Source organism: Saccharomonospora xinjiangensis XJ-54 (assembly GCF_000258175.1).
Taxonomy (GTDB): Bacteria; Actinomycetota; Actinomycetes; order Mycobacteriales; family Pseudonocardiaceae; genus Saccharomonospora; species Saccharomonospora xinjiangensis.
In genome coordinates this window covers 148,982-379,667 of sequence record NZ_JH636049.1, presented here as the reverse complement: position 1 = coordinate 379,667, position 230,686 = coordinate 148,982, and the positions used below count along the sequence as shown (strand labels likewise).

Annotated in this window: 169 protein-coding genes, 1 tRNA gene, 3 pseudogenes and 1 riboswitch (1 of these 174 only partly in view); of the genes and pseudogenes, 86 read left to right on the top strand and 87 right to left on the bottom strand. The window is 69.7% G+C overall.

The window, feature by feature from the left end:
• The 4 genes from zwf to tkt form a co-directional block, all read right to left on the bottom strand.
• Positions 1–1,252 carry the 5' portion of a glucose-6-phosphate dehydrogenase gene (gene zwf / locus SACXIDRAFT_RS01170; RefSeq protein ID WP_006236621.1) on the bottom strand. Its footprint begins 278 nt before the window's first position, so 1,252 of the gene's 1,530 nt are visible here — the first part of the coding sequence; its start codon is at positions 1,250–1,252; its stop codon lies beyond the left edge, outside the window.
• Entirely contained in the window at positions 1,249–2,874 is a 1,626-nt protein-coding gene (locus SACXIDRAFT_RS01165; RefSeq protein WP_006236620.1) for a phosphoglucose isomerase-related protein, read from the bottom strand. Before SACXIDRAFT_RS01165 ends, zwf begins: the two co-directional genes overlap by 4 nt.
• Positions 2,874–3,995: a transaldolase gene (gene tal, locus SACXIDRAFT_RS01160; protein ID WP_040921998.1), complete on the bottom strand. Its 1,122-nt coding sequence runs from the start codon at positions 3,993–3,995 to the stop codon at positions 2,874–2,876. The genes SACXIDRAFT_RS01165 and tal overlap by 1 nt, the downstream gene beginning before the upstream one ends.
• 93 nt (positions 3,996–4,088) lie before the next feature.
• Positions 4,089–6,179: a transketolase gene (tkt, locus tag SACXIDRAFT_RS01155; protein ID WP_006236618.1), complete on the bottom strand. Its 2,091-nt coding sequence runs from the start codon at positions 6,177–6,179 to the stop codon at positions 4,089–4,091.
• Between the two features lie 446 nt (positions 6,180–6,625).
• Between tkt and SACXIDRAFT_RS01150 the strand changes: the two genes are divergently transcribed.
• The 3 genes from SACXIDRAFT_RS01150 (at position 6,626) to SACXIDRAFT_RS01140 (ending at position 10,843) form a co-directional block, all read left to right on the top strand.
• Entirely contained in the window at positions 6,626–7,606 is a 981-nt protein-coding gene (locus tag SACXIDRAFT_RS01150; RefSeq protein WP_006236617.1) for a heme o synthase, read from the top strand.
• Positions 7,607–7,812: 206 nt separating this feature from the next.
• Complete coding sequence (locus SACXIDRAFT_RS01145; protein WP_198284341.1) at positions 7,813–10,221, top strand: HelD family protein; 2,409 nt, start codon at positions 7,813–7,815, stop codon at positions 10,219–10,221.
• A 10-nt stretch (positions 10,222–10,231) separates the two neighbouring features.
• The gene (locus SACXIDRAFT_RS01140) at positions 10,232–10,843 is read left to right on the top strand and encodes an FKBP-type peptidyl-prolyl cis-trans isomerase (protein ID WP_006236615.1); all 612 of its coding nucleotides are present in this window, start codon (positions 10,232–10,234) and stop codon (positions 10,841–10,843) included.
• Between the two features lie 56 nt (positions 10,844–10,899).
• Here SACXIDRAFT_RS01140 and SACXIDRAFT_RS01135 read toward each other — a convergent pair whose 3' ends face one another.
• Entirely contained in the window at positions 10,900–11,871 is a 972-nt protein-coding gene (locus SACXIDRAFT_RS01135; protein ID WP_006236614.1) for a quinone oxidoreductase family protein, read from the bottom strand.
• Between the two features lie 168 nt (positions 11,872–12,039).
• Between SACXIDRAFT_RS01135 and SACXIDRAFT_RS01130 the strand changes: the two genes are divergently transcribed.
• The 4 genes from SACXIDRAFT_RS01130 (at position 12,040) to SACXIDRAFT_RS01115 (ending at position 15,846) form a co-directional block, all read left to right on the top strand.
• The gene (locus tag SACXIDRAFT_RS01130; RefSeq protein ID WP_006236613.1) at positions 12,040–12,966 is read left to right on the top strand and encodes a DMT family transporter; all 927 of its coding nucleotides are present in this window, start codon (positions 12,040–12,042) and stop codon (positions 12,964–12,966) included.
• A gap of 29 nt (positions 12,967–12,995) precedes the next feature.
• Entirely contained in the window at positions 12,996–13,763 is a 768-nt protein-coding gene (locus tag SACXIDRAFT_RS01125) for a DUF3159 domain-containing protein (RefSeq protein ID WP_006236612.1), read from the top strand.
• Between the two features lie 89 nt (positions 13,764–13,852).
• A complete protein-coding gene (locus tag SACXIDRAFT_RS01120) occupies positions 13,853–14,977 on the top strand; it encodes a phosphatase PAP2 family protein (protein WP_040922370.1) in 1,125 nt (374 codons plus the stop codon).
• Positions 14,974–15,846 (top strand): ATP-grasp domain-containing protein, encoded by an 873-nt coding sequence (locus SACXIDRAFT_RS01115; protein ID WP_006236610.1) that lies wholly within the window; start codon positions 14,974–14,976, stop codon positions 15,844–15,846. The genes SACXIDRAFT_RS01120 and SACXIDRAFT_RS01115 overlap by 4 nt, the downstream gene beginning before the upstream one ends.
• 150 nt (positions 15,847–15,996) lie before the next feature.
• Here the strand turns inward: SACXIDRAFT_RS01115 and SACXIDRAFT_RS01110 are convergent, their stop codons facing one another.
• The 5 genes from SACXIDRAFT_RS01110 to mptB all read right to left on the bottom strand — a co-directional run bounded on the left by SACXIDRAFT_RS01110 (position 15,997) and on the right by mptB (position 21,687).
• Positions 15,997–16,941: an acyl-CoA desaturase gene (locus tag SACXIDRAFT_RS01110; RefSeq protein ID WP_006236609.1), complete on the bottom strand. Its 945-nt coding sequence runs from the start codon at positions 16,939–16,941 to the stop codon at positions 15,997–15,999.
• 154 nt (positions 16,942–17,095) lie between these two features.
• Entirely contained in the window at positions 17,096–18,079 is a 984-nt protein-coding gene (locus SACXIDRAFT_RS01105) for a COX15/CtaA family protein (protein ID WP_006236608.1), read from the bottom strand.
• A gap of 275 nt (positions 18,080–18,354) precedes the next feature.
• Positions 18,355–19,161 (bottom strand): ABC transporter permease, encoded by an 807-nt coding sequence (locus SACXIDRAFT_RS01100; RefSeq protein WP_006236607.1) that lies wholly within the window; start codon positions 19,159–19,161, stop codon positions 18,355–18,357.
• Positions 19,158–20,084 carry an ABC transporter ATP-binding protein gene (locus SACXIDRAFT_RS01095; RefSeq protein ID WP_006236606.1) on the bottom strand — a complete coding sequence of 309 codons (927 nt, stop codon included), beginning with the start codon at positions 20,082–20,084 and terminating at the stop codon, positions 19,158–19,160. Before SACXIDRAFT_RS01095 ends, SACXIDRAFT_RS01100 begins: the two co-directional genes overlap by 4 nt.
• 25 nt (positions 20,085–20,109) lie before the next feature.
• The gene (gene mptB / locus SACXIDRAFT_RS01090) at positions 20,110–21,687 is read right to left on the bottom strand and encodes a polyprenol phosphomannose-dependent alpha 1,6 mannosyltransferase MptB (protein WP_157599712.1); all 1,578 of its coding nucleotides are present in this window, start codon (positions 21,685–21,687) and stop codon (positions 20,110–20,112) included.
• A gap of 150 nt (positions 21,688–21,837) precedes the next feature.
• Between mptB and SACXIDRAFT_RS01085 the strand changes: the two genes are divergently transcribed.
• The 7 genes from SACXIDRAFT_RS01085 (at position 21,838) to SACXIDRAFT_RS01055 (ending at position 28,428) form a co-directional block, all read left to right on the top strand.
• On the top strand, positions 21,838–22,779 hold the full coding sequence (locus SACXIDRAFT_RS01085; RefSeq protein WP_006236604.1) for a helix-turn-helix transcriptional regulator: 942 nt from the start codon (positions 21,838–21,840) through the stop codon (positions 22,777–22,779).
• Positions 22,776–24,224, top strand: a complete 1,449-nt coding sequence (gene sufB, locus SACXIDRAFT_RS01080) for a Fe-S cluster assembly protein SufB (RefSeq protein WP_006236603.1) — start codon at positions 22,776–22,778, stop codon at positions 24,222–24,224. Before SACXIDRAFT_RS01085 ends, sufB begins: the two co-directional genes overlap by 4 nt.
• A gap of 1 nt (position 24,225) precedes the next feature.
• Positions 24,226–25,401 carry a Fe-S cluster assembly protein SufD gene (gene sufD, locus SACXIDRAFT_RS01075; protein ID WP_006236602.1) on the top strand — a complete coding sequence of 392 codons (1,176 nt, stop codon included), beginning with the start codon at positions 24,226–24,228 and terminating at the stop codon, positions 25,399–25,401.
• Between the two features lie 65 nt (positions 25,402–25,466).
• Positions 25,467–26,249 carry a Fe-S cluster assembly ATPase SufC gene (sufC, locus tag SACXIDRAFT_RS01070; RefSeq protein ID WP_006236601.1) on the top strand — a complete coding sequence of 261 codons (783 nt, stop codon included), beginning with the start codon at positions 25,467–25,469 and terminating at the stop codon, positions 26,247–26,249.
• A gap of 36 nt (positions 26,250–26,285) precedes the next feature.
• Positions 26,286–27,575 (top strand): cysteine desulfurase, encoded by a 1,290-nt coding sequence (locus SACXIDRAFT_RS01065; protein WP_006236600.1) that lies wholly within the window; start codon positions 26,286–26,288, stop codon positions 27,573–27,575.
• A complete protein-coding gene (gene sufU / locus SACXIDRAFT_RS01060; RefSeq protein WP_006236599.1) occupies positions 27,575–28,027 on the top strand; it encodes a Fe-S cluster assembly sulfur transfer protein SufU in 453 nt (150 codons plus the stop codon). Before SACXIDRAFT_RS01065 ends, sufU begins: the two co-directional genes overlap by 1 nt.
• Entirely contained in the window at positions 28,024–28,428 is a 405-nt protein-coding gene (locus SACXIDRAFT_RS01055) for a metal-sulfur cluster assembly factor (RefSeq protein WP_006236598.1), read from the top strand. Before sufU ends, SACXIDRAFT_RS01055 begins: the two co-directional genes overlap by 4 nt.
• Positions 28,429–28,603: 175 nt before the next feature.
• On the opposite strand, the gene SACXIDRAFT_RS01050 is transcribed toward SACXIDRAFT_RS01055, so the two are convergent.
• On the bottom strand, positions 28,604–30,619 hold the full coding sequence (locus SACXIDRAFT_RS01050; protein WP_006236597.1) for an ABC1 kinase family protein: 2,016 nt from the start codon (positions 30,617–30,619) through the stop codon (positions 28,604–28,606).
• A gap of 486 nt (positions 30,620–31,105) precedes the next feature.
• Here SACXIDRAFT_RS01050 and SACXIDRAFT_RS01045 point away from each other — a divergent pair, with 486 nt between their 5' ends.
• Genes SACXIDRAFT_RS01045 through SACXIDRAFT_RS01035 form a run of 3 tightly spaced genes read left to right on the top strand, consistent with a single transcriptional unit; the run spans position 31,106 to position 34,624 of the window.
• The gene (locus SACXIDRAFT_RS01045) at positions 31,106–32,353 is read left to right on the top strand and encodes a histidine kinase (protein ID WP_040921996.1); all 1,248 of its coding nucleotides are present in this window, start codon (positions 31,106–31,108) and stop codon (positions 32,351–32,353) included.
• Complete coding sequence (locus tag SACXIDRAFT_RS01040; protein WP_006236595.1) at positions 32,350–33,009, top strand: response regulator transcription factor; 660 nt, start codon at positions 32,350–32,352, stop codon at positions 33,007–33,009. Before SACXIDRAFT_RS01045 ends, SACXIDRAFT_RS01040 begins: the two co-directional genes overlap by 4 nt.
• A 40-nt stretch (positions 33,010–33,049) precedes the next feature.
• The gene (locus SACXIDRAFT_RS01035; RefSeq protein ID WP_006236594.1) at positions 33,050–34,624 is read left to right on the top strand and encodes a deoxyguanosinetriphosphate triphosphohydrolase family protein; all 1,575 of its coding nucleotides are present in this window, start codon (positions 33,050–33,052) and stop codon (positions 34,622–34,624) included.
• 71 nt (positions 34,625–34,695) lie between these two features.
• Here the strand turns inward: SACXIDRAFT_RS01035 and SACXIDRAFT_RS23235 are convergent, their stop codons facing one another.
• Entirely contained in the window at positions 34,696–34,872 is a 177-nt protein-coding gene (locus SACXIDRAFT_RS23235; RefSeq protein ID WP_198284291.1) for an antitoxin, read from the bottom strand.
• 50 nt (positions 34,873–34,922) lie between these two features.
• Here SACXIDRAFT_RS23235 and SACXIDRAFT_RS01030 point away from each other — a divergent pair, with 50 nt between their 5' ends.
• From SACXIDRAFT_RS01030 to SACXIDRAFT_RS01020, 3 genes are all read left to right on the top strand, one after another.
• Positions 34,923–35,591 (top strand): acVLRF1 family peptidyl-tRNA hydrolase, encoded by a 669-nt coding sequence (locus SACXIDRAFT_RS01030; RefSeq protein ID WP_006236592.1) that lies wholly within the window; start codon positions 34,923–34,925, stop codon positions 35,589–35,591.
• A gap of 137 nt (positions 35,592–35,728) precedes the next feature.
• On the top strand, positions 35,729–37,357 hold the full coding sequence (locus tag SACXIDRAFT_RS01025; protein WP_006236591.1) for an ABC-F family ATP-binding cassette domain-containing protein: 1,629 nt from the start codon (positions 35,729–35,731) through the stop codon (positions 37,355–37,357).
• Between the two features lie 369 nt (positions 37,358–37,726).
• On the top strand, positions 37,727–37,936 hold the full coding sequence (locus SACXIDRAFT_RS01020; RefSeq protein ID WP_005437638.1) for a helix-turn-helix domain-containing protein: 210 nt from the start codon (positions 37,727–37,729) through the stop codon (positions 37,934–37,936).
• Here SACXIDRAFT_RS01020 and SACXIDRAFT_RS01015 read toward each other — a convergent pair.
• Positions 37,923–39,278, bottom strand: a complete 1,356-nt coding sequence (locus SACXIDRAFT_RS01015; RefSeq protein WP_006236590.1) for a glycosyltransferase family 87 protein — start codon at positions 39,276–39,278, stop codon at positions 37,923–37,925. The two genes, SACXIDRAFT_RS01020 and SACXIDRAFT_RS01015, sit on opposite strands and share 14 nt — an antisense overlap.
• Positions 39,279–39,435: 157 nt before the next feature.
• Here SACXIDRAFT_RS01015 and SACXIDRAFT_RS01010 point away from each other — a divergent pair, with 157 nt between their 5' ends.
• The 3 genes from SACXIDRAFT_RS01010 to SACXIDRAFT_RS01000 all read left to right on the top strand — a co-directional run bounded on the left by SACXIDRAFT_RS01010 (position 39,436) and on the right by SACXIDRAFT_RS01000 (position 43,327).
• Positions 39,436–41,304, top strand: a complete 1,869-nt coding sequence (locus SACXIDRAFT_RS01010; RefSeq protein WP_006236589.1) for an ABC transporter ATP-binding protein — start codon at positions 39,436–39,438, stop codon at positions 41,302–41,304.
• On the top strand, positions 41,301–42,008 hold the full coding sequence (locus SACXIDRAFT_RS01005) for an alpha/beta hydrolase (protein WP_006236588.1): 708 nt from the start codon (positions 41,301–41,303) through the stop codon (positions 42,006–42,008). The genes SACXIDRAFT_RS01010 and SACXIDRAFT_RS01005 overlap by 4 nt, the downstream gene beginning before the upstream one ends.
• A 149-nt stretch (positions 42,009–42,157) precedes the next feature.
• Positions 42,158–43,327: an LCP family protein gene (locus SACXIDRAFT_RS01000; RefSeq protein WP_232285222.1), complete on the top strand. Its 1,170-nt coding sequence runs from the start codon at positions 42,158–42,160 to the stop codon at positions 43,325–43,327.
• A 156-nt stretch (positions 43,328–43,483) separates the two neighbouring features.
• Here SACXIDRAFT_RS01000 and SACXIDRAFT_RS00990 read toward each other — a convergent pair whose 3' ends face one another.
• From SACXIDRAFT_RS00990 to SACXIDRAFT_RS00950, 9 genes are all read right to left on the bottom strand, one after another.
• Positions 43,484–43,921, bottom strand: coding sequence for an acyl-CoA thioesterase (locus SACXIDRAFT_RS00990; RefSeq protein ID WP_006236585.1), 438 nt, complete (start codon positions 43,919–43,921; stop codon positions 43,484–43,486).
• A 44-nt stretch (positions 43,922–43,965) separates the two neighbouring features.
• A riboswitch (cobalamin riboswitch) is annotated at positions 43,966–44,196 on the bottom strand.
• A 327-nt stretch (positions 44,197–44,523) separates the two neighbouring features.
• Positions 44,524–47,451: an AfsR/SARP family transcriptional regulator gene (locus SACXIDRAFT_RS00985; protein WP_006236584.1), complete on the bottom strand. Its 2,928-nt coding sequence runs from the start codon at positions 47,449–47,451 to the stop codon at positions 44,524–44,526.
• Positions 47,452–47,469: 18 nt separating this feature from the next.
• Positions 47,470–47,928, bottom strand: a complete 459-nt coding sequence (locus tag SACXIDRAFT_RS00980; RefSeq protein WP_006236583.1) for a peroxiredoxin — start codon at positions 47,926–47,928, stop codon at positions 47,470–47,472.
• Complete coding sequence (locus SACXIDRAFT_RS00975; protein WP_006236582.1) at positions 47,925–49,820, bottom strand: diguanylate cyclase domain-containing protein; 1,896 nt, start codon at positions 49,818–49,820, stop codon at positions 47,925–47,927. Before SACXIDRAFT_RS00975 ends, SACXIDRAFT_RS00980 begins: the two co-directional genes overlap by 4 nt.
• Positions 49,821–50,123: 303 nt before the next feature.
• Positions 50,124–51,173, bottom strand: a complete 1,050-nt coding sequence (locus tag SACXIDRAFT_RS00970; protein ID WP_006236581.1) for a ribonucleotide-diphosphate reductase subunit beta — start codon at positions 51,171–51,173, stop codon at positions 50,124–50,126.
• A gap of 32 nt (positions 51,174–51,205) precedes the next feature.
• Positions 51,206–53,674, bottom strand: coding sequence for a ribonucleoside-diphosphate reductase subunit alpha (locus tag SACXIDRAFT_RS00965; RefSeq protein ID WP_006236580.1), 2,469 nt, complete (start codon positions 53,672–53,674; stop codon positions 51,206–51,208).
• A 172-nt stretch (positions 53,675–53,846) separates the two neighbouring features.
• Positions 53,847–55,343, bottom strand: a complete 1,497-nt coding sequence (locus SACXIDRAFT_RS00960; protein WP_006236579.1) for a flavin-containing monooxygenase — start codon at positions 55,341–55,343, stop codon at positions 53,847–53,849.
• Between the two features lie 289 nt (positions 55,344–55,632).
• Positions 55,633–57,132, bottom strand: coding sequence for a bifunctional lysylphosphatidylglycerol synthetase/lysine--tRNA ligase LysX (gene lysX / locus SACXIDRAFT_RS00955; RefSeq protein ID WP_006236578.1), 1,500 nt, complete (start codon positions 57,130–57,132; stop codon positions 55,633–55,635).
• Positions 57,133–57,266: 134 nt separating this feature from the next.
• Complete coding sequence (locus tag SACXIDRAFT_RS00950) at positions 57,267–58,367, bottom strand: AfsR/SARP family transcriptional regulator (RefSeq protein WP_006236577.1); 1,101 nt, start codon at positions 58,365–58,367, stop codon at positions 57,267–57,269.
• A 12-nt stretch (positions 58,368–58,379) separates the two neighbouring features.
• On the opposite strand from SACXIDRAFT_RS00950, the pseudogene SACXIDRAFT_RS23745 reads away from it, so the two are divergent.
• The 4 genes and pseudogenes from SACXIDRAFT_RS23745 to SACXIDRAFT_RS00935 all read left to right on the top strand — a co-directional run.
• Positions 58,380–58,646 (top strand): annotated as a pseudogene (locus SACXIDRAFT_RS23745) (helix-turn-helix domain-containing protein); the annotation flags it as partial.
• Between the two features lie 368 nt (positions 58,647–59,014).
• On the top strand, positions 59,015–61,015 hold the full coding sequence (locus SACXIDRAFT_RS00945) for an NACHT domain-containing protein (protein WP_006236576.1): 2,001 nt from the start codon (positions 59,015–59,017) through the stop codon (positions 61,013–61,015).
• A gap of 111 nt (positions 61,016–61,126) precedes the next feature.
• Entirely contained in the window at positions 61,127–62,065 is a 939-nt protein-coding gene (locus tag SACXIDRAFT_RS00940) for a PE-PPE domain-containing protein (protein ID WP_006236575.1), read from the top strand.
• A 97-nt stretch (positions 62,066–62,162) separates the two neighbouring features.
• Positions 62,163–62,447, top strand: coding sequence for a hypothetical protein (locus SACXIDRAFT_RS00935; protein ID WP_006236574.1), 285 nt, complete (start codon positions 62,163–62,165; stop codon positions 62,445–62,447).
• Between the two features lie 10 nt (positions 62,448–62,457).
• Here SACXIDRAFT_RS00935 and SACXIDRAFT_RS00930 read toward each other — a convergent pair whose 3' ends face one another.
• Positions 62,458–63,075, bottom strand: a complete 618-nt coding sequence (locus tag SACXIDRAFT_RS00930; protein WP_006236573.1) for an acetoacetate decarboxylase family protein — start codon at positions 63,073–63,075, stop codon at positions 62,458–62,460.
• Entirely contained in the window at positions 63,072–63,932 is an 861-nt protein-coding gene (locus SACXIDRAFT_RS00925; protein ID WP_006236572.1) for an enoyl-CoA hydratase-related protein, read from the bottom strand. Before SACXIDRAFT_RS00925 ends, SACXIDRAFT_RS00930 begins: the two co-directional genes overlap by 4 nt.
• Before the next feature lie 164 nt (positions 63,933–64,096).
• On the opposite strand from SACXIDRAFT_RS00925, the gene SACXIDRAFT_RS00920 reads away from it, so the two are divergent.
• The 8 genes from SACXIDRAFT_RS00920 to SACXIDRAFT_RS00885 are packed head-to-tail and all read left to right on the top strand — an operon-like array spanning position 64,097 to position 74,073.
• Entirely contained in the window at positions 64,097–64,921 is an 825-nt protein-coding gene (locus SACXIDRAFT_RS00920) for a TIGR03084 family metal-binding protein (protein ID WP_006236571.1), read from the top strand.
• The gene (locus SACXIDRAFT_RS00915) at positions 64,918–66,603 is read left to right on the top strand and encodes an acyclic terpene utilization AtuA family protein (protein WP_006236570.1); all 1,686 of its coding nucleotides are present in this window, start codon (positions 64,918–64,920) and stop codon (positions 66,601–66,603) included. The genes SACXIDRAFT_RS00920 and SACXIDRAFT_RS00915 overlap by 4 nt, the downstream gene beginning before the upstream one ends.
• Positions 66,600–67,754, top strand: a complete 1,155-nt coding sequence (locus tag SACXIDRAFT_RS00910) for an acyl-CoA dehydrogenase family protein (RefSeq protein ID WP_006236569.1) — start codon at positions 66,600–66,602, stop codon at positions 67,752–67,754. Before SACXIDRAFT_RS00915 ends, SACXIDRAFT_RS00910 begins: the two co-directional genes overlap by 4 nt.
• Positions 67,751–69,358, top strand: coding sequence for an acyl-CoA carboxylase subunit beta (locus SACXIDRAFT_RS00905; RefSeq protein ID WP_006236568.1), 1,608 nt, complete (start codon positions 67,751–67,753; stop codon positions 69,356–69,358). Before SACXIDRAFT_RS00910 ends, SACXIDRAFT_RS00905 begins: the two co-directional genes overlap by 4 nt.
• Positions 69,359–69,365: 7 nt before the next feature.
• A complete protein-coding gene (locus SACXIDRAFT_RS00900; RefSeq protein WP_006236567.1) occupies positions 69,366–71,444 on the top strand; it encodes an ATP-binding protein in 2,079 nt (692 codons plus the stop codon).
• On the top strand, positions 71,441–72,598 hold the full coding sequence (locus tag SACXIDRAFT_RS00895) for an acyl-CoA dehydrogenase family protein (protein WP_040921993.1): 1,158 nt from the start codon (positions 71,441–71,443) through the stop codon (positions 72,596–72,598). Before SACXIDRAFT_RS00900 ends, SACXIDRAFT_RS00895 begins: the two co-directional genes overlap by 4 nt.
• A 28-nt stretch (positions 72,599–72,626) precedes the next feature.
• A complete protein-coding gene (locus SACXIDRAFT_RS00890) occupies positions 72,627–73,478 on the top strand; it encodes an SDR family oxidoreductase (RefSeq protein ID WP_006236565.1) in 852 nt (283 codons plus the stop codon).
• Positions 73,459–74,073, top strand: a complete 615-nt coding sequence (locus tag SACXIDRAFT_RS00885) for a TetR/AcrR family transcriptional regulator (protein WP_006236564.1) — start codon at positions 73,459–73,461, stop codon at positions 74,071–74,073. Before SACXIDRAFT_RS00890 ends, SACXIDRAFT_RS00885 begins: the two co-directional genes overlap by 20 nt.
• A gap of 166 nt (positions 74,074–74,239) precedes the next feature.
• On the opposite strand, the gene SACXIDRAFT_RS00880 is transcribed toward SACXIDRAFT_RS00885, so the two are convergent.
• Both SACXIDRAFT_RS00880 and SACXIDRAFT_RS00875 read right to left on the bottom strand, forming a co-directional pair.
• On the bottom strand, positions 74,240–75,064 hold the full coding sequence (locus tag SACXIDRAFT_RS00880) for a tetratricopeptide repeat protein (protein WP_040921992.1): 825 nt from the start codon (positions 75,062–75,064) through the stop codon (positions 74,240–74,242).
• A gap of 342 nt (positions 75,065–75,406) precedes the next feature.
• Positions 75,407–76,030 carry a TetR/AcrR family transcriptional regulator gene (locus SACXIDRAFT_RS00875; RefSeq protein ID WP_006236562.1) on the bottom strand — a complete coding sequence of 208 codons (624 nt, stop codon included), beginning with the start codon at positions 76,028–76,030 and terminating at the stop codon, positions 75,407–75,409.
• Between the two features lie 38 nt (positions 76,031–76,068).
• On the opposite strand from SACXIDRAFT_RS00875, the gene SACXIDRAFT_RS00870 reads away from it, so the two are divergent.
• Entirely contained in the window at positions 76,069–76,827 is a 759-nt protein-coding gene (locus tag SACXIDRAFT_RS00870) for an SDR family oxidoreductase (protein ID WP_006236561.1), read from the top strand.
• A complete protein-coding gene (locus tag SACXIDRAFT_RS00865) occupies positions 76,824–77,609 on the top strand; it encodes an SDR family oxidoreductase (protein WP_006236560.1) in 786 nt (261 codons plus the stop codon). Before SACXIDRAFT_RS00870 ends, SACXIDRAFT_RS00865 begins: the two co-directional genes overlap by 4 nt.
• A 20-nt stretch (positions 77,610–77,629) precedes the next feature.
• Here SACXIDRAFT_RS00865 and SACXIDRAFT_RS21730 read toward each other — a convergent pair whose 3' ends face one another.
• The 8 genes from SACXIDRAFT_RS21730 to SACXIDRAFT_RS00825 form a co-directional block, all read right to left on the bottom strand.
• Positions 77,630–78,214 carry a GNAT family N-acetyltransferase gene (locus SACXIDRAFT_RS21730; protein ID WP_006236559.1) on the bottom strand — a complete coding sequence of 195 codons (585 nt, stop codon included), beginning with the start codon at positions 78,212–78,214 and terminating at the stop codon, positions 77,630–77,632.
• A gap of 154 nt (positions 78,215–78,368) precedes the next feature.
• Positions 78,369–78,959, bottom strand: coding sequence for a TetR/AcrR family transcriptional regulator (locus tag SACXIDRAFT_RS00855; protein ID WP_006236558.1), 591 nt, complete (start codon positions 78,957–78,959; stop codon positions 78,369–78,371).
• Positions 78,960–79,029: 70 nt separating this feature from the next.
• Positions 79,030–80,238, bottom strand: a complete 1,209-nt coding sequence (locus SACXIDRAFT_RS00850; RefSeq protein WP_006236557.1) for an acyl-CoA dehydrogenase family protein — start codon at positions 80,236–80,238, stop codon at positions 79,030–79,032.
• On the bottom strand, positions 80,239–81,258 hold the full coding sequence (locus SACXIDRAFT_RS00845; protein ID WP_006236556.1) for a phosphotransferase family protein: 1,020 nt from the start codon (positions 81,256–81,258) through the stop codon (positions 80,239–80,241).
• A gap of 84 nt (positions 81,259–81,342) precedes the next feature.
• Positions 81,343–81,804 (bottom strand): MaoC family dehydratase, encoded by a 462-nt coding sequence (locus SACXIDRAFT_RS00840; protein ID WP_006236555.1) that lies wholly within the window; start codon positions 81,802–81,804, stop codon positions 81,343–81,345.
• Entirely contained in the window at positions 81,801–82,562 is a 762-nt protein-coding gene (gene fabG / locus SACXIDRAFT_RS00835; protein ID WP_006236554.1) for a 3-oxoacyl-ACP reductase FabG, read from the bottom strand. Before fabG ends, SACXIDRAFT_RS00840 begins: the two co-directional genes overlap by 4 nt.
• Positions 82,563–82,684: 122 nt before the next feature.
• A complete protein-coding gene (locus tag SACXIDRAFT_RS00830) occupies positions 82,685–83,374 on the bottom strand; it encodes a DUF998 domain-containing protein (RefSeq protein WP_006236553.1) in 690 nt (229 codons plus the stop codon).
• Between the two features lie 68 nt (positions 83,375–83,442).
• A complete protein-coding gene (locus SACXIDRAFT_RS00825) occupies positions 83,443–84,576 on the bottom strand; it encodes a J domain-containing protein (RefSeq protein WP_006236552.1) in 1,134 nt (377 codons plus the stop codon).
• 302 nt (positions 84,577–84,878) lie between these two features.
• On the opposite strand from SACXIDRAFT_RS00825, the gene SACXIDRAFT_RS00820 reads away from it, so the two are divergent.
• Positions 84,879–85,661 carry a mechanosensitive ion channel family protein gene (locus tag SACXIDRAFT_RS00820; protein ID WP_006236551.1) on the top strand — a complete coding sequence of 261 codons (783 nt, stop codon included), beginning with the start codon at positions 84,879–84,881 and terminating at the stop codon, positions 85,659–85,661.
• A gap of 119 nt (positions 85,662–85,780) precedes the next feature.
• Here SACXIDRAFT_RS00820 and SACXIDRAFT_RS00815 read toward each other — a convergent pair whose 3' ends face one another.
• From SACXIDRAFT_RS00815 to SACXIDRAFT_RS00760, 12 genes are all read right to left on the bottom strand, one after another.
• Positions 85,781–86,143, bottom strand: coding sequence for a hypothetical protein (locus tag SACXIDRAFT_RS00815; protein WP_157599622.1), 363 nt, complete (start codon positions 86,141–86,143; stop codon positions 85,781–85,783).
• A 230-nt stretch (positions 86,144–86,373) separates the two neighbouring features.
• Entirely contained in the window at positions 86,374–86,754 is a 381-nt protein-coding gene (locus SACXIDRAFT_RS00810) for a DUF6401 family natural product biosynthesis protein (protein WP_006236549.1), read from the bottom strand.
• Between the two features lie 22 nt (positions 86,755–86,776).
• Positions 86,777–87,091, bottom strand: a complete 315-nt coding sequence (locus SACXIDRAFT_RS00805; protein ID WP_006236548.1) for a gas vesicle protein K — start codon at positions 87,089–87,091, stop codon at positions 86,777–86,779.
• Positions 87,088–87,339 carry a gas vesicle protein gene (locus tag SACXIDRAFT_RS00800; RefSeq protein WP_006236547.1) on the bottom strand — a complete coding sequence of 84 codons (252 nt, stop codon included), beginning with the start codon at positions 87,337–87,339 and terminating at the stop codon, positions 87,088–87,090. Before SACXIDRAFT_RS00800 ends, SACXIDRAFT_RS00805 begins: the two co-directional genes overlap by 4 nt.
• On the bottom strand, positions 87,336–88,217 hold the full coding sequence (locus SACXIDRAFT_RS00795) for a GvpL/GvpF family gas vesicle protein (protein WP_006236546.1): 882 nt from the start codon (positions 88,215–88,217) through the stop codon (positions 87,336–87,338). Before SACXIDRAFT_RS00795 ends, SACXIDRAFT_RS00800 begins: the two co-directional genes overlap by 4 nt.
• Positions 88,210–88,647, bottom strand: coding sequence for a gas vesicle protein (locus SACXIDRAFT_RS00790; protein WP_006236545.1), 438 nt, complete (start codon positions 88,645–88,647; stop codon positions 88,210–88,212). The genes SACXIDRAFT_RS00795 and SACXIDRAFT_RS00790 overlap by 8 nt, the downstream gene beginning before the upstream one ends.
• A 32-nt stretch (positions 88,648–88,679) precedes the next feature.
• Positions 88,680–88,949: a gas vesicle protein GvpO gene (gvpO, locus tag SACXIDRAFT_RS00785; RefSeq protein ID WP_006236544.1), complete on the bottom strand. Its 270-nt coding sequence runs from the start codon at positions 88,947–88,949 to the stop codon at positions 88,680–88,682.
• A 5-nt stretch (positions 88,950–88,954) separates the two neighbouring features.
• Positions 88,955–89,209, bottom strand: a complete 255-nt coding sequence (locus SACXIDRAFT_RS00780) for a gas vesicle protein GvpG (protein ID WP_040922362.1) — start codon at positions 89,207–89,209, stop codon at positions 88,955–88,957.
• A gap of 32 nt (positions 89,210–89,241) precedes the next feature.
• A complete protein-coding gene (locus SACXIDRAFT_RS00775) occupies positions 89,242–90,045 on the bottom strand; it encodes a GvpL/GvpF family gas vesicle protein (RefSeq protein ID WP_006236542.1) in 804 nt (267 codons plus the stop codon).
• Entirely contained in the window at positions 90,046–90,414 is a 369-nt protein-coding gene (gvpJ, locus tag SACXIDRAFT_RS00770; RefSeq protein ID WP_006236541.1) for a gas vesicle protein GvpJ, read from the bottom strand.
• A gap of 18 nt (positions 90,415–90,432) precedes the next feature.
• Positions 90,433–91,557 carry an SRPBCC family protein gene (locus SACXIDRAFT_RS00765; RefSeq protein WP_006236540.1) on the bottom strand — a complete coding sequence of 375 codons (1,125 nt, stop codon included), beginning with the start codon at positions 91,555–91,557 and terminating at the stop codon, positions 90,433–90,435.
• A 3-nt stretch (positions 91,558–91,560) separates the two neighbouring features.
• On the bottom strand, positions 91,561–92,220 hold the full coding sequence (locus SACXIDRAFT_RS00760; RefSeq protein WP_006236539.1) for a hypothetical protein: 660 nt from the start codon (positions 92,218–92,220) through the stop codon (positions 91,561–91,563).
• A gap of 178 nt (positions 92,221–92,398) precedes the next feature.
• On the opposite strand from SACXIDRAFT_RS00760, the gene SACXIDRAFT_RS00755 reads away from it, so the two are divergent.
• Complete coding sequence (locus SACXIDRAFT_RS00755) at positions 92,399–94,108, top strand: serine/threonine-protein kinase (protein WP_006236538.1); 1,710 nt, start codon at positions 92,399–92,401, stop codon at positions 94,106–94,108.
• A 15-nt stretch (positions 94,109–94,123) separates the two neighbouring features.
• Here SACXIDRAFT_RS00755 and SACXIDRAFT_RS00750 read toward each other — a convergent pair whose 3' ends face one another.
• The 5 genes from SACXIDRAFT_RS00750 to SACXIDRAFT_RS00730 are packed head-to-tail and all read right to left on the bottom strand — an operon-like array spanning position 94,124 to position 96,584.
• Entirely contained in the window at positions 94,124–94,474 is a 351-nt protein-coding gene (locus tag SACXIDRAFT_RS00750) for a DUF8129 domain-containing protein (RefSeq protein WP_006236537.1), read from the bottom strand.
• Entirely contained in the window at positions 94,471–94,962 is a 492-nt protein-coding gene (locus SACXIDRAFT_RS00745; RefSeq protein WP_006236536.1) for a hypothetical protein, read from the bottom strand. The genes SACXIDRAFT_RS00750 and SACXIDRAFT_RS00745 overlap by 4 nt, the downstream gene beginning before the upstream one ends.
• A complete protein-coding gene (locus SACXIDRAFT_RS00740) occupies positions 94,959–95,732 on the bottom strand; it encodes a metallophosphoesterase family protein (protein ID WP_006236535.1) in 774 nt (257 codons plus the stop codon). The genes SACXIDRAFT_RS00745 and SACXIDRAFT_RS00740 overlap by 4 nt, the downstream gene beginning before the upstream one ends.
• Entirely contained in the window at positions 95,729–96,004 is a 276-nt protein-coding gene (locus SACXIDRAFT_RS00735) for a BON domain-containing protein (RefSeq protein ID WP_006236534.1), read from the bottom strand. Before SACXIDRAFT_RS00735 ends, SACXIDRAFT_RS00740 begins: the two co-directional genes overlap by 4 nt.
• A complete protein-coding gene (locus SACXIDRAFT_RS00730; RefSeq protein ID WP_006236533.1) occupies positions 95,982–96,584 on the bottom strand; it encodes a hypothetical protein in 603 nt (200 codons plus the stop codon). Before SACXIDRAFT_RS00730 ends, SACXIDRAFT_RS00735 begins: the two co-directional genes overlap by 23 nt.
• Positions 96,585–96,639: 55 nt before the next feature.
• Between SACXIDRAFT_RS00730 and SACXIDRAFT_RS00725 the strand changes: the two genes are divergently transcribed.
• Positions 96,640–96,831 carry a DUF2795 domain-containing protein gene (locus SACXIDRAFT_RS00725; RefSeq protein ID WP_006236532.1) on the top strand — a complete coding sequence of 64 codons (192 nt, stop codon included), beginning with the start codon at positions 96,640–96,642 and terminating at the stop codon, positions 96,829–96,831.
• An 88-nt stretch (positions 96,832–96,919) separates the two neighbouring features.
• Positions 96,920–98,314 (top strand): aldehyde dehydrogenase family protein, encoded by a 1,395-nt coding sequence (locus SACXIDRAFT_RS00720; RefSeq protein WP_006236531.1) that lies wholly within the window; start codon positions 96,920–96,922, stop codon positions 98,312–98,314.
• Positions 98,315–98,625: 311 nt separating this feature from the next.
• Here the strand turns inward: SACXIDRAFT_RS00720 and SACXIDRAFT_RS00715 are convergent, their stop codons facing one another.
• Both SACXIDRAFT_RS00715 and selD read right to left on the bottom strand, forming a co-directional pair.
• Positions 98,626–99,165, bottom strand: a complete 540-nt coding sequence (locus SACXIDRAFT_RS00715; protein ID WP_006236530.1) for a YbhB/YbcL family Raf kinase inhibitor-like protein — start codon at positions 99,163–99,165, stop codon at positions 98,626–98,628.
• A gap of 205 nt (positions 99,166–99,370) precedes the next feature.
• On the bottom strand, positions 99,371–100,363 hold the full coding sequence (gene selD, locus SACXIDRAFT_RS00710) for a selenide, water dikinase SelD (protein ID WP_040922360.1): 993 nt from the start codon (positions 100,361–100,363) through the stop codon (positions 99,371–99,373).
• Between the two features lie 131 nt (positions 100,364–100,494).
• Here selD and SACXIDRAFT_RS00705 point away from each other — a divergent pair.
• The 3 genes from SACXIDRAFT_RS00705 to selB all read left to right on the top strand — a co-directional run bounded on the left by SACXIDRAFT_RS00705 (position 100,495) and on the right by selB (position 103,693).
• Positions 100,495–100,586, top strand: a tRNA-Sec gene (locus SACXIDRAFT_RS00705).
• Between the two features lie 27 nt (positions 100,587–100,613).
• Positions 100,614–101,960 carry an L-seryl-tRNA(Sec) selenium transferase gene (selA, locus tag SACXIDRAFT_RS00700; RefSeq protein ID WP_006236528.1) on the top strand — a complete coding sequence of 449 codons (1,347 nt, stop codon included), beginning with the start codon at positions 100,614–100,616 and terminating at the stop codon, positions 101,958–101,960.
• A complete protein-coding gene (selB, locus tag SACXIDRAFT_RS00695) occupies positions 101,948–103,693 on the top strand; it encodes a selenocysteine-specific translation elongation factor (protein WP_006236527.1) in 1,746 nt (581 codons plus the stop codon). Before selA ends, selB begins: the two co-directional genes overlap by 13 nt.
• Here the strand turns inward: selB and SACXIDRAFT_RS00690 are convergent.
• The 3 genes from SACXIDRAFT_RS00690 to SACXIDRAFT_RS00680 all read right to left on the bottom strand — a co-directional run bounded on the left by SACXIDRAFT_RS00690 (position 103,684) and on the right by SACXIDRAFT_RS00680 (position 107,873).
• The gene (locus tag SACXIDRAFT_RS00690; protein WP_006236526.1) at positions 103,684–105,732 is read right to left on the bottom strand and encodes a CocE/NonD family hydrolase; all 2,049 of its coding nucleotides are present in this window, start codon (positions 105,730–105,732) and stop codon (positions 103,684–103,686) included. The two genes, selB and SACXIDRAFT_RS00690, sit on opposite strands and share 10 nt — an antisense overlap.
• Before the next feature lie 14 nt (positions 105,733–105,746).
• On the bottom strand, positions 105,747–107,018 hold the full coding sequence (locus SACXIDRAFT_RS00685) for an ATP-grasp domain-containing protein (protein ID WP_006236525.1): 1,272 nt from the start codon (positions 107,016–107,018) through the stop codon (positions 105,747–105,749).
• 207 nt (positions 107,019–107,225) lie between these two features.
• A complete protein-coding gene (locus SACXIDRAFT_RS00680) occupies positions 107,226–107,873 on the bottom strand; it encodes an alpha-ketoglutarate-dependent dioxygenase AlkB family protein (protein WP_006236524.1) in 648 nt (215 codons plus the stop codon).
• A gap of 274 nt (positions 107,874–108,147) precedes the next feature.
• Between SACXIDRAFT_RS00680 and SACXIDRAFT_RS00675 the strand changes: the two genes are divergently transcribed.
• Together SACXIDRAFT_RS00675 and SACXIDRAFT_RS00670 are read left to right on the top strand one after the other, a co-directional pair.
• Positions 108,148–108,507, top strand: a complete 360-nt coding sequence (locus SACXIDRAFT_RS00675) for a thioredoxin family protein (protein ID WP_040922358.1) — start codon at positions 108,148–108,150, stop codon at positions 108,505–108,507.
• Between the two features lie 60 nt (positions 108,508–108,567).
• Positions 108,568–108,837: a PASTA domain-containing protein gene (locus SACXIDRAFT_RS00670; RefSeq protein WP_006236522.1), complete on the top strand. Its 270-nt coding sequence runs from the start codon at positions 108,568–108,570 to the stop codon at positions 108,835–108,837.
• A gap of 5 nt (positions 108,838–108,842) precedes the next feature.
• Here SACXIDRAFT_RS00670 and SACXIDRAFT_RS00665 read toward each other — a convergent pair whose 3' ends face one another.
• Positions 108,843–109,355: a flavodoxin family protein gene (locus SACXIDRAFT_RS00665; RefSeq protein ID WP_006236521.1), complete on the bottom strand. Its 513-nt coding sequence runs from the start codon at positions 109,353–109,355 to the stop codon at positions 108,843–108,845.
• 489 nt (positions 109,356–109,844) lie between these two features.
• Here SACXIDRAFT_RS00665 and SACXIDRAFT_RS00660 point away from each other — a divergent pair, with 489 nt between their 5' ends.
• The 8 genes from SACXIDRAFT_RS00660 (at position 109,845) to SACXIDRAFT_RS00620 (ending at position 117,832) form a co-directional block, all read left to right on the top strand.
• A complete protein-coding gene (locus SACXIDRAFT_RS00660) occupies positions 109,845–110,129 on the top strand; it encodes a hypothetical protein (RefSeq protein WP_006236519.1) in 285 nt (94 codons plus the stop codon).
• A gap of 72 nt (positions 110,130–110,201) precedes the next feature.
• Entirely contained in the window at positions 110,202–113,465 is a 3,264-nt protein-coding gene (gene fdh / locus SACXIDRAFT_RS00650; protein ID WP_157599621.1) for a formate dehydrogenase, read from the top strand.
• A 1-nt stretch (position 113,466) separates the two neighbouring features.
• The gene (locus tag SACXIDRAFT_RS00645; protein WP_006236516.1) at positions 113,467–114,399 is read left to right on the top strand and encodes a 4Fe-4S dicluster domain-containing protein; all 933 of its coding nucleotides are present in this window, start codon (positions 113,467–113,469) and stop codon (positions 114,397–114,399) included.
• Position 114,400: 1 nt separating this feature from the next.
• Complete coding sequence (gene nrfD, locus SACXIDRAFT_RS00640; protein WP_006236515.1) at positions 114,401–115,465, top strand: NrfD/PsrC family molybdoenzyme membrane anchor subunit; 1,065 nt, start codon at positions 114,401–114,403, stop codon at positions 115,463–115,465.
• Positions 115,462–115,935: an NUDIX hydrolase gene (locus tag SACXIDRAFT_RS00635; RefSeq protein ID WP_040921991.1), complete on the top strand. Its 474-nt coding sequence runs from the start codon at positions 115,462–115,464 to the stop codon at positions 115,933–115,935. Before nrfD ends, SACXIDRAFT_RS00635 begins: the two co-directional genes overlap by 4 nt.
• Positions 115,936–116,083: 148 nt before the next feature.
• Positions 116,084–116,398 (top strand): hypothetical protein, encoded by a 315-nt coding sequence (locus SACXIDRAFT_RS00630; protein ID WP_006236513.1) that lies wholly within the window; start codon positions 116,084–116,086, stop codon positions 116,396–116,398.
• A 94-nt stretch (positions 116,399–116,492) separates the two neighbouring features.
• Entirely contained in the window at positions 116,493–117,014 is a 522-nt protein-coding gene (locus SACXIDRAFT_RS00625) for a hypothetical protein (protein ID WP_040922356.1), read from the top strand.
• Positions 117,015–117,016: 2 nt separating this feature from the next.
• The gene (locus tag SACXIDRAFT_RS00620) at positions 117,017–117,832 is read left to right on the top strand and encodes an MBL fold metallo-hydrolase (protein WP_006236511.1); all 816 of its coding nucleotides are present in this window, start codon (positions 117,017–117,019) and stop codon (positions 117,830–117,832) included.
• A gap of 41 nt (positions 117,833–117,873) precedes the next feature.
• Here SACXIDRAFT_RS00620 and SACXIDRAFT_RS00615 read toward each other — a convergent pair whose 3' ends face one another.
• Complete coding sequence (locus tag SACXIDRAFT_RS00615) at positions 117,874–118,626, bottom strand: alpha/beta hydrolase (RefSeq protein WP_040921990.1); 753 nt, start codon at positions 118,624–118,626, stop codon at positions 117,874–117,876.
• A 285-nt stretch (positions 118,627–118,911) separates the two neighbouring features.
• Complete coding sequence (locus SACXIDRAFT_RS00610) at positions 118,912–119,547, bottom strand: NAD(P)-dependent oxidoreductase (RefSeq protein WP_006236509.1); 636 nt, start codon at positions 119,545–119,547, stop codon at positions 118,912–118,914.
• 71 nt (positions 119,548–119,618) lie between these two features.
• Here SACXIDRAFT_RS00610 and SACXIDRAFT_RS00605 point away from each other — a divergent pair, with 71 nt between their 5' ends.
• Positions 119,619–120,239: a TetR/AcrR family transcriptional regulator gene (locus SACXIDRAFT_RS00605; RefSeq protein ID WP_232285221.1), complete on the top strand. Its 621-nt coding sequence runs from the start codon at positions 119,619–119,621 to the stop codon at positions 120,237–120,239.
• Between the two features lie 22 nt (positions 120,240–120,261).
• Here the strand turns inward: SACXIDRAFT_RS00605 and SACXIDRAFT_RS00600 are convergent, their stop codons facing one another.
• Positions 120,262–121,353 (bottom strand): ABC transporter ATP-binding protein, encoded by a 1,092-nt coding sequence (locus tag SACXIDRAFT_RS00600; RefSeq protein ID WP_006236507.1) that lies wholly within the window; start codon positions 121,351–121,353, stop codon positions 120,262–120,264.
• Between the two features lie 127 nt (positions 121,354–121,480).
• Here SACXIDRAFT_RS00600 and SACXIDRAFT_RS00595 point away from each other — a divergent pair, with 127 nt between their 5' ends.
• Positions 121,481–122,671: an ROK family transcriptional regulator gene (locus tag SACXIDRAFT_RS00595; RefSeq protein WP_006236506.1), complete on the top strand. Its 1,191-nt coding sequence runs from the start codon at positions 121,481–121,483 to the stop codon at positions 122,669–122,671.
• A 2-nt stretch (positions 122,672–122,673) separates the two neighbouring features.
• Here SACXIDRAFT_RS00595 and SACXIDRAFT_RS00590 read toward each other — a convergent pair whose 3' ends face one another.
• From SACXIDRAFT_RS00590 to SACXIDRAFT_RS00580, 3 genes are all read right to left on the bottom strand, one after another.
• Positions 122,674–123,333 carry an SRPBCC domain-containing protein gene (locus tag SACXIDRAFT_RS00590; protein ID WP_006236505.1) on the bottom strand — a complete coding sequence of 220 codons (660 nt, stop codon included), beginning with the start codon at positions 123,331–123,333 and terminating at the stop codon, positions 122,674–122,676.
• A gap of 20 nt (positions 123,334–123,353) precedes the next feature.
• Positions 123,354–123,701, bottom strand: a complete 348-nt coding sequence (locus SACXIDRAFT_RS00585; RefSeq protein WP_006236504.1) for a histidine triad nucleotide-binding protein — start codon at positions 123,699–123,701, stop codon at positions 123,354–123,356.
• A gap of 120 nt (positions 123,702–123,821) precedes the next feature.
• Positions 123,822–124,175, bottom strand: a complete 354-nt coding sequence (locus tag SACXIDRAFT_RS00580) for a histone-like nucleoid-structuring protein Lsr2 (protein WP_006236503.1) — start codon at positions 124,173–124,175, stop codon at positions 123,822–123,824.
• Between the two features lie 650 nt (positions 124,176–124,825).
• Between SACXIDRAFT_RS00580 and SACXIDRAFT_RS00575 the strand changes: the two genes are divergently transcribed.
• Positions 124,826–126,019, top strand: coding sequence for an aminotransferase class V-fold PLP-dependent enzyme (locus tag SACXIDRAFT_RS00575; protein WP_006236502.1), 1,194 nt, complete (start codon positions 124,826–124,828; stop codon positions 126,017–126,019).
• A 9-nt stretch (positions 126,020–126,028) separates the two neighbouring features.
• Here the strand turns inward: SACXIDRAFT_RS00575 and SACXIDRAFT_RS00570 are convergent, their stop codons facing one another.
• On the bottom strand, positions 126,029–126,664 hold the full coding sequence (locus SACXIDRAFT_RS00570; protein ID WP_006236501.1) for a DsbA family protein: 636 nt from the start codon (positions 126,662–126,664) through the stop codon (positions 126,029–126,031).
• Entirely contained in the window at positions 126,658–127,365 is a 708-nt protein-coding gene (locus tag SACXIDRAFT_RS00565) for an SDR family NAD(P)-dependent oxidoreductase (RefSeq protein WP_006236500.1), read from the bottom strand. Before SACXIDRAFT_RS00565 ends, SACXIDRAFT_RS00570 begins: the two co-directional genes overlap by 7 nt.
• A gap of 9 nt (positions 127,366–127,374) precedes the next feature.
• Here SACXIDRAFT_RS00565 and SACXIDRAFT_RS00560 point away from each other — a divergent pair, with 9 nt between their 5' ends.
• The 5 genes from SACXIDRAFT_RS00560 to SACXIDRAFT_RS00540 all read left to right on the top strand — a co-directional run bounded on the left by SACXIDRAFT_RS00560 (position 127,375) and on the right by SACXIDRAFT_RS00540 (position 132,139).
• A complete protein-coding gene (locus tag SACXIDRAFT_RS00560; protein ID WP_232285220.1) occupies positions 127,375–128,286 on the top strand; it encodes a helix-turn-helix transcriptional regulator in 912 nt (303 codons plus the stop codon).
• Between the two features lie 94 nt (positions 128,287–128,380).
• Entirely contained in the window at positions 128,381–129,847 is a 1,467-nt protein-coding gene (locus tag SACXIDRAFT_RS00555) for an SDR family oxidoreductase (RefSeq protein WP_006236498.1), read from the top strand.
• A 33-nt stretch (positions 129,848–129,880) separates the two neighbouring features.
• The gene (locus SACXIDRAFT_RS00550) at positions 129,881–130,282 is read left to right on the top strand and encodes an SgcJ/EcaC family oxidoreductase (RefSeq protein ID WP_006236497.1); all 402 of its coding nucleotides are present in this window, start codon (positions 129,881–129,883) and stop codon (positions 130,280–130,282) included.
• A gap of 34 nt (positions 130,283–130,316) precedes the next feature.
• On the top strand, positions 130,317–131,300 hold the full coding sequence (locus tag SACXIDRAFT_RS00545; RefSeq protein WP_006236496.1) for a daunorubicin resistance protein DrrA family ABC transporter ATP-binding protein: 984 nt from the start codon (positions 130,317–130,319) through the stop codon (positions 131,298–131,300).
• On the top strand, positions 131,297–132,139 hold the full coding sequence (locus SACXIDRAFT_RS00540; protein WP_006236495.1) for an ABC transporter permease: 843 nt from the start codon (positions 131,297–131,299) through the stop codon (positions 132,137–132,139). Before SACXIDRAFT_RS00545 ends, SACXIDRAFT_RS00540 begins: the two co-directional genes overlap by 4 nt.
• 17 nt (positions 132,140–132,156) lie before the next feature.
• On the opposite strand, the gene SACXIDRAFT_RS00535 is transcribed toward SACXIDRAFT_RS00540, so the two are convergent.
• From SACXIDRAFT_RS00535 to SACXIDRAFT_RS00515, 5 genes are all read right to left on the bottom strand, one after another.
• On the bottom strand, positions 132,157–132,753 hold the full coding sequence (locus SACXIDRAFT_RS00535; RefSeq protein WP_006236494.1) for a DUF305 domain-containing protein: 597 nt from the start codon (positions 132,751–132,753) through the stop codon (positions 132,157–132,159).
• Positions 132,754–132,833: 80 nt separating this feature from the next.
• The gene (locus tag SACXIDRAFT_RS00530; RefSeq protein WP_006236493.1) at positions 132,834–133,472 is read right to left on the bottom strand and encodes a DUF305 domain-containing protein; all 639 of its coding nucleotides are present in this window, start codon (positions 133,470–133,472) and stop codon (positions 132,834–132,836) included.
• A 73-nt stretch (positions 133,473–133,545) separates the two neighbouring features.
• Positions 133,546–133,977 carry a DUF6153 family protein gene (locus SACXIDRAFT_RS00525; protein WP_232285219.1) on the bottom strand — a complete coding sequence of 144 codons (432 nt, stop codon included), beginning with the start codon at positions 133,975–133,977 and terminating at the stop codon, positions 133,546–133,548.
• Positions 133,978–134,130: 153 nt separating this feature from the next.
• Entirely contained in the window at positions 134,131–134,679 is a 549-nt protein-coding gene (locus SACXIDRAFT_RS00520; protein ID WP_006236491.1) for a carboxymuconolactone decarboxylase family protein, read from the bottom strand.
• A gap of 31 nt (positions 134,680–134,710) precedes the next feature.
• A complete protein-coding gene (locus tag SACXIDRAFT_RS00515; RefSeq protein ID WP_006236490.1) occupies positions 134,711–136,147 on the bottom strand; it encodes an MFS transporter in 1,437 nt (478 codons plus the stop codon).
• Between the two features lie 276 nt (positions 136,148–136,423).
• Here SACXIDRAFT_RS00515 and SACXIDRAFT_RS00510 point away from each other — a divergent pair, with 276 nt between their 5' ends.
• The gene (locus tag SACXIDRAFT_RS00510) at positions 136,424–137,017 is read left to right on the top strand and encodes a DUF4396 domain-containing protein (protein WP_408640370.1); all 594 of its coding nucleotides are present in this window, start codon (positions 136,424–136,426) and stop codon (positions 137,015–137,017) included.
• 183 nt (positions 137,018–137,200) lie between these two features.
• On the opposite strand, the gene SACXIDRAFT_RS00505 is transcribed toward SACXIDRAFT_RS00510, so the two are convergent.
• The 5 genes from SACXIDRAFT_RS00505 to SACXIDRAFT_RS00490 form a co-directional block, all read right to left on the bottom strand.
• Positions 137,201–137,449, bottom strand: coding sequence for a CDGSH iron-sulfur domain-containing protein (locus tag SACXIDRAFT_RS00505; protein ID WP_006236488.1), 249 nt, complete (start codon positions 137,447–137,449; stop codon positions 137,201–137,203).
• Position 137,450: 1 nt separating this feature from the next.
• Positions 137,451–137,657: a heavy-metal-associated domain-containing protein gene (locus SACXIDRAFT_RS00500; RefSeq protein WP_006236487.1), complete on the bottom strand. Its 207-nt coding sequence runs from the start codon at positions 137,655–137,657 to the stop codon at positions 137,451–137,453.
• A gap of 95 nt (positions 137,658–137,752) precedes the next feature.
• Positions 137,753–137,947, bottom strand: a complete 195-nt coding sequence (locus SACXIDRAFT_RS23440) for a hypothetical protein (RefSeq protein WP_006236486.1) — start codon at positions 137,945–137,947, stop codon at positions 137,753–137,755.
• The gene (locus SACXIDRAFT_RS00495) at positions 137,944–139,125 is read right to left on the bottom strand and encodes an NAD(P)/FAD-dependent oxidoreductase (protein ID WP_006236485.1); all 1,182 of its coding nucleotides are present in this window, start codon (positions 139,123–139,125) and stop codon (positions 137,944–137,946) included. Before SACXIDRAFT_RS00495 ends, SACXIDRAFT_RS23440 begins: the two co-directional genes overlap by 4 nt.
• Positions 139,122–139,322, bottom strand: a complete 201-nt coding sequence (locus tag SACXIDRAFT_RS00490) for a ferredoxin (protein WP_006236484.1) — start codon at positions 139,320–139,322, stop codon at positions 139,122–139,124. The genes SACXIDRAFT_RS00495 and SACXIDRAFT_RS00490 overlap by 4 nt, the downstream gene beginning before the upstream one ends.
• 157 nt (positions 139,323–139,479) lie before the next feature.
• On the opposite strand from SACXIDRAFT_RS00490, the gene SACXIDRAFT_RS00485 reads away from it, so the two are divergent.
• From SACXIDRAFT_RS00485 to SACXIDRAFT_RS00475, 3 genes are read left to right on the top strand one after another with little or no spacing between them, the layout of a single operon-like run.
• Entirely contained in the window at positions 139,480–139,686 is a 207-nt protein-coding gene (locus SACXIDRAFT_RS00485) for a heavy-metal-associated domain-containing protein (protein ID WP_006236483.1), read from the top strand.
• A gap of 29 nt (positions 139,687–139,715) precedes the next feature.
• Positions 139,716–140,684 (top strand): DUF8832 domain-containing protein, encoded by a 969-nt coding sequence (locus SACXIDRAFT_RS00480; protein ID WP_006236482.1) that lies wholly within the window; start codon positions 139,716–139,718, stop codon positions 140,682–140,684.
• 24 nt (positions 140,685–140,708) lie between these two features.
• Positions 140,709–143,042, top strand: a complete 2,334-nt coding sequence (locus tag SACXIDRAFT_RS00475; RefSeq protein WP_006236481.1) for a heavy metal translocating P-type ATPase — start codon at positions 140,709–140,711, stop codon at positions 143,040–143,042.
• Positions 143,043–143,137: 95 nt separating this feature from the next.
• Here SACXIDRAFT_RS00475 and SACXIDRAFT_RS00470 read toward each other — a convergent pair whose 3' ends face one another.
• Positions 143,138–143,320, bottom strand: a complete 183-nt coding sequence (locus SACXIDRAFT_RS00470) for a hypothetical protein (RefSeq protein ID WP_040921988.1) — start codon at positions 143,318–143,320, stop codon at positions 143,138–143,140.
• Positions 143,321–143,975: 655 nt separating this feature from the next.
• Here SACXIDRAFT_RS00470 and SACXIDRAFT_RS23435 point away from each other — a divergent pair.
• The 6 genes and pseudogenes from SACXIDRAFT_RS23435 to SACXIDRAFT_RS00445 form a co-directional block, all read left to right on the top strand.
• Positions 143,976–144,158 (top strand): annotated as a pseudogene (locus SACXIDRAFT_RS23435) (heavy-metal-associated domain-containing protein); the annotation flags it as partial.
• A 53-nt stretch (positions 144,159–144,211) separates the two neighbouring features.
• Positions 144,212–145,492 (top strand): hypothetical protein, encoded by a 1,281-nt coding sequence (locus SACXIDRAFT_RS00465; RefSeq protein ID WP_006236479.1) that lies wholly within the window; start codon positions 144,212–144,214, stop codon positions 145,490–145,492.
• Between the two features lie 208 nt (positions 145,493–145,700).
• Entirely contained in the window at positions 145,701–146,159 is a 459-nt protein-coding gene (locus SACXIDRAFT_RS00460) for a hypothetical protein (RefSeq protein ID WP_006236477.1), read from the top strand.
• A complete protein-coding gene (locus tag SACXIDRAFT_RS00455; RefSeq protein WP_006236474.1) occupies positions 146,152–146,790 on the top strand; it encodes a DUF3558 domain-containing protein in 639 nt (212 codons plus the stop codon). The genes SACXIDRAFT_RS00460 and SACXIDRAFT_RS00455 overlap by 8 nt, the downstream gene beginning before the upstream one ends.
• A gap of 267 nt (positions 146,791–147,057) precedes the next feature.
• Positions 147,058–147,594 (top strand): GNAT family N-acetyltransferase, encoded by a 537-nt coding sequence (locus tag SACXIDRAFT_RS00450; RefSeq protein WP_006236473.1) that lies wholly within the window; start codon positions 147,058–147,060, stop codon positions 147,592–147,594.
• A gap of 238 nt (positions 147,595–147,832) precedes the next feature.
• Complete coding sequence (locus SACXIDRAFT_RS00445; protein ID WP_006236472.1) at positions 147,833–149,215, top strand: SMI1/KNR4 family protein; 1,383 nt, start codon at positions 147,833–147,835, stop codon at positions 149,213–149,215.
• 100 nt (positions 149,216–149,315) lie between these two features.
• Here SACXIDRAFT_RS00445 and SACXIDRAFT_RS00440 read toward each other — a convergent pair whose 3' ends face one another.
• Both SACXIDRAFT_RS00440 and SACXIDRAFT_RS23430 read right to left on the bottom strand, forming a co-directional pair.
• Positions 149,316–151,217 (bottom strand): HelD family protein, encoded by a 1,902-nt coding sequence (locus tag SACXIDRAFT_RS00440; RefSeq protein ID WP_232285218.1) that lies wholly within the window; start codon positions 151,215–151,217, stop codon positions 149,316–149,318.
• Entirely contained in the window at positions 151,165–151,440 is a 276-nt protein-coding gene (locus SACXIDRAFT_RS23430) for a hypothetical protein (RefSeq protein ID WP_232285217.1), read from the bottom strand. Before SACXIDRAFT_RS23430 ends, SACXIDRAFT_RS00440 begins: the two co-directional genes overlap by 53 nt.
• Positions 151,441–151,527: 87 nt before the next feature.
• On the opposite strand from SACXIDRAFT_RS23430, the gene SACXIDRAFT_RS00435 reads away from it, so the two are divergent.
• The 7 genes and pseudogenes from SACXIDRAFT_RS00435 (at position 151,528) to SACXIDRAFT_RS00415 (ending at position 161,305) form a co-directional block, all read left to right on the top strand.
• Positions 151,528–152,163, top strand: coding sequence for a TetR/AcrR family transcriptional regulator (locus SACXIDRAFT_RS00435; protein WP_006236470.1), 636 nt, complete (start codon positions 151,528–151,530; stop codon positions 152,161–152,163).
• Positions 152,164–152,704: 541 nt separating this feature from the next.
• Positions 152,705–153,169 carry a hypothetical protein gene (locus SACXIDRAFT_RS22145; RefSeq protein WP_006236469.1) on the top strand — a complete coding sequence of 155 codons (465 nt, stop codon included), beginning with the start codon at positions 152,705–152,707 and terminating at the stop codon, positions 153,167–153,169.
• Entirely contained in the window at positions 153,123–153,797 is a 675-nt protein-coding gene (locus SACXIDRAFT_RS00430; protein ID WP_332306755.1) for a DUF3558 domain-containing protein, read from the top strand. The genes SACXIDRAFT_RS22145 and SACXIDRAFT_RS00430 overlap by 47 nt, the downstream gene beginning before the upstream one ends.
• Positions 153,798–154,181: 384 nt before the next feature.
• Positions 154,182–154,340, top strand: a pseudogene (locus SACXIDRAFT_RS23685) (restriction endonuclease); the annotation flags it as partial.
• Positions 154,341–154,494: 154 nt separating this feature from the next.
• The gene (locus SACXIDRAFT_RS23680; protein WP_050986890.1) at positions 154,495–154,803 is read left to right on the top strand and encodes an McrC family protein; all 309 of its coding nucleotides are present in this window, start codon (positions 154,495–154,497) and stop codon (positions 154,801–154,803) included.
• 164 nt (positions 154,804–154,967) lie between these two features.
• The gene (locus SACXIDRAFT_RS00420) at positions 154,968–160,181 is read left to right on the top strand and encodes a PDDEXK-like endonuclease domain-containing protein (RefSeq protein WP_232285215.1); all 5,214 of its coding nucleotides are present in this window, start codon (positions 154,968–154,970) and stop codon (positions 160,179–160,181) included.
• 464 nt (positions 160,182–160,645) lie between these two features.
• Positions 160,646–161,305 carry an HNH endonuclease family protein gene (locus SACXIDRAFT_RS00415; protein ID WP_006236465.1) on the top strand — a complete coding sequence of 220 codons (660 nt, stop codon included), beginning with the start codon at positions 160,646–160,648 and terminating at the stop codon, positions 161,303–161,305.
• Between the two features lie 552 nt (positions 161,306–161,857).
• Here SACXIDRAFT_RS00415 and SACXIDRAFT_RS00405 read toward each other — a convergent pair.
• The 6 genes from SACXIDRAFT_RS00405 to SACXIDRAFT_RS00385 all read right to left on the bottom strand — a co-directional run bounded on the left by SACXIDRAFT_RS00405 (position 161,858) and on the right by SACXIDRAFT_RS00385 (position 173,736).
• Entirely contained in the window at positions 161,858–165,301 is a 3,444-nt protein-coding gene (locus tag SACXIDRAFT_RS00405) for a DEAD/DEAH box helicase (RefSeq protein WP_006236464.1), read from the bottom strand.
• Between the two features lie 97 nt (positions 165,302–165,398).
• Complete coding sequence (locus SACXIDRAFT_RS22865; protein WP_157599618.1) at positions 165,399–165,566, bottom strand: hypothetical protein; 168 nt, start codon at positions 165,564–165,566, stop codon at positions 165,399–165,401.
• A complete protein-coding gene (locus SACXIDRAFT_RS00400) occupies positions 165,563–168,340 on the bottom strand; it encodes a helix-turn-helix transcriptional regulator (protein WP_198284289.1) in 2,778 nt (925 codons plus the stop codon). Before SACXIDRAFT_RS00400 ends, SACXIDRAFT_RS22865 begins: the two co-directional genes overlap by 4 nt.
• 913 nt (positions 168,341–169,253) lie before the next feature.
• Positions 169,254–170,216, bottom strand: a complete 963-nt coding sequence (locus tag SACXIDRAFT_RS00395) for an ArsR/SmtB family transcription factor (RefSeq protein ID WP_006236461.1) — start codon at positions 170,214–170,216, stop codon at positions 169,254–169,256.
• A gap of 1,362 nt (positions 170,217–171,578) precedes the next feature.
• Positions 171,579–172,190 carry a dTDP-4-dehydrorhamnose 3,5-epimerase family protein gene (locus SACXIDRAFT_RS00390; RefSeq protein WP_198284288.1) on the bottom strand — a complete coding sequence of 204 codons (612 nt, stop codon included), beginning with the start codon at positions 172,188–172,190 and terminating at the stop codon, positions 171,579–171,581.
• Positions 172,191–172,284: 94 nt separating this feature from the next.
• Positions 172,285–173,736, bottom strand: coding sequence for an NDP-hexose 2,3-dehydratase family protein (locus SACXIDRAFT_RS00385; protein WP_006236457.1), 1,452 nt, complete (start codon positions 173,734–173,736; stop codon positions 172,285–172,287).
• A gap of 439 nt (positions 173,737–174,175) precedes the next feature.
• On the opposite strand from SACXIDRAFT_RS00385, the gene SACXIDRAFT_RS00380 reads away from it, so the two are divergent.
• The 4 genes from SACXIDRAFT_RS00380 (at position 174,176) to SACXIDRAFT_RS00365 (ending at position 208,980) form a co-directional block, all read left to right on the top strand.
• Positions 174,176–175,573: a glycosyltransferase gene (locus SACXIDRAFT_RS00380; RefSeq protein ID WP_006236456.1), complete on the top strand. Its 1,398-nt coding sequence runs from the start codon at positions 174,176–174,178 to the stop codon at positions 175,571–175,573.
• A 129-nt stretch (positions 175,574–175,702) separates the two neighbouring features.
• Positions 175,703–191,944 (top strand): type I polyketide synthase, encoded by a 16,242-nt coding sequence (locus SACXIDRAFT_RS23425; protein WP_006236455.1) that lies wholly within the window; start codon positions 175,703–175,705, stop codon positions 191,942–191,944.
• Positions 191,941–207,933: a type I polyketide synthase gene (locus SACXIDRAFT_RS22855; RefSeq protein WP_050986889.1), complete on the top strand. Its 15,993-nt coding sequence runs from the start codon at positions 191,941–191,943 to the stop codon at positions 207,931–207,933. Before SACXIDRAFT_RS23425 ends, SACXIDRAFT_RS22855 begins: the two co-directional genes overlap by 4 nt.
• 51 nt (positions 207,934–207,984) lie before the next feature.
• On the top strand, positions 207,985–208,980 hold the full coding sequence (locus SACXIDRAFT_RS00365; protein ID WP_006236452.1) for a Gfo/Idh/MocA family protein: 996 nt from the start codon (positions 207,985–207,987) through the stop codon (positions 208,978–208,980).
• A 78-nt stretch (positions 208,981–209,058) separates the two neighbouring features.
• Here the strand turns inward: SACXIDRAFT_RS00365 and SACXIDRAFT_RS00360 are convergent, their stop codons facing one another.
• The 3 genes from SACXIDRAFT_RS00360 to SACXIDRAFT_RS00350 all read right to left on the bottom strand — a co-directional run bounded on the left by SACXIDRAFT_RS00360 (position 209,059) and on the right by SACXIDRAFT_RS00350 (position 211,586).
• Positions 209,059–210,240: a cytochrome P450 family protein gene (locus tag SACXIDRAFT_RS00360; protein WP_006236451.1), complete on the bottom strand. Its 1,182-nt coding sequence runs from the start codon at positions 210,238–210,240 to the stop codon at positions 209,059–209,061.
• A 56-nt stretch (positions 210,241–210,296) separates the two neighbouring features.
• A complete protein-coding gene (locus SACXIDRAFT_RS00355) occupies positions 210,297–211,130 on the bottom strand; it encodes a class I SAM-dependent methyltransferase (RefSeq protein WP_006236449.1) in 834 nt (277 codons plus the stop codon).
• A gap of 66 nt (positions 211,131–211,196) precedes the next feature.
• Positions 211,197–211,586 carry a VOC family protein gene (locus SACXIDRAFT_RS00350; protein WP_006236448.1) on the bottom strand — a complete coding sequence of 130 codons (390 nt, stop codon included), beginning with the start codon at positions 211,584–211,586 and terminating at the stop codon, positions 211,197–211,199.
• Positions 211,587–212,082: 496 nt separating this feature from the next.
• Here SACXIDRAFT_RS00350 and SACXIDRAFT_RS23420 point away from each other — a divergent pair, with 496 nt between their 5' ends.
• The 3 genes from SACXIDRAFT_RS23420 to SACXIDRAFT_RS00340 form a co-directional block, all read left to right on the top strand.
• Positions 212,083–221,241: a type I polyketide synthase gene (locus tag SACXIDRAFT_RS23420; RefSeq protein WP_006236447.1), complete on the top strand. Its 9,159-nt coding sequence runs from the start codon at positions 212,083–212,085 to the stop codon at positions 221,239–221,241.
• Complete coding sequence (locus SACXIDRAFT_RS23185) at positions 221,132–226,906, top strand: type I polyketide synthase (RefSeq protein ID WP_269731811.1); 5,775 nt, start codon at positions 221,132–221,134, stop codon at positions 226,904–226,906. The genes SACXIDRAFT_RS23420 and SACXIDRAFT_RS23185 overlap by 110 nt, the downstream gene beginning before the upstream one ends.
• A 76-nt stretch (positions 226,907–226,982) precedes the next feature.
• Positions 226,983–230,686, top strand: a 3,704-nt coding sequence (locus SACXIDRAFT_RS00340) for a type I polyketide synthase (RefSeq protein ID WP_006236445.1), incomplete at its 3' end; no start/stop codon positions are given.

Here is a 230,686-nt window from a genome sequence, read left to right as displayed (position 1 = left end):
TCATGGTGCCAGGCACCTTGGAGCCGAAGCGCATCGTCACGCCTTCGTCGGGCTGCACCCGGATCACCAGCGCGTTCTCGCCGAGTTCCTCGGTGGACGTCGAGTCGAACGGCAGGTGCGGGGCGCGCTTGAACACCACGGCGACCTCTGTGACGCGCCTGCCGAGCCGCTTGCCCGTGCGCAGGTAGAACGGCACGCCGGCCCAGCGGCGATTGCGGACCTCCAGTGTCACGGCCGCGTAGGTCTCGGTGGTGGAGTCCTTGGAGAAACCGTGTTCGGCGTGCAGGCCGGGCACCTTCTTGCCGCCCTGCCAGCCCCCGGTGTACTGGCCCCTCGCCGTGGTCTCGTCGAACGGTCCCACGGCCTCCGTCGCGCCGAGCACCTTGACCTTCTCGGCACGCAGCGCCCTCGGGTCGAACGACACCGGCTCCTCCATCGCCGTGAGGGCGAGCAGTTGGAGCAGGTGGTTCTGGATGACGTCGCGTGCGGCGCCGATGCCCTCGTAGTAGCCCGCGCGGCCACCGAGCCCGATGTCCTCGGCCATCGTGATCTGCACGTGATCGACGTAGTTCGCGTTCCAGATCGGTTCGAACAACTGGTTCGCGAACCGCAGCGCCAGGATGTTCTGCACCGTCTCCTTGCCGAGGTAGTGATCGATGCGGAACACCGATTCCTCGGGGAAGACGTCGTTGACGACGGTGTTGAGCTGCCTGGCACTGTCGAGGTCGTGGCCGAACGGCTTCTCGACGACGACCCTTCGCCAGACGTCCTCACTGGACTCGGCGAGCCCGCACCTCGCGAGCTGCTTGGTCACGACGGGAAACGCCCACGGCGGGATGGAGAGGTAGAACGCCGTGTTGCCGCCGGTGCCGCGTTCCTCGCTCAGCTCCCGCACGGTGTGGGCGAGGCGGTCGAAGGCGTCGTCGTCGTCGAAGGAACCCTGCACGAACCGGATGCCTTCGGCCAGCCGGTTCCACACCGACTCCCGGAACGGCGTTCGCGCGTGTTCGGCCACGGCATCGTGCACCTGCTGACCGAAGTCCTGATGTTCCCACTCGCGGCGGGCGAAGCCGATGAGCGAGAAACCCGCTGGCAGCAGACCCCGGTTGGCGAGGTCGTAGATCGCGGGCATGAGCTTCTTGCGGGAAAGGTCGCCGGTGACCCCGAAGATCACCAGGCTTGACGGCCCCGCGATCCTCGGCAGGCGCTTGTCCCGGGGATCGCGAAGCGGGTTGGACCAACCTTGCCTCATCGAGTGAGCTCCTGTACGGCTCGGACGACGTCCGCGAGCCCGGCGGCCCTGTCGGTGAGGTGCAACCGGAGCACGGGCCTTCCTCCTTCGGCCAGTACCTGCCCGTCACCGAGGGCCTGCGCGAGCTGCAACGTGCTGAGGGTGTATGGGCGGCCGGGCACCGGCACGTCCTGCTCGGCCGATCCCGTGATCTGAAGGAAGCTGCCGTTGCGGTGGCCGCCCTTGTGGTACTGGCCGGTGGAGTGCAGGAAACGCGGGCCCCAGCCGAACGTCGTCTGTCGTCCCGAACACCGGGCGAGTTCGCTGCGCAACAGGGAGGCGGACGCGTCGTCGAGCCGGTCGAGATACGCCTGCACGGCGAGGTAACCGCCGTCGGCGACACCGCCGACGAACTGCCGCAGCACGTCGGCGAGCGTGCCCGTGGCGGGAACAGCCTGATCGCCAGGGGCCGCGTAGACCTCGACGGGGCCGATCACGGCCGAGGGTTCCTCGGTGCCCGTGAGCGCCTGCGGGTTGTCCAGCAGCGCGCGTGCGGCCTTCTTCGCCGCCTCCACGTCGGGCTGGTCGAACGGGTTGATCCCCAGCAGCCTGCCTGCCACCGCGACGGCGTATTCCCACAGCAGGAACTGGGCACCAAGCGGGCCCTCGACCGCCAGCGCGGCGCCCTGAACGCGCGGCCCGACGGCCACGGTGGTGGCGTCGGAACCCGCGTCGGCGAAGCCGGGTGCCGCAGGGCCCTCGACCACCACGGGCAGCAGGCCGGTGCCTTCTTTGCCGGTGGACTCGGCGATGAGCTGCTCGGCCCAGTCGCCGAAGCCCGCGATACCGGAACCCGTGTCGGTGAGCACCACCTTCTCAGCGCCGTCGGTGTGCGCGGCGGCCAGCGCGGCCGCCAGCGTCAACGCCGGGTTGTCCGGTGAGTCGGCCGACAGCGCTTCGGCGATGCCTGCTGCCTGGTCGAGCAGCCGCGCGACGTCCGCCCCCGCGAGACCCGAGGGCACGAGACCGAACGCGGTGAGCGCGGAGTAACGCCCGCCCACATGTGGATCGGCGAGGAAGACCTTCCGGTAGCCCTCGCTCGCGGCGAGCTGGGCCAACGGCGATCCTGGGTCGGTGACGGCGACGATTCGCCTCGCCGCGTCGATCCCGGCTTCAGCGAACGCCTCGGCGAAGATGCGCCGATGGCTGTCGGTCTCCACGGTGGTGCCCGACTTCGACGACACCACGAGCAGCGTGCGATCCAGGTCCCCGGCGAGCGCGTCGGAGACCTGGCCCGGATCGGTGGTGTCCAGCACCGTCAGCGCGACGCCCTCGGTGCTGGTGATGACCTCGGGCGCGAGCGACGACCCTCCCATGCCTGCGAGGACGATCCTGTCGATGCCCTCCGACCGCAGGTCGGTGCGCAGCGCCTCGATCTCGCCGATCAGCGCCCTGGAACTCTTGTGCAGGGTGGTCCACGCCAGCCGGATGGACGCCTCCGGCTCGGCTTCCTCGCCCCACAGGGTCGCGTTCTGCGCGGTGAGCGCGCTCGCCACCCCGTCGGAGACAAGCCGGTCAACCAGAGGTCGCGCCGCGCCGGCGAGAGTGTCGTCGGTGATCTCGACCGTCGTGCGCTCCGCCATCAGCCCTGCGCCTTCGCCGCGTCGAGCTGGCCCCGCACCGTGTCGAGCAGCTCGACCCAGGATGTGTCGAACTTCTCCACGCCCTCGTCCTCCAGCGTGCGGAACACGTCGCTGACGTCGATGCCGACTTCGGCGAGCCGGTCGAACACCCGCTGCGCCTCGGCTGCCGTTCCGGTGACGGTGTCGCCCTGCACGTTCGCGTGGTCCGCGACGGCGTCGAGGGTCTTCTCGGGCATCGTGTTGACCGTGCCCGCGACGACCAGCTCGTCCACGTACCGAGTGTCGGAGTAATCAGGGTTCTTCACACCGGTGGATGCCCACAACGGGCGCTGAGGGTTGGCTCCCGCCGCCTTCAGCGACTGCCAGCGCTCACTCGTGAACGCCTCCTCGTACGCGGCGTAGGCGAGCCTGGCGTTGGCGATGGCCGCCTCACCGCGCAGGGCGAGTGCCTCGGCCGTGCCGATGGCCTCCAGCCGCTTGTCCACCTCGGTATCGACCCGTGAGACGAAGAACGACGCGACCGACTCGATGGCCGAGAGGTCGTGGCCGTTGGCCTTCGCCCTTTCCAAGCCCGCGAAGAACGCTTCGATCACGGCGCGGTAGCGCTCCACCGAGAAGATCAAGGTGACGTTGACGCTGATGCCGTCGGCCAGTGTCCTCGTGATCGCGGGCAGGCCCTGCTCCGTGGCCGGGATCTTGACGAGGATGTTGGGCCGATCGACCGTCTTCCACAGCTGCTCGGCCTCGGCGACGGTCCGCTCGGTGTCGCGTGCGAGACCGGGGTCCACCTCGATCGAGACCCTGCCGTCGGTGCCGTTCGTCGCGGTGTGCACGTCGCGGAAGAGATCGGCGGCGTCCCGGACGTCGCTGGTGGTCAGTTCGCGGACGGCGGTGTGCACGTCAGCGCCGCGCGCGGCGAGTTCCCTGATCTGCTCGTCGTACGCCTCGCCCTTCGACAGGGCTGACGCGAAGATGGTCGGGTTCGTGGTGACCCCGACGACGTGCTTGTGGCGGATCAGGTCCGCGAGGTTGCCTGAGCGCAGCCGTTCCCGCGACAGGTCGTCGAGCCAGATCGACACTCCCGCCCCGGACAGCTGGGCCAGCCTGTCGGTGTTGCCCATCACGTCATCCCTTCCCACGTTTCGACTCCTCGCGGGTGGGGGCGCCGCGTCGTCGCCGCGACGCCCCCACCCGCCGGACTGTGTGCCGCGACGTCAGCTCTTGGCCAGCGAGCGGCGGGCAGCCGCGACCACGGCCTCAGCAGTGATCCCGAACTTCTCGTACAGGGTCTTGTAGTCGGCCGACGCTCCGAAGTGCTCGATCGACACGATCTCGCCCGCGTCACCGACGAAACGGTGCCACGGCTGCGCGACGCCTGCCTCGACGGCGACCCGTGCCTTGACGGTCGGCGGGATGACCGCGTCGCGGTAGGCCGCGTCCTGCTTGTCGAACCACTCGACGCACGGCATGGACACCACGCTGGCCGGTGTGCCCTCGGCCTCCAGGACCTCGCGCGCCTCCACGGCGAGCTGCACCTCGGAACCCGTGGCGATGAGCACGACCTCGGGGGAGCCGTTGGACGCCTCGGCCAGCACGTAGCCGCCCTTGGCCACACCCTCGGCGTTGGTGCCCTCCAGCACCGGCACGTTCTGGCGGGTCAGCGCGAGCCCGGTGGGGGCCTCGATGTCCTCCAGCGCGGCCTTCCACGCCGCCGCGGTCTCGTTGGCGTCGGCGGGCCGAACGACGTTCAGGCCGGGGATCGCGCGCAGCGAGGCGAGCTGCTCGATCGGCTGGTGCGTCGGGCCGTCCTCACCGAGCCCGATCGAGTCGTGCGTCCACACGTAGACGACCGGCGCCTTCATCAGCGCGGCGAGGCGGACCGACGGCCGCATGTAATCGCTGAAGATGAGGAACGTCGCGCCGTAGGGGCGGGTGCCGCCGTGCAGGGCGATGCCGTTGAGGATCGCGCCCATGGCGTGCTCGCGGACACCGAAGTGCAGGTTCCTGCCGTAGGGGTGGGCGGTGAACATGTCCGTCGAGGCGCTCTGGGGCCCGAACGAGTCGGAATTCTTGATGAGGGTGTTGTTGCTCTCGGCCAGGTCGGCGGAACCGCCCCACAGCTCGGGCAGCACATCGCCGACAGCGTTGAGGACCTCACCGGAGGCCTTGCGGGTCGCGACGCTCGCTCCGGGCTCCCAGCTCGGCAGCTTCTCGGCCCAGCCGGAGGGCAGCGTCCTGGTGCGGAGCCGGTCGGCCAGTTCCTTGCGCTCGGGGTTGGCCCGCGCCCACTCGTCGAAGGCCTGCTGCCACTTCTGACGCTCGGCCCTGGCGCGTTCGACCGCTTTGCGGGTGTGCGTCAGCACCTCGGCGTCGATGTGGAAGCTGACCTCGGGGTCGAAGCCCAGCACGCGCTTGACACCGGCCACCTCGTCGGCCCCGAGTGCGGCGCCGTGGGCCTTGCCGGTGTTCATCTTCGTCGGCGCGGGATAGCCGATCACCGTGCGCAGCAGGATGAACGAGGGGCGCGTCGTCTCCGCCTTCGCGGCCTCGATGGCCTTCTCGAACGCCACGACGTCCTCGCCGCCGTCCACCACCTGCACGTGCCAGCCGTACGCCTCGTAGCGCTTGGCGGTGTCCTCGGACAGCGCGATGCTCGTGTCGTCCTCGATGGAGATCTTGTTGTCGTCGTAGATGACGACGAGGTTGCCCAGTTCCTGCCGCCCCGCGATGGAGGACGCCTCGGCGGTCACGCCCTCCTCGATGTCGCCGTCGGAGGCGATGACGTAGATGTGGTGGTCGAACGGGCTCGCACCCTGAGGCGTGTCCGGGTCGAGCAGGCCGCGTTCCCGCCGCGCCGCCATGGCCATGCCCACGGCGTTGGCCAGGCCCTGGCCGAGCGGTCCCGTCGTGGTCTCCACACCAGGGGTGTGGCGGTACTCGGGGTGGCCGGGCGTCGCGGAACCCCACTTGCGCAGCTGCTTCAGGTCCTCCATCTCAAGGCCGTAGCCCGCGAGGAAGAGCTGGATGTAGAGCGTGAGGCTACTGTGGCCTGCCGACAGGACGAAGCGGTCGCGAGCCGCCCACTCGGGGTCGGTGGGGTCGTGGCGCATGATGCGCTGGAACAGTGAGTAGGCCACCGGTGCCAGGCTCATGGCCGTGCCGGGGTGCCCGCTGCCGCAGTGCTCGACGGCGTCGGCCGCGAGCACGCGAATCGTGTCCACCGCGCGGGTGTCCAGATCCGTCCAGTCGGCCGGGTAGTTCCGGCGCAACAATGGGTTGTTCTCCGAAGGGGCGATCTCCGACACTGACTCGGCTCCCTGAGGTCTCGCGCGTGGGCTGTTCGGTTGCCGGTTACCCGGTGGTGGCCGTCCGCAGTCGATCTTAATCGATCCTGAATCCGGTGTGCGCGGTCTCGGTGGACGGGACTGCGCGGATTCGGCAACTCGGACTCCGGTGACGGGTACCGGCGAATTCGAGGGCAAGCCTAGTCCACGGGATCCGGCGGGCTCGTCGTCACGGCGGCCCCGGTATGCGGGGCAGGCAGGGGCGCGGCATCGACGGCCACGGCCACGCGCCGGGTCGCCCGCGGCGCCGCCGTGGGAAGCCGGAGGTCTCAGGTATGCGTGCCGAAGGTGACCTGGGTCCCCGTCCCGGGTGCCGCCGGGCGGCGTCGGCTCTCGCTCTACTACGATCTGTCAAGGTATCGCGTCCATGCCGACGCCCGAGACGAATTCAAGGCACAGGGAGCGAAATGTCGTTGGTGAACGCTGCGCACGGGCGCAGTGAGCACACCAGCGCCGTGCATCCCACTGGCGAGTCGGAAGCTGGTGGCCGGCGAGGTCTGCGTGAGGTCATCGGCGCGTATGCCGCGCTTGCCAAACCGAGGGTCATCGAGCTTCTGCTGGTGACCACGATCCCGGCGATGTTCCTGGCCGGGCGCGAGATCCCGTCGCCCTGGCTGGTGCTCGCCACGCTCGTCGGCGGAACGATGGCCGCGGGAAGCGCCAACGCGCTGAACTGCGTCATCGACGCCGACATCGACAAGGTGATGAACCGGACCCGCCGGCGGCCACTGGTGCGGGACTCCGTGCCGCGACAGAACGCCCTGATCTTCGGTCTCGTACTCGGGGCGGCGTCGGCCGTGCTGCTCTACGTGACGGTGAACCTGCTGGCCGCCCTGCTCGCCATCGTCACGATCCTGTTCTACATCTTCATCTACACGCTGCTGCTCAAGCGGCGGACTCCGCAGAACGTCGTGTGGGGCGGCGCCGCGGGATGCATGCCGGTGGTCATCGGCTGGGCCGCCGTCACGGGCACCGTGGAGTGGCCCGCCTTCGTGATGTTCGGGGTGATCTTCTTCTGGACCCCGCCGCACACCTGGGCGCTCGCGATGCGGTACCGCGACGACTACGAGCGTGCGGGTGTGCCGATGCTTCCCGTCGTGGCGACGCCGCAGCACGTCGCCAAGCAGATCCTCGTGTACTCGTGGGTCATGGTGGCGTGGACGCTGCTGCTGGTTCCGGCCACCAGCTGGATCTACACGACCTTCGCGGTGCTCGCGGGCGTGTGGTTCCTCTTCTACGCGCACCGGCTCCACGCCGCGGTCTCGCGGGGCGAGAAGGCGAAGCCGATGTCGTTGTTCCACCGCTCGAACACGTATCTGATGATCGTGTTCGTCGCGCTGGCCGTGGACGCCGCGGTCGGCCTTCCCGTGCTCGGGCTGCCCTTCTGACGGCGGCTCGCCTCGCGTCCGGTTCGGTCGTGCCCCGAAGCTCCTTCCGGGTGAGCGGGTGAAACACGGCCCGGTCACCGGATGGTGTGGGGAGGGAATCACGGGCGCCCCGCGTTCGTTATTCCTGCGCCATGGAGTCCCTCGACCGCGAAAGTGGGCTGCTTGTGTCCGTGTCCCCGCACCATCGGGAACCCGACAACACAGTGATGTTCGATCCCCGGATCTCCGAACCGGAGCAGGCCAGGAGCGCAGAGATCGCCGCCGAGCAGGGGTACGTCTCGATGCTGTACGACCGGCTCGACGCCGAGCGTGAGCTTGCGGATCGCAGGCTCTCCGACGCGCTCCGCAGTTCGGGAGGCCCGCCGCAGGCCGCGGCGGAGCGTGAGGCGGCCACGGCCACCTACAGTGACCGGCTCGCCGCGCTGAAGTCCGTGGAGCAGGGACTGTGTTTCGGAAGGCTGGACTTCGCCGACGGCTCCGCGAACGTCGATACCGACGACGACCCGACCATCTACATCGGCCGTGTCGGCCTGTTCGACGAGAGCGACGACTACCGTCCCCTGCTGATCGACTGGCGGGCGCCCGTCGCGCGGCCGTTCTACCTGGCCACGGCGGCCTCCCCGCAGGGAGTCCGGCGGCGGCGGCACATCAGGACGTTGAGCCGCAAGGTCGTCGGTCTCGACGACGAGGTGCTCGATCTCGGCGCGGGTGAACACAACGACCACCTCGGCCTCGCGGGCGAGGCGGCGTTGCTGTCGGCGCTGGAGCGCAGGCGCACCGGTGAGATGTCGGACATCGTCTCCACCATCCAGGCCGAGCAGGACGCCATCATCCGCGCCGACCTCGGCGGCGTGCTGGTGGTGCAGGGTGGTCCCGGCACGGGAAAGACCGCTGTCGCGTTGCACCGCGCCGCGTACCTCCTCTATACCCACCGAAGGCAGCTCACCACGCGCGGTGTGCTCGTCGTCGGCCCCAACAGCACGTTCCTGCGCTACATCGGGCAGGTGCTGCCTTCTCTTGGCGAGACAGGCGTGATGCTGGCCACCGTCGGTGAGCTGTATCCCGGGTTGTCCGCCACGGGGCTCGACACCCCGGAGGCCGCGGAGATCAAGGGCAGGATCGGGATGACCGAGGTGCTCGCGAAGGCCGTGCGGGACAGGCAGATCGTGCCAGAGGACGTCCTTGAGGTGACGGTCGAGGGCGGTGAGGTGCTGGTCCTCGATCGCGCCACCTGCGAGTTGGCCAGGTCGAAGGCACGCGAGACACTCCGGCCACACAACCTGGCCCGCAGGGTGTTCTCCGACCGCGTGCTCGACGCTCTGGTCGAGGTGTCGATGAACCAGCTGGAGTCGCATGTTCTCGACGATCTCCCCGAGATCCCGCTGTCCGGAGACGAGGTGGACAGCGGCCCCATGCTCGACTCCCGCGACCGCGCCACCATCCGGCAGGAACTCGCCGAGGACCCTGCGGTGCAGGCCGTGTTGCAGGAGTTGTGGCCGAAACTGACGCCGCAGGAGTTGCTCAGCGACCTGCTCACCGACACCGAACGCCTCGCCTCGGCCGCGAGCGGAGTGCTCACCGAGGCGGAGTGGCGGACGCTGCTGCGCAGGCCGGGATCGTTGTGGACGGCCGCCGACGTGCCGTTGCTCGACGAACTCGCCGAACTGCTCGGCGAGGACGACACCGAGGCCCGCGCCCGCAGGGAGCGGCAGCGCAGGGAGGAACGCGCCTACGCCGAAGGTGTGCTGCACGTCCTCGAACAGGACGAGGAGATCCTCGACGAAGAGGTCGTGCGGGTGCGGGATGTCCTCGACGCGGAACTGCTGGCCGAACGGCAGGAGGCGCGCAGCGACCTCACCGCCGCCCAGCGCGCGGCACTGGATCGCTCCTGGACGTTCGGGCACGTCATCGTGGACGAGGCACAGGAGCTGTCGGAGATGGACTGGCGGGTGCTCATGCGCCGCTGTCCCAGCCGGTCGATGACGCTGGTGGGCGACGTCTCGCAGACGGGGTCGGCCGCCGGAACGTCGTCGTGGGACCGCGTGCTGCGGCCGTACGTCGAGGACCGCTGGCGGCTGCGTGAGCTGACCGTGAACTACCGCACCCCCGCCGAGATCATGGAACTGGCCTCGGCGGTACTCGCCGACATCGACCCCGGGTTGACGGCGCCGACGTCGGTTCGCGAGTCGGGCATCGAGCCGTGGCGGCGATCGAGTTCGCCCGGTTCGGTGACGGCCGATGTCCGCCGCTGGGTTGACGAGGAACTGGCCGCGCTCACGGAGGAACGCGGAGGCGGAACACTGGCCGTGCTGTGCCCAGCGGCTCTTGAGGGGCCGTTGTCGGCCGAGCTCGCCGAGGTCCAGGCCGCCGCGGGAGCCGACGACACGGGCGACAACCCGAGGGTCTCCGTGCTGACCGTGGACAGGGCGAAGGGCCTCGAGTTCGACGCCGTGATCGTCGTGGACCCCGAAAGCATCGCCACGGCGACGGCGCGGGGCCTCAACGACGTCTACGTGGCACTGACGCGGGCGACACAGCGGCTCGGCATCGTCCACACGGCACCGCCGATGCCCGCACTCTCAGGCGAGCAAGGCGCCTCGCGGGCAGCCGGATAGGGTGTCAACCATGCGCAACGCTGGCAAGATCATCACCGTGGCGGCCGTCGCCGCGGCGCTCGCGGCGTGCTCGCCGCCCAACGAGCAGCCCTCGGACCTGCCTCCGGGAGCCGAACCCACACCGTCGGAGCAGGCGGCGCAGCCCGGAACGCAGCAGCCGACGTCGTCCGCCCCGCAGGACCAGGGGCAGGGCCAGGGTGAGCCCTGCACGGCAGAGGACATCAAGGTCACGCAGTCCTCGGAGGGTGAGGGCTACCAGGTCACCATTCCTCAGGACTGCGCGGAACCGGCCAAGCTGCTGACCCGCGAATTGCAGGCGGGTTCGGGCGAGGCCGCGGCCGAAGGTGACCAGCTCGACGTCGATTACTCGATCGTCGCGTGGTCCGACGGCGAGGTGAAGGAGAACTCCTTCGGCCAGCTCGGTGTGCTGAGCGTCCAGCTCGGCGAGCAGCAGCCGGAGTTCGAGGGCTGGAATGAGGCGTTGCAGGGAGCCCAGCAGGGCACGCGGCGGCTGATCGTGGTGCCCGAGGACATGGGCTTCGCCCAGGACAGTGACAACCCGCTGGCCGGTGAGACGCTCGTGGTCGTCGCCGAGGTCGTGGACATCGCGCCACAGCAGTGACGGCGCTGTCGTGAGTGGACGCGGCCCCTCGCCCGTCCACTCACGACCTGCCCACGTCAGGGCAGCAGCAGCACCTTGCCCGTGGTGCGGCGCCCTTCCAGGTCCTCGTGGGCCTTCCGCGCGTCGGCCAGCGCGTACCTGGCACCGATCCGGACGTTCAGCGTGCCGTTGGCGATCCCGTCGAACAGCTCGCCAACCCGCCACTCGATCTCCTGCCGGCTGCGCGTGTAGTCGGCGCTGGTCGGGCGGGTGAGGTACAGCGAGCCGCCCTTGTTGAGCCGCTGCGGGTCGATCGGGGGCACCGGGCCGCTCGACGCGCCGAACAGCGCGAGCAGACCCCTCGGCCGCAGGCAGGACAGGCTGCCCTCGTAGGTCGAGGCGCCGACGCCGTCGTAGACCACATCGACGCCCTCACCGCCGGTGAACTCCCGCGTGGCGGCGACGAAATCCCGTTCGGTGTACCGGATGACCTCGTCGGCGCCCGCCTCCCGCGCCAGCTGCTCCTTCTCCGGCGTGGAGACCGTGCCGATGACCCGCGCGCCTTTCGCCTTCGCCAGCTGTGTGAGCAGTAGGCCGACCCCTCCGGCCGCCGCGTGCACCAGCACGGTCTCGCCCTCCCTCACGCGGTGGGTGGACGCGGTGAGGTAGTGCGCGGTGATGCCCTGAAGCATCACGGCAGCGGCCGATTCGTCGGTCACACCTTCGGGAATCCGCACCGCCATCTCGGCAGGCACGACGGCCTGCTCGGCGTAGGAGCCGGGGCTGCCCTGCCACGCGACCCTGTCGCCGACCGACAGTCCCGTGACCCCCGCCCCCACGGCGATGATCCGCCCTGCGCCTTCGAGACCCGGCGTGTAGGGCAGCGGAACCGGGTACAGGCCGCTGCGCTGGTAGGTGTCGATGTAGTTCACCCCGGCGGCGCTCACCTCGACCAGGACCTTCCCGTGCCCTGGCTCGCCGATTTCCACGTCGGCGACGTCGAGTACGTCCGGCCCTCCGGTCCGCTGGATACGAATCGCCGTGACCATTCCTGTCCTCCTCGTGCATGGGTGGGATGTGACCGTACGGCCTCACCGGCTTGATCATTCCCGAGGGCCCGGACACGGCGGGCCGCCGCGGCGTACCGTGGAGTGCGGGTCCCCACACGGGGGCGTTTTCCGGGAATCACGCGAGCCCTTTCGACGCTGGTCCTCACCGTGGTATTGCCTGTCGCTCTCGGTTTCACGGCGGCGTTCCTGTTCGCCGCCTCGGCCGCTTTGCAGCGCCGTGCGGTGTTGTCCGCGGCCGACTCCGACTCCGAGCACAGGGCGAGTAACCACCGGATTCCGGTGTTGTGGCTGTTCCAGCGGCTGCTGCGGCAGCGGGTCTGGCTCGCCGGCTGGACGACCAACCTCGGCGGGTTCGCCTGTCAGGCGGCCGCCCTGCACTTCGGCTCGGTCGCCTTGGTGCAGCCGCTGCTGGTGACCCAGCTGCTCTTCGCGCTGCCCATGGCGTCCGCCGCCGTGCGCCGGTGGCCGCCGCTGCGCGACTGGCTCGCGGCGCTGGCCATCAGCGGAGGCGTCGCGCTGTTCCTCTCGGTAGAGGGCGCGGCGCCGATGGAGGGCGACCCCGACCGGGGACGGCTCGTAGTCGCGCTCGTGGTGGCGGCACTGACCATCGCCGCGTTGCTGCAACTCGCGCAGAATCGCGGCCCGCTCGCCTACAGCGCGCTCGTCGCGGCGTGCGCGGGCATCTGCTATGCCCTCAGCGCCGCCATGATGAAGCTCACCGCCGACAGCCTGATCAGCGAAGGAGTGCTCGCGACGGCCACCGACTGGCCGGGCTACCTGCTCGCCGTCACCACGCTGTCGGGACTCGTCCTCGGGCACCAGGCCTACGGGTCCGGTTCGCTCTCCGCCGCGGTGGCCGTGATGTCCACCGTGAACCCGGTCGTGAGCTTCACCATCGGGCTGCTGGTGTTCGGCGCTGTGCCGAGCACCGAACCCGGCCCGCTCGCCGCCGTGGCGGTCGCGGGCGTCCTGCTGATCGTGGGAGCGTCCGGCCTCGCCCACTCACCCGCTGTTCGAATGGAGACGCGCAGCACAGCGACACACGGCGTTTACCCCATTAGAGGTAACGTTTAGGACACGAACCAGGTGGGTGAGCCATCCTGATGGAGGACACGTCCGCCTGGTGTCATGCCTCCCCGGCCTGGCCCCGACCCGAAAGATCCCTCATCGTGCCCCACCTCGTCCCGGAGCCGTCCGATGACCGGCACCTGGTCATCGAGATCCCCCACCTGAGGGCCACCATCACTCGTGCCATCGTCATGGCATTGGAGACGGCGGTCGTTCCCACTCTGTTGTTCATGCTCCTGCTGAACCTGGCAGGCCTCGTCCCCGGTCTGCTGGCCGTACTCGGCTGGAGCGCCTTCGTCATCGGCCTGCGTGGCCTGATGCGGAGGAAGGTGCCGCACACGCTGCTGCTGGCCACCGGCATGCTCGTGGCGCGCGCGTTGTTCGCGCTCGTCACGTCCAGTGCCGTCGTCTACGTGCTCCAGCCTGTCGTCGGCTCGCTGTTCATGTTCCTGCTGTTCGTCGGCAGTGCCGTGCTGGGCAGACCCATCACGGCGCGACTCGCCCGCGACTTCGTGCATCTGCCAGCCGAACTCTTCGCCCACCGGCGAGTGCAGAAGGTGTTCGTCAACGTCGCGCTGATGTGGGGCGGGTCTCGGCTGCTCGACGCCGCCATGACCTGGGGCTTCTTGCAGTGGAGCATCGACGCCGGGCTGCTGTCCCGCGGCGTGTTCAGCGGGTTGCTGACGGCGCTGACCATCGCGGTCTGCGCGGCCCACGGCTGGCGCAGGCTGCGCTCGCTGCCCGACGTGACACTCCGGCTCGCCCGCAGGCCGACCCCGGCACCGGCCGCCACCCCCGCCTGACGGAGTCCCTGCCGTCACTCGCCAGGTCGCGTTCGTACGCGGCGCCACGCCCCGCGTGGTAGACCGAGAATGTGCTCACGGCAGGGTCGGTGACGAGCACCACCCCGGATGCGCCGAGGCAGCGCGTCCCTCCGAGGTGGTGGGCCGAGATCCTGCTCGGACTCGCCCTCTTCGGCGTGTACGCGCTGCTCGGCGGGCTCCCGCTGCCCGGTCATGAGCGGCGTGCCGTCACCAACGGTGAGAACATTCTCGCGCTCGAAGCCGTGTTCCACACCGACTTCGAGCGCGCGGTCAACCACTGGCTGGCCGACCAGGGCTGGCTCATGGTCGTGGCCAACTACGAGTACGCGTTCAGCTACCTCGCCGTCACGCTGGTGACCCTGGTGTGGCTGTACCGGCGCAGGCCCTTGGCGTACGTGTGGAGCCGCAACGCCTTCGTGGTGCTGAATCTCGTGGCGATCGTGTGTTTCTGGTTGTATCCGGTGACACCGCCGCGCCTGCTGCCTGACGCGGGATTCCTCGACACCGTGCGGCTCAGCGGGACCTGGGGCTCGTGGGGTTCTCCCATGGTGGAGGGAGCGAACCAGCTCGCCGCCATGCCGTCGCTGCACATCGGCTGGGCGATGTGGGCGTCGCTGGCACTGGCCCGTGGTGCCGCGCCGCGCTGGGCGCAGACGGCCAGCGCGGCGCACGTGCTCATGACGTTCGCGGTGATCGTGGCCACGGGCAACCACTATTGGCTCGACGCTCTCGGTGGTGTGGCCGTGGTGTGGCTGGGCGCGCTCACCGCCGATGCCGGGCGAAGGGCGCAAGGCCGCCGCTCGGTGACGTGGACCGCTTCCGTCCGGCGAAGGCTGTGGCACCCGCTGTCGCCGCCCTACACTGTCGCCGTGACTGACACCGCAACCGACGCCGCGACACCCGCACCGGTCAAGTCCGCGCAGCTGGCCGCTGCCCGAGACTTCGTCGCCCGCCACGGCAAACCGGCGAAGGCCGTCGTGCAACGCATCGGGCGCGCCGGCGCGAGGGTGGTGCTGGTGGGCCACGACGGTGCCCTTGGTGACGTCGTGGTGCCCAGTGTGGAAACAGGCGAGGCGCTGATCGAGGCCCTCGACGACGTCGAACGCGCCGAGTGGGACGCCGAAACCGTCGGAGCTACCGCGATCGGTGCGGCACACCGAAGGCGGATGGCCGGGCCGCTCGCCCGCCGGTGACCGCGAAAGTCCTGTTCGCAGGGTGCCGTGACCTGCCCGAGGGCACCGGTGACGAACACGGTGCCGCGAAGGTACTCACCGAAGCGGGTACCGAGGTGCGCTGGGCAGTGTGGGACGACCCGCAGGTACCCTTCGCCGACGCCGACCTCGTCGTACTGCGAGCGACGTGGGACTACCTGGAGCGACATGAGGAGTTCCTCGCGTGGTGCGAGTCCGTGCCGTGCCTGCGCAACTCCGCTGCCGTGGTGCGGTGGAACACCGACAAGCGCTACCTGCTCGACCTCGCTGCGGCCGGGGTGCCTGTCGTCCCCACCGACGTGGTGGTGCCGGGCGCCGCGGTGCCCTGGCCCGACGGGGAGTTCGTCGTCAAGCCTGCCGTGGGGGCGGGTTCGCGGGGAGCGAGACGATTCGGGCCTGGTGAGCGGATGCGCGCCACGGCGCACGTGCGCGCGCTCCACGACGACGGCCGCGCGGCGCTTGTACAGCCTTACCAGGCCGACGTGGACACCAACGGCGAGACCGCGCTCGTCTTCGTCGGCGGGGTGTACTCGCACGCCTTCACCAAGGCAGCCATGCTGACCGGTCCCGAGGGAGACTCCGCGGGATCAGCCGGGGCCGAGAAGCTCACCGCAGCCGACCCCGAGCCGGAACAGCTGGCAGCCGCCGAGGAGACGCTCGACGCGGCGACGGGCCTGCTGGGCATGACGCGTGGCGACCTGCTGTACGCGAGGGTTGACGTGGTGACCGGCCATGACGGTGCGCCGCTGCTCCTGGAACTGGAGCTGACGGAACCGTACCTCGGTTTCGCGCACGCCGAGGGCGCCGCCGCGTCCCGTTTCGCCTCGGCCGTTCGCGCCCAGCTCGGCTGAACCACGAGCACGGAGAAGTCTCGTTCCGGCGAGCCGGGTGGGCCTTGCTTGCCGTCGGCGGTTCTTCGCCGCACGCCGGGCGGGGACATGTGGCGATCCACAGGGACGCCCGCACCCCGCCCGGCGCGGAGAGGACTCGGAGCGAACCGGCTAGGCAATTCGCTTCGCGGCGAGCCGCTCCGGCTTCGGCCAGCGGACGTTGTGTGCCCAGCCGAGCTTCTCGAACAGCCAGATCAAGCGCGCGGAAATGTCGAGCTGCCCGCGCAGGACGCCGTGGCGGGCGCAGGTCGGGTCGGCGTGGTGGCTGTTGTGCCAGGATTCGCCCATCGACAGGATCGCGAGCGGCCAGAAGTTCGCGGCCTTGTCCCGGCTGGCGAACGGCCGGTCGCCCACCATGTGGCAGATGGAGTTCACCGACCACGTCACGTGATGCGAGAAGGCGATGCGCACGAGTCCGGCCCAGAAGAACGCCGTCACCGCGCCCCACCAGGACCACGTGATGAGGCCACCGAGGACGGCGGGCAGCGCGAGGCTCGCCACGATCCACAACCAGAAGAACTTGTTGACGACCTGAAGGTCCTTGTCCGACACCAGGTCGGGGGCGAACCGCTCGTAGTTGGTGACCTCACGCTTGAACATCCAGCCCATGTGCGCGTGCCAGAAACCGCGCAGCAGAGCCAGGGGCGACGTGCCGAACAACCACGGCGAGTGTGGGTCGCCCTCCTTGTCGGCGAAGGCGTGGTGCCTGCGGTGGCTGGCGACCCAGAAAATCACGGAGCCCTGCACGGCCATGCTGCCGGTGATGGCGAGCGCGATACGCAGCGGACGGTTGGTCTTGAAGGCGCCGTGAGTGAAGTACCGGTGGTAGCCGACAGTGACACCGAGCGTGCCGACGGTGTAGAAGACGGCGGCGAGGATGAGATCCACCCACGTCAGTCCCCACCCCCAGGCGAAGGGGATCGCCACGACCAGCGCGACGAACGGGATCAACAGGAACGCCTTGAGCACGATCATCTGTGCGGTGGAGCGTTCGTGTCCGACAAGGGGTTTCGGTCCGGGTTGGTGGTCGGACTTCTGTACGGTGCTGCTGCTCATCGTGTTCCTGTGACCTCGCATGCGGAATGGGAGAACGGGCAGAAAAGGGATTCCCGAACTCAGTCCAGCACAGCGTAGCGGCGATCGCATACGACGTCGTCGCGCGAGGAGGTGTTCACGGCGTCGTGCGGGATTCCCGGTTCGGCGAGGGAGATCAGGCCGCGTGGACGGTGGCGCTCTCACCTGCCGGTGCGGCACTCACGACGGGCCCACGGTCGCGCGCGGCACACCACAGAGCGGCCGTGGCGATGATGACCAGCATCGAACCGAGGACGTGCAGCGACACGAGAGCCTCCGGGATGCCGAGCCGGTACTGGATGCTGCCAAGGAGTCCCTGGGCGAGCGAGACGGCCCAGACGGCGGCGTAGCGCGTCCACAGTGCCTTCCCGAGGGCCTTCTCGGCGCGCGCCCTGTACCACTGCACACCGAGCACCGCGAGCAGCGCGAGGAACGCCACGAGGAATCCGACGTGGATCTCCGCGAGAGTTTCGATCGGGGCGTCGAACCGCTCGACATCGGGGTCGCCACCGTGCGGGCCCGCGCCGGTGACCACGGTGCCCGCCATGATGAGGCCGGCCAGTGCGACCACGAGCGCGGAGAACACGGGGCGGCTCGCGCGAGGGATGCGCCACCTCGGTGGCTCGTCGCCCTCGTTGAACGCGCGCAGGAGCACGACGGCCATCCATACCAGCACGGTGGAGGGGAGGAAGTGCAGTGCCACGGTCCACCACAGCAGGTCGGCGAGCACCGTGATACCCCCGATCACGGCCTGCGCGACGACACCGGCAGGCAAGACCCAGGCGAGCCGCACCAGCCGCTTGCGGCTGGGGTGATCGAGGTAGACCCGCCAGGCCGCCAGCACGGCCAGAGCCGCGACGAACACCACGACGATCGTCAGAAGCCGGTTGCCGTACTCGATCCACTGATTGAGCGTGGCGTACTCGGGATGTTCGACCGGCACCATGCTGCCGGGGAAGCACTGAGGCCAGGTGGGGCAGCCGAGTCCTGACCCGGTCACCCTGACGATGGAACCGGTGACGCCGATGCCGGCCTGCGTGACGATCGCGGCGATGGCGAGGCCACGTTGCAGGCTCTGCGACGGGTACGGCAGGCGACCGACGAGCGAAGACAACTGCACGGGCCAAGGGTATTACTACCGCGTGTAGGGAGTCCCGGTGGGTGGTCAAGGACCAGGCATTCCCGGCGTGTCCGCACTTGTCGCACGCGTGTCCGCACTTGCCGTACGGATGTCTGCACTTGCCGTACAGGTGTCCGCACTTGCTGTACGGGCGTCCGCAGGTGGCGCAGGTATGTCCTCGATCTGCATCACGGAGCACACACGCACAGGGGGACGCGCGTGCGGGGAGTGCCAACACGGGTGCAGGAGGTGCCAACACCCGTGCAGGGGACGGGTCAGGTCAGTTTCGTGGTGCGGGTGGCTAGTGCCGTGGCCGCGGCGGCCCACGCCGCGAGGACGGCGACGGGGGTCCAGGACGGCACGCCGTCGGTGAGAGCGGTGGTGAGGCCCTCCGCCAGCGCACCGGAGGGCAGGTAGGGCACGACCGAGGCGAGGAATCCGGGAAGGGCGTCGGTGCCGAGCACGATGCCGCCCGCGAGCAGCAGCGCGAACCACACGATGTTGGCCAGCGCGAGAACCGTCTCAGCCCGCAGTGCACCGCCGAGGAGGACACCGAGCGCCCCGAAGGCCACCGTGCCCGCCACGAGATACACGAGAGCGGCGGCGAGCCCGGCAGGGCTGGGCGACCAGCCGAGCGCCGCGGCCACCCCACCGAGCACCACGACCTGGACGGCCACGACGACGAGGGCTGCGACGAGTTTGCCGAGCACGAGCAGCCAGCGCGGCAGCGCGGTGGCCGCGAGCCGCTTCAACACGCCGTAACGGCGGTCGAAGCCGAGGGCGATGGCCTGTCCCGTGAAGGCCGACGACATCACGGCGAGCGCGAGGATGCGTGGCGTCACCCAGTCGATGCGGTGTTCGACGCCGTCCGGAACGGGCACGACGTCGAGCAGGCTCATGCCGACGAGCAGGGCCAGCGGGATGAGCAGCGTGAGCAGGATCTGCTCGCCGTGGCGCAGGGTCAGACCGATCTCGGTGCGGGCGTGCGTGAACAGCATCGTCCCGGCCTTCCCGCGTCCGGGTGCGGGGGCGAACGTGCCGGGTTCGAAACGTGGTCGGCCCGCTGTGGGCGAGGTGGTCACGCGCGAAGCTCCCGTCCGGTCAGTTCGAGGAAGACCTCTTCGAGATCGCGCCTGCCGACGTGCAGTTCCTCCGCGAGGACACCCTGCTGGGCGCACCACGACGTGACTGCGGAGACCACCTGCGGATCGACCGCGCCGCACACCCGGTAGGCGCCGGGCGAGGACTCCGTCACGAGGTAACCCTCGGGGAGTGCGGCGGCGAGCAGGCCGGTGTCGAGGCCCGGTCTCGCCTTGAACCGCAGTTGCGCGTCGTCGGCGTGCTCCGCCGTGAGGTCGCTGGGTGAGCCCTCGGCGATGACCCTGCCGCGATCGACGATGACCACCGTGTCGGCGAGCGCTTCCGCCTCCTCCATGACGTGTGTGGTGAGCAGCACGCTCACCCCGTCGTCGCGCAGGGCGGCGAGCAGCTCCCACACCAGGCGGCGGGCCTGGGGGTCCATGCCTGCGGTCGGTTCGTCCAGGAACACGAGTTCGGGGCGCCCCACCAGGGCGCACGCGAGCGAGAGGCGTTGTTGCTGCCCGCCGGAGAGGCGTTTGAAGGGAGTCCGGCGCACCGGTGCGAGGCCGAGGACGTCGAGCAGCCACTCGGGGTCGAGGGGGTTCGCGGCGCACGAGGCCACCAGCCGCAGCATGTCCGCGGCCCGCACTCCGGGGTAGGCGCCGCCGCCCTGCGGCATGACGCCGATGCGGGGGCGCAGTGCGGCTCCGTCGCGGGCGGGGTCGAGCCCGAGCACGCGGATCGTTCCTTCGTCAGGGCGCTGGAATCCCTCACAGATCTCGACGGTGGTCGTCTTACCCGCACCGTTGGGTCCGAGCAGGGCCAGTACTGAGGCGCGGGGCATCGTCAGGTCGAGGCCGGCCACGGCCGTGACGGCACCGAACCGCTTCACCAGTCCGGTGATTTCGACGGCCGTTGCGTTCACGACTGACAAGGGTAGAGCGGGCCGCTCAGGACCCGGCCGTCGGGCGACCCGCACGTCCGGGCCGGACGGTGTTTCCCGGGCGGCGCAGGAGCATCGGTGTGCGGCGCCACACGATCAGCACCATGAGCGCGACGACGATCAGCGCGGCCACGAACGCCTGATGGAGGATGTACGACCGGTTGTCGAACGGGCTTCCCGTCGGCGGGATGAGCAGGGCGAGTGCCGCGCTCACGGCGGTGGCGGCGTTGCGGAACCTGGATGTGCCTGCCGCGGCGGCGAGCGGGATCACGGCCCACAACAGCCACCACGGCTGCATGGACACGTGCAGCATCATGAATGCCCCGAGCGAGACGCCGAGTCCGATGATCGGCCGGTAACGCCAGTGGAAGCTGTCCCACAGGAACTTGAGCGTGACCGCGCCTGCGACGCCGTAGCCGAGCAGGCCGAGGATCGTGATGATCGACCCGGTGTGGTTGCCGAGGCCGAGCACGACGCCGAGGATGCCGCCGAGCTGGCCGAGCTCGGCGACGGGGGACAGCCAGCTCCAGACCTTCGACGGTGTTTCGAGGGCACCGATCCAGCCGAAACCGAGTCCGGTGCCGAACCCGACGGCGAGGGTGACGGCCACGAAGACCACGAGCATGAGCGCCGCGGCCGCGGCGAGGTCGGTGAACCGGCCCCGCGCTCGCCTGGCGATCATGACGCCGAAGAACCCGAGCGCCACGATGGCGTGGATCTTCACCATCGCCGCGAGTGAGATCACCACGGCGCCGAGCACGATGAAGACGATCTCCCCTCGGCGCCAAGGTGGAGAGGGTTCGCCCTTGACGCGGACGGTGAGCCTCCGCATGCCGAGCTCCAGGCCCGCGAGCATCAGCCCGATGCCGAGTGCCTCGTTGTGCGCGCCGGCCACCAGGTGGAAGAGCACGAGGGGGTTCGCCGCGCCGAGCCACAGGGCGGTGCCGGGCGCCACGCCGTACCGGCGCGCGAGTCTGGGCAGCGCCCACACGATGAGTCCGAAGCCCGCGAGGGCCACCAGGCGTTGAAGGAGGACACCGACGGCCACGTTGGTGCCGCCGATGCCGCCGAGCCAGCTGCCGATCTCGAGGAACAGCGGGCCGTAGGGCGCGGGGGTGTCGCGCCACATGTTCGACACGCCTGCGGTGAACGGATCGGCGACACCGAGAGCCTCGGCGGGGCCCAGCGCGTAGGGGTCGAAACCGCGCCGCACGATCTCGCTCTGCGCGAGGTAGCTGTACACGTCGCGGGAGAACAGCGGCGGGATGACCAGCAGCGGCAGCGTCCAGGTGACGAGGGTGCGCAGCACCTGCCCCTGGCTCGCGATCCGGTCGCGGCCGGGCCGTGCGAACCTGCCGAGCCACAGCCAGGCGAGCACCATCATTCCCATGCCGGTGAATGCGATCGCGACCGACACGGTGGGAATGCGGGTGAACAACCGGAGGACGGGGATCTCCAGCACGGGGTTGATGATCGGTGCGGCACCCGCGCCGAGAGACCCGAATGCCAGCAACAGCGCCCCGACGATGCCGAAGCGGCGCGTCACCGCGAGCGCGCGGGTCTCTTCGGCGTCGAGGGGGTCCATCCCGCCGGGGTCCGCCGATGGTCGCGCCTTGATCCCGCCCTTGCCCAAAACCACGGGCCGAGGGTATCGGCTCCCGCCGTCGCGTGAGTCCGGTCACTCGGTTTCGGGGCCACCTTTGCCCCGGCCCCTGAAATACGACACACTTATGTTGTGAAAAAGCAGGGGACGTTCGACCGGCACGGTGGCGGTGCGCTGCCAGCCGTGTCGCAGTCCTCTGCGTCCTTGAAGCCTTCGATGTCGTCCACGTCGTCCACGTCGTCCACGTCGTCCACACCGTCCACGTCGTCGCTGGTCCCGGTCACCGAGCCGCACCCGGCGCCGGAGCAGCCTTCCCCTTCGGAGGGCAGGACCCGCAACGAGGTCGCCCGGCTCCTGCTCGAACAGGGGCCCCTTCCCGCTGCGGCCGTCGCCGAGCAGTTGGGCATCAGCGCCACCGCGGTGCGCAGGCATCTCGACGCGCTGGTGGCCGACAACGAGGCACAGACCCGGCAGGCGCCCCGCCGTGGCCGCCGTGGCAGGGGGCGGCCTGCCAAGCTGTTCCTGCTCACCGAGCAGGGTAGAGCCAGGTTCGGGCACGCCTACGACGACCTCGCCGTGTCGGCCATCCGGTTTCTGGCGGAGCACGCGGGGGAACAGGCCGTGAAGGCGTTCGCCGAACGCCGCGTCTCGGCGCTGGTCGGTCCCTACCGCGAGGCCGTGACCCGGCACTCCGATGCCGCAACGAGGGCCGAGGCGCTCGCGGGAGCCTTGACCAGGGAAGGCTACGCCGCATCGACCCGCACGGTGGCGACGCCGGGTTCGGCCCCCGGCGCGCACGGTGCCCAACTGTGCCAGCACCACTGCCCGGTCGCGCACGTCGCAGCTGAGTTCCCGCAGCTGTGCGAGGCGGAGACCGAGGCGTTCGCCGAGCTGCTCGGCACCCATGTGCAGCGGCTGGCGACTATTGCGCGCGGCGACGCCGCGTGCACCACGCACGTACCCGCCGAGCCGGTGGGTAGTGAAGGGAGACGTCGGTTTCCGCCGCTCGCGGGTGACACCGCCGAGCAGCAGGACATCGACAGTGCAACTCCGAACGGAGGGACTACCGCATGACTGCCGCTGCCGAGCAGCGCAATCCCACCACCGAGCCGTTGAGCCAGGAAGAGACCATCGAGTCGCTTGGCAAGTACGCCTTCGGCTGGGCCGACCCGGACACCGCGGGCGCGAGCGCCCGTCGCGGACTGAACGAGGATGTCGTCATCGACATCTCCGAGAAGAAGTCCGAGCCGGAGTGGATGCGCGAGACGCGACTGAAGGCGCTGAGGCTGTTCGAACGCAAGCCGATGCCGAACTGGGGCGCCGACCTGTCGGGGATCGACTTCGACAACATCAAGTACTTCGTGCGCTCCACGGAGAAGCAGGCGACGAGCTGGGACGAGCTGCCTGCCGACATCAAGAACACCTATGACAAGCTCGGCATCCCCGAGGCCGAGAAGCAGCGCCTCATCGCGGGTGTGGCCGCTCAGTACGAGTCGGAGGTCGTCTACCACCAGATCCGCGAGGACCTGGAGAAGCAGGGCGTCCTGTTCCTCGACACCGACACGGCCCTGCGCGAGCACCCCGAGCTGTTCAAGGAGTACTTCGGCTCCGTCATCCCCGCCGGTGACAACAAGTTCTCCGCGCTGAACACGGCCGTGTGGTCCGGAGGGTCGTTCATCTACGTGCCGCCAGGCGTGCACGTGGACATCCCGCTCCAGGCCTACTTCCGCATCAACACGGAGAACATGGGCCAGTTCGAGCGGACGCTGATCATCGTCGATGAGGGCGCGTACGTGCACTACGTCGAGGGCTGTACGGCACCGATCTACAAGTCCGACTCGCTGCACTCGGCCGTGGTGGAGATCATCGTGAAGAAGGGCGGCCGGTGCCGCTACACGACGATCCAGAACTGGTCGAACAACGTCTACAACCTGGTCACCAAGCGCGCCAAGGCCGAAGAGGGCGCCACCATGGAGTGGATCGACGGCAACATCGGCTCCAAGGTGACGATGAAGTACCCGTCGGTGTTCCTCATGGGTGAGCACGCCAAGGGCGAGGTTCTCTCCGTGGCTTTCGCGGGCGAGGGCCAGCACCAGGACGCGGGCGCCAAAATGGAACACCTCGCCCCGCACACGTCCTCGACCATCGTGTCGAAGTCGGTGGCGCGCGGGGGTGGCCGCACGTCGTACCGCGGTCTGGTCAAGGTCGCCAAGCGGGCGTACAACTCGCGCTCCAGCGTGGTGTGCGACGCGCTGCTGGTGGACACGATCTCGCGGTCGGACACCTACCCCTACGTCGATATCCGCAACGACGACGTCTCCATGGGGCACGAGGCCACGGTGTCGAAGGTCAGCGAGGACCAGCTGTTCTACCTGATGTCGCGCGGCCTCACCGAGGAAGAGGCGATGGCCATGGTGGTGCGCGGCTTCGTGGAGCCCATCGCGCGTGAGCTGCCCATGGAGTACGCGCTGGAGCTCAACCGCTTGATCGAACTGCAGATGGAAGGAAGCGTCGGCTGAGATGACAGTGGCCGAGAACAACGCCGGTGCCACGGCCGCGGCTGCGGAAGCCGTGGTGCCGGCACTGTCGCGCGGAGAGCGATTCACCTCCTACGACGTCAAGGCGTTCGAGGTTCCCGGCGGGCGCGAGGAGAACTGGCGATTCACGCCGATGAAGCGGCTGCGTGGCCTGCACGACGGTTCCGCGCAGGCCACCGGCGAGGTCACGCTCGACGCCGAGGCCGCGCCCGAGGTCACCGTGGAGACGGTCGCGCGGGACGACGCCCGGCTCGGCGAGGCCGGTGTGCCGAGCGACCGGATCGCGGCGCAGGCGTACTCGTCCTTCGAGAAGGCCACGCTGATCACCGTGCCCAAGGAGACGAAGGCGTCGTCCCGCACGCTTGTCAGGCTGACGGGGCCGGGTGAGGGCAAGACCGCCTACGGTCACGTGCAGGTGAGGGCGGAGCGGTTCGCGGAGGCCGTGGTCGTGCTCGACCACGTCGGGTCGGGAACCTACGCCGACAACGTCGAGTTCGTCATCGGTGACGGCGCGAACCTCACCGTCGTCAGCGTCCAGGACTGGGCCGACGACGCCGTGCACGTGTCCGAGCAGCACCTGAAGCTCGGCAGGGACGCCACGCTGAAGCACATCGTCGTCACACTGGGCGGCGACCTGGTGCGGGTGAGCCCCACGGCCACGTTCTCCGCCCCCGGCGGCAGCGTGGAGATGCTCGGGCTGAACTTCGCCGATGCCGGACAGCACCAGGAACACCGCCTCTTCGTCGATCACGCCGTGCCGCACTGCAAGTCGAACGTGCTCTACAAGGGCGCGCTCCAGGGCGAGGGCGCGCACTCGGTGTGGATCGGCGACGTGCTCATCAGGGCCGCGGCGGAGGGCACGGAGACGTTCGAGCTGAACCGCAACCTCGTTCTCACGCAGGGCGCCCGCGCCGACTCGGTGCCGAACCTGGAGATCGAGACGGGCGAGATCGAGGGCGCCGGGCACGCCAGCGCCACGGGAAGGTTCGACGACGAGCAGTTGTTCTACCTGCAGTCGCGAGGTATCGCGGAGGAGCAGGCTCGCAGGCTCGTCGTCCGCGGGTTCTTCCACGAGATCCTCATGAAGATCGACGTCCCCGAGGTGCGTGAGCGTCTCGAGGCCGCGATCGAGGAGGAACTCCAGGCCATCGGCGCCTGAGAAGGCCCGGCACCACCGAAGCTGACCACGCTCACGAAGACTCACGGAAAGATCGAAGAGAAGGCATGGCCACACTGGAAATCAAGGATCTGCGGGCCGACGTCGTCACCGACGAGGGCAACAAGGAGATCCTCAAGGGCGTCAACCTGACGATCCGCTCGGGCGAGACCCACGCGATCATGGGTCCCAACGGCTCGGGCAAGTCCACCCTCTCCTACGCCATCGCCGGGCACCCGAAGTACGAGGTGACCTCGGGTGAGGTGCTGCTCGACGGCGAGAACGTCCTCGACATGAGCGTGGACGAACGCGCTCGGGCCGGGCTGTTCCTCGCGATGCAGTACCCCGTCGAGGTGCCGGGCGTGTCGATGTCGAACTTCCTGCGCTCGGCGGCCACCGCGGTCCGCGGCGAGGCGCCGAAGCTGCGCCACTGGGTGAAGGAAGTCAAGGAGGAGATGGGCAAGCTCGACATCGCGCCCGAGTTCGCCGAGCGCAGTGTCAACGAGGGTTTCTCCGGCGGTGAGAAGAAGCGCCACGAGATCCTTCAGCTCTCCCTGCTGAAGCCGAAGATCGCGGTGCTCGACGAGACCGACTCGGGTCTCGACGTCGATGCCCTGCGCGTGGTGTCGGACGCGGTCAACGAGTACAAGACTGCCAACGAGGTCGGCGTCATGCTGATCACGCACTACACGCGCATTCTCAAGCACATCCACCCCGACTTCGTGCACGTGTTCGCGGGCGGGAGGATCGTCGAATCCGGTGGCAAGGAGCTGGCCGACGAGCTGGAGGAGAACGGGTACGTCAAGTACACCGCAGGCAACCCGGCTGATGCTGCCAAGGCAGCGGTCTGAGCGGGTAGGCGGGGAACGTCGAAAGGAGTTGGCGCGATGACCACCATGGACTCGCGACCCCTTGATGTCACGGCGGTGCGCGCCGACTTCCCGATCCTGTCCCGCACCGTGCGTGACGGCAAGCGGCTCGTCTACCTGGACTCCGGTGCCACCTCGCAGCGCCCGGCGCAGGTGCTCGACGCGGAGCGGCGGTTCGTCGAGACGTCGAACGCGGCCGTGCACCGGGGTGCGCACCAGCTGTCGGAGGAGGCGACCGACGCCTACGAGGACGCGCGGGCGAAGATCGCCACGTTCGTGGGTGTCTCGCCGGGCGAGGTGGTGTTCACGAAGAACGCCACCGAGGGCATCAACCTCGTCGCCTACGCCATGAGCAACGCGGCGACGGCGGGCCCCGGGGCGGAGCGCTTCACCATCAAGCCCGGTGACGAGATCGTGGTCACCGAGATGGAGCACCACGCCAACCTGGTGCCGTGGCAGCAGCTGTGCCGCCGCACGGGGGCCACGTTGCGCTGGTTCGGGGTCACGCCGGACGGCAGGCTCGACCTGTCGCGGCTCGACGAGCTGATCACCGAGAGGACCAGGGTGGTGGCGTTCGCGCACCAGTCCAACGTCCTCGGCACGATCAACCCCGTCGAGACGCTGGTGCGCAAGGCCCACGAGGTGGGTGCGCTGGTGGTGCTCGACGCCTGCCAGTCGGTGCCGCATTTCGCCGTGGACTTCGCCGAGCTGGGCGTCGATTTCGCGGTGTTCTCGGGACACAAGATGCTCGGCCCTTCCGGCATCGGTGTGCTGTACGGCCGCAGGGAGCTCCTGGAGGCCATGCCGCCGTTCCTCACCGGCGGGTCGATGATCGAGCTGGTGCGGATGGAGGAATCGACGTTCGCGCCGCCGCCGCAGCGGTTCGAGGCCGGTGTGCCGATGACCTCGCAGGCGGTGGGACTCGGGGCCGCCGTGGACTATTTGAACGCCATCGGCATGGACCGCATCGCCGCTCACGAGCACCTGCTCGCGGAGCGGGCGATCGAGGGGTTGAAGTCCCTGCCCGGCGTGCGGGTGATCGGTCCGCAGGACACTGTGGACCGGGGTGCCACCGTGGCGTTCGTGGTGGACGGTGTGCACCCGCACGACGTGGGTCAGGTGCTCGACAGCCTTGGGATCGCCGTGCGGGTCGGTCACCACTGCGCGTGGCCGTTGCATCGGTCGTGCGGTATCCCGGCCACGGCGAGGGCGTCGTTCTACCTCTACAATGAACTGTCCGAAGTGGATGTTCTCGTCGAGGGCGTGCGCGAGGCTCAGCGGTTCTTCGGTGTGGGGGGAGCTGCGTGATGGATCTTGAATCCATGTACCAGGAGATCATCCTGGATCACTACAAGAACCCGCACGGGCGCGGTCTGCGCGAACCGTATGATGCCGAGTCGTTCCAGGTGAACCCTACCTGCGGTGACGAGGTGACGTTGCGGGTTCGGCTGGAAGGCGATGTGGTCGCCGACGTGTCGTACGAAGGCCAGGGCTGCTCGATCAGCCAGGCCTCGACGTCGGTGATGACGGACCTCGTCGTCGGTCGCCCGCTCGACGAGGCTCTCGCGAAGCTGGAGGCGTTCTCCCAGCTCATGCAGAGCCGGGGTGAGGCGGAGCCCGACGAGGACGTGCTGGAGGATGCTGTCGCGTTCACCGGTGTCGCGAAGTACCCGGCTCGGGTGAAGTGCGCGTTGCTCGGCTGGATGGCCTTCAAGGACGCTGTGGGCAGGACGTCGATCAATGAGGTGGGAGCACGATGAGCGAGACCGAGACGGCAGGCCACCGCGAGGGCCGCACGGCGGCTGACCTGCCTGAGCAGGCGCAGCAGGCCCCCAGCGGTGACGTGGCCAAAATCGAGGACATCGAGGAGGCCATGCGCGACGTCGTCGATCCCGAACTGGGCATCAACGTCGTCGATCTGGGACTCGTCTACGACATCCGCGTTGACGAGGAGAACACGGCCACCATCGACATGACGCTGACGTCGGCGGCGTGCCCGCTGACCGACGTCATCGAGGATCAGACCGCGTCGGTGCTCACCGGCGCGACGGGCGTGGTGAAGGACTTCCGGATCAACTGGGTCTGGATGCCGCCGTGGGGCCCCGAGAAGATCACCGAGGACGGCCGTGAGCAGTTGAGGGCACTCGGCTTCACGGTCTGACCCCTCGCTGAAAAGCGGGCATCCGTACGAGAACTGCCAAGGACCGTACAAGGATTGCCAGCACCCGTGCGACAACTGCAAAGACCCGTACGAGAACTGCGGACACGCCGGAGCATCGGCGTGTCCGCAGTTTGTGTACAGGTGTTGGCAGTTCAGGGACGGCACGACCGGTGAGTCAGGGCTCGTCCAGGTCGTCATGCTGCGCGCGGAACGCGAGGAACAGCAGACGCAGCCCCACGAGAGCGCTGACGACCAGCAGGTTGTAGCCGAGAAGCTGGTGCAGGGTCACGTCAGGTAGCACCGTCGGACCTCCACCGCCGGTGAGCAGCAGCACGGCCATGAGCCCGGTCGCCGCACCGAGGAACGCGAGCAGAACCTCGTGCAGCCACCGCGAGATCTGACGGCGGTCGCGGGAGTCCGCCAGCAGGCGCACGTTCACCGACAGCCTGCCCTGCTCCAGCGCGTTCGTGATGCGATCCACCCTGCGGGGGAGCCGCCGCAGCAACGGCAGCACGCTGAGCAGTTCGCTCGTGACGGCGTCCTTCACCGAGGTGGGCCGCAACCGGGCGTCGATCTCGGCCGCCGCGAACTCCCGTGTCGCTCCGACCAGGTCGAACCCCGGCGCGAGGGCCGCGAGGGTGCCTTCCAGGGTCGCGAGGGCACGGAACACCGCCGCGATCGGAGCCGGAACGGACAGCTGGAAGTCGGCGACGAGCCGGAACAGATCGGCGAACAACGCGGCGTCGGGGCCGCCGCTGCTGTGCAGGTGCCGGGCGAGGAGCCCGCCGAGCGCGCGTTCGAGGCGTTGCTCGTCGAGGTCGTCGGGGTGGTCCAGAACGATCAGCAGGCTGTCGCGCAACGCGGCAGGGTCACCGCGATCGACGGCGACGAACAGCGACCGCAGACCTTCGCGAAGGCCGAGGTCGAGCCGCCCGACCGAACCGAAGTCGAGCAGGCCGAGCGTGGTGCCGTCGTGGAGGAGAACGTTGCCAGGGTGCGGGTCGGCGTGGAACGTGCCGTGGTCGAGGATCTGGCGTAGCAGACAGGTCAGCAGCCCGGTGGCCAGCTCGCGGCGCACGTCCTCGTCCTCGGGAAGGCGGGCCTGGGACACCGGCGTGCCGTCGAGCCGTTCCATGACGAGAACGCGTTCCGTCGTCCATTCGGGGTGAGCCCGGGGAATGCGCACCATCGGCGTGGCTGTGCTGGACCCGCTGGACCCGCTGGTCGCGGCGGCGTGCGCGACGGCGTCGGCGTTGCGGGCCTCGATGCGGAAGTCGAGTTCCTCCGACAGGGCGGCGGTGAAGCCGTCGGCGAGGTCGAGCACGCCGAGGCCGCGCGCCCAGGCTGCCCTCCGGTGCAGGGTTCTCGCGAGCTGGTTCACGATGTCGATGTCCCGCTCGACCCTGTCCCGGATGTCGGGGCGCTGCACCTTGACCACCACCTCCTCACCGCTGTGCAGGCGGGCGCGGTACACCTGCGCGATGGAGGCCGCCGCGAGCGGTTCGGGGTCGAATTCGGCGAACACCTCGCATGCGGGCCTTCCGAGTTCGGCGCTCAGCACGCGATCGATCTCGGCTTGCGGGGCGGGCGCGACCTGGCTCTGCAGGCGGCTCAACTCGTCGATGAACACGGCGGGCAGCAGGTCGGTGCGGGTGGACAGCACCTGTCCGAGCTTGACGAACGTGACCCCGGCTTCTTCGAGAGCGCGGCGCAGCGACCGCGCGAGAGTGGCCCGCCGGATGTCGGTGTCGTGGCCGGAGCGGCGTCCCGCGAGGTAGGGGCCGAGCCCGTGGCGGACGGCGATGGCCGTGATCCGCGAGTATCGGCGGGTTCTGCCGATGCGCCGTCGCAGCGAACGGAGCCTTCCGAGGGGACCGAGTCCGGAGCCGCTGGGAAACGCCACCTCGGCGACGAACAGGAAGACCAGGGTGGCGAGGAACGACACACCGGCTACAGGGACGAGCAGCCAGAACGCGGCCCCCGGTTCGGTGCGTTGCACGTCGGTGAGTTCCGAGAACGGCGGCAGGTTCGACACGACAAGGCCCGCGATGGTCCAGCCGAAGATCGCACCGGCGAAGGCACGGAGCGTGCCGATGGGCACGCCGAGCACTCTCCGGGACGCGGCCACCAGCGGCCACAACATCAGCAGGTAGAGCGGGAGGCTCAGAACACCGAGCAGTACCGAGGACATCGACGACCCTGACGATCGGACCCGGGACGGGCAGCAGTACAACGGGAACACGGCAGCAGTGGCTGACGAGGGCGCCGACCTTACCGGACGGGGTCGAACACGCCGTGAACGGTGATCACGCGCGCAGGCTGTGGCCGGACCAGCCCACGCGCGGGGGAAACGTCACGTCCCACGGAGTCCCGTGGCCGACGCGGCGTGCGGGGCTACATCACCGATGCCGGAACGCCGCTGTAGGAGCTCGCGTTCGATCACCAGCAACGCTTCACCCGGCACGGAAAGCCCGTTCGGCGGGAACCCGGAGTCGCGCAGGTGCAGGGTTGGGTCCTCCCGCTGCGGCGAGGCGTCGCCTGGGTGTCGCGAGCCGGACGGGCCACTGTGCCGCAAGGCAGTGCCGGAGTGTCCGCTGCGGTGAACGCGCCTGTGTGTGGACGCCGAGTGTGGCGGGGACACGGCGGGGGAGATGCGATGATCTGGCAGGCTGGCCGTATGACACGGTGGGCGCTGGGGCCGTTCACGCGGCCCGCGACCTACCGCCGGTGGGTGTACTTCATCCTCGGTGGCGCGCTGTTCGTGCCGTTTCTGTTGTTCGGGGCGGTGCTGGTGCCGTCGGTCGTGCCGTGGGCCTCGACGCTGTGGGGTGCGCTGCTCATCGGGGGCAGCGCGGCGGCGCTGGTGCTGGTCGCGGTGGCGTTCCTGCCTGCCGTGCGGGTGCTGGAGGGCGCAGCGGTGCGGGAACTGCTCGACGACCCTGTGCCGGACGCCGAGTTCGGCGCGACGGGCGACTGGTCGGTGCGGTTGCGTTCAGCGGTGATGTTCGCCGCGCACGTCCTCACCGGCGGAGTACTGAGCACGCTGAGCCTTGCCCTCCCCGTGCTCGTGGCGCTGACGATCTCGGCGCCGTTCACGGGGGAGCTGGCTCTCGGCGCCGGCGGTCCCACCCCTGTGCCGCAGGGCTGGGCGAGCGCGTGGCTGCCGGGGCTCGCGGTGGGGGCGACATTGGCGTTCGTTCCCGTGGTGGCGTTGTCGGGGTCGGTGTTCCGGCGGATGGCGGTCGCTCTGCTCGGGCCGAGCGTCGCCGACCGGATCGCCCGCCTGGAACGCCGCGCCGATCAGTTGCGTGAACGCACGCGGCTCGCCCGCGAACTGCACGACTCCGTGGGGCACGCGCTGAGTATCGTGGCCGTGCAGGCCGGGGCGGCACGGCGGCTGCTGCGCCGTGACACGGGCGCGTCCGAACAGGCGCTGGAGGCGATCGAAGCGGCGGCCAGGGCAGCCCTCGACGACCTCGATCACGTGCTGGGTCTTCTGCGGGAGGACGGAGAGGCGGTGCCGAGGGCACCGAGGGCGGGGCTCGCCGACCTGCCCTCGCTGCTGTCGGCCACCAGGCTCGCGGGGGTGTTGGTCGATGCCGACGTGCGCGGTGATCCGGACGCGGTCGCGCCCGTGGTGTCCAGGGAGGCGTACCGGATCGTGCAGGAATGTCTCACGAACGCCGTGCGCCACGCCGGTATGGTGCCGGTGACCGTGCGGGTCGAGGTCGCAGGCCCGGCTGTCACGATCAGTGTGCGTAACCGGATCGACGGCCCCGGCCGGGCGCGAGGAGAGCGGGGCGGGAGAGGACTGCGGGGGATGAGGGAGCGCGTCGATGTGCTCGGGGGGACGTTCCAAGCAGGCCGGGACGAGGACGACTGGGTGGTCGAGGTGCGGCTTCCCACGGGAAGGACGACGTCGTGACGCGCCGGATCGGTGTCGTGCTCGTGGACGACGAACCCCTCATCAGGACGGGGCTGCGGGCGATCCTGGAGTCGGAGGACGATCTCGCCGTGGTGGGTGAGGCCGCCGACGGTGCCGAGGTCGCCGACCTGGTGCGCCGGGTGCGACCCGATGTCGTGCTCATGGATGTGCGGATGCCGTCCGTTGACGGCATCGCGGCCACGAGACATGTGCTGGCCTGCGTACCGGAACCACCGAAGATCATCGTGGTGACGACGTTCGACAACGACGACTACGTGTACTCGGCGCTGCGCGCGGGTGCCAGCGGCTTCGTGCTCAAGCGGGCGCGGCCGGAGGAACTCGTCGCGGCGGTGCGGACGGTGTGCGCAGGCGACTCGCTGCTGTACCCGTCGGCGCTGCGGCGGATGGCCGCGCGGCATCCCGCCACCGGGTCGCGCCTCGCGGAGGCGAGGCTCACCGAGAGGGAACAGCAGGTGCTGCGGTTGATGGCGGCGGGGCTGTCCAACGCCGAGATCGCGGGCGAGTTGTTCCTCGGGGTCGAGACGGTGAAGACCTACGTCGGCAACGTGCTCGCCAAACTCGGGGCCCGCGACCGCACCCAGGCGGTGATCGCGGCGTTCGAATCGGGGTTCGTCTCGCCGGGCGATCGCCGGTGACGTCGGCCGGTGCGGCGGGGGTGTCCCGTACGGTGTGGGCATGGTGAGCGAGGTTCCTCAGCGTGACCCCCGAGCCCGGCGCCGGGACGAGGGGGCGGAATCGGGAGGATTCGCCGAACTGTCCTCCAGCCCGTTCCGGGCCGACCGCGACCGGCTGGTGGCTTCCCCGTACTTCGCGCGGCTGGCCGGGGTGACGCAGGTGGTCAGCGCGAGTGGCTCCGCGTTGCTGCACAACCGCCTCACCCACAGTCTCAAGGTGGCTCAGGTGGCGCGGTCGATCGCGGAGCGCATCCGCTCGGAACCCGGCGTCGCCGCGCTCGTCGCCGACCTCGGTGGCTGCGATCCCGACGTGGCCGAGGCCGCCGCGCTCGGGCACGACCTCGGTCATCCCCCGTTCGGCCACCTCGGGGAACAGGTACTCGACCGCATCGCCCGCCACCGCTACGGCCTCGCCGACGGGTTCGAGGGCAACGCGCAGACGTTCCGGATCGTCACCACCACGGAGGTGGGCGGCCCGGTCCCCCGCGGGCTGAACCTCACGGCGGCGACCCGCGCGTCGCTGCTGAAATACCCGTGGGCGAGGCTGCATCGCCCGAAGCCACATCCCAGCGAGCTGCCCGTGCCACCGCGCGGAGCGGCCGAGCCGCCGCACGCTCCCGGTTCGGGTTCGGCCAAGTTTTCCGCCTACTCCACCGAACTGGGCGAGCTGGAAGCGTGCCGGGCCCCGTTCGCCGGCAGGATCGACTACTGGCAGCAGACGGTGGAGGCGTCGGTCATGGACCTCGCCGACGACATCGCCTACGCCATCCACGACCTGCAGGACTTCCACCGCATCGGCGTGCTGCAGCACGCCTCGGTGGCGGCGGAGCTGGGCCACTGGCTGTCGGGAAGGGCGGAGCTGGCCGCCCTGCCCGAGGCCGAGCTGGTGGACCACCATCGCAAGCCGGGCCGCTCGCTGGAGCATCTGCGCCGCCGCCTGCACGTCAAGGACGCCTGGATCGCCGACGCGGGGGCGTTCGCCGACGCGGTCGCCCGGGTCAGGACGGAGCTGGTGGACGAGCTGCTCGGTATCCCCTTCGACGGCTCGGTGGAGGCCGAGCAGGCCACGGCGCGGTTCTCGGCACGCTGGACCGCGCGGCTGGTCGGTGGGGTGGTCGTCACGCCGTCGCCCTCACCGCGCACCGGCCACGTGACGCTGGAGGTCGCGCAGTGGCACGAGGTGCAGGTGCTGAAGTTCGTCCACAAGCGATTCGTGTTGCAGCGCCCCGATCTGGCGCTGCATCAGAGGGGGCAGGCGAGTCTGATCGTCGCGCTCGTGGACGCGCTCGACGCGTGGCTGACCGATCGCGAGGAGGTGTCGCGGTTGCCGCGCAGGTTGCACGATCTCGTGGAGCTGGCGCAGGCCGAGTACGGCGCGCTCGCCGGTGAGGCACCCGAACTTCTCGTCGGCGCCACAGGTGAGCCGGTGCGGGGCGCGGATGCCGTGCGCGCTCTGGCCAGGGGCAGAGCGGTGATCGACTTCGTGGCTTCGCTGACCGACCGGCAGGCCGCCGCCATGCTGGACGCGATCTCGGGCCGGTCGGAGCAGCCCTGGTCGGAGCCGTCGGTGCTCTAGCGCGGTGACGCCGTGGTGGTGGGGATCGGCGGCATCGCAAGGCGGTCAGCGGTTGGCGTCCAGCGGCGTCGTCACCGCTCGTCCTCCAGCGAGTGGACGTCGTCCGGGGTGACGGCGGTGCCGAGATCGACCACCGGGAGGCCGGTCCTGGCGCTGCGGGTCACCTCGGCGGACTCGCCTTCGACCTGCTCTCGTGCGACGGACCGAGCCTGTCGGTGTGCGGCGCCGGGTCGATCGTTGCTGCTCATACGGGAAGCGTAGCTTCGACGCATCACGATGCGCGGGGATCGGAGTGCGGATGGTGCGGAAGCGGCAGGCACCCGGCGGCGGCACGGTCGTCGAGGTGGAGCCGGAGCGGCTGGCCAGGTGGCTCGACCGCTTCGCGGAGCGCAATGACGGGGTGACCCGCACCGAGATCAATCCGAGGCAGGTGCGGTTCGTCGGCGGTAACGGGGTCACCGCGACGGTCGCGGTGCCGTTCGAGCCGCTGGCCGTCGAAGCCGGCACCCAGGGGGAGGGGCTTTGTGCCGGTGTGCTGCTCGATCACGCGCTCACCCCGCGGCGCATCGGCCTGCTGCTGGTGCGGCTCGGTGGACACAGCGTGGGGGTCGCTGAGGGCGGGCGGGTCACGGTGTCGCGCACCGGCCGCCACCTCGTGCACGGCCGCAGCGCCGCGGGAGGCTGGTCCCAGCAGAGGTTCGCCCGCCGCCGCGACGGCCAGGCCAGGCAGGCATTACGCGCGGCGGCCGACGACGCCGCGGACATCCTCGGCTCGCGCGTGACCGACCTCGATGCCGTCGTGCTCGGAGGTGACCGCAAGGCTCTGGAGGAACTGCGCGCCGACCGCAGGCTCGACACCGTGTTCGCCAAAGCCGAACCCCGGGTGCTGGACGTCGTCGAACCACGCCGCACGGTGCTCGACGACGCGGCGGAGCGATCACGAGCCGTGGAGATCGTCGTACGGTGACCGGCGACACCACCGAGGAGAACGACTGGACAGCCGCCCCTACACTGGGTGCCGTGGTCGTTCGACTGGAGTAGGCGCACGCTCGCGCCCCGTCCTGCCCTGTCCGGCCACCTCGTCGAAACCACGGAGTCTCTTAAGTGATCACGGCCACCGGCCTCGAACTGCGCGCCGGTTCTCGCATCCTGCTGTCCGACACCACACTGCGTGTGCAACCGGGAGACCGCATCGGCCTCGTCGGGCGCAACGGGGCGGGCAAGACCACCACGCTGCGGGTACTGGCGGGGGAGGGCGACCCGTACGCGGGTGAGGTGCAGTACACCGGCGAGATCGGATATCTGCCCCAGGACCCGAGGGAGGGCGATCTCTCGGTCAGTGCGAAGGACCGCGTCCTCTCCGCGCGGGGGCTCGACATGCTGCTCCGCGACATGGAGAAGGCGCAGAGCGCCATGGCCGAACTCGCCGACGACAACGCGCGCGACAAGGCGGTCCGCCGGTACGGGCGGCTCGAGGAACGGTTCGCCGCCCTTGGCGGGTACGCCGCCGAGAGCGAGGCGGCCCGCATCTGCGCCAACCTCGGCCTTGAGGACCGCGTTCTGTCGCAGCCGTTGCGGACGCTGTCCGGCGGGCAGCGGCGGCGCGTGGAACTCGCGCGCATCCTGTTCGCCGCGTCCGAGGCTGGCGCGGGAGGCCGCTCGGGCACCATCCTGTTGCTCGACGAGCCCACCAACCACCTCGACGCCGACTCGATCACGTGGCTGCGCGGGTTCCTGAAGTCGCACACCGGCGGCCTCGTCATCATCAGCCACGACGTCGATCTGCTTGACGAGGTCGTCAACAAGGTGTGGTTCCTCGACGCCACCCGTGGTGAACTCGACCTCTACAACATGAACTGGAAGCGCTACCTCGATGCCCGCGCCACCGACGAGAAACGGCGGAGGCGGGAGCGGGCCAACGCGGAGAAGAAGGCGGCGGCGTTGCAGCAGCAGGCGGCCAAGCTCGGCGCGAAGGCCACGAAGGCGGTCGCGGCGAAGAACATGGCCCGCCGTGCCGAGCAGATGCTCGCGAGTCTCGACGAGGAGCGCCAGTCCGACAAGGTGGCGCACATCCGGTTCCCCGCGCCCGCCCCGTGCGGTCGCACGCCGCTCACCGCCGAGAATCTGTCGAAGTCGTACGGCTCGCTGGAAATCTTCACCGGGGTCGATCTCGCCATCGATCGCGGTTCGAGGGTCGTCGTGCTGGGCCTCAACGGCGCGGGCAAGACCACGTTGCTGCGACTGCTGTCCGGACTGGAGACTCCCGACACAGGGCGGGTCGTCGCGGGCCATGGCTTGCGGCTCGGATATTACGCCCAGGAGCACGAGACGCTGGACCACGATGCGACGGTGTGGGAGAACATCCGCCATCTCGCGCCGGACACCGGGGCACAGGAGTTGCGCAACCTGCTCGGCTCGTTCCTCTTCAGCGGTGAGCAACTCGACCAGCCCGCCAGGACACTGTCCGGCGGTGAGAAGACCAGGCTGGCACTCGCGGGTCTCGTGTCCAGCGCAGCGAATGTGTTGCTGTTGGACGAACCGACCAACAACCTGGACCCGGCGAGCCGCGAGCAGGTGCTCGACGCATTGCGTCGATACGAGGGTTCCGTGGTTCTTGTGACACACGATCCGGGAGCGGTCGAGGCTCTCGAACCCGAACGGGTGATCCTGCTGCCGGACGGCACCGAAGATCTGTGGTCCGACGATTATCGGGAACTGATCGAACTCGCCTGATCGGGTGTTTGTCGTCGAAATGTGACAGCCGCTGCCCGAGCGGGCAATCGACCGCGGGGCATGGTGTGCTCACCGGGTGACGAAAAGATCACCGACAGCTGCCTGACCAGTGCCGTTGGCCCTATGCCCGGATCAGGTGAGCGGCCCCCTTTCGAGTGGAGTGTGGCGCGCCACCGGCTGCCGTGGCTGAGTAGTTTTTGCGCGTTCCGTCATTGTTCGCTCTACAGCAAGTACCGTATCGGACGTTTTCGACGCCATTCGAGCATGTTTTTTCGTTGTCGTCTGGCATTCCGCGGCGTCGTGTTCGATCATTGCCACGGCAGGGGCTGAAAGTGGCCCGAAACATCAACGGGCGGAAGGTGGATTGACGTGGCAGACCTGAAGAAGGGTGCGCGCATCACCGGAAACACGCGCGACAAGCTGGCCGCTGACCTGAAGAAGAAGTACGAGAAGGGGGCGAGCATCCGCGCTTTGGCGGAGTCAACCGGGCGCTCCTACGGCTTCGTGCACCGGGTCCTCTCGGAGTCCGGGGTGCAACTTCGGGGCAGGGGTGGCGCAACGCGCGTCAAGAAGAAGTAAGAGGGGCATGATCTCCGTGAGTTCCGGAGCCGGGTTGACCGGTGCCGAGGGGAGCCGCGGCCCGGTTCCGGAACACCAGCACCGCGCCCAGCAACACGGAGACGTACACGAGGTAGCCGAAGCGGGTGGCCGTCGTCAGCATCGTGAAGGCGGCGAGCCCCACAGCGATTCGCAGGGCGGCGTCGGCCGCCGTGCGTGGCGGGCGGCGAATCAGCCACAGCAGCACCGCGAGTCCCGCCGCGGCGAGTAGTACCAGGGCGATCACGGTTCCCACCTCGCCCGTACTCGCGATCAGCCTGCCAGGAAGGGGACTGGCCGCGGGAGAGGCGACTTCGCCGAGCCCCGAGGGGAACAGCAGGACGTGCTCGACGAACGCCCCCGGGTTCACCAGGACAACCGGCACGGTCACCACCGCTGTGACACCGGCGAACACCACCGCGAAACGGGCGAGTGCGCGTCCGCCCCACCGGCTCGCGACGAGGAAACCGATCACCACGGCGGCGGGCGCGGCGATCAGCTTCGCGCTCGTCACGAGCGCGCACGCGAGCGCCGCCCATCCAGTCCGGCCGGTGGCGGCGAGTGCGACAGCCAGCACGATCACGCTCACGATCGCGAAGTCGGGTCCTGCGGTCGCCCAGGTCAGCGCTGTCAAGGGGAACACGACCGCGAGCTGCGCACCCCGGATCGGAACCGACCGAGGCCGCAGCAGCCGCAGGCTCGCGACGACGCAACCGGCCGCCACGAGCGCGAAGACGATGCGGGCATCGGTGAGCGCGTCCGTCACCGGGCTGCCGCCTGCCAGCGCCCGAGGGAGACCGAACACCGCCATCACGGGGCCGTAAGGCGTGTAGTCGTGGACGTGCGGGGCGCGGTCGAGCGCGGCGATGTCCAGGTAGGGCGTTCCGGTGGACAGCAGAGCACTCGCGGCTCTCTCGATCACCCACACTTCGGGCTGGGCGTTCCACAGCCCCTCGGCGTCGGTCCAGTCTCCGCCTGAGACCTGTCGTCGCACGAGCAACGTCACCAGCGGGGCCACCATGCCGACGGCGGCGACTGCGCCCACTCCGACCCATCGTGAGCGCAGTCGGCTGTGCTCGGCGCGTGGGGTCAGCAGCAGCAGGCAGGTGTGGACCAGCGCGAGTCCGTACCCCGCGACGGCGAAGGCGCCCCAGACGCGATAGCCGAAGTGTTTGTCCGTCAGCGCCATCACCAGTGCGTAGCAGGCGCATCCGAGGTAGAGCAGCGCATCGACGGTGAGCGGCCGCCGTGCGAGCGCCGACCGCACACGGCCGAACGTGCCTGCCCGTGCGGGCTCGGTTTCCTCCTGCGCCTGTCTCCCCATGGCGGTCGAGCGTACCGAGGGCGGTGACACTGTCGGTGGCGCCCGGCAGAATCGTCCGGAACGCGAAAGCCAGGCAGGGGCGATCCTCACGGCACGGGAAGATCCACGGTGCCGCCGCTGTTGTGGTGAGCACCGGAATGAGAAGGGTTGTTGGCGAGTGGACAACACGTGGTCGCTGCTCCGGGGGGCGATGAACTCGGCCGACGCACCCCGAGGGTTGCGCAAGGGCACCGTCCGCAGGGTGGCGTCGTTCGCGAAGCCGCATCGGCGGAGGCTTCTCGTCTTCCTCGCGCTGACGATGATCGGTGCCGTGCTGGCGGTCACCACACCGCTTCTGGCTGGGCGTGTCGTCAACGCCATCGTCGAGGGCCGATCGGTGTCCACAGTCGTCTGGCTCGCGGTGGCCATCGCCGCCATCGCCGTCGCCGACGCGGTGCTGGGACTCGCCGAACGCTGGCAGTCCGCCCACATCGGTGAGGGACTCATCCTCGATCTGCGCAGGACGGTGTTCGAGCACGTTCAGCGCATGCCCGTCGCGTTCTTCCTGCGCAGCCGCACCGGCGCGCTGGTGAGCAGGCTCAACAACGACGTCATCGGCGCGCAGCGCACATTCACCGCGACCCTGTCCGGCCTCGTCACCAACGTCATCCAACTGGTGCTCTCACTCGCCGTGATGGTGACGCTGTCGTGGCAGGTGACTGTGCTCGCGCTCGTGCTCCTCCCGGTCTTCGTGCTGCCCGCGCGCCGGATCGGCAGGAGAATGGCCGATCTCCAGCACGAGTCGGCCGAGCTCAACGCGGCCATGACGACCCAGATGACGGAGCGCTTCTCCGCGGCGGGCGCCACGCTCGTCAAGCTGTTCGGCAGGCCGAAGGCCGAGGTGGACGAGTTCGGCAGGCGGGCGGGGCGGGTGCGCGACATCGGTGTCCGCACGGCGATGCTCACCCGCTGGTTCATGACCAGCCTGACCCTGGTGTCCGCGCTGGCGCAGGCGCTCGTCTACGGGCTCGGCGGGTGGCTCGCGCTCACCGGCCGCCTCGACCCTGGCACGGTGGTGGCGCTCGCCCTGCTGCTCACGCGCCTGTACACGCCGTTGACGGCGCTGGCGAACGTCCGTGTTGACGTCATGACCGCTCTGGTGTCGTTCGAGCGCGTCTTCGAGGTGCTCGACCTCAAGCCCATGATCACCGAGCGCCCCGATCCCATCCCGCTGCCGTCCGGTGGTGTCTCCGTCGAGTTCGACGACGTGCGGTTCGCCTACCCGTCGGCGGAGGGCTACTCGCTGGCCTCGCTCGAAGAAGTGTCCACACTGGATACCCGGGGCGGGGAACAGGTGGTGCACGGCGTGAGTTTCCTGGCCGGGGCTGGGCAGATGGTGGCGCTGGTGGGGCCGTCGGGAGCGGGCAAGTCAACCATCGCCTCGCTGGTCGCACGGCTCTACGACGTGGACTCCGGTGCCGTGCGGCTCGCCGGAGTCGATGTCCGCGACCTCTCGTTCGAGTCGCTGCGCCGCACCGTGGGATTCGTCACGCAGGACGGGCACCTCTTCCACGACACCGTCAGGGCCAACCTCGCATACGCGCGGCCCGAGGCCTGCGACGACGAGATCTGGGACGCGCTGCGCAGGGCCAGGCTGGAGAATCTCGTTCGCTCGCTGCCCGACGGCCTCGACACCGTGGTGGGCGAGCGGGGTTACCGCCTCTCAGGAGGTGAGCGGCAACGGCTCACCATCGCGAGGCTGCTGCTCGCGCGGCCGAGGGTGGTGGTGCTCGACGAGGCCACCGCGCACCTGGACTCCGAGTCCGAGGCCGCGGTCGGTGAGGCACTGGCCGACGCGTTGAGCGGGAGGACGGCCATCGTCATCGCCCACCGGCTGTCCACCGTCAGGGCCGCCGATCAGATCCTCGTCGTCGAGGAAGGCCGGATCACCGAGCGCGGTACCCACAGGGAGCTGCTGGCGCTCGGAGGACGGTACGCGGAGCTGCACGACACCCAGTTCGCCACGGACGAGCGGTCGGCCGCATGAGGACCCTCGGCGAGGGGCGGCCCTCACTGTCCACGTTGTCGTCGAGCGGTGCGCGGCCCAGGGCCGTGGCTCTCGTGCTGCATGGGGGAGCCGAGTACGGGGCCGACGTCGTCCGGCCATGGCGCCTCGCCTACCTGCGCATGGTCCCGGTGGCTCAGGCCATTCGGTCGGCGGGCGCCCGGCACGGGCTGGAGGTGCGGCTGCTGCGCAACCGGGTCCGCGGCTGGAACGAACCCCACCGCCATCCCGTCGAGGACGCGCGGTGGGCGCTGCGGGCCATCAGAGCCGAGCGTCCCGGCCTTCCCGTCGTCCTGGTGGGCCACTCCATGGGCGGGCGGGTGGCACTCCAGGTGTGCGACGACGAGGCCGTACGCGGCGTGTGTGCCTTCGCGCCGTGGACTCCGGAGTCCGATCCGGTCGAGCCGGTGACAGGACGCGCCGTCGTGATCGCGCACGGCGTCCTCGATCGCGTGACCGGGCCAGGGGACTCCTACCGGTACGCCGAGCGTGCCGACGCTCATGCCGAGCGGCTGGCGCGGTTCGACGTGGCCGCGGAGAGTCATGCGCTGCTGCGCAGGCCCGCCGTGTGGAACCGGCTCGCCGCCGAGTTCGCTGTCCAGACCGCGGGGTTGCTGCCCGAACGTGGCCTGCTCGCCCGCGCCTTCGCGCAGCAGGCACCACTCCGGTGGCGACTGACACTGTGAGCCGCACTTTCTGTGCGTAAATGTCCGCTTTGGGTGTGGTGGTCCGGTGGTCGGCACAACCTGACCGGGGGATGCCGCGTCTACGCCATGAGACATGCGGTTAGGTATGCGTGCCAGAACGACAGCCGCGCGAACCGATCGGAGTGGCCATGACCTACGGCGGGCACCAGGGTGGACACCGGCCACCGCCTCCGGGCCGGAGGCCGCCACAAGGGCGCCAGCAGCAACAGGCACGGATGATGCCCGTACCGGGCAGCGCCAGGGCAGGGCAGGCGGCGCGTCCGCCGCAGCCGACGAGGGCCGCGCCGCGACCGCCGCAGCCACCGCCGCCCGGCGATCGGAGGCCGCGCCCCGGCGGTGATCCCCGTCGCAAGCGGCCGTCGTTCAAGAAGGTGCTCACGAGCCTCGTGCTCGTGCTCGTGCTGTTGCTGGGTGCCGTGTGGGTGTACCTGGAGTTCTCCATCAACCGCATCGACGCACTGCCCGGCGACTACGAGGGAAGACCGGCCGCAGCCGAGGGCACGAACTGGCTGCTCGTCGGGTCGGACTCCCGTGAAGGATTGGACGAGGAGCAGATGGCGGAGCTGTCCACCGGCGACACCGGGGGCAGGCGAACCGACACGATCATGCTCGTCCACATACCGGACAACGACACACCGCCGACCCTGCTGAGCCTGCCGCGCGACTCGCAGGTCGAGATTCCCGGACACGGCGTCAACAAGATCAACGCCGCGTTCTCCTTCGGCGGCGCCCCGCTGCTGACCAAGACGGTGGAGCAGGCCACGGGACTGCGCATCGACCACTACGCCGAGATCGGATTCGGTGGATTCGCGGAGGTCGTCGATGCCATCGGCGGCGTCGAGATGGAGATCCCGAAGGAGATGCGCGACACCAAGACCGGCGTCGTCATCCCGGCGGGCACGCAGACACTCGACGGCGCGCAGGCGCTCGGGTTCGTGCGTATGCGCTACAGCGATGCCACCCCCCGGTCGGACCTGGACCGTGTGGCGAACCAGCGCAAGTTCATCGGCGCACTGGCCGGTGAGATCGCCAGCCCCGCGACGTTGCTGAACCCGTTCGACGTGTTCCCGCTGCTGGGTACCGTGCCCGACGCACTGACCCTCGACACCGACGACCACCTGCACCACCTCGTGGGGTTGGCCTGGGCCATGCGGGGCATCGGCGACGGCGGTGTGGTCACCACCACCGTGCCGGTCACGTCGGCCTCGGCCGAGACCTGGGATCCGGCCAAGTCGGAGGCGCTGTTCGAGGCGTTGCGCACCGATTCGCCGATCCCGGACGACATCCTCATGGAGTGATGCGGAACCGCTGGGCCGTGTCCGCAGCGTGCGGATGTTCGCACCGCACGCTGCGGACACGCGTGCAGGAGCTGCGGACACGCGTGCGGGAGCTGCGGACACGCGTGCGGGAGCTGCGGACACGCGTGCGGGAGCTGCGGACACGCGTGCGGGAGCTCAGGGGTTCGTGGGTGGTGTGACCAGCGGTGGGATCGGCCTCGGGCGCCCTTCGGCGTCGATGGCGACGAACGTCAGCCTCGCGGTCGCGACCTCCGTCACCGGCCCCGAGGCGTTCCACCGTTCCGACGTCACACGGACCACCGTGGTCATCGACGTCCGCCCTGCTCGTTCCAGGCTGGCGTGGACGCTGAGCAGATCACCCGCGCGCACCGGAGCCAGAAAGGTCATCCGGTCAACCGACGCCGTCACGGCGGGGCCGTCCGCGTGACGGCCTGCCGCGGCAGCCGCGGCGTCGTCGATCAGTTTCATCACCACCCCGCCGTGGATGGTGCCGTACAGGTTGGTGTCGTGCTCGCTCATGATGTGGGCGAGCGTGACCTGGGAGTCTTCCGGGGTCTTGGGGTCGGAACGCAACGTCGTGTTGCGGTGTGCCACGTGAGCTCTCCTTCGCGAGTCGCGGCGGACGGCACCGTGCGCGGACGGCGCACGGGCAGTAGGCAGGTCTTCGGACTCGCGGGCACGCCACCGTCCCTGGCCGGGACGGGATGGCACCTACTGGCCGTCGCTTCCCAGGCCACACGTGGCCCAGTGCTCGATGACGGCGGTCGTTCCCACTCACCGCTGCGGGGCAGTCCCGGATTCCCACCGGGTTCCCTCTTGCGACGCCCCGGCCGGAAAGGACGGGGCGAACCCACTGCGCAGCCACCTTACGTCGCATGCGGTTCTGCGGGCGGCCGTGGTCGGCGGAGATCGCCGATCGGGACGCCGCGCGAGGCGACGGAGGTGGGTGGGCCTTGTGGCGGTGGGTGTGCGCCGGTCGCGGATGCGAGACGGGGCGACCGTGACCGTGGGGCGAGCCGACCCGTTGTGGTGGGCGAGCCGACTTCGCCATCGTGGAGTGGTTCGACCACGGACGCGGCGATGGTGATCATCGCTGTCGAGGGGGCCATCCTCCCGCGTGGAGACGTGCCGACGGCGGACATCGAGGGCCGACCGTGGTCGTCGAGCATGCGGCCGTGGGGCCGTGGGACGGCGCGTCACGCTTCGTTCGCCAGTCGCAGTTTGCGTTCCACCGCCGTCTGCTGCGGCTGGGCCGCCAGTTCCCGCCACAGCGACAGCGCTCTCTCGAAGTACGCGCGCGAGGTGTGCGGCTGACCGAGCGACTCGTGGAGTTCGCCGAGCCGCTGGCTCACCGTGGCCTCGGAGCGGCGGTCCCCGGTGTCGCGGTGCACGGCGAGGGAGTTGCCGAGCAGCAGTTGTGCGTGGGCCAGCTCTCCACTGCTCAGACACAACTCGCCGAGGCTCTGCTGCGCGTACCCCGCACAGTGGTCGTCGCCAAGATCGTCGAAGACGGCGATGGCCTGGTCCAGTTGTTGCCGTGCCGCGCCGAGGCTGCCGCGCCGCTGGTGGAGCAGCGCCTGCCGGTGCAGGGCGTGCGCCGCGCGGTGGCGGTCGCCGATCGCGGACGCCAGCGCGTAGGCGTCGGCGAACCAGGTCTCCGCTTCGTCGAGGGCGCCGCTGTCCATGCGGACCGTGCCGATGGCGATGCGTGCCGCCGCCTCGCCGTAGAGATCGCCCGCCTCGGAGAACAACTCCAGTGCCCGGCGGCCGCAGGCGAGCGCGCGGGCCGTGTCTCCACGGATGCGGTGCACGGTGCCGCGACCGGCGAGCGCGACGGCCTCTCCCTGGGCGTCCTGAAGCCGCGCGAACAGCGCCGCCGACCGCGCGAACAAGTCGAGCGCCTCGCGGTAGCGGTCCTGGTAGACGTGCACCTGACCGAGGTCACGCAGGATGATCGCCTCGCCGTGCCGGTTGCCGGTCCGCCTCGCCGCGGCGAGGGCGACCTCGTTGGTGCGCCACCAGTCCTCCCACCGGTTGCGCAGGTCGTAGAACGGGGTGAGGGCGGTGGTGAGCCGCCAGGCCGCCTCGTCGGCCGCGTGCCGTGCCGCCAACTCCACGAGGGCGGCGGCCGTGTCGTGTTCGGAGTCGAACCAGGCGATCGGATCGGCCACGAGCCGTCCGAGGTCGCGGGGACGCCAGTAGGCCTGGGGCACCGGGGTGGGTCTTACCCCGAAGAAGCGGACCGGCATGCGTTCCACGGCGGCCGTCGCGGCGGCGTAGTACCCCTCGACCACCCGCCGGACCCGTGCGGTGTCTTCGGCGCCGGCCCGGTCGGCCGCGTAGCAGCGGAGCAAATCGTGCATGCGGTACCGGGGAGCGCCGGTGGCGCCGGTACCGACGAGCTCCACGAGATGGGTATCGACGAGGACGTCGAGCACATCCGCTGCGGCCATCGTCTCGCCGTCCTCGCCGTCCTCGGCGGCGGTCCGCGAGGTGTGCGCGCCGTCCAATGCCGCCGCGACCGTCCATCCAGGAAAGCCGACCGCGCCGAGCATGCCGAGGACCCGGAATGCGGTCGCGGCTCCCGTGGGCAGCCGCGCGTAGCTGAGTTCGAAACCGGCGCGCACGGCGAGGTCTCCCGCACGCAACTCGTCGAGCCTGCGCCGCTCGTCGGCGATGCGGTCGGCGAAGTGTGCCAAAGGCAGCTGCCGTCGCTGTGCCAGCCGCGCCCCCGCGACCCGCAGCGCGAGAGGCAGCCGCCCGCAGGCGGCGACGATGCGCGCGGCCTGCTCGGGTTCGGCCGCCACCCTGTCCTCGCCCACGATGCCGCGGAACAGGCGCAGCGCCGGATCGTGATCGAGCACGTCGAGCTCGACGTGGTGCGCTTCCACCAGATCCGGCAGCCGGGTTCGGGCGGTCACGAGGATCACCGACGTTCCCGCGCCGGGCAGAAGAGGCCGCACCTGCGCTGCCGAGGCCGCGTCGTCGAGGACGACGCACAGCGAGTGGCCCGTCAGCGCCGAGCGCAGCGCGGCGGCGCGTTCGGCTTCGGCAGGGGGCAGCATGGCGTCGGAGAGACCGAGTGACCGCAGCAGTTCGGCAAGAACGTCCAGCGGCCTTCGCGGCGTGGACGTGGTAGCTGCCAGCCCGACGTACAGGTGTCCCTCGGCAACCTCCCGCCGAAGCCGGTGAGCGATGTGGACGGCCAAAGAGGACTTGCCGACACCCGGCGGTCCCGACAGGACGACGACGGTGGGATTTCCCTCGGAACGCCGCCGTCGTACGAGTGCGAGCACATCGGCGATGTGCCGCTCGCGTCCGGTGAAATCGGGGAGGTCCAGCGGCAACTGGCACACCACCCGGCTGCTCTCGCGGCGGCGCGGCGCTGAGGACGGTGTGCCGAGGCGGGAGCGCAGGGCTCTCAGGTGCGGCCCCGGTGCGGCGTCGAGTTCGTCACGCAGCACGCGCACGGCCTCGTTGTAGGCGTCAACGGCCTCGGCCCTCCGCCCGCAGCGATCGAGCGCGACGACGAGGTGCGACCACAGTTCTTCCCGCAACGGATGACGGGCCAGAAGCTCCCGCAGCTCCGGCACCACCTCGCCGTACTCGCCGAGGGTGAGCCGGGCTCGCACCCTCAGTTCGTGCGCTGCGAGATACACCTCGCCGAGGCGGGCGAGTTCGGGCTTCCACGTGTGGTGGTGCGGCAGGTCGGCAAGGGGCGGTCCCTGCCAATGCGGCACGGCGCGGGCCAGTTCGGCCAGCACGTCCGCAGGCCGATCGTCCGCCATGGCCTCGCGGGCCGCCGCCACGTGGCCCGCGAACACCGCCGTGTCGAGTTCGCCCCGTGACACCGCGATGCGGTAACCCGACGGCACCCGCTCGATCCGGTCCTCGGTGAGCAGGCGGCGCAGCGAGTGCACGTAGGTGCGCAGGTTGGCCACGGCGGAGCGAGGTGGAGACGACGGCCACACGACATCGATCAGGGTGTCCGTCGCGACCGGAGATCCCGCCTCCAGCAGCAGGGCGGCGAGCACGAGGCGGGGTTTCCTCCCGCCGAGCGCCACCTCACGTCCGTCGATCTGGACGGAGAGCGGTCCGAGGAGGCGGAAGCGGATCTCGGCCACCCTGCACCTCCGCCGCGCTCACGCCTGCCTGTGGGAGCGCAGGACGTCGAGAGCCTTGTCGGCGTGGACGGACATGCGGAGTTCACTGCGGATCACGGCGAGCACCGTCCTGTCGGTGCCGATCACGAAGGTGTGCCGCTTGGTGCGCAGCGGGCCGAAACCCCGGCGCACACCGAACTCGCTCGCGATGGCGCCGTCGGGGTCCGACAGCAGCGGGAACCCGAGGTCGTGGGCCTCGGAGAACCGCCGCTGCGTGTCCACGGGGTCGGGGCTCACCCCGACCGGCTGCGCGCCCAGCGCCGCGAATTCGGCGGAGAGATCGCGGAAGTGGCAGCTCTCCGTCGTGCACCCCGCCGTCATGGCAGCGGGATAGAAGAACAGCACGACAGGACCGGCCGTGAGCAACTCGGTCAGCCGCCGGGGCGTGCCCGACTCGTCGGGCAACGTGAAGTCCGGCGCGCGTTCTGCCTGCTTCATGGGCGCAATGCTCGCATGGTTCCCGCCGACTTCGCGAGCATCGATCGAATACTTGCCGCGCCGGTCTCCTCGCCGAACAGCGGGCCCCTGCCCGCGACGACGCCGAGTGCGGCGAGCCGCCGGGCGTGCTCGAAGCTGCGTACGCCCTCGACGCCGACCCTGGCGATCTTGAGTTCTCTCGCGCGGATCATCAGCATCTCGAAATGCCGGTGGGCGCTCTGCATGCTCTCGTCGTCCTCAGCGAGCGCGTCCACCAGCGTGCCTGACACGATGACGAAACCCACGGGAAGCCGGTGCCGGTGGATGAGTTCGAGATCGGCTGCTCCGGACACGGCCAGGGTGATCTTGACGCCCAGTTCGGCGAGGATCGACAGGTTCTCCAGCACCTCTCCGCGCGGCTCGATGAGAGTGACGCTGTCGGTGCAGATGCGCAGCGTGTTCGGTGGCAGCCCGGTGCGGTCGAGTTCGGTGCGCACGAAACGGACGAGGTTCGGGTCGTTCGCGAGCCTGGCGGGCAGCCGCACACACAGGTCGGGTGCGTCGCCGAACTCGTGATGCCACGCGGCGGCGTCGGTCATCGACAGGGCGAGCAGCAACTCGCCCAGTGCCGGCGTCATACCGGTGGTGTCGGCGAGGTCGGAGAAATCGCGGGAACGGAGCACACCGTGGTCGGGGTGATCCCAGCGGAGCTGGGCGTTGACCACGGCGACGCGCTCATGGTCGTCGAGCGTGACGGTGGGCTCATAGTCCACGGCGAACTGGCCGTTCTCCAGTCCACCGCCGATGGCGGCGCCGATGCCGAAGCGTCTCCGGTCGCGGTCGTGCAGGTCCTGCTCGAACAGCATCCACTGGGCCTTGCCGTTCTCCTTGGCCCTGTGCAAGGTGATCTCGGCGGCCCTGTGCAGTTCCTCGCTGGTCCGGCCCGCGGCCTCGGTGACGACGATGCCGACGCTGACATTGACCCCGACGCCCTTGCCGTCCACATACACCGGCTCGGCGAGCTCCCGCATCGAGTCCTCGACGAGATCAACGACGGTGGCGGTGTCGAGCCCACTGTCCGACCTGCCGTGCAGCAGCACGGCGAAACCGTCACCGGAGAGCCGTGCGACGACGGCCTCGTGTCCGCACTGGCCGGTGAAGTGGCTCCCGAGTTTGCGGGCGACCTGCCGCAGGACTTCGTCGCCTGCGCCGGGACCGAGCCCGTCGTTGATCACCTTGAAGCCGTCGATGTCGAAGTAGACCAGCGCCACGCGTCCGCCCTGCGCCGTGGCGAGTGCGGTGTCCAGCTTGTTCTCGAAGTGGTACGAGTTCGGCAGGCCCGTGAGCGGGTCCTGCACGTTCTGCCTGCGCAACTGCTCGCTGAGCAGGTCGAGCTCGTGCACATCCTCGATCATGAGGACGGGATGGGGCAGTCCGGGACCGTCGGCGGTGATGGTGGCGACCGTGACGCGGGCCCGGAGCGTGCCGTCCCTCCCGTGGGTCACCGTGATCCGTTCCTGCCGGGGCCGCCGTGCGGGGAGCAACGCCTCCTCGACGACCGAGGCGAGGATCTTCGCGTCGGCCGCCGTGGCGGCGAGCCGGGTGAGCGGGTGCCCGACGAGGTCGGACCTGGTGTGGTGGACCAATTCGACGAAGGCGGGGTTGACGTCGCGGATGGTTCCGTCCGCGTCACCGAGCACGACCCCGACCGGGGAGGCGGCGTAGAGGTCGGAGAACCGGCGAACGGCCGCGTCATGGGCCGTCCACGCCTCCGCCTGTGCCTCGCGGGCGAGCGCGAGAAGCGAGGGACGCAGTGTTTCGGCGGACACCGAGACACCGTCGATCTCGGTCAGGCGGGCGGCCCAGCGCCGCGCGATGTCCTCAAGTCCTGGCGTGTCACCAGGTTCCGGCACGCTTCACCTCGCACAACATCGTCGATCATCGGCAGCTCGAATCCGCACAGCGACAGGGGTCCGGGCCACGGTCCGGAACCCTGCAACCGCATCATGCAATAAGCATCTTGTCTACCGCCTGGAAGGGTGGAGAGATCACACGACAGTGTCACACCGACGCTACTGTCGGTGTGACACTGTCGCGTTCCGGTCACGGCGGCACCGCCGGTGCGGAATGGCTCGGCCGCCGAGCGTACCCAGCGGCGGTCACCCCGCAACTTGAGCGGGACGGCGCGGACAGCGGACGTCCCGCACCCACGTCGGTCAGTCCCACTCCAGTGCCGCGCCGCTGCGGTAGTCGGTCACCCTGGTCTCGAAGAAGTTCTTCTCCTTACGCAGGTCCATGGCTTCCGACATCCACGGGAACGGGTTCTCCCTCTCGCCGAACACGGGGTCGAGACCGAGCTGCGCCGCCCTGCGGTCGGTGATGAAGTGCATGTACTGCTCGCACAACTCCGCGGACAACCCCAGTATTGGCCTCGGCATGGTGTCGCGGGCGTAGGCGACCTCCAGAGCACACGCCTCCACCAGCATGTCGCGCACCTCCTGCTGGAACTCCGGCGTCCACAGGTGCGGGTTCTCCACCTTGATCTGATTGATGCAGTCGATGCCGAAATTCAGGTGGATCGACTCGTCGCGCAGGATGTACTGGTACTGCTCGGCGATGCCCACCATCTTGTTCCGCCTGCCGAGCGACAGAACCTGGGCGAACCCGGTGTAGAACCACATGCCCTCGAACACGACGTAGAACGCGACGAGGTCGCGCAGGAAGTTCTGGTCGGCCTCCGGCGTCCCGGTGCGGAAGCCGGGATCGTCGAGGTCGCGCGTGTAGCGCAGCGCCCAGGAATCCTTGTCCGCGATCGAAGGAACCTCCCGGTACGCGTTGAACAGCTCGCCCTCGTCGAGGCCGAGACTTTCGCAGATGTACTGGAAGGTGTGGGTGTGCACGGCCTCCTCGAACGCCTGCCGCAGCAGGTACTGCCTGCACTCCGGGTTGGTGAGGTGCCGGTAGACGGCGAGCACGAGATTGTTCGCCACCAGCGATTCGGCCGTCGCGAAGAAACCGAGGTTGCGCTTCAGCATGAGCCGCTCGTCGTCGCTGAGGCCGTCGCGCGACTTCCACAGAGCGATGTCGGCCTGCATGGCGACCTCGGTGGGCATCCAGTGGTTGTCGCATCCGGCGAGGTACTTCTCCCACGCCCAGCCATACTTCATCGGAAGCAGCTGGTTCACGTCGGCGCGCGCATTGATCATCGCCTTGTCGTCCACGTTCACACGGGCGGCGCCGAAGTCGAGGGTGAGGTTCTTGCTCAACGAGTGTCCTTTCGACTGGGTTCGTCGGATGGCTACTGGCAGGCTTCGCAGTCGAGGTCGTCGATCCGGCAGGCCGCGGCGACGTCCAGGGCCTCGACGGGCACGGACGGCACGGCGGGGGTGACGGCGTTGAGCCTGCCGTCGGTGCCGCGCAATGTGCTCTTCTCCACCTGGGTGGCGGCGCGCGAGCGCAGGTAGTACGTCGTCTTCAGGCCGCGCCGCCAGGCGTGGCGGTACAGCGCGTCGAGTGCCTTGCCACTCGGCTCCGCGAGGTAGAGGTTGAGCGACTGCGCCTGGTCGATCCACTTCTGCCGCCGCGACGCCGCGTCGATGAGCCAGCGGCTGTCGATCTCGAACGCCGTCGCGTACAGCGCCTTGAGGTCGTCGGGAACGCGGTCGATGGGGGCGAGCACGCCGTCGTGGAACTTCAGTTCGGCGACCATGGCGTCGTCCCACAGCCCTCGCTGTTTGAGATCGCGCACCAGGTGCGGGTTCACGACGGTGAACTCGCCGGACATGTTCGACTTGACGAAGAGATTGGAGAACAGCGGCTCGATCGACTGCCCGACCCCGCAGATGTTGGAGATCGTGGCTGTCGGGGCGATGGCGAGCACGTTCGAGTTGCGCATACCCCCCGCGCGTACACGCTCGCGCAGCGAGTCCCAGTCGAGCGTGGTCGTGGTGTCGATGTCGAGTTCGCCCTCACCGCGAGCCTGCGCGAGCAGCCGCAGCGAGTCGATCGGCAGCACGCCCTGGCTCCACAGCGAACCCGCGAACGACGGGTACGTGCCCCGCTCCTCGGCGAGGTCGGCCGACGCCGCGATGGCGTGGTAGCTCAGCACCTCCATGCTGCGGTCGGCGAACTCGACGGCGGCGTCGGACGCCTGGGGGATGCCGAGTTCGAACAACGCGTCGGCGAAACCCATGAGGCCGAGACCGACAGGGCGGTGGCGCAGGTTCGACCGTTCCGCCTCCGGCACGGTGTAGAAGTTGATGTCGATCACGTTGTCGAGCATGCGGACGGCCGTGGTCACGGTGTCGCGCAGCGCTTCGACGTCGAGGCCGTTCTCGCCGACGTGGCGGGCGAGGTTGACCGAACCGAGGTTGCACACGGCGATCTCGTCGGCGCTGGTGTTCAGCGTGATCTCCGTGCACAGGTTCGAGGAGTGCACCACACCGGCGTGTTGCTGCGGCGAGCGCAGGTTGCACGGGTCCTTGAACGTGATCCACGGGTGGCCCGTCTCGAACAGCATGGTGAGCATGCGCCGCCACAGCTGCTTGGCGCTCACTCTGCGGAACACGCGGATCTGCCCCGCGTCGGCGGCCTCCTCGTAGGCCCGGTACCGCTCCGCGAACGCGGTGCCGTAGAGGTCGTGCAGGTCGGGAACCTCGTCAGGGGAGAACAGCGTCCACTCCGCGTCGGCCTCCACCCTGCGGAGGAACTCGTCGGGCACCCAGTTGGCCGTGTTCATGTCGTGGGTGCGCCTGCGGTCGTCGCCGGTGTTCTTGCGCAGGTCGAGGAATTCTTCGACGTCGATGTGCCAGGTCTCCAGGTAGGCGCACGCGGCTCCCTTGCGCTTGCCGCCCTGGTTCACCGCCACCGCCGTGTCGTTGGCGATCTTGAGGAAGGGCACGACACCCTGCGACTTGCCTCCGGTGCCCCTGATGTGGGCGCCGAGACCGCGCACCGGCGTCCAGTCGTTGCCGAGGCCGCCGGAGTACTTCGCCAGCATCGCGTTGTTGCGGTAACTCGTGAAGATCGACGAGAGGTCGTCGGACACGGTCGTGAGGAAGCACGACGACAGCTGTGGGCGCCGTGTACCGGAGTTGAACAGGGTCGGGGTGGACGTCATGAACCGCAGTGAGGAGAGCAGTTCGTAGAACTCGACGGCCCTGGCCTCGCGATTGCGTTCGGCGACGGCAAGCCCCATCGCCACGCGCATGAAGAACGCCTGCGGCAACTCGAACCGGGTGCCCGAGTGCGGATCACGCAGCACGTAGCGGTCGTACAGCGTTTGCAGTCCGAGCAGGCCGAGGTCGAGGTCGCGTTCGGGGCGCAAAGCCGAGGTGATGACGTCGAGGTCGAAGGTGGCGAGGTCGTCGGCGAGCAGGTGCAGGTCGATGCCCCGGCGAAGGTAGTCGCGGAAGTAGTCCGCGTACGTGGCGGCCATCTCGGGATAGTCCGGCTGCCGTGGCTCGCCTGCGAGGTAGGAGACGGCCTCCGCGCGTGCCGAGTCGAGTAGCAGCCTGGCCGCCGCGAACGAGTAGTTCGGTTCGCGCTCCACGAGCGTGCGAGCGGCCATGACCTGCGCGAGTGCGAGTTCGTCCTCGCCGATGCCTTCGTAGACGTTGCGCCGGAGCTCTGTGAGGACAGCCTCGGCGGAGGTTCCGGCAAGACCGGCGACGGCCTCCCGCACGACCTTCTCGACCCGCTCCCACGCGAGGTCTCCCGCCCCGGCGGAGTGAGAGAGAGCGGTGTCCGGTGACGCTTCCACTGACATGCGACGACTCCAAAATGGGTGAGTTCGACCGCCTCGCGGGCAGGGGTGCCCGCGAGTTCGGCCGGTGTTCGGTTGTGCTGAGGTCTCGGAGATCGAAGCCTACATGTAGGGGTTCATGAGCGCGCAGCACCCAAGATATGGGCGTGTCGTGACTGTGGGCACAATGGCGGTGTCATTGAGTGACAGGTCCAGGTGGCTCGCCCGGCGCCGGGAGGCGGAGCAGGCGGAAGTCGGGCAGCCGGATGCGGCGGGTGCGGCGCCGGTAGGTGAAGGTGCGGCCCGGCCAGATGGACACGACACGGCCGCTCGTGTCGCGGTACCAGCTCCGGCAGTGCGTCCACACCGATCGTGCGAGCCTGCCCCGCACCTCGCGATCCCACCGGCGTTCCGCCTCCGGCCGCACGTCCAGGCAGTGGCCGGGGTGGTCGAGCAGCCACCGCACGGCGGAGCGGATGTAGCGGGCTTGGCTCTCCAGCATGTGCACGATCGAACCGCCGCCGAGGTTGGTGTTGGGTCCGTACACGAAGAACAGGTTGGGAAACCCGGGAACCGTGATGCCGAGATGGGCGCGAGCGCCGTCCCGCCACACCTCCGCCAGGGTGCGGCCGGAGAGGCCCCTCACGGTCATGGAACCGAGGAACTCGGACGCGGCGAAGCCGGTTCCGTAGACGATGACGTCCACCTCGTACTGCCTTCCGTCGGCAGTGCGGAGCCCGGTGGGCGTGACGGCGACGGCCTCACTGGTGACAAGGTCTACAGTGGACGAGGTGAGGGCGGGATAGTAGTCGTTGCTGAACAGCACGCGTTTGCAGCCGAGCCGATGGTCCGGTGTCAGTGCCGCGCGCAGGCCGGGATCGGCCACCGACCGTCGCAGGTGTCGGCGCGCTTGGACAGTGAACAGTGGACTGAAGAAGTGCCATCTCGACAGGCATTGCTGGGCGAACTCAGTGTAGAGCCAGAAACCGAGGCGGTCGAGTTGCCGCGCCAGTGGAACCGAACGCAGGAAAGCCAGACCCCGCTCGGTGTAGATCCGGTCGCGTTTGGGCAGGACGTACGGGGCCGTCCGCTGGAACAGCGTCACCGAGGCCGCCCGCTCCCGGAGGAAGGGAACGAACTGCACGGCACTGGCTCCGGTCCCGATCACCGCGACCCGCTTGCCCGCCAGCTCGCAGTCGTGGTCCCAGCGGGCGGAGTGGAAGGACTCGCCGGTGAAGGTGCCGATGCCGGGCACCGATGGGTACGCGGGCCGGGAGAGCTGCCCTGTGGCGGGGACCAACACCCTCGCGGAATAGGCGGCTCCGGCTGCGGTACGCACCAGCCAGCGTCCTGTCCGCTCACCGAACTCGGCCGAGACGACCTCGCTGTGGAAGCGAACATTCTCGTAGACCCCGCACCGGCGGGCCACCCGCAGCAGGTACCGGAGGATGTCGGGCTGCTCCGCGTACCGGCGGGGCCAGTCCGGCTTCGGGGCGAACGAGAACGAGTACAGCGGCGAGGGAACGTCGCAGGCCGCCCCGGGATAGGTGTTGTCGCGCCACACGCCGCCCACCTCGCCCGACGCCTCCAGCACGACGACGTCGTGGATACCGGCCCTGCGCAGTTCCACGGCCGTGGCGATGCCGCCGAATCCCGCCCCGACCACGAGGACGTCGGTGTCGATGATCTCCATGCACGGGGAGGGTAAGGCCGGATACCGGCCTGTACCAGGTCTTCCGGAGCCTGCCGGGCACGCGCCCGTTCCTCCGGACGTCGTGCCGGAGCGGCGGGCACGCGGGAGGTGATCGCCCCGCGATCACGCCTTCATGGGCGCGGGTTCCGCACCGTGCGGGCATGGATTCCGTCGCCGCACGGGCTTTCCGAGACGGGGGACCGCTACGGCGACGCGGCGGGGTTCATCCGCACGTCGGCCCGGTGGGAAGGCCGCCCACCGGGCCGGTACGCGGGCTCGGCGGTGCCGGTCAGACGGGCTTGACCATCGGGAACAGGATCGTCTCCCTGATGCCCTTGCCGGTGAAGGCCATGAGCAGCCGGTCGATGCCCATGCCCGCGCCGACGGTCGGCGGCATGCCGTACTCCAGCGCGCGCAGGAAGTCCTCGTCGAGCTGCATGGCCTCGGGATCGCCCCCCGCTGCCCGCAGCGACTGCTCCGTGAGCCGCCTTCGCTGCTCCACAGGGTCGATCAACTCCGAGTAGCAGGTGCCGAGTTCCATGCCGAACCCAATCAGGTCCCACTTCTCCGTGAGCAGCTCGTCGTCGCGGTGCTTGCGGGTCAGCGGGCTGGTCTCGACGGGGTAGTCCCGCACGAACGTGGGCTGGATCAGCGTGTGCTCCACCAGCTCCTCGAACAGGTGCTCCACGAACTTGCCTTGCCCCCAGGAAGGGTCCCAGCCGATCTCGCGCGCGTCGGCGTGCTTGCGGAGCACGTCGATCGGCGTACGCGGGGTGATCTCGGCGTCCAGCGCCTCCGACACCGACCCGTACAGCGTGATCTGCGGCCACTCACCGCTGAGATCCACCTCGCCGTAGCGGGGGTTGCGCACGATCTGGTCGCCGAACACGGCCTCGGCCGCCTGACGGACGAGGTTCTGGGTGATGTGCATGCCGTCGTTGTAGTCGCCGTAGGCGCGGTACCACTCCAGCATCGTGAACTCGGGATTGTGTGTGGAGTCGGCGCCCTCGTTGCGGAACGACCGGTTGATCTCGAAGACGGCCCCGAGGTCGCCGACGATGAGCCGCTTGAGGAACAGCTCGGGAGCGATGCGCAGGTACAGGTCGAGGTCGTAGGCGTTGATGTGGGTGGTGAAGGGGCGGGCCGTCGCGCCGCCGTGCACGAGGTGCAGCATCGGCGTGTCCACCTCGAGGAACCCGAGGTCGAGCAGGCCCTGCCGGAGCGCCTGCACGGTGGCCGCGCGCGTGCGCACCATGTCGCGGGCCTCGTCGTTGACGATCAGATCCACGTAGCGCTGCCTGACGCGGGCCTCGGGATCGGTGAGTCCCTTGTGCTTCTCGGGCAGGGGCCGCAGCGCCTTCGACGTCAGCGTCCATTCATCGACGAGGACCGACAACTCGCCGCGCTTGGAGGTGATGACCTCGCCGGTGACCCCCACGTGGTCGCCGAGATCGATGTCGCTCTTCCACGAGTCGAGTGCCTCGGCACCGACCTTGTCGAGCGACAGCATGATCTGGATCTGGGCGGTCGGGTCCTTGATCGTGGCGAAGCAGAGCTTGCCGCCCGTGCGGTACAACATGACCCGGCCCGCGACGCCCACCCGCTCGCCCGTGTGCTGGTCGGGTCCCAGGTCGCTGTGCTGTTCGCGGATCTCCGCGATCGTGGCGGTCCGGGGGAAACCGACCGGGTAGGGCTCCACACCCGACGTGCGCAACCGTTCCAGCTTGGCTCGCCGGATGCGCATCTGCTCGGGCAGGTCCTCGTGGAAATCGTCCAGCGCGTCACTCACGGCGACGAGTGTATCCGCCCAGCTAGGCCACCTTTCACACGTCCCAGGACAGTCTTGCTTTCCTCGGCGACCGCGGTTGCCGGTCACGCACGGTTGACCCCGCTGGCCGGTCAGGGCGCGGGCATCCGGTCCGGTTACGCGGAGCGCCGGACCGGATGCGGCACAGGGGCGACGGGGAGTTCGTCGCGGAGGATCGCCGTGTGGACGTGGCGCAGCCGTTCGCCCGGTTCCACACCGAGATCGTCGAGGAGCAGCTCGCGCACCCGCGTGAACACCGACACGGCGTCGGCTCTGCGGCCTGTCACGTACAGGGCGCGCATGAGCAGCTCGGCCACCGGTTCGCTGTGAGGATGTTCCACCGCGCCGGCTCGCAGTTCGTCGATGGCCTGAGTGTGACGGCCCAGCCGGAGCAGCCCCTCGGCCCTCCGGGTCGCCAGCGTGAGCCTGCGCTCGGTCAGCCGCAGCCGCACCATGTCGGCGAACGGGCCGGGCAGCCCGGAGAGCGGCTCTCCTGCGAACAAGTCCAGCGCGCGCCGGTGCGCCTCGACGGCGGTGGTGACATCGCCCGCTCGCCACGCCGTGCCCGCTTCGGCGGTGAGCTCGTCGAGGCGGGTGACGTCGAGGTCGGCCCCGTCGCCGGAGAAGCGGTAGCCCGCGCGATCCCTGTCGATCACCGGGTCGCGCCCTCCGCCGAGGCATTTGCGCAGCCGGTAGACGTACACCTGGACGACGTTGCCCTCGGGGGCCGAAAGGCCCCACACGTCGTTGAGCAACTCACGCCTGCTCACCGGAACACCCGGCCGCAGTGCCAGCGCCGCGAGCACGGCCTGCTGCCGCGCGGGGCCGAGATCGAGCGGGGTCGCGCCTGCCCACGCCCGCAGTGGTCCGAGCGCGCACAGCCGGAGCGGGGGACTGGCAGGGGCGGGCCCGAGCGCGGGTGACGGTGTGGGGCGGCCATTCGCCGGCCGCTGCCCGGGCCGGGGCCCGGCCGGTGACACGATGCTGTGGTCGAACGCGTAGACGATGAGCGCGCAGCGGTCACGGAGGCCGAGACCGGCGCGGAGGCGCTCGACACCCTGCCGCACTGCCGCGACAGGGCAACCCAGTTCCGCCGCGATCTCCGAGTCGTTCAGACCACGCCCGACCGCGCGCAGCACGCGCAACTCCGTGGTGGTGAGGCGGCGGGCGGGCGCAGGTGGCGTGGTGATCGACGGGTCCGGGGCTGTGGCCGCCATGCGATCTCCTTCGTGGCCTCTCACAGTGTCCCGATTCTTCGAGTGCACGGGCATGGCGAACAGGCCAGCGACCGGCCACTTGTGGCCGGTGCCACGATAAGCTGCTCAACCTCAGCCAACTTCAGACGAAAGGCGGCCGTGACCAGCGAGTTCGGCGCACAACTTCGGCTGCGACGGCGTGCGGCGGGGTTGACCCAGGAGCAGTTGTCGGAACGTTCGGGTGTGGGGGTCCGCACAATCCGGGGCTTCGAAACCGGGGAACGCGCGGCTCCACGGATGGCGACGGTCAGGTTGCTGGCCGAGGCTCTTGAGCTGTCCGGTGAGGAGCGCGACGCTCTGGTGGCCGCCGCACTCGGGACGGTGCCGGGAGCGAGGACACCATCGCGGCCGTCGCACGGCGTCGCCGGTGGCGGGGATTCCGGCACAGCTCCGGCCGGTGAGACGGCGCCGCAACCCGCCGGGGACGGCGGCGCAGCGGATTCAGGGCCGGTGCCGGCCGCCGAGGGGAGGCGGAGCGTCCGGGCGGCGACGCGGGCTCCGCGCGGAACGGTAGCGGCGGTGACGACGACCCGAAGACCGACCGCGCGGACGGGACGGGCGCGGCGCACCTCGACGACGCCCTCGCCGACGCCGCCGCCGAACTCGCCATGGAGGTCGGCAGCCGGTGGCGCAGGGAGGAGGAGAACCGGCAGATCCACGATCCGTTCCCGCTGCCGGTGCGCTGGCACTCGGCGCGGGAGGATGTCGCCGACCACGACGAGAACGTCTACCGCGTCCTTCCTGACAGCACCTCGCCCGCGCCCGGAGTGGCGGAGTTGCGCGGAAGCCTCGCCGATGTGGTGGACACCTACCGGAGCCTGCCCTCGGGACGGATGGTGGTACTGGGCAGGGCCGGTTCGGGAAAGACCGTGCTGACCCTGCGTTTCCTGCTCGACCTGCTCAAGATCCGCAGGCGCGCCGACCCGGTTCCGGTGATCGTCGGCCTCGGGTCGTGGGACCCCGGGGCGGCGTCGCTACGGGACTGGCTGACCGATCAGCTCGAACGGGACCACCCGGAGTTCGCCGCCACCTCGTACGGCAGCACGACTCTGGCGGCCGCACTGGTGGAGGCGGGCTTGGTGCTGCCGGTGCTCGACGGCTTCGACGAGATCGCCGACGGGCTCCGGCGTCCCGCCTTGCGCGCGCTCAACGCCACTACCCTGCCTCTGCTGCTGACGAGCCGTCCCGACGAGTACGTCGCCGCCGTCGAGGACGTGGATGTGCTCACCTCGGCCGCGGTCGTCGAACTGTGCGACCTGACCGTGTCCGACCTCGCGGCGTATCTTCCGCGCACCGCGCGGAAGCGGAGATTCGGTGGCAAGGCGGCGACGGTGTGGGACCCCGTGCTGGCGGAGCTGACCGAGCATCCCGAACGGCCGGGGTGTGCCAACCTCGTCTTGGTGCTCGCCACCCCGCTGATGGTGGGTCTTGCCAGAGCCGTCTACAGCGACCAGCCCGGCAGGGACCCGGCCGAACTGCTCGACACCGAGCGGTTCGGCACACCCGAGGCCATCGAGACGCATCTGTTCGACACCTTCGTTCCCACGGCCTACCAGGACCGTCCCGGCGGCGAGCAGAGCCGTTGGGACGTGCGGCGCGTCCCGTACTGGCTCGGCTACCTCGCCAAGCACCTCGACCGGCTCGGCAGCCGCGACCTCGCCTGGTGGCAGCTCGGCAACACGCTCGGAGCCTCGATCCGCATGCTCGTGGTCGGCGTGCTGGCGGGCGCGGGCGTCGGTCTCGCCGAGTGGCTCGTGATGGGGCTCGTGTCCGGCGTGCTCCTCGGCCCTGAGGCGGCGAAGGAGTACCTGTTCGGGCTCGGCCTCGTGGACACGGCGCACGTCACGCTGGCGGCGGGCCTCGCGTTCGCGCTCGCGCACGGCCTCGCGTTCGTGTCCGGTACGGCGGCGCTCGAACCGTCGCGGTCCCGCATCGGAGTTCGCAAGGGGAGAACGAACCGGTTCCGCGTGTTCGTCTCCCGGTTCAGAGTCGGGTTGCTCGCGGGCGCCCTGTTCGGCGTGCTGATCGGGATCGTGTGGGGAATCATTCGATGGCTGGTGTCGGGCAAAGCCGAAGCGCTGCTCGGCGGCCTGATCGACGCGTTCCTGTGCTCGGTCGTGTTCGGCCTCGGGGCCGGGGTGTCGTACGGCGTGATCGGGATGCTCGAGACGTCGCGGGACATCAGATCGATCAGTAGCCCCGCCGATCTGCTGCGCCTCAACCGCAGGACCGTGCTCGCGCAACTGTGCCTTTTCGGGCCGATGTTCGGCCTCGTCGTCGCATTCGGCGGCGCGCTCGTCGTGGCGGTGTTCCAGGGCATCCTCGGGCCACTGTCCTACGGAGTACTGGGTGGGTTCCTGTGGGGAAGCATCGGCATGGTGGGCGGGGGGCTCGGTTACGTGCTCTGCATGACCGCGTGGGGGCAGTGGGTGGTCTTCGCGCGGATCTACCTTCCGCTGACCGGGCGCCTTCCGTGGAAGGTGCCCGCGTTCCTCGACGACGCGTACCGGCGCGGGGTGCTGCGGCAGGCGGGCACCGTGTACCAATTCCGCCACGCGCGCCTGCACGACCACCTCAGCCGGGTCTTCGAGGAGCGCGACAACGCCTGAGCGGAAGCGTTCATCCGGATTTCACGCGCTCTGCCTACTGTCCTCTCAGGACAACACCGCGGGTGCCCTTCGTCCGGGCAGCGCGGCCAGACTGGGGAGGACAGGGAAACGATGCCGACGAGGTCGAGGCGGGTCACGCTCGCGGTCGCCGCACTGCTGAGCGGTCTCGGGACGGTCACCGTTCCGGTCGCGCAGGCCGCACAGGACGCGGGCTGCGCGCAGACCAAGATTTTCGAGGTCGGGGGAGCGGGGGACGGGCTGGGACTCGTGTACGACGAGTTCAACGCGGGGGTGCCTGCCGGGGTGGAGACCGAGAAGATCGTCTACGCCGCCGAGATCGCGCCGTTCCCCGGCCACGAGAAGACCATGGATCAGTCCGTCGAGGAGGGAATGGCGGCCCTCGAAGAGGCGGTCCTGCGGTTCGCCGAGTCCTGCGCCGACTCGACTGTGATCATCGTGGGGTACTCCATGGGGGCACTCGTCGCGGGCAACGTGCTGGACACCTTCGCCGAGGGCGAGCAGATCCCGCACGAGGTGCTCAAAGGCGTGCTCTACGGTGATCCGCGCAGGCCGGGTGATCCGGCTTCGGGCTCGGACGGCAGCGCCGGTGGCGGTGCGGGCGGGGTCGCGACGAACATACCGACGTTCTTCCCCGGCATGACGTTGCAGGGCCCCCGGCCCGGTGACGGCGACGTGGCGGTGACGCAGATCTGCAACCAGAACGACGGCATCTGCAACTCCGTCAACCCGTTCACCAACGCGCTGGCCTTCGCCAACGGCTGGGCGGGATACCTCAACGGGGCGCACGCCTACGACATCGACCCGCTGCGGGACGTGGACCGGCCGGACATCTTCCTCACCCAGCCGCCGCTGATCCCGTACGGGCCGCCGCTGCCGCTGTCGCTGCCGAACCCGTACGAGCTGGCCGACGGCGACATCGAGCTGTCCCAGGCCGTGGTCAGGCAGGTTCGCGACGCGCTGAGGGCCGCACTGCCGGAACCGATGTGGCAGCGGCTGGTCGAGCGTCTGCCCTGGCTGGACCATCTCTGACCGTCCCTGATGCGGCAGGAGACGCGGAAAGGCCCGGCGTACCGACCCGCGCCGGGCCTTCGGCGGTTGTTTCGCAGAACGCGGTTTCGCGAGGGGGATGAGCATCTTCGTGGGCGCACTGCTGGGACTCGCCCTCTTCTTCGGCCTCGTGTTCGCCGTGAAGTTCTTCAGCGGCGGCGATGTGGTGCCGGGGGTGTTGTCCAGCCTTGTCGCCTCGGCCCCTGTGGTGGTTCTGCTCCACGGCGCCGTGCGCAACCGGATACGGTCCCTGCCGAGGAAGCCGGTGCGCGAACCGCCACCGCGTGCCGTCGTGCTCCGGCGGCGCAGGGCCGTGGTGCTGGCGCTCCTGATCGCGCTCGTCCTCGCCGTCGTGCTCGCGTGAGTCTCGCGGGTCAGCGCCTGCCGAACAGCAGACGCGCGTCCCGCAGGTGGACGCTGACCAGCGGGCGCCGCCCTCCGAGGTAGCCGAGTGGGCCGTCCGGGTTCACCGTCCACGTCGCGGACGCCGGTCGCGGGCGGACGCGGGCGAGCACGGGGCTGACGAGGGGCAGGCCGCCGACGGACTGGATCACCGAGAATCTCGCCCGCGTCGCGGGGCCGGACGGTCCTTTCGGGACGAATGTGGCCGAGGCGATCCACTCGCTCGGTGTCGCGGCCGACACGGTGACATCGCCGGTGCGGTCGAGGTGGAAGGTCGCGAGCTCCTTCGGGATGCCCCACAGAGCACGGCCTCCCCGAAGCGACGTCTCGCTGTCCACCCAGATCTCGGTGATGCTGCCAGCCGGTGAGCGCCCGTGCCGCACGGCGACGACTGCGAGCAGTTCGTGGTAGCTCAGCTGGCCCGGCGGGGTGTAGTCGATCCACGCGGTGACGACCACGGCCCGCCCTCCCACGGTGTGCGGGGTGACCACGTCGCTGACCCTGGGCAGTGCACCGAGCGGGACCGCCCACACGGACACGTACGCCTCGCCTGCCAGCCGCCACGGTTCGCCGGGGTATGCGGTGTTCACGTCTCGTCCCTTCGGAGCCAGGGCAGTACCTCGGGCAGGTCGCCGGGTACCCGGCCGCTGAAGTCCGGTGGCCGTTTCTGGAGGAACGACAGGACTCCCTCGATCGCGTCCGGGCTTTCGGGAATGCTCGCGATCAGACGCGAGTCGAGTTCGTGGACGGGGCCCGGAGAGTCCACACCGGACATACGGTAGAGCAGCTGCCGTGTGACGGCCACCGACACGGCCGCCGTGGTGGCGGCGAGGTCGGCGGCGAGGTTGTGCGCGGCGCCGCGCAGGTCGCCCGGGGCGTGCAGGCTGTGGACGAGCCCGGTGCGCAGCGCCTCCTCGGCGCCGAACACCCGTCCGCTGATCATCCAGTCGAGGGCGCGGCCCATGCCGACGAGCCGGGGCAGGAACCACGCCGAGGCGCCCTCGGGGTAGATGCCTCTGCGGGTGAACACGAAGCCGAACCGTGAGTCGGTGGCCGCGAGGCGGTAGTCGGCGGCGAGGGTGATGGTGAGTCCCGCGCCGACGGCGGCGCCGTTCAGTGCGGCGATCACCGGCGTGTTCGACGCGAACATCCGGCGCGACACCCGGCCCGCTGGTTCCTGCCACGCGTCGCCGGAGCCGGACGCGGGAATGACGTCGAAGCCGCCCTGCGACAGGTCGGCGCCGACACAGAAGTCGCGGCCGTGCCCGGTGAGCACGATGACCCTCACGTCGGGATCGCGGTCGGCCCTTCCGAGTGCGTCGGCGAGTTCGTCGGCCATGGTGATGGTGTACCCGTTACGGGCGTGCGGCCGGTTCAGCGCCACCGTCGCGATGCGCTCGGCGACCGTGTACGTGATCTGCGAGTAGCCTTCCCCGGCCTCAGTCATGACTGTTCTCCCGCCGCGTCCCGAGCCTGGCGGTCATTGGACCACAGACTGTGCGGGGGACGACAGGATAAAACAATCAGTCGTGCTTGCTTTTTCTGTAGTCGGGCTGCCAGGCTGAGGGTGTCGGCAGGGCGGCGCCGAAGCTGCCCGGGAGGAGGTGAGGTGTGGCGGACACCGACACGGCCGGAACCGTCGGCGCTGTTGTCGCGGTTCTGCGGGACCTGGAGGCCGAGAGCGAGGAGGTCGATGCCCTCGTGGCCGACCTCGACCCCGCGCGCTGGGCGCTGCCGACGCCCGCGAGGGGATGGACCATCGCGCACCAGATCGCGCATCTGGCCTGGACCGACGACAAGGCGCTCGTCGCCGCCACCGAGCCGGGACGGTTCGAGGACGAGATCGCTTCCGCGCTGGCCGCGGGCGAGAGCTACGTGGACGAGGGCGCGGCCGAGGGCGCGGCGCTGCCGCCCGGCCGGCTGCTCGGCACCTGGCGGCGTCGGCGGGGGCAGCTCACCGACGCGCTGCGAGCGCTGCCGGAGGGCGCCCGCCTTCCGTGGTTCGGCCCGCCGATGAGCGCGGCGTCGATGGCCTCGGCGCGGCTGATGGAGACCTGGGCGCACGGCCAGGACATCGCCGACGCCCTTGGTGTGCGCCGTGTTCCGACAGCCAGGCTGTGGCACGTGGCCCGGCTCGGGGTGCGCACCCGCGACTTCGCCTTCGCCGTGCGGGGCCTGACACCTCCAGCCGGGGAGTTCCGGGTGGAACTCACCGGACCGGACGGCGCAACCTGGGCGTTCGGCCCGGCTGACGCGGCCCAGCGGATCACCGGAAGCGCCCACCACTTCTGCCTGCTGGTCACCCAGCGGACCCACAGGGCCGACACCGACCTGCGCGCCGACGGCGAGCACGCCACGACGTGGCTGGAGATCGCGCAGGCGTTCGCGGGACCGCCGGGGCCTGGCAGACCGCGCGCGGAAGGGGGACCGTCGTGATCCGGATCGGCAACGCCTCCGGCTTCTACGGCGACCGGTTCTCGGCCGTGCGGGACATGCTCACCGGAGGGCCTCTCGACGTGCTCACCGGCGACTACCTGGCCGAACTCACGATGCTGATCCTCGGCAGGGACCGGTTGAAGGACCCGCGACGCGGTTACGCCACCACGTTCCTGCGGCAGCTGGAGGAGTGCCTCGGGCTGGCCGTCGATGCCGGTGTGACGGTGGTGACCAACGCGGGCGGCCTCAATCCCGCGGGACTCGCCGACGCGGTGCGGCGGCTCGCGGATCGCGCCGGGATCGGCGTGACGGTGGCCCACGTCGAGGGCGACGACCTGATCGCCAGGGCGGGCGAACTCGGCCTCGGCACACCGGTGACCGCCAACGCCTACCTCGGCGCGTTCGGCATCGCCGAGTGTCTCAAGGCGGGGGCGGACGTCGTGGTGACGGGGCGGGTCACGGATGCCTCGCTGGTCGCCGGTCCGGCTGCGGCCCACTTCGGCTGGACGCCGGAGGATCACGACGCGCTCGCCGGTGCCGTGGTCGCGGGGCACGTGCTGGAGTGCGGGGCACAGGCCACAGGCGGCAACTATCCGTTCTTCACCGAGCACCGCCGCGACGTTCCAGGCTTCCCGATCGCGGAGATCGAAGCGGACGGGTCGAGCACCATCACCAAGCACGACGGCACCGGGGGCACCGTCACGGTCGGCACGGTGACGGCACAACTGCTGTACGAGATCGCGGGGCCCCGGTACGCGGGACCCGACGTCACGGCACGCTTCGACAGCATCCGGCTCCACCAGGTAGGACCGGACCGGGTCCGCGTGTCCGGGGTGCGGGGAGAACCGCCGCCACCCCGGCTGAAGGTGGGCCGCACGAGCCTCGGCGGTTACCGCAACGAGGTCACGTTCGTCCTCACCGGACTGAACATCGAGGCCAAGGCGGAGTGGGTGCGGGCGCAGTTCATCGACGCGCTGCGCGAGCGGCTGCCCCGCTCGGTGCGCTGGACGCTGGCCCGCACCGACCACGCCGACGCCGACACCGAGGAGGAGGCGAGTGCGTTGCTGCGCTGCGCGGTCGCCGACGAGGACCCCGACGTGGTGGGGCGCGCGTTCAGCGGCGCGGCCGTCGAGCTGGGCCTGTCGAGCTATCCCGGTTTCCATCTCACCGCGCCACCGGCGAAAGCGGCTCCCTACGGCGTGTTCTCCGACGCGTTCGTGGGCGCGTCCACCGTTCCGCACGTCGCCGTGTTGCCCGACGGCACCAGGGTGGACATCGCCCCGCCTGAGGCGACCAAGGAACTCACCGAGGTGGCCGAGCCCGCGCTGCCGCCACCGCCGCCCCCTGGCCCGGCCCGGCGCGTGCCGCTGGGGACGATCGCCGGTGCCCGCAGCGGCGACAAGGGCGGTAGCGCGAACATCGGCGTGTGGGTGCGCTCGCCCGAGGCGTGGTCGTGGCTCGCCCACACGCTCACCGTCGAGGCGGTGCGGTCGCTGCTTCCGGAGACGGCGGACCAACCCATGCGCAGGTTTCTGTTGCCGAACCTGTGGGCGGTCAACCTCGTCGTCGAGGACATTCTCGGCGAGGGCGTGGCGTCGCGGGCCCGGTTCGATCCGCAGGGCAAGGCGCTGGGCGAGTGGCTGCGCAGCCGCCTCATCGACGTCCCGGAGGTGCTGCTGTGAGCCGGTCCGATCCGTTCGGCACGCCCGAACGCCGCGAGCTGCGCAGGACGGTGCGACGCTTCGTGACCACCGAGGTGCTGCCGCACCTGGACGACTGGGAGCGTGACGGCGAGCTGCCGCGTTCGCTGCACCGCACGGCGGCGGAGGCCGGGCTGCTCGGCGTGTCCTTCCCCGACAGCGTCGGCGGGTCCGGCGGCGACGTGCTCGACGTCGTGACGATCATCGAGGAGGCGCACTACGCCGGAGCCTCGGGCGGCGTCATCGCGGCCCTGTTCACCGGCGGCATCGCCCTGCCGCACCTCGTCGAGGCAGGGGACGAGGGCCAGATCGACCGGTGGGTGCGGCCCACGCTGGCCGGGCGCACCATCGGGGCGCTCGCGATCACCGAACCGGACGGCGGCTCGGACGTCGCGGCACTGCGCACCACAGCCGTGCGCGACGGCGACCACTACGTCGTCAACGGCGCGAAGACGTTCATCACCTCAGGTTGCCGCGCCGATTTCGTCACCACGGCCGTGCGCACCGGAGGGCCTGGCGCCGGTGGTCTGTCGCTGGTCGTGATCGAGAAAGGCACGCCGGGCTTCACCGTCGGCCGCAGGCTGGAGAAGATGGGCTGGCACTGCTCCGACACGGCCGAACTGTCGTTCACGGATGTGCGGGTTCCGGTCGCCAACCGGGTCGGCGCCGAGAACAGCGCCTTCGCCCAGCTCGCCACGCAGTTCGTCACCGAACGCCTCACGCTCGCCGTGCAGGCGTACGCGACGGCGCAGCGCGCGCTGGAGACGACCGTCGAGTGGTGCCGCCTCAGGGAGACGTTCGGCAGGCCGTTGATCTCGCGGCAGAGCGTGCAGCACACGCTGACGGAGATGGCCCGCCGCATCGACGTCGCCCGCTCCTACGTGCGCGAGGTCGCCGTGCGGTACGCGGCGGGCGAGGACGTCGTCGCGCAGACGTGCTTCGCCAAGAACACGGCCGTCGAGGCGGGAACCTGGGTGGTGGACAGGGCAGTTCAGCTCCACGGCGGACTCGGCTACCTCCGTGAGTCCGAAGTGGAGCGCCATTATCGGGACGTGCGCATCCTCGGCATCGGGGGCGGGACCTCGGAGATCATGACGCAGCTGGCGGCGAAACGACTGGGATACGCCTCATGACGATTCTCACCTCAACAGTGGACACCAAAGACCCTGGTCACCTCGCCAACCGCGACGCGATGCTCGCCAAACTCGCCCAGATCGAGGCCGAGCACGCCAAGGCCGTCGCGGGCGGGGGAGCCAAGTACGTCGAGCGGCACCGCAAGCGCGGCAAGCTGCTCGTGCGTGAGCGCGTCGAACTGCTCCTCGACCCCGACTCGCCGTTTCTCGAACTCTCCCCGCTGGCGGGCTGGGGCAGCGACTACCCGGTCGGCGCCAGCGTGGTGACCGGGATCGGTGTCGTCGAGGGCGTCGAGTGCGTCATCGTCGGCAACGACCCCACGGTGCGCGGCGGCTCCAGCAATCCCTGGACGGTCCGCAAGATCTTCCGCGCGTGCGACATCGCGCTGGAGAACCGGCTTCCCGTGATCAACCTCGTCGAGTCGGGTGGCGCGGACCTGCCGAGCCAAAAGGAGATCTTCATTCCGGGCGGGCGGCTGTTCCGCGACCTCACCCGGCTGTCAGCGGCCGGGATTCCCACGATCGCGCTCGTGTTCGGCAACTCGACGGCCGGAGGCGCGTACGTGCCGGGGATGTCCGACCACGTCGTGATGGTGGAGGGCCGTTCCAAGGTCTTCCTCGGCGGCCCACCGCTGGTGAGGATGGCCACGGGGGAGATCTCCGACGACGAGTCGCTCGGCGGCGCGGCCATGCACGCGCGCACCTCCGGCCTCGCTGACCACCTCGCGCGGGACGAGGCCGACGCCATCCGCATCGGCAGGGACATCGTGAGGCGGCTCGGCTGGCGCAAACGCGGCCCCGAACCCGCCGCGTCGCTCCCCCCGCGCTACGACCCCGAGGAACTGCTCGGCATCGTGCCCGATGACCTCAAGGTGCCGTTCGACCCGAGGGACGTGCTCGCCAGAGTGGTGGACGACTCGGACTTCGACGAGGTCAAGCCGCGTTACGGCACCAGCCTCGTCACGGGCTGGGCGAGGATCCACGGCTATCCCGTCGGCGTGCTCGCCAACGCCAGAGGTGTGCTGTTCAGCGAGGAGTCGCAGAAGGCGGCCCAGTTCATCCAGCTCGCCAACCAGACCGGCACCCCGCTGGTGTTCCTCCACAACACCACGGGCTACATGGTCGGCAAGGACTACGAGCAGGGCGGCATCATCAAGCACGGCGCCATGATGATCAACGCCGTGTCGAACAGCAGGGTTCCGCACCTGTCCGTCCTCATGGGAGCGTCCTACGGCGCGGGCCACTACGGCATGTGCGGGCGCGCCTACGATCCGCGGTTCCTGTTCGCGTGGCCGAGCGCGAAATCGGCCGTGATGGGACCCGCGCAGCTCGCCGGGGTGCTGTCCATCGTGGCGCGCGACGCGGCTCGGGCACGTGGCCAGGTCTACGACGAGGACGGCGACGCGGCGCTGCGGGCGGCCGTCGAGGCGCAGGTGGAGGCCGAGTCGCTGCCGATGTTCCTCTCCGGCCGTCTCTACGACGACGGCGTGATCGACCCGAGGGACACGCGCACGGTGCTCGGGCTGTGCCTTTCGGCCGTGCACTCCCAGACCGTTCAGGGTGCCTCGTTCGACGGCACCGGCTTCGGCGTCTTCCGGATGTGAGGTTGTCGTGATCACGAACCTGCTGGTGGCCAACCGGGGCGAGATCGCGTTGCGGATCGTCAGCACGTGCCGTGAGTGGGGCGTCGGCACGGTCGCGGTGTACTCCGACCCTGACGAGGGCGCCCCGCACGTCGCCGCCGCCGACGCGGCCGTCCACCTGCCGGGGGCCGCGCCCTCGGACACCTACCTGCGGGTGGATGCGGTCGTGTCGGCCGCGCTGGCGGCGGGAGCCGACGCCGTCCATCCCGGGTACGGGTTCCTGTCCGAGAACGCCGAGTTCGCCCGCGCGGTGCTCGACGCGGGCCTGGTGTGGGTGGGCCCGGCACCGGAGTGCATCGCGCTCATGGGCTCGAAGATCGAGTCCAAGCGCGTCGTGGCCGCAGCGGGTGTGCCCGTGCTCGACGAACTCGACCCGGAGAATCTCACCGGTGACGAGTTTCCCGTGCTGGTGAAGGCGTCGGCAGGCGGGGGCGGCAGGGGCATGCGCGTGGTCCGCCGCCGCGCTGAGATCGCGGAGGCGCTGGCGGCGGCGAGGGCCGAGGCGGCGTCGGCGTTCGGGGACGCGGCCGTGTTCTGCGAGCGCTACCTCGAACGCGGACGGCACATCGAGGTGCAGGTGCTGGCCGACACCCACGGCACCGTGTGGGCCGTCGGCGAGCGCGAGTGCTCCATCCAGCGCAGGCACCAGAAGGTGGTGGAGGAGGCACCGTCCGGTGTGGACGAGACGCTGCGGCAGCGGTTGTTCGACGCCGCGAGGGCGGTGTGCCGGGCCGTCGGCTACGTCGGCGCAGGCACCGTCGAGTTCCTCGTCACCGACGGCGGCGGCGATGGCGATGGCGAGGACGGCGAGTTCTTCTTCCTGGAGATGAACACGCGCCTTCAGGTGGAGCACCCCGTCACCGAGTGCGTCACCGGCCTCGACCTGGTGGCGTGGCAGTTGCGCATCGCCGAGGGCAGTCCCCTCCACGGTGAACCCCCTCGCCCTCGCGGGCACGCGATCGAGGCCCGCCTCTACGCCGAGGACCCCCGCGCGGGCTGGCGTCCGTGCGGCGGGACGCTGCACCGGTTCGAGGTCGGGAACGTACGGGCGGAGTTCACGGTGCCGGACCGCCACGGTATCCGGCTCGACAGCGGGGTCGCCGACGGAACCGTGGTGAGCACGCACTACGACCCGATGCTGGCCAAGGTCATCGCCTGGGGGCCCGACCGGACGTCGGCGGCGAGGATGCTCGCCGGTGCGCTCACCTCGGCGCGCGTGCACGGCCCGGTCACCAATCGCGACCTGCTGGTGGCGGTGCTGCGCCACCCCGATTTCCTGGCGGGCGACACCCACACCGACTTCCTCACCCGCCACGCCCGCGATCTCCTCGCCACCGGCCCCGATGAGGACGCCGTGCGGTTGTCGGCGCTGGCCGCCGCACTCGCCGACGCCGAGTACAACCGCTCGCGGGCCCGGGCGCTGGCGGCCCTGCCACCGGCATGGCGCAACGTGTCATCGGCCCCGCAAGCGAAGACCTACCGGCACGGTGGGGACGAGCACACCGTCCGCTACACCGCGACCCGGTCCGGCCTGGCGCCGGTGGACGACCCCGGTGTCACCGTGGCCGCCGTGACACCGGAGCATGTCGTGTTGTGCCGGGACGGCGTGCGCCGCACGTTCCGGGTGGCCCGCTATCCGGGGCAGGTCGTCGTGGACTCCCCGCTGGGCTCGGTCTCCCTGACCCCCGCGCCCCGCTTCGCCGGCCACCATGCGGAACTCGCCGACGGATCACTCGTGGCGCCCATGCCCGGCACGGTCTCCCGCCTCGCCGTGTCGGTCGGCGACGCGGTGCGGGCGGGACAGCCACTGCTGTGGCTGGAGGCGATGAAGATGGAACACCAGATCGCGGCGCCGGCCGACGGTGTCGTCACCGCACTCGCCGTCACCGAGGGCGTGCAGGTGGAGCAGGACACCGTCCTGGCCGTGGTCACCCAGGCCGAGACCGGCGGGACCGGCGAGGCAGAGGCGACCGGCGAGGCAGGCGAGTCCGGACAACGACAGTCCGGTGACGGCACCGGTGCGAGGACAGCGAAGGAGTCGGCGTGATGTTCACCGAATCGCCCGAGCGCAGGGCGCTGCGCGAGGCCGTCGCCGAGCTGGCCGCGAAGTACGGCCACGAGTACTACCTGGCGAAGGCCCGAAGCGGCGAGCACACCAGTGAACTCTGGGACGAGGCGGGCAGACTCGGCTACCTCGGCGTGTCGGTACCCGAGGAATACGGCGGAGGGGGAGCGGGCATCGGTGAGCTCGCCGCCGTGTGTGAGGAGTTCTGCGCGGCGGGCACGCCGATGCTGCTCATGGTCGTGTCACCGGCGATCTGCGCCACGGTCATCGCCCGGTTCGGCACCGAAGAGCAGAAGGCGCGCTGGCTTCCCGGATTCGCCACAGGGGCCGTGCGGATGTCCTTCGCCATCACCGAACCCGACGCCGGGTCGAACGCCCACCGGATCACTACAACGGCCCGCCGCGACGGCGATGATTGGGTCCTGAATGGACGCAAGGTGTTCATCTCCGGAGTGGACGAGGCCGACGCCGTCCTCGTGGTGGGCCGCACGGAGGACGCCCGCACCGGCAGGCTCAAACCGGCGCTGTTCGTCGTGCCGACCGCGACGCCGGGCTTCGAGTACAGGGCGATCCCGATGGATCTGGTGTCGGCCGACAAGCAGTTCGAACTCCTGCTCGACGACGTGCGCCTGCCCGCCGACGCGCTCGTGGGGGAGGAGGACGCCGCCATCGCCCAGCTGTTCGCAGGCCTGAACCCGGAACGGATCATGGGGGCGTCGTTCTCCACTGGCATCGCGCGGTACGCGCTCGGCAAGGCCGTCGGCTACGCGCGGCAGCGCAGCGTGTTCGGCGTGCCCATCGGATCACATCAGGGGCTCGCGCACCCGCTGGCCGAGGTGAAGATCGAACTGGAGCTGGCGAGACTCATGACCCAGAAGGCCGCGGCCGTCTACGACTCCGGCGACGACGCCGCGGCGGGTGAGGCCGCCAACATGGCGAAGTACGCCGGAGCCGAGGTGGCCGTGCGCGCCGTTGACCAGGCCGTGCAGGTGCACGGCGGCAACGGACTGGCCTCCGAGTACGGTCTTGGCACGATGCTGGCAGCGGTGCGCGTCGGCAGGATCGCCCCCGTGAGCAGGGAGATGATCCTGAATTTCGTGGCCCAGCACAGTCTCGGACTGCCCAAGTCCTACTGAAACCGCGACACCAAGCAAGGAGCTGTTCGTGAACGACCTTTCAGGCAAGACCATCATCATGTCCGGAGGTAGCAGGGGCATCGGCGAGGCCATCGCCGTGCGCGCGGCGCGCGACGGTGCCAACGTGGCGCTGCTCGCCAAGACCTCCGAACCACACCCGAAACTGCCCGGCACCATCCACACGGCCGCGAAGGCCATCGAGGACGCCGGAGGCCACGCACTGCCGATCGTGGGCGACATCCGCGACGACGAGACCGTGGAGCGGGCTGTCGAGCGCACCGTCGAGCAGTTCGGCGGCATCGACATCGTGGTGAACAACGCCAGCGCCATCGACCTCACGCCCTCCGAGGTCATCCCGATGAAGCGCTACGACCTCATGCAGGACATCAATGCGCGCGGGTCGTTCCTGCTGTCGCGCACCGCGATCCCGCACCTGCGCCGTTCGGACAACCCGCACATCCTCACGCTGTCGCCGCCGATCCGGCTCGAGGAGAAGTGGTTCACCGGCGGCCACCTCGCCTACAGCATCGCGAAGTACTCGATGAGCCTGGTCACGGTGGGGCTCGCGGCGGAGTTGAAGGACGCCGGGGTCGCTGTGAACTCGCTGTGGCCGCGCACCACCATCGACACCGCCGCCATCCGCAACGTGGTCGGCTCGGAGCTCACAAGCCGATCACGCACACCGGAGATCATGGCCGACGCGGCGTACGCGGTGCTCACGAAACCGAGCCGGACGCTCACGGGCCGGTTCCTCATCGACGACGAGGTGCTGGCAGCCGAGGGGGTCACCGACTTCTCCCGCTACCGACTCGCCGAACGCGAGGAGGACCTGCAACTCGACTTCTGGGTCGAGCCGGCCGATGACACCGACGGTGCGTGAACCCCGGCAGGAGCGCAGCCGGACGACCCGGAGGCGGCTCGTGGGCGCCGCCGTGGACTGCCTGGCCGAACTCGGCTGGGCAGGGACCACGGTGGGCGTCGTCGCCGAGCGGGCAGGCGTGTCGCGGGGCGCGGCGCAGCACCACTTCCCGACGAGGGAGGATCTCGTGGTGGCCACCGTCGAGTTCCTCGCGGGGGAGCAGATCGCGGAACTGCGGGAGCGTGCCGAGACGTTGCCCAGGGGTAAGAGCCGCGCCGAGCCGGTGGCCCGCATGTTGCTGAACCTCTACACCGGGCCGAAGTTCCGGGCGGCGCTGCACCTGTGGGTGGCGGCCTCCGGAGACGACGCGCTGCGCAGGGCACTCACCCCGCTGGAAGCGAAGGTGGGCAGGGAGGCGCACCGGGTGGCCCTCGATCTGCTCGACGCCGACGAGTCGCGACCGGGTGTGCGCGAGACCGTGCAGGCCACCCTCGACCTCGCGCGTGGCCTCGGGCTGGCCGACCTGCTCAGCGACGACTCCAAACGCCGGGAGCGGCTCGTGCGCCAGTGGGCGAAAACCCTGGAACCCATCGTCGGGGAGGGCGGCAGGGCCTGAGGCTTGCCGGACGGACCCCGTGGCCAGGTGCTTCGGGGACCGTTTCGCTCGGTGTGGAGCAAGGCGGCCCGCCCGCCGAGGCGCGGGCACGTCCCCCGAGGCAGGGGTCCGCGGACCATTTCTCAGCGGCCGTTGCTCGGGTCCCGCTCGCCTCGCACGACTCCGATCAGGGACTCCGCGGCGGCCGGCTGGCCGGCGAGCCGGCCTGCCTCGCGTATCCGGTCCTCCGGTAGTGCGGCGCTCGTCGCCAGCTCGATAGCTTCATGAATCCCGTTGCCGTCACCGTGGTCGAACATGGTGAAGTACCAGCGCAACGTCTGAACCGGATCGGGCGCGGTGCCGAACCCGTCGCGGTACCAGCAGCCCGCCGCGTACATTGCCCCGGTGTGCGCTCGTGCGCGGCCCACAGGTACCAGTTCAGCGCCTCCGCGTCCCGGTCCATCGAGGAGAGCCGGTCGCCGAGCACGGCACCGGCTTCGACGAGACCCTGTCCCGCGGCCCGTGCCAGCAGGCGCAGGGATTCGTCGGCGTCGTCGGTGTGCTGGGCGAGGTTGAAGGTCCCGTAATCGTCCCCGCTCTCGGCGGCCGGCCGGAACAGTCCGGCCGCGGCGACGGGATCCGGCTCGACGCCGATGCCTTCGACGAGCAGGTAGCCGTAGGTGCGCTGGCCTGCCGGGTTCCCGGCCTCGGCCGACGCCTCGGCGTACGTCACGGCCAGTGGCAACGCCGATTCGTCGAAGTACTCCAGCAGAATCCCGGCCAGCAGGGCGGCGGCTTCCGCCGATCCGGCGTCGGCCGACAAGCGGAGCTCGACGGCGGCACGGGTCGCCCGCTCCGCGCCCTCCAGGCTGCCTCGCATGGCGGCCTGGACCCAGGCGTGGGCCGCGGCGATCCAGTCCCCAGCCTCGGCGGCTGACCGGCCCCGGCCCAAGAGGTCCGGCACCGAGGCCGGCATCGGCGCACCCGCCGGCGGTTCGATGATCTCGCTCATTCCCGGCACCCTACGGTCCTGGGGGCCGCGGCCATCGGACCGGCCGTGCCGCCGAGCGCGGCACGCACGATCCTCGGGTCGGGATGTACAACGGACCCGGCCGGACTCAGGCCGAGGTGCTTACCAATCCCTGTGTCATCGACTTGGGACAACTTCGTCACCGAAACAATGGCAAGCTCGCGCCCCTGCGGGGAGCGAAGCCGGCGCGGCGTGGAAGTGCTGCCGGTGTCAGCGACAGTCCTGCAAGGGGTGGCGCGTCAGCTGAGCAAGCGCTTAGTATGTCGCTGGCCGACGGGAGGACATGCCCGCCGGATGATGGCGGGAGGTGCGTGTGCGACGCGGTCAGCTCGGCCGGGCCGGATCGGCGCCCAGCATGCGCAACGCGAGGTCGCCGTACTCCCGCCCCAGTGCGGTGGGGGACATGCGGGAGCGGTCGGTGTACCAGCGCGCGACGTCCACGCCCAGCGAGAGCACCGCGCGAGCGGCGGTCATCGGGTCCGACACGGTGAAGTCGCCGGATTTCGCCCCCGCGACCACGAGATCGTGCACGATGTGCTCGATGCCGCGGCGCAATTCGGCCACGACGCGGTACTCCTTCTCCGGCAGCGCGCCGAGTTCGTACTGCACGACTCGCGCCACCGTGTGGCGCCGCGCGTGCCAGGCCACGAACCTTTCCACGATCGCGCGCATCGCCTCGACCGGCGTTCCGGCGGATTCCGCCGCGTTGCGGACGAGGTCGAGCGCCTGCTGGTGTCCGCTGCGGCTGATCGCGAACAGCAATGCGGCCTTCGAGGGGAAGTGCACGTACAGCGCGGCGGGACTCATGCCCGCGTTGGTCGCGATGTCGCGGGTGGTGGTGGCGTGGTAGCCGCGCTCGGCGAAGGACTCGACCCCGGCCAGCATCAGGCGGCGGGCCGCGTCCGGTTGGACATCCGGCCACAGCTCGGCCGACAGCGACATCGTCATGCCCGAATTGTAAGCGAGCGCTTAGCTGGAGGAGGAGAATGGCTGTGGACGGTCTGAAGAACCGGGTCGCCATTGTGACAGGGGCCAGCAGGGGAATCGGCTTCGGGGTCGCGAGGGCGCTGGTCGAGGCAGGAGCGAAAGTCACGATCACCGCCCGCAAGCCGGACCCCCTTGCCGACGCGGTCGAGAACCTCGGAGGTGCCGACGTCGCTCTCGGGGTGCCGGGCAAGGCCGACGACGCGGGCCACCAGGACGAGGCGGTGCGGCGCACCGTCGAGACGTTCGGCCGCATCGACTTCCTCGTCAACAACACCGGCATCAACCCCGTCTACGGGCCGATCCTCGACGTGGAGCCCGAGGCGGCAGCGAAGACCTTCGGTGTCAACGTGCTGTCGCCGCTGGCGTGGACGCGGAAGGTGCGCGACGCGTGGATGGGCGAGCACGGCGGCGCGATCGTCAACGTGTCGTCGATCGCGGGCCTTCGCACGTCGCCGGGCATCGGCATGTACGGCGTGAGCAAGGCGGCGCTGATCCGCCTTACCACCGAACTCGCACAGGAGCTGGCACCCGCCATCAGGGTCAACGCCGTGGCGCCTGCCGTGGTGAAGACCTCGTTCGCCACAGCCCTCTACGCCGACAAGGAAGACGAGGTCGCCGCCGCCTACCCGATGAAACGGCTCGGTGTTCCGTCCGATGTGGCCGGTGTGGTCACGTTCCTGCTCTCGGAGCAGGCGGCGTGGATCACCGGGCAGACGCTCGTCGTCGATGGCGGTGTCACGCTCGGCGGTGGGCTGTGACCGCAGAACTCGACGGTGCCCGCGTCGTCGTCACCGGAGGGGGCCGGGGCATCGGCGCGGCGCTGGCGGTCCAGCTGGCCGCCGAGGGCGCGCGCGTGGTGGTGTCCGATCTCGACGGTGACGCCGCGTCGGAGGTCGCCGCGCGGATCGGCGGTCTCGCCGTGGCCGGTGACGCGGCGTCGGAGGAGGGCGTGCGCGCGCTGGTCGCCGCCGCGCGGGCACACCTGAGAGAGATCGACCTCTTCTGCGCCAACGCGGGAATCGCGTTCGCCGGTGGTCCCGACGCAGCCGAGGAGCAATGGGCGCGGGCGTGGGAGGTCAACGTCATGGCCCACGTGCGCGCGGCGCGGGAGTTGCTGCCGCGCTGGCTGGAGCGGGGAAGCGGGCACTTCCTGGCTACCGTGTCGGCGGCAGGACTGCTCACCAGCCTCGGATCCGCGCCCTACTCCGTGACCAAACACGCCTCGCTCGCCTTCGCCGAATGGCTGTCGGTGACCTACCGGCACCGGGGCATCCGCGTGCAGGCGATCTGCCCGCAAGGGGTGCGCACGGACATGCTCGCCGATGCGGGACGGATGGGGGCCGCTCTGCTGGAACCCGGTGCCCTCGAACCCGAGCAGGTCGCCGAGGTCACCGTCGAGGGTCTCCGCGACGGCCGGTTCCTCATCCTGCCGCACCCCGAGGTCGCCGAGTTCTACGCGCGCCGCGCCACCCGCACCGAGCGCTGGCTCGCCGGGATGAACGCACTCCAGCGCGAGCTGGACGCCACGTCGTCGCAGTGATCCTCGCCCGCGCCGGGGCCTCATCGCACCGCGACGCACCGCCGGAGTCCGCCCGGCACGCGAGCCGGGGCGAGGTGGGACGCGGACAGCAGGGGCGCCAGCGGCAGCCGGTAGAGCAGGCAGTCCTCGTCCACCGAGCCCACCGCCCCCGGCCAGAGCCGGGTGAGCGCATGCCGGGCGGGTTCGTTGCCGGGAAGGACGGAGGCGCGGAACTCGCCGATCCCACGCGGCAAAGCCCGCTCGGCGAGGGCGGTGACCAGCGTCCGGCCGAGGCCCCGGTTCTGCCAGGCGTCCACGACGAGCACGCCGATCTCGGCCGTGCCGGGTTCCGTCCGCACGGCCTGCGCGAGTCCCACGACCAGATGGTCGGCCACGGCCACCACGGCGTCCTGGCGGTCGTGGTCAACCTGGGCGAGTTGCCGGAGCAGGGCGGCGGGGATGGCAGGCGTTCCCGCGAAGAACCGCTGATACAGCGAGCGGGCGGACAGGTGATGCGACATCGCGCGGATGCCGGGGAGATCGGTGCTGTCGAACTCGCGGATCGTGACGGCATCCGCAATAACACGAACGGTCGTGCTTTTTTCTGGGGAGAGAAGGTCGGTCATCATTCGGTGCCTTTCGGTGGGGGGCGGGTCACCGGCTGTGGTGCCGGAAGGCGTCAGATTCAGGGCAGGGGCGGCGCTCGGGCCTTGTGGGACCGTCCGCGCCGCCGGTGTCGGCCGGGGGCGTCGGCGTTTATCGGCGTTTGTCGGTGTCGGGTCAGCGTCGCGCGGCGTCGAGGAGCCGCTCGAACGCCGTGCGGGCGCGGTGCTCGGCGAGCGGGTCGCGCAGCAGTCTCTCGGCATGCAGGTAGGCGAGCAGGATTCCGTGCAGGTCCTGCGCGAACTGCTCGGGATCGGCGTCGGTGTGGAAGTGGCCCTCGGCGATGCCCGTGCGGAAGATCTGCGCGACCGAGTCCATCAGATCCCGCTCGTCGGCCACGAGCTGGTCACGCACAGGTCCCGGCTGGTCGTCGAACTCGGTGGCCGCCGTGGTGAAGACGCAGCCGCCGGGCAGCACGTCGCCGCGGACCCAGGGAAGCCAGTGTTCGAACAGCGTCCTGACCCGCGTCTCGCCGCGTGGAGCCGCGAGCGCGGGTTTGACGACGATGTCCACGAATCGGGCGCGTGCGTGCCGCAGCACCTCCAGTTGCAGGGCTTCCTTCGACCGGAAGTGGGCGAACAGCCCGCTCTTGGACAGCTCGGTTCTCGTGGCGAGCGTGCCGATGGTCAGAGCTTGGAGGCCGACCTCGCTGGCGAGTTCGCTCGCCGTGTCGAGGATCGACCGCTTGGTGCTCTCGCCCTTACCCATGCCGCAGTTATAGCACGACCGTTCGTTTCTAGCCAAGGTGTTCCGGTGAAGGGCCGCTTCCGGAACACCGTCACCGGTACTTCGCCAGCTCCCTCCTGGCGAGGGAGCGCTTGTGCACCTCGTCGGGTCCGTCGGCGAGGCGGAGCGTGCGCACACCCGCCCACAGCGACGCCAGGGGGAAGTCCTGACTCACGCCACCCGCGCCGTGCAGCTGGACGGCCTTGTCGAGAACCCACTCCACCGTGCTCGGTGTGGCGATCTTGATGGCCTGGATCTCGGTGTGCGCGCCCTTGTTGCCCACGGTGTCCATGAGCCACGCGGTTTTGAGCACGAGCTGCCGGAGCTGCTCGACCCGCACGCGGGACTCGGCGATCCAGTCCTGCACCACACCCTGCTCGCCGAGCGGTCTGCCGAACGCCACCCGCGACAGCGCCCTGCGGCACATCAGCTCGATGGCCCGCTCGGCCATGCCGATGGCCCGCATGCAGTGGTGGATCCGGCCGGGGCCGAGTCGGGCCTGCGCGATGGCGAACCCGTCACCCTCCCCGCCGACGAGGTTCTCCACCGGCACCCGGACGCGGTCGAAGACGATCTCGGCGTGGCCGCCGGACTCCTCGTCGCCGTAGCCGAACACCGTCATCGCGCGCTTCACCTCGACGCCAGGGGTGTCGCGGGGGACGATGACCATGCTCTGCTGCCGGTGCGGTTCGGCGCCGGGGTCGGTCTTGCCCATCACGATGAACACGCGGCAGCGCGGGTTCATGGCGCCGGAGATGAACCACTTCCGCCCGGTGATGACGTACTCGTCGCCGTCGCGTTCGATGCGCGTGGCGATGTTGCGGGCGTCGGACGAGGCGACGTCGGGTTCGGTCATGGCGAACGCCGACCGGATCTCCCCGGCCAGCAGCGGCTCAAGCCACCGGTGCTGCTGCTCGGGCGTGCCGAACTCCGACAGCAGTTCCATGTTGCCCGTGTCCGGCGCGGCACAGTTGGTGGCGATCGGCGCGAGGTGGGGGCTGCGGCCCGTGATCTCGGCGAGCGGTGCGTACTGGAGGTTGGTCAGTCCCGCGCCGCGGTCGCCGGGCAGGAACAGGTTCCACAATCCCTGTTCCCTGGCCTTCGTCTTCAGTTCCTCGACGACGGGGAGCGTGTCCCACGGGTCACCGGCGGTGGCCACCTGCTCGGCGAGCACGGCCTCGGCGGGGTAGACGTGCTCGTCGAGAAACGCCAGCAGCCGTCTGCGGTGGTCCTCGGTCACGGCGTCGTATGCGAAGTCCATTCAGTCCTCCTCCAACACGGCGTTGCCGCGTGCCACCAGCGGCGCGACGCTCGCGCCGATGCGGTCGAATCCCTCGCCGACGGTCTTGCCCTGGCTGTGGCGGAAGTGGATGCCCTCCAGGATCACGGCGAGCTTGAAGAACGCGAACCCGAGATACCAGGCCATCGCGGAGATGTCCCTCCCCGACGTGGCCGTGTAGCGGGTGATGAGGTCGCGCACCGGGGGGAATCCCGGCGCGGTGGCGACGCTGCTGATCTCGTCGCCCAGCGCCTCGCCCTCCGTGTAGGCGACGAGCAGGGCGATGTCGGTGAGCGGATCACCGAGGGTGGACATCTCCCAGTCCAGCACCGCGGCGACCCGGTCGTCGGCGCCGATGAGCAGGTTGTCGAGCCGGTAGTCACCGTGCACGATCGCGGGCTCCTGCGACGTGGGCAGACGGGCCGACAGCCGCTCGCGCAGCGTGTCGATTCCGGGGATGTCGCGGCTGCGGGACGCATCGAGCTGCCGTCCCCATCGCCGCACCTGCCGTTCGAGGTAGCCCTCCGGCCTGCCGAACCCGGCAAGGCCCACCGAGGCGTAGTCCACCGCGTGCAGCTCGGACAGCGTGTCGATCATGGCCTCGGCGATGAGCCGCGTGCGCTCACACCCGAGTGCTTCGAGCTGGTCGCGGCGCCGGTAGGGCGTGCCCTCGATGTAGTCCATGACGTAGAACGGTGCGCCGAGCACCGATTCGTCCGTGCACAGCAGCACCGTCGGCGGCACGGGCACCGGGGTCGGCCCGAGCGCGCTGATGACGGTGTGCTCGCGGCCCATGTCGTGTGCGGTGGGCAGGACGTGACCGAGCGGAGGGCGGCGGAGAACCCACCGGTTCTCGCCGTCGCCGACGACGTAGGTGAGATTCGACCGGCCGCCCTCGATGAGCCGCGCGCGCAACGGCCCCGTGACGAGGCCGGGCCGCTCGGCGTCCAGGTGTGCGCGCAGCCTGGCGAGGTCGAGTCCCGGCGGGTTCTCCTGATCCATGGTGTCTCCTCGTGGTGGCGGGCGTGCCGGGCCTGCCGTGCCGGACAGTGGCAGGCCCGGAACATCCGCTCTCGACTGGCGGGACTACGGCACGAGCAGCCCGACGGTCTCGGCGACGCACGCGGGCTTCTCGGCGTTCTCGATCTCGATCGTCCAGCGGACGACGGCCTGGGTGCCCTGGGGTCCCGGCGTGACGGAGACCAGCTCGGCGTGGCCCCTGATCCGCGAACCGACCGTCACCGGCTGCGGGAACCGCACCTTGTTGAGGCCGTAGTTGACGCCCATGCTCAAGCTCTCGATGCGGTAGACCTCGCCGATGAACCGGGGAATCAGCGACAGCGTCAGGTAACCGTGGGCGATCGGCGCCCCGAACGGCCCTTCGGCGGCCCTGGCGAGATCGACGTGAATCCACTGATGGTCGCCTGTGGCGTCGGCGAAGAGGTTCACCTGCTCCTGCGTGATCTCGTGCCACGGCCCCGTGCCCAGCGGTTCACCCACCGCGGCGGCGAAGGCGTCGATGTCGGGGAACACCCGGGGCCCGCTCATGCCTTCGGCCCGCCCGCGACGTAGATGACCTGCCCCGACACGAACGACGCGTCGTCGCTGACCAGGAACGACACCACACCCGCGATGTCGGAGGGCTGACCGACCCTGCGGACGGGGATCTCCGCGGCGGCGGCCTTCTTGAACTCCTCGAACGGCACGCCGACCCGCTCGGCCGTCGCCGCCGTCATCTCGGTCTCGATGAAACCGGGGGCGATCGCGTTGACGGTGACGCCGAACTTGCCCAGCTCGATGGCGAGCGTCTTCGTGAAGCCCTGGAGACCTGCCTTGGCCGTGGCGTAGTTGGCCTGCCCCCTGTTACCGAGCGCGGAGGTGCTGGAGAGGTTGACGATGCGGCCCCAGTTCTGCTGTGTCATGTGCTTCTGCGCGGCGCGGCTCATCAAGAACGACCCCCGCAGGTGCACGTTCATGACCGAGTCCCAATCGGATTCGGTCATCTTGAACAGCAGGTTGTCCCGCGTGATGCCCGCGTTGTTCACCAGCACCGTCGGCGCGCCGAGCCGCTCGGCCACGGTGTTCACGGCGGCGTCAACGGCGTCGGCGTCGGACACGTCAACACTGACGCCGATCGCGCGTCCACCGGCCTCGGTGATCGCCTCGGCGCGCGCGTCCACGGCGTCGGCAGCCAGGTCGAGCAGGGCGACGGAGAACCCGTCGGAGGCCAGCCGCGCGGCGACGGCGGCGCCGATGCCACGCCCTGCGCCCGTGACGATCGCGACGCGGGAGGGAGAGTCGGTCACAGCGTTTCCTCCTGTTCGGAAAGCCCGGGGCGGTCGTCAGTGCGGCCCCTGCGTGCTTCCGCCGCAGGATGCGCCGGCTCGGCCGCGTCCGGGTTCCTTCGATTGAGTCGGTAAGCGTGCGCTTAGTACCGTACCAGCGTGGCGGCGGAATCGGGACCACGATCGGGCGCGCGCAGCAGCCCGGGAACCAGTGACAGCACGGCCGTCACCTCCGTGGCCGCGAGAAGCCGTTCGACGAGCCCGAGCGGGATCGACCGCCACCACGGCTCACCACCGGAGAGCATCACCAGTACGGCCCCGACGATGACCACGAGCCACGCCAGCGACGCCACCGACAGCACCCGGGCGGCGGCCCGCAGCCGCGACGAGGGGCCGAACACGGCATTCGCCGCCGACCACACGGCCAGCGGCAGGCACACGAAGGCGACCATGCTGGCATAGCGGTGGATCGCGCCCTCCACGCTCGGCCCCACCGACCAGTCCGTCTTGCGGAACACCACGACCGCCACGAGCCCGAGCGTCCACAGCGCACCGAACGCCGTGCAGGCGGACACCGCGCGAACCTGACCCCGCGCCGCGGGCAGGGTGAAGACCACCGCCGACCCGAACGCCACCAGCAGCACGGACAGGTCGAAGAGCGCTTTGCCGGGGCCGTGGGCGTACTCGCTGATCGTGCGCCGCACCGGGTCCACGTCCGCACTCGACGGCAGCAGGTGCAGCACGACCATCACGACGGCTCCGCCCAGCAACGCCGCCAGTGCCGCCACGGGCGCGATGGCGTGACTTCGAGGTGTACTGCCGCTGTGCGTCATGCTGGTTCCTCCGGTGCGGGCTGGGACGACAGGCCGGGCTGCCGGTCACGCGGCCTGGCGAGATCGCGTCAGGTCCTCGCCGAGGGGGAGTGGCCGACGACCTGGCCCAGCACGGTGCGGAACACCTGGCGATCCACGGTGACGGGCTCGGCGGCCAGCCAGTCGCCCAGCAGCCGCACGAACTGCTCCGGCGTCATCGGTGCCGGGTCGTCGAAGTCGAGGAGATCGTCGAGGTCCGGTTCGTCGGCGGTGATCTCGCCGTCCCTGCTCGGGTACATGACCAGCGCGGCACACACCTCCACCTCGGGAAGGAGGCTGCGGAAGGCGGCGAGTCCGGTGGGCAACTGGGTTCCTCCGCCCCGGAACGTGCGGCCGTTGCGGGTGATGGTGCCGTCGTCGGCGAGGCCGTAGTGGCCGGGCAGCCACGACTTCGACTCCACCAGCACGAGCCTTCGCCCGCACAGCACGGCGTGGTCGATGTCGGCGAACACTGAGCCGGGCCAGGCGAGACCGTGGAAGATGCGCACGCCGGGAAGCCGGGTCAGGTAGCGCTCGAAGACCTCGGCGGTGAGCCGCTCCGCCACCTCGTCGTCCTCGGAACCCGGCTCCCCGAACACGATCCGGTCGCCGAACTCGCCGCGGAACGAGCGCACGGCCCGCAGCGACTCCAGGTGCCTGCGGACCAGCAGCACCATGGCCGCCGCGGCCGACACCACCAGCAGCGCCCACACCGCCGTCAGCCACACCGAGAACGCGAAGGGCACCACCAGCGGCAGGGGCAGGATCATCGCCCCGAGCAGCGCGCCGCCCGCCGTGGCATGGCCGGGAGAGCCGGGGTGGGCGTAGTGGACCCGCGAAGCACCCTCCACGAGGTCCCACCACGGCAGGTCGCGCACGTCGATCGCGGGCGCCGTCGGCACGAAGTCCGGGTCCTCGCCGAACCGGCGCGGTGCTGCCCTGCGGGCGGCGCGGGTCTCGGCGGCGAGCGCCATGGACGGCCGCCTGCCCCCACGGTCGTAGGCGGCCCGCAGCATCGGGTCGGCCAGCGTCTCGTAGGCCTGGCGCAGCAACTGGAAGTCCTCGGCGGACCCTCCGGCGTCCGGATGCCTCCTCCGCGCGAGTGACCGGTAGGCCGATTTGATCCGCGCGGTCGAGGCGTCGCGCTCGACACCCAGCACTGCGTAGTAATCGACCTCGGCCACCGTCACCTCCGCTCGCGGGCGCTCACACTATGGCGTGCCCCACCGGGACGGTGACGACGACCTGTGGGTCCGTGGTCACGGATCGTGTGCTATTGATGGACTTTTCGGTGTCGCGTCCCGATTGTTCACACCACTGAGGGGTGTGGTGGCCACCAATGGGCGTCTACGGGTCGTGAGTGCCTGGTCCGATCCCGGGTAATCCCCCACAGCCGACGAACGGTGTGGCCCGGCGTCGAGATCCGAGTGGCCCTGCGCGTGACGAGGTAAAGACCGGCCGGCCACGGGAAAGGATGTGAATACCGATGAACATCACGGAATCGTTCAACGACGCGCTTCGGTCGGTCATCACCTTCCTGCCGAAGTTCGCCGCGTTCCTCGTCATCCTGCTCATCGGGTGGCTGGTCGCGAAGGGCCTGCGCAAACTGGTCGATGTCGTGCTGGAGCGACTGAACTTCGACAGGGCCGTCGAACGCGGCGGTATCCAGCGCGCGCTGGCCAGGTCGAAATACGACGCGAGCAGTCTCGTGGCGGCCATTGTGTTCTACGCGGTGCTGCTGATCGCGTTGCAGATCGCGTTCGGCGTCTTCGGGCCCAACCCGGTGAGTTCGATGCTCGCGGCGATCGTCGCGTGGCTGCCGAGGGCCATCGTGGCGATCGTGATCGTCGTCGTGGTCACCGCCATCGCCAGCGCCGTCAAGGACATCATGAGCAGCGCGCTGGGCGGGCTGAGCTACGGCAGGGCGCTCGCCACGGCAGCGCAGGTGGTCATCATCGGTCTCGGGGTGATCGCCGCGCTCAACCAGATCGGCATCGCCACCTCGGTGACCACCCCGGTGTTGATCGCGGTGCTCGCGACGGTCGGCGCCATCCTCGCCATCGGCGTCGGCGGCGGTTTGATGCGGCCGATGCAGCAGCGGTGGGACCGCTGGCTCAACAGGGCCGAGGAGGAGATGCCGAACGCCAGGGCGCAGGCGGAGGCCTACCAGCGGGGCAGGGAGGACGTGGCGAGGACGCAGGAGGCGCAGACCGAGCCCATCCAGACCCCGGAGGAGCAGTCGCGCACCGCGCACCCGCCCAATCCCTGAGCCGAACGGGGTGACGACGCCGGACGCTTTCGCGGGCGCCCGGCGTCGCCGTGTTCGTCGTCGAGGTGCCCGGCGTGCGTGCTGCGCGGCGACCAGTGTTGCCGAGCCAACTCGCAGAGCTACAGCGCCCGGCGAAGCCGGTTCATCTCGTGAGCGTGGTCGGCCATCGCACCGACCATCCGGCCCATCGCCGCGCCGTGGTCGTACAGCGCGCCCCGCAGCCTGCTCATCGCCGCGGTGTGGCTGTCCAGCTCCTCGGCGTGCTGTCGCGTCTGGTCGTGCCCGTGGCGCAGCTCGCAGTAGATCGCCTGCAACAACAGCAATTGGGCCTCGGCAAGACGCTCGGTCCGCGTGCGTTCCGCCGGGTCCCCCGCGCGTTCCTCCTCGTCCTCGGCCATGAACTGGCACACGAGGTCGTACAGGACATCGCCGCGCTCGCGATCGCTCAGGGTGTCGTTGGTCTGCTCACCGGTTTCTGCCACAGCACTCACAGTAGCGAGCAGCACCGACGCGCGGGCCGGCTTCGGCCGGGAACTTTCGACAACTGAAGCGGCGCTGCCGGCCAGCAGCCTGCACGCTCGGAGAGAAGCACAAGCCCCGGATGACCCCGAGGTCAGGGGTCATCCGGGGCTGTCCGTGCGCCACCGTACGAGGTCACGGGGCACACGATGAGGTGCGCCCCAGATGTCGCCGAGAAGATCGGGGCGTGCGCTCAGGTGAACAGCAGCGGGTCGATGTCGGGGACGTCGCCTGCGGGGGAGGAGTCGGTGAGGGCGCAGACGGCGAGCAGCCGCAGCACGATCCAGTTCGTGGTGGACTCCACGCTCGCCGTGGTGTGGGATTCCGGCGTCCAACCCGCCTCGGCGGCGGCGTCGAGTACGCCCTGCGCGTAGGCGGCGAGTTCCACGACGCCTGCCGTGCCGCCTTCGGAGGTCAGGATGTCACGCACCGCGGCGGCGTGCTGATCGATCTCCGCGAGCCGTGCCGGGTCGAGCGCGGTCGTGCTCACCCCTGCCGAGGCGAGCCTTCCGGCGAGGACGTCGAGATCACGCCTGGCGTAATCGGCCTGCCGTGCGCCTGACAACCAACCCATGGCGCGACAGCATAGAAAAGGCTCACGAGTCGCCGAGCAGAGGGCCGAGCGGGCCCAGATCGATGTTGAGGTCCTCGGGGTCGAGCCCGAAGTGCTCGCGGAGTTCCTCCATGCGCTCTTCCAGCTTCATCAGGGTCAGACCGATGCGCTCCACCTGCTCATCGGTCAGATCGCCCTCGTCAACACGGCGCAGCGCCTGCCGCTCCATGAGCTGGCGCAGCAGCTCGATGATGGTCAGGACCAGACTCGCCAGCCCCTGTTCGACCGACTCGGGATCGGAGTCGATGCGTTCGGCGAGCGGGTTGCGGTGGCCGGGGTCACGGGTGGGGTCGGTCACGGTCGCTCTCCTCGTTCCAGTGTGCTCACCGAGGTGATCAGGGCTCGTAACGACACGTGCACGAGATCGACGTCGGCGATGGACAACGTGATCTCCCCGGTGAGCACCACGCCTCCCGCCAGAACGCGGTCGAGCAGATCAACGAGGGCGATCCTGCGTTCGGGCGCGGCTGCGGAGAGTTCGGCCGAGTCCTTCGCAGAGCCGAGGAGGTCGAAATCGGAGGTGCCGGGCCGCTCTGGTCCGGTCACGGGTGCTCCGCCTGTTTTGGGGCCTGTTTTGGGGCCTGTCTTGGGGCCCGTTCCGCGGCCTGCCCCACGGCGGCGAACGAGTAAGGCGGCCACGGCCCGGTCAGCTCGACCCGCACAGCGTCGTGTTCGGCGTCGAGTTCCCTGACCAGCTCGGCGAACGCCGCGGCCCGGTCGTCGTCCACCAGGTACGCGCCGTTGAGCACCATGTGCGCGCGCTCACCGGACAGTTTCGGGTCCTGCGGGGGATGGCGGCGATCGGCCACCGCCGCCCCGGCGAGCCGGGCATGCAGGCGCTCGGCGTGTTCGGCCGCGACCCGTTCGCCGGTTTCCCGCGCCGAGAGGGCGGCCTTGCGGCGCCGCAGGTACGCCGCACCGGCACCGCCAGACGAAGACTCCCCCGAAGCCGGGGTGGACACCGCCGATCCGGCAGGCGCGGCGAGCCGCCCAGGGTCGGTGTACACCTTGACGCCCCACTCGGTTCGGCCCGTGAGCGCGTTCAGGGTGGTGACGAACTCGGCCCGATTCCGGGTGACGAGGTCACGCACCCGGTCCTCATCGAAGGACACCGTGGCCAGCCGCAGCGGCACCGCGGCCGTCGCGGCGGCGGACACGGCCGCCACGATGGCGTCGTGCGCCCGCGCGGTGGCGGAGAGCCAGTCGAGGTCCTCCAGGTTGCGCCGCAGAGCCTGCTCACCGAACTCGTCCAGTGACACCGGGCTGACGACGGCGACCAGTTCCTCCCGCGTGTCCTCGTCGCGCACCCGGACGTCCCGCACGGGTGCGCCCGCGACGCCACGAAGATCCTCCAGCGGCGCGGGATCGAATCCACTCGCCACCGCGTACAGCCACAGGCCGGTGGGCGTCGGGTGTTCACTCATCGCGTTCCTCCGCGACGGCCTCGGCGTCGATCACGTCCTCGGCGTTGGGGGCGCCCGCCTCGACCTGCCCTGCCCGGGAACCCGCCTCCAGCGCCTCGATCCGCCTGCGCAGTTCGCGGTTCTCCCGCTCCAGCGCACTCTGCCTGCTGCCGCCTTCGACGCTGTGGCCGGTGCTCGTCCCGGTGAGCCACGGGTCGTTCTCCCACCAGTTGATGCCGACCTCCTTCGCCGTCTCCAGCGACGCCACCACCAGCCGGAGCTTGATCGTGAGGAGTTCGATGTCCAGCAGGTTCACCTGGATGTCGCCCGCGATGACAAGGCCCTTGTCGAGAACCCGTTCGAGGATGTCGCCGAGGTTGCCCGGCTGGTGGCTCGCCGCCGAGCCGGTCGAGGACGTCAGTGCCGAACCGGGGCGCCCTGATGCGGTCATGTACTACTGCCTTCCCTCGCGTGCCGCGTCGTTCATTCGGTGCGACCCCGCGCGTAGCGGCGGATCCTGCGGTAGGACACCAGCTCGCCGACCGCGTCGAGATCCACCTCGTACAGTCCGAGGATGTTGGCCGTCGAAGGGACCCGGCTCTCCTCGACGACCTCCACCTCCGCGGCCCAGCCCTCGTCCGTCGGACTCAGCGAGGTGACGCCGAGAGGTTGCCGCCGGGTGAGCCGTTCGATGGCCTCCAGTGCGAGTTCGGCGGCCTCCGCGGCACCCACCTCGTCGAGGTCCTGTGGCATGACCGTCACCCTCCTCCGGTGGTCGCGTCACCGCCGTCGTGGCCGGTGAGCCGCCCGAGTGCCCTCTGCTGGATCTCCGCCTCCTCCTCGGCAGTGATCTCGCCCTGTGCACGGGCCTCCTCGGCGGCTTCCAGCTCACGGCGCACCGACGCGGGGTCGTAGAGTTCGCGGTCCACCTGCTCGCGGATCACCTCGGCCAGTGACACCACACCGCGCACCGGCGCCAGCGGCAGCCCGAGAATCGCCGTCACGAGCCCCACGTCGGTGCCTCCTTTCTCCATCCCGGACGACCTCAGCCGCCCGGCCGTGTCGTGCGGACGAAGTCGTACGGCGCGAGCGGGCCCATCAGCCGCAGTTCCACCCGCTCGCCCCACTTCTTCGCCAGATCACCCGCCACGCGCTCCAGGTCGGGCTGGGCCGACACCTCCGCGAGGCAGGCCACGTAGACGGCGTCGCGTTCGTGCGTGGCCTCGCGCGGGGCGACGTCGATGTCCAGCTCCTCCAGTGCCTCGATCGCGGTGCGGGTGTCGGCCTCGCGCTTGGCCGCGATGGTGTTCGCGATCAGCTCTCCCAGCGCGAGACGTTCGTTGCGCGTGGCCTCCTCCGGTGCGTCCCGGATCGCGTCGCGCAAGCGCTGCGCCTCCGAGCTCTCCTGAAGGATCTCGGCGAGGATCGCGCGCTCGTCGTAGCGGCCCTTGAGGATGTACTGCGCCTTGCCCTCCAGTTCGCCGAGTGCGGCGGCGAACTCGTCGTGATGCTCGGCGAGCAGTTCGCCGGTCACCGCGTCGCGGTCGGTGACCACCGCGCCGAACCGCAGCGGCAGCACGGGCACCTCGCTCGCGGAGGCGTCCAGGATGCGGGCGTGCGCGGCGAGGTCGTCGGGCGTGCCGAGCGGGCGGTCCGCGTCGATCTCGCTGACGAGCGCGGCGATGTCTCCGTGCCGCACCGTCTCGATCGGGCTCGACGGGTCGCCGATGCCTTTCACCTCCGCGTCGGTCTCCACGTCGGCCGGCACGATGCCGTAGACGTAGATCGCGGTTTCGGGCTCGGTGTTCTCGTCACCCTGATCCGTCCGCTGGGTCGCTGTCCGCGCCATCTAGGACTTCCTCCCCTCGGTCTCGGTCTCCCCGAGTACGTCACGCAACTTGTCCCCCGCCGCTTCGAGGGCGCCCTTGGTTCGCGACTTCGCGGCCCCCGAGTTCATGTCCTCGATGAGTTCGGGCAAGCCCTTCTTGTCGTCGTCGGCCACCTGGAGGCGGTTCGTCGCCTCGGCGAATCGCAGATAGGTGTCCACACTGGCCACGACGATCCGCGCGTCCACGGTGAGGAGTTCGATCCCGACCAGTGACACGCGCACGTAGGCGTCGATCACCAGTCCCTTGTCGAGGATCGTGTCGATGACGTCGGCGAGACCGGACGGCGAAGGGCCTCCGCCGCCTCCGGTTGCGGCAACTGCTGTGGTCACGCATGTCCTCCTCGATGTTCAGCGCCTGCGAGCACGCCGGGCAGGGCGCTCGCGGCTGGTGTCCTCTTCGGACTCCTCGTCTTCCTCGTCGTCTTCCTCGTCGTCGTAGTCGTCCTCGTCCTGGTAGTCCTCGTCCTCGTAGTCGTCTTGCTCGCCCTCGTCGTAGTCCTCGTCGTAGTCGGAGTCCTCTTCATAGTCCTCTTCGGACTCGGGCCCGCCGGTTTCCTCCTCGTCTCGCTCCGGCCTGCCTTCGCGGCCTTCGTCAACCACTTCGCCGTCGCGGATCGTGCCGTGCCAGCCCTCGACCTCGTCCGGATGCAGGAGTGTCTGCGTCATGACATGCCTGCGGAAGTGCTTGAGTTCGAGCCGGACGCGGCGGCCCTGAGCACGCCACAGGTTCCCGGTGTGTTCGAAGAAGCCCTGCGGGTGATATTCGAGAACGACGAGGATGCGTGTGAGGCGTGGGGCGAGCGCGTGAAAGGTCACCGCGCCGTCCACGTAGCCCTTCTCGCCTTTCGACCGCCACACGATGTGCTCGTCGGGAACCTGGTCGGTGATCGTCGATTCCCACGTCCGGTGGGACCAGAGAACCTGCGCCTTCCACGTCAGCTTCTCGTCGGATTCCTGCTCGACGTTCTCGACCTTCTTCATGAAGGAGGGGAAGTCGGTGAAGCGAGTCCACTGGTCGTAGGCGACCTCGGCGGGCACACCCACGTCGATCGACTCGACGATGTTGGTGAGCTTGAGCCCGCCGCCCTTCTTGCTGGAGCCGCCGCCGAAGGCCTTCTTCACCGTGTCGCCGACCTTGGAGGCTCCCGCGCTCAACGCCGCGGAGACCGGTCCCTTGCCCTCGGCGAGCTTCTTCGCGCCGGTCGCGGCGGAGAGCAGGTTGCCGCCCTGGCCCTCGGCGTAGTCGGTGAGGCGCTTGGCCGACTCACTCACCTTGCCGGTGACCGCGGAGCCCGCCTTCTTGGCGAGGACACCGGCGAGCGTGCTCAGCGCACCGGTCAGGTCACCGCCGGGTGCCGCGTCACCGGCCTTGCCCGTCGCGTCCTTGGCCTTGCCTGCCACCGTGCCGCCTGCGTCACCGGCCTTGCCCGTCGCGCTCTTCGGCTTCTCCGCTGCCGCACGTGCTGTGGTCATGGCTCACCTCCCTGTCCTGCGCACGGGGGAGCGGCCCGCCGACGAGCGAGCCCGCGTACGAGGGTGGTCCTCGTCGCCGCCGGCACCGGACTCACCCGCACTGCCGGACGCTGCCGACGATTCGGCTCGTTTGCGTGCGGGCCTGCGGCTCCCTGCCGCCGACGTCGCGCGACGGCCGCGTGGTCCCGCCTCGTCCTCACCACCGGAGGCCCTGGAACGCTTGCGCGCACTGGGTTTCCGGGTGCGGTCCTCGCCGTCCCTGGACGGCGCCGCGCGGCCGGTGCGGTCCTCGCCGTCCTCGGAGGGCGCCTCGCCACCGCCCGTGTCGCGCTCCTCGCCATCGGTTTCGCCGTCCGCTTCCTTCTGGCCGTCGGAATCGCCCGACAGCCGCTGGGTCAACGACTCGACACGCGAGGTCGCCGCCTTGGTGGCCGCAGCACGGGCCGAGTCCAGCAACTCTCCGCGCACGCTCTCGGTGAGCTTGCCCAGCTCGGCCGACTCGCCGAGCCGGGAGAGCCCTGCTCGAAGGAGTCCCGCCGGGTTCGTGCCGTGTTTTCCTGTCGCGCCGGCCGCGGCGATCATCAGGGCGAGACGCATCTTCTTGGTTCGTCCCAGCAAGTACCCTGCGATGACCGCGGCGGCGGTCTGCGCGCCGCGTTTCATGAACTCTCCTTGGGGCCGGAGTCACGGACCCGACAGAGATGCCCCTTTAGGGTGAACGGGAAACGCGACCCTTGTGCGGCCTGCACCTCATGCGCCAATAGCCGCTCGGGTTGCCGGACCTGGGCGGGGACTGTGATCGTGACGCTCTAGTCTGTCGGGGTGACAGGAGGGGCCACAGGTGAGTGAGGGCGACGAGACACTGATCGCCGGGCGTTACCGGCTGGAACACCAGATCGGCAGCGGCGCGATGGGGGTCGTCTGGCTGGCGATCGACGTCCGCCTCGATCGGCAGGTGGCCGTGAAACAGTTGCTCCTGCCGCCTGGGTTGAACGACACCGAGACGGAGAAGGCACGTCAGCGCGCGTTCCGCGAGGGGCGCATCGCCGCTCGCCTCCAGCATTCCAACGCGATCTCCGTCTACAACGTCGCCGACCACGATGGTCAGCCGGTGCTCGTGATGGAGTACCTCCCGTCGCGCAGCCTCTCCGCGATGCTGGACGAGCGCGGCGTGTTGCCGCCTCTGGAGGTGGCCCGCATCGGGGCGCAGGTCGCGGCGGCGCTCGTCGTCGCTCACGAAGCCGGTGTCATTCACCGCGACGTCAAGCCCGCCAACATTCTGATCGGCAACGACGGCATTGCCAAGATCACCGACTTCGGCATCTCCCGTGCCGCGGGGGACATCACCGTCACTAGCACCGGCCTGCTCGCGGGCACACCGGCGTTCCTGTCACCGGAAAGCGCCCGGGGCGCCGAGCCCGGCCCCGCAGGGGATGTGTTCTCTCTCGGTGCCACCCTCTACGCGGCCGTGGAGGGCAGGCCGCCGTTCGAGAACCCCGGCAACGAGATCGCCATGCTGCACGTGGTGGCCGCAGGGCAGATCATCCCGCCTCGCCAGGCAGGCGTTCTGGACGGCGCTCTGCGCGCGATGCTCCAGCCCGAACCGCTGGCCCGGCCGACGATGGCGCAGGTGGAGGCCGCGCTCCGCGCTGTGTCCGAAGGCCGCCCCGACGGTCTCGACGCGCCGACCCTTCCGCCAGGCACCGTGCGCGGCTCCACACGCGTTGACCTTCAGCCTGCCGCGGTGTCGGCGATCCCGTCGGCGGTTCCTCCGCCGCCACCGCCCCGGCAGCAGCACTCCTCCGGCCCTCACACACCGGCGGCCGGGGCACCGCCCTCGCTCCACACCGCGCCCCCACAACGTCCTGAGCCGCAGCCTGCGACGGGCGCGCACCCCGCCGTGCGCGTCGCTCCGGCGAACACGCCCGAGCGCACCGGACAGACAGGGTGGTCGCGGGCCAGGATCGCGACGACGGTCATCGCCGTACTCGCTGCGGCCGCCGTGGGCGTGCTGGTGGCCGAACTCGTCGTGGGCGGCTCGGACGATGCCGGTGACTCAGGCGGAGCCGGTGCGCAGGACACCACGGTGATCGCCGCCTCGGCCACGTCGTCGATACCACAGGCGCCGCCTGCGTCCACCGGGTCCGACCCCGCCGACGACGTGCCGCCGTCCAGCGAAGAGCAGCCACCTCCGGAGACCCTTGACCCAGCCGAACTCGAAACGGCGGTCGCCGACTACTACGCGCTCATGCCCGGCGACGTCGAGCAGGGATGGCAACTGCTAGGCCCCGGCCTCCAGAGCCAGGGTGAGGACTCGTATCGCGACTTCTGGTCCGGCATCGAGGCCGTCAGCGTCGTCGGGGGGCCCACGGCCGTCAGTGAGACCGTCGTCGAGGTGGAACTTCAGTTCACCACCGACGAAGCCGTGACCCGTGAAAAGCACCGGCTCGGCATGGTGGTGCGGGAAGGGCGGGCGCTCATCGACACCGACGAGGTCGTGACCATCACCGACCTCGGCGAACCCGGAGAGGGCGAGGACGACGACGGCTGACTCCTGGGCCGCGTGTCAGGCCCGGCGGTCACCCTTTGGCCTCGCGGGCTGAGCCGGCACTCCGTGCGGTGGCGGGAAAACCGGAGCACCCGAGGTGTCCTCACCAACCACCGAGCCGTGCGCGGTGTCTCCTGCTTGCTCGGGCCGCACGTCGTGCTGTCCTTCGCTCGGCGTGGCACCCCGTGCCAGCTGATCGAGCCTCGCTCGCATCACCGTCACCACGGGAGTCCGGTCGGCGTGCTCGCGTTCGTAGGCGAGCAGCCGTTCGAGCTGGTCGGCGGTCAGTGAGCGAATGCGGTCCCGGAGCGCGGGCACGGGAAGGTGGTCGTAATCGGGCAGCGGCAGCTCGTCGCGGTGGTCACTCATTCGCGCGCCTCCTCATCGCCTCGTCGCGGCCAGACCCCTTCAGCGAGGTCGTCGGTGTCCAGGTCGTCGAGGGCGGAGATCACCTCCGCGCACACGGCGTCGCCGTCGAGCGGACGCGGCGGGGTCCGAGGACGCCCCACGGCCACGGCTCGGACACCGGGCAGCTCGTCCACCGCGCCAGGCCCCGAATCCACCACGATCACCGCGCGCACCGCGTCGGCGTGCCTGCGCAGCACATCGAGCACATCAGGTGGATCGCCGTGGACGACCGCGTCGATCGGCCTTCCGAAGGCGTCGGCGTCACCGAGCAGCCGGTCTGTCTCGGCCAGCGCGTGCTCCACCGCGAACCGGCACCACACGACCTGCCGCCGATCCGTGAGGGCACGCCAGGACTGCGGAATCTCGGCGGTCTCCGCCGGCGGAGCCGGGTCGAACACCAGCACCGTCGGCAGGTGCGGCGCGCCGTCCCACACCACGGCGGTCGTCATCGGTGCGCCCCCGGCGTCGTGGCCCGGTCTTCGCTGCCCTCGACGTTCTCGTCGAGGCAGTACAGCGCGTATGCCGAGCGGATCACCGGCTGGGCGACGTTACGCACCCGAACGCCACCGGGCGTGACCCCGTGTTCGCAGCCGAGGTGGGCGTGCCCGTGCACCGCGAGGGCCGCCTCCGCTTCGTCGATGACCTCGCCGAGCTGGTACGCCCCCAGAAACGGGTGGATCTCGGGTGGTTCTCCGTGCAGGGTGTCCGGCACGGGGGAGTAGTGCGTCAGCGCGACCCGCACGTCGGCGTCGAGTTCCTTCAACGTCCTCAGCGCAGAGCGGAGCGCGTCGGCGGTGTCCACGGTGTGCTCGACGAACGCCTTCATCTCCGGCTCACCGAACGCGCTGGCGCACCGGCCCTCGAACCCGCCCGCGAAACCCTTCACGCCGGCCACGCCGAACCGGGTGCCGTTCACGGCGAGCACCACGCCGTCGCCTTCGAGGACCCGGATTCCGGCCTCGCCGTCGAGGATGGCGGTGACCTCGTCCACGGCGTCGTGGTGGTAGTCGTGATTGCCGAGCACCGCGATCACGGGAACGCCCGCGTCGGCGAACTCCTCGGCCACGATGCGAGCCTCGGCGGGGGTGCCGTGCCGGGTGAGGTCACCGGCCAGCAGCAGCACGTCCGCGCGTTCTGGCAGGTGCTCAAGCGCGGGCCGCAGCCTGCCCCGCGCGTCCTCGCCGAGGTGCACGTCCCCGACAGCCGCGATCCTGATCATCGCAGCACCTCGGCCTCGCCCGGTTCGGTCGCCTCGACGACGCGGACGTCGTTGTGCAGGTGAAGGTCCGGTTCCCGGTCACGCAGGACGGCGTCGAGACGTTCCTTGCACGTCTGTGACGACACGACGCCGCTGAGGTAGACGTGCTCGCCCCTGACGTCCACCTGGATGCCCAGTTCCGCGGTACGCTCGTCCTCGGCGAGCGCCCTCCGCAGCCGGGCCGCCGTGTATTCGGGATGCCCGTGGTGTTCAGCCGGGTGCGGGCCGGACATGCCGTGCTCCTTTCGCATGGGCGAGTTCGCGTCCGTCGGTGACGCCGAGCGAGGACAGCAGCGTGAGAAACGCTCGCGCGTACGGCGACGATCCGGTCTGCCGTGCCACCTCGGCCCAGTCCACCTGTTCGCGAACGGCGCGGGCGATGGGCAGCAGCGGGGTGAAGTCGCAGCGGTGGTCCTCCAGCACCAGCAGCTTGTCCACCAGCAGTTCGGTCACCGGCACCACCGGCGCTGTCGTGGCACCCACCCGCAGTTCCTCCGCGCGGGCCAGCAGCTGCGGCGTCACCGGCCTTCCGTTCGGCCGGAAGATCAGATCGACGAGGCAGTCGCCGTCGTAGACCTTCAGCAGCCAGTTCTCCGGAGGATCGACCGCGCGCATCCCGGCCGCGACAAGAACCTTGCGCGCGGCGGGAGCGTCCCGCTCCGTCACGAAGACGTCCACATCGTGATCCGACGCGGGACCGCCGTGCGCGTACACCGCGCACCCTCCCGCCAACGCGAACGGGACGGCGCCTGCGCGCAGCGTGTTCGCCACCCGCATGGCGGTGCGGAGCAACTCGTCAGGTTCGGCGTCCACCGTGCCCGGTTACCCCCGGCCCACCGCGGGTATGCCCGGCGCGGAGGTGAGAGCCATGTCCCAGCCCAACCCCATCGACATGCAGAAGTACCTGTCCGGTGTGGACTATCCGTGTGCGAAGGAAGACCTCGTGCGGCACGCCCGTGAGCGGGGTGCGGACGACGAGGTTCTTCGCCATCTCGGCAACATTCCCGATCGCACCTACGACGGGCCGAACGCCGTGAGCGCGGAGTTCTCGAAGAGCTGAGCCGCAAGCTTTTTGGGTCTTCGGCCCTTCCGCTGCCGAACATCCGACGCTTTCGCCGTCGCCGACCACACGAGGTGATGCACGCCCGATGACCGATCTCGCCGTCGAACCCGACCTGCCGCCTGCCGAATCCGCCGACGGCAGAAGCATTCGCATCCACAATCCCGCCGACGGCACGCTCGTCGGTGATGTCGCCATGGCCACGCGCGAGGAGGCGGCCTCCGCCGTCGCAGCGGCCAGGGCCGTGTTCCCCGCCTGGGCCGCCACCCCCGCGGAGGAGCGCGCGGCCGCGTTGCGCTCCGCCGCCGACGCACTCGCCGACCGCGCCGACGACCTCGCCGAGATCAACGAAGCCGAAACGGGCCGTCCCGCAGCCCAGGCCCGCGAGGGCGTGCTCGCGGGAGTGGCGACGTTGCGCCAGTACGCCGAACTCGGCCCGCTGCACCGGGGGCGCACCCTGCTCGGACAGCCGTCGGCGACCGACCTGATGGTGCCGGAGCCCCGGGGCGTCGTCGTGGTGCTGACACCGTGGAACGACCCCGTCGCCGTGGCCTGCGGGCTCGTCGGCGCGGCGCTCGTGACGGGAAACACCGTGGTCGCCAAGCCCAGCGAACGCTGCCCGCACACCGGGGCGCTGCTCGGCGAGGTGCTCCGGCCTCACTTCCCCGAGAACGTGGTGCGGCACCTCGCGGGTGACGGCACCGTCGGCTCGTGGCTGGCCGGGCACGGGGACGTGAACGTGATCGCCCATGTCGGCAGCACCGCCACAGGGCGGTCGCTGGCCGAGGCCGCCGCCAGGACGGGAGCGAAGGCGCTACTGGAGAACGGCGGCAACGACCCGCTGGTGATCGACGGCGACGTGGACCCCGAGTGGGCGGCGGAGCAAGCCGCCACCGGCGCGTTCACGAACAGCGGCCAGATCTGTGTCGCGGTCGAGCGCATCTTCGTGCACCGCGCCGTCGCTGAACCGTTCGTCACCGCGCTGACCGCCGCAGCCGAGCGGGCCGGTCTGCTGCCGCTCGTGGACCTCCGCCACCGGAAGGCCGTGCACGAGCACGTGGCGCAGGCCGTCGAGGCGGGTGCGCGACTGCGGGCGGGTGGCGTTGTGCCCGACGGTCCCGGCTCGCTCTATCCCGCTACCGTGCTCACCGGCTGCGAGCCCGCGATGAGGGTCATGCGGGAGGAGACGTTCGGTCCGGTGGCGCCGGTGTGTGTGGTGGACGAGTTCGCCGAGGGGCTCGCGCTGGCCCGCGACGACGCCTACGGCCTCGCGGCGACCGTGCTGACGCGGTCCATGACCCACGCGCAGCAGGCGTGGCGGGCCCTGCCCGTGGGAACCGTGAAGGTCAACGCCGTCTTCGGTGGCGCGCCGGGTGGCGCGGCGCATCCGCGCGGCGCCAGCGGCCACGGGTACGGCTACGGCCCCGAACTGCTCGACGAGCTGACGGCCATGAAGGTCGTGCACGTCGAACCGGCCCCCTAACCCCCGGGGGGCGCCGCCCCAGGCCGACCGCAGCCTCAGGCCGACCGCAGCCCCAGGCCGAGATCCCGGGTCTGGGGTCGGGTGGGGTGGGGGCCGGAGGCCTGGCCTCGGATGCCCAGGGCCAGGGCAGATGCCCGGCTGCCGTGTCAGCAGTTGCTGTACGCGTGTCCGCAGTTCCTGCGCGCGTGTCAGCAGTTGCTTGCGGCATTGGAAATACGAGGCTCTGCCCAGTGCGTCGCGAGGACCTCGCCCAGGGGGTGGGCATGGGTGCCGAAAAGTGCGGACACGTGCACAGGCTGCCGACACGCGGGTCAGCGGGCGAACAGGCCCACCAGCGTTCCGGTGGCGAGCACGTGGTCGGCGACGGCGGCGTGGACGTCCCCGGCAGTGGCTCCCTCTCCGAGGCCGAGCGGGCGGTCTACCGCGTAGAGGCGGAAGTAGTAGCGGTGCGCGCCGTCGCCCACCGGCGGCTGGGGGCCGTCCCAGCCCAGATCGCCGAATCCGTTGCGGCCCTGCACGGCGCTGCCCGGCGCGGCGTCCTCGATTTCCGTGACGTCGGGCGGGATCCCCGCCACGACCCAGTGTGTGAAGGTCCCTCCCGGCGCGTCGGGGTCTTCGCACAGCAGTACCAACTCCTCCGTGCCCTCGGGAACGTGTGCCCACTGCAACGGAGGAATCTGATTGCCGCCCTGGCGGGAGTATCGACTCGGGATCAGCGTGCCGTCGTTGAACGCGGGTGAGCGCAGTTCCAGTCCGTCCGACAGCGCGCGCGGCGGCTCGTCGATCGTGGGATCCCCCCGGCTGGTTCCCCTGGCGCCCTTCGGTCCTGCCGCGCGGTCCGCCCCGGTCATGAGTGCACCTCCTCGGTAGTGAGGTTTTTGTTGCTCACGGCGTTCCCCGCCCGGGTGAGGGCAAACCGCAGGCACAAGGGAGCCGGAAGTGCCAACACGCGTGCGGGAACTGCGGACACGGGTGCGGGAAGTGCCAACACGCGTGCACCAAGTGCGGACACGCGTGCGGGAGGTGCGGACACGGTGCGGGGGACGTTCAGCGCGCTCAGCGCACCACGACGACGTGATCACCCCTCGGCACCAGTTCGCCGATCACGGGCGCGCCCGGCAGCTCTCCCGCCACCAGCAACCCACCCGAGGTCTGGGCGTCCGCGAGCAGCAACGCGGTCTCCTCCGGCACGGCCGAGAGGTCGGTGTGGGGGCGCACCCAGTCGAGGTTGCGCCGGGTGCCGCCCGACACGTACCCCTCGCGCACGGCGACGCGCGCGGAGTCCAGCACGGGCACCGCCGCCGAGTCGATCACGGCGGTGACCCCGCTCGCCCTCGCGAGCTTGTAGAGGTGACCGAGCAGCCCGAACCCGGTGACGTCGGTGGCGCAGCGATGACCGGCGGCCACGGCTACCTTCGCCGCCTCGGCGTTGAGCGTGGTCATCACCTCGACGGCTTCGGGGAACGACTCGCCGGTCGCCTTGTGCCGGGTGTTCAGCACGCCCACACCGAGGGGTTTCGTCAGCGACAACGGCAGTCCCGCGCGCCCCGCGTCGTTGCGCAGCAGCGACTCGGCCGAGCCGAGGCCGGTGACCGCGAGCCCGTACTTCGGCTCGGGATCATCGACGCTGTGTCCTCCCGCGAGGTGGCAGCCCGCGTCGGCGCAGACCTCCGCACCACCACGCAGCACCTCGGCAGCGAGGTCGAGCGGCAGCGTTTCCCTCGGCCAGCACAGCAGGTTCAGTGCCACCAGCGGCGTCGCGCCCATGGCGTAGACGTCCGACAGCGCGTTGGTGGCGGCGATGCGTCCCCAGTCGAAAGGGTCGTCCACGACCGGGGTGAAGAAGTCCGTCGTCGCGATCACCGCGCGGTCCCCGTCGAGGCGCACGGCGGCGGCATCGTCGCCACCGTCGAGCCCGACGAGCAACTCGGCGGCAGCGGAGGGGAGCGCGGCGCCGGACATGCCGCGCACGATGTCCTCCAGTTCACCGGGCGGGATCTTGCAGGCGCAACCGCCTCCGTGCGCGTAGTGGGTCAGTCGATGGGCCATGCCCCACATGCTGCCCCGAACGGGCGCGCTGCGCGGGCTGAATCGTGCTGGCACGATGTCGATGTGGTCGTGTTCGACGGGTCCTTTCGGAGAGCGGTACGGGGGCCTCGTGGAATGCGGCCACGGCACAGGGAGGCGCTTCCGGCCTGGTGACCGGCACGGTCTTCAAAACCGTTGAACGGCGGACACCGTCGTTGGCGGGTTCGATTCCCGTTCGCCTCCGCGATCATCGGTCCCGGGAAGGAGTTTCGTGCCCGACGCAGCCGACGCAGCCGATACCAAGGCGGGCCAGGTTCGCGGCGACGCGAGGAGACGGATCCCGCGGACCGATGCCCTGCTCGCCGAACCCAGGCTGGCCAAGGCGGTGGACGAGCTCGGTCGTGACCTCGTGCGAGGCGTGATCGCGGCGGCGCAGGACCGCGCCAGAGCGGGCGAGATCGCCCCCGAGGAGGTCGCCGACGAGGCTGTGGCGTCGTTGCCTGCCACAGCGACGTCTCTGCGTGAGGTGCTCAACGCCACCGGCGTGCTCGTCCACACCAACCTGGGACGCGCCCCGCTGTCGCGGGCTGCGGTGCGGGCCGTGCAGGCCGCGGCAGGCGGCACGGACGTCGAGTTCGATCTCGCCGAGGGGCGGCGCGCTCGCAGGGGCGTCGGCGCGCTCGCCGCGCTGGCCGAGGCGCTGCCGGAGGTGGGTGGCGTGGACGGTGTGCACGTCGTGAACAACAACGCCGCCGCGCTCCTGCTGTGTGCTCTCGTTCTCGCGCCGGGCAAGGAGATCGTCATCAGCAGGGGCGAGCTGGTCGAGATCGGCGACTCGTTCCGGATTCCGGACCTCGTCACCTCGGCGGGGGCGAGGCTGAGGGAGGTCGGCACCACCAACCGCACGCACCTCGCCGACTACGCCGAGGCCATCGGTCCCGACACCGGTTTCGTGCTGAAGGTGCACCCGTCGAACTTCCGGATCAGCGGCTTCACCGCACAGGTCCCGCTCACCCGGCTCGCTGGACTCGGTGTGCCGGTGGTGGCCGACATCGGATCGGGATTGCTTCGGCCGCATCCTCGCCTGCCAGGGGAACCCGACGCCGCGAGCGCGCTGGCCGACGGCGCGGCCGTGGTCACCGCCAGCGGCGACAAGCTGCTCGGTGGCCCGCAGGCGGGCCTGCTGTTCGGTGAACACACCGTCGTGCGACGCCTGCGGCGGCATCCCGCTGCCCGCGCGTTCCGGGTGGGCAAGCTGACGCTCGCGGCGCTGGAGGCTACCGTGCGCGGCCCCGCTCCGCCTGTACGGCGGTTCCTCGACACCGATCCCGGCACGCTGCGAGCGCGTGCCGAGCGGCTGGCGTCGGCGCTGGCCCGTCGTGGTGTGGACGCCGTCGCCGTGCGGACGACGGCTGCCGTCGGCGGGGGCGGCGCGCCCGGCGTCGAGTTGCCGAGTGCCGCCGTGAGCCTGCCGGGCGGGTTCGCGCCGAGGTTGCGCGCGGCCGACCCCGCCGTGGTGGGGCGGCTCGAACAGGGCCGATGCCTGCTCGATCTGTGCGCCATCGACCCCGATGCCGACGAACGTCTGGTGGAGGCCGTGTCGCGATGCACGTCGTAGCCACGGCAGGACACGTCGATCACGGCAAGTCCACGCTGGTGCGGGCGTTGACGGGGATGGAGCCCGATCGTCTCGCCGAGGAACGCCGCCGTGGCCTGACCATCGATCTCGGATTCGTGTGGACGGAGCTGGCTGGGCAGTCGTTCGCGTTCGTCGATGTGCCGGGACATCAGCGGTTCGTCCCCACGATGCTCGCCGGTGTCGGCCCCGTTCCCGCCGTGCTCTTCGTGGTGTCCGCCGATGAGGGCTGGCAGGAGCAGTCGAGCGAACACCTCGCGGCGCTCGACGCCTTCGGGGTCCGCCACGGTGTCCTCGCTGTCACCAAGGCCGATCGCGCCGATCCAGGCCCGGTGCTGGCCGAGTCGGTCGAACGGATCGCGTCCAGCGGCCTCGGCCGGATCCCCGCCGTGGCGGTGAGCGGGCACACGGGTGCGGGGCTCGACGCGCTGAGGGCCGAACTCGGCGCGCTCGGCGCGCGGCTTCCGAACCCCGATCGCGGAGCGGACGTGCGGCTGTGGATCGATCGCTCCTTCAGCATCAGGGGAGCGGGCACGGTCGTGACGGGCACACTCGGCGCAGGCACGCTCTCGGTGGGCGACGACCTCGTGCTCGATCGCGACGGCAGGCGCTGTGTGGTGCGCGCACTCCAGTCACTCGGGCAGGCTCACGACACCGTGACGGCTGTGGCCAGGGTCGCGGTGAACCTGCGGGGCGCCGACCAGCACGACCTCGGCAGGGGAGACGCCCTGCTCACCCCGGGGGCGTGGCGGTTCACCGCCGAGGCGGATGTCCGGCTGCGGGGCGAGAAAGCCGAGAGACCGCGTCAGCTCGTGGCGCACATCGGCTCCGTGGCCGTTCCCTGTCGTGTCCGTCCACTAGGGACAGGCACGGCCCGGCTGTCCTTCGCGAGGGAGTTGCCGCTGCGCGCCGGTGATCGCGGACTGCTGCGGGATCCGGGAGATCACCGATCCGCCGGGTTCGACGTCCTCGATCCCCGGCCGCCCGCCCTGCGGCGCAGGGGAGCGGCAAGGGCGCGGGCGGCGGAGCTGGCCTGCGACGACCCCGCTGTCGCCTACGTGCGCAGGCACGGTGCCGTCGCCGTCGAAGAGTTGCACGCGCTCGGATGGGCGGTGCCGGGCCGGACGATGGGACGGTGGGCCGTTGCCGAAGACCTGCCGCGGCGGCTCGCAGGGCGGGCGAGGGAACTGGTCGCCGACTGGCACGAGCGAAACCCGCTGTCGGCCGGTCTTCCCGTCGAGGCGTTGCGCCGTTCCCTTGACGTTCCCGAGGACCTGCTCGGCCCCGCACTCGACCACGCGGGGCTCGCCGTGCGCGACGGCGCGGTGACCGACCCCGCACGGGTCTCATGCCTGCCCGAGGCCGTGGAGCGAGCTGTGCGCGTCGTCGAGCGGCGGCTCGCGGGCGAGCCCTTCGCCGCACCCGAGGCCGCCGACCTCGCCGAGTTGGGGCTCGGACCCAAACACCTGGCCGCGGCGGAGAGAGCGGGCAGGCTGTTCCGCATCGCGGACGGTGTGGTGCTCGCCCCTGGCTGCCTCGACAAGGCCGTTCGCGTGCTTTCCGGGCTGGCCGAGCCGTTCACCGTCAGCCAGGCGAGGAAGGCGCTCGGCACCACGCGCAGGGTGGCCGTGCCGCTGCTGGAACGTCTCGACGCCGAGGGCCGCACGCGGCGCGCGCCCGACGGCACGCGGAGGGTGCGGCACGATCACACGTGATCGCGCGGTATCGAGGTGTGCCAGTTGCGGGAGAAGACCCGCTGCTCGCCCTCGTAGGCGTCCAGCCTGGCGTGCACGAGGAACTCCGTCGGCGTGCACGCGAGCGTGGTGTGCGTGACCGAGGAGGCGTCCCACTCTCCCCGGGTGAACCGCATGGTCCAGTCCACGCTGCCCCGTGCCGAGCCGAAGTCGTCGGCGACCCACTCGTAGTGTTCGTCGGCCCGCCTGCTCACGTCGAGGTCGATGTCGTCGAAGTGCAACACGCCGAGTTCCTTGACGACGTCGAGCGCCGACCGGTACTCCACGAGGTCCCGTGACACGGTCCAGCGTCCTTCCCCCGGCCGGAGCCGCCGCACGGGCGGCGGTGGTGCTCCCTCCGGTTCGTCGAACGGTTCGGCGTGGGTCTCGTCGTGCCGGGGCGGACGCACCGGCAGCGTCACCGAACTGCGGGCAGGGAACACCGTCAGCCGCACCGGTTCCGGCGGAGGCCACGCCAGCGGCCAGTAGGAGGTGGACACGGCGATGCGCACGCGGTGCCCCGCGGGGAACGCCTGCGCCACCCCGTTGAGCGGCACGCTCACGCGGTAACGCCGGTGCGGTTCGAGCGGTTCCGGCCGGTCGTGCCCGTTGCGGTGGGTGAGGTTGAGCAGGCCGTAACTCACGCGCGTGGCCCTGCCCTCCGGAGAGACGTCGGAAAGCCGCACCGTCACCATCGCGTTCGGCCGGTCGGCGCTCAGTTCGAGGTGCACGACGGGAGAGCCGAGGATCTCGTGGCGCTGTGTGAGTACGCCGGTGTCGAACACCAGCGACCCACCGTCCTCCTCCCTCTGGTCGTAGGGCAGGTCGGGCGGCGCGTTGTACGAGCACCACTTGCCCGCGAACTGGCCGACCGACAGCGGCGATTCGATGGTCAGCGCCTCACTGTTCTCGCCGTTCGCGCCGTCCTCGCTGTCCTCGGCGTCCGGTGCGCGCACCAGCCGGTTGGGCAGCAGTGTGAACCCGGTGACCTCGATGTGCGGCGACGGCCACGACGGCTCGCCGATCCACCTGCCGGGCCGCTGCTCGTACGCCGTGGCCGGTTTGGCGCTCTCCTGCATCCAGATCCGCAGCATCGGCTCGTCCATGACGCCGTTGTCGATGCCTTTGAGCCAGTGATCCCACCAGCGGACCAGCTCCTGGAGGAATCCGATGGCAGGGCCGGGCACACCGAGGTGCGGGTACTTGTGCGACCACGGCCCGATGAGGCCCTGACGAGGCACCCGGAGATGGCGCAGCAGCCGGAAGACGGAGTTGGAATACCCGTCGGCCCAGCCGCTCACGGCGAGCACGGGACAGTTCACGGCGGCGTAGTCCTCGCACACCGATCCGTGGCGCCAGTAGTCGTCGCGCCGCTGGTGGCGAAGCCACTCGACCAGCCACGGTTCGCAGTGCTGAAGCCGGTGCAACCACATCCGCCGCCACCGCCTGCCCACCACAGCGGGGTCGGGCGGGCAGGCGTTGTAGGCGAACATCGTCGAGGCCCACGACAGGTTGTCCGACAGCAGGCAGCCACCCATGTAGTGCACGTCGTCGGCGTACCGGTCGTCCGTGGACGACAGCGTGGCGACGGCCTTCAGGCTCGGGGGTCTGCGTGCCGCGATCTGCAAGGCGTTGAACCCGCCCCACGAGATTCCCATCATGGCCGTGCTGCCGTCGCACCACGGTTGCGCGGCCAGCCACGCCAGCACGTCCTCGCCGTCGGCGAGTTCCCGTTCGAGGTATTCGTCGGCGAGGACGCCGTCGCTGTTGCCGCTGCCCCGAAGGTCCACCCGCACCCCGGCGTAACCGTGCCCCGCGAGGTAGGGGTGGTGGATCGAATCGCGCTGGAACGTCAGATCGTTCAAGCGGTAGGGGATGAACTCCAGGATCGCGGGCACAGGGTCGTCGTCGGAGGACACCGGCCGCCACACCCGCGCCGACAGCCGGGTGCCGTCCGCCAGCGGAATCCACACGTGATCGTCCCTGCGCACCGGGTAGGGCAGCGAGGTCACCGTGCGCACGACACACCTCCGCCTCAGATGTCGCCGATCTCGAACCGCAACGCGGACACGCAGCGCTCGTACTTGTCGATCAGTTCGGACTCGCTGCCAGCCGCGATGTGGATGTCGGCCAGTTCGTAGCTGTAGCTGTCCCGCGCGTACTGGTCCGCGAGCCGGTTTCCCCGCCTCGTGGTGAGGTCCACGATCACGCCAACCTCACGCTCGACGGCGGCGATCTCCTCTCCACTCGGGACGCGCTGGACGATCCCGTCGGTGAACCGCCGCAGGAAGCACTTCGCCGCGACGGCGGCCGGTCCCTGACCTCGGGGCATCGTCGGCTCCTTCCCGAGGGCGAGACTCACCATGCAATGCAGGTTCGACACGCCGTCAACAGCCTCGAACAGCCGCGCGTGCGACTGCGACAGCCGGGGATTGACCTCCAGCACCCACGCGCGGCCGGAGCCGGGTTCGACGAAGAATTCGATGTCGAACGTCGTGGACCGCAGGCCCATCCGCACGACGACGGCCTTCGCGATGTCGGTGACCAGCCTGACCGACTCCTCGGGCAGCGTGGACGGGTACCGGTACCGCAGGAAGCTCGACGTGCCCGGGTAGCGCACCGAATCGACGACGCCGTAGACGTGCGGCTCGTGGTGATGGCGGTAGCCCTCCACGGTGATCTGTGCGCCGCCGACCGCCTCCTCGGCGAGGCACGCGGTCGCTCCGGCGTTCGCCACCTCGGGCGGTGGGGAAACTCGTTCCAGCACCGCGTCGAAAGGACCGCCGACCTCGCCGATGCCTGCCCTGATGTGCCTGATCGCCTCGGTGAACTCACGGTCGTCGGTCACCCGGTACGCGAGCTTGGACGACGACGACTTCACCGGTTTCAGCCACAGGGGAAAGGTGAGTCCCTCGGGCGGTCGTGGGGGGTCCGCGTGCGGGTCCACGAGGCCGAACCGGGGATACGCGTCGGTCACCTGCGCCTGTTCCAGCCTGCTCCAGTACTTGTGCTCGCACTTCACGATCGATTCCAGGCTGGAGCTGGGCAGCCCGTAGCGTTCGCACAGGATCGGCACCAGTGAGGTCACCGGGAAATCCCAATAGCCGGTGACGGCGTCGATGGGGCCGTCGAAGGAATCGAGCCGCTCGCACGCTCGGGCCAGGCAGCGGCGGAAGTCGCTGCGGCCGATGCGCACCTCGTCGATGCCGAGCAGCCCGTGGATGTGGTGGTCGCGCGCTCCGGGGAGCCTGCGGAGCAGCTCGGCATTGCCGTCGTCGAGTCCGAGCACGAAGACGTTCTCGGCCACCGGCCACCTCCCGAGGGCAGCGAAACGCCCGCGCAGAGGGTGACCCCGCCCGAGGCGGGTGAAACCGGAGGCGGTGTGGTGGAAGGCGTGCTTCGGCAGCGGTGTCGCCATGGCGAGGAACGGGCCGGTGCGCGCCTCGGTGTCCGGGAAGAGGGCCAGGTGAGCGTCACCGAGTTTGTTCGGCTACCCGGAGTCCGCCACGGGGTCTCAGAGCACCCCGCGCGGCCGGAACTGGATGCTGATCCGGGGTCCGACGGGCTTGCTGGTCTTCGGGACAGCGTGCTCCCAGGTGCGCTGGCACGAGCCACCCATGACGAGAAGATCGCCGTGCCCGAGCTGGTGCCGGATGGTGGCGCCGCCGCCGAAGCGGGGCCGCAGCAGCAGCGCCCGCGACGCGCCGACCGACAGGATCGCCACCATCGTGTCCTCACGGCGGCCCCTTCCGATGCGGTCGCCGTGCCAGGCGACGCTGTCGCGGCCGTCGCGGTAGTAACACAGACCCGCCGTGCGGAAGGGCTCGCCGAGTTCGCGCTCGTAGCGTGCGGTGAGCGCTGAGCGGGCCGCGTCGAGCACGGGTTCCGGCAGCGGATCGCGCTCGCCGTAGAAGCACAGCAGTCTCGGCACGGCGACGGTCTGGTCGTACATCACCCGCTCTTCGGCACGCCAGGGCACCCGCTCGGCCAGCCTCTCGAACAGCACGTCGGCACCCGACAACCAGCCGGGGAGCACGTCGATCCAGGCACCGTGCGCCAGCTCTGTCCGCCGCACGCCGTCGAGAGACCGCAGCGACGGCTCCCCGTCAGGGCCGCCGGGACCCAGCGCGTCGAACAGCGATCCCTGAAGTGCGAGGTCCATGCCGCCAGCGTAACCCGAATCGAACAGGTGTTCTACCCTTCCGCCGTGTCCGCACCTCCTGTACGCGTGTCCGCACCTCCTGTACGCGTGTCCGCACTTGCCGTACGTGTGCCGGGGCCGGCTGGACGTCCTGCCCTCGATCCCACGCCGCCACGGCATCCCCTGGCGAACCCGTGAACCCCGCGTGCGCGACCTGCCGTTTCCCGCCCTGGGAATGGTGGACCCTTCCAGGCTGTTGACGGGGATGGACGCCCACGACAACAGGGAGATTTCAGTGGCGACTGTCGAACTGACGACCGAGAACTTCAACGAGATCGTCGGCGGGCCGGGAACGGTGTTCGTGGACTTCTGGGCCTCCTGGTGTGGGCCGTGCCGGACGTTCGCGCCGGTGTTCGAGCGCGCCTCCGAGGAACACCCCGACATCACCTTCGGCAAGGTGGACACCGAGGCGCAGGTGGAACTCGCCCAGGCGTTCGGTATCTCGTCGATCCCGACGCTGCTCGCGGTGCGCGACGGCGTGGTGCTCTATGCCGAGCCCGGTGCGCTGCCTGCTCCGGCTTTCGAGGAGCTGATCGGCAAGGTGCAGCAGGTGGACATGGACGAGGTGCGCGCCGAGATCGAGCGCGCGAGCTGAAGCGGCGGGCTCGCGAATCGTTGACTGCCGTCGGCGATCGCGAGCCCTACACTGGTACTCATGCGTGGACCTGGTCCGGTCACCGAAGTGCCCGACGTCGTCGGTCTCGGGGCCGACGACGCTTGCGACATCGTTCGCCGCGCGGGTCTGAAGCCGGTTCCGCCGGACGGCGGTGAGCTGCCCATGTCGGGCATCGTCACCGCGCAACGTCCCATTGGCGCGGCGGGGGCCGTGGAGGGCGCCGAGGTGGTGCTCTGGGTCCACCCCGGTAAGGAATCGCCCGTGGGCGCGGCGAGCACGGGTCCTCTCGAATCCGCCTCACCCGACTGAGCACGCTAGGACGCGCGGACCCGACCGGGGAGCCGTGAACCCCATTCACGAGCCCGGTCGAGCTCGCCGTCGATCAACGGCCCCAGCGCGTCGGCGACGAGGAAGTGGCGGGGAGCGGCGACCGGCTCCACCGGTGCGCCGCGAAGTTGCTTGGCCACCTTCTTGGCTGCCGAGCCGGGTAGGCGTGGCTTGTCCACCTTGGTGTCGAAGACGGCAAGCCCGACCGGCGCCGTCACTCTGACGCGCTCCAGCCACTCCCGGACGCCGTCGCTGCGAGACAGAAACCGCGTGCCCGCCTTGTGAGCACGCTGCGCTGCGTCGTCGCGAGTGGACGGACGGCTGAGGCCGAAAGCGTGTGTCGGCGCGCCGATCACCAGGAGATCGACGTCCGCGCCTACCTCGGTGGGCGCGTCGCCGACCTCCACGATCCGCACGTCGTCGCCCAACCCCTCCGCGACCGCCTCGGCGACCGCGCGAGTGTTGCCGAACATGGATTCGTACACCACTAGTGATCGCATACCGTCACGATGGCAACGCATCGCTCGCGGGAAAAGGGCCGAAGGACTCCGGGCGGTCACCGAGGGTGCGGGATCTGGGTCTGGTTCCCGTGTGCGGTTGGCCTGCGCGGGTGCGAGGGCGGCCTGCCCCCGCCTGCGGAAGGGGCGGTGGCGCGGGCTGCCGCGCGCCGGGCCGCGGAGGCGGCTCGGACGCGTTCCCGTTCCTGACACGGAAGGCAGACGACGACGGTTCCGGCGTCGTCGCCGTGCACGTCGATGACCGACGCGATCCTGGCCGTACGGAATCCGCACTCGCCGCAGACGATCGCCGGCGCGTCGCCGTGGATTCGGATGGTCGGCTCGCCGGACGCCGAACGCGGAGCCGTCACCTCACATCGCCCTCCTCACCTGTGTGACCGGACATCGAACCGGGTACCCGTGGCGGCGGAAGTACACACGGTGTGGCCCCGCGCGGTCACACTCCGTCGATCGGGTGGATGGGAGGCAGGCGTGCCGACGACGCAGCAAGTGCGGGCGTTGCTCGCCGAGGGGCTCGACTATCGCGGGGCCGCCGAGCGGCTCGGGATCGCCCCGGGACTGGCCTACCTGATCGCCACCGGATTCCCCGCCGACGGGTCGGACGCGCCCAGCCCCGAGGAACGCCGAGCCCGAGGACTCCTCCCGGCGAGCCAGAACCTGTCGAACCCTCCGGTCGAGAGCCCCGCGGCGCGCGAGGTGGTGCGGCGGTGGCTTCACGACCGCGTCGCGGCGGACGACCGGATGCGGGGACGTTGACCGCGTGGTTTGATCGAGAGTGCGCACGAGCACCACGCGAGGAGTCCGGCTGACGAGGCGAGAGGGACGGCGATGGCGCGAGGGCAGTGGAAGCAGTGGATCGAGGGCTGGCCGGTGTACCGGCAGTTCACCGACGGCGACCGCACGGGCCGTGGCGCCGCGGCGAAGAGCCGGGTCACCGGCTCCTTGAAGGCCCGCACGAGCAGCGCCGACAAGGTCGTGAAGTCGATCTGCCCCTACTGCGCTGTCGGGTGCGGTCAGAACGTTTTCGTCAAGGACGGCAAGGTCACGCACATCGAGGGCGATCCCGACTCGCCGATCAGCAGGGGCAGGTTGTGTCCGAAGGGGTCGGCGAGTCTCCAGCTCACGACGGGATCCGCCCGGCAGTACCAGGTGCTCTACCGAAGGCCGTACGGCACGGAGTGGGAGACGCTGGACCTCGACACGGCGATGGACATGATCGCCGACCGCGTCCTCGAAGCGAGGGACGAGGGCTGGCAGTCCGAAGTAGACGGATTGGTCACGAACCGGACGCTCGGTTTCGCCAGTCTCGGCGGCGCAACACTGGACAACGAGGAGAACTACCTCCTCAAGAAGCTCTACACGGCACTCGGCGCTATCCAGGTGGAGAACCAGGCCCGCATTTGACACTCCTCCACGGTTCCCAGTTTGGGAACCTCCTTCGGTCGCGGGGGCGCGACGACGTTCCAGCAGGATCTGGCCAACGCCGACTGCATCGTGATCCAGGGCTCCAACATGGCCGAGTGCCATCCTGTGGGTTTCCAGTGGGTGATGGAGGCGAAGGCACGGGGCGCGACGCTGATCCACGTCGATCCCCGGTTCACGCGCACGAGCGCGATGGCCGACCTGCACGTGCCCTTGCGCGCGGGCAGTGACATCGCGTTTCTCGGCGGAATCGTCAACTACGTGCTGGAGAACGAGCGGTATTTCCGCGAGTACATCCTCGCCTACACCAACGCCGCGGCGATCGTCGGTGAGGATTTCGCCGACACCGAGGATCTCGACGGGCTGTTTTCCGGGTTCGACCCCGAGCACCGCCAGTACGACGTGTCCACCTGGCAGTACCAGGGCAGCAGGGTGCAGGCGGCGTCGGGTCAGCGGGACCAGCACTGGCGGGAACGTACCCGCGATGACTCGGATGTCGGGGAGGCGGCGAGGGGAGAGGCTCACGGTTCGGGAGGCGCCGAGATCGGTGCCGAGCCGGACACCGACCTGACGCTCACTCATCCTCGCTGCGTGTTCCAGCTGCTCAAACGGCATTTCGCCCGGTACACGCCCGAGGTGGTCGAGCAGGTTTGCGGTGTGCCGAGGGAGACGTTCACGAAGGTCTGCGAGCTGCTCGCCGACAACTCCGGCCGCGACCGTACGAGCGCGTTCGCCTACGCGGTGGGCTGGACCCAGCACACGGTGGGTGTGCAGTACATCCGCACGGCGGCCATCCTGCAACTGCTGCTCGGCAACATCGGGAGGCCGGGCGGCGGCATCCTGGCGCTGCGCGGGCACGCCTCCATCCAGGGTTCCACCGACATCCCGACCCTGTTCAATCTGCTGCCCGGCTACATCCCCATGCCGCACGCGCACAGCAACATCGACCTCGGCACCTTCGTGTCGGCGGAGGCCGCGCACAAGGGGTACTGGGGAAACATGCGCTCCTACATCGTCAGCCTGCTCAAGGCGTGGTGGGGCGCGGCCGCGACACCCGGCAACGACTTCTGTTTCGACTACCTGCCCCGGCTGACCGGAAGCCACGGCACGTACGAGACCGTGATCGAGCAGTTGAACGGCAGGTGCAAGGGTTATCTCCTGCTGGGGGAGAACCCCGCTGTCGGGTCGGCGGACGCGAAGGCGCAGCGCATGGGCATGGCCAACCTCGACTGGCTCGTCGTGCGGGACTTCTCGCTGATCGAGAGCGCGACGTGGTGGAAGGACGGCCCGGAGATCGAGAGCGGCGAGCTGAAGACCACCGACATCGGCACGGAGGTGTTTTTCCTTCCCGCCGCGACCCACACCGAGAAGGACGGCAGCTTCACCAACACCCAGCGGCTGTTGCAGTGGCATTTCCAGGCGGTGGAGCCGGAGGGCGATGCCCGCAGCGATCTGTGGTTCGCCTTTCACCTCGGCCGCATCATCCGGGAGAAGCTTGCGGGCTCCAGCCGCGAGCGCGATCGGCCGATCCTCGACCTGACGTGGGACTATCCCACCAAGGGGCCGCACGACGAGCCTGAGGCGGAAGCCGTGCTCGCCGAGATCAGTGGCTACGACGCGGACGCGACGCCGCTGTCCACCTATGAGCAGCTCCGGCCCGACGGTTCGACGGCATGCGGATGCTGGATCTACTGCGGCGTCTACGCCGAAGGAATCAACCAGGCCGCGCGCCGCAAGCCGTCGTCCGAACAGGACTGGGTGGCGAGCGAGTGGGCGTGGGCGTGGCCGCTCAACCGGCGCATCCTCTACAACCGCGCCTCGGCCGACCCCGAGGGGAGGCCGTGGAGCGAACGCAAGGCGTATGTGTGGTGGGACGAGGACCAGCGTCGCTGGGTCGGCCACGACGTGCCCGACTTCAAGGCGACGAGGCCACCGGACTTCGTTCCCGAACCCGGCGCGACGGGACCGGAGGCGTTGTCGGGCACCGACGCCTTCGTGATGCAGGCCGACGGCAAGGGGTGGTTGTACGCGCCTGCCGGGCTCACCGACGGGCCGTTGCCGACGCACTACGAACCGCAGGAGTCGCCGTTCGAGAACGCGCTGTACGCCCAGCAGCGCAACCCGGTCAGAAACGTGCTGCGCCACCCGTACGCCCGCTACCAGCCCAGTGGCGCGCAACCGGGTTCGGAGGTGTTCCCGTACGTCACCACGACCTACCGGCTCACCGAGCACCACACGGCGGGCGGCATGTCCCGGTGGCAGCCGTACCTGTCGGAGTTGCAGCCTGAGATGTTCTGCGAGGTGTCACCGCAGCTCGCCGCAGAGCGCGGCCTGGAACACCTCGGCTGGGCCACGATCGTGTCGGCTCGCGCCGCCATCGAGGCGCGAGTGCTGGTCACCGACCGCGTCACCCCGTTGCGCGTGCAGGGCCGCACGCTGCACCAGATCGGGCTGCCCTACCACTGGGGACCCAACGGGATCTCCACCGGAGACGCGGCCAACGAGCTGGCGGGGATGGCGCTCGATCCGAACGTCCACATCCAGGAGGTGAAGGCGCTGGCGTGCGACATCCGGCCGGGACGGCGGCCACGGGGACCGGCCCGCGAGGAGCTGGTCCTGCAGTACCGGCGGCGGGCAGGCATCACCGACGAGACGGGCACCGAGGTGTGACATGAGCAGCGCGACGCCGGACCCGGCGAGCCGCACCGGCTACGTCGATCACCCACCGCGCATGGGGTTCTTCACCGACACCACCGTGTGCATCGGCTGCAAGGCGTGTGAGGTGGCGTGCAAGGAGTGGAACGCCGTCCCCGACGACGGCATGGAGCTGACAGGCATGTCGTACGACAACACCGTCGGCCTCGGCGCCGACACCTGGCGGCACGTCGCATTCATCGAGCAGCGCAAGCCGCTGGGAGCGCAGCAGCCCTCCCTGCACGCGGGCACCGATGTGCTCGCGCTCGCCGAACAGGGTTCGGGCACCCCTCCACCCGAGGCTGGCATGACACCGACCACTCCCGGCGAGGAGGGCGAGTTCCGCTGGCTGATGGCCTCGGACGTGTGCAAGCACTGCACCCACGCCGCGTGCCTCGACGTGTGTCCCACCGGCGCCCTGTTCCGCACCGAGTTCGGCACGGTGGTGGTGCAGGAGGACGTCTGCAACGGCTGCGGCTACTGCATTCCCGCGTGCCCGTTCGGCGTGATCGACCAGCGCAAGGGCGACGGAAGGGCGTGGAAGTGCACCCTGTGCTACGACCGGCTGGGCAGCGGGCTCGAACCCGCGTGCGCGAAGGCGTGCCCCACCGACTCGATCCAGTTCGGACGGCTGGACGAGCTGAGGGAGCGCGCGGCGCGGCGTGTGGAGCAACTGCACTCGGCTGGGGTGACGGACGCGCGCCTCTACGGTGCCGACCCGGAGGACGGCGTCGGCGGCGACGGCGCGTTCTTCCTGTTGCTCGACGAACCCGAGGTGTACGGCCTTCCGCCGGACCCGGTCGTCACCACGCGCGACCTGCCCCGGATGTGGCGGCACGTCCTGTCGGCGGCGGCGACACTGGCGGCCGGTGCCGTCGCGGCCTTCCTCGGTGCGCGAAAGGGGCGATGAGATGAGCGGGAACGGGCAGGACTCGCCTGCCGCACGCCCCGGAAGGGAAGCGGTCACCGGCGCCGTCGGCGCCATCGACGGCGGGCGGCGGCGCCGGAAGGCCGGGAAGGGCAGGAGGGGCCGGGGCGAGCAAGCTATGGTCCCCGAGGCCGAGTTCACCTCCTACTACGGAAAACCGGTGCTCAACGGGCCGGTGTGGAAGACGCCGGACGTGCCCGCCTATCTGTTTCTCGGCGGCCTCGCGGGCGGGTCGTCGCTACTCGCGGCCGGCTACCACGTGCTCGGCCGTGAGCGGCCCGGGTTGATCGCGAAACTCGGCGCGCTCGGGTCCGTCGGCGCATCGGTGGTGGCGCTCGTCCACGATCTCGGCAGGCCTGAGCGATTCGTCAACATGCTGCGGGTCGTCAAGCCCACCTCACCGATGAGTATGGGGTCGTGGCTGCTGACGGTGTACGGGCCCATGGCAGGACTCTCGGCCGCGTCGGCCGTCACCGGCCTGCTTCCGCGCGTTGGCACGGCGGCCACGGCCTGCGCGGCGCTGACCGGCCCCGGCGTGGCGTCGTACACGGCGGCGCTCGTGGCGGACACGGCCGTGCCCGCGTGGCACGACGCCCACCGCGAGCTGCCGTACGTGTTCGTCGGCTCGGGAGCCGTCGCGGCAGGAGGACTCGGCCTGCTCGCTCTTCGGCGTGGGGCCGACGCGGCGCCCGCCCGGAATCTCGCGTTGTTCGGCACCGCGTTGGAGATCGGAGCCTCACGGCTGCTGGAACGCAGGCTCGGCATGGTCGCCGAGCCGTACCGGCAGGGGAGGTCCGGCGCGTTGGTGCGCGCGGGGGAGGCTCTGGCCGTCGCGGGCTCGGCAGGCGCGGTCGCGGGTCGGCGTAGCCGGGTCGCGCGGGCACTGTCCGGTGTGGCATTGCTGGCGGGCTCGGCGCTCACGAAGTGGGGGGTGTTCGAGGCGGGCCGGGTCTCGGCAGCCGATCCCAAGTACACGGTCGTGCCGCAGCGGGAGCGCCTTCGCAGGCGTGAGGAGGAGGCAGCCGAACACGGTGCGGTGCGCCGGTGACGCGAACGTCACGGCGGAGCGCGGGAATCCTGGTGTATCAGGTGGTCTCCGGTGTGCCACAGGTGTTGCTCGGCCACATGGGCGGGCCGTTCTGGGCCCGCCGCGACGCGGGCGCGTGGACGATCCCGAAAGGCGAGTACTCACCGGACGAACAGCCTGAGGTGGCGGCGCGGCGGGAGTTCACGGAGGAACTCGGCCTGCCGCCACCGGAAGGTCCGCTGATCCCTCTCGGCGAGGTCAGGCAGGCAGGGGGAAAGCTGGTGACCGTGTTCGCCCTGTCCGGCGATCTGGACCCCGGCGCGGTGGTGCCCGGCACCTTCGCGCTGGAATGGCCGAAAGGGTCGGGTGTGGTCCAGCAGTTTCCCGAACTCGATCGCGTCGAGTGGTTCGACCTCGACAGGGCGAAGGCCAGGATCGTGGTCGCACAGCGAGTGTTCCTCGACCGGCTCGACGAGCGTCTCTCCCGTTAGGCGTGGCACGGCCGGGTGTCCCTGTGGGCTTTACCACCGACCTCCGGTGGAGACCTCACCGGGCAGCGCTGGTCTGGATCGATTGGGTGATGTGAACCAGCCGCGCCGCTGCCGTTTGCCACCACCCTGCCGGGGTACGTCTGCCAGCATGAGCATCGCCCCGCAGATCCCGTCCGTGCGAACGGGCCCCGCCTGCGTCCAGGGACTCACAGAGAACCGGATCGTGCTCGCCGACGGTACGGCGGTGGAGATCCTCACCTCGTACCCGGTGCGGCCGGACGCGGACCTGTTCAGCCTCGCCACGGCGATCGAGTTCCACTGCGCTGACTGTGCGCAACCCTGTGAGGCGACGCTCGTCGCCGTGAGGCAGCGGTGGCTGCTGTGCCCTGGCTGTTACGCGACGCTCGGTGTGGTCCGGGCGCCACCGGAGTCGCAGGTCCCTGACGCGCGCAACGCGGCCTGAGCAGGCTGCCGACCGGGGCTTCGGTCCGCATCCGGCCCGCGACCACGACGGTGACGACGACGGAGACGGGAACAAGGTGGGACGAACAGTGACGATGGCCTGGGGCCGCTCGGCAGCCGTCGGCGTGGGTGCCGGAGCCGCGGGTGTGGTGGCCATGACACTGGTCGAGAAACTGGAGCAGCGCATCACGGGCCGCCCCGACTCGTACGTGCCTGCCCGGACCCTCGAACGCCTGCTCGGCCTCGCCCACGCCAGGGGAAGGCGGGCCTGGCTGCACAACCTCGCCATGCACGCGAGTCAGGGCGCGATGCTCGGTGCGCTGCGCGGGGTGATGGCTGGTGCCGGTCTTCGGGGGCCGTGGGCGTCGCTGATGTTCTTCGCGGTGCGGCTGACTAACGACCAGACGTTCGAGAACGCCAGCGGCGTCGGCGCGCCGCCGTGGACCTGGCCGCGCGACGAGCTGGTGGTGGACCTCGCGCACAAGGCGGTCTACGCCTTCGCCACGGGTGTCGTCGCCGATGCGCTGGCCGTCCGGTGGGGACCGGGGCCTGGCCAGGTGCACGCCGAGGAGTTTCCCGGGCGCCGCAGGCACATCGGTCCTCCGCCCAGGGCGTAGCCATGTCGCTCGATCCGGCTCCCGACACCCTGACGTTCATCGGCACGGCCACGACGCTGATCCGGGTGGGACCCTTCACGCTGCTGACGGACCCGAACTTCCTGCACAGAGGTCAGTGGCTCCACATAGGACACGGTGTGATCACGCGGCGGCGCACCGAGCCTGCCGCCCAGCCGGAAGACCTCCCGCCGCTCGACGCGGTGGTGCTCTCCCACCTGCACGGCGACCACTTCGATCCCGTGGCCCGGCGCAGGCTCGACCGGGACGTGCCCATCCTGACGACCCACCACGCGGCACGGCGACTGGGCCGTCACGGATTCACCGAGGTGGCGCCGCTGCGCACCTGGCAGAGCGAGACACTGCGGCACGGTGCGGCGACGTTGACCGTCACCGCCGTGCCCGCCCGGCATTCGGGCACGGTGCTCGACCACGTGCTCCTGCCGCCGGTGATGGGCAGTGTGCTCGAATACCGAGCCGACGCCGAGGCCGGCCCTCTGCGCGTCTACCTCAGTGGCGACACGCTGCCCCACCGGCAGCTGCGCCCGATCGCCGAACGCTTTCCCTCGCTCGACCTCGCAGTCCTGCACCTCGGAGGCACGAGAGTGCTCGGTGTGTGGCTGTCCATGAACGACCGGCACGGCGCCGATCTGCTCGAACTGCTGGAGCCCACCGAGGCGGTCCCTGTTCACCACGACGACTACGGCGTGTTCACCTCCCCGGTGTCGAACTTCCTCGTCGAGGTGGCCGAACGCAGGCTCGCCACGCAGGTGCGCCTGCTGCGGCGTGGGCAGAGCCTGTCGTTGCGCGGCGCGGACTGAGCACCGGACCGCGAGGACGACGTGTCCGGACGGCGACCGCCTCAGCGCACCGCGAACGGGGTCGGCCTCGGGTCGTCGCTCCAGCGTGCGAGCCGCTCACCGAGCAGGGCGTACACCTCGGGGTCGAGACCCATCTCCACGTGCGAGCTGTGCACCTCGACGCAGTCGGCGCACGGGTCCTGGCAGAGCTGCCAGGGCACCACGGCGTCGCGGCGGGAGAACACCGACACGGCGGGAACCGGGCGCGGCAACGGTGTTCGCAGCAGAGCCGAGTTCGTGCGGTAGCAGTCGCCGCCGAAGCAGTCGGCGTCGAGGAGCCCGGGAACTCCCCACGCGGACGCCCTCACCAGCGCGCGGGCGAGGTCGATGCCGCGCGCGTGGACGCCGAGCGGGTCGAGCACGGGCGAGGCGAGCATCACCAGCGCCCGCACCAGTTCCGGTCTCCTGACGGCGGCGATCCTGGCGAGCCAGCCGCCCCGGCTCTGGCCCACGACGATCACCCTGCGGCCGGTGGTGCGGGCAAGCTCCTCCAACCGCTGTTCGATGCGCTCCACGAGCGCGGCGGTGCAACCGAGGTTCATCCCGGTTCGCGTGCCCAGCGGCCGGTATCCGCGCGCGTCCAGCCACGAGTGGAGCAGGCGCAGACTCCAGTCACCGAACCCAAAGCCGGGAACGAGCAGCACCCCTTGCCCGGCTCCCCTGCCGGGGTCCTCGGCCCGCCACACAGGATGGCGCACCAGCCGGGGAACCATCCGCGCTGTCGAGGCGAGCACCTGTTCACGAGAGGACCACACCCGGGTCCATACCCGCTCATCCGCTGGCTACGCGACGAGCGCCGCGCGGCGTGTCCGCACTGTGTGCGCAGGTGTTGGCAGCTTGTGCGCGGGTGTTGGCACGCTGCGGTTTCGCCGAACGCGTCACGGCTTCCCAGTCAGGCCGCGGCACCGCCCGTACCGTCCGCGAACGAAAACCGCAGTGTGGTGATCGCACCTGTGGTGGAGACCTCGGGCGCGCCGAGCCACGCCGGAGCACCGGCACGCTTGAGCAGCCTCACCGCAGCCCGAGCGGCACCGGCTCGTTCAGGCGTGCGCGACCGAGACCGCGTGCCGGACGAGCGCCTGATCATCGACGGTGCGGATCAGGAAGTCGGCCAGGTCGGCGCGTGAGATCGAGAACGCACCGCGCACGCCCGCGCCGATGCGGCTGCGCACCGCGCCGGTCCGCCTGCCGTTCGTGAGCCTCGGCGGCAGCACGATGGTCCAGTCGAGGTCGCTTCGCCGGATGCGGTCCTCCATCACCAGCGTGTCGGCGAACGGGTGCCGCAGCGCCCGTTGCAGGATCGGTTTGACGAGGACCCGCACGAGGAGGCCGTCCCCGGTGGTGTGCGCGCCGGCAGCGCTCACGGCGACGAGCCGCCGGACCTCCTGCTTCCGCATGGCGGCCATGATGACCTGGATCGTGTCGGCGCAGACGCTGGTCGGTCCGCGATGCCCGGCTCCGACGGCCGAGATCACCGCGTCCGTGCCGTCGAGGGCGGGGGCGAGGTCGCCGGGATCGTCGAGGCCTGCCGTGACGACGTGCAACCCCGGCGAGGAGGGCAGAGCCAGCCGTGCCGGGTCGCGCACGACGGCGGTCACGGTGTGGCCGAGGTCGAGAGCCTGCCGCACGACCGAGGAACCGGTGCCTCCGGTCGCGCCGAAGACGGTGAGCTTCATGGTTGCCGAACCTCCACGAGAAGCCAGGTGAGTGAACACTCACCACTATAGTGAGTGAACACTCATCCCAGGTGAAGCGAGAGGGATTCCAGGCGACAGTGACGACACGGGACGTGATCGTGGAGGCCGCAGGCCGCATCCTGCGCACTCGCGGCTATGCGCACGCGACCACCAAGGAGATCGCCCGCGAGGCCGGGTATTCCGAGGCCACGCTCTACAAGTACTTCACCGACAAGACCGAGATCTTCCTCAGCGTGCTCTCGACCCGGCTGCCCGGTTACGAGACGGTGCTCGCCAGGATCAACGACCACGGCGCGGACCGCGAGGTCAGGGACAACCTCGTCGATGTCGCGGCGGTCGCCCTTGCCTTCTACGCCGAGAACTTTCCCATCTCGATGTCGCTGTTCTCCTCGGCCGATCTGCTCGCCGCCCACCGGCGCAGGCTGGGGGAGCTGGGCTCGGACGGCCCGAGGAGGCCGCTGGCCGGACTCGCGCGATACCTGGCCGCCGAGCAGCGGCGTGGCCGCATCCGCTCGGGTGCCGACCCGGCGGCCGTCGCCGCACTGCTGATCGGCGCGTGCTTCCAGCAGGGGTTCCTGTCCGCGTTCGACGGGACGTCGCGGAGCGAGGAGGAGTCGCGCCGCGACGCCGAACGACTCGTGGACACCCTGCTGGCAGGGCTCACGCCCTGACCGGATCACCCGAGACGCGACCTCAGGCGCCGAGCCGCAGTCCCGTTTCGGGGTCGAACGTGTGGGCGGCGTCGGCGTGGCGCAGTGTGACTCGCATGGTCTGCCCGAACGACGGTGCCTTGTCGGCCTCGGTCCGCACGATGAACCGCTCGTGCCGCCCGCCGACGTCCACCTGCCCGTAGACGTAGGCGTCGGACCCGAGCACCTCCACCAGTTCGACTTTCAACTCCAGCGCGGGTTCGTCGGCACCGGCGGCCCGAAGTCCTTCGGGCCGGATGCCGACCGTCACCTCCCGGAGATCGGTGCCACCGAGGACGGCCCGCTCGACGGGAACTGTGAGACCGTCCAGTTCGGCACCGCCGTCGGTGAGCGGCACCGTGGTCAGGTTCATGGCGGGGGAGCCGATGAACCCGGCGACGAACACGTTCGCCGGGGTGTCGTAGAGGACCTTCGGCGTGTCGCACTGCTGGAGCACACCGTTCTTGAGCACCGCCACCCTGTGTCCCATGGTCATCGCCTCGACCTGGTCGTGCGTGACGTAGACGGTGGTGGTTCCCAGCCTGCTCTGCAACGCCGTGATGTTCGCCCTGGTCTCCACCCGCAATTTCGCGTCCAGATTGGACAGTGGCTCGTCCATGAGGAACACGGCGGGCTCGCGGACGATGGCGCGTCCCATCGCGACCCGCTGCCGCTGCCCTCCGGACAGCGCCTTCGGCTTGCGGTCGAGGTAGTCGGTGAGATCGAGCAGGCGCGCGGCCTCCGCCACCCGCTCGGCGATCTCCGTCTTGGGCACTCGCTTGATCTTGAGCGCGAATCCCATGTTCTCGGCCACCGTCATGTGCGGGTACAGCGCGTAGGACTGGAACACCATCGCGATGTCCCGGTTCTTGGGCGACACCCCGGTGACGTCCTTTCCGCCGATGGTGATGGCGCCCTCGTCCACGTCCTCAAGGCCCGCCAGCATCCGCAGTGCGGTCGATTTGCCCGAGCCGGAGGGGCCGACGAGGACGAGGAACTCGCCGTCGGCGATGTCGAGGGAGAGTTTGTCCACTGCCCGCACGACGGGGTTGCCCGGGAAGAGCCGGGACGCTTCGACGAACGAGACCTCTGCCATCGCGGATGTTCCTCTCCAGGTGACGAGCCGGACTGGCTCGGGGTGCGCCACTGTCTACCGCGCTTCACCCGATCGTGGCTAGAGTTCGATAGTCCAGTGGACTGACGAAATCACGGGAGGTGAGGTCGTGGACTGGGCCAGCCCGGCGCGGCCGGTGGGCCAGCACGCCCACAACCTGGCGCTGGTGTCGCGGTTGATCGCGGACGGCGGCCCGGTGTCACGGGCCGAACTGGCCCAGCGCAGCGGGTTGACGAAGACCACCGTGACCCAGCTCACCGGCGAGTTGCTCGACGCGGGACTCGTCAGGGAGCTGGGAACCGCACGCCACGGCGGCCCCGGAAGGCCGGCCACGCATCTTGTGGTGAACGTCTTGGGACCGGTGGGTATCGGGATGCAGATCGAGGCCGACCATGTCGCGGGCTGCCTGGTGGACCTCACCGGCAGGGTGCGGGACCGCGCGGTGCGGCGCATCGACGACCCGGTCGGTGGTCCCGGCGTCGCGGTGAAGGCCGCCGAACCGGTGCTGCGCAGGCTGCTCGCCTCGGCCGACGCGAGGGACTCCGTGGTCGCCGGTATCGCGGTCGGAGTCCCCGGCCGCGTCGATGGACAGCGAAGAGTCGATTCGGTGGAACTCGACTGGGTCCGTGTTCCCCTGGCCTCCCTGCTCACTCACAGGCTCGAAATGCTGAGCGGCGGCATCATCCCCGTGGAGGCACACGACGGTTTCCGGCTCGCCGCGCTGGCCGAACGGTGGTTCGGCGGCGCGGACCCCACCCGGCCGCTGGTGACGGTGGCGGGGGAGTCGTCGCTGGGCGTCGGCGTGATCGACGGCCCTGGGTGGGAGCGTGGTTATTCGGGGCCTCTGGGACATGTGCGTGTCCGGCGCGGCGGAGACCGCTGCCACTGCGGCGCCAGGGGCTGCCTGGACACGGCAGCCGGGCCGAGGTTCCTGCTGCGGGTCTCCGACTCCGGCGCGCCGGTGCTCTCCCGGCTGCGTGGCGGCGAGAGCCGGATGCGGGCGCTCACGCGGAATCCCGAGGCGAGCGCCGTCCTGCGCAGGGCGGCCTCCGCGCTCGGCGACGCGCTCGCGGGACTGCTCGTGGCTCACAGCTCGGCGAGTGTCGTACTCGGCGGCCACCTGGCCCCGCTCGGCAGCGGGTTCGCCGAGCAGGTCGCCGCCGCGCTCGGCCGCAGGCTTCCCGACGGCGCGCCACCGGTCACGACGTCGTCACTGCGTGGCGACGCGGTGGCGCTGGCGGCAGGCAGGACGGTGACAAGGCGGCTGATCGAGAACCCGGCTCGCTGGCTGGCGAGCTGACCTCACGCCGTGGCGGGCCGCGTGAGGTCGGGGGCCAGTCGCCGCAGGCAGTCACCCGCCGCGTCGGCGAGCTCCTCCGCGGTCGCGACGCCGCTCACCTCGGTGGCCTTGACCCACGCACTGACCGAGTGCTGGGCGAAGGTCTGCACCGACGTCGAAGCGCGCCACGTCGCGGGTTCCGGCTCCGTCTCACCGGCGAGGAACCGGTCGAGCCCCGCGATGGCCACGTCCCAGCCCGGACCGTGACGCACCCCGCCGTCACGCGGCACGCCGGTGTGGACCAGTTCGGCCACGGTGTCGCCCGCCTCGTCCTCGGCCAGCCGCACGGTGACCACCTCGGTCTCCCCGCCCCAGGTGACGGCGAACAGGTGCGGCGCGGCGCAGTCCAGCACCGTGCCTTCTGCGTGGTCCGCGACGCGGAAGGCGCCGCCGACGTGGGTCTCGCCCGTCACGAGAGCCAGCCACCTTGCGAGGTTCTCCACCTCGGTCATCGCACTCCACGCGGTGGCGGGCGGGCAGGGAAACCGGCGGCGAAGGACGAGCCCGTACTCGGCGGCATCCGTTCCGGGCCTCGGCTGCTCTGTCTGTTCCAGGGCACCGACGTCCGTCGTGGTGCGTACCTCGCGATAGGTCGCGGTGAGCCGATCAGCAATGTCGATCACGTGACGCTCCTCCCGTGCCGTCATCCCGGAGGCCACTGGAGATTACGGCCACCGAGTACATGACAGTGGGCGTGGAAGACCGTTTGATTGGCGTCCGCACCGGTGTTGAAGACCAGGCGATAGCCGGAGGCGTCCACACCATCGATCTTGGCGACCTCACCCGCGGCCGCGAGCACCTCTCCCGCGAGCTTCGGGTCGGCCGCCGCCATGGAGGCGGCGTCGGGAAAGTGCTCCTTGGGAATCACGAGGATATGCGTGTCGGCCTGGGGATCGATGTCCCTGAAGGCGAGCACCGAGTCGGTCTCGTGCACGATGGTGGACGGCACGGAGCCCTCGACGATCCGGCAGAACAGGCAGTCTGTGCTCACGCACTCACTGTATTCCGAGCCGCCGGAACCCGTGGGGAAGGGGCCGCAAAAATCCCGGCGCAGTCTCCGGAAAGCCCCGCGCCGGGAAGGGAGGAACGGGGGAGGTCTCAGTGAGCCCTCTCAGTGAGCCTTGCGGTAGGCGTCTGTGACCTCCGACGGGATGCGCCCGCGATCGGAGATCTCATATCCGTTCTTGCGCGCCCACGCGCGGATAGCCTGGTTCTGCTCTCGTTCGGCCGAGGAGGAACGGGACTGCGCCGCAGCGCTCCCACGGCGGCGCGATGCCGTCCGCTTCCGGCCTCCCGCCCTGCGGGCATGCTCGATGTAGTGGGCGAGCGCGTCCCGCAGCTCTTCGGCGTTCTCCGCCGACAGGTCGATCTCGTAGGTGACACCGTCGAGGGCGAACTGCACCGTCTCGTCGGCCTCGGACCCGTCGAGGTCGTCCACGAGGGAGACAAGAATCTGCTGTGCCACCAGTTCCTCCTGCTTCGCGCCGCGTCGGCGAATGAATTGAAGTCCGCTGGGCGAGAAGTGTACCCGACCGCCTTGGGGGCCGGGCAGGCGCCGTTTGCTTCTCTCCGTCGAAATGGAAACCGGCCTGCCCGCTTCCCTGAGGGCGTTCGGCATCCGCCGGGGAATGCGCGCCGCAGTTGCGGGGAAGCGAAGCGTATTCGCCGCAGGTGGGAGTCGTGCACCGGGATGTCCTCGTGGGACTGGCCGAGGTCGCGACGGCATAAGGTGCCCCGGGTTTTTCCGTGGCGTGACGGGACTTCCGGCGCACCGGCACCCACCGAACGCGACGGTGGGCGCCGCCTGCGAAGCGGCCTGCCGAGTGCGCCGCCGACGCGGTGGGAGGTGGGCCACGGCTCCGGGTGATTCCGTTGGCCGGAACGGGTAGCGTGTCCGGCGCTCATTTCCGGAGGCGGGCCGCGAGGAAAAGCGGGGAAAGGGCTCGATGCGCCACTCTCGGGATGGCTTGCGGTGCTCGAATGGCGGTTCGCCGGGCCGGTGAAGATATTCGCCCGAAAAACGGGTGGCTGCGACGGAGGCCGGTAGTGTGTCGGGTGATCATTATGCCTGCCCAGCGCGGCGTCGCCGCCGTGCGGTCACGAGAGGGACGATCCATGATCACCGACAGTGCCACCCTGGAGAAGGTCGCGAAGTCGCGGGCGGACACTCCGGCTTGCGACACCGTCGTGCACTTCGACAACGCGGGTTCTTCGCTTCCACCGAGGCAGGTGGTGGACCGGGTCGTGCGGCACCTCCGCCGCGAGGAGAGCGTCGGCGGGTACATCGCCGCCGACGAGGTGCGCGACGAACTGGACGACGGCTATGCCACGCTGGCCAGGCTGGTGGGGGCGAGGCCGGAGGAGATCGCGATCACCGACAGTGCCACACGCTCGTGGCTGTCGCTGTTCACCGCCGTGCGCTGGCGGGAGGGAGATCGGGTGCTCACCGCGGCTCCCGAGTACTCCAGCAACCTCATCGCCATGCTGTCGGTGGCGCGCGAACTCGGTGTCTCGGTGGAGCGGGTGCCGAGCACCGAGGAGGGCGATCTCGACCTCGACGGGCTGCGGGCGATGCTCGACGACCGGGTCCGCATGGTGGCGATCACGCACGCGCCCAGCAACGGCGGTCTCGTGCAGCCGGTGGAGCGCATCGGCGAGATCGTCGCCGACAGTCCCGCGCTGTTCCTGGTGGACGCCTGCCAGAGCATCGGCCAGATCCCGATCGACTTCGACGCCGTCCGAGCCGACGCCCTGTCGGCCACCGGCCGCAAGTTCCTTCGCGCGCCGAGGGGCACCGGGTTCCTCGCCGTCCGCCGCTCGGTACTCGACGAGTTGACGCCCTCGCACGTGGACCTGGCCTCCGGGTCGATCGAGGACAGCCGCGTGCGCCTGCGCGACGACGCGCGACGGTTCGAGCTGTTCGAACGCAACGTCGCCGCCGTGCTCGGGCTCGGCGAGGCGGCGCGCTACTACCTCGACGCGGGGCCGCAGTGGGTGCACGACTACGTCACAGAGCTGGCCGAGCACCTGCGCGGGCTGCTCGGCGAACTGCCCGGCGTCGCCGTGACCGACATCGGGTCACGGCGCTCGGGCATCGTGTCGTTCCGGGCAGGGACGACGCCGGCGCGGGACCTCGTCGCGACGTTGCGGGATCGCGGCGTCCACGTCACCGTCTCCCACGCGTCATCGACCCCGTGGGACATGGAAAGCCGCGGCCTCGACGAGCTGGTCCGCGCCTCCGTGCACCACTACAACACCCCGGACGAGGTGAGCAGGTTCTGCGAGGAGGTGGCCTCGGCCCTGCGGTGAGGGTGGAGTTCACCGGGTCAGCGCCGAGGTGAACTCCGCCTCGGCGGGCTCGCCCTCCAGCACGGTGCCGTCGTCGAAGCGAAACAGCGGCACGGTCGTCACCCCGCTCGCGCGGACCTCGGCGAGTGCCGCACTCAGCGCGTCGTTGTCACTGCCGCCCCCACCATCCCCACCGTCACCGCTGCTCGCGACGCCGACCTCGGCGGCGAGCCGGTCGAGCACGTCCGGCTCGGCGATGTTCACGCCGTCGGTGAAGTAGGCGCGGAAGAGGCGCTCCGTCATCTCCTCGGCGAGCCCCTGTTCCGCTGCCACCGCGACGAGCCTGTGGGCGGCGGCGGTGTTGGTGAAGATCGCGTCGCGAAGCCGGATGTCCAGCCCGTCCGCCGCCCCGATCGTGCTGTCGGCCGCCACCTCCCTCGCGAAGCGCTCACCCCGCTCGCGAACATGCACCGCGAACAACGCCTCTCCTTCCGCAGGGGCATCGGGCCTCAGCTGGAAGGGACGCAACCGCACCCGCAGATCGGCCCCGGTCGCGCGGTAGCGGTTGGCGGCGCGGCGGAAGCGGGTGAAGGCGAGACAGCAATGCACGCAGACGAAATCGACGACGACGTCCACGGTGCGCACGATCCGCTTGTCGTTCACCATGAAACGGCTCCCTTCAGCTGGTGGAAACCACCGGTCGGGCCGTCGGCGCCGACGGTGGCGAGTCTGACGATGATCTCGGCCCCCTCGGCCACGGTCTGCGTTCCGGTGTTGCCGTTGAAGTCCGTGGCCGTGTAGCCGGGATCGACGGCGTTGATCCGCATCCCCGGCAGCGCGTGGGCGTACTGGAGTGTCAGCATGTTGAGTGCTGCCTTGGACGTGGCGTAGGCCGGTGCGGGAAGCCAGGCCGGGACCGTGTCGCGGTGCGCGTCGGGTGCGGAGGCCGCCGCGAGGGAACCGAGCCCGCTGCTCACGTTGACCACCACCGGCTCGCGGCTGTGTCCGAGCAGCGGCAGGAACGCGCGCAGAACCCGCACGGCACCGAGCACGTTGGTGTCCAGCACCTCCAGCAGGGTGGCCGCGTCGAGTTCAGGGGCGGACACGGGCGCCCCGGCGATGCCCGCGTTGTTGACGAGGACATCGACGTGCCCTGTCTCGCGCCGCACGTGGTCGGCCGCCGCGCGCACCGACGTCTCCGAGGTCACGTCGAGCGGCAGCGGGCGGGCTCCGAGTTCGGCGCAGAGGGCCTCGCCTCGGCCGGGGTCGCGGGCTCCGAGGTACACGGTGTGTCCCATGGCGACGAGCCTGCGGGCGGTGTGCAGCCCGAGGCCCCTGGTCGCGCCGGTGATCACGGTGATGGTCATGGTTCAAGCTTGGAGACGCCGCCCTCGCCGTGGGTAGCGCTCGTTCTTCCTGGGACGGCTGGTACCACTCTGGGACACTGGGGTGTGCACAGTGAACTCGGAGTCCTGTTGCGCCGGTGGCGGGAGCGTGTCGAACCGGCGGCGGCGGGCTTTCCCGCAGGGACACACCGCAGGGCGCCCGGCCTCCGCCGTGAGGAGGTCGCGCTGTTGTCCGGGATCTCCGTTGACTACGTCGTGAAACTGGAGCAGGGACGGGCGACGTCGGCATCCGCCTCCGTGCTGACCGCGCTGGCGCGGACGCTGCGCCTGTCCGAGCCGGAGCGGGACCACCTCTTCCGGCTCGCGGGCCACGCCCCGCCCTCCGGCGACCGGCTGGTCACCGAGGTGCCTGACGCGGTGCGCCTGCTGGCCGAGCGCCTCGGCGTCGTGCCCGTCGCCGTTCACGACGCCGCCTGGCACCTCATCGAGTGCAACGACGTCTTCACCGCGCTCACCGGAGAGCCGCTGCCCGGTACGAGGCGGGAGAGCAACGCCGTGTGGCGGCACTTCACCGGGGACACCGGCAGGGTCGTGACCACGCCGGAGCAGGCGGAGAGATTCGAGCGAGCGGCCGTCGCGGACCTGCGTTCGGCGAGCGCCCGGTATCCCCGCGACGAAGAGGTGCGCGCGCTGGTCGGGGATCTGCGCCGGGTCAGTTCCCGGTTCGCACGGCTGTGGGACTCCCACGTCGTCGGCACCCACACGCGGCACGCCAAGACGATCATGCACCCCCGGCTCGGGCCACTCGCGCTCCACTGCGACGTGCTCACCGAGTACGCCGGGCACCTCCGCGTCGTGCTCTACACGGCGGAGCGGGGCAGTGACACCGCGCGCAGGCTGCGCCTGCTGACCCCATCCCGTCTGGCTGACCCGTTGGGGTGATCCGCGCCGCCATTCCGGGGACCCGGTCGTCGCGCCGGTCACTCTGCCCTGGTGGGTCCGGCAGGCCGAGAGCGAAGGGAAAGGGGCGGACGGTATGCGATGCGTGGTGTTCGGGTCCACCGGCTACCTCGGTGGACGCCTCATTCCCGAACTGCTGGCCGCGGGACATCAGGTTCGCGCGGTGGCCAGGAACCCGGCGAAACTATCCGGGGTCGCCTGGCGCGACCAGGTGGAGATCGTGCGCGCCGACGTCACCGACGCCGAGAGCGTCGCCGCCGCCATGCGGGACCAGGACGTCGTCTACCACCTGGTCCACTCGCTGACCCAGCGCGGCTTCGCCGATATCGACAGGGCGGCGGCCCACATCGTGGCGGACGTCGCCGAGGTGGTGGGGGTGTCGCGCATCGTGTATCTCGGCGGCATCGTCCCCGAGTCGGGCACCCTGTCCGCACACCTGGCGTCACGCTCCGAGGTGGGGCGCATCCTGCGGGAGGGCGCGGTGCCCACGCTGGAGCTGCGGGCGGCGGTCATCCTCGGCTCCGGTTCGGCGAGTTTCGAGATGCTGCGTTACTTGACCGAGAACCTGCCGGTGATGGTCACGCCGCGCTGGGTCCGCAACCGCATCCAGCCGATCGCCGTCGCGGACGTCCTGCACTACCTCCTCGGCGCGGCCACCGCGCCGGGGGAGATCAACGCCGCGTACGACATCGGCGGGCCCGAGGTGCTGACCTACCTCGACATGATGCGCCGCTACGCCGCCGTGGCAGGGCTGCGCAGGCGCGTGATTTTCGTGGTGCCCGTGCTGACGCCATGGCTGTCGGCGCAGTGGGTCAACCTGGTGACACCCGTGCCCCGCGCCATCGCGGTGCCCCTCGTCGAGTCGCTGGTGCACGAGGTGGTGTGTCGCGATCATTCGGTCGCCGAGATCATCCCGGACCCGGAGGGCGGGCTGACTCCCTACGACCGCGCGATCGAGCTGGCGCTGGCCCACGTGCGGGATGCCGATGTGCCGACCCGCTGGTCCGACGCCACCGGTGGCCCGTCCGCGCCGATGCCTCTCGACCCGACCTGGTCCGGCGGATCCGTCTACACCGATGTGCGCACCGAACGCACGGATGCCGACCCGCAGGTGTTGTGGGACGTCGTCGAGTCGATCGGCGGGGAGTCCGGCTGGTACTCCTTCCCGCTCGCCTGGTCGGTCCGTGGCTGGATCGACCGGCTCAGCGGCGGTGCCGGACTGCGGCGCGGACGCCGTGATCCCCGCCGGCTCCGGGTGGGGGAGGCTCTCGACTGGTGGCGGGTGGAACGGGTGGACCGGCCCCGGCTGCTGCGGTTGCGCGCGGAGATGCGGCTGCCAGGACAGGCGTGGCTGGAGCTGTCGGTGCGGCCGGACGAGAGCGGCGGTGCCGTCTATCACCAGCGTGCCGTGTTCGTCCCGAGAGGATTCGCGGGTCACCTCTACTGGAAGGCCGTCGCGCCGTTCCACACGCTGGTGTTCGGCGGGATGGCACGCAACATCACCGGCACCGCCCAGCGAAGAACAGCCGGAACCGGAGCTTGACCTCTCGCATGCTTGAGGTTTCAGGATGTCCGCATGGACACCGATTCGAACCAGGACATCATCGAGCTCGTCGAGCGTTACGGCAAAGCCTTCGACGACGGCGACGCCGACGCGATGAACGCGCTGTTCACCCCCGACACCGTGTTCGTCAACGTGGCAGGCAACCTGGTGCGCGGCGCGGACGATCTGCATCGCGCGCAGAAATCCGCCTTCGAGGGCCCGCTGCGCGGCGTGCGGGGCGCGTTCACGGTGGAGAACGTGGCGCTGCTCGGCGACGACGTCGCCGTCGTGCACGTGCGGCAGCGCAACACCTGGCCCTCCGCTGAGAAAACCGGTGGCGAGACGCGGACGGCGAGTGTCATCGTGTTCGTGTTGCAGCGGGGGCCGCAGGGTTGGCGCATCCGCACCGGACAGAACACCCCGGTCGCGGCCTGATCGGGCCCGAGCCGAGGGAGTGGGGGAGAACGCGGTGGCCCGTGACCACAGTGGACTGGCGATCGAGACGTCGGGACTGGTGAAACGGTTCGGGCAGACGAAGGCGGTGAACGGGGTTGACCTCGCCGTTCCCGTCGGCACCGTCTACGGCGTGCTCGGGCCCAACGGAGCGGGCAAGACCACGACGGTGCGCATGCTCGCGACGTTGCTGAAGCCCGACGCGGGCACGGCTACCGTGCTGGGGCACGACGTCCAGCGCGAACCGCACCGCGTGCGGGCGAGGGTGAGCCTGACCGGTCAGTACGCGTCCGTGGACGAGGGACTCACCGGCAGGGAGAACCTCGTGCTGCTGGGCCGGTTGCTCGGCCACCCCACGCGCTCGGCCCGGCGCCGCGCCGACGCGCTGCTGGAGACGTTCGGCCTCGCGGAGGCCGCGGGCAAGCTGGCGCGGGACTACTCGGGCGGCATGCGGAGGCGGCTCGACATCGCCGCGAGCATCATCGTCACTCCTGACGTTCTCTTCCTCGACGAGCCGACGACGGGGCTCGACCCGCGAAGCCGCCTCCAGATCTGGGACATCGTCAGGGAGATCGTGGCGTTGGGCACCACCGTGTTGCTGACCACTCAGTATCTGGAGGAGGCTGACCGGCTCGCCTCCCGGCTCGCGGTCATCGACCACGGCACCGTGATCGCGGAGGGAACCCCCGCCGAATTGAAGGCCACCGTCGGGGCGGGGTCGGTCACGGTGCGGCTGCGTGATGCGGCGCACTGGGCGCAGGCGGCTGCCGTGCTCGGCGACGCCCTCGGGGTGACCGCGCATGCCGGGGCCGATCCCGGCGTCGTCACGGCACGGGTCCTCGGCGGCGCTGCCGACGACACCACCGCGCGCGCCGCGCGGGCGCTCGATCGCCTTGCCAGGCAGGGAATCGGCGTCGAGGACTTCACTCTTGGCAGCCCGACTCTCGACGAGGTGTTCCTCTCCCTGACGGAACGAACGAGCCAGGAGCAGCCCGCATGACCGCGACCCAGACCATCGAAGCCGAGGCCCGCGAGCCGAATCAGGCGCTGCGTGACGTGCTCGCCGACGGCTCACGCCCCGCTCCCGCGAGCGCGTTCGCCGCGTCGTTCGCGTTCGGATGGCGGGCCATGCTGAAGATCAAGCACGATACGGAGCAACTCATCGACGTCACCGTGTTCCCGGTGATCATGACGCTGATGTTCACGTTCCTGTTCGGTGGGGCGTTGAGCGGCTCGCCCGACGAGTACGTGCAGTACCTCCTGCCCGGCATCCTCGTGATGAGCGTCATGGTGATCACGATGTACACGGGCATGGGGGTCAACGTCGATATCGCCAAGGGCGTGTTCGACCGCATCCGCACCCTGCCGATCTGGCGGCCCTCCGCACTCGTTGGCGCGCTGCTGGGGGACGTCTTCCGGTACACGGCGGCGTCGGCGACCGTCGTGGTGGTCGGCCTGCTGATCGGGTTCCGCCCCGCAGGAGGTGTGCTCGGGGTGCTTGCCGGGGTGGCGTTGCTCGTCGTCTTCGCCTTCGGGTTCTCGTGGATTTGGACGATGTTCGGGCTGCTGCTGCGCACCGAGAAAGCCGTGATGGGTGTCAGCTCGATGGTGCTGTTCCCCAGTACCTTCCTGTCCAATGTGCTCGTCGAACCCGGCACCATGCCGGGCTGGCTCCAGGCGTTCGTGGACGTCAACCCGGTGACCCACGTGGTGGCCGCCGTGCGCAGCGCCATGCACGGCACGTGGGACACCGGAGCCATCGCCTGGACGTTGGGTGCGGCCGTGGTGCTGACCGCCGTGTTCGGTGCCGTCACCATGCGCCTGTACAACCGGCGCTGATCGCGGCGCTTCGCGGGCTACCCGCCCAGCAGGGCTCTCATCTCGTCGATCTCCTTGCTCTGCCGATCGACGATGTCCTGCGCGTACATCGACGCGAGCGGGTCCTTGCCGTCACGCAGCTGCGCCTCGGCCATCTCCACGGCGCCCTCGTGGTGTTCGATCATGTTCTCCAGCCACAGCGTGTCGAAGTCGGGGCCCGTGCTCTGTTCCAGGCGCTGGAAGGTCTCCTCGCTCATGAGGTGTGAGTGGTCGTGGTCGTCGTTCGCCGTGCCGGGCGTGACCTCCACTCCCCATAGTTTCGGCAGGGCGAGCAGCTGGTCCAGCTCGGCCTTGTTCGCCGACCCGATGCGCTCGGCGAGGTCCTTCACCTCGGGGCTCGACGCGCGCTCCGACGCGAGCCCTGCGACGACGGCAGCCTGTTCGTGGTGCGGGATCATGCCGCCGACGAACTCGACGTCGCTGCCGTTGTGGTCGCTTCCCGCCTCCGCCGTGCCCGACGGCGCGTTCCGGGTGGCGCTCGGCGGATCACCCGGTGTCGCGCCGGTGTCCTCGGCGCCGCAGGCGGCGGTGAGCATGATCAGCAGGGCGGGCAGAACGTGGTGTGTGCGTGGCACGAGAGGTCCTTCACGTCGGAGATGGGGCCTGCGGACCCGCCGGAGCGAGCCCGCAGGCGAGGAGAATGGGTGGGGCCGGTTCAGTTCTTCAGCAGGGAGCGCATGTCCTCGATCTCGGCTTCCTGCGAGTCGATGATGCGCTGTGCCAGGTCCTTCACCTCGGGGCTGCTGCCCTCGCTGAGCACGGTGCGGGACATGTCAACAGCGCCCTGGTGGTGTTCGACCATCAACTCGAGGAAGAGCCGGTCGAACTCCGCGCCGCTCGCGTTGCCGAGTCGTTCCATGTCCTCGGCACCCATTCCCGGCATCTCCTCGTGGTGGCCCTGGCCGTGCCTGCCGTGTTCCTGGTCGTGCCCCGGCCCTGGCATCTCGGCGGCACCCCAGGCGTCGAGCCAGCCTCGCATCTGCTCGATCTCGGGGCCCTGCGCCTGCCGGATGCGTTCCGCGAGGTCGAGGATCTCGGGGTTGTCCGTGCGGGTCTCGGCGAGGTCGGCCATCTCGATGGCGCCCTCGTGGTGAGGGATCATGCCCTGGACGAAGGTGAGGTCGGCCTGGTTGTGGGACTCCTGCTGGGCCTGCGCGATGCTGCTGGTGCGCGGCGCCGGGTCGCCTTGCTGGTGCGCGCCCTCGTCGCCGCCACCGGAACATCCGGCTGCGACCGCCGCGACCATTGTGGCCGCCGCCGTGGCAAGGGCAGCCTGGATCAGGGATTTCTTCATGACGAATCTTCTCCGCGTCCGTCGGGTGGGTTGTGAGGTCGAATGCCGCCGGATACCCGGCGACGTGGGCACATCACAGCCGCAGCACGCAGAGGTCGTAGGCGAACCCGGTTCGAACGCCTGACGGGAAGGGGGGAGCGCGGTCGCCGCCGGTGCGCGGGGCGGGAAGGCGGAGCCTTGCTGCGAGGTCGGTGGCCCGTCGCAGAAGCCTGTGAGCGAGGACCAGGACGATCGACCCGACGAGCACGGCGAGGCACAGGTGCGTCAGTGCCGACGAGTCGTCGTGGCCGGGGGACGGCGAGTGGTGTTCGGGGGCGACCGGGTGAGCGGCGGCCGAGGTGTGCTCGGAGGCCGGGAGGTGGTCGATGTGCTCGGTGTGGTCGTTGACGACGTGATGCATGGTGACCAGCCCGAGCAGCACGAGGCAGACCAGCAGCCAGCGCAGCGCCACGTTCCGGCGCTCGTCGTTCACCGTGGCTCTCCATCGCGAAGGATCGGTCGTCACGTCGGGTTCAGGGTACTGACCCGCGAGTGTGGTGCGGGTGGGGCACATGGCCGAACCCGATGGCCCTCCGGTGCAGGGCGGCGGGAACACATCGACGCCGGGGCGGTTCACGCGCTTTCGCGCGAGCGCCCCGGCGTCGATCCTCGCGGGCTCTCACCGGGCCATGGGGCCGGGTGCTGCCGTATCTTCTGCCGGTTCGATCCCGGCGACGAGGTTGAACGAGCCTGTCATCTGGTTGAGCACCACGACACCGACGACCTCGATGATCGATCGGTCGGTCCATCCGTGTCCGCGCAGCGCCTCCACCTCGGCCGGGGTGATGGCCGACGGTTCGGCGAGGATCTGCAGAGCGAACTGGATGAGGGCGGCTTCCCTGGCGTCGGTGGAGGTGCCCTGCCGCGCGAGGTCGATGTCGGATTCGGTTAGGCCGAGACCGCGAGCGGCGTCGCCGTGCGCCTGGAGGCACGCGCCGCAACCGATCCACTGCTGGACGGCGAGGGAGATCTTCTCGCTGGTCGTGCGGGGCAGTTTGCTGCGCTTCATCGACCGCGACAGGGTCAGAAACCCCTCCAGCAGCGCGGGCGAATGGGCCATGGTGCTGATCATCTCGCCGACCGAGCCACGGCGGGCGGCGATGTCCTCCAGCAGTTGCCGGGACTTGCCGGGCGCCTCGTGGATCTCGAGTGCCTCGATGTTCTTCATCGGTCTTCTCCTGTCCGGGGCTTGCCGTGTCTCACGCGTTCGTGCCGGCCGGGGTGGTGTTCTGCTCCCGCTGGGCGCGCCGCCCTCGCAGGATCGCGGCGGCGATCAAGCCACCCGCGACGGCGATGCCACCCGCGCCGACGAAGGCCGCCGACAAGCCGTCCGTCACGGCCTGGGTGTCACCGGCCTGCCCCGCTCCCATCGACATGGCCAGCGCGGTCATCGCGGCGAGGCCGAGAGCCGAGCCGACCTGGTAGCTGGTGTTGACGATGCCGGAGGCGAGGCCACCTTCCTCAGGACGGGCGCTGGAGATGGCGGTGCCCAGCGACGGGACGAACGCCAGCGCCATACCGGCGGCCGCCACGAGCGACGCGGGCAGGACGTCCACCCAGAAGTTGCCGTCCGGCCGCACCAGCGACAGCCAGCCGAGACCGGCGGCCAGCACGAACAGACCGGTGACGATCATCGGCTTGGCTCCGAACCTGGCGGTCAGGCGCGGGCCGACCGCGATCATGCCGATCATGATGACGGTGGTCATCGGCAACAGCGCCGATCCGCTGGCGAACGCACCGAGCCCGAGCACCTGCTGCAGGTAGAGGTTCAGGAAGAACCACATGGGAATCCAGGCTCCGGCAAGCAGCAGTTGTGCCACGTTGGCGGCTCCGAGCTGGGGAGTGCGGAAGATGCCGAGCCGCACCAGCGGTGTCCGGCGCTTCGACTGGATCACCACGAAACCGGCGAGCAGAGCGACGGCCGCACCCAGCGCCACCAGGATTTCCACCGAGCCCCATCCCGCGTCGGGGGCGCGGACGATGCCGTACACCGCGAGGGCGAGACCCGCGGTGACGGTGACGGCGCCGAACACGTCGATGGAGCCGCGCTGTGCCGAGCCCGTCGGCATCAGGGCCGGTGCGGCCAGCATCGCCACGACAGCGATCGGGATGTTGAGGTAGAACACCCACGGCCAGCTGACGTACTCGGTGATGACACCGCCGAGAAAGACCCCGGCCGTGCCCCCGGCAGGCGCAGCCGCGCCGTAGAGCGCCAGTGCCTTCGTCAGCTCGCGTGGTTCACCACCGAAGATCGTCATCAGGAGAGTCAGGGCCGACGGCGCGATCAGCGCGGAGCCCGCTCCCTGCACGGCCCTGCCTGTCAGCTCCATCCATACCGTTCCCGCGGCTCCCGCGATCGCCGATCCGGCGAGCAGGACCAGCCATCCGGCCGTGAACACGCGCCGGGCGCCGAGGAGGTCGGAGAGGCGGCCGCCGAGCAGCAGCAGCCCGCCGAAGGCCACCACATAGGCGTTGAACACCCAGGACAACCCCTCCGGGGAGAAGCCGAGGTCGTTCTGGATCTGGGGTAGCGCGACACCGATGATCGAGGTGTCCATGATCACGACGAACTGCGCCGTGGCGATCAGAGCGAGCGCCCACCATCTGCGGGAGGCGCTCCGGGTCAGGTCATTCATCGTTCTCCTCCATACCTCTAGGGGGTATGCGTGGGAACGTAGCACGATCTTCGTCGATACGCCAGGGGGGTATGTGGGTCAGTTTGCCAACGGCTTCTTCTTCTGGGGGGTGAGATGTCCGCTGTAGCCCTGAGTGTTCGTCCAAAAACTCAGTGAAGTACCAGTTTGGCGGGAGAGGTTCCCTGTTCGGTGCCTCTCAAGATTCCGGTCTGGACGCCCTTGCGTTGTACCCGTACCCCGTAGCAGGATGTGCCGGACAAAAGGGAGGTTCCTGCCGTGTCAGAGAAGCATCCGTTGGTGCATCACGACTCTTCCCACGACGAAAGTCATGAGCACCACCCCGGCCACCACCATGGGGAGCACCACGACGATCACTCGGAGGGGCATGGCCAGCACGGTTCCCACGGTGCGCACGGCTCCCACGGCGGGCACACCGCGACCTGGGGTATGGCCGCGTCGGCCACATTGCACTGTCTCACCGGGTGCGCCATCGGTGAAGTGCTCGGCATGGTGATCGGCACCGCGCTCGACTGGAACAACGTGGCCACCATCGCGCTGGCCATCGCGTTGGCGTTCTTCTTCGGGTACGCGCTGAGCATGCGCGGCATCATGCGTGCCGGTGTGGGATTCAAACAGGCGCTGAAGGTGGCGCTGGCCGCGGACACCATCTCCATCACCGTCATGGAGATCGTGGACAACGGCGTGATGATCATTGTTCCCGGTGCCATGGAGGCGCCGTTGAACTCGCTGCTGTTCTGGGGAGCACTCGCGTTCGCCTTCGCGGTGGCGTTCGTGATCACTGTCCCCGTGAACAAGTGGCTGATCAGCCGTGGCCGCGGTCACGCGGTGGCTCACGCCTACCACCACTGACATCCCTGGCCTCCGGCGTCCGTCCGCAAGAGTCCGTCACGCAGGTCCATCGCGCTGTCCCTGGCAGCGACGAGCGGAAATTTCGCTGCCCCGGTTGTGCGGGTTCGCCGGTGCCAGGTCGTTTGTGGATAGTTCAGAACCGGGGGTGTGCCGATCCTTCGACCGGCACACCCCCGGTGTTCTTCAGGTGGCGCTGTCGTCGCTGTCCGGTTTCGTCGCCCGATCAGTGGCCGCGAAACCCGTTCTCGTGTGGGAGCCGTCGCAGAACGGCTTCCTCGCCGACCGGCCGCAGCGGCAGAGCAGTTGTGTCCGGCCTGGCCCGAGATCGAAGGCGTTGTTGTCGTGGTCAACCACCCTGACCGGTCCCTTGACCTGGTAGGGGCCGTTGTCCACGACTTTGATCACGACGGCCGCTTCTGGCTGTTCGCTCATGTCAGCCCGCGACCTCGTAGCCCGCCTTGTTGATCGCCTCGCGAACGAGATCGCCGTCCACCGGGGTCGTGCTGAGGACAGTGACCTCGCCCGTGGTGATGTCGATGTCCACATCGTCCACACCGGCCACGGACGTCACGGCGTTCGTCACCTTCGTCATGCAGCCGGAGCAGGTCATTCCCTTGACGGTGTACACGTTGTCGCTCACTGTCGGATCCCTTCTGTGATCGCTTGCGGTTATTACTATACCCCCGTTGGGTATTTAGGCAAGGCCGTCCACGGCCTTCCTCCCGTCCCCGTGGTTCAGTCCTGCCGACGGCATCGGCGTGGCCCGCTCACCTCCACGGAGGCCCGGATGCTGCCACGGCGCCCCGAACGCTGGGCGGCGGCCAGCAGGACCGGAACCGGCGCCCGGCAGCAGAGGCGCACCGCGGCCCCTGCGGACAGCCGCCAGCCGCGAACGCGCGCGGACGTGTCCTTCCGCCACACCTCGGTCATGCCGCCCTCCCTGCCGACGCGAGCTCCCGAGTGAGGACGGCGAGCCGCTGCGGCCAGTTCACGGCGACGGCTCCGGTGAGCGTGCCGTCTCCGGACCGATAGCGCACGCAGAAGCCTCGAGGGCCGGGTTCGGGTTCCGACTCCGTCCCCTCGGGGCGGCCGGCCACCTGGACCCGATGCTCGTAGACATCGGTCCAGAACACCGGGGGAATCGCAGGCGGCGGCCGGTGTCCGGTCAGCGTCGCGCCGACACGCTGTGCGCCGGAGGTGGCCGCGGCCCAGTGTTCGTGACGCACCGCGCGGCCACCGGTCAGCGGGGACGGCGTCCGGGCGACGTCCCCGACGGCCACCACGTCATCGACCACCGTGCCGTCGGTCGTGACCACGGCGCCACCCGCGTCGGTGAGCACGCCGTCGGTGATGTCGAGTCCGCAGCCGGAAAGCCACTCCGTGTTCGGTGTGGCTCCGAGCCCGGCCACCACCGCGTCGGCGGGGACGACCGAGCCGTCGTCGAGCACCACGTGGTAGCCGCCATCCGTGCGCTCGATCGCGTGGACGGCGTGGCCGAAGCGGGTGCGCACTCCCCGGACCCTGTGCTGCTCCCACAGCCACTGTGCGGCGCGGGTGCCCAGCGCCGGGGCGAGTGGCGAGTGCTGCGGGTCGGCCACGGTGACCGTCCATCCCGCCTGCCGTGCGGCGACCGCGACCTCGGAGCCGACGAAACCCGCTCCCACGATCACGAGGCGTCTGTGGTGTCTGTGGTGTCCTTGGTGGCCACGCAAGATCGCGCGGAGCCGGATCGCGTCGTCGGCCGTGCGCAGCGGCAGCGCGGCCCGCATCGTGGGAGGAATCCTCGCGCTGAGGCCGGTAGCCAGCACCGCGGCGTCGAACGCGATATCGGTCCCGTCCCCGATCTCGATGCGGCGGTTGGTGAGGTCGAGGCCGGACGCCGTGGTTCCGAGCCGCCAGGAAACGCCGTTGGTCTCGTCCAGCGGCTGGAGTTTCCAGTCGGGGTCGGACAGTGCGGCTTTGGACAGTGGTGGGCGCGCGTAGGGCGGGTGAGGCTCCGAGGTGAGACCGATCAGCTCTCCGGTGAAGCCGTTGTGGCGGAGCGCCTCGGCGGTCCGGAGTCCTGCCACCCCGCCGCCCACGACGACGATGCGCCGCAGCGTTCTCACGACTCGCCTCCCGCGAGAATCCGGATGGCCTGCACCGGGCAGTCCCGGACGGCCTGTACGACGTTGTCCCGCTCCGAGGGGTCCGGCTCCGCGTTGTACTGCGTGAAGCCGTCGTCGTCGATCCGGAAGACCTCTGGTGCGGTCAGCGCGCACAGCCCGTGGCTCTCGCAGCGGTCGAAGTCGATCGTGATTCGCATGGTCGCCTCCTGTTGACTGGGGTACGGGGGTAGGGTATACATGTCTTGCGCATCACGTCCAGGGCGACTCGCCGATACCCCCGGTGGGTAAAATGGGCCCGGCGGGATCGCCACCGGCGAACTACCGTCCTGAACCGGACAGCAAGGAGGAGACGAGATGGCTCAGCAGACGTACACAGTGACCGGCATGACCTGCCAGCACTGCGTGCTCTCGGTGACCGAAGAGGTCAGCGAGATCAACGGAGTGACCGACGTGGCGGTGGACCTCCCGACCGGCAAGGTCACCGTCACCAGCGACCGCGACCTCGGAACGGACGAGGTGCGCGCCGCTGTGGAAGAAGCCGGATATCAGCTGACTGCCTGAACAGGCGGTCCCTTCACGCGAGGATCGAGATGAACACTGCAGGGAAGCTCTCCGCCTACGGTGCGGCGCTCGCCCTGGCCGCCGGTGGCGGCTGGGTGATCGGCAACGCTGTCGGCCCCGTCGCCGGGTCGGCCGGCGTGCACGGCGACGAGGACGCCGCGCACAGGGGCGCCCACAGCGACACCGTCGCGGAGACCACGCAGCCCGACCTGCCCGCAGGGCTCGCGTCGTCCAGGGGCGGCTACACCCTCACGCCCACCAGCACGACGTTGCCTTCGGGTTCCGACGAGGAGTTCTCCTTCCGGATCGTCGGACCGGACGGCGAGCCGGTGACCCGCTTCGACGTCGAGCACGACAAGCGCATGCACCTGATCGTCGTACGGCGCGACACCGCCGGTTTCCAGCACCTCCACCCGACGATGGCCGACGATGGGACGTGGAGCGTCCCGCTCGACGTCACGCGCCCCGGCAGCTACCGCGCCTTCGCCGACTTCGTCCCCACCGGTGGCGAGGCGGCCACGCTCGGTGTCGATCTGGCCGTGCCGGGCGAGTTCCAGCCCGCGCAACACTCACCGTCCCGGGTCGCGACCATCGACGACTACGAGGTGCGCCTCGACGGCGACCTCGTGCCGGGCAGGGGAACGACGGTGACGCTCACGGTCAGCAAGGACGGCAAGGAGGTCACCGACCTCCAGCCCTACCTCGGAGCCTACGGCCACCTCGTCGCTCTCCGCGGTGGCGACCTCGCCTACCTGCACGTTCACCCCGGCGGCGAGCCGGGTGACGGCAAGACGAAGCCGGGGCCGACCGTCGATTTCCATGTCGAAGTACCCTCGGAGGGTACCTACCGGCTGTTCTTCGACTTCCAGCACGGAGGTGAGGTCCGCACGGCCGAGTTCACCCTGCCGACCGCCACGAGCGACCGCACAGCGGGCTCGGCACCCACATCCACCGGCGACCAGGGCCACAGCGATGACGGCCACGGCGGCCACGGCTGATCCGGACCGGGAAGGAGAAGCACAGTGACATCCGAGGTGACGAACCCGAGCGCGGGCCACGAGATCGAACTCGCGATCGGCGGCATGACCTGCGCATCCTGCGCGAACCGGATCGAGCGCAAACTCAACAAGCTCGACGGTGTGAGCGCCACCGTCAACTACGCCACCGAGAAGGCCAAGGTCGTCTACGCCGACGGCGTCGAGCCGGACCAGCTCGTCGCCCAGGTGGAGGCCGCCGGCTACAGCGCGACACTGCCGAAGCCCAGGACGGAGGCAGCCGCCGAGGCTGGCGGCAAGGCAGGCACGGACGGTGAGGCCGAGGACCCGACCCGGTCGTTGCGGGACCGGCTGATCGGCTCGCTGATCCTGTCGGTGCCGGTGATCGTGCTGGCCATGGTGCCCGCGTTGCAGTTCACGTACTGGCAGTGGATCTCGCTGACCCTGGCCGCGCCGGTGATCGTGTGGGCGGCGTGGCCGTTCCACAAGGCGGCGTGGGCCAACCTCCGGCACGGCGCGGCGACGATGGACACGCTGATCTCCATGGGCACCATCGCCGCGTTCGCCTGGTCGCTGTACGCGCTGCTGTTCGGCAGCGCGGGCGAGCCGGGAATGACCCACCCGTTCGAACTCACCATCGAGCGCATCAGCGGTGACGGCAACATCTACCTCGAGGTCGCGGCAGGGGTGACCACGTTCATCCTGGCAGGCCGCTACTTCGAGGCCCGCTCCAAGCGCAGGGCCGGTGCCGCGCTACGGGCGCTGCTCGAACTCGGCGCGAAGGAGGTCGCGGTCCTGCGCGACGGGCGCGAAGAACGGATTCCCGTCGAGCAGCTCGCGGTGGGCGACCGGTTCATCGTCCGGCCCGGCGAGAAGATCGCCACCGACGGTGTGATCGAGGAGGGCAGCTCGGCGGTTGATGCCAGCATGCTCACCGGCGAGTCGGTGCCCGTGGAGGTCGGGCCGGGTGACAGCGTCGTGGGTGCGACGGTCAACTCCGGTGGCAGGCTCGTCGTGAGGGCCACCCGCGTCGGTTCGGACACGCAGCTCGCGCAGATGGCCAAACTGGTGGAGGACGCGCAGACGGGCAAGGCCCAGGTGCAGCGTCTCGCCGACCGCATCTCGGGCGTGTTCGTGCCGATCGTGATCGCCCTTGCCGTGGGAACGCTCGCGTTCTGGCTCGGAGCGGGCGGCACGGTGTCGGCCGCGTTCACCGCAGCCGTCGCGGTGCTGATCATCGCTTGCCCGTGCGCGCTCGGCTTGGCCACGCCCACTGCGCTGCTGGTGGGGACGGGCCGTGGTGCCCAGCTCGGGATTCTCATCAAGGGCCCCGAGGTGCTGGAGTCCACGCGCCGTGTTGACACCGTCGTCCTCGACAAGACGGGCACGGTGACCACAGGCCGGATGGCGCTGGTCGAGGTGCACACCGCCGACGGTGAGGACGCCGACGAGGTGCTGCGGCTGGCCGGTGCGCTGGAGGACGCCTCGGAGCACCCGATCGCCCAGGCCATCGCCAAGGGCGCTCAGGAGAAGGTCGGCGCACTGCCTGCTGTCGAGGGCTTCACGAACGTGGAGGGTCTCGGCGTGCAGGGCATCGTGGACGGGCGTGCCGTGCTCGTCGGCAGGACCGCGCTGCTGGAGGACTGGAGCCAGCACCTCACACCGGAGCTGGCCGAGGCCAAGGCTGCCGCCGAGGCGCAGGGCCGGACCGCCGTCGCGGTCGGCTGGGACGGCAAAGCCCGCGGTGTTCTCGTGGTGGCCGACACGGTGAAGCCGACGTCGGCCGAGGCGATCGCGCAACTGCGGGAGCTGGGCCTCACTCCGGTGCTGCTCACCGGCGACAACGAGGCCGTCGCCAAGGCGGTCGCCGCCGAGGTGGGCATCGACGAGGTGATCGCGGAGGTGCTGCCCCAGGACAAGGTGGACGTGGTCAAGCGACTGCAAGCACAGGGGCGGGTCGTGGCGATGGTGGGTGACGGTGTCAACGACGCCGCCGCGCTCGCACAGGCCGACCTCGGGCTGGCGATGGGCACCGGAACGGACGTGGCCATCGAGGCGAGCGACCTCACCCTCGTGCGGGGTGACCTGCGGGTCGCCGCCGACGCCATCCGGCTCTCCCGCCGCACGCTCGCGACCATCAAGGGCAACCTGTTCTGGGCCTTCGCCTACAACGTGGCGGCACTGCCACTGGCGGCGGCCGGTCTGCTCAACCCGATGATCGCGGGGGCGGCCATGGCGTTCAGCTCGGTGTTCGTGGTCACCAACAGCTTGCGGCTCAAGGGCTTCCGCAGCGGCATCACCGAGGAGCACCCCTCGGTGACCGCCCAGGAGCGGCCCAAGGTTCCCGAAACCGTCGCCTGACGGCGGCCGGAGCCGACCACGGCGGCCCACGACAGCTCAAGCCTGTCGTGGGCCGCCGGTCGTTCGGGGTGGACCACCCGCGGCCCTGGCGGCGGTCAGGCGAGGGCGGGTTCGGTGTCGTCCGCCGACGCGAGGGGGGCGAGCACCGCGCGAGTGGCGTCGTCGGCGGGGAAGAAGGTCTCGATGGCGATCTCGTCGAGAGTGACGTCGCGCGGTGACCCGAACACCGTGACGGCGTAGAGCAGGGACAGCCGTCCGGCGTCGCTGTCGAGCAGCATCGGGGCGACGAGGTGCAGCGAAGTGGAATGGCGAGTGATGCGTCACTGGCTCCTCGACATCATCTATCCCGAGCGCGACAGTATCCGGGTCTACCACCTTCACCGCGGCACATTCAGCACCGCGCAACACCTTGGCCATTCGCCGCCCGCACCGCACGACACGCCTTTGATTTACTAGGAGCAGGTCTTCGGAGCGCCAAGCGTGGGGCGACACGCCGAGGGGTTCCGAAGCGTTTCCCCGGAATGTCGATCACGACAAGGTGACAATTGGCCGTCCAGGGGAGAAGAACGCCTGCTCAAGCAGGGTGGCATCGGCCCTCCGGGGCCGATGAGGATCGCAACACCCAGGTCGCGGGGGTGGCGGCATGAGCGGGCGCCGGTGGCATCGGCCCTCCGGGGCCGATGAGGATCGCAACACCTACGCAAGGCCGGCGGGTAGCACCGGCCGATCAGGTGTGGCATCGGCCCTCCGGGGCCGATGAGGATCGCAACATCCGCGACAACGACGGGCGGGTCATCGGGATCTCGGGTGGCATCGGCCCTTCGGGGCCGATGAGGATCGCAACGCCGCCGACGGCAGGATGCGCAGGGCGGACATGCTGACCAGGATGGAACGCCGGCAGGCTAGAGGGCATGGGGAATCGGGGGTGACGTCGTGACGGAGCGGATTTACAGCGTGCTCGGCATGGCATGCGGACACTGCGAGACCTTCGTGACCGAGGAACTACTCCGGCTGGACGCGGTCGTCACCGTGTCCGTGGATGTCGCGGGCGACGCCGTCACGGTGATCAGCGAGCGCGCACTCGACGTGTCCGACGTCCGTGCGGCCGTGGAACGAGCCGGATATGAACTCGTGGCACCGGCGGCTTGGAAGAAGGGCCACCGCGCACCGTGTGTGGCCTCTGCGCGGTTGACGAGATCGTCGTCCTCGACGCGGGCCGGGTCGAGGAATCGTCCGAATGCTGGGCCGGATTCCCGATGGCTCTTTATGCTGGGGCGATGTTCGGTCGCCGCCAGCCTGTGCAGAACGATGCCGTCGCCAAGCGCATGCGGCGGTTCTTCAGGTCCGGAAACGTGCATCGCCTCTCTCCGGAACAAGTGGCGATGGAGTACGGCCGGACGTTGTGGAGTCGCCGGAAGGCCGCGGTGGCTGACGAGCGCAAACTGAAAACCGAACGGTTCACTGTCGCCCTGGCGACCGGCGACACCGGGGACGAATTCGACACCATCACCAAACGCGCCACACTGATATCGGACACCCTCCTTCTGTCGCACACCGATTCAGGACAGTTTCATCGCCTCGGCCTGCAGCATGACCTCACGGTGTCGCGGTTCAGTGAGCGAGACCGGCATGACCTCTTCGACGCAACGTGCAACGCGGACGGGGTGCTTTTCGATTACGGCCGAAACGCGGCCGAGCTGTCCAGCACCGTCAAGGTCACGGAGAAGTGGTACGGCATGTACTGCCCCGATCTGGCGGACCTGGGCACGTGGATCGTGAATGCCGAGCCGTTGCTCAAGGCGGGACTCGCGTGGTATCTGCCCTGTTACGCGACCGGGTACGCTTCGGGCACGGTGCGGCCGGAACACCAGCTCGGGATGCGGCATTTGACTTCCCACCGGCGCTATCCAGGGGTCGATTACCTCATCAAGGATCGGGTGGCGGTGGACGCTTCAGGTGCCAACCCGTTGAAAAGCCGTCTTGTGCGGCCTGTCCTGACCGTCGATCTACCGTTCGTCGATGGCGTCGGTCTCCGCGATTTCAGCGACATCACCACGCAGGAGTTCACCTCGTACGTGGCGTTCCGCGATTTTCTCCGTACGACCTTCAACGATCTGGACGACGCGTTGGACGCCGTTCAGTCGGAGCGGGAACTGGTCAGGCACGGATTACAGATCAAGGAAGAGATCAGGGCCGTTCAATCCGAGATGATGAAGGTGAGAAGAAGACGCGCCGTGGCGATCTCCGGTGCCACGATCGGCTCAGTCGGAGCTGTTCTCGTCGCCGTGTACGGGCCTGCGATGGAGGTGGCGGTCGCCGCTGTGGGAGCAAGCGGTGGTCTCTGGGGCATCATCCACGCCGCGACGGAGAACAGTGTCCGAACGCTGCGTGCCAACAAGTGGTATTACGTCTGGGTCCTGGCACGACAGCACAACCCCGACGTCATGTGAACACCGTTCTCCCGGCTGCTGGTGACGACCTCAGGGGCGGCCGACGTGGCAGACGTTGCCCGATTGCCGATCCGGGCTTGGAGGGAGTCGTGGCGCGCGCATGGCTGGCAGGAGACCCGACCGGCGTGTCACCGGAGGGTGCTGACCCAGTGTGGCTCGTTGGCTACCCTCGTAGGCGTTTCAGGGGATGTTGCTGGGGAGGATCTCGATGACAGAGAACTGGTACGAGGCGCTTTCTGACGAGCTGACCAACGGCGTCAGCGCCACCGATGCGGTTGGCTCGGTGCTGGGCGGCCCCGCCGGTATGGCCAAGCTGGGAATGTCGGCGGCAGCGCGACTCGGTGAAGGGAACGGCGGGTCGTGGTCCTTCGACGAGGAGGAGATCGACGCCGTCATCGCGGACTGGAAGGCGCTGGCCGAAGAACTTGAGGCGGACAAAACTCTTCTTGCTCCAGCGCGGCAAGGAATCCATGCTCCTTCGAATGATCAGCCCTCCGTGGAATTCATGAACGCATTACATGAGGGAATGGATTCTCTTGCGGAATTTAACGACGCTATGCGTGACTATGTTAAAGAATTTGTGGCTAAATTGGAAGCCGCCAAGAAGTCTATATCCAATGTGGATGGCGATAGTGCCGATTCCTTTGGAGGAGTATCCGATGTGTGATTATCGCTTTAGGTTTTTTCGAATTTTCTCTATGGTTGCCGTTGTCCTCTTTGGCGCTTCCTGTTCGGCAGGCACGGAAGGCGTGGCTCAGCCTGCGGTGGACGATACAACTACGTCGGTGGCAGGTAAGGCTCCCGAGCGTAAGGTTAGTGAGCCGCTGGACATCAGTCCGTATCTGTCGAGGCCGTGTGAGCTCGTTTCTCCGGAGATGCTCGCGAAACTGGGGACCTCGCCGAGTGAGGCCACACCAAGGCTCCCCGAGGATCACAAGGTTTCGGCGGAATTCGGCCCCTCGTGCGATTGGTCCGGGGAGGACGAGGGTGGTATCGGTGTCAATATCAATTCAGGAAACAAGGAACGTGGGCTTGGTGGCTTGCGTGGGCACGAGATGGCGCGTGACCAAGGTCGATACGAGCTGTGGGAGGAGACTTCGATCTCGAGCTATCCGGCTGTTTACCTGGGGGTTAGTGACGCCCGCGATCGAGGGGATTGCGAACTCGTGGTAGGAATTGCCGATGACATGACTTTCGGTGTTTCCGCGGTTTCCTTCTACGAGAATCCTGAGAAGGCTTGTCGCGTGGCCGATGAGGTTGCCGCCGACGTCATCGAAACCCTGAAGTCGGGGAGTTGAGCCCGGTCCAGGTCTGCCGGACACATGGTCGGCGAAGATCGGGTGTGCAGCGGCGTCGCAGAGCGTCGAGGTCGGCTCTTCGCTCCCCGTCACGCCTGCTCGCCGGTCCTCCTACCCGGCTCGCAATGCGGACAAACGGCCAGGAATGCCGACCCTCGCGTTGCCGCTGCGCTCTGCCCGGACGCCGCGTAATGGCGTTGCCGCATCGTGCACGGCGTGGTTCTGTAAGCCCTGCCCGCGTGGTCGGTCCGGCAACGATGCGAAGGAATGGTGTCTCTCGTGCGAGATGACGGAGAACCCGCTCTGAGTCCGCTGATCCGGCCGATCGAGGACGGCGACTGGCCGCAGGTGTGGTCGTTCATGAATGAGATCGTGCGTGCGCGGGAGACGTTCCCCTACGACCCGGAGATGACGGCCGAGGCGGCGCGCGAGATGTGGATCGAAGATCCTCCTGGCCGGACCGTGGTCGCGGTGGACAGCGGCAGGGTGGTCGGAACGGCGAAGATGGGAACCAACCGTCCCGGTCCTGGCTCCCACGTTTCGACAGCCAGTTTCATGGTCGCTCCGCACGCACGTGGCAGGGGTGTGGGCACCGCGTTGTGCCGGTACGCGCTGGACTGGGCGAGGCAGCGGGGTTACGCCGGGATGCAGTTCAACGCGGTGGTCGAGACCAACACGGCCGCCGTCGGCGTCTACGAACGGCTCGGGTTCCAGGTGGTCGGCACCGTGCCGGGAGCCTTCGCGCACCCGACGCAAGGCCGCGTCGGCCTGCACGTGATGTATTGCGACTTCGACCGGACCTGAGAAAGGTTCACTGAGCTCGCGCCGGGAATCGTCGGCCACGACCGTCGTCACGCATCCCAACTTCGGTGCACAGAGACCGTCGAGCACCCCACCGCCCTGCTTCGTGGAACGGCAGCCGACTGCGGCATACGTTGTTGTCGGAGGTGCCCCGTACGGTGTGCGCAGCCGGTGTGCGGGACAGCGCCACAGGCCGCCACCCGCACTCGCACCAGCACGGCCGGAGACCATGGGAGGACCGTTGTCGTCGTTGCACGAGTTCACGACCTGGAAGCCGTTGCTGCGGTTGTTGTGGGAGTCCGACGCGGAGCGTCTGGCAGCGCCCGGCGCCCACGTGTCGGGACACATCGGCTTTCACGGGTGGAGTGTGCCCGTGCGGCGACCGCGACCTCGGCCGGGGCGGGCGGTTCAAGCCGAGGACATGCGGGAGGAGTTCGACGCCGTCGCGCGGGTGCGGGATGCGCTTGCCGAGGCTGGGGTCGAGGACATCTCGTTCGTGGCGGAGACGTCCTCGGCCGGGGGGATCGCGCTGCACGTGGTCGAACGCGGCGCCGCTGTGGAGTCGGGTATCGGCAGCGCGTTTCCGGGTTCACTCCTGCTTGTCGAGGACGCCGTCGCCGAGCCGTGGCGGCGCCTTCCCGATCCTGCACCGGGGGTGAAATCCGCCTCGTCGGCCGATGCGGAATTGCTGGAGCGGACACTCCGCGCGGCGCTGCCCGGCAGCATCGGTGCCACCGACGCGGAGATCGCCGCGACGGAAGCACGCCTCGGTGTCGCGTTGCCCGAGGAGTTGAGGGCGCTCTACCGGGTGGTGCGGGGGCGGTGGGCGGACTGGCGCGGCGATGTCGAGGGGATGGATCGGGTCGCCGCGGCGGTCGGGTGCGAACTGCTACCTCTCGACGAGATCTACCTCGCCGAGGCGGCGAGGCGGCCGCGTTCGTGGAGGTTCGCGGCACTGGAGGCGGTCGCCACCCCGCCTGATGCCGCGGTGCAGGGGCTGGTCGGCTCACCCGGCTGGATCGTCTTCGGCGACAACGGCGGCGGCGACCGGATCGCGATCGACCTGACACCGGGGCCGCGCGGGCACCTCGGGCAGATCATCATGCTCGACCACGAACAGAACATCGGCGCCGACCTCATCGCCGGCTCGCTCACCGACCTGGTGCTGAAGCGGCGCCGCGAGACGCGACGTGATCGTGACGGCAGGCAGCCGTCGCCTGTGGCCCGCGTCAACATCCGTGGCGTGAGCAGTGTCGAGGCGGCCGCCCACCCGGGGTTGGAGGTGCTGTCCATCGGGGTGTGGGAAGGCAAACCGCTCAGCCTCGCCCCTGCCGTCGGCCTGCCGCGCCTGCGCACGTTGACCGCCTACCCCGGCACACTCGCAGACCCGTTGGAGATCGCCGAGCTGACCCGACTGGAGTTTCTGGAACTCGCACCGCAGGACTGGCGTGTTCTGCTCGACGCGGGCGCCGTGCCGCGCAGCCTCCTGGCCGCGGCCGTCGAGGTGCGCGGCGAGCACCACCCACTGTCCGTTGTGGAGGTCGCGAACGAGCTGCTCGGCCTGTGGGGCCGCCCGCCGATCACCGTCACCGTCGTCGAGGGTGAGCTCGGGCATATGCCGTAGGTGGCGGTGCGTGCCGGGCAGGGATCAGCACGCCACATCGCGGGCGAGGCGATGCAGGCCGACTCGGTCGCCGCCACGCGGCCGCGACCGCGCAACCCTGTCAGGAGACCATCGCGGGTTCGTGTGCCAGCGGTTCCGGCAGGGGTGTCGCGTGAACGATGTGCAGGGCGCTGACGGCCCGGGTCAGGGCGACGTAGAGGCGCTGGAGCCCGCGATGTTCGGCGTCGGCGATGCGAGCCGGTTCGGCGACGATGACGGTGTCGAATTCGAGCCCCTTGGCGAGACTGACCGGGGTGAGGGTCAGCCGTTGCGCGCGGAGATCCGTTCCGTCGCTGCCCAGGAGGGTGTGCCCGAGCCCGCTCGCGGACAGCGCTCGACCGAGCTGCGCGATGTCGGCGTCGGCGGCGATGAGCCCGACCGAACCTTCGCCGCCCAGCGCGGTGGCGCAGGCCGTAATGGTCGCCGCGATCGCCTCACCCGTTGTGGTGCGGGTGATGCGGAGGGCGCCGGGGGAGTGGCGCAGCGACGCGGGCCCCTGAAGTTCCGGGGCAATGTGCGGGAGGAGCCGAGCGGCGAAGTCGATCACCTGTGCCGGCACGCGGTATCCGTGGGTGAGTTCCTCGATCTGCCCGTCCGGCCGCTCGAGGTGGGTGAGGACCGCAGACCAGTTCTCGACGGCGGACGGGCTCGTGGCCTGCGCCAGGTCGCCGAGGACGGTGCACGACCCGACCACACGGCGGGCGAGAGCCCGAAGGTGCATGGGGCTGAGGTCCTGGGCTTCGTCGATGACGACGTGGCCGAGCTTCGCGGGGCGCTCGATCAGCGCTGCGGCTTCGTCGAGCAACGCCAAGTCGAGGCTGCTCCAGGTCATCGCCTTCACGCTCCGCGGACGAGGTGTGAGCAGGATGGCGTGCTGTTCGTCGGGGGAGAGGACCCCGTCCGCCGCGTGTGCCAGGTGGGTTCGGTCGGTGAGGAGGTCGAAAACAAGGCGGGCGGCATCGACCGCGGGCCACATCTGGCGGACGGCGCGGGCGACCCCCCTGTGGCGACAGAGCTGATGCAGGGTGGTGGTTGAGTTCCCGGCACGTTCCATGCGTCGCAACACGAGATGCGCCAGCCGCTGGGCCAGCAACTCGCGACCGGCGCCGTAGTCGGGCCCGCGTGTCAGCACGGCGTCGAGTTCCTCGGCGATCTCCTCGGGGGAAAGGCGCCACGTGCGGTGTTGGTGTTGGACCTCCACTGTCTCCTGGGGCGGCCGGATCCGTGACCACAGGTGGCGGCGGATGACCTCGGCCATCCGGGCGTCGCCCTTGACCCGGGCCGTCGGCGGATCGTCAACGCGCTCGGCGGCGACACCAGAGCCGGTGAGTTCGTCAATGGTGATCTGGGCGACCTTCACCTCGCCGAGAGCGGGCAGGACATCGCGGATGTAGGACAGAAAGGAACGGTTGGGTCCGATGACGGCCACTCCGCCTTCCTTCCGTAGCCGTTCCCGCTTGCTGTAGAGGAGATAGGCCAGCCGGTGCAGGCCCACCGCGGTTTTGCCTGTGCCCGGCGCGCCTTGGACGCACAGCGTGTGTTCCAGCGGAGCACGCACCAGCCTCATCTGCTCGGGCTGGATCGTGGCGACGATGTCGCGCATCGGACCTGTGCGCGGACGCTCGATCTCCGAGGCCAGAAGGCCACCCCCGGTGCGGGACGTGGCCTGACTGCTGAGGGGCTCGTCTTCGTAAGCGGTCAACACACCGTCGCCGTCGAAGCCGTAGCGGCGGCGAATCCTGACTCCCATCGTGTTCTCGTGGCTTGCTTCGTAGAAGGCGCGTGCCAGCTCCGCCCGCCAGTCGATGACCATGGGCTCGCCTTCCTCGTCGCGGACACCACGACGGCCCAGGTAGGCGCGGTCGCTGTCCGGCGCGCGCGTGCGTGAACGACGCTCGTGGACCCGCCCGTCACGGCTGCCGTAGATCTCGCCCGGCGCGTAGTCGAGGCGCCCGAAGAACAAGGGCGCCGTCGAGTTCGGCCAGTTCCTCGACCATCCGGGTGCGAAATTGGCGTAACGCGTGGTTGAAGTACTTGTCCACGACGGCCTCACCCTCGCCGGCTCCCGTCGCGAGCGCAGTGCTGACCTCCTCGCGCATGCGTGCCAGCTCCGCGCGACAGAAGTCCATGTAGTCGCGCTCGACGTGAATCTCCGGGTCAACTGGGTCGTGAGCAGCCTGGCGCATGCGATCCTCTTCTCCAAAACTTAACTCGGTTAATCATAAGACTCGGTCAGCTTATTGCCCTGGATAGGGTTCGATTAGGCTGGGGGCATGGCGGAACTCGGGCTGCGGGAGCGGAAGAAGCGCCGCACGCGCGAAGCGATCATGGAGGCGGCCTTCGCGCTGTTCCGGGAGTCGGGGTTCGACGGCGTCTCCGTCGTTGACATCGCGGCCGCCGCCGAGGTGTCCAAGCCGACGCTGTTCTCCTACTTTCCGACAAAAGAGGACCTTGTCCTCCGCAGGTTCCTCGACGACGACATGACTCCCGCGCTGGTCGTCCGAAAACGACCCTCCGGCATGTCCCCGCTCCGTGCTCTGCGGCAGAGCTTCCTTGACCGGCTCGTTCAGCGGGACGTTCTCACAGGATTGAACGACACACCGTCGGCCATCACGTTCCACGACCTGCTGTACTCGACGCCGACGCTGATGGCACGCCTGTCGGGCCACATGATCGAGCAGGAACGAGGTCTTTGCGAGGAATTGCTCGCCTCAGGTGGGCTGAGTGACGAGTTCACCGCGCGCATCGTGGCGGCGCAGGTTTTCGGCATGAAGCGTGTCCTCGCCGACTGCAACGCCCAGGAAATCCGCTCAGGCCGCAGTGCCGACGAGGTCTATCCCGCGGCGGTCTCCCGCGTGAAGGCGGCCTTCGAACTCCTGCGGAAGGGTCTGGATACACGCGTCGGTTAGTGCGGGCGGTGCTCCGTGTTGCTGGTGACACGTCGTCAGGCGGACTTTCGGCTGGAGCTCCCGGAATCTCACGGTGCGGCCGAAACTTGCTGCCTGTCGAGACACCCAGTGGGAACCCGGTGGGTCAGACCTTGACGGCGGCTGGGTGGACCTTACCGTGCGGCGCGAGGCGATGTGAGAGTCAACGATGTGGCGCTCGACCCGAGAGGTGGTCATCGACGAGTCATCGTTGTGGCATGCGTTCTCCGTCATCCGCGCCGCCATGAACTCGCCGAGGCCATGACATTGCTGTCGCGCTGACGTAGCCGGTTTCTCCTGGATTGTGTTGCTGACTACTGGCGGCAGGCGTAGTCCGTCGAGTAATTGCCAGGTCGAACCACAACCCTCGGGTACCGGGGCATTGCGCTGCCCGAGAAGCTGATCGTCGGGTGGTGTGGGCGACGAGCGGACTCGGCTGGTGAGTCGGCTGGAAGTCGCTGACCCAGTGTGCAGTGTTGGCTACGCTCATGGTGGTCTGGGGACGTAATACGGGAGGGTGAGCGTGGCTGAGAACTGGTTCGAAGCTCTTTCCGATGAGATGGCCAACGGCGTGAGCGCGACCGATGCGGTCGGCGCTGTACTCGGAGGACCTGCCGGCATGGCGACGATAGGTGCGTCGGCGGCAGCGCGGATGGCCGGAGAGGGAAACGGAGGGTCGTGGTCCTTCGACAAGGACGAAATCGACGCGGTCATCGCGGACTGGAAGGCGTTAGCTGAAGAACTGGACGAGGACCGGAGAAATTTCTTCTCGGCGCAGCGAGTATTCTATCCTCCCTCGGAGGATCAGCCACCAGTAAAATTTATGAGCTCATTGCGTGAGGGAATAGTTGCGCTTGAAGAGTTCAATAATTCAATGCGTGACTATGTCGCGGAGTTTGTCGAGAAGTTGGAAGCTGCTAAAAAGTCGATTAGTGAGGCGGATGATGCCCATGTTGAGTCGTTCAGGGGAGGTAATTTTGATGCGTAACCGCTTTGTTTGGTTTCGAATCTCCTCCGTGCTAGCCGTGGCTGCCGCTGGTGTTTCCTGCTCTGCGGGCACGGATGGTGTGGCCCAGCCTATGCCGGAAAAGGTGAGTGCGTCGGAGGCGAGTGGGGCTCCTGAACACCGGGTCAGTGATCCGCTGGACATCACCCCCTATCTGTCCAGGCCTTGCGATCTTGTCTCCCCGAGGCTACTCGGAAAGCTGGACACGTCGCCAAACGAGGCGAATCCGAGCCTGCCTGAGGACGATAAGGTCGCTGCTGAGGCTGGCCCAGGCTGTAGTTGGACGGGCGAGGGCGAAGGAAGTATCGGAATCGGCATCGATTCGGGCAACAAGGAACGTGGAGTGGGGGGATTGCGCGGGCTTGAAATGGCTCGCGACCAGGGTCGATACAAGTTGTGGGAGGAAACTTCGATCGAGGGTTACCCCGCTGTGTATATGGGTGTTCGAGACGCTCGTCACGAGGGGGACTGTGATCTCGCGGTGGGAATTGCCGACGATATGACTTTCGGTGTTTCTGCGATTTCTTTCCGGGAGAACCCTGAGAAGGCATGCCAGGTGGCCGCCGAGGTCGCTGCCGACGTGATCGGAAACCTGAAGGCGGCGAACTGAACCCGGCCAAGCGCTCTGCGCCCGCGCCCGCACCCGCGCCTCGACACTGTGCGCGGCGACCCGTTATGGTCCGCGCCGTGTGAGGTCGTGAGCATGCGCGGTAGGGAAGCCCGATTTCGCGCGAGTATCCCGGTTTTCAGCACCGGTTATGCGGGGCCTGTTGCTTACAGAGAGCGTTCGATGTGAAGGGGACGAACGGGAGTCAGACGTTTCGGGTGCGGGTCCGCCTGCACCACGGCAGACCGGTCCCCGTGGAGATCGCTCACGACGAGCACACCGCCGTCATCGCGGAGAACCGGTTGCTGCGCGACTCAGGTGAAGCCCTGCTCAGACTGCCCGGCCTTCCCGGCCGACGTGCGGGGGCGGCTGCTGCGCTTGCGGGTGATGCTCGGCGAGATCACGCCGATCCGGCGCGGGGATCGCGTGCCCGCGTGGTGGCCCAGCCGTCCTAATACCCGTTATCACGACGCGCTTCGGCTGGCGGAGCTCGTGCTGCGCGGTGCGTCGATCGAGCACCGGCCCGGCGAGGTCACCGTGCACGGCTTCCTGTTCGACCTGGCGAAGGTGTTCGAAGACTTCGCCACGCGCGCGCTGCGCGACGCGATCGGCGAGCTCGACGACTTCGGGGGTCACTGCATCCGGCAGGCCGCACACCGCCTCGACGAGCGGCAAGCGATTCCCCATCGTTCCCGACCTCGTGGTCTACACCGCAGGCGGGGCGCCGGTGGCCGTGGCCGACGCCAAGTACAAGGCGGAGAAGCCAGCGGGTTTCCCCGATGCCGACCTGGATCAGATGCTGGCCCACTGCACCGCGTTGAACCTGCCCGAAGGCCACCTCGTCTATGCGAAAGGCAACGCAGCACCCCATGGGGCCCACCGCGTGAGGCATGCCGGCATCACCCTCCACCAACACCCCCTCGACCTCGACCAGCCGCCTGTCGGGGTCCTCACGGATGTGCGGGCGGTTGACAGCGCGGTGAGGAGTGGTGGGGTTGGGGTGTTTTAGCGACTTCACGTCAACGGCGTGGAACCGCTGGCAATGATGCCTCACTCCCATGGCGTGATCGGCGACACATTCACGACTTGATAAAGGTTGTTCACACTTCATCGGTTCCGTACGACGCATCCGGTGGTTGGCGAACAGGTATCCCGAGTCATTGGTAGGTCGGATTGAACAGCACGATGGTGGAGCGCGCCCGGAACCTCTTCGAGTTCCTGCGGCGGGCGCAGGAACTGAAGGCGACGGCGCCGCGCACGACCGACCGATACCAGCGTGAAGGCGAGGTGCTGTGGTTCGCCGACTTCCCGGAACACCCGGCGGTGCAACACGCCAACGGGATCACGAACCCCTCGATCGACAGCCCCCTGCTCACGGTTGACCGTGTGCCGCGCAGGACGCCGCCGAGGCCCGCCGACGAACTGGAACCGTGGCTTCTGGGCCTCTGGGACGATCCCGAGCACGCACCCGAACTGCGAGAATCGATCACGGTGGTGGTGCCGGACGCGGCGGAAGACGAAGAAGCGACCCGCCGCCTGATGTTGGCAGAACACCCCCATATTCGTGAGGCGCACCGGTCGTGGAACGCGGAATGGAAGACCTGGGCGGAGGCGGAGCTGCGGGACCTTCCCGCGAAGCTGTTCTACAACCGCTTGTTCGCACTGTTCCTCAAGGCCAAGGACAGTCCTGAAGATGTAGAGCTGATCTCGGGCGTGGGGTGCCTGTCCTGGAATCCGGAGGGACACCCGGAGGTGTCCAGACATGTCTTCACCAGCACGCTGATCATCGAATTCGATGACGAGACAGGGCGATTGACGGTGTCCGCTGGCCAGACACCGGAAATGTTCAAAACGGAACTCGACATGCTGGACCCGGGCTTGATCAAAGCGATCGACACCGTCAACGAAGTCCGATCGAACGTTCGAGTCTTGCGCTTGCACCCCCTCGACCGGGAGGGACTGGGACTTTCCGCCCGGCGTCTCGTGCACGCGTTGGACGCCGACGGCGAGTACCGGGACGAAGACAGGCCTGCGTCGGCGACCAGGGACGCAACGATGACGTTCGCCCCTGCGCTGATCCTTCGCAAACGGTCCCAGCGTGGTCTTGTGGAAGTGTTCAGCACGATCATGGAACAGTTGGCGGAAGCCGAGACGGTGCCTAGCGGCGTCCTTCCCCTGCTCGATCCCGACCAGACTCCCTCGGCGGAGCCGGCATCGACCGACGGTGCGCTGGTGACAGTGGAGGACGAGCCGTTTCTGCCGATGCCGGTCAACGAGCGGCAACATCAGATCATCGAGCGGGTCGATCGACAGGCGCAGGTCCTCGTGCAAGGGCCGCCGGGAACGGGCAAGACACACACCGCAGCAGCATTGATTTCCCACCTGCTCGCTCAGGGCAAGCGTGTTCTCGTGACGGCGCAAACCGATCGGGCCCTGCGGGAGGTCCGGGACAAGCTTCCCGACAAGATCAAGCCTCTTTCCGTGGCTGTGGTCGGAACATCCCGTGACGACATGGCGGATCTGAAGGTGGCGGTGCAGGAGATTGCGGCTGCGGCGCACAGCCACGAAGCCGAACGCAACGCCCGCGAGATCGAAGCCTGCCTCGCCGAGATCGACAGGTTACGCAGGGAACGGGCGGAAGTTTATCGCGACCTGCTCGCTGTGAGAGAAAGCGAGGTGCGGCAGCACGACCGCGGCGAGTACCGTGGCACGCTCGCCGGTATCGCGAAGCAGGTCGAGCAACGCTCGCACGAGTTCGGGTGGATATTGGAACACGTCCCGGACAGCGTGGAGGGCGAACCTCCCTTGACCGGGCAGGAGGTACTCGAATGGCGGCGGCTTCTGCTTGACAGGGAGCTGGCTTCCGACGAGCCGGAAGCCCGACAGCAGCTGGTCGAACTCGATGCCCTGCCGTCGCCCGCGAGATTCGCCGTATACGTGGAGGCCGAGCGCGCTGCCCAAACCCGGCGGCAAGAGCGAGAAGAACTTCGGAGCCATCCCGCCTTCTCCGCTGTTGTGCGCCTGGACACCCGGCAACGAGCGGAACTGAGGAAACGGCTGGGGCGTGTCGCGGACGAACTGGCGGTTCTCGCAGGAGGGCCGGAACAGTGGATCCCTGCCGCACTGGACGATGTGTGCGCGGGCCGGGAGGCAGCCTGGCGCGAGCGGGCAGCACAGCTTGCGAACCTGATCGAACAGACCACGGGGCACGTGGAGCGACTCGGTCCACTCACCGAAATTGAACTACCGGGTGCTGATGCCGCGCGGATGGCGGCACTGGCCAGGGAACTGCTGCGCTATCTCGATGAGGGAAACCGCATCAAGACGGCAGCGGACGGCACACCAAAGGTAGGGCGGCTGGCCCCGAAAGTGCTGAAACAGGCTCAGCCGCTGTTCGAGTCCACCAGGGTGGACGGCCTGCCTCCGACGAGCGCACAGCAACTGAGCGCTGTCGTGACGTGGTTCGAGGCATCGAGGATGCTCGCCGCGCTCGACCGGTTGTGGCCTGAAGGCACGCGTGTGTCCACATCGAACTCTCATGGTGAGCGTCTGCAATGGCATCGCACGGAACTCGGCCACTTGAGGCGCGTGGTGAATCTGGCGGAAACGCTGCGTGCGGAGGGAGAGAGGCTGGCCGAGTCCGGCATACCACTGCCGGAGTGGAGCGATGCGGTGGCGTTGAACAGATACCAGCTACTGTGCGACACGGCTGACATCGAGAAGGATTGGGCGGCCTCTCAACAGCCACTGGCCACACTCACCACCGCGTTGGCGAAAGTCGTGGGCGACGATGTGGCGCCGTCGGTGCGCCGGTTGCGGGCGTCCGTCGAGAAAAGGGATGCCGACGACTACGCTTCGGCCCACGCGCGGATCGTCCGGCTGTGGAGGGTGAGGGAGCAGGCTGGCCGGCGTGACGACCTGGGACGGCGGCTGGCAGGTGCGGTGCCAGGGCTTTTCACAGCGGTGGCGGCGGCTCCGGAGAACGAGATGTGGGCGGGTCGTCTCGACCATTTCGAATCCGCATGGGCCTTGATCGCGACGCGTTGGTGGGTCCGGGCGCAGGAATCGCTTGACGTGAACGTGTTGCAACAGCAAACAGCCAGAATCGACGACCGGATTCGGCAGCAGGTGGAAACACTGGCGGCGCGGCGCGCATGGAACCATGCAGCGTCACCGGCGAGGCTCAGCGGTTCCGCCAGAGCCGATCTGACGCTGTACGCGCAACTGGTGCAGCGGGCTGGGAAGATGACAGGCAAGTACGCGGCCGTGCGCCGGGAAGGTATCCGGCAGGCGATGGAACGCTGCAGACCTTCCGTCCCGGTGTGGATCATGCCGCTTTACCGGATCGCGGAGCAGTTGCGGATCACGCCCAACATGTTCGACGTCGTGATCGTGGACGAGGCATCACAGGCGGGAATGGAAGCGACTTTCCTTCAGTACCTCGCACCGAAGATCGTGGTGATCGGGGATGACAAGCAGGTGTCGCCCTCGGCCGTCGGTGTGGACCAGCAACAGCTTCGGGACCTTGCGGGCCAGTACCTTGCCGACGACCGTTACCGGGACTCCTGGCAGGACCCGCAACGGAGTCTGTTCGACGAGGCGAAGATGCGGTATGGAGGCGTTATCACACTGACCGAACATCGCCGCTGCGTCCCGGAGATCATCGGATTCTCCAATCGCATCGCCTACGAGCCCGACAACATCAGGCTGGTACCGGTGCGGCAGTACGGCGCGGACCGGCTCGACCCGATCAAAGCCGTGTACCTGCCGGACGGCTACGAAAAGGGCACAAGCAGCAAGAAGATCAATCCTGTTGAGGCGGACGCGATAGTCGATCAGGTCGAGAAATGCCTGGCCGACCCCGCCTACGCGAACAGGACGTTCGGCGTCATCTCACTGTTGGGTCCGGCACAGGCACGGTACATCGAGGAGAACCTGCTGGAGCGCATCAGCAAGGATGATTGGACGGCGCGAGACCTGCGGTGCGGTGACGCGAGCGACTTCCAGGGCTCCGAACGCGATGTCGTCTTCCTGTCGATGGTCGCGGCGCCGGAGGAAGGCCGTCGGCTTACCGCGTTGACCGCGGATCGCTACGTTCAGCGCTACAACGTCGCGGTCTCGAGGGCACGGGACCAGATCTGGGTTTTCCACTCCGTCGAACGGCAGATGCTGAGCAACAAGGAGGACATGCGTTTCCAGTTGCTCGACTACTGCTACGGCGTCATCGAGCGTGGGCGTTCGACAGACCGGCAGGTGAGTGAACTCGTTCCCGAGGACGAGCGGGTTCCGCCGTTCGACTCGTTGTTCGAGCAGCGGGTGTTCAACCGGATCGCCGGTCGCGGATACACGGTCGTTCCGCAATACGAGGCGGCCGGCTACTGGATCGACCTCGTGGTGGTTGGTCACGGAAGCAGGCTGGCGGTCGAATGCGACGGGGATCGATGGCACGGGCCCGACGCCTTCGAACGCGACCTCGCACGGCAAAGGGACCTGGAACGATGCGGGTGGTCGTTCTTCCGGGTCCGGGAGTCGCTGTTCTGCATCGACCCTGTCGCGGCTCTCGCCGACCTGTGGAAGGTTCTCGACGAACGGGACATCCGCCCTGCGGGCGAACTAGGGGAGCCGGAACCTTCCTCGGCTGCCGTCATCACCGAGGTCGAGGAGGCGGAGCACGCGGATTCGACCGAGGAAACCGGAGACGGACCGACGCTGCTTCCGGCTGCGGCTGACACATCGGAGGAGTCCGAACCGCTCACTGGCGAGCCGCCGGAGCCGGATGGCACTGCGGAGTCGGCATGGCTGGGGGCGCACCTCGGTGCTGCCTCCGGGACCGTCGAGGACGACGACGTTGACGGAGAAGTCCCGTCGCAGAATGGGGGACTTGCCCCGTATGAGACGTTCACCGGGGTCGCGGCGCCGGTGGCCACCGGGACGCGCTCCGAAATCATCGAAGGACTCCGCTCGATCGTGTCGGTCGAGGGACCGGTGTTGGGCGAACGGTTGCACGCGGTGTATGTGAAGGCGTCGGGCGGCCACCGCGTCGGTAAACAAGTGGCCAGGGCGCTGAATTCGGCCATCAGCGAGGCCGTGCGCCGCGGGGTGCTGGTCTCCGACAATCCGCTGGGGAGATCCGGAGTGAAGTACCGGTCCTACCGGTTGCCCGCTCAGGCCGTGCGGGTACGCGAGCGGGGACCGCGTGGTGTGGACCAGGTGCCACCTGGGGAGCTCGCGGCGTTGATGCGGATTGTGGCGGAGGAGCGCGGCTGGCACGACGAGGACGATGTGTTGCGAGGTGTGGCGCAACGGTTGTGCATCGGGCGGCTCACCGAGCAGGTCCGCGCGCACCTGGCCTCGATTCTGCCGCTGGCGCGAGGAGAGGCGGATTGAGAAGGCGCGCGGATCGCGAATGCGAACCGTCTGGATCACCGACTTCTGGCGTCGTGTCGTGCTCACTTCCGACGACGGCAGCGATGTCCCTGCTGCTGATCGAGGAGCAACGACGGCTCGCGACGTTCCGTGCTGTGCGCCTGCTCCAGAGGGTGTGGGAACCGCGTGAACTCGCCGACCAGTTCGCTAGGCAGCCAGTGGACGAACCTCGCCGATGGAGTGCTCGACGTTTTCGGCCACTGACAAGGGCAGTCATGTTTGTGGCCGAGTTGTCGGCGAGTGGCGGGCGCGCTGTGTGGCGTGAAGGCATTGGCGGCCTTGGTTTCGCGGATTCGGCCGCTCGCGTCCGAGAACACCAAACCGTTCGCGAACCGGCCAGCGGAAGGTCATGATCGTACAACGGTCAATTCACGGAGCGCGAAGATCGTGTGAGCGTCGTATCGTCTGCCTGAAGGGTTCACAAGATGGCGCTCTCGCCGAGAAACCTGCTGGGTGGCTTGCTCATTGTCGCGATGGCGGTGTTGCTGTTCGCTGCTGGATCGATCGTTGGAGCCCCGTCCGCTTCGGCGCTCCCTCCGGGGACGCCGTCGAAGGCGACCGCACAGTCCGAACTGAACTCGTTGTCCGTTCGGTCACAAGAATCGATGACGGGTTATTCTCGTGACAAATTCCCGCACTGGATCACCATCTCTGGCACCTGCAACACTCGTGAGACCGTGCTGAAGCGCGACGCCGATTCGATCACGGTCGGGGCCGACTGCTATCCCACGGCCGGCCGCTGGTACAGCTATTACGACGGGGCCGTCTGGTATCAGGCGTCCGACCTGGACATCGACCACATCGTGCCGCTGGCCGAGGCCTGGCGTTCCGGGGCGAGTCATTGGACGACGTCCAAGCGCCAGGCGTTCGCCAACGACCTCAACGGTCCTCAGCTGATCGCCGTGACCGACGACGTGAACCAGGCCAAGGGCGACCAAGACCCTTCCACGTGGCAGCCGCCGCGTTCCGGTGCCCGCTGCGCGTATGCGAAGTGGTGGATTCACACCAAGTACCGTTGGGGGCTGCACTTGCAGTCGTCGGAGAAATCCGCCTTGCAGAGCATGCTCAATAGCTGCTCGTACTGATTCCGTCCGCCGCGTCGTCGTGGGCTCGCGCGCAGGACGACGCGGCGTGTAACAGGGAGTTGTCAGGACGAAAGAGCAGGCCTCGTTCTCCACGGCCAGTTATGGGGTGAATGACCGCCGAGGTCGGTGTGATCGGCGGCGAGCTGGAACTGCGCACCAGCTGTGACGACGAGGTGTGTTCGCGTTGGCGATCACCTACTTGGGCGCGGACGAGTGGTACACGTTGCCCGGCGAAGGTTACCGCTGCACGATCCGCGTGATCACGAAGTTGTGCATCGCATTCTCGCCACTGTGCTCGCCCGCCCATGATCTGATCGACAGTCGTGGATTGCGTTCGTGACGGGCGTCGTTCCGCAAGGCCTCCCTCTCGGCGGCATAGTTCCGACCTCGCGGGCCTCTCGGGACGGCCAGCTCCCGTGAAGACCGCCATCAATCTACTTGCGAGACGGCCGAGCGACAGCACGACGGACAGGTCGGCTCTCCGAGCGCTTCGACCTCGTCGGTGACGGTGAACCGGCCGCCGACCCTTTACCAGGAGCGGAAAAACAGACTCTAACGATCGATCGGTGTCGTGTGGGGAAGGCGGGCGGCCAGAGTCTCGAAATGTCGCTGGCTGGACCACGCATTCCTGTCCCCGATGACGTACAGGCGGCGTTTCGCACGGCTGACCGCGACGTTGAGCAGGTTCGGCTTGCTCGCGGCCCACCGTCGGGCGCCCGGACGAGCCGGATCGCTGCCGAGAACGACAACGACGATATCGGCCTGCTTGCCTTGAGCGGTGTGAATCGTCCCGGCCACCAGCCCTGGATACCTCTTGGTACGTCCGCTGAGCTGACGCGCGACGTCACGGAACGGGGCAATGACCATCACCTCGGACATATCGAAATCGAGATCGTGGAGTACGCGGAGAATCCTGTCCAGCTGCCGGCCCTCGTCAGGAACCCAGTGGTTGCGAGCGTTCTCGCTGACGACATCGATCCACTTGGATTCGGGCAGAGTGGGGTAGGTTGCCGTGAATTTCTCCCCAGCTGTATGGCCGGTGCTGTGAATCATGAGGCCGTCGTAGGCGATGGAGTTGACGATGTCAAACATTGGTTGATCGCACCGCCGGTGGACCGTCAGTGGAACACCGACCCAGGTTTCCCCGTCGTCGGAGGGAAGCCACGTGCCCAGGACCGTAAGGCGGTCCGCGATCCGCTGCACGGAGGTGCGGCTTGGTGACCACTGTTCGTCGGCTCCACATTCCTTGCGGATAGCCTGTTCGGCACGGAACGGCAATGTGGTGACCGGTTCCAACTGTAGTGGGTCACCGACCGCGACAACGCGTTTGGTGCGCCACAGGGCGCCCACGGCATTCTGTGGCGTCGCCTGACCTGCCTCGTCGATAAGGAGCCAGCCAAGGGCTTCCCTGCCCAGATGGGCGAACAGCCTGGCGTACGACGCGAATGTCGTGGAGACAACGGGAACGACGAAGAAGAAGCTCTGCCATGCGGCGAGGGCGGCTTCTTCGGGGATGTCGTGAGGTGCGCTGCCACTGATGATGTCCATGGCTGCGTGCAGATTGCGTCGCATCTCAGTGGCGGCATGGTGGAGAAACGACTTGTGCAGCGTCAACGCGGCTAAGAAGAGTTCACTGCGGGCGGTGTTCCATTCCGGGTCTGTCCACAACGCTGCGGTTTCGCGGCGTTGCCGGTCCTGCCACCAGTCAGTGTCCGGACAGTGTTTCCCCAGAACGACCGTCGCCCGAGCGAGTTCCTCGTCGAGGTCGGCGAGTCGCTGCTGCTCGGTATGTAGGGCCGCTTCGGCCTCGGCGTGGTGGCGAACCGCTGCGATGAGATCCAGCTCCGCTTGATCACGGTCTCGCTGTGCCGCCAACAGTGGCTTGTGGACAATGTGCGGAACGGGAACACCGGCGTTGAGGATCTGTGTTGCCTCGTGCAGCTCGCGCCGGGTCGCGTCCACGTCGCGCTCGACGGCGTCCAGTTCACGCTGAGCGGAATCCAGTTCAGCCATGGCCGTAGTCAATTCGTGCTGGGCGGCGTGTATTTCCCCTTCCAGCCAGCTGTCGTGCCGCGCCCAGCGTTTGACCGAGGGAGAGAACATTCCCAGTCGCTTCCACAAGCCGGGCCGGGTTTCTTGGTGGGTGGCCCGAAGCTGCCGACGTCGGCTCACTTCGGCCTCTGCGGACCGCACAGCACGCTGAGCGCCGGCCCAGCGACCTTTTCTGAGCCGCTCGAGTTCGGCCGTGCGCGCGCTGGCGAGCCGTTCGGCGTCGTCGCGACGCCGCCGGGTGGCTTCCTCATCCTCGGCTTGGCGTGCTCTGGCGATGCGGTTGGCTTCGTCCTGTCGCTCGCGTTCCACGCTGAGAGCCAGGTCTCGTCGTTGGTATGCGACCTTGATGTGCTCCGCGGCATTGGACACCGCACTGCTCAAGATTTTCAGCTCTTGTATGAGCTGCGCTCGCCGCTGCACGCGCTCATACACCGCTGAGCGTGCGGCGCGGAGGGTTTCGACACGAGCGTCGGCGGTTCGGAAGTCCTCCACCGCTTCTTTCCAGGACCTCGCGGGGGAGGATTGTTCGTAGCGCTTCAGTGTGGACAGCATTCCGAACCAGGAGTCGGCGTCATCCCGCCGGTCAGGGGTGTGGTACCAGAAGGTTTTGACGAACCGGTTGCGGTTGCTCTTGTTACCAAGACGAGCCGCCACTGCTGCCCAGCCTGCCGCGGCCACGACAGGACTGGGGGATCGCTGCCGTTCCGGTTGCGGCGCGAGCAATGCCGAGGCGATGTCGGAGAAGTAGTCGAGAGCGGCGGCCTCCTCCTTCCAACACCGGCCAATCGCGTTGGCTGCGGGGATCTCGTCCGTGACGTTCTGGACAGCTCCGTTGTTCGAAGACGCGACCACGATCTCGAAACCGGTCAGCTCCGGCTGCCACACACTGACCACGCGGTTGAATTGTCCGGTTTTCCAACGCAGCTTCTGATGGGTGAACGCTCGTTTCGGCTGAGAAATACGAGCCAGCCGTTGCGCTCGTTCGACCACGATTCCCGCGATCAAGTCCCTCAGCATCGTGGTCTTGCCGGTTCCCGGTGGACCGTTCACGCCCATGATGCCTGGGCCCGCCATGGTTAGAGCGGTGCTGACCGCCACTTGCTGGTTCAGCGTGAGTGCGTGTTCCGGCTGATTGGGCCAGCGGCCCGCGGCGACGTTGTCCGGTGCGGTCGTAGCGAGGACGTCGGCGAACCGTTCTCGCACGTCGATGCGCTCGGAGATCCGGATATCGGTGTCGGGGCGCAGGTACTCGCGCAAGGCGGGACCGGCGTTCCCCTGCGCCACCTGCTCGGCGACCAGCCCAAGATCACTCATGATCAAGCTGTTCAGGAAGTCGTGGCCTCCAGCGTCCTTGGCGGTCTGGCGATCGACGATCTGGCTACTGATTCGAATCTCCGCGCAGGACAGCTCGTGTCCTGCTCCTGTTACCGCCACGGCAGTCGCCAGGCACTCAGCGAGGTCATCACTGCCCAACACGCGTGGCTGCGGCGGGAGTCCCTCGTCGTGCCGAGCGAACAGATCGCCCGCGACAACCTCCCGCCACGCCGCGCCGAAGTTCGAGGAGGCGTTCTCGAACTTCGCCACCCAGTCGGCAGCGGGCTTCTCGCGCAGGACCTGACCTGCTGCCCAAGCGCAGCTGGACAGCACCTCCGAGCCGAGCAACGCTCGCCCGTCCTCGCCGACGATGAACGCGGCGATGGCACTCTCCCCGGCCGGGCGTTCGTCGTAGCTCTCCGGATCGGGGCCGAAGACGCGCGAGAGGATCTCGAAGGCTTCGTCGAGGCGATAGATACCCAGGTAGACAACGTGCCGCCAGGCTTTTCCCGGCTTGAGCGACCGGCTGGCGAGTTCGTGGCCGGGTTCCCATGGCAGTGGCTGGCCAGGCCGGACTGCGAAGACGAGCTGCTCGCGGTTGACCTCCTCAACCTTTTGCGGGCTAAACATCTCCACGGTGCGCCAGAAATCGACTATCTCAGCTCGTCTCGCGTCAGCCCGTCGAGGCAACTCCGCTCCGATCTCTTCCTGTTGCGCTACTCAACGACTACGGATCGTAGCGCCCGAGATCGACATCCGGTTGCGAAAAACCACGGTTGCCGGAGACGGGGAGGGTCAACTCCTGCAAACCGATAGCCGGACAGGCACAGCTGGCTGCCGCACCCGGCTCGTTGACGGTGAGCGAAGCACGCGCCGCGCAGCGCGCCGCGATCACTGTCGCACCGTGTCGGCCGGGGCTTTGTCCTGGTACAGCTCGATCGGCAGGCCCGCGCGGCTGTCGACGCGGAGCTTGCGGTAGATGCGGGTGAGATGCTGTTCCACCGTGCTGATCGTGATGCGCAGTCGTCGCCCGATCTCACGATTGGTGTGCCCCATGGCGGCGAGCGCGGCCACTCGCCGCTCCGCCTCGCTGAGCAACGCGAGACCCTGGACGCTGACCTGATGGTCGAGTTCCGCCGTCGGCTGCGTGGCGAGATGCCGGACGAGCTCGTCGGCGTGGCAGGTCTTGGCCTCCTCGGCGGCACGGCCGGCGATCGTGCTGGCTCGTCCGAACTCGCCAAGCTGATGATGTGCCTTGCTCAGTTCGGCCAGCGCTCGTGCCAGCTCCAGGCGGTCGCCGCAGCGTTGCAGGCAGTCCACTGCCTCCCGCAACAACGCCAGGCGCTGACGAGGCTCACAGGTCGCAGCGAGGATTCGCAGCGTGATGCCCTTGGTGCGTACTCCGACGCCCGCCGGATGGTTGAGTTGCTGAGCGGCGAGATCACGCGCCGTGGCGGTGTTGTCCATCAAGAGATGCGTCGCCGCCAGGTCGCTGCGCCACGGGATGAACGTCGGGTAGTCCATGTTCCACTGCTTCATGAGTTCGCCGCATGCCTCGAAGTCGCTGCGCGCGGCGAAGATCTGTCCCGCGGCCAGGTGCGCGTGCCCTCTGCCGTGCAGGTACTGGAGTCCGAAGAGGGTCTGGAAGACCTCCTCGGGGACCGATCGGAAGGCACGTTCCGTCGCGGTGCCCTGCCTGCCCGCTGCGGCGTCGGCAGTCAGGAGAATGGACAGCGGCAGACCGATGAGGACACCCCAACCCTGGGTGTTGAGCATGCCCAGCGCACGGGATGCCTCGGCCAGGGCATTCTCCAGGTTGCCCTTGCGGAGCCAGATCTGTGCGCTGATGCAGCCGATCAGTGCCTGCCAGGTGATGGCATGGCGATCGATCGCCTCCTTGAGAAGCAGTGAAGCCCAATGCTCCGCCCGGTCCAGGCGGTCGGCGTAGATCAGCGCGGACACGGCGATGAGTACGATCTCCAGCGTCGTGTCCCCGAAGACGCAGTTGCGCAGGACGTACTCGGCGAGCTCGACCGCCTCGTCGGGAGCCTCCTCAGCCCAGACGAGCGTGAGCGCGCGGATGGCCTGGGCCCAGGGGTTTCCGGAGACCAGGGTCGCGTCGGCCTCGTCCTCGTCCCGCTTGCCGAAGACGTCGTCGAGCGAGTCCGGCCGGACCTCCTTGCGTGGTTCCGGGCCGTAGACCCACGCGTAGGTCAGGCGTAGTTCCGCCCTGGCCTGGATGTCGGCGAAGACGTCGGTGCCGCTGTCGGTGCCGAGGATCTCCCGGACCGCACTGTGTTTGCCCTGCCACAGTCGGGACCTGACCAGCGCGACCGCCGCGCTGTCGACGATCGTGCCTTCACGCAGGGCCGGTTGCAGTTGGGCGAAGTGCGGCATCGATGATGACGGCGTGAGCTGCCACTTCACCCGTGCCAGGGCGCTCTCGATGAGAGTCCGGTCTCGGGTGTCGGCGCACGACCGCAGCGCCTGTTCCAGGAACGTCATGGCCGTACGCAGGTCGTCGCGGAGCAGGACCTGTTCCGCGGCGTCGCGGAGGACCTCCACTGCCCATGGGGGGAGTGCTTCCTGAGTGGCTAGCAGGTGTTCGGCGACGGAGATCGCGTTGCCCTGCTGGCGGTACAGCAACTCGGCCGCGCTCAGGTGCAGCACGGACTGCCGATCCGGGGGAATACTGTCGAGGACGACGCGCTGCGCCACCGGGTGACGGAATCGCTGCCGGTGGAGCAACCCGGCGATCGTCAGGGTCTCCAGGCCTTGGGCAGCCGCCTGAGCCCTGATGTCGAGAAGCTGGCAGATCAACTCCGGCGAGGAGTCCCGCCCCAGCAGCGCGACGCCGTGGGCGAGGGACAAGAGATTCGAGTCCCAGCGGTGCAGACACGCGAGGACTTCGTGCTCGAAGGCGGCGCCCACCCGAGGAGTCGAGTCCGCACGATCCGGTTCGGCGATGTGGTCCTCGATGAGAGCGTGCAGCAGGAGCGGATTGCCGCCGCTGACCGTGTGGAGATGGTCCACCTCTTGTTCGGACAGCTGCTTGCCGAGGACGGCGACGGCAACCTCGGCGACCCCGTGCCGAGACAGAGTGTGCAGCGAGATCCGCTCATGCGGCTGACGGGTGATCTCGGCACGGAACAGCGGCTGCGTGGGCAGTGGCCGAGCCCACTCGTTCAGCAGCATCAGCAGCCGAGTCGACCGGATTCGCCGTCGGACGTACAGCAGCGTCTGCAACGACGACTGGTCGGCGAACTGGATGTCGTCCACGGCGATCACTACCGGCTGGTGCCGGGACATCTCCAGCAGCGTGTCGCAGACCTCGTGCGACACTCCCACATCGACCGGTGTGGCCGCGTCGTCGTCGGTGTCCGACGTGGAGACGGTGACCAGGCCGCGCATCCCTGCGCTCGGCTCGGCACTCTGGAAGAGTTGGTCGATCACCCCCATCTGCAGACGCATCTCGGCGCGTGAACCGGTGGCGGTCAGAAGTAGCGCCCCGGAGTCGGCAAGCTGATCGGTGAAGGCGTCCATCAAGGCCGTCTTCCCGCTCGCGGGACCGCCGGTGACCAGCGCGACCTGGCCCTTACCTTTCGTGGCCTCGGTGAAAAGCCTGTTCAGCGTCTCCAGTGCATCGTGTCGTTCGATCAGCGGTCTCATGGTCCGTGCCTTCCTCAGCGGCGGCCACGTGGAGATGTGGCGCCCGATCGACATCAGGTTCCCTGTACTGGACAGACCTGCGGCAACGAAGAAGTTCCGCCAGGTGAGGACCTCATCGCGAGGTGGTCTGTCGGTGCCCGCGGAATGCGTCGATCACGGACCACCCACGACCGACGGTGCGAGAGGACACTTCCGGGATTCGCTCATGCGGGGCACGAGGGCCGGTAGCGCCAGGGGCGCATGCCGTGGAAACTCACGGAGTTGACTGTTGCCGATTTGGCATTCCGCATCGTGCCGCTCCCGCCCGCGCACCCCAGATCCCAGACGCCTTGCTGGCCCCAGTGATACCGACCTTCGTTGCTGGGGATTGATTTGATCTTGGATCTCCTGCAACAGTCGATCAAGCACAGGCGCCACGTTTCGCCGCAACGCGAAACGTGGATCTCTCCCGGTCAGCACCCGGGGCATCATGGCCGGCATCCCGGCGAGGTGGCGACCATCGGCGTGAGCAGCACGGTGGTACCGGAAGCCACAGAGCAGGCGTTGTGGCGGGCAGGCAGCTGGTGATGTTACATAGTGCACCTAGACGATTCCAGACCGTGGCCCACATCCGCAGTGTTCGTGTTCATCCGGGGCGCAGCGGCCTGGACATGCCATGGTGCTACCGGTGACCTTCCTGACGACCGGCTGATGGCCGGGGCGCGGGGGATCGGGCACGCCACCAGGCGGTCACTGTGACAGCACGTGTCGGAAACTCACCCTGTGCTCGCCAAAGCGCGGCCTCCTCGGCATCTGGAGTTCACCGAGGCTGCCACCTCCCGTCCGCCGCTGCTGAAAGTACGTGGGCGCTCCTCCAACGCGGCGAGGCGCCCTTCTGTGCCGCGAGCCGAACAGACCACTGTGTTAGGGGTCCTCAGCTCGCTCTGATGAGATTCGTTCCGAGAGGAGTGATCTCGTGGTAGCGAGAGCGGCCGATTCGGCTACTCGACGCGAGGCCGGTTTCCCTGAGCACGGTGATGTGCTCGCTCGCCGAAGAGAGGGAGATGCCGGCCTTCCCTGCGAGTTCGCTGGTGTTGTACCTTCCCGTCATCAACGTCAGCAGTACACGCGCCCTGCTGGCGCCCAGCAGGGCCGATAAGGCTGCACCCGGCTCGGTGTGATTCACCAGTTCCGACCTGTGTCGCACTGAATACACCAGTACCGGTCGCCGAGCCGCGTCCCTGTACGCGGTGGGCATTCCATAGATGAAGTACGAGGGGATCAGCGTCAGCCCCCGCCCGTTCAATTCGACCTCTTGGTCCACGGGGAATCGCACATTGAGAACAGGATTCCGCCACTGTAATTCGGGATGCAGGGAAGAGAGGAGAAAATGAATGTTTCCTTCGTCGCGGATCCGATGGAGTCGGGAAATCTCTGAGCTGATGACGCGATTGACGGTGCGCCACTCGGGCTCGATATGGCGGTTGAAGTACGCAGAAAAGGCATCTCCAAGCTTGCGCATCGAGCGCTGATCGCCGTCGCCGAGTTGGCGCAGCCAGGGGGCAAGTGTGACGTTCGTGGACAATTCGTGAACGTCGCTGGCAACCTGGTCCGTGTCGGTGTCGAGTAGCTGGTCGATCAATTCATCGGGTGTCGCCGCCGAATTCTCGGGTGTCAAGAAGTCCGGGCAGTAACCATAGGTGGGTACTGCCGACATGAGCATTCGACCTGCATCTGATAGCACTGTGCGCGTTGAGTTCCTCCACGGGCCGTAGAAATGCTCTCCCTCAGGACGTCTTATTCGGTAAAGGCTGCCAAGGATCTCCCATTCGATCGCAGCGGAGTCGATAATGGTGATATTAGAGATATCGCTCTCGGTGAAATGTATCTTCAGCATAGGACCTCGCTTGGCAAGCCCGTCGTTTCGGTTTTCACGATCGGTGGGCATGGTGATGCGGTGACGGCTTCCGTGCTTTTCGTTCGGAAGTGCGCACCTTTGCACCGGTGCAAACCTAGGAAGTGAGCGGTGGCTCGGAGGCTGCGTGCAGTGGATAGCTGAGCGCCTCTGCCTGGTTCACAAACGAAGGTCCTTCGACAGCGCAGGAGCAGGTGTCGAGCAGCATGCGCGCCGATGGGGCGCGGACGGTGCCACCCAAGCGGCGAGTGCCGCGGCGCCAACCGGCTCCCGTCGTCACATCAGCACACCCAGCCATCGACGGCGTCCCTCTGAGCGATGCGATCCCAGTGATCAGACAGCCAGTGATCACAGTGGGCACCAGATCTTCAGCGTGTCTGTGGGGGCGTCGACGTGGCTTGGTCGTCCTCCCTCGCATAACTCCTCCGAGTGCCTCGGCTTCCGTTCACCTAGATCAACGGGCGCTGGCACTCGAGAGGTTCCCGGCGTCCCATAGAGGAAACGCAGACTTTCAGTCAGTGAACAGGCACCGTGTGTGAGGTCGCCGTGCCCGCCTGGGATGTTCGGGCGGCGGTCACCTCAGTGGCCTGTTGTGCAACGACCTTGACCCCGTATCTGTTGTCAGGTGCAGGTTCTCTCGCCCCAGCGAACGGTTGTCGGGGAGCTATCTGGACATCAGCGAGGTGCGCGTTGTGCAGCCGGGCCTGTCGGCCGAGGCAGGGCTGAATCCGCAACGGCCGGCGTGGTGTCCGTGTGCTGGCTTCGGCGGCGGTCGATAACCCGGGTCGGGGGCTCTGATGTTCGGGGGAGGGGGAGATGCCCGTGCTCGACACCCGGTTCGGGCATCGCGGTGTTGGCTGGTGGCTCGTGAAGGTCTTATACCGAGCGGCTGTCGATGCTCACTGCGTTGACCGGCACCATGAAAAGGGCGAAGGCGCGCCAGGAAGGCCGCTGAGATCGCCGGTCCGCTGGCGAGCACGGAGGGAACGCCGGTGGCGCAGAGGGACCTCACCACAACCGTGACGGCACGCGGTTCGACTGTCCTTCGTGAAGGCTGCCTCGGCATCTCACGAACAGCCTCATGTATCCCGGCACTGCGGCACAGGATTTGGAGCCAACTATGCGTTGGGTGGTTGATCGGTGCTCTCCGGGTCGCAGGCCGGCCCGCCGATGCGGCGTGGCCCCCACACTCCCGGCCAGATCCGGGCTCCCGGGAACGAGTTCATGCTGTGGTGAACACCGGTTGGTTGCCGAGCTCCACCGGCTGTGTTCGCAGTCGATTTCCGGTGTGCTCGGTGGCCCTCCGGTCGGCTGAGCACAGGTCGTATGACGACATCGGGGTCGTCATCGTGGCTCGGAAACCGGTGAATACAGTGCGATACAGTCCTCGTAACGGGGCAGCAGACCGCGTGCCTCGGCCTCCGCGAGGGTGGGGGCGGCGGCGTCCTTGGCCGATCTGATCGGCGGTTCGGTGAGATTCCAGGGCAGCGCCAGTGCGGGGTCCAGTGCATCCACATCGATCATGGTTCCGGGTACGTACACCTCGGAACACAGATAGTTCATGCAGGTGTCGTCGGTCAGTGCCAGAAATCCGTGGCCGAGTCCTTCCGCCAGATAGACGGCCACTCCAGAATCCGCATCCTGATAAGTGACGGCATGATGGCCGAACGTCGGCGATCCGACCCGCAGATCGACGGCGATGTCCAACACCGCGCCACGCACACAACTGACGAGTTTTGCCTGACCGGGCGGAAGGGTGGTTCCGTGAATGCCGCGAAGCGTGTTCTTCGCCGAGACCGAGAAATTCACCTGTGCCACCGAGAACGGCGCTCCGACGGCCTCGCTCAGGATCTCCGTGCGCACGGCCTCGTAGAAGTACCCTCGGTTGTCATAAAGCTTCTCCGGGGTGATCTGAAAAGCGCCGGGAATCTGCGTTGGAGAAATCTTCATGATCATCCTGTCTGAAATAGAGGTGTACTGGGCTCCATCGGGCGGATTGGCGACCCTGGCCAGGAGCTGGGACGGCGACCCGCTGCGGCCGACGGCGGACTCACCAGATGCTCTGGGTGCACGCCAGCAGGCTGCGCAACTCGACGTTGAGGTAGTTGCTGTGGGCCAGCAGACTCGTCAGCTGATACACCGTGACCCAGCAGTATTCCTCCGGCACGTCCAACGGGAAGTCCTCGCCCGCCTCAATCACCAGATAGCGATTGACCGCGTGCAGGAACCGGCCGCCCTCCTCCGACTGCATCACGTCGTAGCGGATCGTATGGGGCTCGGCCTCCTCGACGTAGTCCAGGAAGTGCGGGCGGTGCTCCGGCGGGACGTCCCGATAGTTGGCGGGTTGACAATGCACAGTGGGCGCGATCTCCGCACCGTTGAGCGAACCCGCATCGGCCCTGGCCTGGACCAGTATGTGCAGGGTCCCATCGACGGTCCTGGCGATCAGGGCCAGCAGGCCGGTCTCCCGCGGGGCGACCAGCGGCTGTCGCCACGAAGCGATCTCCCGGCTGCCTGCCTGGACGTCGACCGCGACGACCTCGAAGTACCGGCCGGACTCGTGGCTGATCGCTGTCGCCGACCGTTGCCAACCGCCGTGCCGCACCTCCGTCAACGGGATGCGCTCGGCGATCAACTCTCGGCGGGCTCGGAGCTCCGTCAGCCAGCTCAGCACCTCACTGATCGAGTGCCGTGCCCCGCCTTCACCCTGGGCGGATCGCAGGACCGACAGTGGGAACTCGCCGGAGGCTGCTGATTTCCCCTGGGCCGAGTGGCTGCCTGCCGAAACAGCCACCGGGATGCAGGAGAGCACAGTCCTGGCGTCCATGTTCACCAGGTGCTCGATTCGCAGCAGACCACGGATCTGCCCCAGCGTCAGCCAGCAGAAGTCCTTCTCGACCATGACGTCTTCGTCGGTCTCGACCACCATGTTGCGGTTCCTTTTGTGCAGGAACCATGCGCCCTGTTCGGACTGCAGTGCGTCGACCAGCACGCGACTGTGCCTGCCAGGGGCGAAGTGCTCCAGGTAGCGGATCTCGGCGCCCTTGTGTACGCCCATGTAGTTGCTGCGGGTGGCCTGAACGGTCGGCGAGAGCTGCACCGTGTTCACATTGCCCGGCTCCATCTTCGCCTGCATCAGAAAATGCAGGATGCCGTCGAATTTCTTCGCGAGGATACCGAGCACGCCGATCTCGGGCTGCACGATGATCGGCTGCCGCCAGTGTGAGATCCAGGTTCGATCCGTACGGACGTCGAGCCCGCCGATGGTGAAGAAACGGCCGGACTCGTGGCCGAGATTACCGGTGGTCGGATCGAATCTCCAGCCGGTCAGTTCGGCGAACGGCACGCGAGATACCTGGAAGGGGTGAGCGTCGGCGCGTGAGGCGAACCACGCCGCGAAATCAGCCGTCGGCGTGAGCGGGCTATCGTCGAGCAGTGCGGACAGCATGAAATCTTGCAGTACGCTCGAATCTTGGAAGATGAGTTGTTGCTGCGCTGTCATGCACACCTCGACAGGTCGATATCGAAACGTCAGTATTCTTATCGTTCAGCTGTAGGTGTGGAATGCATGATGCGTCGGTCCACGCGGAGTCCACTCCGATTTTCAAGGGCTCAGCAGGCGAGGGAACTTCTTTATTTGATCCCGCTGGTCGAGACATTAGTAATCCTAACGCCCCTATACTCAACCCCTAGAATCCCCTATCTGGCGGCAGGTGGGGTATCTCCATGGAATGTCAAGGCGTTTTCGCGCCCTCGGCCGCCGGCTTCGCGACGCCCGTTCTCCTGGTGAATTGTAGGGGCAGGTGCGGGAATTCTGGGGTTGTCGGAGTCGCTCCGGCGGTTTTAAGGTCCGATATCGGAGACCGGCGGAAATAGGCCGACCTCGGGTCGTGGCGGCGAGTGCCGGACCGCATTCTCGGTGCCCGATTCGAGGAACACGAATGAGGCGATCGGATGTGAACGTGTCGGACGATGCGGCGATACTCTTCCTCAGCGCGGGCAACGCAGGCCTGATCAGCCCGCTGTACGCGCTGGCGGGTGAACTGCTGCGGCGTGGCGTGCGCCCCGTGTGGTTCGCGTCCAGCGATGAACGCGCGGAGGGAATTCGCGAACTATCCGGTGTGACGCCGATCAACTTCTACTCGCTCGGCCCCTATCGGCCCGAGTTCGACCCGGCCAACTGGAGCGACGCGGTCTATCACCAGGTCAACCGCACGTCCCGGCTGCGTGGTTTCGCGGCGTTCATGGAGCAGGTCATGGACTCCGAGTACGCCGAGGAACGATACCGGCGTGCGCTGGCGGCGATCGACCACGTCCGCCCGGGGCTGATCGTCGTCGACCTGAACAGTCCGTGGGCGATCGACGCCGCGCAAACCCGGGGCGTCCCGTACGTGGTCAACGTCGCTACGCCGATCAGCTACGCCTTCTCCGAACGGCTGCCGATGAGCTTCCCCGGCCCCCTCTCGGGGCTGCCCCGCAGCATGACCGGCAGGCAGCGGGTGACCAACGTCGCCTTCAAGATCCTCCGGCTGGGTGCGTTGCTTGCCTCGCGGAAGGCGCTGGACAACATGAGGTTCTACCGGCGCAGGCATGCCCAGGGCCTGAAGAACCCGGGGTCGCTGCTCTCTCGCTATTGTGACGAGGCGGAGGTCGTGCTGGGTAACTCCGTCTTCGGCATCGAGTACCCCTTCTCGACGGCTCCGGCCGACGTCCGGATGGTCGGGACCCTGGTGCCGGAGACCCGGGAACGGCCGGAGCGGCATCGTGAGCTTTTCGAATGGCTCGACGCCCGCCCCTCGACCATCTACATCGGTCTCGGGTCGATGATGCGCCTCTCCGAGCAGCAGAGCGCCGCGCTCGTGGCGGCGATCTCTCGACTCGCGCAGCGGCATCACGTCGTCTGGAGTCTGGCCGCCGCGCAACAGCGCCTGCTGCCTCGCGAGCTGCCCCCGAACCTGCGCATCGAGACATGGGTGCCGCAGACCGAGGTCGTGGCCCATCCACACGTGCGGCTGTTCATTACCCACGGAGGCAACGGCGCACATCACGGGCTGTACTTCGGCAAGCCGCTGCTGGTGCTGCCGCATTCCTGGGAGACCAGAGACCTGGCCGTCCGGCTCATGGACGGTGGTGCGGCTCTGATGGTCGACGACGTCTACTCGCTGACCGCCGAGGAGATCGTCACCAAGGTCCACCGGCTGTTGACCGAGAAGTCTTTTACCGAACGGGCGGACCACTGGCGCCGTCGCCTCGTCGAGGCGGGCGGCGTCCGTGTGGCGGCGGACCTCGTCCTGGCCCATCGGCCGACGAGTCGAGCGGACGACACATCGACGGCGTGATCGATCGGCGGGTTCGCACCCCGCCCGCTCGATGAAGTGCGCCCATGACAGGTACCACCTCAGGAACGACGTGGCTTGGCGAGACCGGGTTCTCTCCGAGATCGCGGCTCTGCGCAGAGGAGAGATCAGATGGCGGACGAGGCCAGGCTCGTCGAGTACCTCAAGAAGATCACCGCCGAGCTCCGACAGGCCCATCGCCGACTGCGCGTCCTGGAGTCTGAGGAGACCGAGCCGGTGGCCGTGGTGGGCATGGCTTGCCGCTACCCCGGCGGCGTGGCCTCGCCGGAAGATCTGTGGCGTCTGGTCGCCGAGGGCCGTGACGCGATCTCGCCGTTTCCGGACGATCGGGGCTGGGATCTGGAGAATCTCGTCGATCCGGACCCAGATCACTCTGGCACGTCGTATGCCGACGAGGGTGGGTTTCTGCATGACGTGGCGGAGTTCGATGCTGGTTTGTTCGGGATCTCGCCGCGTGAGGCGGTGGCGATGGATCCGCAGCAGCGACTGCTGCTGGAGGCGTCGTGGGAGGCCTTCGAGCGGGCGGGTATCGACCCGTTGTCGTTGAAGGGCAGCCGTACTGGGGTGTTCGCCGGGGTCATGTACCACGACTACGCCTCCCGGCTGGCGGTCGTCCCGGCCGAGGCGGAAGGCTATCTCAGCGCGGGTGCGGCGGGCAGCGTCGTCTCCGGGCGCATCGCGTACTCGTTGGGACTGGAGGGTCCCGCCGTCACCCTCGACACGGCCTGCTCATCGTCGCTGGTCGCCCTGCACCTGGCCGCGCAGTCACTGCGCGAGGACGAGTGCTCCCTCGCACTGGCGGGCGGGGTGACGGTGATGGCCTCGCCGGGGACGTTCGTGGAGTTCTCGCGGCAGCGTGGTCTGGCTGCGGATGGTCGGTGTAAGTCGTTCTCGGATGCGGCGGATGGCACGGGCTGGGGTGAGGGTGTCGGGCTGCTGGTGTTGGAGCGGTTGTCGGATGCGGTGCGGAATGGTCGTCGGGTTCTGGCGGTGGTCAAGGGTTCGGCGGTGAATCAGGATGGTGCGTCGAATGGGTTGACGGCGCCGAATGGTCCGTCGCAGCAGCGGGTGATCCGTCAGGCTTTGGCGAATGCGCGTTTGTCCACTGGGGATGTGGATGTGGTGGAGGCGCATGGTACGGGGACTCGGCTTGGTGATCCGATTGAGGCGCAGGCTCTGTTGGCGACCTACGGGCAGGACCGTGCCGAGGGTATGCCGTTGTGGCTGGGTTCGGTGAAGTCGAACATCGCTCATACGCAGGCTGCTGCGGGTGTGGCTGGTGTGATCAAGATGGTCATGGCGATGTGGCATGGGGTGTTGCCGCGGACGTTGCATGTGGGTGAGCCCACGTCGCAGGTGGATTGGTCGTCGGGTGCGGTGGAGTTGCTGACCGAGTCTCGGCCGTGGCCCGAGGTGGACCGTCCCCGCAGGGCCGCGGTGTCCTCCTTCGGGATCAGCGGCACCAACGCCCACGTCATCCTCGAACAGCCCCCGGCCCACGACGGCGCCCACCACGGCGCCCCGGTCACTGACGATGAGCAGCCGCTGGTCCTCGACGAGCCGAAGGAGGCGGGCGACGGCGAGACGATTGACTCGTCGTCCGGCCCCGACACGGCCGGACCGCTCCCGTGGGTGCTGTCCGGTCGTTCCGCTGCGGCCTTGCGTGATCAGGCTCAGCGGTTGGCCGCGCACGTGACCGCCCGTCCGGGCCTTGCGCTGGCCGATGTTGCTTGTTCGCTCGTCAGGGCGCGGGCGGCGTTGGAGCATCGTGCGGTGGTGCTCGGCTCTGATCGAGCTGAACTTCTCGCCGGTCTTGCTGTGGTGGCCGAGGGTCGTGGCGCGCCGGGTGTGGTGTCGGGTGTGGTGCGGCAGGCGGGCCGGGTTGGGTTGGTGTTTTCGGGGCAGGGTTCGCAGTACGCGGGGATGGGTCGGGAGTTGTATGGGGCGTTTCCGGTGTTCGCCGCCGCCTTTGATGAGGTGTGTGCGGAACTGGACCCGTTGTTGGGGTTCTCCCTGCGGGAGGCCGTGTTCGCCACCGAGCCCGCGCAGCCTCCCGGTGCCCGGACGATCGACGACACCGGGCTCGCCCAGCCTGCTTTGTTTGCGGTGGAGGTGGCCCTTGTCCGTCTGTTGGAGTCCTTCGGGATCACCCCGGCCGTCGTTGCGGGCCACTCGTTGGGCGAGCTCACTGCCGCCTACGTGGCGGGGTTGTGGTCGTTGCCGCAGGCCTGCCGCGTGGTGGCGGCACGGGCGAGGCTGATGCAGCAGTTGCCCGAGGGCGGCGCGATGGCCTCCGTTGCGGCCACCGAAGAAGAGATCGTGCATTCTCTGGCCGAACTCGCGTTGCGGCATTCCGTTGGTTCGGTGGACATCGCGGCGGTGAATGGTCCACTCGCGACGGTGATTTCCGGTGAGGCCGCCGAGGTTTCCGAGGTCGTCGGCTGGTGGGGGGATCGGGGTCGTCGGGTGCGGCGCCTTCAGGTCAGCCACGCCTTTCACTCGTCACTGCTGGACCCGATGCTCGAGGACTACGGTCGCGAGCTGGAGACCGTGGTGGCTGACGTTCCGGCGGTCCCGCTGGTCTCGACGGTGACCGGTACGGTGCTCGACCCCGTGACGGCGGCCGACCCCGGATACTGGGTGCGGCAGGTGCGCGAGCCCGTGCGTTACGCCGACGCGGTCCGCACGCTGCGCGAGCTGGACGTCACCACGGTGATCGAGGTCGGACCTGGCACCACCCTCACCAGTTTGGCCGAGACCGTCCTCGATGCCGACCCGATGCCCGGCAGCCCGAGCGAGGAAGCCGCCGACAAGGCGACGTCGCCGTCCGGCGGGGCCGAGCCCCCGGCGCCGATGCGGTGCCTGCCGTCGCTGCGTCCCGACGCGGAGTGCGCGAGCGTTCTGACGGCGGTCGCGTCTCTTCAGGTCACGGGAACCCCGGTCGACTTCTCGTCGATCCTGCCGACGACCGCCCGACCCGTCGAACTCCCGACCTATGCCTTCCAACGCGAGCGGTACTGGCTCGAGTCGGGGGAGTCGCTCGGTGATCTCTCGACAATCGGCCTCGCGCCACTCGATCACCCCATGTTCCAGGCATGCCTGGTGCTCGCGAACACCGAGGGCGATCTGCTCACGGGCAGGCTTTCGCTGGCCGCGTTCCCCTGGCTGGCCGATCACACCGTCCTGGGTGCCGTCCTGCTGCCGGGGACCGCCTTCGTCGAACTCGCCACCTGGTGCGGCGAACAACTCGACTGCCCCGTACTCGCCGAACTCACGCTGGAAGCGCCGCTGGTCCTGCCCGACACCGGATCCGTCCAGTTCCAATGCGTGGTCGATGCCCCGGACGAGACCGGCGACCGCGGCTTCAGTGTCCACTCCCGTCGAGACGACGAGGAGCACTGGACCCGCCACGCCGCCGGACTGCTCACCACCCGATCCGTCGCACAGGTGGACCTGCCGATCTGGCCGCCCTCGGACGCCGACCCGCTCGACGTCGACGACCTCTACGAGCACTTCGCGGGGGGCGGCTTCGACTACGGACCGTCCTTCCAGGGCCTACGCCGGGCCTGGCGTCGAGGCGAGCAGCTGTTCACCGAGGTATCGCTGCCCGCCGAGCAGCACGCCGAGGCAGGTCGGTTCGGCCTGCATCCCGCGCTGTTCGATGCCGCACTGCACGGCCTCGGCCTGCTCGATTCCGCTCGGGACTCCGGCGGCCTGCCCTTCTCCTTCACCGGGGTGACCGTCCACGCGGCGGGCGCCACGAATCTCCGCGTGATGCTCACACCGACCGGCCTCGACGAGGCGGCCCTGCTTGCCGTCGACGAGACGGGCAAGCCGGTCATCTCGGTCGACTCCCTCGTTCTGCGCGCCGTGTCGGCCGATCAGCTCGCTGAGAACAGGCCCGCATCCGCCGATTCGCTCTTTCACGTCGACTGGATCTCCGTTCCGCTGCCCCCGGCGGCGCCGGAAGCGCAGTTCGTCGCGCACCTCGACCTCGCCGACGTCCCCGACCCGGCCGTGCAGCCGGAGCAGGGCACCGACGACTTGGTCGCGCTGGTCGCACCTCCTGGGTCCGCCAGCGACCACGACGTCGTGATCGTCGTGCGATGCGGACGGAGTCCATTGGGGACAGACGACGTCGTCGCTGCCACCGGAGCGGCCACTCGCCGCACGTTGTGGCTGCTCCAGAGGTGGTCGGCAGACGATCGCCTCGCCGAGGCGCGACTGGTGTTCGTGACCAGCGGCGCCGTGGCGGTCGACGGCGCGCCCGTCCCGTTCGACCTGGCGGGCGCCGCGGTGCATGGCCTCGTCCGCGCCGCCCAGTCCGAACATCCCGGCCGCATCGTGTTGCTGGACACCGACGACCACCCCGACTCGATGCGGATGCTCACCACCGCACTGGCGCTCGACGAGCCGCAGGCCGCACTGCGGGCGGGTAGCGCTGTGGCCCCCCGATTGGTCAGGACCCCCCGGTCGGCGGCGGTGACGGCGTCCGGCACCGCCGCCGGGAAATCCGACGGCGCGCAGCTCACCGGCACCGTGCTGATCACCGGTGCCTCGGGCGCGCTAGGACGGGCACTGGCCCGTCACCTCGTGGTGGACCACGGCGTCCGTCACCTGCTGCTGGCCGGCAGGCGGGGGGCCGAGGCACCGGGAATGACTGAGTTCGTCGCCGAACTGACCGCGATGAACGCGGACGTCCGGGCCGTCGCCTGTGACGTGGCGGACCCCGACGCGCTCGCTGGACTGCTGGCGGGAGTCCCTGCCGAGCACCCGCTGACCAGCGTCGTCCACGCGGCGGGCGTGGTGGACGACGGGATGCTCTCGACCTTGACACCGTCCCGACTCGACGCCGTCCTGCGCCCCAAGGTGGCGGGCGCGTGGAACCTGCACGAGCAGACGAAGGACCTGCCCTCGGTCTCGTCGTTCGTCCTGTTCTCCTCGGCTTCGGGCCTGCTCGGCGGCGCAGGGCAGGCGAACTACGCCGCTGCCAACGCATTCCTGGACGGACTCGCCGAGCACCGGCGAGCGCTCGGGTTGCCGGGCACCTCCCTCGCGTGGGGGCTGTGGGATGCCGACACGGGAATGGGCGGGGCCCTCGAACGGACGCAGGTCCAGCGGATCAGTCGCTCTGGCATCGTCGCGTTGTCCGTCGAGCAGGGTCTCGCGCTGTTCGACCAGACCTGGGACTCCGACCACCCGGTGCCCGCGCCGGTCCGGCTTGACCTGTCACGACTGCGAGAAGCCGCGGCCTCGGGCATGCTGCCGCCATTGCTGCGCGACCTCGTGCGTACACCGCGGCGCAGGGCGGCCTCAGGCACCAGGGGCGACGTCGCGGAGGTACATGAACTGCTGGCCGGGCGTTCCGAGGCCGAGCAGCACAACATCCTGTTGGACCTCGTGTGCTCCACCACCGCCGCCGTCCTCGGACACTCCTCCGCCTCGGCCGTCGAGCCGACCCGGCCCTTCCGTGACCTCGGCTTCGACTCGCTCACCGCCGTGGAACTGCGCAACGCCCTTGCCGCAGGGGTGGGACGTCGACTGCCCGCGACCCTGGTCTTCGACTTCCCCACTCCGCTGGATCTGGTGCGGCACCTGCGAGTTGCGCTCGCAGGTGCCGATGCCGCGGCGCCTCGACCGGCCGTCGCCACTACCGCGTTCGACGAGCCGGTGGCCGTGGTGGGCATGGCCTGCCGCTACCCCGGCGGCGTGGCCTCGCCGGAAGATTTGTGGCGTCTGGTCGCCGAGGGCCGTGACGGAGTGTCCGGCTTCCCGACCGATCGGGGCTGGGACCTGGACGGTCTCTTCGACGGTGATCCGGACCGCGTGGGCACGTCGTATGCCGACGAGGGTGGGTTTCTGCATGACGTGGCGGAGTTCGATGCTGGTTTGTTCGGGATCTCGCCGCGTGAGGCGGTGGCGATGGATCCGCAGCAGCGACTGCTGCTGGAGGCGTCGTGGGAGGCCTTCGAGCGGGCGGGTATCGACCCGTTGTCGTTGAAGGGCAGCCGTACTGGGGTGTTCGCCGGGGTCATGTACCACGACTACGCCTCCCGGCTCGGTGTGGTCCCCGACGACGTCGAGGGATACCTCGGCACCGGCACCGCGGGCAGCGTCGTCTCCGGCCGGATCTCCTATGTCTTCGGCCTTGAGGGTCCTGCGGTGACGGTGGACACCGCGTGCTCCTCCTCCCTGGTCGCCCTGCACCAGGCGGCGAGATCGCTGCGCGACGGCGAGTGCTCGATGGCCCTGGCGGGCGGGGTGACGGTGATGGCCTCGCCGGGGACGTTCGTGGAGTTCTCGCGGCAGCGTGGTCTGGCTGCGGATGGTCGGTGTAAGTCGTTCTCGGATGCGGCGGATGGCACGGGCTGGGGTGAGGGTGTCGGGCTGCTGGTGTTGGAGCGGTTGTCGGATGCGGTGCGGAATGGTCGTCGGGTTCTGGCGGTGGTCAAGGGTTCGGCGGTGAATCAGGATGGTGCGTCGAATGGGTTGACGGCGCCGAATGGTCCGTCGCAGCAGCGGGTGATCCGTCAGGCTTTGGCGAACGCGCGTTTGTCCACTGGGGATGTGGATGTCGTGGAGGCGCATGGTACGGGGACTCGGCTTGGTGATCCGATTGAGGCGCAGGCTCTGTTGGCGACCTACGGGCAGGACCGTGCCGAGGGGATGCCGTTGTGGCTGGGTTCGGTGAAGTCCAACATCGCTCATACGCAGGCTGCTGCGGGTGTGGCTGGTGTGATCAAGATGGTCATGGCGATGTGGCATGGGGTGTTGCCGCGGACCCTGCATGTGGGTGAGCCCACGTCGCAGGTGGATTGGTCGTCGGGTGCGGTGGAGTTGCTGACCGAGTCGCGGCCGTGGCCCGAGGTGGACCGTCCCCGCAGGGCCGCGGTGTCCTCCTTCGGCTTCAGCGGCACCAATGCCCACCTCATTCTCGAACAAGCCCCGGCCGACCAGGTCGGTGCGACGCCGACGGAATCAGTCCCCTTCGGTGCCGCCGTCGAGGGGCCGCCGGTGACCGTACCGGTGCCCTGGGTCCTGTCTGGACACAGCGAGGCGGCGCTGCGCGGCCAGGCCGCGCGTCTCGCAGACCACCTGGCGGCGCGGTCGGCCGTATCGCCCCGGCACCTCGCCCACACACTGACCAGTTCCCGCACGCTGTTGGAGCATCGTGCTGTGGTGTTGGGGGTGGGTGCGGCTGAGTTGGTTGCGGGTGTGGGTGCGGTGGCCGAGGGTCGTGGCGCTCCTGGTGTGGTGTCGGGTGTGGTGCGGCAGGCGGGCCGGGTTGGGTTGGTGTTTTCGGGGCAGGGCTCCCAATACGCGGGGATGGGTCGGGAGTTGTATGGGGCGTTTCCGGTGTTTGCGGAGGCGTTTGATGAGGTGTGTGCGGAGTTGGATCCGTTGTTGGGGTTCTCTTTGCGTGATGCTGTGTTCACCGATGCCGATGCCGATGCCGATGCCGACACCGGCGGGGATGCCGATGCCGATTCCAACGCCAACGCCAACGCCAACGCCGACTCCGACGCCAACGCCGATTCCGACGCCGACGCGGATGCGGATGCGGATGGTGGTGTGGATGGCGCTGCGGGTGGGGTGATCGGTGCTGGGCCGGGTTTTGTTGCCGGGCAACCGTCTGCTGGTTCGATCGACGATACGGGGGTGGCGCAGCCTGCTTTGTTCGCGGTGGAGGTGGCCCTTGTCCGTCTGTTGGAGTCCTTCGGGATCACCCCGGCCGTCGTTGCGGGCCACTCGTTGGGCGAGCTCACTGCCGCCTACGTGGCGGGGTTGTGGTCGTTGCCGCAGGCCTGCCGCGTGGTGGCGGCACGGGCGAGGTTGATGCAGGCGTTGCCTGGGGGTGGGGCGATGGCCTCGATCGCGGCCACCGAAGAAGAGGTGCGGACGAGTATCGGCGAATCGGACGTTCCGGGGGGTGCGTCGGGAGTGGACGTCGCGGCGGTCAACGGACCGAACGCGACGGTCGTGTCAGGAGACGCGGGCGCTGTGGGCCGGGTGATGGAGTTCTGGCGGGCCCGGGGTCGTCGGGTCCGCGCGCTCTCGGTGTCGCATGCGTTTCATTCCGCGCTGATGGACCCCATGCTCGACGACTATGGCCAGGTTCTCGCCCGGGTCCAGTTCGGCTCGCCGAGGTTGCCGGTGGTGTCCACCGTGACGGGTGGCGTGCTCGTGCCCGCCGTCCTGACCGATCCGGGGTATTGGGTGCGGCAGGTGCGGGAACCGGTGCGGTTCGCCGACGCTGCGGGCGCGCTGCGCGACCTCGGTGTGACCACCGTGATCGAGGTCGGACCCGGCGCGGTGCTCACGACCTTCGCCCACGACGTCCTCGACGATGTGGAGCACCCGCGACGCGATCCCCGGCGGATCGCCGGACAGGAGGCGGACGCCCCTGCGGCGTCCGGCACATCGACCGCGACAGCGCCGACCCCGGTGACAGCTGTGGCGCTGCTGCGACGGGGCAGCGACGAGGCGGAGTCGCTGATGGCGGGCCTCGCGGCTGTCCACGTCGGCGGCGTCCCGGTCGACTGGTCGTCGATCGTGTCGATGCCGCCGGCCCCGCCGCTGGAGCTCCCGACCTATGCCTTCCAGCGAGAGCGATTCTGGCTCGACGCCGGCCGGACCCGGTCGGATGCGAGCGGACTGGGCCTGACCACCGCCGACCATCCGGTCCTCGGCGCCAGAGTGGATCTGCCCTCCGACGGCGGCGTCGTGCTCACCGGGTTGCTCTCTGCCTCGGTGCTGCCGTGGTCGGCTGAACACCGCGTGGGGGAGAACCTCGTCTTGCCCGGGACCAGCCTGGTGGACTGGGTGCTGCACGCGGCAGCGGATCTCGGCCCGATGGTGATCGATGAACTGACCCTGCACGCCCCGGTGATCCTCCCTCGGACCGGCGCGCTGAGCATCCGCGTCCAACTGCACGCGACCCGCGACGACGCCGAAAAGGACTCGGGCGAGAGCCGGCGGGCGGTGACCGTCCACACCCGGCCTTCGGACGAGTCGAACGCCGCGTGGACCGTCCACGCCACCGGCTGGCTGACCACTGAGCCGACCGCCCCGCGCGAGCACGACGCACCGGATCTCGCGGCCTGGCCCCCCGCCGACGGCACCGTGCTGCCCGTCGACGAGCTGTACGACTCCTTCGCCGCCGCGGGACTGTCCTACGGGCCCTCGTTCCGGGGGCTGCGCCGTGCATGGCGGGGACCCGGCACGGTGTTCGGCGAGATCGAGCTGCCCGCGCCCGTCCGCGCCGAGGCAGCCTCTCACGCCCTGCACCCGTTGCTGATGGACGCCGCGCTGCACGTGCTGGGCCTGCCCGAGGCCGCCGCGCTGGTGGCCGCCACCGCGGGCATGTCCACGGACACCGAGCCGGGTGCGGGGGTGTGGCTGCCGTTCTCCTGGACCGGAGTACGCGTCCACGCCGTCGGGGCTGCCGCCGTCCGAGTCGCCATCACCGCCGCAGGAACCGACGCCGTGTCGCTGACCATGGTTGACCCCGGCGGCGCCCCGGTGCTCACCGTGGATCGACTCGTCCTCCGTCCGGTCGAGCCCAACGCCTTCGCCGCGGTACCTGCCGCGGGCCCCGACGCGCTCTACGGTCTGGAGTGGACGCCCCTGCCCCTGCCGCGAACCGGCCCGCCCGCGGTGGCCGAACGCTGGGTACTGGTAGGCGCCGCCGGGCCGGCCTCGCCCGGCGTGCTCGCCGACCTGCCCGGCATCGAACCCGCCTTCGCCTCGACCGTGGCCGAGGCGGACAACGGCGGAGTCCCCGACGTCGTCGTTCTCCTCGGTGGACCACCCGAGGACTCGACCGATCTCACCGAGGCGGTGCGCGACACCGTCGAGACCACCGTGCGGGCGATTCAGGACTGGCTCGCCGCCGATCGGCTGCTTGCCGCTCGTCTGGTGGTGCTGACCCGAGGCGCCGTGCCCACCGCCGACGCGGACCCGGTGCACGATCTCGTCGGCGCTGCCGTCTGGGGACTCATCCGCACCGCGCAGACGGAGCATCCCGGCCGCATCACGATCGTTGACCTCGACGACGACCCGGCCTCTCCTGCCGCGCTGCCCGCCGTGATCGCCTCCGGTGAACCGCAGGCCGCCGTGCGCGCCGGAACCGTCCTGGTGCCCAGGCTGGCCCGCTTCGCCGCCGTCGCCGAGCCCGCGGCTCAGGCTGACGACCACACCGACTCGGTGCCCGCGTCGACCGTGCTGATCACCGGCGGCACCGGCGGACTCGGCTCCGTGGTGGCCAGGCACCTGGTTCGCACCGGTCGGGCAGCCTCGCTTGTGCTCGTGTCCCGCCGGGGCCCCGCGGCGCCGGGGGCGGCCGAGCTGGTGTCGGAACTGGAGTCCCACGGCGCACGGGTGTCGGTCCGAGCGGGCGATGTCGCCGATCCGGACGTCGTCGCCGAGCTGATCTCGACCGTGCCGGAGGAGTTCCCCCTCACCGGCGTGATCCACGCGGCGGGTGTGGTGTCCGACGGGGTGCTCACCTCGCTGGACCCGGCCCGGCTGGCTGCGGCGGTGGCGCCGAAGGTGGCGGGTGCCTGGAACCTGCACCGTGCCACCGAGGACCTGGCCCTGTCGATGTTCACCGTGTTCTCCTCGGTGTCGGGCATCCTCGGCTCGGCGGGGCAGGGGGCGTACGCCGCCGGGAACGCCTTCCTGGACGGGCTTATCTCTCATCGGCGCGCGGCGGGCCTGGCGGGGACCTCCCTCGCCTGGGGGCCCTGGACCGCCGAGACCGGCATGACCGCCGGGCTGAGCGAGGCCGACCACACCCGGATGCGGCGTTCCGGGCTGCGCTCCCTGACTCCGGCGCACGCGCTCACCCTGTTCGACCTCGTCACCGACGTCCGTCCTGCCCTGGCCGTGCCGGTCGCCTTCGAGCTGGCGGCCCTCGGCGACCGCGACGCCGACGACGTGCCCGCCCTCCTGCGCGGGCTCGTGCGACCGCGTCCCCGCAAGGCTGCGTCGGGTGCGCCGGACGCGGCGGTCGAGCTGCGTGCCAGGCTCGCCCCGCTCGACGCGGCCGAACGACACCGCCTGCTGCTCACCATGATCGGCACCGAGGTCGCCCTCGTCCTGGGCTACGGCGACCCGTCGCGGGTGTCGGTGGACCGCGAGTTCCGTGAGTCCGGTTTCGACTCGCTGACCGCGGTCGAACTGCGCAACCGGCTCGCCGCGGCCACCGGTCTCCGGCTGCCCGCCTCGCTGATCTTCGACTACCCCAGTGTCCGGGCTTTGGCTGCGCACCTCGACGACGTGCTGCTCGGTGAACGCGCCGAGGTCGTCACCACCACCGGACGAGGAGCCGGTCTCGACGACGACCCGATCGCGATCGTGTCGATGAGCTGCCGGTATCCCGGAGACGTGCGATCGCCGGAGGACCTGTGGCGACTGCTGCTCGACGAGGGCGACGGCATCGTCCCCTTCCCCGACGACCGAGGCTGGGACATCGGCGGCCTGTACGACGCCGACCCGGACCGTTCCGGCACCAGCTACACCCGCGAGGGTGGCTTCCTGCGCGGCGCCGCGGAGTTCGATGCTGGTTTGTTCGGGATTTCGCCGCGTGAGGCGGTGGCGATGGATCCGCAGCAGCGGTTGTTGCTGGAGGCGTCGTGGGAGGCGTTGGAGCGGGCGGGTATCGCGCCGTCGTCGGTGAAGGGGAGTCCGACCGGGGTCTTCGCCGGGGTCATGTACAGCGACTACGCGAGTCTCCTCTCCGATGTTCCCCCGGAGGTGGAGGGCCACCTCAGCACGGGGACATCCAACAGTGTCGTGTCGGGTCGGATCGCGTATACGTTCGGTTTTGAGGGGCCGGCGGTGACGGTGGATACGGCGTGTTCGTCGTCGTTGGTGGCGTTGCATCTTGCGGTGCAGTCGTTGCGGTCGGGTGAGTGTTCGTTGGCGTTGGCCGGTGGTGTGACGGTGATGTCGACGCCCACGGCCTTCGTGGAGTTCTCCCGGCAGCGTGGTCTGGCTGCCGACGGCCGGGTCAAGTCCTTCGCCGCGTCAGCCGACGGCACCGGCTGGGGTGAGGGTGTCGGGGTCCTGGTCCTGCAACGTCTCTCCGACGCGGTGGCCGATGGTCGTCGGGTTCTGGCGGTGGTCAAGGGTTCGGCGGTGAATCAGGATGGTGCGTCGAATGGGTTGACGGCGCCGAATGGTCCGTCGCAGCAGCGGGTGATCCGTCAGGCTTTGGCGAATGCGCGTTTGTCCACTGGGGATGTGGATGTGGTGGAGGCGCATGGTACGGGGACTCGGCTTGGTGATCCGATTGAGGCGCAGGCTCTGTTGGCGACGTACGGCCGGGACCGGGAGCAGGCGGATCCGGTGTTTTTGGGTTCGGTGAAGTCGAACATCGGGCATACGCAGGCTGCTGCGGGTGTGGCTGGTGTGATCAAGATGGTCATGGCGATGTGGCATGGGGTGTTGCCGCGGACCCTGCATGTGGGTGAGCCCACGTCGCAGGTGGATTGGTCGTCGGGTGCGGTGGAGTTGCTGACCGAGTCGCGGCCGTGGCCCGAGGTGGACCGTCCCCGACGGGCCGCGGTGTCCTCCTTCGGGATCAGCGGCACCAACGCCCACGTCATCCTCGAACAGCCCCCGGCCCACGACGGCGCCCACGAATCCGACGCGGAACAGCCGACCGACGGCCCGCTGATCTCCTGGGTTCTCTCTGGACACTCCGCCGAGGCGCTGCGCGGTCAGGCCGCTCGTCTGGCCGCCCACGTCGATTCGGCCCCTGAGACGTCGCTTGTCGCTCTCGCTCATGCCCTCACGAGCAGCAGGTCCGAATTGGACCATCGCGCCGTCGTCTTCGGCGCCGACCGCGCTGAACTGTCGGCGAGGCTGGCGGCGTTGGCCGACGGACGAGATGCGACGGGCGTCGTGGTCGGCCGAGCCGGTGACGCGGGTTCGCCTGGCACAGCCTGGGTGTTTCCGGGGCAGGGGGCGCAGTGGGTTGGGATGGCCGCTGATCTGATCGGGACGGATGAGGTTTTCACGACTGCGTTGGTCGAGTGTGAGTCGGCGTTGGTGCCGTGGGTGGATTTCTCGGTGTCCGAGGTGTTGGGCGGTGCTGATGAGGAGTTGCTCGGCCGGGTTGATGTGGTGCAGCCGGTTTTGTGGGCGGTGATGGTCGCGCTGGCGGCGGTGTGGCGTGCTCGGGGTGTTGCGCCGAGCGTGGTGGTGGGTCATTCGCAGGGGGAGATCGCTGCTGCGACGGTGGCTGGGCTGCTCTCTGTTGCTGAGGGAGCTCGCTTGGTGGCCACTCGTTCCCGGTTGATTGCGCGGGAGTTGTCCGGACGTGGTGGGATGCTGGCCGTTGATGCGGGCATCGACGAGGTGCGCCGTTGGGCGGAGGACGCCGATGAGCGGGTGCCGCGTGATCCGGCCCCTGTCGCCGACTCCGCGGACTCGGTCGGTTCCTGTGTTGCTTCGGCGTCGGGAGGTGCTCGTGTTGCGGTGGCTGTGGTGAATGGTCCTGGGCAGACGGTGTTGTCGGGGGACCGGTCGGTGTTGGAGTCGGTGGCTGCAGAGTGTGCAGAGCGCGGGGTGCGGGTGCGGTGGTTGCCGGTGGATTATGCCTCGCATTCGCCGCAGGTGGCCGCGGTTCGTGAGGAGTGGCTTGCCACGGCCGGGGCAGTGGAAACCACACCCGGCACGGTGCCGATGGTTTCGTCGGTGACGGGTGAACCGGTTGGTTTCGGTGATCTGGATGCTGAGTATTGGTACCAAAACCTCGCCGAACCGGTCCGCTACGACCGGGCTGTGGAGACGGTGGTGGGGCAGGGATACCGCCGGTTCCTGGAGATCAGCCCACACCCCGTCCTCACCTGGCCCACGACTCGAGTGATCGAGACGATCGCCGCGGGCGACCTCGCCCGACCGGGAGCCGGAGATGAGGACGAGGCCGTCGTGGTGGGCAGTCTCCGCAAAGACGAGGACGGTCCCGCGGCGCTGCGGACATCACTGGCCGCCCTCTGGACAACGGGTTCCACTGTGGACTGGACCGCCGTGCTGCCGTCCGCGCCTGTCCACCTCGCGACGCCGCTGCCGACGTACCCCTTCCAGCGCACCCGCCACTGGCTGGACATGCGACCGGCGGGTCCCGCCGCCGCGTCCGTCGCCGACGGCCCGTTCTGGGAGACCGTTGACCAGCTGGACGCGCGGGCACTTGCCGACCTGGTCGCCCCCGGGGCCACGGCGGACGACACGGTGGTGACGGCGCTCGCCCCCGCACTGCCGGTGCTGGCCGAGTGGCGGCGACGATCCCGAGAACGCGAGGCGCTGGACTCGTGGCGGTATCGGATCGGCTGGACGCCGCTGACCCCGCCCGACGCGGAACATCCACTGACGGGCCGGTGGCTCGTGGTGGAACCCGCCCCGGGGGCCAGGTCCGGCGACTCCGGGCTGCCCGCCGCCGTGGAGGAGCTCGTCGGCGCCTTGCGCGGCGGCGGAGCCGAGATCGTCCGCCTGGCCGTCGAGCCCGGTACGGGGCGCGCCGACCTGACGGCGTGGCTCGCGGAGCTGGCCGAGCAGACGGCGCTGCGCGGCGTGGTCTCGCTGCTGGCCTGGGACACCGCCGCCGACGACACGCCGGGGTCGCCGCTGCCGCGAGGCCTGGGTGACACCCTCACCCTGATCCAGGCGACCGGCGACGCGGCGCTGTCCGCCCCCTTGTGGTGTCTCACCCGCGAGGGCATCGGGACGACGGAGCATCCCCGGCCGCTCGATCCGGTCGCTGCCCAGGTGTGGGCGCTGGGCCGGGTCGCGGCGCTGGAACACCCCGACCGATGGGGCGGGCTGCTCGACGTGCCCGCCTCGATCACCGGTCCGGTCGCCGCCCTCGTGTGCTCTGCGCTCGCGCGGGCCGACGACGACCAGGTGGTGGTGCGCCCGTCCGGCGCCGTAGGCCGCCGACTGCTCCGGGCATCACCCCCGGAGACCGGAGACCGGAAGCCTGCCGCATGGACGGTTCGTGACACGGTGCTGGTGACCGGCGGGACCGGCGCGCTGGGCGCGCAGGTGGCGCGCGCCCTGGCGGCGCGGGGCGCCCGACGACTGGTGCTGACATCTCGGCGAGGTCCCGACGCACCCGGCGCGGAGGAACTGGTCAGGGAGCTGACCGAAGCGGGAGTAGTGGTGACCGTCGCGGCGTGTGACGTCGCCGATCGAGACTCGGTCGCTCGGGTCCTCGCGGACATCCCCGCCGACACGCCGTTGACCGCCGTCGTCCACGCAGCCGGAGTGAGCCACTCCGCGCCGCTGGCCGACTGCGACCCCGCGGAATTCGCCGCGGTGATCAGCGCCAAGGCCGAGGGTGCGCGGGTCCTCGACGAACTGCTCGGCGATCGCCCTCTGGACGCCTTCGTGCTGTTCTCCTCGGGCGCCTCGGTCTGGGGAAGCTCAGGTGCGGGCGCCTACGCGGCGGGCAACGCGGCGCTCGACGCGATGGCGGACGCCCGCAGGGCGCGAGGCCTGCCCGCGACGTCGATTGCCTGGGGCAGCTGGGCGGGCGGGGGCATGGTCGACGACACCGAGGGCGACTGGCAGCTGCTGGGGGTCCGCCCGATGGAGCCCGACATCGCGATGACCGCGATGTGGCAGGCCGTCGAGCACGGCGAGGTCATGCTCACGGTCACCGACATCGACTGGGAGCGGTTCGCCCCGGCGTTCACCCTGGCCCGGCCGCGTCCCCTGCTCGACGACCTTCCTGAGGTGCGTGCGGTGCTCGCCCGCGAGCGTGCCGACGTCCCCGAGGCGTCCACCACCCGTGACACTCTCGCGGCGACCCTGCGGGCCCGCACTCCCGGCGAGCGGCACACCATGCTCGTCCGGCTGGCCCGCACCGAGGTCGCCGGGGCGCTCGGGCTCGACGGGCCGGACTCCGTCAGCCTCGGACGCGAGTTCAAGGAGCTGGGATTGGACTCCCTGACCGCGCTGGCTCTGCGGAACCGGCTGAGCGCGGCCACCGGGCTGCGCCTGCCCGCGACCTTGGTCTTCGATCACCCCACCGTGACGGCGCTGGTGGAGCATCTGCTGTCCGAGCTGGTGCCGCCCCCCGTCGAGTCGGAGGCCGAGGACGACGCGATCCGCGCGGCCCTCGCCGCCGTGCCCCTCGCCCGACTGCGGGAGGCGGGACTGGTGGACGTGTTGCTGCGGATGGCCGAGGACACCGCAGCAGAGGAGACCGACGCCGCCTCGGCGGCACCGGACGCGGCCGAGGCCGCGGACGACGACATCCGCGCCATGGACGTGGACGACCTGGTCCGGCTCGCGCTCAACGTGGACGACGCGACGGTGACGGGCAAGGCGGTCGAGTTCGAGTGACACGCGACGATGAGGAGCCGGCCATGGAGAAACCTGCCCACGACGTGGTCGAGGCACTGCGATCCTCGCTGCTGGAGAACCAGCGCCTTCGCACCCGGAATCAGCGGCTCACCGCTGCATCGACCGAGCCGATCGTGATCATCGGAATGGCGTGTCGGCTTCCCGGCGGGGTGCGGTCGCCCGAGGACCTGTGGCGGCTCATCGACCAGGACGGCGACGCGGTCGCCGACTTCCCCGCAGACCGGGGCTGGGACCTGGACGGACTGTTCGACCCCGACCCGGACCGGCCGGGCAGCTCCTACACCCGCCAGGGCGCCTTCCTCGACGACGTCGCGGAGTTCGACGCGGAGTTCTTCGGTATCTCGCCCCGTGAGGCCGTCGCCATGGACCCGCAGCAGCGACTCCTCCTGGAGACCTCCTGGGAGGCCTTCGAACGTGCGGGCATCGACGTGGCGTCCCGGCGGGGATCGGACGTCGGCGTCTACATCGGCACCACTGGCCAGGACTACTCGCAACTTCTCGCGCAGGCACGGGAGAACGCCGAGGGCTATGTGCTGACGGGGAACGCCGCCAGCGTCCTGTCCGGCCGCCTCGCCTACACCTTCGGCCTGCAGGGCCCGGCGGTGACCGTGGACACCGCGTGCTCGTCCTCTCTGGTCGCGTTGCACCTCGCCGTACAGGCTGTCCGGCAGGGGAACTGTTCACTGGCACTGGCGGGCGGCGTCACGGTGATGTCCACTCCGGGACCGTTCGTGGAGATGTCCCGGCAGCGCGGCCTCGCCGCCGACGGCCGGTGCAAGGCCTTCGCCGACGCGGCGGACGGGACCGGCTTCTCCGAGGGCGTCGGTGTCCTGCTCGTCACCCGGCTCTCGACGGCACGGCGATACGGCTACCCGGTTCTCGCCGTGATCCGGGGCAGCGCCGTCAACCAGGACGGGGCCAGCAACGGACTCTCCGCCCCCAACGGCCCCGCCCAGCAGCGTGTCATTCGACAGGCGCTGGCCGACGCCAGGCTGACCGTCGCCGACGTCGACGCGGTGGAGGCGCACGGCACGGGCACCACTCTGGGCGACCCGATCGAGGCGCAGGCGCTGCTGGCGACCTATGGGCAGGACCGCCCGGCGGCCCCGCTGTACCTCGGCTCGGTGAAGTCGAACATCGGCCACGCCCAGGCCGCCGCGGGTGTGGCGGGGGTGATCAAGATGGTCGCGGCACTGCGGCACGGACGACTGCCCCGCACTCTGCACGTCGCCGAGCCGACCGGTCACGTGGACTGGTCGGCTGGCGCGGTCGAGTTGTTGACCGAGGCGCGGGCATGGCCGGACGCCGGGCGACCCCGGCGCGGTGCCGTGTCCGCCTTCGGGATCAGCGGAACCAACGCTCACCTGATCCTGGAGCAGGCCCCCGATCCGGCACGGCCCGGTGCCGACATCGATTCCGTGTCAGACCCGCGGACGGAATCCGACGACGACGTCGCCGCGGCCTCCGCCGTACTCCCGCCCGACGCCCCGGTCCCGTGGGTGCTCTCCGCCCGCAGCGCCGACGCACTCCGAGAGCAGGCGCGGCGGCTGCGCGACCGGGTCCTCGCCGACCCCGGTGTCTCCGTGGCCGACATCGGTTTGTCGCTGGCCACCACCAGGTCGGCGCTGGAACATCGGGCCGCCGTGGTCGGCGCCGATCGTGCCGACCTGGTGCGCGGCCTGACGGCGCTGATCGAGGGAACGGGTGATAGGGACCTCGTCACCGGCTCAGCCCAGGACGGCAAGACGGTGTTCGTGTTCCCCGGGCAGGGATCGCAGTGGCCCGCGATGGCTCGTGAGCTGCTGGCGAGCTCGCCGGTGTTCGCCGACTCCGTCGCCCGCTGTGCGGCGGAGATCGAGCGGCACGTCGACTGGTCCCTGCTCGACGTCCTGCGGGGCACGCCCGATGCGGCGCCCTTCGACCGGGTCGATGTCCAGCAGCCGGTGCTGTTCACGATGATGGTGTCGCTCGCCGAGCTGTGGCGTTCGTACGGCATCGAGCCTGACGCTGTCGTCGGCCACTCCCAGGGGGAGATCGCCGCCGCGTTCTTCGCGGGCGGACTCACTCTCGCCGAGGCGGCCCGAATCGTCGCGGTGCGCAGCCGGGCGTGGTTGCGCGCCGCAGGGCAGGGCGGCATGGTCTCCGTGCTGCTCCCCGCCGACGAGGTACGCGAGCTGCTGCGCGAGACGAGCCACGACTTGGCCGTCGCCGCGGTGAACAGCCCGCGGTCCTGCGTCGTGACAGGTGAGCCGACGGCGTGCGAGAAGTTCCTGGCCGCCTGCGAGGAGAAGGGTGTGCGGGCCCGCAGGGTGCCCGGCGTGGACATCGCGAGTCACTCGCCGCAGGTGGATGTCCTGCGGACGCGACTGTCCTCGGATTTCGCCTCGATCAAGCCGGGCTCGGCAAGCGTGCCCTTCTATTCGACGGTGACCGGCGGCCCGCTGGACACCGGGGAGCTGACCGGCGACTACTGGTTCCGCAACCTGCGGCAGACCGTCCGCTTCGACGATGCCGTGCGGGCTCTCCGTCAGGACGGGCACGACGTGTTCCTCGAGGTCAGTCCCCATTCCGTCCTGCTCTCCTCGATGCAGGAGACCTTCGACTCCTCCGGTGGCGGTGGTGCGGCCGTCGGCACGCTGCGCAGCGACGCGGGTGGGCCGGATCGGTTCGTGCGAGCGCTCGCCGAGGCCTGGGTGCACGGGGCGAAGCCCGACTGGACGGCCGTCTTCGCGGGGCGTCCTGCCTCGCGGGTCGAGCTGCCCACCTACGCCTTCCAGCGGCGACGGCACTGGGTGGACGTGGCGAGCATCCGCAGCGGCGACGTCACCTCGGTGGGGCTCGCCGCCGTTGACCACCCCTTCGTCGGGGCGGTGCTGTCGATGGCCGACACCGACGGAGTGGTGATGTCGGGGCGACTGTCGGCCGAGACCCTTCCGTGGCTGGCCGGCCATCGGGTCGGTGAGGCGGCGTTGCTGCCCGGTACCGGCTTCGTCGAGCTCGCCGTGCGCGCGGGCGACGAGGTCGGGTGCGGCCGGATCGTGGAGCTGACGATCGAGGCGCCGCTGGTGCTGCCCGAGCGGGGCGGGGTGGCCGTGCGGGTCGTCATCGGCGCGGCCGACGCGACAGGCGGCCGCGCGGTCACCGTGTCCTCGGCCTCCGACGGCTCGGTCGATGCGGTCTGGACCCGTCACGCCGCCGGAGTCCTGGCACCGTCGAAGGGCGACGCTGTCGAGGGACCAGCCGAATGGCCTCCGAACGGTGCCCGCACGGTGCCGATCGACGACTTCTACCGCCGGGCTGCCGAGGCGGGACTGCCCTACGGCGCGGCTTTCCACGGTCTGGACGCGGTCTGGCGACGCGGCGACGAGGTGTTCGCCGAGGTGAGTCTGCCGGAGTCGGTGCGGAGCGAGGCAGGCCGGTACGGCCTGCACCCGGCGCTGCTGGACGCGGCCCTGCAGGCTTCGGGTGCGGCGGCGTCGATCGAGGGGCAGGGGCCGGTGCTGCTGCCCTTCTCCTGGGACGGGGTCGTCCTGCACGCCTCCGGAGCCGACCGGCTGCGCGTCCGGCTCACGCCTGCCGGGCAGGACGCCACGACCCTGCTGGCGACCGACACCGCAGGCCGGCCGGTGATCACGGTCGACCGGCTCGTCTTCCGTCCCGTCGCGACGACGATCGCCGATCCCGCCGCGCGCGTCGTCGGTGAGTCCCTGTTCCGGCTCGACTGGACGCCGATGGCCAGGTCCGGGCCGACCCCGGACCTCTCGCAGCGGCTCGCCGTGCTGGGGACGGGCACTGTGCCGCTTGGCTGGGCCGGAGACGTCCCCGTCCTCGCCGATCTGACCTCCGCCGAGTGCGAGGCCGAGTTGGTGTTCCTGTTCTGTCCACCCCCGATCGGCTCGACCGGAATCACGGCGTCGGCAGCGGTGACGGATGAGACGGTGCCCTCGGCCGTGCACACGGCCGTGACGGTCGTGCTCGGTGCGGTGCGGAACTGGCTGGCTGCCGAGCGGCCGGATGCGGACCGCCTCGTCGTGGTCACCCGGGGCGCGGTCGCGGCGGTGCCTGGCGAGGACGTCGCGGACTTGGCGGGTGCCGCGGTCTGGGGACTACTGCGTTCGGCGCAGACCGAGCATCCCGGCCGTCTCCTGCTGATCGACGCCGATCGCGACGACGCCTCGCCTGCCGAGTTCGGCGCCGTGGTGCGCGCCGCACTCGACGCGGACGAGACCCAGGTCGCCGTGCGCGACGGCGACCTGCTGGTGCCGAGGCTGGCCCGCGCGGCCCGCGTGGAGCAGCCGCACCGCGACGTGGAGTGGGGTCCGGACGGCACCGTGCTGGTCACGGGCGGCACGGGCATGATCGGCAGCATGGTGGCGCGACACCTCGTGCGAGACCACGGGGTCCGGCACCTGCTGCTCACGAGTCGGCGCGGACCCGAGGCACCCGGCGCGACGGAGTTGGCCGACGAACTGCGCGCCGAAGGGGCGACCGTGACCGTCGTCGCCTGCGACGTGGCCGACCGCGGGGCACTGGCCGACCTGCTCGCCGGAGTCGATCCCGGCCAGCCGCTGACGGCCGTCGTGCACACGGCGGGCGCCGTGGACGACGGAGTGATCATCGACCTCACGGCCGACCGGCTGCCCACCGTGCTGCGACCCAAGATCGACGCAGCTTGGCATCTGCACGAGCTGACCGCCGACCTGCCCCTGCGTGCCTTCCTGCTCTTTTCCTCCGCGTCCGGCATCGTCGGCAACGCCGGGCAGGCCGGTTACGCGGCGGCGAACACCTTCCTCGACGGCCTCGCCGCATACCGGCAGGCTCGCGGCCACACCGCACGATCGATGGCCTGGGGCCTGTGGGCGCAGGTCAGCGAGTCGACCGCATCGGCGAGCCGCGACGGCTTCGCCGGCATCACTCGCGCAGGCGTCACCGGACTCACCGAGGCCCAGGGCATGGCCCTGTTCGACGCCTGCGTGGCCGACTCCTCCCCGGTGCTCGTGCCCATGCGACTGGACACCGCGGTGGGCGCGGACGGCCGCCACGCGGGCGGCGTCCCGGTCATGCTCCGCGGCCTGGTGCGCGGACCCCGTAGGCGGGCCGCCGAGGCGGGTGTCGCCGACGTCGAGGACATGCGACGCAGGCTGATCGGCCTGCCTCGGGACGAACAGATCGCGGTCCTGCTCGGTCTGGTTCGCGCCGAGGTCGCCGCCGTCCTCGGACACGAGTCGGCGGCGACCGTGGCCGCCGACCGTGCCTTCAAGGAACTGGGCTTCGACTCGCTCACGTCGGTGCAGTTGCGCAACCGGCTCACCTCGGTCGTGGGCCTGCGGCTTCCCGCGTCGTTGGTCTTCGACTACCCGACGCCCCTGGCGCTGGCGGAGTTCCTGCTGGTACAGGCGGTCGGAGGCGACGAGTCGCGACAGGCCGTCACTCCGACGGCCGTGCTCGACGGCGATGATGTGGCGATCGTCGGCATGTCCTGTCGTTATCCCGGCGGGGTGGACTCCCCGGAAGACCTGTGGACGCTCCTCGCCGAGGGCGGCGACGCGATCGGGAGCTTCCCAGCCGATCGCGACTGGAATCTGGACGTCCTGTTCGGCTCCGCCACCGGGTCCGCCGCTCGCGCGGGTGGGTTTCTGCATGACGTGGCGGAGTTCGATGCTGGTTTGTTCGGGATCTCGCCGCGTGAGGCGGTGGCGATGGATCCGCAGCAGCGGTTGTTGCTGGAGGCGTCGTGGGAGGCGTTGGAGCGGGCGGGTATCGCGCCGTCGTCGGTGAAGGGGAGTCCGACCGGGGTCTTCGCCGGGGTCATGTACAGCGACTACCTGAGCAGACTCACGGTGGTCCCCGACGGGGCGGAGGGCTACCTCAGCACCGGCGGATCCAACAGTGTCGCCTCGGGTCGGATCGCGTATACGTTCGGTTTTGAGGGGCCGGCGGTGACGGTGGATACGGCGTGTTCGTCGTCGTTGGTGGCGTTGCATCTTGCGGTGCAGTCGTTGCGGTCGGGTGAGTGTTCGTTGGCGTTGGCCGGTGGTGTGACGGTGATGTCGACGCCGGGTGGTTTTGTGGAGTTTTCCCGGCAGGGTGGTCTGGCGTCGGATGGTCGGTGTAAGTCCTTCGCGGAGGGTGCGGACGGCACGGGCTTCTCCGAGGGGGTCGGGGTCCTGGTCCTGCAACGTCTCTCCGACGCGGTGGCCGATGGTCGTCGGGTTCTGGCGGTGGTCAAGGGTTCGGCGGTGAATCAGGATGGTGCGTCGAATGGGTTGACGGCGCCGAATGGTCCGTCGCAGCAGCGGGTGATCCGTCAGGCTTTGGCGAATGCGCGTTTGTCCACTGGGGATGTGGATGTGGTGGAGGCGCATGGTACGGGGACTCGGCTTGGTGATCCGATTGAGGCGCAGGCTCTGTTGGCGACGTACGGCCGGGACCGGGAGCAGGCGGATCCGGTGTTTTTGGGTTCGGTGAAGTCGAACATCGGGCATACGCAGGCTGCTGCGGGTGTGGCTGGTGTGATCAAGATGGTCATGGCGATGTGGCATGGGGTGTTGCCGCGGACCCTGCATGTGGGTGAGCCCACGTCGCAGGTGGATTGGTCGTCGGGTGCGGTGGAGTTGCTGACCGAGTCGCGGCCGTGGCCCGAGGTGGACCGTCCCCGACGGGCCGCGGTGTCCTCCTTCGGGATCAGCGGCACCAACGCCCACGTCATCCTCGAACAGCCCCCGGCCCACGACGGCGCCCACGAATCCGACGCGGAACAGCCGACCGACGGCCCGCTGATCTCCTGGGTTCTCTCTGGACACTCCGCCGAGGCGCTGCGCGGTCAGGCCGCTCGTCTGGCCGCCCACGTCGATTCGGCCCCTGAGACGTCGCTTGTCGCTCTCGCTCATGCCCTCACGAGCAGCAGGTCCGAATTGGACCATCGCGCCGTCGTCTTCGGCGCCGACCGCGCTGAACTGTCGGCGAGGCTGGCGGCGTTGGCCGACGGACGAGATGCGACGGGCGTCGTGGTCGGCCGAGCCGGTGACGCGGGTTCGCCTGGCACAGCCTGGGTGTTTCCGGGGCAGGGGGCGCAGTGGGTTGGGATGGCCGCTGATCTGATCGGGACGGATGAGGTTTTCACGACTGCGTTGGTCGAGTGTGAGTCGGCGTTGGTGCCGTGGGTGGATTTCTCGGTGTCCGAGGTGTTGGGCGGTGCTGATGAGGAGTTGCTCGGCCGGGTTGATGTGGTGCAGCCGGTTTTGTGGGCGGTGATGGTCGCGCTGGCGGCGGTGTGGCGTGCTCGGGGTGTTGCGCCGAGCGTGGTGGTGGGTCATTCGCAGGGGGAGATCGCTGCTGCGACGGTGGCTGGGCTGCTCTCTGTTGCTGAGGGAGCTCGCTTGGTGGCCACTCGTTCCCGGTTGATTGCGCGGGAGTTGTCCGGACGTGGTGGGATGCTGGCCGTTGATGCGGGCATCGACGAGGTGCGCCGTTGGGCGGAGGACGCCGATGAGCGGGTGCCGCGTGATCCGGCCCCTGTCGCCGACTCCGCGGACTCGGTCGGTTCCTGTGTTGCTTCGGCGTCGGGAGGTGCTCGTGTTGCGGTGGCTGTGGTGAATGGTCCTGGGCAGACGGTGTTGTCGGGGGACCGGTCGGTGTTGGAGTCGGTGGCTGCAGAGTGTGCAGAGCGCGGGGTGCGGGTGCGGTGGTTGCCGGTGGATTATGCCTCGCATTCGCCGCAGGTGGCCGCGGTTCGTGAGGAGTGGCTTGCCACGGCCGGGGCAGTGGAAACCACACCCGGCACGGTGCCGATGGTTTCGTCGGTGACGGGTGAACCGGTTGGTTTCGGTGATCTGGATGCTGAGTATTGGTACCAAAACCTCGCCGAACCGGTCCGCTACGACCGGGCTGTGGAGACGGTGGTGGGGCAGGGATACCGCCGGTTCCTGGAGATCAGCCCACACCCCGTCCTCACCTGGCCCACTGTGCACGCCGTGGAACGGCTCGTCTCCGGCACGGACGATCATCGCGACGCGCGAGGCGCCGCCGAGTCCTCGGAGATCACCGCCGACCCGCGCGGGGGCGCAGGAGGATCGCTGGTGGTGGGCAGCCTGCGCCGCGACCACGACGGTCCGCGCGCGCTGGCGGAGGCGGCGGCCGCACTGTGGACCGCAGGAGTGCCGCTGCACTGGTCCGCGCTGCTGCCCGCACCCCAGGCGGGCCCGGCCGCCGACCTGCCCACCTACGCTTTCCAGCGCACCCGTCACTGGCTCGACCCACAGGTCGCAGCGGCCGAGTCTCCGGGCGACGGGCTCGACACGACCTTCTGGAACAGCGTCGAGGACCAGGACGTCCCGGCGCTCGCCGCCACCCTCTCCGTCACGGCGGAGACTCCGTTGAGCGCGGTCGTGCCCGCCCTCGCCGACTGGCGGCGGCGCAGGCGCACCCAGGACGTCGTGGACTCGTGGCGCTACCGGATCTCGTGGCGGCGGCTGACCACGCCTGCCCGGACCAGCCTGGCGGGGCGCTGGCTGATCCTGGAGCCCGCGACGAGCGACGGCTCCGGCCTGCGAGACTGGCTGCGCACCGCGCTGCGAGGCGCGGGCGCCGAGCCGATCTGCATCGAAGTCCCCTCCGCCGCCGACCGCGGCAGCCTCGCCGGCCAGCTCGCCCCTCTCGTCGGTGACGAGGTGGCCGGGGTGATCTCTCTGCTCGGTATGGACGGGACGACGCATCCGGCCCATGCGGTGGTGCCCTCGGGCGTCGCGGGCACCCTTGTCCTGGCCCAGTCGCTGAGCGACCTCGGCGTCGCCGCGCCCGTGTGGTGTCTCACCCGAGGCGCGGTGCACGTCGATGGCAGCCACGAGACGATCGTGCCGGAGCAGGCGCAGGTCTGGGGGCTCGGCCGGGTCGCCGCCGCCGAGCATCCGACCAGCTGGGGCGGCCTCGTCGATCTGCCCGCGGTGCTCGACGCCCGGGTGAGTGCCCGGCTGTGCGCGGTCCTGGCCGGACTCGACGACGAGGACGAGGTGGCGATCCGGTCGTCGGGTGCCTTCGGTCGTCGCCTCGTTCACGCTGAGCCCGCCGCGCGGGCAGACGGCATCACCCCTACGACCGCAGCGACGGCCGAGCCGGGGCAACCGGAGGAGGGTTGGACGCCGAGCGGCACGGTGCTGGTAACCGGCGGCACCGGGGCACTCGGTGCCAGGGTGGCGCGCTGGCTGGCGGATCGGGGCGCCGAACACCTGGTGCTCACCAGCAGGCGGGGGCTCGACGCGCCGGGTGCGCGCGAGCTGGAACGCGAACTCGCCGCCGTCGGCGTCCCGGTGACCGTCGCGGCGTGTGACGTGGCCGACCGGGACGCGCTCGCCCAGGTCCTGGCCGGCATCCCGGCCGCCACGCCCCTGACGGCTGTCGTCCACACCGCCGCCATGCTCGACGACGCCGTCGTCGACTCGCTGACCGTCGAGCAGCTCGACAACGCGATGCGGGCCAAGGTGCAGGGCGCGAAGAACCTCGACGAGCTGACCGAGGAGCACGACCTCAGCGCCTTCGTGCTCTTCTCCTCGCTGGCGGGCTCGGTCGGCATCCCCGGTCAGGCCGCCTACGCACCGGGCAACGCGTTCCTGGACGCACTCGCCCGGCAGCGGCGCGATCGCGGCCGCACCGCGACCTCCATCGCGTGGGGACACTGGGCGGGCGGCGGCATCGCCGCGGAGGACATCGAAGAGGTGCTACGTCGTCGTGGCACGGCGGACATGCCGCCGGAGCAGGCCTTGATCGCGCTGGCGCAGGCGCTCGACGCCGACGAGACCTGCCTCGCGGTGGCGGACATGCGCTGGGACACGATGGCTCGCGGCTACGACGCGGCCCGGCCACATCCACTGCTGCGCGAGCTGCCCGAGACCCGTCGCAGGCAGGAGGCCGACCAGGCGCGGCCGGGGACACCGGACCGGTCGGGCGCGGGACTCGCCGGGCGGCTGGCCGAGACGCCCGAGCCGGAGCAGCGTCGGCTGCTCGTGGAGCTGGTCGCGGCCAAGGCCGCCGCCGTCCTTGGACACGCGTCGTCGGTGGCGGTGGAGGCGGACCGCGCCTTCCGGGACCTGGGCTTCGACTCGCTCACGGCCGTCGAGTTCCGCAATCAACTTGGCCTGGTCACCGGGCTGAGCCTGCCCGCCACCGTGGTCTTCGACCACCCCACGGTCACCGCGCTGGCTGAGCACCTGCGGCAGCTCCTCGTGGGAGCCCGGCCGGAGGTGGTGGTCCGCGCGGGCGCCGATGTCGGCGGCGATCCGATCGCCGTCGTGGGACTCGGCTGCCGATTCCCCGGCGCGGTGAACTCACCCGCCGAATTCTGGGACCTGCTGTCGCGCGGCGGCGATGCCATCACCGACTTCCCTGACGATCGCGGCTGGGATGTGGACGGTCTGCGTGCACTCGGGCGGGAGTCGTCCGAGACGGTCTACGCCCGTGCGGGCGGCTTCGTCGACGACGTGAGCAGCTTCGACGCGGACTTCTTCGGAATCTCGCCTCGTGAGGCGACCGCGATGGACCCGCAGCAGCGGCTGCTGATGGAGACGTCGTGGGAGGCCTTCGAACGGGCGGGCGTCGATCCGACGGTCCTGCACGGGCAGGACGTCGGCGTCTTCGTCGGCTCGAACAACCAGGACTACGCCCGGCTCATGGCTGACGTCCCTTCCGCCGCCGGCTACCTGAGCACCGGTGGCACGGCCAGCGTCCTGTCGGGTCGGATCGCGTATACGTTCGGTTTTGAGGGGCCGGCGGTGACGGTGGATACGGCGTGTTCGTCGTCGTTGGTGGCGTTGCATCTTGCGGTGCAGTCGTTGCGGTCGGGTGAGTGTTCGTTGGCGTTGGCCGGTGGTGTGACGGTGATGTCGACGCCGGGTGGTTTTGTGGAGTTTTCCCGGCAGGGTGGTCTGGCGTCGGATGGTCGGTGTAAGTCGTTCTCGGATGCGGCGGACGGCACGGGCTTCTCCGAGGGGGTCGGGGTCCTGGTCCTGCAACGTCTCTCCGACGCGGTGGCCGATGGTCGTCGGGTTCTGGCGGTGGTCAAGGGTTCGGCGGTGAATCAGGATGGTGCGTCGAATGGGTTGACGGCGCCGAATGGTCCGTCGCAGCAGCGGGTGATCCGTCAGGCTTTGGCGAATGCGCGTTTGTCCACTGGGGATGTGGATGTGGTGGAGGCGCATGGTACGGGGACTCGGCTTGGTGATCCGATTGAGGCGCAGGCTCTGTTGGCGACCTACGGGCAGGACCGTGCCGAGGGGATGCCGTTGTGGCTGGGTTCGGTGAAGTCGAACATCGGGCATACGCAGGCTGCTGCGGGTGTGGCTGGTGTGATCAAGATGGTCATGGCGATGTGGCATGGGGTGTTGCCGCGGACCCTGCATGTGGGTGAGCCCACGTCGCAGGTGGATTGGTCGTCGGGTGCGGTGGAGTTGCTGACCGAGTCGCGGCCGTGGCCCGAGGTGGACCGTCCCCGCAGGGCCGCGGTGTCCTCTTTCGGGATCAGCGGCACCAACGCCCACGTCATCCTCGAACAGCCCCCGGCCGCCGATCAGCGCACCCCCCGCGACGGTGACGCGACCCCGCCCGCCACCCCGGCCGGTGCCGCTCCGGTCATCCCCTGGGTGCTGTCCGGTCGGTCGGAGGCCGCGCTGCGCGGGCAGGCTTCGCGACTGCGGGCCGCGGTGTCGGCCGACCCCGCCCTGTCGCCGACCGCGGTGGCACATGCCTTGATCAGCACCCGCGCCCGTCATGAGCACCGTGCTGTGGTCCTCGGTGCCGATCACCACGAGCTGGCCGCCGGAGTGGACGCCGTAGCCGAGGGGCGTGACCTGCCCGGTGTGGTCCGTGGATCGGCGCGCGACGGCGGCCGGATCGGCCTGGTCTTCTCCGGCCAGGGAACGCAGTATCCGGGGATGGGTCGCGACCTGTACGAGACTCATCCCGTGTTCGCGGAGGCCTTCGACGAGGTGTGCGCGGAACTGGACCCACTGCTCGGTTTCTCCCTGCGCGACGCGCTCTTCGTCACCGGGAAACCGGCGTGGGACCGGGCCGAAGACGATGAGGGCTCGGCCGTCGAGGGCTCGTCGGCCCCCGAGGAACGTGCCGGCGTGGGAACCCTCCGCGCCATCGATGCGACCGGACTGGCCCAGCCCGCGCTCTTCGCGGTGGAGGTGGCGCTCGTCCGGCTGCTGGCCTCGTTCGGCGTGACGCCTGCCGCGGTGGCGGGCCACTCGCTCGGCGAGGTCACCGCCGGCTTCGTCGCCGGGGTGTGGACGTTGCCGCAGGCGTGCCGGGTGGTGGCCGCGCGCGCCGGACTCATGCAGGCGCTCCCCGAGGGCGGGGCGATGGCGTCGATCGCCGCCACCGAGAACGAGGTGCGCACCGCCCTGACCGATCTCGACGCGACCGAGGTGAGCATCGCGGCCGTCAACGGCCCACTGTCCACGGTGGTGTCCGGCGACGCCGACGCGGTCGGTCGCGTCGTCGAGTGGTGGCGTGACCGGGGACGTCGCGCACGGCCCCTGTCGGTGTCACACGCCTTCCACTCGGCCCTGATGGACCCGCTGCTCGACGAGTTCGGCCGGAGTCTCGCCGCGGTCGGCTTCACCACACCCGAACTGCCGCTGATCTCGACGGTCACCGGAGCGCTGCTCGACAGCGAGACGGCGACGTCGGCCGACTACTGGGTGCGGCAGACCCGTGAGCCGGTCCGCTACGCCGACGCCGCGCGCGCCCTGCGCGACTTCGGCGTCACGACGGTGATCGAGGTAGGCCCCGGCGGCGTGCTGACCGCGTTGACCCGAGACGCGCTCGACTCCGCGGCCGACCCCGGCCGCGACTCGGGGCGCGATGAGGCGTCATCGAGCCCCGCCGGGTCGGTATCGACCCTGGCCCTGCTGCGAAGTGGACGGAGCGAGTCAACGTCCTTCGTCAACGCACTGGCCGCGCTGGAGGTCGCGGGATCCGCCGTGGACTGGACGGTGCTGCTTCCTGAGCACGTCGAGGCCGTGGACCTGCCGACCTACGCCTTCCAACGGCAACGCTTCTGGCTGGACGCGACCCGCACCCGCGCGGACGCCGACGGACTCGGACTGGTCCCGTCGGGCCACCCGGTGCTCGGCGCCAGGGTGGAGTTGCCCGACACCGGTGGCGTCGTCCTCACCGGCCGGGTCTCCACTGCGCTGCTGCCGTGGACCATCGACCACCAGGTGGGCGACGCCGTGGTGTTCCCCGGCACCGGGCTGGTCGACTGGGTACTCCATGCCGCGCAGGACCTCCCTGACCTGCCCATTCCGGAGATCGAGGAGCTGACCCTGCACGCCCCGGTGCTCCTGCCGTCGACCGGAGCTCTCGCCGTCCGGGTCCACGTGCACCGGCAGGCACCCGACGACCCCCCGGCGGACGCGGAATCGATCGGGGACGAGTCGTACTCCGACACCGCGGCCCTTCGTCGCACGGTCACCGTCCACACGCGCCGCGAAGACGACCCTGCGGCCGCGTGGGTCCTGCACGCCACCGGGTCTGTCGTGCGCGGTGGTCTCGACTGGCCCGCCGACGGTGTGGCGGAGTCCCTCGGAACCGCGGCCTGGCCGCCCTCCGGCGCGGTACCGCTGCCTGTGGACAGCTTCTACGACCTGGCGGAACTCGTCGGACTGCGGTACGGCCCGACGTTCCGAGGGCTGCGCGCCGCCTGGCAGCAGGGCGACGTCCTCTTCGCCGAGGTGGCCCTGCCCACGGCGATGGCCGACGACGGGAACGGCTTCGGGCTGCATCCCGCGCTGCTCGACGCCGCGCTGCACGCGGCTGGCCTCGTCACGACCGGCGAGGGCGGTGACGCCGACCCGGCGACCTCGCAGGCGCGGCTGCCCTTCTCCTGGTCGGGGGTCCGTCTGCACGCGGTGGGCGCCACGTACCTGAGGGTCCGTCTCACCGCGCTGCCGCACGGCGGTTTGTCGCTGCTGCTCGCCGACGGCGAAGGACACCCGGTCGCCGCGGTGCGCGGGCTGGCGCTGCGGCCGGTCGCCGCCGACCAGTTCACCTCGGCCGAGCGGTCGGTGGCGTCCTCGCTGTATCAGGTGGACTGGACTCCGGTCGTTGGCACCACGCCGCAGGACCGCGACCTGCGCTGGGCACAGCTCGGCCCGGATCATCTCGACGTCCTGCCGGGACTCCGCGCCGCGGGCGTCGACGTCGTCTCCGCGGGCACGCTCGACGACCTCGACGGGTCACGGCCTCCCGCCGTGGTCGTGTTCCAGCCCCACAGCGGGCCTTCGGCAGGGCCGCCTCGTGCGGCTCACGAGATGGTCGAGTTGACGCTCGCCACCGTGCGGGACTGGCTGGCGGCCGGCCATCTGGCCGACACCAGGCTGCTCGTCCTCACCAGGGGGGCGACGTCGGTGACGGCGGACGGCGACGTGGCCGATCCGGCCGCAGCCGCCGTCTGGGGGCTGCTCCGCTCCGCGCAGTCCGAACATCCCGGACGGATCCGGGTCGTTGACCTCGACGACGACCCCGACTCGATCCAGGCGTCGGTCGTCGCACCCGACGAACCCGCTCTCGCCGTCCGAGCAGGCCGCGCTATCGCCCCGCGACTCGCCCGGTTGACGACCGAAGGGCCGGGCATGCCCGACCTCGATCCGGCCGGCGCAGTGCTCGTCACCGGCGGGACCGGGGCGCTGGGCGCCGCCGTGGCCCGGCATCTCGTGGCCGAGCACGGCGTGCGTCACCTGGTGCTCACCAGCAGGCGGGGTCCCGATGCCCCGGGTGCCGACGCCCTGACCGCCGAACTGACCGAGGCTGGCGCCTCGGTGTCGATCCTGTCCTGCGACGTCGGGGATCGGGAGTCGCTTTCGCACGTGCTGGCCGAGATCAGACGTCACCGTCGCCTGGTGGGCGTCGTGCACACGGCAGGCGTGCTGGCCGACAGCGTGATCACGTCGATGAGCGCCGAGCAGGTCCGGGCCGTGTTCCGGCCCAAGGTCGATGGTGCCTGGCACCTGCACGAGCTGACCGCCGCCGACGACCTCGCACTGTTCGTGTTGTTCTCCTCGGCGGCGGGCGTGCTCGGAGCGCCGGGGCAGGGCAACTACGCCGCGGCGAACACCTTTCTCGACGCTCTCGCCCAGCAGCGGCGGGCCAGCGGCCTCGCCGCGACGAGCCTCGCCTGGGGCGCGTGGGACGAGACGTCGGGCGGCATGGCCGCGAACCTGGCCATGGACGAACGTCGTCGCCAGACGGGCCGGGGAGCGGCCGCCTGGTCGGTCGCGGACGGCCTGGCGGCGTTCGACCTCGGCTGCGGCAGTGCCGTGCCGGTGATCGTTCCCATCCATCTGAACGTCGGGCGCGTTGAGTCTGGGCGGGAGCGGGACGTGCCCGCGATTCTCCGGGAACTCGTGCCCTCGCGGCCGACGGCGGTGGGTTCGACCGGTCGACGCGCGACGTTCGCCGCCGACCTGCCAGCGCTGGCCCCGGAGGAGCGCGAGCGAGCCGTGCTGGAGCTGGTGTGCCGGGAGGCTGCCTCGGCGCTCGGTCACCGGACGTCCGACGCGGTGCGGGCCCAACGGCCGTTCACCGACCTGGGCTTCGACTCGCTGACCTCGGTCGAACTGCGCAACGCGCTCGTCGCCGCCACCGGACTCGCACTCCCGGCGACGCTGGTGTTCGACTATCCGACGCCAGCCGCCCTGGCCGAGCACCTATTGGCCGAGCTGGTCGTCCCGGAGGACGCCGCCGACGTCGGCGACCTGCTGCGCGGGCTGGACCGACTGCGGGAGGAGCTGCCGTTCCTGTCAGCGCAGGACTCTCGCCTTCCCGCGCTGGCGGATCGGTTGCGCAGCCTCACAGCGGAGATCGAGGCGCGGTCTACGGCCTCGGTGCCGACGGCGCAGGCAGACGGGCTCGACTCGGCCTCCGACGAGGAGCTCTTCGACCTCATTGACCGGGATCTCGGCCTCTCCTGACGAGGGCGAGGCAGTTCCCGGCCCGACGAGTGTGAACGAGATAGGAGAGACATGGACCGCACCACGTCGGGCCGCGCCGTGCGTTTCGGACTGCTGGGCTGCGCCGACATCGCCGCACGACGAACGTTGCCCGCGCTGGCTGAGGTCGACCAGGCCCGGCTGGTCGCCGTGAGCAGCCGAGACGCCGCCAAGGCCGCGGACTTCGCGAAGAGATTCGACGCGATCGCCGTGACCGGCTATCAACGACTGCTCGACTCTGCGGACATCGACGCGGTGTACATCCCGCTGCCGCCCGCACTCCATGCGGAATGGGTGGAGAAGGCACTGCACGCGGGCAGGCACGTCCTCGTGGAGAAGCCGCTCTCCACCGACCCCGACACCACCGCGCGCCTGCTCCGGCTCGCCGAGGAGCGCGGGCTGGTGCTCATGGAGAACTCGATGTACCTCCGCCACTCCCAGCACGCCGCCGTGCGGGACCTCATAGCGGAGGGCGCGATCGGGGAGGTCCTCGGCTTCGAGAGCACCTTCGCCGTCCCGCCGCGCCCGGAGTCCGACATCCGGCACGTCCGAGAACTCGGTGGCGGGGCGCTCCTGGACGTCGGCGTGTATCCGTTGGGCGCCGCCCTGCACTTCCTCGGGCCGGAGCTGGAACTCGTGGGCGCGGTCCTGCGGCACGACCGGCGGCGCGACGTCGATCTGTCGGGAAGCGCGCTGCTGACCACAGCGACCGGGGCGCAGGTCCGGCTGGGCTTCGGCCTGGAGAACTCCTACCGTTCCCACTACGGTGTGGCGGGCAGCATGGGGCGGATGGATCTGGAGCGGGCCTTCACCCCGCACCAGACGCATCGGCCGGTCATCGTGCTGGACCGGTCGGGCGACCGCGAAGAGATCATCCTGCCCGCCGCCCACCAGTTCCGAGCCATGATCGTCGAGTTCGCCGACGTGGTCCGCAGTGGCCGACGTCCGATCACGTCGGCGACGCGCTCGCGGCAACTGGCCGGACTCATGGCCGAGATCGACCACCGCGCCAAGCGGGTTTACCACTGAAAAGCGCTGAACGACGCTGAAGGCCGGCCATCCCGAGACGACAGCGGGATGACCGGCCTTCACGGTGGAGCGCGGGCCTCAGCGCAACGAGAGGAAGAGACTGCGGACGCCCCGACGGGCCACTCCGTCGAGCCATTCCACCGGGGCATCCGGATCGGCGAAGGCTGTGCCGGGATGACGGGCCAACAGTGTGGCGACCGCGATCTCCGCCTCCAGCCGGGCGAGATGCGCCCCGATGCAGAAATGCCTGCCATGGCCGAAGGCGAGATGCGCGATGTCGCCGCGATGAAGGTCGAAGTCCGCGGGCGCGTCGAACCGCTCCGGGTCGCGGTTGCTGATGCCCAGACCAATCATCACGTGTTCGTTCGCCGGGATCTCCACCCCGCCGATCATCACCGGCTCCGTGGTGTATCGCGCGCCAGCCGAGGGCACCGGCGACTCGAAGCGCAGCACCTCTTCGACGGCCGAAGGGATCAGAGTGGGATCGTCGAGGACCTCGCGCAGCTGCGCCGGGGAGCGCAGCAGCGTGACAACGGTATTGCCGATCAGATTCGTCACCGTCTCGTGGCCGGCGCCGACCAGAGCGAACGCCATGCTGAGCAGCTCGGTGTCGTCCAGGGCGTCGGAGCCGTCCCGCACCGCCGTCAGCTCGGACAGCAGGTCGTCGCCCGGTTCGGCCCGCTTCGCCACGATGAGCTGTGAGAAGTACGCCATGAGGCTGCCGAACGCCGCCTCCAACTCGTCGGCTGGCGCCGCCCCGATCGCCGCCATCGTGGCGAACCAGCCCCGCAGCGCGTCGTGGTCGGAACTCGGGACGCCGAGCATCTCGCAGATCACCGTCAACGGCAGCGGATGCGCGTACTCCGAGATGAGATCGACCGCCGAGTGATCGGCGATCGAATCGAGCAGCTCGGCGGCCGTCCGTTCGATGACCGGACGTAGCGTCGCGATGTAGCGGGGGGTGAACACCTTGGCCACCAGCCGCCGGAGCCGGAGGTGGTCGGGCGGATCGGAGTTGCCCATGTGCCGGAAACCCACCGGCGCCGGAGCCTTGCCGTTCGCCGGATCGTTGGACAGTCTCGGATCATTGAGCGCCTCGCGGGCGTCGCTGTAGCGTGTGATCAGCCAGGCCTCCTCCCCATGGGGGAGGGTGACCTGCTGAACCGGTGCCTCGGCACGGAGGCGGTCGTACCAGGGATAGGGGTCGTCTCGAATCTCCTGAGGCAGTTGGCCGTACTGGTCCAGATGACGCTCACTCATACTCTCGGCTCCTCGTGAGGCCGCGCCCGCGGTCGGCGGGTGTGGCGGTGTGGCGATCAGGCCGTCGATGCGGCGCGACGGCCGACCACGACGAGGTAGCCGATCTCGATGGCACCCGACAGCGGCGCGACGGCGCGCTTCATCAGGTCGTCGGCCTGATCGCCGTAGCGGCTCTCGACCTCTTCGCGAATCCGGCTGAACTGGGTGCCCAGCCGCTGCGGCGTGTACTTGGTGTGCTCGGTGACGTCGAGTAGCTCCTCGATCGTGATGTCGGTCCCGCTCAGTAGGTCGTGATAGTCCTCGGCGCGGGGGAGCGGGTCGACCTCCACCTCGAACGCCAGCTCCGCGACCGACTTCGCCTCGGTGCCCTTCGGCGCACGCTCGATCATGTCCGTGATCACGAGCCGACCGCCCGGCTTAAGGACCCTGGCCATCTCGGCGAGCGCGGTGGGGCGGTCCATGTGGATGATCGATTCGAACGCCAGCACCGCGTCGAACGACGCGTCGGGGAACGGCATCTTCATGGCGTTCTCCAGTTGGAAGCTCACCTGTTCGCTGAGACCGGACTCCTCGACCCGGCGGGTCGCCTCGGTGACCTGGTGTTTGCTGATGGTGACGCCGACGACCACTGCGCCGGTCGTGCGCGCGATGCGCATGGCGGGCTTGCCGAACCCGCACCCCACATCGAGTAGCCGACTGCCCTCGCCCAAATCGAGCTTGTCGATCAGGATGTCGGTGAAGCGGTCGGTGGCCTCTTCGACGCTGCTCTCGTCGTCATCGTCGAGCCAGTAGCCGAAATGGCAGTTGTCGTCCCACACGTCGCGTAACGCGGGGCCGACGAGATCGTAGAAATCGCCGATCTCGTCGGCGGAGGGGATGTTCTGGGTCACTGTCCTGCCTCTCGAAAGCGTGCCTGCGGCCCCGGAGCCGGGCCGAACATCGTGCTCGTGGGAATGTCAGCCCTGCTGCTCGGCCACCGGAGTAGCCACGGCGAAGAGCAGCCCCGCAGGGTCGCGCAGGTAAGCGAAGTGTGTGCCCTGCTCGACCCGTGTCGGGGAGATGACCACGGTGCCGCCCGCCTCGGTGGCGCGCCGGACGGTGTCCTCGACGTCGGCCACCTCGATGACGTTCACGATGTAGTTCGGGGGAAGACCCGTGCCCGGCTCCTCCGTGGTGTCCCACAGCGCGCCGAGCATCCGGCCGTTCGGCAGCGTGATGAAGGTGTACGGCCTGCCGTGGCCGGGCCCGAAGTTCCAGCCGAACAGGCTGCCATAGAATTCTTCGGTCCGCTGTGGATCGTCGGAACCCAGCTCGAAGAAGCCGGAAGAGTTCAGAGTCTCGGACATGGTTCTCCTCGATGAATTTCGATGCTGGTGCTTTTTCGTGACGCCGACGAGCGATGGTGCGAAGCCAGTCGATTTCGCCCGTTTGCGAGGGCTGAACTCGACTGATCGTATGCATCGCGGTCGGGGCTGCCAACCCCTACGGGCCTGTTGTTGGCCGGTGTGCGCGGTGTTCGGAGAACCGATCCCGGGGCGACGTCGCCCTATTCTTTCGAAACCGGCGATGCGTCGGATAATACGGGTACACCCCGCACTCGGGAAGCGGGTGTCAATTCGCTTTATGCGCATTTAGGCAGGGGTGATGAGGGGTTCATTGTAGGGGTGGGTTCGGTCGTAATGTTCGTATCCTGGCAGCCCGGAATGAAGGTTCTTCCGACGTCGTGGAATGGGGTCTCTCAACCACGATGGCGTTCGGGGAGGGTGGCGCTCGCCGCCGCCCGCCGTTCCCGGTCGCTGCGGGACGTGGGTGGGAAGACGACGAGGGGAAGTGGCGGCGCTGATGACGAGCGACTCCGTTTCGGACGGTCGGAGCAGAGCTGAGCGGTTCGCCTCGGCTGTGGCGGTCGTGGGCGCGGCCTGCCACGTCGCGACCCGCGCACGCGATGTCCGCGACCAGCCTGGCGGCTCCTCTGGCGCTCCGTGGCCCGTCGGGCCTGGGCCGCTGGACGATCCGGCGTGGGAGCTGGCCGACGCGGCGCTCGTCGCCGCCGAGCAGGCGGTGACGGCGGACGAGCCACCCATCGCCGACGCGGTTCGTCGTGAGCCTGCGGAGCCGACGGTCGAGGTTCTGTGCCGGGCGGCACTGGCGAACGCGGGGATCGCCGTCGGTGCGGTTGCCCCGCCTCGGGTAGGCGTGGTGCTCGCCCTGCCGTCCTCGGAGTCCGCGACCTGGACCGCTCCCGGCCTCGCCGACCGTCTCGCCGTCGCGCTCGGCGTACCCGCGACGCACGTCCGGACTCGCACTAGCCCGACCGCGCTCGACGCCGTGCACGCGGGCGCGCGTTGGGTGGCGGACGCCTCCGTCGACGTCGTGATCGCGGGAGGCACCTCTCCTCGGGCGATGGCCGCGCCAACCCCCGAGGCCGGGGGTGCCGACGGACTGCCCGACACCGCGGTGGTCGTCCTCACGACGCGGCGCCGCGCGGAGGACGACGGGGCCTCGGTGCGCGGCCTCCTCCTCGACGAGGCCGCCCGCACCGCCGTCGAGCCGGGCCTCGGCGCCGCCGCCGAGGTGCCCGATTTCGCCGAGGCCGAGTTGGTCTGCGACTTCGCCGACGATCCCGCCGTCGAGTTCGTCGGCGTCGCCCGGCTGCTTCGGGTGCTGGCGCTGCTGCGGGACCGCGAGGCCGGCCGTCCCGCCGACCACGCCCCGTCTTCCGGCGAATCCGTCCCGCCTGCCCTCCTGATCCCCGCCACCACCGGAGCCGCCGAGGGCGGCCCCTACCGCGTCGCGGCCGTGCCCCCCGCCGCCGGCCACGCCGCCGCTGCGGTAGGCGACGCCCCTGATGCCGACACCTCGGTGGGGCTCCTTCTGTCCGCTCCGAACGACGCGAGCTTGCGCGAGGAGGCCCGCAGGCTCGCCACCCACTTCGCGGCCAGACCCGGGCTCGCCCCCATCGACGTCGCATACACGCTCGGCACGACACGTCCGCTCCACCGTAGGCGTGCCGCGGTCTTCGGCGCGGACCCGGGCGAGCTGGGGGAGCGGCTGACCGCCCTGGCCGCAGGCCGCACGGGAACCGGGGTCCTCGGCGCGCGCGGTGCCACGCCCAGGGCCGTGGCCTTCGTCTTCCCGGGGCAGGGCTCGCAGTGGGCGGGTATGGCATGCGAACTCCTCGACACCGCCCCCGTCTTCTCTCAGCACATGGCCGAATACGACGCCGCCTTCGCCGAGTTCGCGGACTGGTCCCTGCTCGGTGTCCTTCGTCAAGAGCCGGGACAGCCGCCATTGCAGCAGCCCGACGTCGTCCAGCCCGCCCTACTGGCGGTCATGGTCTCGCTGTCCCGGCTCTGGCGGTCGGTCGGGGTGGACCCGACGGCCGTCGTGGGGCACAGCCTCGGCGAGGTCGCTGCCGCACAGGCCGTTGACGCCCTGTCGGTGGCCGACGCGGCTCGCGTGGCGGTGCTGTGGAGCCGGCTGCAGGCGGAACTGTCGGGACACGGCGAGATGGCCTCGGTGTCGCTGCCCCTGGAACGGTTGCGCCCCAGGCTCGCGCCCTGGGGCGAGAGGATCGACATCGCGGGCGTCAACGGCCCCGCGTCGATCGTGGTCTCCGGCGACGCCGATGCGGTGCGCGAGCTCTCCGCCGAGCTGGTCGCCGACGGCATCCGAGCTCAGCTGATCCCCGTCGGGCTCGCCGCGCACTCCCGCCAGGTCGATCTCCTGCACGACCGGCTCCTGCGTGATCTCGCGCCGATCACCCCGCGCAGCTCGACCGTCCCGTTCTACTCCGCCGTCCACAACCGACTGATCGACACCGCCGAGCTGACGGCCGTCTACTGGGCGCGCAACCTGCGCAGCACGGTCCTGTTCGACCCGGCGGTCCGCACCCTGCTCGGCGATGGCGCCGACGCGCTGCTGGAGATGAGCCCGCATCCGGTGCTCACCGTCGCCATGCGTCAGACCGTCGAGGAACTCGGCGTTGACGCCGTGGTGCTGGAGACCCTGCGCCGAGGGGAGGGTGGGCCGGACCGATTCCGACGCGCCGTCGTGGAGGCCCGGGCGACGGGCGTCGATGTCGAAGCCTCGGCGGTGTACGCGGGTTCGGGTGCCCACCGGGTCCCCCTGCCGTCCCCGAGCGACCTGGTACGACCGGGCGGCGACAGAGCCGCGGACGCCGAGTCCGACCCGGTCGACGGGGCCGCGGCGACGGGGCCGGTCTCCGCGCACACGGCCCTTGCTCAGCGTTTCGCCGTCCTCGACGACGTCGAGCGGCGTCGATTCGTGCGGCGGCTGGTGCGGACGGAGACCGCCGGCGTGCTCACCGCGGCGAGCGGCGACGCGATCGACGGCGCGACCACCTTCCTCGGCCTCGGCCTCGACTCGCTGGCCGCCGTACGGCTACGGGACGCACTGAACAGCGTGACCGGCCTCGACCTACCCGTCACCACCGCGTTCGACCACCCAACCCCCGACGCGCTTGCCGCCCACGTGCTGGCCGCACTGGTCGGAGCGTCCTCGGACGAGCTGGCGATGCCGCCCGTGACGCCCTCGGCCCCCGACGACCCGATCGCCGTCGTCGCCATGACCTGCCGGGCACCCGGCGGCGCGAACTCGCCGGAGGAGCTGTGGCGCCTCGTCGCGGAGGGCCGCGACGCGATCTCCGCGTTCCCCACCGATCGCGGCTGGGATCTGACCCGCCTCTACCATCCCGACCCGGCGCATCCCGGCACCACATACACGACCTCCGGCGGCTTCCTCGACGGCGTTGACCGCTTCGACGCCGGCTTGTTCGGCATCAGCCCCCGTGAGGCCATGGCGATGGAGCCGCAGCAGCGGGTGCTGCTGGAAGCCTCGTGGGAACTCTTCGAGCGGGCGGGTCTTGACCCGGGATCGCTGCGGGGCACCGACGTCGGAGTCTTCCTCGGCGCCATCGCCCAGGACTACGCCCCGCGCCTGCACCACGCGCCCGCCGGTCTCGAGGGCTATCTCATGACCGGCAACACCGCCAGCGTCGTCTCTGGGCGCATCGCCTACACCTTCGGCCTTGAGGGGCCCGCGATCACGGTCGATACCGCCTGTTCCTCGTCGATCGTGGCCGTGCACCTCGCCTGCCAGTCGCTGCGGCAGGGCGAGAGTTCCCTCGCCGTCGCGGGCGGCGTCGCGGTGCTCTCCCACCCCGGCATGTTCGTCGAGTTCAGCCGACAGCGGGCGCTGTCACCCGACGGGCGGTGCAAGCCGTTCGCCGCCGCCGCGGACGGTACCGCCTGGGCTGAGGGCGCGGGCGTCGTGCTGCTGGAGCGGCTGGCCGACGCGCGGCGCAACGGCCATCGTGTCCTCGGGGTCATCAAGGGCAGCGCCGTCAACCAGGACGGCGCCTCCAACGGACTGGCCGCGCCCAGCGGTCCCGCCCAGCGACGGGTGATCCGCCAGGCACTGGCCAACGCGCGAGTGGGCGCCGCCGAGATCGACGTGGTGGAGGCACACGGCACGGGGACCACCCTGGGCGATCCGATCGAGGCCAACGCGCTGGCCGCGGAGTACGGACCGCACCGCCCGGCCGACCGGCCGCTGTTACTGGGCTCGGTCAAGTCCAACATCGGTCACGCTCAGGCCGCCGCGGGCATCCTGGGCCTGATCAAAACGGTGTTGGCCATGGAGCACGGCATCCTGCCCCGCACCTTGCACGTCGACGAGCCGACACGGCACGTGGACTGGTCCTCGGCTGGACTGTCGCTGGTGACCGCGACCAGGGAGTGGCCGAGGACCGACGGGCCCCGCCGTGCCGCCGTGTCCGCCTTCGGCATCAGCGGCACCAATGCCCACCTCATCCTCGAGCAGCCGCCCTCGGCGGCGGAGTGCGCCGGCTCCTCACCCGCGACCGCACCCGACGAGGCGGTCGCCCCGGGAGCCCTGCCCTGGATTCTGTCCGGTCGGACGCCCGCCGCGCTCCGGGAACAGGGTCAGCGGCTGCTGGCCCGGCTGGAGGACGATCCCGGCCTGCGGCCAGCCGACGTCGCATTCTCCCTGGCCACGACCAGATCGCTGCTGGAACACCGGGCCGTCGTGGTCTCGGACGACGAGTCGACGCTGCGGCGAGGCCTGCGGAGCCTCGCCGACGACGAGGCCGCGCCGACGCTCCGCCGAGGAGAGGCTGGCGCCTCGCCCCGGCGGGTGGCGTTCGTGTTCCCCGGCCAAGGTTCGCAGTGGGTGGGCATGGCGGTCGACCTGCTCGCCGCCTCACCCGCCTTCGCGAGGCGCATGGCGGAGTGCGAGGCTGCGCTGGCTCCCCACGTCAACTGGTCACTGCGCGAGGTGCTCTCGGACGAGGCGGCTCTGACCCGAGTGGACGTGGTGCAGCCGGTCCTCTGGGCGGTGATGGTGTCGCTGGCCGAGGTGTGGCAGGCCCACGGGGTGTCGCCGGAGGTCGTGGTCGGCCATTCGCAGGGTGAGATCGCCGCGGCCTGCGTGGTCGGCGCGCTCACCGTCGCCGACGCGGCCCGGGTGGTGGCGCTGCGCGCCTCGGCGCTGGTACGGCTGGCTGGCACGGGCGGGATGGCCTCGGTCTCGGCCGACCGCGAGACGGTCGCGGCCGCGCTGGCGCGGTGGGCGGATCGGCTCTGGGTGGCGGCGGTCAACGGGCCGACTTCGACCGTCGTCTCCGGTGAGTCCAAGGCTCTGGAGGGGTTCCTCGCCGACTGCGAGGCGGGCGGGATCCGGGCCCGGCGCATCGCGGTGGACTACGCCTCGCACTCCGCGTGCGTGGAGTCGCTGCGTACGGAGCTCATCGAGTCGCTGGCTGGGCTGAAACCCCGGTCGGCGTCCGTCCCGTTCGTCTCCAGCGTCACGGGCGAGCTGATCGACACGGCCGAACTGGACGGCGAGTACTGGTATCGCGGTCTGCGTGCCACCGTGGAGTTTCAGCAGGCCGTCGAGACCGTCGCGGCCGAGGGAGCCGACGCGTTCATTGAGGTCAGTGCCCACCCGGTGCTCGCCGTTGGCCTCCAGGAGACGCTGGAGGGCCGTGCCGAGGACACCGTCGTGCTGTCGACGCTGCGCCGTGACGAGGCTGATCGCCGCCGCCTGCTCTGCGCACTGGGGGAGGCGCACGTGCGGGGCGTGGCCGTGGACTGGACCCCGGCCTTCGACGGGGCGCGACCGCAGCGCATCGACCTGCCGACGTATCCCTTCCAACGACAGCGGTATTGGCTGCGCGAGCAGCACGGCGAGGCGGCCGATCCGGGTGCGGCCGGCCTGGACCCACGGCCGCACCCCCTGCGGGGCTCCGCACTCGTACTGGCGGACTCGGACGGCGTGGTCTTCACCGGCAGGGTTTCGGCCTCTTCCCATCCTGTGCTGGCGGGTCATCGGGCACACGGTGCCGAACTCCTGCCCGGCAGCGCCGTCCTCGACCTCGTTTGCTGGGCGGGAGAGACTCTCGGTCTGGACCAGGTCGCCGAGCTGGTGCTGGAGACCCCACTCGTCCTCCCCGTAGACGGCGCGGCACAGTGGCAGCTCACGTTGTCCGCCCCCGAGGCGTCGGGAGCCCGATCGCTGATCCTGCACAGCCGGGCCGAAGGCGCCGACGGCGGGCCGGGAGCCGGCTGGACGACCCATGCCACCGGCCTGCTCCGGCCAGCCGACTCCCGGCCCGCCGTCCCCGTGCCGCTTCCGCCCGCCGACGAGACGACCGAAATCTCGGTGCTGCCCCCGGCGGAGGAGGAGGGGATGGCGGCGTGGCGGTGCCTGCGCACAGTGCGCCGTCACGGCGACGACCTCGTCGTTGACGTGGCGCTGCCCGCGGACCTGCGGGACGAGGAGACGTTCCTCCTCCATCCCGGTCTGCTCGACGCCGCCCTGCTGGCGTGGAACGCGACCACCGGACGGCAGGCGCGGCCGTTCGCCTTTACCGATACGACGTGCCACGCCCCCATGCCCGAGGCGCTGCGCGTGCACGTGCGGCCGTCGGCGCCGGACGTGGTGTCGCTACATCTCACCGACCTCGACGGCGAGCTGGTCGCCGTCGTCGGCTCGGCGACCTTGCGACCTGTCCAGCCCGCCGTCCGGCACTCCCGCTCCGCCGGATCGCTGCTTCGGATGCGATGGACCGAGGTCGACGCGTCGTCCCCGGCCGGGGACGACGAGCGGTGGGCGGTGCTTGGCGCGGCCGACGAGCCGACGGCCGCACTGCGTGACTCGGGGCTGACCGTGACGGTCCATCCCGGACTGGTTGAGCTCGGCGCGGCGCTGTCGCCGGACGCGCCGCCGCCGACCACCGTGGTGTTGATGGCCCAGCCGAGCCCGATCGGCGGACTGGCGCTCGCCGACGCCGCTCGCGATGCCGTGCACCGCACGATCGAGCTGATCAGGGCCTGGCTGGCCGATGAGCGGTGGACGGCGACGACCCTGGTGGTGCTCACCGGCCGGGCTGTGGCCGTCGGAGCCGACGAGGACGTGCCGGACCTCGTGCACGCCCCGTTGTGGGGTCTGGTGCGGACGGTGCAGTCGGAGAACCCCGACCGGGTGCTGCTCGTGGACGTCGACGACGCGCCGGAATCCCACCGATTGCTGCGAGCCGCGATCGCCGAGGGCAGGCCGCAGACGGCGATCCGCGAGGGCCGCCTCGTCGCTCCGGCCCTCTCCGAGGTCGCGACGGCGTCCTTGCCTGCGCGGCCCGTGCTTTCACCCGAGGGCACGGTCCTCATCACTGGGGCGGGCGGCGGCCTGGCCAGGATCGTCGCCCGGCACCTCGTGACCGAGCACGGCGCCCGTCGGCTCCTCCTGGTCGGACGCCGCGGCCCGGCCGCGCCCGGCGTCGCCGAACTCGTCGCCGAACTCGCCGAGCATGGCGCCGCCGTCGCCGTCGCCGCCTGCGACGTCGCGGACCGAGATCGGCTCGTCGAGGTGCTCGACTCCATCCCCGCGACGCATCCTCTTACCTCGGTGGTCCACTGCGCGGGGGTGCTGGACAACGCGCTGGTGTCCTCGCTGACGGCCGACCAGGTTGATCGGGTGCTCCGCCCGAAGATCGACGGCGCCTGGCATCTGCATGAACTGACGCAGGACACCGACCTGTCGATGTTCGTCCTCTTCTCCTCCGTGGCCGGACTGATCGGTGGCGGAGGACAGGGCAACTACGCCGCAGCGAACGCTTTCCTGGACGCCCTGGCCGCCCGCAGGCAGGCTGCCGGACTGCCCGGCACCTCGTTGGCCTGGGGGTTGTGGGAGGACCGCACGGGTATGGCCGGTCGCCTTGGCGACGTGCATGTGGCCCGCGCCGGACTGCGGGGCCTGGCCGCCCTGCCCGAGGCGGAGGGCCTGCGTCTTCTCGACGCGGCGCTGGCCGCAGGGGAGCCGCTGCTCGCCCCGGTGCGCCTCGACAGAACGGAGCTGCGGTCTCCCGACGCGGCGGATGCCTTGCCCGCGCTTTTCCAGGGGTTCGTGACGCCGTCCGAACGACGACCGTCCCGCCCCCGGAACACGGCCGACGACGCGGCACCGTTGCTGCGGCGCCTGCGCGGACTGCCCGCCGCCGAAGCGGAGCAGGTGCTGCTCGACGCGGTTCGCAACCGGGTGGCCGCCGAACTGGGGCACGGCTCCGCCGCGGAGGTCTCCGTGGGCCGCGCCTTCAGCGACCTCGGCTTCGACTCGCTGACCTCGATCAACCTCCGCAACCGCCTCGCGGCGGACACCGGGCTCCGCCTGCCGGTGACGGTCGCCTTCGACCACCCCACCGTGCAGGCGCTCACCGGCAGGCTGTGGGCCGAGCTCGGCGCACAGCTCGGATCAACGGGTGCCCAGCCCGCCCCGGCCGGTCCCGCCGACGAGTCCGGCGCGACGTCGCCGTCACAGCAGAGTCCGGCGGACGAGCCCATCGCCATCGTCGGCATGTCCTGTCGGCTGCCCGGCGGAGTGACCTCGCCGGAGGAGCTCTGGGAACTGCTCTCGGCCGAGTTCGACGCGATCGCGGACTTCCCCGACGATCGAGGCTGGCAGCGTGAGGGAAGGTACGACCCTGAGCGGCTGCACCCGGACAGTCCCTACGCGCGGGTCGGCGGCTTCCTCTGCGACGCGGGCGACTTCGACGCTGAGTTCTTCGGGATCTCCCCCCGCGAGGCCTCCGCGATGGATCCCCAGCAGCGGTTGCTGCTGGAGACGGCATGGGAGTCCTGGGAACGCGCGGGCATCCCCGCCGAGACGCTGCAGGGCAGCCGGACCGGTGTCTTCGTCGGGACCAACGGCAGCGACTACGGGGCGCTGCTCGCCGAGTCACCTGAGGCGGTCGGACACGTCATGACCGGTGGGGCGGCGAGCGTCGCCTCGGGACGCATCGCGTACTCCTTTGATCTCGAAGGCCCCGCGGTGACGGTGGATACGGCTTGCTCGGCCTCCCTGGTGGCGCTGCATCTGGCCGTCCAGTCGCTGCGCCAGGGCGAATGCTCCCTCGCCCTGGCCGGCGGGGTCACGGTCATGACCACGCCCCGGCTCTTCGGCGAGTTCGCGCGCCAGGGCGGATTCGCGTCGGATGGTCGGTGTAAGTCGTTCGCGGATGCGGCGGATGGCACGGGTTTCTCCGAGGGTGTCGGGCTTGTTGTTCTGGAGCGGTTGTCGGATGCGGTGCGCAACGGCAGGCGGATTCTCGCTGTCGTGCGGGGTTCGGCGGTGAATCAGGATGGTGCGTCGAATGGGTTGACGGCGCCGAATGGTCCGTCGCAGCAGCGGGTGATCCGTCAGGCTTTGGCGAACGCGCGTTTGTCCACTGGGGACGTTGACGTCGTGGAGGCACACGGCACCGGTACCCGGCTTGGTGATCCGATTGAGGCGCAGGCTCTGTTGGCGACCTACGGGGCAGGACCGTGCCGAGGGTATGCCGTTGTGGCTGGGTTCGGTGAAGTCGAACATCGGGCATACGCAGGCTGCTGCGGGTGTGGCTGGTGTGATCAAGATGGTCATGGCGATGTGGCATGGGGTGTTGCCGCGGACCCTGCATGTGGGTGAGCCCACGTCGCAGGTGGATTGGTCGTCGGGTGCGGTGGAGTTGCTGACCGAGTCGCGGCCGTGGCCCGAGGTGGACCGTCCCCGCAGGGCCGCGGTGTCCTCGTTCGGGATCAGCGGCACCAACGCCCACGTCATCCTCGAACAGCCCCCGGCCCACGACAGCACCCACGACAGCACCCACGAGTCCGACGCGGAACAGCCGACCCACGGGGCGACCGAGGCTCCGTCCTCGACCCCGCCGTGGGTGATCTCGGGTGGGTCGGCGCAGGCGCTGCGTGCCCAGGCCGCGCGGCTCCTCGAACGACTCGCCGCCGACTCCGAGTGGTCTCCCGTCCAGGTGGCCGTCGCACTGACCAGGTCACGTGCGCGGCTCGACCACCGAGCGGTGGTGCTCGGCTCCGACCGAGCCGAACTCCTCGCCGGCCTCACCGCGGTGGCCGACGACCGTGACGCCCCTGGTGTCGTGCGCGGAACCGCCCGGCAGACGGGACGGGTGGCGATGGTCTTCACCGGGCAGGGCTCCCAACACGCCGGGATGGGACGCGAGCTTTACGAGCACTACCCGCTGTTCGCCGCCGCCTTTGATGAGGTGTGTGCGGAACTGGACCCGTTGTTGGGGTTCTCCCTGCGGGAGGCCGTGTTCGCCACCGAGCCCGCGCAGCCTCCCGGTGCCCGGACGATCGACGACACCGGGCTCGCCCAGCCTGCTTTGTTTGCGGTGGAGGTGGCCCTTGTCCGTCTGTTGGAGTCCTTCGGGATCACCCCGGCCGTCGTTGCGGGCCACTCGTTGGGCGAGCTCACTGCCGCCTACGTGGCGGGGTTGTGGTCGTTGCCGCAGGCCTGCCGCGTGGTGGCGGCACGGGCGAGGCTGATGCAGCAGTTGCCCGAGGGCGGCGCGATGGCCTCCGTTGCGGCCACAGCGGACGAGGTGCGAATCGGGCTGCTCGAACTCGATGCGACACCGGACGACCACGGCCGCGACATCGAGACCGCGCTCGTCGCCAGGGTCGGCGTCGCAGCGGCCAACGGCCCGTCCTCGACCGTGATCTCCGGCGAGGCCGACGCGGTGGAGCGGGTGCTGCGCTGGTGGCAGGACCGAGGCCGTAGGGTCCGTCGACTTCCCGTGTCCCACGCGTTCCACTCGCCGCTGACCGATCCGATGCTCGACGACTACCGCCTCGCGCTGGCCGATGTGGAGTTCGGCGCCGCCGCGCTTCCCGTGGTTTCGACGGTGACGGGCACCCTCCTGAGCCGGTCGGACGCGGCGGACCCGGACTACTGGGTGCGGCAGGTCCGCGAGCCGGTCCGCTACGTCAACGCGGTGCACACCCTGGCGGAACTGGGCGTGACGACCGTGCTGGAGATCGGCCCCGGATCGGTGCTGACCGCGCTCACCCGCGACACCCTGGATCACATGGACCCGACCGGTTCGGCCGCCGCGAGCCCGGTGTGCCTGTCGCTGCTGCGCTCGGACCGAGGCGAGCGAGCTGCCCTGCTGACCGGCATCGCCGCGTCCCTCGCGCACGGCGTGCCGGTGGACCTCTCCCCGCTCCTGCCCGCCGGCGCCGCCCCAGCCGATCTGCCGACCTACGCCTTCCAACGCGAGCGGTACTGGCTGGATGTCAGCCGGATGCCGACCGACGCGGCAGGACTCGGGCTCGTCTCGTCAGGTCACCCCGTGCTGGGAGCCCGTGTGGACCTGCCCGACTCCGGCGCCGTCGTCTTCACCGGCAGGCTCTCCACGGCGGCGCTGCCGTGGACGGCCGACCACCAGGTGGGACCCGCCGCGGTGTTCCCCGGGACGGGCCTGGTGGATCTCGTCCTCGCCGCCGCGGTCGACCTGCGGAGTCCGATGGTTGACGAGCTCACGCTGCACTCCCCGGTGGTCGTGCCCGCCGAGGGCGGTCTTGCCGTCCGAGTCCGGCTCGACCGGCTCGATGATCACCAACCGGACCAGAGCGCGGACGGGGCGGCGACCCCGATCGGCGAACGCGCGCGAGACAGCGAGCGCGTGGTGACCGTCTACACCCGCCCCGAAGGCGACCCCACCGCCGAGTGGACCAGTCACGCCACCGGACGTCTGGTCGAAGCGGAACCCGCCTCTGCGCCCGTCGGCGAAACCGGTCGGGAGTCCTGGCCGCCGCCCGAGGCCGTGCCAGTGTCCACCGACGGCCTCTACGCGGCCTTCGAGGCAGCAGGCCTCGTCTACGGACCGGTATTCCAGGGGCTGCGCGCGGCCTGGGTCGCCGCCGACACGGTGTTCGCCGAGGTGGAGTTGCCCGAGCCCGCATGGCGCGAGGCGCCTGCCTACGGCGTCCATCCCGCGCTGTTCGACGCGGCGCTGCACGCCCTTGGCCTCACCGATGCCGTCGGAGTCTTGCCATCCGGCGACGCCGGTGAGGCCAAGGGCGTGCGCCTGCCCTTCTCGTGGGCCGGTGTCCGAATCCACGCCGCCGGTGCCACGCGACTGCGGGTCACGCTGCGCACTGTCGAGGACGGCGACGTCGAGGTCAGGGCGGTCGATGCCGACGGCGCGCCGGTCGTCACCGTCGACCGGCTGACACTGCGACGCGCGGTGACCGGCGGGCGACCCGCCACCTCGGCCTTCGACATCCATGACGCACTGTTCGATCTGGACTGGGTGCCGACGTCCCCCGCGGACCCGCCCGCCGACGCCGGCTGGTGGGCGCTGCTCGGCTCCATCGACGAGGGACTGACCGGAGGGCTCGTCGCGGCGGGGGTGTCCGTCTCCTCCGTAGCGGACCTGGCCGACGTGAGCGCGCGGGTCACCACGGGCGAGGCGGCCCCGAGCGTGCTCGTCGTACCCGGCGGCGCTCTCGCACGGACCGGCGCGGCACCGGAGATGATCGACGACGTCCGGCACGCGGTCGAGCGGATGCTGGACGTGCTGCGAACGTGGTCTGCCGAGGAGCACCTGGCCTCGTCGCACCTGCTCGTGGTGACACGCGGAGCCGTCGCGACCGGCGAGACCGACGGCGTCCCCGACCTGGCGGGTGCCGCCGTGTGGGGTCTGCTGCGCACGGCACAGACCGAGAACCCCGGCCGGATCACCTTGCTGGACCTCGACCCGGCGAGCAGCGACCCCGACGCCGTCGGCGCCCTCGCCGCCTGCCTGAGCGGGGTTCCCCGGCTGGCCGGGGGCGCGGATGTGCAGTACGCGCTCCGAGGTGGGCGGGTGCTGACTCCGCGGATGGCTCCGCTGCGGGTCCTGCAGCCGGGCCAGGACGGCAGGACCGACCAGGGCGAACAGGTCGCCGCGGCCGACGTGACGGGGCCGGGGGGTCTGGTCGCCGACGACCGGCCCGCCTCCGATGATGTGATCGTGACGGGTGGCCGGTGGCGAGTCGGCGTGGCGACCCCCGGATCGGTGGCTGGTGTGGGCCCGCTGCCTTCGGCGGGATCGCCGACGGGCGACGCGGCCCTCGCCCCGGGCGAGGTACGGATCGCCGTCGCCGCGGCCGGACTGAACTTCCGGGACGCCATGGCTGCGCTGGGCATGTACCCGGGGGTGGTCGAGATCGGCGGCGAGGGCGCCGGAACGGTTGTGGAGATCGGCGCCGACGTCACCGACGTGGCGCTCGGAGACCAGGTCATGGGCGTGCTGCCCGGTGCCTTCGCCGCCTCGGTGGCGGTGGACCGCCGCATGGTGACGCCGCTGCCCGCCGGGTGGACCGCCGTCGAGGGGGCCGCGGTGCCCAGTGTTTTCCTGACGGCCCTGTACGGCCTCGCGGGGCTGGCGGAGCTGTCCGCCGGTCAATCGGTACTGATCCACGCCGCGGCGGGCGGTGTGGGCGCGGCGGCGGTGCAGGTGGCCAGGTCGAAGGGCGCGACGGTGTTCGCCACCGCCTCTCCCGGCAAGCATCAGGTGCTGCGTGACTGGGGCATCCCCGACGAGCGGATCTCGTCCTCCCGTGATCTGGACTTCGAGTCCAGCGTGCTCGCCGCTACCGGAGGGCGGGGCGTCGACGTGGTGTTGAACGCCCTGGCTGGACCCTTTGTCGACGCGTCGCTGCGGGTGACCGCGCCCGGCGGCGTCTTCCTCGAGATGGGCAAGACCGATCTGCGGGACCCCGCGGCCATCGCCGAGGAGTACCCCGACATCACCTATCGCCCCTTCGACGTCTCGGCGCTGCACCCCGACGTCGTCGCCGCGCTGCTCACCGAGCTGAGGGAACTCTTCGACCGCCAGGTGCTCATGCCACCGCCGATCACCGAGTACCCGCTCCGGCACCTGCGACCCGCGCTGCGGGCATTGGCGGGAGCGGAGCTGATCGGCAAGGCCGTCCTGCGGATTCCGCGGCCGGTGCCGCCGAACCGCACCGTGCTGATCACCGGCGGCACCGACGGACTGGGCCGGATCGTGGCCCGGCACCTGGTCACCCGGCACGGTGTCGCGTCGCTGGCGCTGCTGTCCCGTCGCGGCGGGGACACGCCGGGTGTCGCCGACCTCGTCGCCGACCTTCAGGCGGCCGGCGCCCGAGTGACCGTCCATGCCGGCGACGTCGCCGATCCGAAGGCGGTCGCGGAGGTGATCGACGCGATCCCGCCGGAGTTCCCGCTCGCCGGGGTCGTCCACGCCGCGGGCGTGCTGGCCGATGGAATCGTGTCCTCGATCGACGCCGAACGAGCGGCCCGGGTGCTCGCGCCCAAGGTCGCGGGCGCCTGGAACCTGCACCGGGCCACCGAGGGCCTCGACCTGTCGCTGTTCTTGACGTTCTCCTCGGTCGCGGGCGTCTGGGGCGCGGCGGGCCAAGGGGCCTACGCCGCGGGCAACGCCTTCCTGGACGCGCTGATCGCCCGGCGGCGGGCCCTCGGGCTCGCCGGAACCTCACTGGCCTGGGGGCCGTGGACAGCAGAGACGGGCATGACCGCCGGACTCGCCGCGACGGATCAGCATCGCTTGCACCGCTGGGGCCTGCGACCGCTGGCGCCGCACGACGCGCTCGAACTCCTGGACACGGCGTTCACGACCCGGCCGGTGCTCGCCGTCGCGGCCGCGGTGGACCTCGCCGCACTCGGGCGCCGCGCGGCCGAGGAGGTTCCCGCCGTCCTGCGCGGACTGGTACGCGGGCCGGGCCCCTTCGCGACGCCGCGATCCACTCGGCCCGCCGAGACCGGCTCGCCGTCACGCTGGATGGCGGAGATCGCCGCCCTGCCCAGGAGCGAGCGGCATCACCGGGTGACCACGCTCGTCAGGGAGGCGGTGGCCGCCGTCCTCGGTCATGCCAGAGCGGACCGGGTGGGCCAGACGCAGTCGTTCGGCGATCTGGGATTCGACTCTCTCACCGCCGTCGAACTGCGCAACCGCCTGCGTGCCGCCACCGGCGTGACCCTGTCGGCGACGGCGGTGTTCGACCATCCCAACCCGGCGGAACTGGCAGACCGGGTCCTCCGTGGGCTCGCGCTCCCCGAGGACGATCCGACCCGGGACGTCCTGCGCGGCATCGACGATCTGGAGGCGGGGCTCGCCCTGCTCACCCCCGACGACGACCATGCGCAGATCACCGCCCGGCTCCAGAACATCCTGTGGCGGCTGGCGGACGCGGGCAGCGCCGCCGAGCCGTCCTCGCCGGAGCGGCTGACGGAGGCGAGCCCCGATGAGCTGTTCGACTTCATCGACCGCGAGTTCGGCGAGCTGACCTGACCTCGGGCCACCCGCGCTCCACCACCGCTTCACCGTGACCTGTAGTGCCGCATGACGTCGAGGAGCTGAGATTTCAGTGGCGGACAACGACCGGCTTGTCGAGTACCTGCGGCGAGTGACCGCCGATCTGCACCAGACGCGGCAGCGGCTGCGGGAAGTCGAGTCCCGAGGCCAGGACGCGGTGGCGGTAGTGGGCATGGCATGCCGTCTCCCCGGCGGGGTGACCTCGCCGGAGGACCTGTGGCGGCTGGTGGTCGCGGGCGGCGACGCGGTGTCGGGTTTCCCGGCCGACCGGGGCTGGTCGCCGGGCGACCCGGCGACGCCGCACACCAGGGAAGGCGGCTTCCTCAGCGGCGCGGCAGACTTCGACGCGGGACTCTTCGGCATCTCACCCCGCGAGGCCACCGCGATGGACCCGCAGCAGCGCCTGCTGCTGGAGACCTCCTGGGAGGCCCTCGAACGAGCAGGCCTCGCGCCGACCTCCTTGCGCGGCACGGACACGGGCGTCTTCGTCGGCATGGGGAACCACGATTACGGCCCCCGACTGGACGAGGAGGCCGAGGACGTCGCCGGACACGTTCTGACCGGCACCATCGCCAGTATCGCCTCCGGTCGCATCGCCTACACCCTGGGCTTGGAAGGCCCCGCCATCACCATCGACACGGCCTGCTCGTCCTCCCTGGTCGCCCTGCACCAGGCGTCGCAGTCCCTCCGCGACGGCGACTGCTCGCTGGCCCTGGCAGGCGGTGTCGCCGTCATGTCGCATTCCGGCCTCTTCACCGAATTCCACCGGCAGGGCGGGCTCGCCTCCGACGGGCGATGCAAGTCCTTCGCCGACGCGGCCGACGGCACCGGCTGGGGCGAGGGCGTCGGCGTGCTCGTCCTGGAGCGGCTGTCCGACGCCGTGCGCAACGGACGGCGCGTCCTCGCCGTGGTCCGGGGCTCGGCCGTCAACCAGGACGGCGCCTCCCACGGGCTCACCGCCCCGAACGGACCCGCACAGCAGCGCGTGATCCGCAAGGCTCTCGCGAACGCACGACTGTCTACTCAGGACATCGACGCGGTCGAGGCCCACGGCACCGGCACCCGGCTCGGCGACCCGATCGAGGCGCAGGCGCTGCTCGCGACCTACGGGCAGGGCCGCGATCCCGACCGTCCGCTGTTCCTCGGTTCGGTGAAGTCCAACATCGCCCACACGCAGGCCGCGTCCGGCGTGGCGGGTGTGATCAAGATGATTCTCGCGATGCGACACGGGGTCCTGCCGCCGACGCTGCACGTCAACGAGCCCTCCACTCAGGTGGACTGGTCGGCCGGAGCGGTGGAGTTGCTGACCGAGTCGCGGCCGTGGCCCGAGGTGGATCGGCCCCGGCGGTCTGCGGTGTCGTCGTTCGGGATCAGCGGCACCAACGCGCACGTGGTCCTCGAACAGGCCCCCGAGCCGGAGCCCGTCGAGGACGAGCCGCGCAGCGCCTCCGCCGCCGTCTCCAGTGCCTCCTCCGTCCCACTGCCGTGGGTTCTCTCCGGACGAACGGTGAAGGCACTGCGGGCACAGGCCGCCCGGCTCCTCGACCACGTCGCCGCGGAGCCCGAGGTTTCCCCGGCGGACGTGGCCTTCTCCCTGGCCACCACCCGGGCTCACCTGGAGCACCGGGCGGTGATCCTCGGAGCGGACCGCGCCGAGTTGGCCGCGCGGCTGTCGGCCGTGGCCGAGGGCACCGAGACGCCCGGCGTGGTGATCGGCACGACGCGCGCGACGGGCAGGCTCGCGATGATGTTCACCGGGCAGGGCTCGCAGTACCCGGCGATGGGCAGGGCGCTGTACCGGACCTACCCGGTTTTCGCCGCGGCCTTCGATGAGGTCTGCGCGGAGCTGGACCCGCTGCTGGGCGTCTCGGTCCGCGACCTGGTCTTCGCTGACGGCGGCGTGGCCGAGACGGCCGCCGGCCCTGACGGCGCCTCGGGCGGTGGTTCCGGCGGCGTGGCCGAGACGGCCGCCGACCGGCCGCTCGACCGCACCGATCTCGCCCAGGCGGCGCTGTTCACCGTCGAGGTCGCCCTCAGCCGACTGCTGGCCCACGTCGGGATCCGTCCCGACGTGGTGCTGGGACACTCGTTCGGCGAGGTCGTGGCCGCCCACCTCGCGGGCGTCTGGTCCCTGCGCGACGCCTGCGCGGTGGTCGCCGCACGCGGCGGACTCGTCCGGCGACTTGCCCGGCCCGGCGCGATGGTCGCCGTCGCGGCCACCGAAGCCGAGGCCGCCGATCACCTCGCCGAGGTCGGCGGGACGCTCGTGATCGCCGCCGTCAACGGCCCGCGTTCGGTGGTCCTCTCGGGCGACGCCGACGCCGTGGAGGAGGCGGCGCGCTACTGGCGGGATCGGAGCAGGCGGGTGCGTCCGCTGCGCGGCGGCCAGGCCTTTCACTCGCCGTTGATGGAACCCGCGGTCGCCGCCTTCACCGAGGCGTTGCGGAAGGTCTCCTTCGCCGCGCCCGAGATCCCGCTGATCTCCACTGTGACCGGCCGGCCCGTCGATCCGCGGGCCGTGACCACGCCGGAGTACTGGGCCGACCAGCTCCGTCGTCCGGTCCGCTTCGCCGACGCCGTTCGCACTCTGCGGGAGGAGTCGATCACGACGATCTTGGAGGTCGGCCCCGACGGCGTGCTGACGCCGATGGCGCGCGAGGTCCTCGATGAGCAGCGCGCCGACGAGGACGTCACGGTCGCCGTCACCCTGCGCCAGGGATGGCCCGAGCCCGACACGTTCGGCGCGGCCTTGGCGGCGTTACATGTCCGAGGGCTCGTCCCCCGCTGGGCCGGGCTGCTCGACGCGCCCGCCCGCCAGGTTCCGTTGCCCACCTACGCCTTTCAGCGAAGCCGCTACTGGTGGGGCCGGTCGCAGGGCCGCGACGACGACTCGATGGCGACGACCCTCGACGCCGACTTCTGGGACGCGGTGCGCTGCGGCGACCTGTCCACACTCGCCGAGACCCTCGGCCTGCGCGCACCGGATGAGCACGGCGCCCTGACGGCCCTGCTTCCCGCTCTGACCGAGCGGGCCGCGCGGCGGCGGGAGCTCGCCGAGACCGCGTCCTGGCGCCATCGCAGCACCTGGGTCCCGTTCGCCGCGGACTTCGCCGCCCGACCCGCCGGTCGGTGGCTGGTCGTCCACACCGAGGGGCAGGCCGACGATCCCGACGTCAGTGCGATCGTCGATGCTCTCACCGACGGCGGCGGCGTGGTGCCCCTCGTACTCGACGAGTCCGAGTCCATGGGGCCCGCGCAGGCCGCCCGACTCGCCGAGGCCGTCCGTTCCCGCGGCGACACCGAGGTCGCCGGCGTCCTCTCACTGCTTGCGTTGCGCGACTCGTCGTCGGCCCGCGACGATCTCGACACATCGACGGCGCTGCGCGCCACCACAGCCCTCCTTCAAGCGCTCGGTGAGGCCCGCGTGCGCGGACCCCTTTGGTGCGTCACACGGTCGGCCGTCTCGGTCGGCGAGTCCGACGCTCCCGTCGATCCACGGCAGGCGCTGCTCTGGGGCTGGGGGCGCAGTGCCGCGCGGGAGCATCCCGACCGGTGGGGCGGGCTGGTGGACCTTCCCGCGAGGCCGGACGGCCGGACGGCCGGACTCGTGGCGGGCGCGGTGCGCGGCGATCACGCGGAGGACGAGATCGCCGTCCGCTCCTCGGGTCGTCTCGTCCGTCGGCTGCGGCCCGTCCCCGACGGCTCGGCGTCCCCGCCGTGGCGGTCGGACGGCGCGGTGGTGCTCACCGGCGACTG

What these genes read in the sequence shown, in the direction of transcription:
- SACXIDRAFT_RS01165 (WP_006236620.1), bottom strand. Translation starts at nt 2,874, where the DNA reads ATGGCGGAGCGCACGACGGTCGAGATCACCGACGACACTCTCGCCGGC.
- tal (WP_040921998.1), bottom strand. Translation starts at nt 3,995, where the DNA reads ATGGGCAACACCGACAGGCTGGCCCAGCTGTCCGGGGCGGGAGTGTCG.
- SACXIDRAFT_RS01150 (WP_006236617.1), top strand. Translation starts at nt 6,626, where the DNA reads ATGTCGTTGGTGAACGCTGCGCACGGGCGCAGTGAGCACACCAGCGCC.
- SACXIDRAFT_RS01145 (WP_198284341.1), top strand. Translation starts at nt 7,813, where the DNA reads ATGTTCGATCCCCGGATCTCCGAACCGGAGCAGGCCAGGAGCGCAGAG.
- SACXIDRAFT_RS01140 (WP_006236615.1), top strand. Translation starts at nt 10,232, where the DNA reads ATGCGCAACGCTGGCAAGATCATCACCGTGGCGGCCGTCGCCGCGGCG.
- SACXIDRAFT_RS01135 (WP_006236614.1), bottom strand. Translation starts at nt 11,871, where the DNA reads ATGGTCACGGCGATTCGTATCCAGCGGACCGGAGGGCCGGACGTACTC.
- SACXIDRAFT_RS01125 (WP_006236612.1), top strand. Translation starts at nt 12,996, where the DNA reads ATGGAGGACACGTCCGCCTGGTGTCATGCCTCCCCGGCCTGGCCCCGA.
- SACXIDRAFT_RS01110 (WP_006236609.1), bottom strand. Translation starts at nt 16,941, where the DNA reads ATGAGCAGCAGCACCGTACAGAAGTCCGACCACCAACCCGGACCGAAA.
- mptB (WP_157599712.1), bottom strand. Translation starts at nt 21,687, where the DNA reads ATGGACCCCCTCGACGCCGAAGAGACCCGCGCGCTCGCGGTGACGCGC.
- sufB (WP_006236603.1), top strand. Translation starts at nt 22,776, where the DNA reads ATGACTGCCGCTGCCGAGCAGCGCAATCCCACCACCGAGCCGTTGAGC.
- sufD (WP_006236602.1), top strand. Translation starts at nt 24,226, where the DNA reads ATGACAGTGGCCGAGAACAACGCCGGTGCCACGGCCGCGGCTGCGGAA.
- sufC (WP_006236601.1), top strand. Translation starts at nt 25,467, where the DNA reads ATGGCCACACTGGAAATCAAGGATCTGCGGGCCGACGTCGTCACCGAC.
- SACXIDRAFT_RS01065 (WP_006236600.1), top strand. Translation starts at nt 26,286, where the DNA reads ATGACCACCATGGACTCGCGACCCCTTGATGTCACGGCGGTGCGCGCC.
- sufU (WP_006236599.1), top strand. Translation starts at nt 27,575, where the DNA reads ATGGATCTTGAATCCATGTACCAGGAGATCATCCTGGATCACTACAAG.
- SACXIDRAFT_RS01055 (WP_006236598.1), top strand. Translation starts at nt 28,024, where the DNA reads ATGAGCGAGACCGAGACGGCAGGCCACCGCGAGGGCCGCACGGCGGCT.
- SACXIDRAFT_RS01050 (WP_006236597.1), bottom strand. Translation starts at nt 30,619, where the DNA reads ATGTCCTCGGTACTGCTCGGTGTTCTGAGCCTCCCGCTCTACCTGCTG.
- SACXIDRAFT_RS01045 (WP_040921996.1), top strand. Translation starts at nt 31,106, where the DNA reads ATGACACGGTGGGCGCTGGGGCCGTTCACGCGGCCCGCGACCTACCGC.
- SACXIDRAFT_RS01035 (WP_006236594.1), top strand. Translation starts at nt 33,050, where the DNA reads ATGGTGAGCGAGGTTCCTCAGCGTGACCCCCGAGCCCGGCGCCGGGAC.
- SACXIDRAFT_RS23235 (WP_198284291.1), bottom strand. Translation starts at nt 34,872, where the DNA reads ATGAGCAGCAACGATCGACCCGGCGCCGCACACCGACAGGCTCGGTCC.
- SACXIDRAFT_RS01030 (WP_006236592.1), top strand. Translation starts at nt 34,923, where the DNA reads ATGGTGCGGAAGCGGCAGGCACCCGGCGGCGGCACGGTCGTCGAGGTG.
- SACXIDRAFT_RS01015 (WP_006236590.1), bottom strand. Translation starts at nt 39,278, where the DNA reads ATGGGGAGACAGGCGCAGGAGGAAACCGAGCCCGCACGGGCAGGCACG.
- SACXIDRAFT_RS01005 (WP_006236588.1), top strand. Translation starts at nt 41,301, where the DNA reads ATGAGGACCCTCGGCGAGGGGCGGCCCTCACTGTCCACGTTGTCGTCG.
- SACXIDRAFT_RS01000 (WP_232285222.1), top strand. Translation starts at nt 42,158, where the DNA reads ATGACCTACGGCGGGCACCAGGGTGGACACCGGCCACCGCCTCCGGGC.
- SACXIDRAFT_RS00980 (WP_006236583.1), bottom strand. Translation starts at nt 47,928, where the DNA reads ATGAAGCAGGCAGAACGCGCGCCGGACTTCACGTTGCCCGACGAGTCG.
- SACXIDRAFT_RS00965 (WP_006236580.1), bottom strand. Translation starts at nt 53,674, where the DNA reads ATGTCAGTGGAAGCGTCACCGGACACCGCTCTCTCTCACTCCGCCGGG.
- SACXIDRAFT_RS00960 (WP_006236579.1), bottom strand. Translation starts at nt 55,343, where the DNA reads ATGGAGATCATCGACACCGACGTCCTCGTGGTCGGGGCGGGATTCGGC.
- SACXIDRAFT_RS00950 (WP_006236577.1), bottom strand. Translation starts at nt 58,367, where the DNA reads ATGGCGGCCACAGCCCCGGACCCGTCGATCACCACGCCACCTGCGCCC.
- SACXIDRAFT_RS00945 (WP_006236576.1), top strand. Translation starts at nt 59,015, where the DNA reads ATGGAGGTCGGCAGCCGGTGGCGCAGGGAGGAGGAGAACCGGCAGATC.
- SACXIDRAFT_RS00940 (WP_006236575.1), top strand. Translation starts at nt 61,127, where the DNA reads ATGCCGACGAGGTCGAGGCGGGTCACGCTCGCGGTCGCCGCACTGCTG.
- SACXIDRAFT_RS00935 (WP_006236574.1), top strand. Translation starts at nt 62,163, where the DNA reads ATGAGCATCTTCGTGGGCGCACTGCTGGGACTCGCCCTCTTCTTCGGC.
- SACXIDRAFT_RS00925 (WP_006236572.1), bottom strand. Translation starts at nt 63,932, where the DNA reads ATGACTGAGGCCGGGGAAGGCTACTCGCAGATCACGTACACGGTCGCC.
- SACXIDRAFT_RS00905 (WP_006236568.1), top strand. Translation starts at nt 67,751, where the DNA reads ATGACGATTCTCACCTCAACAGTGGACACCAAAGACCCTGGTCACCTC.
- SACXIDRAFT_RS00885 (WP_006236564.1), top strand. Translation starts at nt 73,459, where the DNA reads ATGACACCGACGGTGCGTGAACCCCGGCAGGAGCGCAGCCGGACGACC.
- SACXIDRAFT_RS00880 (WP_040921992.1), bottom strand. Translation starts at nt 75,064, where the DNA reads ATGAGCGAGATCATCGAACCGCCGGCGGGTGCGCCGATGCCGGCCTCG.
- SACXIDRAFT_RS00875 (WP_006236562.1), bottom strand. Translation starts at nt 76,030, where the DNA reads ATGACGATGTCGCTGTCGGCCGAGCTGTGGCCGGATGTCCAACCGGAC.
- SACXIDRAFT_RS00870 (WP_006236561.1), top strand. Translation starts at nt 76,069, where the DNA reads ATGGCTGTGGACGGTCTGAAGAACCGGGTCGCCATTGTGACAGGGGCC.
- SACXIDRAFT_RS21730 (WP_006236559.1), bottom strand. Translation starts at nt 78,214, where the DNA reads ATGACCGACCTTCTCTCCCCAGAAAAAAGCACGACCGTTCGTGTTATT.
- SACXIDRAFT_RS00855 (WP_006236558.1), bottom strand. Translation starts at nt 78,959, where the DNA reads ATGGGTAAGGGCGAGAGCACCAAGCGGTCGATCCTCGACACGGCGAGC.
- SACXIDRAFT_RS00850 (WP_006236557.1), bottom strand. Translation starts at nt 80,238, where the DNA reads ATGGACTTCGCATACGACGCCGTGACCGAGGACCACCGCAGACGGCTG.
- SACXIDRAFT_RS00845 (WP_006236556.1), bottom strand. Translation starts at nt 81,258, where the DNA reads ATGGATCAGGAGAACCCGCCGGGACTCGACCTCGCCAGGCTGCGCGCA.
- SACXIDRAFT_RS00840 (WP_006236555.1), bottom strand. Translation starts at nt 81,804, where the DNA reads ATGAGCGGGCCCCGGGTGTTCCCCGACATCGACGCCTTCGCCGCCGCG.
- SACXIDRAFT_RS00830 (WP_006236553.1), bottom strand. Translation starts at nt 83,374, where the DNA reads ATGACGCACAGCGGCAGTACACCTCGAAGTCACGCCATCGCGCCCGTG.
- SACXIDRAFT_RS00820 (WP_006236551.1), top strand. Translation starts at nt 84,879, where the DNA reads ATGAACATCACGGAATCGTTCAACGACGCGCTTCGGTCGGTCATCACC.
- SACXIDRAFT_RS00810 (WP_006236549.1), bottom strand. Translation starts at nt 86,754, where the DNA reads ATGGGTTGGTTGTCAGGCGCACGGCAGGCCGATTACGCCAGGCGTGAT.
- SACXIDRAFT_RS00795 (WP_006236546.1), bottom strand. Translation starts at nt 88,217, where the DNA reads ATGAGTGAACACCCGACGCCCACCGGCCTGTGGCTGTACGCGGTGGCG.
- SACXIDRAFT_RS00790 (WP_006236545.1), bottom strand. Translation starts at nt 88,647, where the DNA reads ATGACCGCATCAGGGCGCCCCGGTTCGGCACTGACGTCCTCGACCGGC.
- gvpO (WP_006236544.1), bottom strand. Translation starts at nt 88,949, where the DNA reads ATGCCACAGGACCTCGACGAGGTGGGTGCCGCGGAGGCCGCCGAACTC.
- SACXIDRAFT_RS00775 (WP_006236542.1), bottom strand. Translation starts at nt 90,045, where the DNA reads ATGGCGCGGACAGCGACCCAGCGGACGGATCAGGGTGACGAGAACACC.
- SACXIDRAFT_RS00765 (WP_006236540.1), bottom strand. Translation starts at nt 91,557, where the DNA reads ATGACCACAGCACGTGCGGCAGCGGAGAAGCCGAAGAGCGCGACGGGC.
- SACXIDRAFT_RS00760 (WP_006236539.1), bottom strand. Translation starts at nt 92,220, where the DNA reads ATGAAACGCGGCGCGCAGACCGCCGCCGCGGTCATCGCAGGGTACTTG.
- SACXIDRAFT_RS00750 (WP_006236537.1), bottom strand. Translation starts at nt 94,474, where the DNA reads ATGAGTGACCACCGCGACGAGCTGCCGCTGCCCGATTACGACCACCTT.
- SACXIDRAFT_RS00745 (WP_006236536.1), bottom strand. Translation starts at nt 94,962, where the DNA reads ATGACGACCGCCGTGGTGTGGGACGGCGCGCCGCACCTGCCGACGGTG.
- SACXIDRAFT_RS00740 (WP_006236535.1), bottom strand. Translation starts at nt 95,732, where the DNA reads ATGATCAGGATCGCGGCTGTCGGGGACGTGCACCTCGGCGAGGACGCG.
- SACXIDRAFT_RS00735 (WP_006236534.1), bottom strand. Translation starts at nt 96,004, where the DNA reads ATGTCCGGCCCGCACCCGGCTGAACACCACGGGCATCCCGAATACACG.
- SACXIDRAFT_RS00725 (WP_006236532.1), top strand. Translation starts at nt 96,640, where the DNA reads ATGTCCCAGCCCAACCCCATCGACATGCAGAAGTACCTGTCCGGTGTG.
- SACXIDRAFT_RS00720 (WP_006236531.1), top strand. Translation starts at nt 96,920, where the DNA reads ATGACCGATCTCGCCGTCGAACCCGACCTGCCGCCTGCCGAATCCGCC.
- SACXIDRAFT_RS00715 (WP_006236530.1), bottom strand. Translation starts at nt 99,165, where the DNA reads ATGACCGGGGCGGACCGCGCGGCAGGACCGAAGGGCGCCAGGGGAACC.
- selD (WP_040922360.1), bottom strand. Translation starts at nt 100,363, where the DNA reads ATGGCCCATCGACTGACCCACTACGCGCACGGAGGCGGTTGCGCCTGC.
- selB (WP_006236527.1), top strand. Translation starts at nt 101,948, where the DNA reads ATGCACGTCGTAGCCACGGCAGGACACGTCGATCACGGCAAGTCCACG.
- SACXIDRAFT_RS00680 (WP_006236524.1), bottom strand. Translation starts at nt 107,873, where the DNA reads ATGGACCTCGCACTTCAGGGATCGCTGTTCGACGCGCTGGGTCCCGGC.
- SACXIDRAFT_RS00670 (WP_006236522.1), top strand. Translation starts at nt 108,568, where the DNA reads ATGCGTGGACCTGGTCCGGTCACCGAAGTGCCCGACGTCGTCGGTCTC.
- SACXIDRAFT_RS00665 (WP_006236521.1), bottom strand. Translation starts at nt 109,355, where the DNA reads ATGCGATCACTAGTGGTGTACGAATCCATGTTCGGCAACACTCGCGCG.
- SACXIDRAFT_RS00645 (WP_006236516.1), top strand. Translation starts at nt 113,467, where the DNA reads ATGAGCAGCGCGACGCCGGACCCGGCGAGCCGCACCGGCTACGTCGAT.
- nrfD (WP_006236515.1), top strand. Translation starts at nt 114,401, where the DNA reads ATGAGCGGGAACGGGCAGGACTCGCCTGCCGCACGCCCCGGAAGGGAA.
- SACXIDRAFT_RS00630 (WP_006236513.1), top strand. Translation starts at nt 116,084, where the DNA reads ATGAGCATCGCCCCGCAGATCCCGTCCGTGCGAACGGGCCCCGCCTGC.
- SACXIDRAFT_RS00625 (WP_040922356.1), top strand. Translation starts at nt 116,493, where the DNA reads ATGGCCTGGGGCCGCTCGGCAGCCGTCGGCGTGGGTGCCGGAGCCGCG.
- SACXIDRAFT_RS00620 (WP_006236511.1), top strand. Translation starts at nt 117,017, where the DNA reads ATGTCGCTCGATCCGGCTCCCGACACCCTGACGTTCATCGGCACGGCC.
- SACXIDRAFT_RS00610 (WP_006236509.1), bottom strand. Translation starts at nt 119,547, where the DNA reads ATGAAGCTCACCGTCTTCGGCGCGACCGGAGGCACCGGTTCCTCGGTC.
- SACXIDRAFT_RS00600 (WP_006236507.1), bottom strand. Translation starts at nt 121,353, where the DNA reads ATGGCAGAGGTCTCGTTCGTCGAAGCGTCCCGGCTCTTCCCGGGCAAC.
- SACXIDRAFT_RS00575 (WP_006236502.1), top strand. Translation starts at nt 124,826, where the DNA reads ATGATCACCGACAGTGCCACCCTGGAGAAGGTCGCGAAGTCGCGGGCG.
- SACXIDRAFT_RS00570 (WP_006236501.1), bottom strand. Translation starts at nt 126,664, where the DNA reads ATGGTGAACGACAAGCGGATCGTGCGCACCGTGGACGTCGTCGTCGAT.
- SACXIDRAFT_RS00565 (WP_006236500.1), bottom strand. Translation starts at nt 127,365, where the DNA reads ATGACCATCACCGTGATCACCGGCGCGACCAGGGGCCTCGGGCTGCAC.
- SACXIDRAFT_RS00555 (WP_006236498.1), top strand. Translation starts at nt 128,381, where the DNA reads ATGCGATGCGTGGTGTTCGGGTCCACCGGCTACCTCGGTGGACGCCTC.
- SACXIDRAFT_RS00550 (WP_006236497.1), top strand. Translation starts at nt 129,881, where the DNA reads ATGGACACCGATTCGAACCAGGACATCATCGAGCTCGTCGAGCGTTAC.
- SACXIDRAFT_RS00540 (WP_006236495.1), top strand. Translation starts at nt 131,297, where the DNA reads ATGACCGCGACCCAGACCATCGAAGCCGAGGCCCGCGAGCCGAATCAG.
- SACXIDRAFT_RS00530 (WP_006236493.1), bottom strand. Translation starts at nt 133,472, where the DNA reads ATGAAGAAATCCCTGATCCAGGCTGCCCTTGCCACGGCGGCGGCCACA.
- SACXIDRAFT_RS00520 (WP_006236491.1), bottom strand. Translation starts at nt 134,679, where the DNA reads ATGAAGAACATCGAGGCACTCGAGATCCACGAGGCGCCCGGCAAGTCC.
- SACXIDRAFT_RS00515 (WP_006236490.1), bottom strand. Translation starts at nt 136,147, where the DNA reads ATGAATGACCTGACCCGGAGCGCCTCCCGCAGATGGTGGGCGCTCGCT.
- SACXIDRAFT_RS00505 (WP_006236488.1), bottom strand. Translation starts at nt 137,449, where the DNA reads ATGAGCGAACAGCCAGAAGCGGCCGTCGTGATCAAAGTCGTGGACAAC.
- SACXIDRAFT_RS23440 (WP_006236486.1), bottom strand. Translation starts at nt 137,947, where the DNA reads ATGACCGAGGTGTGGCGGAAGGACACGTCCGCGCGCGTTCGCGGCTGG.
- SACXIDRAFT_RS00490 (WP_006236484.1), bottom strand. Translation starts at nt 139,322, where the DNA reads ATGCGAATCACGATCGACTTCGACCGCTGCGAGAGCCACGGGCTGTGC.
- SACXIDRAFT_RS00485 (WP_006236483.1), top strand. Translation starts at nt 139,480, where the DNA reads ATGGCTCAGCAGACGTACACAGTGACCGGCATGACCTGCCAGCACTGC.
- SACXIDRAFT_RS00480 (WP_006236482.1), top strand. Translation starts at nt 139,716, where the DNA reads ATGAACACTGCAGGGAAGCTCTCCGCCTACGGTGCGGCGCTCGCCCTG.
- SACXIDRAFT_RS00470 (WP_040921988.1), bottom strand. Translation starts at nt 143,320, where the DNA reads ATGCTGCTCGACAGCGACGCCGGACGGCTGTCCCTGCTCTACGCCGTC.
- SACXIDRAFT_RS00460 (WP_006236477.1), top strand. Translation starts at nt 145,701, where the DNA reads ATGACAGAGAACTGGTACGAGGCGCTTTCTGACGAGCTGACCAACGGC.
- SACXIDRAFT_RS00455 (WP_006236474.1), top strand. Translation starts at nt 146,152, where the DNA reads ATGTGTGATTATCGCTTTAGGTTTTTTCGAATTTTCTCTATGGTTGCC.
- SACXIDRAFT_RS00450 (WP_006236473.1), top strand. Translation starts at nt 147,058, where the DNA reads ATGGTGTCTCTCGTGCGAGATGACGGAGAACCCGCTCTGAGTCCGCTG.
- SACXIDRAFT_RS23430 (WP_232285217.1), bottom strand. Translation starts at nt 151,440, where the DNA reads ATGCGCCAGGCTGCTCACGACCCAGTTGACCCGGAGATTCACGTCGAG.
- SACXIDRAFT_RS00435 (WP_006236470.1), top strand. Translation starts at nt 151,528, where the DNA reads ATGGCGGAACTCGGGCTGCGGGAGCGGAAGAAGCGCCGCACGCGCGAA.
- SACXIDRAFT_RS00430 (WP_332306755.1), top strand. Translation starts at nt 153,123, where the DNA reads ATGATGCCCATGTTGAGTCGTTCAGGGGAGGTAATTTTGATGCGTAAC.
- SACXIDRAFT_RS00415 (WP_006236465.1), top strand. Translation starts at nt 160,646, where the DNA reads ATGGCGCTCTCGCCGAGAAACCTGCTGGGTGGCTTGCTCATTGTCGCG.
- SACXIDRAFT_RS00405 (WP_006236464.1), bottom strand. Translation starts at nt 165,301, where the DNA reads ATGTTTAGCCCGCAAAAGGTTGAGGAGGTCAACCGCGAGCAGCTCGTC.
- SACXIDRAFT_RS00400 (WP_198284289.1), bottom strand. Translation starts at nt 168,340, where the DNA reads ATGAGACCGCTGATCGAACGACACGATGCACTGGAGACGCTGAACAGG.
- SACXIDRAFT_RS00395 (WP_006236461.1), bottom strand. Translation starts at nt 170,216, where the DNA reads ATGCTGAAGATACATTTCACCGAGAGCGATATCTCTAATATCACCATT.
- SACXIDRAFT_RS00390 (WP_198284288.1), bottom strand. Translation starts at nt 172,190, where the DNA reads ATGATCATGAAGATTTCTCCAACGCAGATTCCCGGCGCTTTTCAGATC.
- SACXIDRAFT_RS00385 (WP_006236457.1), bottom strand. Translation starts at nt 173,736, where the DNA reads ATGACAGCGCAGCAACAACTCATCTTCCAAGATTCGAGCGTACTGCAA.
- SACXIDRAFT_RS00380 (WP_006236456.1), top strand. Translation starts at nt 174,176, where the DNA reads ATGAGGCGATCGGATGTGAACGTGTCGGACGATGCGGCGATACTCTTC.
- SACXIDRAFT_RS23425 (WP_006236455.1), top strand. Translation starts at nt 175,703, where the DNA reads ATGGCGGACGAGGCCAGGCTCGTCGAGTACCTCAAGAAGATCACCGCC.
- SACXIDRAFT_RS00365 (WP_006236452.1), top strand. Translation starts at nt 207,985, where the DNA reads ATGGACCGCACCACGTCGGGCCGCGCCGTGCGTTTCGGACTGCTGGGC.
- SACXIDRAFT_RS00360 (WP_006236451.1), bottom strand. Translation starts at nt 210,240, where the DNA reads ATGAGTGAGCGTCATCTGGACCAGTACGGCCAACTGCCTCAGGAGATT.
- SACXIDRAFT_RS00350 (WP_006236448.1), bottom strand. Translation starts at nt 211,586, where the DNA reads ATGTCCGAGACTCTGAACTCTTCCGGCTTCTTCGAGCTGGGTTCCGAC.
- SACXIDRAFT_RS23420 (WP_006236447.1), top strand. Translation starts at nt 212,083, where the DNA reads ATGACGAGCGACTCCGTTTCGGACGGTCGGAGCAGAGCTGAGCGGTTC.